The organism is Magnetococcus sp. PR-3, assembly GCF_036689865.1.
GTDB lineage: Bacteria > Pseudomonadota > Magnetococcia > Magnetococcales > Magnetococcaceae > Magnetococcus.
The window spans coordinates 230,687-461,372 of the sequence record NZ_JBAHUQ010000001.1 but is presented as its reverse complement, the minus strand read 5'-3'; the positions used below and the strand labels follow the sequence as shown (position 1 = coordinate 461,372).

Annotated in this window: 99 protein-coding genes and 2 pseudogenes (2 of these 101 cut by a window edge); 75 read left to right on the top strand and 26 right to left on the bottom strand. The window is 51.6% G+C overall.

The features are described 5' to 3' along the window. Positions 1-11,333, top strand: partial view of a hypothetical protein gene (locus V5T57_RS01450; RefSeq protein WP_332889370.1) — the final stretch only. The gene continues 34,861 nt to the left of window position 1, outside the view; the window shows 11,333 of its 46,194 coding nt (coding positions 34,862-46,194); its start codon lies off the left edge, out of view; the stop codon is at positions 11,331-11,333. An 873-nt stretch (positions 11,334-12,206) separates the two neighbouring features. Here the strand turns inward: V5T57_RS01450 and asnB are convergent. The 3 genes from asnB to V5T57_RS01435 form a co-directional block, all read right to left on the bottom strand. Next, complete coding sequence (gene asnB, locus V5T57_RS01445; RefSeq protein WP_332889369.1) at positions 12,207-14,174, bottom strand: asparagine synthase (glutamine-hydrolyzing); 1,968 nt, start codon at positions 14,172-14,174, stop codon at positions 12,207-12,209. Positions 14,175-14,314: 140 nt separating this feature from the next. Further along, entirely contained in the window at positions 14,315-18,724 is a 4,410-nt protein-coding gene (locus V5T57_RS01440; RefSeq protein WP_332889368.1) for an O-linked N-acetylglucosamine transferase, SPINDLY family protein, read from the bottom strand. Between the two features lie 15 nt (positions 18,725-18,739). After that, positions 18,740-76,795 (bottom strand): putative Ig domain-containing protein, encoded by a 58,056-nt coding sequence (locus tag V5T57_RS01435; protein ID WP_332889367.1) that lies wholly within the window; start codon positions 76,793-76,795, stop codon positions 18,740-18,742. A 1,070-nt stretch (positions 76,796-77,865) separates the two neighbouring features. Here V5T57_RS01435 and V5T57_RS01430 point away from each other — a divergent pair. Continuing rightward, positions 77,866-78,285, top strand: a complete 420-nt coding sequence (locus tag V5T57_RS01430) for an HIT domain-containing protein (RefSeq protein ID WP_332889366.1) — start codon at positions 77,866-77,868, stop codon at positions 78,283-78,285. A gap of 1,192 nt (positions 78,286-79,477) precedes the next feature. Here V5T57_RS01430 and V5T57_RS01425 read toward each other — a convergent pair. Further along, positions 79,478-80,383: a response regulator gene (locus tag V5T57_RS01425; protein WP_332889365.1), complete on the bottom strand. Its 906-nt coding sequence runs from the start codon at positions 80,381-80,383 to the stop codon at positions 79,478-79,480. A gap of 255 nt (positions 80,384-80,638) precedes the next feature. Here V5T57_RS01425 and V5T57_RS01420 point away from each other — a divergent pair, with 255 nt between their 5' ends. From V5T57_RS01420 to V5T57_RS01410, 3 genes are all read left to right on the top strand, one after another. After that, positions 80,639-81,679, top strand: a complete 1,041-nt coding sequence (locus V5T57_RS01420; RefSeq protein ID WP_332889364.1) for an ABC transporter substrate binding protein — start codon at positions 80,639-80,641, stop codon at positions 81,677-81,679. Next, positions 81,676-84,462 (top strand): hybrid sensor histidine kinase/response regulator, encoded by a 2,787-nt coding sequence (locus V5T57_RS01415; protein ID WP_332889363.1) that lies wholly within the window; start codon positions 81,676-81,678, stop codon positions 84,460-84,462. Before V5T57_RS01420 ends, V5T57_RS01415 begins: the two co-directional genes overlap by 4 nt. 699 nt (positions 84,463-85,161) lie before the next feature. Then, positions 85,162-86,340, top strand: coding sequence for a BaiN/RdsA family NAD(P)/FAD-dependent oxidoreductase (locus tag V5T57_RS01410; RefSeq protein ID WP_332889362.1), 1,179 nt, complete (start codon positions 85,162-85,164; stop codon positions 86,338-86,340). Between the two features lie 44 nt (positions 86,341-86,384). Here the strand turns inward: V5T57_RS01410 and V5T57_RS01405 are convergent, their stop codons facing one another. Then, a complete protein-coding gene (locus tag V5T57_RS01405) occupies positions 86,385-88,277 on the bottom strand; it encodes a Na/Pi cotransporter family protein (RefSeq protein ID WP_332889361.1) in 1,893 nt (630 codons plus the stop codon). Positions 88,278-88,346: 69 nt separating this feature from the next. Next, positions 88,347-88,601, bottom strand: a complete 255-nt coding sequence (locus V5T57_RS01400) for a hypothetical protein (RefSeq protein ID WP_332889360.1) — start codon at positions 88,599-88,601, stop codon at positions 88,347-88,349. Between the two features lie 339 nt (positions 88,602-88,940). Between V5T57_RS01400 and V5T57_RS01395 the strand changes: the two genes are divergently transcribed. The 12 genes from V5T57_RS01395 to V5T57_RS01340 all read left to right on the top strand — a co-directional run bounded on the left by V5T57_RS01395 (position 88,941) and on the right by V5T57_RS01340 (position 100,704). Next, entirely contained in the window at positions 88,941-89,411 is a 471-nt protein-coding gene (locus tag V5T57_RS01395) for an NUDIX domain-containing protein (RefSeq protein WP_332889359.1), read from the top strand. 3 nt (positions 89,412-89,414) lie between these two features. Further along, on the top strand, positions 89,415-91,103 hold the full coding sequence (locus V5T57_RS01390) for an aminoglycoside phosphotransferase family protein (protein ID WP_332889358.1): 1,689 nt from the start codon (positions 89,415-89,417) through the stop codon (positions 91,101-91,103). Continuing rightward, positions 91,096-91,989: a GAK system ATP-grasp enzyme gene (locus V5T57_RS01385; protein WP_332889357.1), complete on the top strand. Its 894-nt coding sequence runs from the start codon at positions 91,096-91,098 to the stop codon at positions 91,987-91,989. The genes V5T57_RS01390 and V5T57_RS01385 overlap by 8 nt, the downstream gene beginning before the upstream one ends. A 19-nt stretch (positions 91,990-92,008) precedes the next feature. After that, positions 92,009-93,097: an HprK-related kinase B gene (locus tag V5T57_RS01380; protein WP_332889356.1), complete on the top strand. Its 1,089-nt coding sequence runs from the start codon at positions 92,009-92,011 to the stop codon at positions 93,095-93,097. Positions 93,098-93,101: 4 nt separating this feature from the next. Next, positions 93,102-94,073, top strand: coding sequence for an NUDIX domain-containing protein (locus V5T57_RS01375; RefSeq protein WP_332889355.1), 972 nt, complete (start codon positions 93,102-93,104; stop codon positions 94,071-94,073). Between the two features lie 3 nt (positions 94,074-94,076). Further along, positions 94,077-94,760, top strand: coding sequence for a histidine phosphatase family protein (locus V5T57_RS01370; protein WP_332889354.1), 684 nt, complete (start codon positions 94,077-94,079; stop codon positions 94,758-94,760). Next, on the top strand, positions 94,741-96,096 hold the full coding sequence (locus tag V5T57_RS01365; RefSeq protein WP_332889353.1) for a metallophosphoesterase family protein: 1,356 nt from the start codon (positions 94,741-94,743) through the stop codon (positions 96,094-96,096). The genes V5T57_RS01370 and V5T57_RS01365 overlap by 20 nt, the downstream gene beginning before the upstream one ends. Before the next feature lie 4 nt (positions 96,097-96,100). After that, entirely contained in the window at positions 96,101-96,367 is a 267-nt protein-coding gene (locus tag V5T57_RS01360; RefSeq protein WP_332889352.1) for an amphi-Trp domain-containing protein, read from the top strand. A 5-nt stretch (positions 96,368-96,372) separates the two neighbouring features. After that, positions 96,373-97,575, top strand: a complete 1,203-nt coding sequence (locus tag V5T57_RS01355; RefSeq protein ID WP_332889351.1) for a GAK system CofD-like protein — start codon at positions 96,373-96,375, stop codon at positions 97,573-97,575. Between the two features lie 74 nt (positions 97,576-97,649). After that, complete coding sequence (locus tag V5T57_RS01350) at positions 97,650-98,660, top strand: GDP-mannose 4,6-dehydratase (protein ID WP_332889350.1); 1,011 nt, start codon at positions 97,650-97,652, stop codon at positions 98,658-98,660. Next, a complete protein-coding gene (locus tag V5T57_RS01345; protein ID WP_332889349.1) occupies positions 98,657-99,838 on the top strand; it encodes a glycosyltransferase family 4 protein in 1,182 nt (393 codons plus the stop codon). Before V5T57_RS01350 ends, V5T57_RS01345 begins: the two co-directional genes overlap by 4 nt. Before the next feature lie 2 nt (positions 99,839-99,840). Then, positions 99,841-100,704 carry an ABC transporter permease gene (locus V5T57_RS01340; protein ID WP_332889348.1) on the top strand — a complete coding sequence of 288 codons (864 nt, stop codon included), beginning with the start codon at positions 99,841-99,843 and terminating at the stop codon, positions 100,702-100,704. A gap of 15 nt (positions 100,705-100,719) precedes the next feature. Here V5T57_RS01340 and V5T57_RS01335 read toward each other — a convergent pair whose 3' ends face one another. Continuing rightward, entirely contained in the window at positions 100,720-101,805 is a 1,086-nt protein-coding gene (locus tag V5T57_RS01335; RefSeq protein ID WP_332889347.1) for a glycosyltransferase family 4 protein, read from the bottom strand. A gap of 243 nt (positions 101,806-102,048) precedes the next feature. On the opposite strand from V5T57_RS01335, the gene V5T57_RS01330 reads away from it, so the two are divergent. The 20 genes from V5T57_RS01330 to V5T57_RS01235 all read left to right on the top strand — a co-directional run bounded on the left by V5T57_RS01330 (position 102,049) and on the right by V5T57_RS01235 (position 125,401). Next, positions 102,049-102,882 (top strand): FkbM family methyltransferase, encoded by an 834-nt coding sequence (locus V5T57_RS01330; RefSeq protein WP_332889346.1) that lies wholly within the window; start codon positions 102,049-102,051, stop codon positions 102,880-102,882. Beyond that, positions 102,879-104,132, top strand: coding sequence for a glycosyltransferase (locus V5T57_RS01325; RefSeq protein WP_332889345.1), 1,254 nt, complete (start codon positions 102,879-102,881; stop codon positions 104,130-104,132). The genes V5T57_RS01330 and V5T57_RS01325 overlap by 4 nt, the downstream gene beginning before the upstream one ends. 3 nt (positions 104,133-104,135) lie before the next feature. After that, positions 104,136-105,458: a glycosyltransferase gene (locus tag V5T57_RS01320; protein WP_332889344.1), complete on the top strand. Its 1,323-nt coding sequence runs from the start codon at positions 104,136-104,138 to the stop codon at positions 105,456-105,458. A 248-nt stretch (positions 105,459-105,706) separates the two neighbouring features. Next, positions 105,707-106,975, top strand: a complete 1,269-nt coding sequence (locus V5T57_RS01315; RefSeq protein ID WP_442918158.1) for an ABC transporter ATP-binding protein — start codon at positions 105,707-105,709, stop codon at positions 106,973-106,975. Between the two features lie 103 nt (positions 106,976-107,078). Further along, the gene (locus V5T57_RS01310) at positions 107,079-108,107 is read left to right on the top strand and encodes a Gfo/Idh/MocA family protein (RefSeq protein WP_332889342.1); all 1,029 of its coding nucleotides are present in this window, start codon (positions 107,079-107,081) and stop codon (positions 108,105-108,107) included. After that, entirely contained in the window at positions 108,091-108,576 is a 486-nt protein-coding gene (locus V5T57_RS01305; protein ID WP_332889341.1) for an acyltransferase, read from the top strand. The genes V5T57_RS01310 and V5T57_RS01305 overlap by 17 nt, the downstream gene beginning before the upstream one ends. 5 nt (positions 108,577-108,581) lie before the next feature. Continuing rightward, a complete protein-coding gene (locus V5T57_RS01300; protein ID WP_332889340.1) occupies positions 108,582-109,676 on the top strand; it encodes a DegT/DnrJ/EryC1/StrS family aminotransferase in 1,095 nt (364 codons plus the stop codon). A gap of 33 nt (positions 109,677-109,709) precedes the next feature. Further along, on the top strand, positions 109,710-110,927 hold the full coding sequence (locus V5T57_RS01295; protein WP_332889339.1) for a glycosyltransferase family 4 protein: 1,218 nt from the start codon (positions 109,710-109,712) through the stop codon (positions 110,925-110,927). 468 nt (positions 110,928-111,395) lie between these two features. Then, complete coding sequence (locus V5T57_RS01290; protein ID WP_332889338.1) at positions 111,396-112,346, top strand: O-fucosyltransferase family protein; 951 nt, start codon at positions 111,396-111,398, stop codon at positions 112,344-112,346. Positions 112,347-112,543: 197 nt separating this feature from the next. Then, positions 112,544-114,295 carry a lipid A export permease/ATP-binding protein MsbA gene (gene msbA / locus V5T57_RS01285; protein WP_332889337.1) on the top strand — a complete coding sequence of 584 codons (1,752 nt, stop codon included), beginning with the start codon at positions 112,544-112,546 and terminating at the stop codon, positions 114,293-114,295. Positions 114,296-114,298: 3 nt separating this feature from the next. After that, on the top strand, positions 114,299-115,285 hold the full coding sequence (locus V5T57_RS01280; RefSeq protein ID WP_332889336.1) for an SGNH/GDSL hydrolase family protein: 987 nt from the start codon (positions 114,299-114,301) through the stop codon (positions 115,283-115,285). A 275-nt stretch (positions 115,286-115,560) separates the two neighbouring features. After that, on the top strand, positions 115,561-116,622 hold the full coding sequence (locus V5T57_RS01275) for an N-acetylneuraminate synthase family protein (protein WP_332889335.1): 1,062 nt from the start codon (positions 115,561-115,563) through the stop codon (positions 116,620-116,622). A 9-nt stretch (positions 116,623-116,631) separates the two neighbouring features. Next, positions 116,632-117,264 carry an imidazole glycerol phosphate synthase subunit HisH gene (gene hisH, locus V5T57_RS01270; protein ID WP_332889334.1) on the top strand — a complete coding sequence of 211 codons (633 nt, stop codon included), beginning with the start codon at positions 116,632-116,634 and terminating at the stop codon, positions 117,262-117,264. Between the two features lie 14 nt (positions 117,265-117,278). After that, complete coding sequence (gene hisF, locus V5T57_RS01265; protein WP_332889333.1) at positions 117,279-118,055, top strand: imidazole glycerol phosphate synthase subunit HisF; 777 nt, start codon at positions 117,279-117,281, stop codon at positions 118,053-118,055. A 196-nt stretch (positions 118,056-118,251) separates the two neighbouring features. Next, the gene (locus V5T57_RS01260; protein ID WP_332889332.1) at positions 118,252-119,550 is read left to right on the top strand and encodes an N-acetyl sugar amidotransferase; all 1,299 of its coding nucleotides are present in this window, start codon (positions 118,252-118,254) and stop codon (positions 119,548-119,550) included. Positions 119,551-119,661: 111 nt separating this feature from the next. Beyond that, a complete protein-coding gene (locus V5T57_RS01255) occupies positions 119,662-120,375 on the top strand; it encodes an acylneuraminate cytidylyltransferase family protein (protein WP_332889331.1) in 714 nt (237 codons plus the stop codon). Positions 120,376-121,037: 662 nt separating this feature from the next. Further along, positions 121,038-121,994 carry a radical SAM/SPASM domain-containing protein gene (locus V5T57_RS01250; protein WP_332889330.1) on the top strand — a complete coding sequence of 319 codons (957 nt, stop codon included), beginning with the start codon at positions 121,038-121,040 and terminating at the stop codon, positions 121,992-121,994. Next, positions 121,991-123,325, top strand: coding sequence for a surface carbohydrate biosynthesis protein (locus V5T57_RS01245; RefSeq protein ID WP_332889329.1), 1,335 nt, complete (start codon positions 121,991-121,993; stop codon positions 123,323-123,325). Before V5T57_RS01250 ends, V5T57_RS01245 begins: the two co-directional genes overlap by 4 nt. Before the next feature lie 52 nt (positions 123,326-123,377). Further along, a complete protein-coding gene (locus tag V5T57_RS01240) occupies positions 123,378-124,484 on the top strand; it encodes a methyltransferase domain-containing protein (RefSeq protein WP_332889328.1) in 1,107 nt (368 codons plus the stop codon). Between the two features lie 296 nt (positions 124,485-124,780). Then, positions 124,781-125,401 carry a class I SAM-dependent methyltransferase gene (locus tag V5T57_RS01235; protein WP_332889327.1) on the top strand — a complete coding sequence of 207 codons (621 nt, stop codon included), beginning with the start codon at positions 124,781-124,783 and terminating at the stop codon, positions 125,399-125,401. A gap of 19 nt (positions 125,402-125,420) precedes the next feature. Here the strand turns inward: V5T57_RS01235 and V5T57_RS01230 are convergent, their stop codons facing one another. Both V5T57_RS01230 and rfaQ read right to left on the bottom strand, forming a co-directional pair. Further along, a complete protein-coding gene (locus V5T57_RS01230; RefSeq protein WP_332889326.1) occupies positions 125,421-126,509 on the bottom strand; it encodes a glycosyltransferase family 4 protein in 1,089 nt (362 codons plus the stop codon). Then, entirely contained in the window at positions 126,499-127,584 is a 1,086-nt protein-coding gene (gene rfaQ / locus V5T57_RS01225) for a putative lipopolysaccharide heptosyltransferase III (RefSeq protein WP_332889325.1), read from the bottom strand. Before rfaQ ends, V5T57_RS01230 begins: the two co-directional genes overlap by 11 nt. Positions 127,585-127,803: 219 nt before the next feature. Here rfaQ and V5T57_RS01220 point away from each other — a divergent pair, with 219 nt between their 5' ends. Beyond that, a complete protein-coding gene (locus V5T57_RS01220; protein ID WP_332889324.1) occupies positions 127,804-128,811 on the top strand; it encodes a lysylphosphatidylglycerol synthase transmembrane domain-containing protein in 1,008 nt (335 codons plus the stop codon). 148 nt (positions 128,812-128,959) lie between these two features. Here V5T57_RS01220 and pseC read toward each other — a convergent pair whose 3' ends face one another. From pseC to V5T57_RS01205, 3 genes are all read right to left on the bottom strand, one after another. Then, complete coding sequence (gene pseC / locus V5T57_RS01215) at positions 128,960-130,171, bottom strand: UDP-4-amino-4,6-dideoxy-N-acetyl-beta-L-altrosamine transaminase (RefSeq protein WP_332889323.1); 1,212 nt, start codon at positions 130,169-130,171, stop codon at positions 128,960-128,962. Further along, positions 130,168-131,202: a UDP-N-acetylglucosamine 4,6-dehydratase (inverting) gene (pseB, locus tag V5T57_RS01210; RefSeq protein WP_332889322.1), complete on the bottom strand. Its 1,035-nt coding sequence runs from the start codon at positions 131,200-131,202 to the stop codon at positions 130,168-130,170. The genes pseC and pseB overlap by 4 nt, the downstream gene beginning before the upstream one ends. Before the next feature lie 172 nt (positions 131,203-131,374). Then, entirely contained in the window at positions 131,375-132,124 is a 750-nt protein-coding gene (locus V5T57_RS01205) for an NUDIX hydrolase (RefSeq protein WP_332889321.1), read from the bottom strand. 190 nt (positions 132,125-132,314) lie between these two features. On the opposite strand from V5T57_RS01205, the gene V5T57_RS01200 reads away from it, so the two are divergent. The 12 genes and pseudogenes from V5T57_RS01200 (at position 132,315) to V5T57_RS01140 (ending at position 163,498) form a co-directional block, all read left to right on the top strand. Then, the gene (locus V5T57_RS01200; protein ID WP_332889320.1) at positions 132,315-133,028 is read left to right on the top strand and encodes a PIG-L deacetylase family protein; all 714 of its coding nucleotides are present in this window, start codon (positions 132,315-132,317) and stop codon (positions 133,026-133,028) included. 1 nt (position 133,029) lies between these two features. Continuing rightward, complete coding sequence (locus V5T57_RS01195; protein WP_332889319.1) at positions 133,030-133,695, top strand: formyltransferase family protein; 666 nt, start codon at positions 133,030-133,032, stop codon at positions 133,693-133,695. Beyond that, positions 133,670-135,247, top strand: coding sequence for a GNAT family N-acetyltransferase (locus V5T57_RS01190; RefSeq protein WP_332889318.1), 1,578 nt, complete (start codon positions 133,670-133,672; stop codon positions 135,245-135,247). The genes V5T57_RS01195 and V5T57_RS01190 overlap by 26 nt, the downstream gene beginning before the upstream one ends. Then, entirely contained in the window at positions 135,244-135,879 is a 636-nt protein-coding gene (locus V5T57_RS01185) for an HAD family hydrolase (protein ID WP_332889317.1), read from the top strand. Before V5T57_RS01190 ends, V5T57_RS01185 begins: the two co-directional genes overlap by 4 nt. Positions 135,880-136,017: 138 nt before the next feature. Beyond that, on the top strand, positions 136,018-144,438 hold the full coding sequence (locus V5T57_RS01180; RefSeq protein WP_332889316.1) for a PAS domain S-box protein: 8,421 nt from the start codon (positions 136,018-136,020) through the stop codon (positions 144,436-144,438). Beyond that, entirely contained in the window at positions 144,438-152,606 is an 8,169-nt protein-coding gene (locus tag V5T57_RS01175) for a transporter substrate-binding domain-containing protein (RefSeq protein WP_332889315.1), read from the top strand. The genes V5T57_RS01180 and V5T57_RS01175 overlap by 1 nt, the downstream gene beginning before the upstream one ends. Before the next feature lie 21 nt (positions 152,607-152,627). Further along, positions 152,628-153,692: pseudogene (locus V5T57_RS20820) on the top strand (HD domain-containing phosphohydrolase). Between the two features lie 345 nt (positions 153,693-154,037). After that, positions 154,038-156,662, top strand: a complete 2,625-nt coding sequence (locus tag V5T57_RS01160) for a polysaccharide biosynthesis tyrosine autokinase (protein ID WP_332889314.1) — start codon at positions 154,038-154,040, stop codon at positions 156,660-156,662. Positions 156,663-156,773: 111 nt separating this feature from the next. Next, positions 156,774-157,520, top strand: coding sequence for a hypothetical protein (locus tag V5T57_RS01155; RefSeq protein WP_332889313.1), 747 nt, complete (start codon positions 156,774-156,776; stop codon positions 157,518-157,520). A gap of 51 nt (positions 157,521-157,571) precedes the next feature. Beyond that, the gene (locus V5T57_RS01150) at positions 157,572-159,119 is read left to right on the top strand and encodes an O-antigen ligase family protein (protein ID WP_332889312.1); all 1,548 of its coding nucleotides are present in this window, start codon (positions 157,572-157,574) and stop codon (positions 159,117-159,119) included. A gap of 76 nt (positions 159,120-159,195) precedes the next feature. Next, entirely contained in the window at positions 159,196-160,404 is a 1,209-nt protein-coding gene (locus V5T57_RS01145) for a glycosyltransferase family 4 protein (protein WP_332889311.1), read from the top strand. A 133-nt stretch (positions 160,405-160,537) separates the two neighbouring features. Then, entirely contained in the window at positions 160,538-163,498 is a 2,961-nt protein-coding gene (locus tag V5T57_RS01140) for a methyl-accepting chemotaxis protein (RefSeq protein ID WP_332889310.1), read from the top strand. 54 nt (positions 163,499-163,552) lie between these two features. Here the strand turns inward: V5T57_RS01140 and V5T57_RS01135 are convergent, their stop codons facing one another. Next, entirely contained in the window at positions 163,553-166,165 is a 2,613-nt protein-coding gene (locus V5T57_RS01135; protein WP_332889309.1) for a bacteriohemerythrin, read from the bottom strand. Between the two features lie 284 nt (positions 166,166-166,449). On the opposite strand from V5T57_RS01135, the gene V5T57_RS01130 reads away from it, so the two are divergent. After that, positions 166,450-168,210 carry a cation:proton antiporter domain-containing protein gene (locus V5T57_RS01130; protein ID WP_332889308.1) on the top strand — a complete coding sequence of 587 codons (1,761 nt, stop codon included), beginning with the start codon at positions 166,450-166,452 and terminating at the stop codon, positions 168,208-168,210. Positions 168,211-168,215: 5 nt separating this feature from the next. Here V5T57_RS01130 and V5T57_RS01125 read toward each other — a convergent pair whose 3' ends face one another. Both V5T57_RS01125 and V5T57_RS01120 read right to left on the bottom strand, forming a co-directional pair. Then, on the bottom strand, positions 168,216-169,106 hold the full coding sequence (locus tag V5T57_RS01125; protein ID WP_332889307.1) for a MerR family transcriptional regulator: 891 nt from the start codon (positions 169,104-169,106) through the stop codon (positions 168,216-168,218). Between the two features lie 616 nt (positions 169,107-169,722). Beyond that, a complete protein-coding gene (locus V5T57_RS01120) occupies positions 169,723-171,726 on the bottom strand; it encodes a HAMP domain-containing methyl-accepting chemotaxis protein (protein ID WP_332889306.1) in 2,004 nt (667 codons plus the stop codon). Positions 171,727-172,349: 623 nt separating this feature from the next. Between V5T57_RS01120 and V5T57_RS01115 the strand changes: the two genes are divergently transcribed. From V5T57_RS01115 to V5T57_RS01070, 10 genes are all read left to right on the top strand, one after another. Continuing rightward, positions 172,350-174,278, top strand: coding sequence for a sensor histidine kinase (locus tag V5T57_RS01115; RefSeq protein WP_332889305.1), 1,929 nt, complete (start codon positions 172,350-172,352; stop codon positions 174,276-174,278). Next, positions 174,271-175,632, top strand: coding sequence for a sigma-54-dependent transcriptional regulator (locus V5T57_RS01110; protein ID WP_332889304.1), 1,362 nt, complete (start codon positions 174,271-174,273; stop codon positions 175,630-175,632). Before V5T57_RS01115 ends, V5T57_RS01110 begins: the two co-directional genes overlap by 8 nt. Before the next feature lie 1,257 nt (positions 175,633-176,889). Further along, positions 176,890-177,879 carry a TRAP transporter substrate-binding protein gene (locus V5T57_RS01105; protein ID WP_332889303.1) on the top strand — a complete coding sequence of 330 codons (990 nt, stop codon included), beginning with the start codon at positions 176,890-176,892 and terminating at the stop codon, positions 177,877-177,879. 196 nt (positions 177,880-178,075) lie between these two features. Further along, the gene (locus V5T57_RS01100) at positions 178,076-178,759 is read left to right on the top strand and encodes a TRAP transporter small permease (RefSeq protein WP_332889302.1); all 684 of its coding nucleotides are present in this window, start codon (positions 178,076-178,078) and stop codon (positions 178,757-178,759) included. Then, on the top strand, positions 178,756-180,156 hold the full coding sequence (locus V5T57_RS01095; protein WP_332889301.1) for a TRAP transporter large permease: 1,401 nt from the start codon (positions 178,756-178,758) through the stop codon (positions 180,154-180,156). The genes V5T57_RS01100 and V5T57_RS01095 overlap by 4 nt, the downstream gene beginning before the upstream one ends. Before the next feature lie 216 nt (positions 180,157-180,372). Continuing rightward, the gene (locus V5T57_RS01090; protein ID WP_332889300.1) at positions 180,373-182,661 is read left to right on the top strand and encodes an NADP-dependent malic enzyme; all 2,289 of its coding nucleotides are present in this window, start codon (positions 180,373-180,375) and stop codon (positions 182,659-182,661) included. 387 nt (positions 182,662-183,048) lie between these two features. Continuing rightward, positions 183,049-183,612: a 2-oxoacid:acceptor oxidoreductase family protein gene (locus V5T57_RS01085; protein WP_332889299.1), complete on the top strand. Its 564-nt coding sequence runs from the start codon at positions 183,049-183,051 to the stop codon at positions 183,610-183,612. A gap of 17 nt (positions 183,613-183,629) precedes the next feature. After that, on the top strand, positions 183,630-184,883 hold the full coding sequence (locus V5T57_RS01080; protein WP_332889298.1) for a transketolase C-terminal domain-containing protein: 1,254 nt from the start codon (positions 183,630-183,632) through the stop codon (positions 184,881-184,883). Positions 184,884-184,894: 11 nt separating this feature from the next. Next, on the top strand, positions 184,895-185,911 hold the full coding sequence (locus V5T57_RS01075; protein WP_332889297.1) for a thiamine pyrophosphate-dependent enzyme: 1,017 nt from the start codon (positions 184,895-184,897) through the stop codon (positions 185,909-185,911). Beyond that, positions 185,908-187,533, top strand: coding sequence for an NAD(P)-binding protein (locus tag V5T57_RS01070; protein WP_332889296.1), 1,626 nt, complete (start codon positions 185,908-185,910; stop codon positions 187,531-187,533). Before V5T57_RS01075 ends, V5T57_RS01070 begins: the two co-directional genes overlap by 4 nt. A 588-nt stretch (positions 187,534-188,121) precedes the next feature. Here V5T57_RS01070 and V5T57_RS01065 read toward each other — a convergent pair. Then, positions 188,122-189,789, bottom strand: coding sequence for a vWA domain-containing protein (locus V5T57_RS01065; protein ID WP_332889295.1), 1,668 nt, complete (start codon positions 189,787-189,789; stop codon positions 188,122-188,124). A 479-nt stretch (positions 189,790-190,268) separates the two neighbouring features. On the opposite strand from V5T57_RS01065, the gene V5T57_RS01060 reads away from it, so the two are divergent. Then, on the top strand, positions 190,269-190,775 hold the full coding sequence (locus V5T57_RS01060) for a CBS domain-containing protein (protein ID WP_332889294.1): 507 nt from the start codon (positions 190,269-190,271) through the stop codon (positions 190,773-190,775). Beyond that, a pseudogene (locus tag V5T57_RS01055) lies at positions 190,772-192,121 on the top strand (ArsB/NhaD family transporter). Before V5T57_RS01060 ends, V5T57_RS01055 begins: the two are co-directional and overlap by 4 nt. 175 nt (positions 192,122-192,296) lie before the next feature. On the opposite strand, the gene V5T57_RS01050 reads toward V5T57_RS01055, so the two are convergent. Next, positions 192,297-192,665, bottom strand: coding sequence for a cupin domain-containing protein (locus V5T57_RS01050; protein WP_332889293.1), 369 nt, complete (start codon positions 192,663-192,665; stop codon positions 192,297-192,299). A 12-nt stretch (positions 192,666-192,677) separates the two neighbouring features. Further along, a complete protein-coding gene (locus tag V5T57_RS01045) occupies positions 192,678-193,919 on the bottom strand; it encodes a tetratricopeptide repeat protein (protein ID WP_332889292.1) in 1,242 nt (413 codons plus the stop codon). A gap of 355 nt (positions 193,920-194,274) precedes the next feature. Here V5T57_RS01045 and V5T57_RS01040 point away from each other — a divergent pair, with 355 nt between their 5' ends. The 4 genes from V5T57_RS01040 to V5T57_RS01025 all read left to right on the top strand — a co-directional run bounded on the left by V5T57_RS01040 (position 194,275) and on the right by V5T57_RS01025 (position 201,260). Continuing rightward, positions 194,275-195,822, top strand: coding sequence for a FecR family protein (locus V5T57_RS01040; RefSeq protein ID WP_332889291.1), 1,548 nt, complete (start codon positions 194,275-194,277; stop codon positions 195,820-195,822). A 777-nt stretch (positions 195,823-196,599) separates the two neighbouring features. Then, on the top strand, positions 196,600-197,562 hold the full coding sequence (locus tag V5T57_RS01035; RefSeq protein WP_332889290.1) for a substrate-binding domain-containing protein: 963 nt from the start codon (positions 196,600-196,602) through the stop codon (positions 197,560-197,562). 30 nt (positions 197,563-197,592) lie between these two features. Further along, positions 197,593-200,412, top strand: coding sequence for a hybrid sensor histidine kinase/response regulator (locus V5T57_RS01030; RefSeq protein WP_332889289.1), 2,820 nt, complete (start codon positions 197,593-197,595; stop codon positions 200,410-200,412). 68 nt (positions 200,413-200,480) lie between these two features. Next, positions 200,481-201,260 (top strand): PAS domain S-box protein, encoded by a 780-nt coding sequence (locus V5T57_RS01025; RefSeq protein WP_332889288.1) that lies wholly within the window; start codon positions 200,481-200,483, stop codon positions 201,258-201,260. On the opposite strand, the gene V5T57_RS01020 is transcribed toward V5T57_RS01025, so the two are convergent. The 6 genes from V5T57_RS01020 to V5T57_RS00995 form a co-directional block, all read right to left on the bottom strand. Next, on the bottom strand, positions 201,238-202,137 hold the full coding sequence (locus V5T57_RS01020) for a metallophosphoesterase (protein WP_332889287.1): 900 nt from the start codon (positions 202,135-202,137) through the stop codon (positions 201,238-201,240). The two genes, V5T57_RS01025 and V5T57_RS01020, sit on opposite strands and share 23 nt — an antisense overlap. 875 nt (positions 202,138-203,012) lie before the next feature. Continuing rightward, complete coding sequence (gene gap, locus V5T57_RS01015; protein WP_332889286.1) at positions 203,013-204,248, bottom strand: type I glyceraldehyde-3-phosphate dehydrogenase; 1,236 nt, start codon at positions 204,246-204,248, stop codon at positions 203,013-203,015. A 67-nt stretch (positions 204,249-204,315) separates the two neighbouring features. Continuing rightward, a complete protein-coding gene (locus V5T57_RS01010; RefSeq protein WP_332889285.1) occupies positions 204,316-208,623 on the bottom strand; it encodes a PEP/pyruvate-binding domain-containing protein in 4,308 nt (1,435 codons plus the stop codon). A gap of 132 nt (positions 208,624-208,755) precedes the next feature. Then, a complete protein-coding gene (lpdA, locus tag V5T57_RS01005; RefSeq protein WP_332889284.1) occupies positions 208,756-210,162 on the bottom strand; it encodes a dihydrolipoyl dehydrogenase in 1,407 nt (468 codons plus the stop codon). A 179-nt stretch (positions 210,163-210,341) separates the two neighbouring features. Then, entirely contained in the window at positions 210,342-211,670 is a 1,329-nt protein-coding gene (odhB, locus tag V5T57_RS01000) for a 2-oxoglutarate dehydrogenase complex dihydrolipoyllysine-residue succinyltransferase (protein ID WP_332889283.1), read from the bottom strand. 73 nt (positions 211,671-211,743) lie between these two features. Beyond that, positions 211,744-214,692, bottom strand: coding sequence for a 2-oxoglutarate dehydrogenase E1 component (locus V5T57_RS00995; RefSeq protein ID WP_332889282.1), 2,949 nt, complete (start codon positions 214,690-214,692; stop codon positions 211,744-211,746). A 682-nt stretch (positions 214,693-215,374) separates the two neighbouring features. Here V5T57_RS00995 and V5T57_RS00990 point away from each other — a divergent pair. The 8 genes from V5T57_RS00990 to selD all read left to right on the top strand — a co-directional run bounded on the left by V5T57_RS00990 (position 215,375) and on the right by selD (position 229,409). After that, the gene (locus V5T57_RS00990; protein WP_332889281.1) at positions 215,375-220,735 is read left to right on the top strand and encodes a transporter substrate-binding domain-containing protein; all 5,361 of its coding nucleotides are present in this window, start codon (positions 215,375-215,377) and stop codon (positions 220,733-220,735) included. A 34-nt stretch (positions 220,736-220,769) separates the two neighbouring features. Next, on the top strand, positions 220,770-222,359 hold the full coding sequence (locus V5T57_RS00985; protein WP_332889280.1) for a response regulator: 1,590 nt from the start codon (positions 220,770-220,772) through the stop codon (positions 222,357-222,359). 502 nt (positions 222,360-222,861) lie between these two features. Further along, positions 222,862-224,022 (top strand): alcohol dehydrogenase-like regulatory protein ErcA, encoded by a 1,161-nt coding sequence (ercA, locus tag V5T57_RS00980; protein ID WP_332889279.1) that lies wholly within the window; start codon positions 222,862-222,864, stop codon positions 224,020-224,022. Further along, on the top strand, positions 224,006-225,784 hold the full coding sequence (locus tag V5T57_RS00975; protein ID WP_332889278.1) for a putative bifunctional diguanylate cyclase/phosphodiesterase: 1,779 nt from the start codon (positions 224,006-224,008) through the stop codon (positions 225,782-225,784). The genes ercA and V5T57_RS00975 overlap by 17 nt, the downstream gene beginning before the upstream one ends. Positions 225,785-225,786: 2 nt before the next feature. After that, positions 225,787-226,224, top strand: a complete 438-nt coding sequence (locus tag V5T57_RS00970; RefSeq protein ID WP_332889277.1) for a gamma-glutamylcyclotransferase family protein — start codon at positions 225,787-225,789, stop codon at positions 226,222-226,224. A 60-nt stretch (positions 226,225-226,284) separates the two neighbouring features. Next, positions 226,285-227,244 carry a PilZ domain-containing protein gene (locus V5T57_RS00965; RefSeq protein ID WP_332889276.1) on the top strand — a complete coding sequence of 320 codons (960 nt, stop codon included), beginning with the start codon at positions 226,285-226,287 and terminating at the stop codon, positions 227,242-227,244. A gap of 90 nt (positions 227,245-227,334) precedes the next feature. Next, on the top strand, positions 227,335-228,366 hold the full coding sequence (mnmH, locus tag V5T57_RS00960) for a tRNA 2-selenouridine(34) synthase MnmH (protein ID WP_332889275.1): 1,032 nt from the start codon (positions 227,335-227,337) through the stop codon (positions 228,364-228,366). Continuing rightward, positions 228,363-229,409 (top strand): selenide, water dikinase SelD, encoded by a 1,047-nt coding sequence (gene selD / locus V5T57_RS00955; protein WP_332889274.1) that lies wholly within the window; start codon positions 228,363-228,365, stop codon positions 229,407-229,409. The genes mnmH and selD overlap by 4 nt, the downstream gene beginning before the upstream one ends. Before the next feature lie 403 nt (positions 229,410-229,812). Here the strand turns inward: selD and V5T57_RS00950 are convergent, their stop codons facing one another. Continuing rightward, positions 229,813-230,640 carry an SIR2 family NAD-dependent protein deacylase gene (locus V5T57_RS00950; protein WP_332889273.1) on the bottom strand — a complete coding sequence of 276 codons (828 nt, stop codon included), beginning with the start codon at positions 230,638-230,640 and terminating at the stop codon, positions 229,813-229,815. Beyond that, a protein-coding gene (locus V5T57_RS00945; protein WP_332889272.1) for a TraR/DksA family transcriptional regulator crosses the window boundary here: on the bottom strand, positions 230,637-230,686 show its 3' portion. Its footprint extends 298 nt past the window's final position; 50 of the gene's 348 nt are visible here — the last part of the coding sequence; its start codon lies beyond the right edge, outside the window; its stop codon occupies positions 230,637-230,639. Before V5T57_RS00945 ends, V5T57_RS00950 begins: the two co-directional genes overlap by 4 nt.

Genomic DNA, 230,686 nt, shown 5'->3' with positions numbered 1-230,686 from the left:
CGAGTATTACCATCAACGGCCAGTTGCTGGGTGGTGATATGACGGTAACAAGCGAAAACTTTGACCGTTTCGCCAGCTTTGCCGACATGAGCATGACCGACCTGCTGTTGGCACTGCCCCAGATGTTGGATTATCTGGAGCAGATTGATCTCTCCTCACTGGGGTTGGATGAACTACCGCTTATTGAGTCAACCTTAAGTGACATTTTGGATGTCGCCCAAAGTTTTGATGAACAGGTGGTCGATCGCATCGACTTCTATAAGCCCATTGAGCTGTGGGAAGCGGCTGAAGTGGAGACCGCTGGGGCTACTGGTACCGTTGCCATGGTGCTGGATGAGAGCCAGCTTGTGGGTGAGGCAGGGCAATTTGCGGACTCGATGGTGAACCAGTGGATCACCATTGGGGCGCAAAGTACCCAAATTGAGTCGATCTCTGAGGATGGTTCCACCCTGACGGTGACCAGTGAATGGACCAGTACAGACGCTGAAGCCAGTTATCAGATCCATGGTGAGCGTGAGCAGATCACCACCATGGATGAGTTTATCACCGCGCTGAATAACTCCGGCCTGTTGGCTGGGGATCGCACCGCCAGCTATGACGCAGAAACCGGTGAGATCCGTGTACCGCTGGTATTTGCCGATTATCGTACCTTTGAAACCGCCTTGGATCTCTCCGTGGGTGACAGTGATGGGCTGGCCTTTGCCACCAATGCTGTGGCCTCAATTGGTACCGATCTGGAGGCTGGCTTTGATCTTATCCTTGCCTTTGGTGATACCTTTGATCTGGCCTTTGATAACTTTGCTGCCAGTGCCAGCATCAGTGCCGCTGTGGAAGATTTTGAAGCCAGTGCCAGTATGGGCTTCTTGGGCTTGACGGCAGGGGGTGAGGGTTCGGGTTCAGGCTTGAACTTTGATGCCGGTGTTGAAGTTACCGTTGACCGTACCCCGGATGATGACAGTGACGGTACCCGCTTTACCATTAGTGAACTGGTGAGTGAAGGGATCAGCAGCGTTCAGTTTGACTTTGAGGGCTCGGCCTCGGCCAACATTACCGGTTTGGCGCTGGATGCAGGCAGTGCCTCTTACGATCTGGCGCCGGACCTGAGTGTGGGTATTGAACTGGCTGAGTTGACCGATCTGAGCACCCTAGAGGTGACACTGCCGGATCTTAGCGAGTTGACCAATCTTAGTAATCTAAGTTTTGAGCAGGTGATCTCTGCCGTTCGCTTTGGTCTACAGGCGGTGGATGAGTTGGCGATGGATCAGGCCTTCTACACCCAAGAGTTGCCGGTGATCAACACCTCCATTGATGAAATTATGGCGATTGGTGACACCTGGTTGGGGTATTTGGAACTGGCTGCGGAAGATCCCGCAGAAGGGTTAGCCCAGGCCGAGTTGGCCATTGAAGAGGCTTTAGGGCTACCCGAAGATCTGCTGGACCTAACGTTAGATACGGCTGCCAATGCTCTGTATATGGATCTCTCTGTGGGTATGGAGTATGCCGACAGTGTGGCGCTGGATCTGGACTTGGCCACCTTGGTCAGCATGGCAGGCTTGGAGTTGCCCTCAGGTATTGAGACCCTGACGGATATCTCCGGTGAGGGCAACATTGATCTGGCCTTGGGGGCTGAGGCTCAACTGCGCCTGGTGGTGGATCTGCCGACGGAAGAGGGGGGGGGTGTCTCCATCTCCTTAGGGGACTATGACGCCACAACCGGTACGGGTACACAGTTGGAAGTAACCGCCATGTTGGCGGCGGAAAATATCAACCTGGAATTTGATCTGGGTATCCTGGGGGTTTCGGCCCAGGGTGGCTATGTGGTGCTCAATGAAGATGGTGAGCGCAACAATGCAACGGCGGCCTCCATGAGCTTGGCTATGGTGGATGGTGCGGCTGAGTTTGATGTGAAGGGGGGCTTTGATCTTAACCTGCCGCTCTTTATCACGGTGCTTGATAATGATATGGGCATTGGTGCCTTGCAGGTCGGGACCAGCAGTGAACTGGGTAGCGATGGCTTGCAGGAGCTGGTGTTGGCGCTGGCTGGGCAGGGCGGTGGTGTGGATACCGTGCTGGATGTCAGCCTGCCGGACTTTGAACTGGCCAGTACCAGCAGTGGCCAAGATACCCTGACCTCTCTGCTTTATGATCCCAGTATCGTATTGGATGGTGTGGATCTGGGGCTGGGTGTGGTTCAGGATATGTTCCAGAACACCATTGCGGCGGATATTCCCATCATCGGTCAAAAACTGGCCGATACCGGACAGCTCATTGGTAATTTACGGGGCGGTCTGTTGCAAGATCTGCGGGATAAGCTGGGTGGGCCTGGTAAGCCTGTGGAACTGGTACGGGATGTCCTGTTCAACACCTTTACCAACCTGAATATCCTTCAGGATATGAATGTGGATGGTGAGATCACCACCGACGATATCCTGGTGGGTTTCTATGATGAAGAGGGCAATCAGCTGGGTAACTGGCAGCCTGAGCTACCTCTTCCTCTGGGTGGGGTGGATGATATCCGCTTTGATATGATGTTGGGCGGTACCATTTTGGCAGCCGGTATCGATATTCCATTGGATATCGATCTGCCAGGCTTTGATCTAACAGTAGATGGGGGCTTTGCCTTTGATGCCGAGTGGTTCTTTGACTTCGGCTTTGGTCTGTCGGTCAGCCGTGGCTTCCACCTGAACACCAATGAAGAAGGAGAGCGGGCAGAGCTGGGTCTGGAAATTGAGGCCTATTTGGATGGCGACCCCAACGATCGTGACAGCATTACCCCCTTCTCTGGCTCTGGTCAGCTGCTGTTCTTTGAAGCCTCGGTGGTGGATCAGGATACCGATGACACCTTGGCTGGGCACCAAGGTAGTGGCCTGAGCGGTGGTCTGTATGTGGATCTGGTGGGGGATTCCACCGGGGCGCTGACCTTGGATCAGGTGCTCTCTCGTCCGTTAGAGACGGTCAAGGCCACCCTTGGGGTGGATGCCCATATTGACCTGGGGCTGGAGCTGGGAGTTACCGGGTTGCCGGGTCTTGAGGCTGATTTTGTCCTGGATTGGGACTGGCGCCTGGGGGATGAGAGTACTTCTGCCCCAGATATCTCGCTGGAGAATATCCGTCTGGATATCAACTCCACCATTATGGAGTTCTTGCTGCCCATCGCCACCCAGGTGGCGGATGTGGTGGAGCCACTGCGTGATCTGGTGAATGCGCTGACCAAGCCTGTGGCGGGCTTGGATCTGCTGGTGCCTAAAGATCCTACCATGCGGGGCATCGTCAGCTTGATCTGGGATCTCACCTCTGGCGAGCCCCCCATTAACTGGGCCTTCCTGGATGCCGTGCAGTTTGCACTGGAAATGCCTTCCATGGTGCAAAATCTGGCCGCCATTGGTTCCGGTCTGCCCATTGGTAGTATCTATGGCCTGGGTAGTGGGGATATTACCTTTGTTCAGGGTGAGGATCTTAACCTGGACGGTGGGGGGGATGGCGAATTCAGCAGCATGCTGGATGAGATTAACCTGATGGCCGCAGAGGCCAATGGTGGATCGGCGACCACAACCGAACGAACCGGTTTGCAGTTCCTACCTTATGTCACCGATATCTCCAACTGGGCTCAGATCTTCAGTGGTGGTAGCGCCACCCTGTTTACCTATGAACTGCCGTTGTTGGAGTTTACCGCCAGCTTTGATACAGATATCGCCATTATTCCGATCCCTTATCCACCCTTGTCGTGGATTCAGTTTGTGATCGGGGCGTTTGGACGTGTCAGTGCCTATGCTGATCTAGCCTTTGGTTTTGATACCTATGGTATTCAAAAAGCGTTTGAAACCGGTAACCCCATTCAGGTGTTGGATGGTTTCTATGTCAGTGACTTTACCCTGCCTCAGGTCAGCAATGGTGCGTTTGTACCGGGTACCGGTGGGCTGGAGAAGCCTGAATTTGGCGTAAGTGTTGAGATCGGTCTGCGTGGTGGGGTACAGATTGCGGGTGTGGTGGCCGCGGGTATTGGTGGTTCTATTGAGTTCCGGGCCGATGTGGATCTGAATGATCTGACCGAAGCGACGGTGGAGCGTGATAGTGATGGATTGGTCACCTCAGCCACCTTTGCGGGGGATGGTAAAATCCGCGCCTCTGAAGTGTTTAGCATGTGGCAGTATGAGGGGCTGGGGCCCCTTAACCTCTTCTCCGTTTCAGCAAAAGCGTTTGTAAATGGGTACATTTGGGGCCGTGCTGGTGTTAGCATATTCTCCGTTGGCTTTAACTATAAGCTCTTTAGTGTCAAGTTGTTGGAGCTCAACCTTAGCATGCCTGAAGTGCAACCCCACTTGGGTACGGTGGATGGTAATACCCTCTACCTGAATGCCGGTGAACGTGCCTCTGATCGGATGTATCTGGATACCGAAGATGACTCTGAAACTTGGCTGCTGAGTGGCCGTAATGGCACGGTACAGGTGCAGTTTGGCAACTACTATAAAGAGTATACCGGCATCACCAACGTGGTGGCGGATATGGGGGAAGGTAACGACACGCTGGATGCTACCTCTCTGTCCGACGTCACCGTCATAGCCGATGGTGGTGCGGGGGATGATATCATCCTGCTGGGTAGTGCCGGTGGTATGGCCGTGGACCTGGAGGGTAACAATACCCTTACCGCACTGGCCGACAGCTACGGGGATGTCACCCTGGTTGGTGGCTTGGGGGATGACCGACTAACGGGTGCCTTGGGCAACGACATCCTGGTCGGTGGCCGAGGTACCAACACCTTAAGCGCTGGAGATGGTGACGATACCCTCTATGCCCTGCAAGGGGTTAACCGCATGGTGGGTGGTACGGGTGAGGATAGCTATATCTTTGCGGGTGTGCTGGGGGTTAATAACATTGTAGAGAATAGTGGGGAGGTCTCGCATACAGACTTCTCCGGCGGTGTGCCTGATGAGCTGATGAATGTGATCGGTGTGCTACCTGGGGCACCGACGGTTTCAGTCCCTCAGAGCTACTCTGCACTACGGGGTAAAAATGCCACCCTGGCCTTGCCTGGTACACCCTTTGGTGGTGATGCCCTGGAAGATGCCACCGTGACCGTCTCTGCACTGGATGGTGCCATTGTGGGCAGCAGTGCCAGCGGCGTTACCGTGGGTGGTACCGATACGGCCCGTACCTTTACAGGCTCGATCGCGGCACTGAACAGCTACTTTAACTCAGGTCGTGCCAGCTACCGTTATGATGCGACGGATACCAGCCGTAACCTAACCTTTGTGATCTCCCAGGGGGATCTCAACAGTATGGCAAGTAGTACGGTTGACCGGGCTGATTCCACAGACTTTGATATTAGTTGGAATGATCTGGATCGCCGTGGGGATGTGGTGGTTGCCGTTGGCAGTACCTCGGGCAGCGAGCAGGGTATTTGGATCTCACGTGATGGCGGTGTGACCTGGAGCAGCTCCAACGCACCCACCGGTCGCAATTACTCCGATGTATCTGTCTCTGGTAATGGTCAGGTTATCGCGGCGCTGGATACCAATGGACGGGATTTGACCATCTCTAATGATGGTGGGGCGACTTGGTTCCATGTGGGTATTCCGGATGATGGCACCCAAGCGGTGCTGGCCTTTAATAACGGTTCGGTCTTAACGGTTGATGATCCGACGGATCATAAAGAGTTCTTCTGGAAAAATATCTTTAACTGGGGGTGGCGTAACGTCCACACGGCGGGTGAAATTCGCCTGCGTACCTCCGATGGTAACTGGCATGTGAACAACCCTGCTGACGTCAACTGGAACGATATGACCAGCAGTGACGATGAGCAGGTACAGGTTGCCTCAGCCAGTTCTGGGAACAGCATCTATAGCGCCCAACAAGCGGTTGATGACTGGACCAACTGGAACAATAGCAGCACCAACTCCGGTAACAAAAACTGGAACTCAGTGGATACCAATAGTGATGGTCGCTATGTGGTGGCCGCCACGGAAGAGGGCGCGGTTTACTTTGCTGATACCTCCTCTTCCAGTTGGTCATGGCAGGGTGCCGGTTCACTGGGCCGCAATGCGGTGGTTACCATCTCAGACGATGGTTCGTTGTTGGCGGCTGCAACCAGCAGCGGGGTCATGGTCAGTGAAGATCGTGGCGCAAACTGGACCCGGGTTGCTGGGCAAGGTTGGTTGGGGGTTAGTGGGACCCCCTCATGGCGTGGGGTTAGCATCTCATCCGACAACCAGCGCATTCTTGCGGTGGCGGCCAATCATCCCATCTATAACTTTAATATCCCTGCACTGTCTGCTGCGCCTACGCTGGATGTGGCCGAACGTATTGTGGTGAGTGGCGAACTGCCAACCGATATCATTCTGCCCCAAGGCACCCTGGTCGATGCCGACTCCTCTACCTTGACGCTGGACCTAACGGTAGAGGATGGCAGCCTGAGTACCGATACCGCATTGACCGATAGCTTGGGAATTACGGTTACAGCCCTCAGTGGTGGACTCTCCTTCAGTGGATCCAACAGTCAACTGACCCAGTTGTTGGAGCAAGAGGGGGGGCTGACCTTTACACCGGATGATGATGGCGAGGTCGACACCGATCTGCTCATGGTGGCATCGGATGGTCAAAATGAGACCACGGTACGCAGCACCCTGGAAGTGGTGCAATCCTTCGCCATGAACGCGCAGTATAAGGCGGGTCGCTTTGAGGTGTTTGCCAACCCGGGCAACGCGTTGCGTCTGGGCGGTTCCTCGGTCAGTGAGCTGCGTTTGGGTGAGCTGTCTGATGTCTTTAATGTCTATGCCATGCATGATGAGACGCTCACCCTGGATCCTTCCAGTGGTGCAGACCAAATTCGGGTCTTTATGGGTAACTCTGCCCCCGTACAGGGGGGGGGCTACAACCAGATGATTCTGAACAACGATGTCGATGGCCGTTTGGATAACGACACCCTGGAGCTGGTGCTACCCGCTTTGGAACAGTCAACCTCCGGCAACACGCTGCGTATTGGCGATGGTTACCTGATCATGGGTAATGAGCGTATTGATTGGGGCGATGGGCTGGGTACCATCTCTATCAGTGGTGATACCATCCGTCTGATCTCTGATCAGGAAGATGGCACCATTGATCTGGGGGATACCCGTCTGGTGGTTGAGGGGGATGTGGTGGTGGTCGAGAGCGACATGAACGCCAGCGCCGCCAGTTTTGAGAGTACGGAACGTCTGATTATGCGCGGTGATATCACCGTGGATGAAGGGGATGTGGACATTCTGGGTGAAGGTGAAGTGTTCTTTGCCTTGCCCCCCATGACTGCAGGCACGCTGGATCTAAATAGCTTGCAGGACTCCCTGCGTGAAGGGGCTGGTCTGGTGGTTGAGGCGGCCGATGCTGCAACCATTATCAGCCTGGGTGGGGTTGGCGGGATTAACATTGATCCGTCTGCCTTATCTGGGTTTGATCGTCCGCTCACGTTGGGGAGTGATGGGGGCAGTAACCCCATTGTATTGGATGGTGCCGATGGGTTGGTTTTGGATGTGCCTGTGCTGTTGCAGGCTCAAGGGGATGGCGGAACCATTAACATCAGTGGCTCTTTGACCTTCCAGAGCTTGGAAATTCAAGGTCCTGGGCATACCACCGCATTGAGCGACGGCAGTAATACCAGCTCGGATACGACCTTGCTGATCAATGACGCTTTGCACATTACCGGTAGTGCAGCACTGACCGCAGGAACCACCATTACGGTTACCGGTGGCATTAAAGGGGATGCTGGTGGTAGTGACATCCTGACCCTTAACGCCGGTGGTGCCATTAACCTGCAAGGGCGCATTGGTGACGGTGTATCTACCTGGAATGTGACCACCAGCGGCAGTACCTATACCGATGGTACCTATAGCGATATCTCCGTCTTGGGTGGCAGTGGTAGTGGGGCCACCGCCAACATCACCGTATCGGGTGGTGTGGTGACCGATCTACAGCTTGTCTCCACCGGTGGTGGATATGATGTTGGCGATGCCCTGCGTATTTCAGCGGTCTCTCTGGGGGGCAGCGCCAGTGATGACTCTTATGAGTTTAGCGTGACAGCCCTGGAGGATATGGAAGGGCTGATCATTAGTAATGCGACCGATGTGACCTTTGATGACAGCATCCATATCAATGGGGATGTCACCATCAACGCCACCGGTACGGTGACCTTTAGCGACGCCTTTGAAATCCGCAACGGTGGCCGTATGGAGATCGTTGGGGCCAGTGAGGTGATCCTGAGTAACGGTTCCCGCTTGTTACCCGCGGATGATGGCACTGCAAGTAGTGTGGTGATAACCGGCACCGATGTCACCTTGCGTACGCTGAACAATGGCTTGTGGCAAGAAGATGGCTCCTCCTTTGCCATCACCGGTGGTGAAAGTTACAGCATGTCTGGCAATACCGCAGGCGATGGCTATGCCTCGTTAACGGTTTCCGACACCAACGGTGGTGGGCTGGCATTGGATGTTGCCAGTGATGGCTCAACAGGTAAGGTCGCGTTTGGCAGCAGTGGTGCCGCGTTCAGCATGACCAGTTCGACCGGTAACATTACCGTTGCGGATGCTATGCAGGTCAGTGTGGACAGTGTCAGCTTGAGCAGTGAACAGGGTACGGTCAGCTTAGGGGCATCCTCCAGCTACACCGGTAGTAGTTTGAGTGCCAGTGGACAAGCTGGTGTCACAGTGTCGGCCAATGCGGCTCTAACCGTAAGTGCGGTGACCCTAACCAGCTCGGATACCAACGTGAGTGTGGGGGATTCGGTTGCGGTAACCGGTACAACTCTCTCCGCCACCGGCAAGACGGGTGTGGCGGTCTCCAGCAACGCCAACCTGACGGTGGGTGCGGTGACCCTAACCAGTTCCGATGCCGCCGTGAGTGTGGGAAGCACGGTCACCGTTAAAGGTGACAGCCTCTCCGCGACCGGTAAGACCGGTGTTGCCGTCTCCAGTAATGCCACCCTGACGGTGGGTGCGGTGACCCTGACCAGTTCCGATGCCAACATCAGTATTGGAGAGGCTGTCACGGTGACGGGTAACAGCCTTTCGGCCAGTGGTGCAACCAGCGTGGCGGTCTCCAGTAATGCCAACCTGACAGTGGGGGCGGTGACCCTGACCAGTTCCGGTGCCGACGTGAGTGTGGGAAGCACGGTCACCGTCAAAGGTGACAGCCTCTCTGCGACCGGTAAGACCGGTGTTGCCGTCTCCAGTAACGCCACCCTGACGGTAGATGCGGTGACCCTGACCAGTTCCGATGCCAACATCAGCATTGGAGACGCTGTCACGGTGACGGGTGACAGCCTCTCAGCCAGTGGTGCAACCAGTGTGGCGGTCTCTAGTAATGCCAGCCTGATCGTGGGGGCGGTGACCCTGACCAGTTCCGCTGCCAATGTGAGTGTGGGCGATACGGTGACGGTGACGGGTAACAGCCTCTCGGCCAGCGGTGCAACCGGTGTGGCGGTCTCCAGTAATGCCAACCTGACGGTGGGGGCGGTGACCCTGACCAGTTCCGCTGCCAATGTCAGTGTCGCAAGCACGGTGACCGTCAAGGGTGACAGCCTCTCTGCAACCGGTAAGACCGGTGTGGCGGTCGCCAGTAATACCACCTTGACGGTGGATGCCGTTACCCTGACCAGCTCGGACGCCAGTGTCAGTGTGGGTGACTCGGTGACGGTAACGGGGAGCAGCTTGACAGCTACCGGTAAAACCGGCGTCAGTGTGACTACCAGTTCAAACCTGACGGTCACAACCGTAGCCCTAAGCAGCTCGGATGGTGATGTTGCCTTGGGTCAGTCGGTGAGTGTCAGTGGCACCACCCTAACCGCCAGCAGTACCGCAGGTAGTGTTAGTGTGGGCCAGTCGGCTGCCGTTGCAGTAACCAACGTTACCTTAAGCAGTGATGCGGGTGATGTGACCCTGGATCAGTTAGGGGTTATCACCGCGACCTCGCTGCGGATGGAGAGCACGCAAGGGAAGATCACTTTAGGGTCTCAGAGCAAAATTACCGCCGATGAAAGTACCCTGGTGGCGTCAGCTGATACCGTTTATACCCAATCGGATACCGAAATCCTGGGGGGTAAACTGACGGTCACGGTGGACAGTGGCTTAGGCAGTGCAAGCCAATCCTTTACCACCAGTGTCGATCAAATGCAGGTCACCACACGAACCGGGAACATCTACCTCTCTGAGACCGACGGCTTGAACATCATGGGTACGGGGGTGGTGATCACGGAAGGGAGCGCCAATGTCTCCTTGGTGGTGGCTGCCGGTGAGATGACCATGGACAGCGGTGCCGCCATTTCCGTAGATCAGGGGACGATCTCGGTTGAGACCCAAGGTGGCGACCTGGGGGTATCCTCCATTAAGAGCAACAGTGGGGCCATTACCCTGAACGCCAGTGGCGCCATTAAGGCCACGGACATCAACAACCTTGTGAGTACCCCCGATGGGGTTGAGCTGTTTGCCGTCGATGGCATTGGTGAGTTTGGTGAGAAGTTCATGCGCCTGGATGTCGGCACGGTTAAGGCGGAAAACAGCAGTGCGGGTGATGTAGTGTTGGTGGGGATTAGTGGTCTGACCTATAGCACCATATCCATTGCCGATTCTGATAGTTGGATTGGTCTGGGTACACAAGAGGGCATTTTGCGCTCTGGTAAGGTTTACACCTCGGGCGGTCATGTGGCCATGTTTGTGGGTAGCTCGGCTATTACCAAAGAAGCGGTGACAGAAATTGCCCAAGTAGCCAGGGATCAAGCCAACCGTGAATCTTCTAAGGCACAAAAAGCAGACCTTGCCCGTACCAACGAGCTAACGCAAACCACCACGGTTAAACCCGACTGGGCTGGTGATGCCACAGCGGAAGCAACCACTGGGAATAAGCGTTTGAGTTCTCAGCAGGTGTTGGATCCCAACACCTCTGCTTTGCTGCAAAGTGCGTTGACCATTCAGGCCCCAGCGCCCACCACATTGCCGACGATTCCTGACGTAGGTGAGGGGCGTAATGGAGATGGCGCAGGTACAGAGTCTTCGGAGCGTGAGCAATCACTTGAGGAGGATCTGGATCAACCCTTGGAAGAGACGGGGGAGGAGGCCGACCAACCCCAGGATGGAGAGGGGGCTACACAACCCCAGCAAGAGCCACAGTCTGAAGAGGCTCCAGCGGATGGGGAGGGGCAGGAGAACCCTGACCAGCCTGAGGATCAGGATGCCGCGACGACCACCTCTGGTTTGTGGTTTAACATGAAGCAGGGTCTGTTTAAGTGGATGGATAAACAGGTGATGAATGTTGAGCTTAAAGCTGAGGTAGAGGCCTCTGAGCGGGATCAATCACTCAAGATTAAGAGTTAAGACACTTCGCAAGCCTGTGCCCTCAGGGGCACAGGGGCAAGATTAAGAGTTGAGACACTTCGCAAGCCTGTGCCCTCAGGGGCACAGGGGCCAGCTGATGGGCTTGGTATGATCAACGTTGGGGGTTAATCTCTCCACAGCCCTTCGTTACGTAGGGGGGCATCCCTTAAGCCGATGGGCTCCTGGTTAGCCTTAGGTTTATCCCGCGGCCATGCCCATTGATCTGGTTTGGCTGGCTCAGCAGGGTTTGACATCGTGGGCGTGGTGGGGGGCAGGCCGTCGGGATCAAAAACGCAGTCTGCTCGGCAAACGGGCGGGTAAAATAAGCCAGCGGTCTGTCTGTTGAGCCCCACATGGCACGGCCATCTATTTCGGTACTCTGGCCCGATGTTATCCTGCTGGATGCTACTCTGTTTAGGGGCAGGCGTGGGGAGGGGGTACCTGTTTGCACGCTTTCTGACTCAGCAGGGTTTGACATCTTGTCGGGATCAAAAACGCAGTCTGCTCGGCAAACGGGTGGGTAAAGCAAGCCAGTGGTCTGTCTGTTGAGCGCCACATGGCATGGCCATCTATTTCGGTACTCTGGCCCGATGTTACTCCGCTGGATGGTGCTCTGTTTAGGGGGCAGGCGTGAGGTGTGTTGTCCTGTTTGCGCGGTTTTTTGGGCTTTAAACAGGGAAAAACCAACCACGCCTCTTTGGGGCGGCAGGGCATGTTTACGGCTGACTTTTTTAGCACCTGAATGATGGCGGTTTGTGAACGAAAAGCCGGATCATGGCCTAACAGATCATCCCACTTCTATGGCCGTTGGTGTCCAGAACGGCCCCCCCCCAAAAAAAAATACAGCTGTCTAAAATAGTCCATCCCTTGCCATCAAGCCAAGCGTGGTTGGTGGTGTTCCAACCACGCTTGGAGCATAAGAATATCCCATAAGGGGTAGTGCAGGTTCTGCTGTCCGCTTTGGTGGGCTTGCCACGCTTGTTGAATGGGCACAGGGTTAAGCAAGCCTTGCTGTTGTAACCGTTCAGGGGCCAGTAGATCAGCCGCCCAGGTTTTTAAGGGGCCACGAAGCCACTGTTCCAACGGAATACCAAAACCCATTTTTGGCCGTTCAAACAACCGCTCTGGCATATAGCGTGTTAGCAGACCACGAAGGGGCTGTTTTCCTTGTTCTCCAGAACGTTTAAGAGCCAAGGGTAGTGTCCAAGCCAGCTCTACCATACGATGGTCTAACAGGGGCACGCGGGTCTCAAGGCTGGCGGCCATGGCGGCGCGATCCACTTTAACCAGAATATCATCGGGTAGATAGCCAAGGCTGTCGACATACATCATCTTGTGGATGGGGGCGTCCGCTGCGGTTAAGGTTTGCCAGTGATGCAACATGGCTGAATGGGGCTCCTCACTGCCTAAAACCAGTGTTTCAGGGCGGTCCCAGTGGGAGACCATATGCCGGTAGAGTTGGGCCTGGCTGGGGGAAGCGAAGAGATCCAGCACTTTATGAACAATATCCCCCGGGTTGCCTTGTGCTTTTTTAGGCAGCCAGGGGCTGGCTGGGCGCAACAAGGCTGACCACATGCCCGGTGGCATGGCTTTGCCCATTTTACTGGCTATGCCCCGCATGGAACCCGGAACATGGTTGATGAGTTTCCACAGTTTCATGCACTCCCCATATCGGTCATATCCCCCAAACAGCTCATCCCCCCCATCCCCAGAGAGTGCGACGGTTACATGTTGGCGGGTTAGTTTGGCCAACAGTAGAGTAGGGAGCTGGGAGGAGTCGGAAAAAGGTTCGTCATAGGTGGTTGGTAAGGTGGATACCATATCCAACGCATCGCTATGGGTGACCTGAAGGGTGGTGTGTTGGGTGCCTAAGTGTTGAGCAATGGCCTGGGCATAAGGGGATTCATCATGATCGGCCTCTTGAAACCCAATGGTGAAGGTATGTATGGGCTTGCTGGACTCCGCTTGCATGACCGCTGCTATTAATGAGGAGTCGATCCCGCCGGAGAGAAAAGCCCCTAAGGGCACATCGGCAATCATCTGCTGGCGTACGGTGCTATGCAGTTGATCTGCTAACAGTTTTTCTGCCTCATGGGCATCGCCTTGAAAAGGGTTCTGCAAGGCGTGCTGAACCTGTTGATGCATTGACCAGTAGGTGTGGATTTTCCCATCACAGGGGGTTTGGCTTCCTTGCAAGGAAAAGGTGCAATAACAGCCGGGCTGTAGTTTGAAAATACCTTGGTAAATACTATGGGGGGCTGGAATGGCGTTATGGCGTAGGTAGAGCGTGAGGGCATGGCGGTCCATCACCCCTTGCCACTGAGGGTGTTTTTGCAACGGCTTTAGCTCAGAGCCAAACAAAAGGGTACGTCCTTGCCAGCCGTAGTAGAGCGGTTTTTCTCCCATGCGATCACGGGCTAAGATAAGGGTTTGGGTGTGACGATCCCATAGGGCCAACGCAAACATACCCACCGTACGTTGTAGGGTTTGGTCGATCCCCCACTTGGTGAGGGCGGCCAGTAGCACTTCTGTGTCGCTATGACCACGCCATGGATGTGGATCAAGATCTTGTTTTAGATCATTAAAATTATAAATTTCCCCATTGAATACAAGCGTGTAGCGTTGGCTGTTGTCGTGCATGGGCTGGTGCCCTGAAGGGGAGAGATCCTGGATGGCCAACCGTTGATGCCCCAGGGCAATACCTTGTTGGGCATCCACCCACAGGCCTGCACTGTCTGGCCCTCGGTGGTGCAGGGTTTGAGACATGGCTGAGATCGTCTGCTCAAGCGCGTGTGGGCTCTGGTCCCGATCCAGGTTGATGAAACCACTGATGCCGCACATCGTCTTTGGCCCTTCTTACCATTATCTGGTCGGTGGCTGTGTGTAAATAACAGGGTACTGGTGGCCAACACCAGACCCATCTGCTGGTTATGCTACAAGGCCAGCGGCGGTGCGTCTTGGAAAAAAAAGGGGGAGAGTGCTTAGGGTGTTAACGCGGGTTGAAAATGGGGTTTAAGCTGTTGTTGCATCTTGTGGAGATACGCGATATCGCCCTGTTGGTGTTGATCCCAAATCTGTTGGGCTTTGGCACAATAAACACGGGCCTTGTTATAGCTTTTGACCTTCATATCCCGTTCACACAGTTCAATATAGCGAATAGCAATACCCTGTAATCCCAGTAGGGCTACCTGATTGCCTGGGTCACGCTGAAGAGCTTTTAAAAAAAAACCATAGGCACTCTCTTCTTTAGGCCACATCAAACGGTCACGTCTCAGGTGATCATGGGCAATCTCCAACAGAAGATGTAGCGCATGCTCTTTGGGGGGGAGTGGTGTCGCACCACCAAACTGGCTTCGGATCTGTTGTGCCTTGCCGCAGGCCAGCGCACTACGCCCAAGCAACCCTTGCTCTTTGTAGAGGGTGCACAGGTAGTGATAGCGGTCAGCGATGCGTAACATACCCTCAATCGCCCGTTTTTCCATGGGATCCATGGCGAGAATACGCTTGAATTTTTCATAGGCGTTATCACCAACGGGGATCATAAGGCGACGTTTTTTCAGATCCTCAAACCCCAGCTTTAGCAATCCCTCAAGATCAAAAGTGGCCGGTGTTGAGCTTTGCTGAGGCTCAGATAAAGCGGCCGGTGTTGAGCTCTGTTTAGGCTCAGAGTGTGCGGGGGTGTGCGGTGCCGTTGGATTATCAGTGCGGTTCACCTGTGCAGTACCTGGTTGCGCCTGAGGCGGTTGATCAGGTGTAACACGGGAGGGCGGCACGGTTTGGCCACCGGTGGCGATCCCTGCTGGTGGGTTCTGTAGCGCCTTCGAGTGTTGATCAGGTGTTGCAACGGCTGCCTCTGCCCTCTTAGCCGCGGGGAGCTGACTCTTGCTCTCTGTCAGGGCTTTGTTTCTTTCAATATTGGTCTGTGAAGGCAGCGGATTGTGTCGCTGGTGTTGTTCCTGTTGGGTCGCTTGATCCCCCTTTGACAGCGGCGTATCTTGACGATCTTTTTGATCGTTTTTGGTGGGGGCCATGTCGAGGGTTGAGACAGGCAGCGGGGTTTGCATGGGCGGTGGTGGTGGCAGAGTGTTCTCCGCACTCTGTTCCGCAGCTTTGGGCAGAGCTGGAGCTGCTCGTTTGGGGGGGGATGGTCGCCCTTGGCTTGCTGAAGGGGCGCTCGTCAGTATTGGCCGTACAGCCCCCTTCGCTGGTTCAATAGGCTGGGTGGTTTGGCTCTCAGCCTGGGGTGCATGTAAGGTAACCGTTTGGTGTGGGGTATGCTCCCGCGTAGCCTTAAGCGATGGGCTCTCTAAACCGACCGACGTGTTTAGTGATGCAACTTCTTTATTTTCTTGTGTTTTATGCTCTTGTTCAGCCTGGGTGTTAAGTGTCTCAACCCCCTGGCCTAAGATGATCACTTTGCGCTGGCCGGTCTGTGCATCCATACGGGTGAATAGTGCTTTTGGTGCGATGGCTTTCTCCCTCTCAACCACAGCTTGGCTCGGACTGGGCTCTTGAGCTGCCGTCACCTTGTTTATGCGGGTTTGAGCGGGGTCTGGGGTTGTTGAGGGGCGTTCCTCAGCTGGCGCCAGGGTTTTTTCCCTCTCAACCACAGCTTGGCTCGGACTGGGCTCTTGAGCTGCCGTTACCTTGCTCATGCGGGTTTGAGCAGGGTCTGGAGTTGTTGAGGGGGGTGCCTCAGCTTGGCTTGATCGGGCGATAGCCCCTGGTGGTTCTGGTGTTTGCGTAACGGCGGCTTTTGAACCTGCCACGGGGGCAACACGCTCAGGGGGGCTTGGTGGCAACGTTGTTTTAACCCCTTTAACTGGTGCCATGGGGGCCGGTGAGACCGCTTGTGCAGCGAGTGATGGCGCGTGCGTGACAGGCGCTGCAGGCTGTTGAGCGCTTGGTGAGATCAGCGTCCATAGTGCGCCTGCCCCCACGATCACACAGAGTAAAGCCACCCATCGCCATCTGTTTGCCGTGGGCTTTTCGGGCTTTGGCGTTGTCTCTTGGGCCGGTGGGCTGTTTTTTAACAGCTTTTGGGTAACCATCTCTGTGTAGAGGGCTTCCAGAGCGGCTGTATGGTTCTTGGCATGGCAAAGGTCGGAACGTTGTAGCCGACGACGTAGATCCTGCTTAAGTGTCAGCAGGGCCGGTCGATCCTCAGCCCATTGGCGGGCAATGGTTAGATACTGCGCTTCACTTTGAGCAATGCCTTCACTAAACCCTGCGCTGGTTAGAATAGATGCCCCTACCCGCTGTTTGGGGGCGTGCCCACTCAGGGTAAGGACTGGTACCCCCATCCACAGCGCGCGGCAGGTTGGCAGATCTTCCTGGTAGGTTAGGGTATCCAGCAAAATATCCATGTGGGTATAGCTGGTCCAGACATCCTCCTGAGTAGATGGAGGCATGAGGGTGACACGGTCCAGCGGTATCTGCTGTTGGTTTAAACGATGGCGCACCGCTTGGCAGATTGTCTCACTCTGATAAGCGTTATGAATGATGACCAGACGGGCTTGAGGAGTGCTGTTGAGCAGTTGGGACCATACATGCAAGGTGGTGTCGGTTAAGCGGTCGGGGGTGCTAAGGCTACCAAAGATCACCTGCTGCACACTGCATAAACGGTGCAGATCCAAAGGGGGGGCGCCCTCGGGCTGGAACAGATAGAGCCCCTGTTCCAAATGATGGCTGGTGTAGGTGCTGCTGGACGGATGTTCCGGCAGCATTACCGGATCCAGCACCACACCATTCATCCCTGGTAGAGGATGGTAGCAAGGTAGCCCCAGGTAGCTGATCTGTAAGGGGGCTGCTTTAAAGGCAAAAACACCCAGGTGGTGATCCGGTCCATAGCCACTTAAATCAACCAAAATTTGGATTTGATCTTTGCGAATATGTTCCGCAATGCTCTCTTCTGCCCAGTGGTGCATGTCCCGCCACTGGTGGGCTAGGGGTTTGGCCTTGAGCATAAGGCCGTCGACCAGTAAGCCGGTGTGGTAAATGGTACATTGGACCCGTGTGGTGTCATGGTGGTTTAACAGTACCGGTAGCTGTTCATGAATATCCGGGTTGCTCAACGCGTCGGGTAGCAGATAACCGATCCGTAATGGGGCATTAAGGGCGTGCTCTTCCAGCGTATGAGGCATCTCTAAAATGGGATGGTTCACCGCCAGTTGCACGGTGGCTTGGCTTTGCAGGGCAAACAGTTCCTGGTGAGAGAGCTGGTCACTGAACAGTGCCGTATAAGCCAGTGTGACGGCATCTGTCGTGGTGTGTGGGGGAAGATCCTGCGCGGCCTGTAAATAGGACAGTGCGGTAGGGATATCCCCCAGGCATTGGGCCCGTTTTGCCTGTAGTCCATGCCACTGGTTGGGGTGGGTTTTCTCAATGGCATCTATATGGGGTTGGGCCAGATCGGGCTCAAACCGCAGCAAGTAGAGGTGCGCCAGGGTGATATGGCGTGCCGGGCTAAGTGGCGGCGGTATGCGCATTAAGGTGCTCAGGGCACCATCCAGATCCCCAGCCTGTTGTTGCAGCTGGGCCAGCTGTTGTAACAGGGGGGTGTCCTGGCTTTTTTGCAGCTGAACCAGCAGGGCCTTTGCCTCAGACGAACGTTGTGCCTTGAGCAGGGCGGTGGCTAGAGATAGGGCCACATGGTGTCGCTTAGGGTCCGCTTTAAGCGCATCTTTTAAAAGGGGTAGGGCGTCTGTTACCCGTCCAGATGAGAGCCGGGTAACCCCCATTAAATGCAGTAACGCTACCGGGTCCGGGGCCAGCTCCATGGCCCTTTGAAAATGCAACCGGAACAGCTCACTCTGTTGTAGATCATCATGCAGACGGGCCAAGGCATAGTGGGCGCGCCAGTTGCTGCCATCCTTAGCCAGAACCCCTTCCAACAGATGTTGGGCCGGTTTGGGTTGACCAAGCTGGCGCTCAATGTTGGCCAGATCCAAAGCGGCATCTGACCAGCCCGGTTTGAGCTTTAAAGCCTGTTCAAAATGATGTTTGGCTTGGCTGAGCTTATGTTGGGTACGGTGTACACAGCCTAAGCCATACCACCCCTCTGCACGGGCGCTTTCTCGTGCAATGGCCTGTTCAAAGGTGTGTTCGGCATCCAGAAGTTGATGCTCTTGTAGCTGGATCTGCCCCAGATTAAGCCAAACTACAATGGGTGCCTGGGGCTGTTCCTGTAGGGTTTTTAGGCGTTGCAGCGCTAGTGTAACCTTGCCTTGCTGTTTATGCAGCAAGGCAAGGTTAACCTGAGCCTCCATATAATAGAGATTCTCTGGTTGAATCGTCAGGTAAGCCTTCTCTGCGGCCCCTAAATCGCCAGCGCGATAGTAGGCATTGGCCTGTTGAAAGGCGGTATCATCCTGGGGCACACCATGATCCATAGGTTGTTTGTCCCCTTAGGAGAGTGTGTGATGGCTAAGGTCCTGATGGACCAACAAGCTCTCATGCAAGCTGTTGGTATCATAGGCCTGGTAGCTGTTACTCTCCGCTGTTTGATCCGATTCGTTGTCGGTGGATGAGGCATCCTCATCTTTTTTCTGTTCCAGATAGTGGTCGGTCGAAGCGCTGGTATCCAGGACCGATTCAAGCTCCAGAACCATGGCATGGTCCCAATCTTCCACAGGTGCTACCAAGGTGGGTAGATCATGGGATTCTGCAAGGGTGGTCAGGTCCACATGGGCATGGTGTTCAATGCCCTGCTCTTGTTGGGTGGCCTCCCACATCAACATGGTATCACTGTTTTCATCTTCATGTGGCGTAGCCTGCAAGGGTGAACTTAGGAACTGCGCCAACATCAGCTCACTACCGGTGCCATCCAGCAGCAGTTCATTAAGCCCCTCGCCATGAATCTCCCCTTGCAACCCAGGTATCGCTGTTTGGCTGGGGCTGCTCTGTTGGGTGCCTTGGGCAAAGATCACCATGGCGCTCTGTTCATCCCCATCAAACAGGGTCGCGGTAAAGAGCCCGTGTTCCATGGTGGTGGGTCCCTCAAAGCTCAGTTCTGGCAAATCATCCTGCCGTTCCTGGCGTATCTCGATGGCGTGTTGGGCCAGCTGTTCACTGAGTACGGTCAGGCCCTCACTGGGTAGGTCACCATGGACCGACACGGCGACATTATGGGGTGTTTCAAGGGGCTGGGGTAGGTTCTCCAGCAGGCCATTATAAGCCAGTAGATCATCACCATCTGGGGCGGTATCCCAGGCAGCGCCGCTGGCCAGGGGGCTGACAATATCGCCCAGCGGGTGGATGATGGTCGCAGGTTCCACCACTTCAAAGGCGGTCTCTACCATGGCGGCTTGGGTGCCATCACTACGGGTAAACTGCCCTTCGGTTAGAATACGGTTGCCGTTTTGCTGGCTGTTACTCAAGGTAGCGGTGAGATCAATGCTTGCCACACCGGCTTGATCCAGGCTCAACAGCTCCTGAGCTTGGGATAGACCATCCTGGTTTTCATCCACCCATACCGCGACGCTGTTAAACGCTTCATCCGTCTGGTTGAACAGGCCATCGGCATTACTATCCAGCTGCGCCAAGGCGGCCAAGGAGGAGGTGGCCCCTGCAAACATGTAGGGGGAGAACAGTTCGCTGATGTCATCAATCTGGCCGTTGCCATCCCGGTCCCAAACCAGCAAGCCATCCCCCGCGCTCATCCAGCCGGTAGACTCCTTTTGACCATCCATATCCATATCAAACAGCACCCCACTGTCGGCGGCACTGAGGAGCTGTACGCCATCTCCATTCAGATCCAGTACCAAGGGGTCATCACTACAGACCACGTTGAGGTTTACGGTGGCGGTGGTGGTGTTGCCATTGCCATCATTGACCGAGGCGATAAAGGTATCGGTGCCGGTCCAACCCGCGTTGGGGGTGTAGAGGAAACGGCCTTCGGCATCCATGGTCAGGGTGCCGTTGTCCACATCGTCACTGACCGTAACCGTTAGGGTGTCACCATCGGCATCGCTCATCTCCAGAGAACCACTGACACTGTGGTCGATCTCTACCTCCAGTGTATTCCCCTCAATGGTGGGGGCGGTGTTGACCCAGGTGGCGCCGGTGATGGTACCGCTAAGGTTATTGCTGCTTTGATCGGCAACGGTTGTGGTGCCGGTTCCTTCATTGAGCATCCAGCTACCGTATAGACCCGTCTCACTACCACTGAGCGTGGTGGTCATATCCTGCTGGATTTCCGTTTCACTCCGGGCTGTATTCCACAGCCGGACATTGGCGATCTCACCATCGAAGAAGTAGGTTGCGTCACGGTTGGTGCCGATGAGCAGATCGGTGGTGATGGGGCCGAAATCAAAGTCATTATCATTGTAGATGGTTGAGATGCTATCTTCCTGCCCATCGACAAAGATCTTCAGGGTTTTAGTCGTGTCATCATAGCTCAGGGCTACATGGTGCCACTGGCCATCATTGACGGCAGTGGTGCCATCAAAGGTTTTTTGAACTGTGCTACCGTTGTCATCCCCCCGAACCTGGGCACGGACGAGTCCATTTTGGGTCATGTTCAGGGCAAACCAGTCCCCGAGTGCGCCAGAAAATTCATTGTTCAAGATGCCTGCAAAAGAGGTGCTGGTGGTCTTGATCCACGCTTCGGCGGTAATGTTGCCGCTCAATGAGCCACTATGGGTGATATCGACCCGGTCATCGGTTCCATCAAAGCTCAAGGCATTGCCCAGGTGGGCCAGGGCTGTGGGTTCTGCGCTGTCCCCTACGGTGGCTGTGCCCAGGGTGCCGTGGTTGCTGTTGCCGGAACTATCCTGCACTTGGCCGCTACTGACATCGACGTTATCAAAGCTGTAATCCACCAGCAGATTATCCACATGGGTGGGGGTCTGCTGGTTGTAGCTGTCAGCGATCTCCTGGGCGCTGCGCACATCCCCCCAGATGCGCACCTCATCCATCTGGCCGTCAAAGTGATTGTCGTAAGTGTCGACACCCAAGATGTCTGTGCCTAGCATCAGATAACCGCTATCTCCGCCAGTGGCATCATTTGTATAAGATTTGCTGGCGAGCTCCTGCCCATCAACATAGAGGGTAACCGTTTTGGCAGATGTATCTCGCGTAGCGGCAATATGGTGCCACTCATTGGCCACGAAACCGGTGTCAAAATAGACACTTTCGTTGGCCCCGTTCCCATACTCATGCAGCCAATATAGCGTGCCGTTGGTGTTGACGTAGAGCAGATAAGCGTGGTTATGGCTTTCTGATTCATCCCAGTCACCATAGGCAATGAGGCGCTGATCGCCCGACGTAGGCAAGTTGGAAATGTTAATCCAGCTTTCCACCGTCATATCACCTAGGAGCAGAAGGTTGTTGCTCTCTGTATCGGCAATGATGTGATCATCCACCCCGTCAAACTGCATGGCCCCACCATGGGCAGCCGCGGTTACCGTAGGGGCATGGCCGCCATCGGAGGTGTTGATGGTGATGGTCTCGGTGGTGCTGTTGCCGTGGCCATCTTCTACCGTCACGGTGAAGTTATCATTCCCCAGCCAGCCGTTGTCTGGGGTGTAGCTAAAGTTGCCCGTAGCTGTGTCCAGATCCAGGGTGCCGTGGGTGACATCGGTTCCCAGAGTGATGGTGGTGGCATCGCCGTCGGCATCGGTGAATATCAATGAAGTATGGATTGTCTCATCAGGCATGATGCTGAGGGTGCTACCCTCTATTGTAGGAATGTTATTTTGCCAGCCATTACCTGTTAATGTGCCTGTCATCTGATTCGCAGTATGGTCGGAAACGGTGGCGCCACTGCCTTCATTGAGTGGCCAATATCCATACAATCCTGTTTCGTTGCCGGATAGGCTATTATACATGTTGGCTTGGAAATCAGTTGCCGTCAAAGCCTCGTTCCAAACACGAACTTCTGCAATATCCCCATCGAAATACTTTTCAGGTGTAGAAGCTGTTCGGCTTGTACCAATGAGAAAATCTGCATTGGTGCTGAAGTCCAAGGTATCATTGTCATAGATATTGGCAATGGTTTCCTCTTGGCCATCTACAAACAATTTCAATATGTTCGTGGTGTTGTTGTAGCTAAAGGCAATGTGGTGCCATTCGTTATCCGTAACAACCGTTGAAGCCTGATAGCTTTTCAAGGCAACACCAGAAAAGCCCATCTCAACACGTAGTACACCGGTTTCCCCAAAGCCTAGTTGAAACCACTCTTCTGATACATTGGCGCCCAAGCTGGAAGTTGAAACAGCACCGGTCCAGTTAGCGACACTTCCTGTACGAACCCAGGCCTCAGCAGATACATTTCCACTTAAGGTCCCAGAGTGGGAAATGTCTACAAAATCATCTATACCATCCAGTGCCAGGAACTGATCAATAAAGTGTGCTTTGGTGGGCTCGGCACTATCCCCCACGGTGGCCGTACCTAAGGTACCATCGTTGCCTTGGCCCGATTGATCAATCACCACACCGCTGCTGACATCCATATTATCAAAGCTATAGTCCACCAGCAGATTATCCACATTGGTGGGGGTGGCTTGGTTGTAGCTGTCGGTAATCTCCTGGGCGGTGCGGGCATCACTCCAGACCCGGACATTGTCGATCTGGCCCTCTATATAGGCAGAACCTGAGCGATCTACACCCACGGCAATGGGTTGGCTATAATTGTAGGCAAGGGTGTCATCGGTGACTTTAACAACGGTGGCTTCCTGACCATCCACGTAGAGAGTCAAGGTGTCGGTGCCTGCATCGTACGTAGAAGCTACATGGTGCCATTGGCCATCGTTGATGACCACAGAGGTGTCATAGTTTTTGGCCAAAGTATCTTCATACATACTGGCCCGCAGTTCACCACTGCTGCGTAGATTGAGCTGGGCAAAGGTCGATGCACCGGTATTGTAGTGGCTGACGATACCGGCCCACTCTGTGGTTGAGGTGGTGTTGACCCACGCCTCCATGGTGTAGGAGGCCAAGGTGACCGAGTCACTGGTCAGAATATAATCATCCACCCCATCAAACTGCATCGCCCCACCATGGGCGGCTGCGGTGACCGTAGGATCACTGCCCACCTTTTGGGTGGTGATGGTGATGGTTTGGGTATCACTGTTGCCGTTGCCATCATCCACGGTGACGGTAAAGCTGTCGGCCCCCACCCAGTCGGTGGTGGGGGTGTAGCTGTAGTTACCGGTTGCAGTATCCAGGCTCAGGGTACCGTGGCTAACATCCGTATCCAGGGTGATGGTTAGGGTGTCCCCATCGGGATCGTTGATGGCCAGGGCGCTGGTTAGCATGGTGTTGGTGGCGGTGGTAAGGTCTGTACCTTCCACGGTTGGGGCATTGTTGCTCCAGGTGGCCCCAACAATGGTGCCATCGGCAGTCCCAACCTGATCAGACACGGTTGTGCCGGAGCCCTGATCAAGCTGCCAATAGTGGCTCAAGCCCGTTGCGGTACTCTCCACCGGGGCAAAGAGGTTTTGGGCCATCTGCGCTTCGCTGCGGGCATGGTCCCAAATACGCAGCTCGGAAACGGTGCCATCGTAGTAGCCGTCATAGGCGGTCCAAGAGCTGTAACCAATGTAGTTGTTGGCTCGGCTCAGCTGGTTTAGGTCGTGGCCGCTGTCGGCATGGGCGTAGAGAACGCCATCGAGATAGACGGATGCACTACCATCACCGGTGTAGATGACGCTGACGTGGTGTTCCATATCCGGGGCAACATTGGTGGTGCCAAGCAGTACGGTTTCAGTGGCACCATTAAATGTTGATAGCTGTAACTGTTGGGTGTTCTCCTCAAAGAACAGCACGAAGTTGTCACTTGTTAAACCATTGCCGAACTCAAAAATACGCGCGCCATAACCCTCAAAATCATCCACATTGAAGATCGCTTCAACGGTAAAGGCATTGCTACCGCCTAGATTTGTGAGGGTGCCCAGCTGGACATAGTCATCCACCCCATCAAAGTCCAGGGTGTTGCCCAAATGGTTCAGGGTGGTGGCCTCGGCGGCGTCGCCCACCGTTGCAGAACCTAAGACTCCATCATGACCGTTGCCGGATTGATCCACTACCTTGCCGTCGCTAATGGTGGTTTCATTAAAGCTATAATCCAGCAGTAGATTGTCGGTATTGGTGGGGGTCTGCTGGTTGTAGCTGTCAGCAATCTCCTGATCGGTGCGCACATCATTCCAGAAGCGCAGTTCATCGATCATTTCCTCTTGGCGGTTATCACCATCTATCCATTGCCCTATATTGAGGGTACCGCTGCCGGTGTAGGCTCCACTGGTGGTGGTACTGCCGATTTCCTGACCATTGGCGTAGAGCTTCATGACATTGCCGGTGGTATTAAATGTACCGGCAAGGTGGACCCATTCACCAATCTCGAGACTGTAGGGGACATCCAACCCGTCACTGAACAAATCAAAACGCAGGGTATGGGTGCCAGCATTATCAAACATATTGAAATGCAGGCCTTTGTTCGTCACATCTGAGCCTTGACTGAACAGCGTTGCTGTCCCAGAGGTATGGGAACGGTTGACCCACATCTCCCAACTGAAGGATTGGCCATTCAGGTCAATATTTTCAACGGTGATATAGTCATCGGCCCCATCAAACTGCATGGCCCCCTGATGGGTATTGCTGGCCAGAGTCACACCATCATCCACAGCAGTGACATCCAGTTGCAGGGTGCCTGCCTCACTCCACAGGCTGCCATCACTGACCTTAAAGCCGACACTGGCAATAGCGCTGCCATTGGCATCGGCATCAGGGGTAAGGGTTAGGTTGCCTGCGGTGATATCCGCCAAAGTGATCTCATCGCCCACACTCACCGCGCTGCCGCTGAGCTTCAGGGTGGCACTGCCGCTCAGGGTGGTAATGGCGATGGCAGAGAGGCTATCCCCATCCACATCACTGAAGTTTAGATCCGCCTGGGTAAGGGTGTAATCCGTATCTTCTAGCGTGGTAACGGTGCTGGTCGCGGTTATGGTAGGGGCATCCGCCACGCTGACCACATCGATGGAGATGGTGCCGGCTGAACTGATGTTGCCCTGACCATCATTGACCGTATAGGTCACCGTGTCGGTGCCGCTGTAGTTGGCATCCGGGGTATAGGTGTAGGTGCCGTTGGTGTTATCAAACAGGGTGCCATTGGCGGGGTCGCCCATGGTCTCCAGGGTGATGCTGTCCCCATCGCCATCGCTGTCATTGCCCAGCAGGTCCGCGGTGGTGATGATGAGGCTGTGATCCTCCTGGGTGCTGAGATCCAAGGTGATGTTGGTGGCCGGCACAAACTCGCCACTATCGGCATCAAAGCGGTAGATGGGGGAGGCACTGGCCACATAACCATAGGCGGCTTGGGTTCCAAAGAGGTGGGTGACCCCACCCAGATCAAAGACGGACCAGTCATGGGCAACGCTGATGTCTACATCCAGGATCTGATGCAGATCAAACGTGTTAGTCGTGCTGTTCCACACGTAGATCTTGGAGCTGTTGTCGTTGTAGCCGGTGGTATCGCTGTAGGACTCCGCCGTAATCATATAGGTGTCGGAGCCAATGGTGAAGATCTCCAGATCACGGGCACCATCGGTGGTGATGTTCTGAACCGGGGTGGTGCCAAAGCTGCTGCCATCCCACTTGTAGATCTCAGAGGGCACACTGTAGCTGCTTCCATTACTGGTCAAGATGGCCACAGCCACATAGTGATCTGAACCGATCTGGAAGTGCTTCAGATTGTAAGAACCGTTGGTGGGCAGGGTCTCCAGTAGGACAAACTCAGAGCCGTCCCATTCATAGATCAGGCTGCCGCTGTCCACCGCCCAGTCACCGGAGTGGTAGCCGGAGGTGCCCAGGTAGTGGGTGCCATTCATCTCAAAGTGGGTCAGATCCACAACCCGGTTGGTATCCAGGGTCTGTTCGGTGGCAAACTGGCTGCCATTCCACTTGTAGATCTCCGTATCATAGGCCGCATCACTGTTGGCGATGGCCAGATATTGCTCCCCACCAATCTCATAGAACTCCGCACCTCTACCAGAGTAGGTGGTGATGCTCTGAACAGGGGTTGTATCAAACAGATCCGTACCACTGTTCCATTTGTAGAGCTGGGCATCTTGTACGCTGCTGCTGCCATTGGTGGAGCTAATGGTTAGCAGGTAGTGCTCCCCGGCAATCTCCACATGTTTGATATCATCCGCACCATGGGTGGCAAAGTTCTGTAGGGTATCAAAGCTGTTGGTCGCCCCATTCCACTGATAGACGGTGGAGTTGGTGGAGAGGTTGCTGCCATTTTTAAAGGTGGCAACCGCCAGGAACAGCTCACTGCCGATACGGAAGGTCTCACTGTCATAGCCCCCTACGGTGGTGGGGTTGATGCTGGTACTGCCAAAGGTGGTGGCATCATCCGCCGCCACTGGTATGTCTTCAATACTGGTTACGGTGAGGTTAATGGTCTGGTCGCTGCTGGCCCCATGTTCATCGGTGACGGTGACCACAAAGCTGTCACTGCCGTGGTAGTTGGCATTGGGGGTATAGACAAAGCCGTTGGTGGTGGTGTTAAACAGCAGGGTGCCGTTGCTGACATCGGTGGTCACCGCAGCGGTGGCGCTGTCGCCATCCACATCGGTGAGGGTCAGGCTGCCGCTAAGGGTGCCATCCTCATCCACCGTCAGGCTGCTGCTGGTGAGGGTAGGGGCGTTGTTGACCCAGCTGGTGCCCGAGAGGGTGCCATCATTGGCGCTGCTGCTATGGTCAATGGCGCTGCTGCCTGTGCCTTCATCCAAGGGCCAGTAGCCGATAAGGTTGCTCTCATCCCCATTTAAGGGGGTGCTCATAGTGTCCTGAATCTCAGCCTCGGAGCGGGCATCATCCCAGTAGCGTACATCGGCGATCTCACCGGCAAAACCTTGGGTATCCAGATCGCTGTTACCGATATGGAACTGACCGGTCGGGGCATCAAAGCTGTGGCTCTGGTCGCCACTGATGGCAGTCACTTCACTGCCGTTGACGTAGAGCTTGGTGATGCCGGACTCTCGCACAACCGCCATGTGGTACCAGGTGTGGGCCTGAATCTGATAGTCGGTGGCCAGAATGTTGGCCAGGCTGGGTTCCGCTACCTGAATTTTGTAGGTATCGGCGGCATCCCGATAGACCATCAGGTGGATGCCATCGCTCAAGATGGTACCCGCCTGCAGAATAATCATGCCCTGGCCGGTATCGGTGCCATCCCACTTGACCCAGCTCTCCATGGTGAAGTTGTCGGTCTGGGTGGTGGGCAGGGTGCTGTGCACGGCGGCGTTGACATCAAAACTCAACCCATTACCCGCCACATGTACTGGCAGGGGAGCAGACACCCCACTGCCTAGATTTAAGGCGTGGCTGTTGCCAGAGCTATCCGCAACGGTGGTGCTGGTGACATCATCAAACTCATAACGGCCTAACAGGCCGGTGCTATCGCTTAGGGTGCTCTCCTGATAGTTGGCGGCAATCTCTTCGGCACTACGTACATCACCCCAGATGCGCAGATCCTCCAACTGGCCACCAAATGGCTTGCTGCCATCCACACCACTCTGGCCGATGGTGATATCCCCCGTGCCGATATAGTGGTTCATTTTGGTGTCGGTGAGGATCAACTCGCCATTGTGGTAGAGGTTGGTGGTTTTGTCGCTGGCATCATAGACCACCGAGTAGTGACCCCACTCTCCAACCGTGGGCACCAGTGTCGTAGCGGTGCCATCGTTGACATAGTTGAAGGCAAACTGACCACTGCCGTTCAGACCGATGGTCATGATCTCGTGCCAGTCGGCCACCTGTCCGGCAAACACAATATGCTGTTGATCGGTACTGGCAAAGTTGGCCCAGAACTCTACGGTAAAGGAGCTACTGGCTAGATTAATGCCACTGATGGTGCCGTAATCATCCACCCCATCAAACTGCATGACGCTGCCATGGTCCAGGGCCTGGGCGGTGGCGGTGGGGGCGTCGTTGAAATTGGCCACCTCGATGGAAATGGTGGCACTGTTACTAACGCTTCCGCTGCTGTCCTTGATGGTGTAGGTAACGGTATCAGTACCTGCAAAATCGGTGTTGGGGGTGTAGGTCCAAGTACCATCGGTATTGTCGTTGATGGTGCCGTTGGCCGGGGTGCCAAAGCTGTTGAAGCTTAGGGTGTCACCCTCGGGATCGGTGTCGTTGAGCAGCAGATCCGCCTCTGGAATGATCAGATCTGTCTCTTCTTCAGTATAAAGATTTACATCCAGGTTGGTCGCGGCAATAAACTGATCCGTGTCGCTATCATACCGGTAGAGTTTGGAATCAAGATTTCCTGTGCTGCCATTGTAGTTGTTGGCGACAGCCAAGTAGCTTACGCCATTGATCTCAAAGTGTTCCCAATCCTTGCCATTGTTGGTTGCAATGGTTTGGAACTCATTGAATTCACTGTTGGTGCTATCCCATTTATAGATTTTTGAGTCCTGGTTCCCATTCGGGCCTTGGGCCAAGGCCAGATAGTGATCCCCACCCATCTCGAAATATTCCCAGTCATTGGCTCCATTGGTGGCAATGGTTTGTACACTGGCAAACTGACCGGTACCACTGTTGTATTTATAGATCTCCGAATTAACGTTGTAGGTGCTGCCGTTGGAGTTGTTGGCAATTGCAATATAGCTTTCACCATTGATCTCAAAAGCTTCAGCACTATGCACCCCAATGGTGTTCAAGGATTGAACATGGTCAAATTGGCTGGTTGAGCTGTTCCATTTATAAATGCGTCCCCCATCAAAGCTACGGCCTCCGCCATTATAGTAGTTGAGGGTCATCAAGAACTGATTGCCGCCAATATCAAAGGATTCAACATCCTGTGCGCCAGCCGTTGCAATGTTTTGGATGCTGTCGAACTCTTCAGTCGAACTGTTCCATTTATAGATACGGGCCTGCACCGCGTAATCACCATCGTGATAGTTGGACGAGGCGATGTAGTGACTGCCATCAATTTCAAAACTGGTCAGGGTGTAGCCCTTGACGGTTGGAATGGTATCCGCCACATCAAACTGTTCTGTAGTGCTATTCCAGTGGTAGATGGGGGAATCTGCATTGCCACTGGTGGCGGCTGCATTTTTGTTGTTGATAATCCCGAGATATTGTTCACTGCCGATGGTGAACGCTTCAATATCCTGGGCTGCTGATGAGGCCAAGGGAGAGTCAGCTAACTCCACAAAACTGTTGCCGTTCCAGCGGTAGACATCACTACCGATGGCATAGTTACTGTTGCTTGAATCCTGATAGTTGGCGACAGCCAGATGCAACACACCATCGATCTCAAAGGTATCGATATCCAATGCACTGTAGGTGGCAATATCCAAGCTGGTGGATCCATAGGTAGTGGCATCATCCACCGCCACCGGGGCACTGTTGTGGGTGTAGCTCTGGTTGGTGCCATCGCCAAAGACCACCGTAAGATCACCACTACCGGTGATGGTTTTGTGATCCCCATAGGTCGTACCTGTAATGGACAGCGCATTGCCGGAGTAGTTGCCCAAGGTGTAGTCGGCCGCATTACCTTCCAAGTAGAGGGTAGCCATGTTTATGTCAACATCAATGCTATCGACCCCGCTACCGGCTACGACCAGGGCACCATCACTGTATACCGTAAGACTGTCGTCACCGTCACTACCTTGAACAAGCTCCAGAACATCACTGCCACTGTTAATCTCAATGCTCTCCATATCCACAAGAACAATGGAACTGCCGCTGTGTACCAGTTCCACACCTACGCCATCGATGGACAACGTAAACTCACTGCTTGCGTTGGCTGTATGCTTGAGTAGGCGGTCGGTACCTTCGCCACCATCAATGACCGAGCCAGCACCGATATATTCAAAGGTATCATCCCCATCACCACCAAACGCCTGAGCACCCGTGGTGTTGTTACCGTTGAAGGTGTCTGAGCCCAAACCACCGTGGAACAGAATATTGCTGCTGCCAGTGTAGGTGTTGAAAGTGTCGTCCGAAGTACTACCAACAAAATGTTCATCGATCTGGAAGGATGTATAGTTGGCGCCACTGGTGTTGGCGAACACCACACGGGTTGGGTCGTTACCATCATCCTGGAAATAGAGGTCCAACCAAGCATCATTGTTGCTGTTGGCGGTGAATGTGGTGCTGTCGCCAGTGTAACGATCCACCGTCAGTGTGCCATCCCCCATGGTCAGGGTGTAATCACTGGCCAGCCCTTGGAATGCGGCGTGACCATGATCCAAATTGTTCATCTCCAGGCTGTCGAATCCGCTACGTTCCACGTAGAGGATATAGGCATCGTTGGAGATAAAATCATCATTGCCAACACTGCCAGCACCAACCAGCGTATAGCTTTGGAAGCTCGCATTGCGAATAATCTCAATGGCGTCTACCTGGGCCGCATTGCTCAGGCTCATGCCCTGGCTTGTGTCAGCAATTTTTAGGGTGGTGTCGCTATCCCAGAGGAAGTCAAATGTACTGAATTCATTGGTGTTGACGGCCAACGTATCGGTACCCGTACCACCATCATAGATATCCTCCGCAGTGAACAGGTCGAAGGTATCATCATCCGCCCCACCGTAGGCGATATCCTTTTCGGAGGAGGTGGTGAAGGTATCCATACCGCCACCGCCAAAGAACTGGTGGGCATGGTTGGCATCGGCCTGGGAGGCTGAGAAGGTATCCATCCCGTTACCACCAATGAATAGAATACCACTGTCGGTGGCGTTGTAGCTCCAACCAGCATCGCTGGCAAAAAGGGCTTTGCGTTCGTAGGCAACGCCTGAGGTGAAGTTGAGTTGCACTTCAGCATTCTGGCTATGGTCGGTGGTGAGGGTGGTAACGTTGCCAGAACTGCCATCGATGCTCAGCACGCCGCTGGAAATATCCAGGGTTTGGGCCGCGTGGTCGCGATCAAACAGCATCACACCGCTCTGCAGACCGTTGGCTGTGATGGTATCACTGCCGTCACTGCCAATGTAGAGCAGGTCGCTGCTGGTAAAGGTCTGCGTATCTGCTGCGGCTGAACCACTCATGAACACATCGGCGATGGAGCCATCCATCAAGCGGATTTTTTCAATATTTTCTGCGGTGATCGAGCTGCTGTTAGCATCCCAGGTTTCGCCAATCAGCAGTTGATTGCTACCATTTAGGTCATAACCGCGCTCGCTTAAATTATTATAAGCAATCTCCAGGGTATCGGTGCCCAGACCACCATCAAACAAGTCTCCTTCTGTGGCGCCGTAGAGTATGTCATCCCCGCTGCCACCATAGACTGTATCGGTGTAGGTGGAACTGGTTAAGGTGTCGTTTCCACCCTCGGCATAAATGGCCGCACCCAAGCTGCCCACACCGCCGGCATTGATGCTCTCAGCATTGTTACTACCCAGGAAGATGGCACCCTGTTCATAGCTGTCATAGTTACCCCCGTCAAAATCAGCAGCAACGATGACGTTGTAGTTGTTGTTAATGGCGAGGGTAAAGTCGGAATCACCATCGATGTCTAACTGCGTGGTGGCACCGTTGCTGTGGGTGATGGTGGTATCAACAGAGTAGCCATTATGGGTGTGGCTAATGCCCAGATCACTCAGATTGCCCGTAATTTTAAGCTCATGGGTGGATGCCGTTGTGCTGCCCAGTGTGTAGATGGCAGATTGACCAAATTGTAGCTGCGTGACATCCAACAGCATTTTACTGCTGTTGACATCCACCATGCTCAGGTCGGCATTATCCAGGTTTTGGGCATCAATGGTAATGCCTGTGCTACCTGCGATGGTCATCATTTTACCATCTAGGTCAGAGGCATACAGGTAGTTGTTGATGGAGTCGCTGGTGATGGTCTGTACATCGCCCCAACTCACATTGGAGTAGTTGGGGGTACCGCTGAATAACACCGCATTAAGCTCGGCACCATTGGCTGTGCTGAGCATGGATAGGTCACTGCCACCCCCCGAATACATATCGATGTTGAGCGTACCGCTACCCACCACTTCAATCGTGTTGCCGGAAACTGAATCCACCGAAACGGTTGGGCTATAACCATTCAGTTGAATGTGGGTTAGATCGCTATCCAGGTTGTAGCTGCTGTAATCGGAGTGACTCGTGATATCCATGGTCACGGAGGTCGCGGCGCTCATATCCCCCACTTCACCATTGAAGGAGAACGGATCATCCACAATGGCGTTGCCGGGTACGGTAACGGTACCGGTGGTGTTGGCATGGACCAGTGTCCAGGATTCCACCGTGGCGGTATCGGTAAAGGTTACCGCTACGCTACCTTGAATATAACCCGAAGGATCACTCTCTAGATTAGCAGCACTGTCCTGAATATGGGTGTAGCTCACCGTACCGGTTGTTTGTACATCAATGGCCGCCAACTGGTTCATATTAGCCGTGCCGGTAATGGTGATGTTGACATCACCATCTTGAGTGGTGGCGGCTATAAGTGCGGCGCTGGGGTTACCATGGATGTCGGCGAAATCTGCTGCGGTTCCAGTCATACCGCCGCTAAGGGTCAGCGGGGTGGTTGTCTTTGCATCCAGGGCGGTGAATTGGGTTGTGTTGAGGCTGTCGGTCACCGTGATCTGAACCCCACCATCATGGGCCGAAAGGTTGGTCAGCCCTGTGGTCACCACACCGCCAGTGGAGACAAAGTTGCTGGCGATGTCGGTAACCCCTGCATTCAACGTCACCATGCTGTCGATGTGTGCATCAATGGCATTGAACTGTGCCATATTGGTCGCATCCGTAACGGTAATTTCAACCCAGGAGTCTTGGCTGGATGCCGTGATCAGCCCAGCACTGGCAACGCCAGCGGTGGTGGCAAAGTTGGCTGCGGTATCGGTAAGGCCCGATGAAAGATTGACCGACTCACTGGTGACCGCAGCGATACTCTGGAACTGGGCGCTGGTCGCCGCATCAGTCACCGTGATGGTAATGTAATCGGTCGCGGCCGTGTTGAGTGTCGCGGCATCGGCTGCGGTGGTGTTGATGGTAGCGGTTACATCACCTGAGGTCAGCGATGCAATGGTGTTGAGCTGTGCCACATTGGCCGCGTCGGTGACGGTGATGTTGACAAGAGCATCCTGATTGGTGGCAGTGGTCAGCTCGGCTGATGCGCTGCCATCAACAGCGGCATAGTTTATGGCGGTATCGCTCAAACCATCATTGAGAATCACATTTTCCGATGTGGCCGCATTGATGGCGGAAAACTGTGCCATGCTGGCCGTATCGGTAACAGTTAACGCTGCATCACTATCTTGGGTGGTGATGGCACTTAAACCCGTCGATGGGGTGCCCAGGTTATCGGCATAGTTCCCGGCGATATCTTCGATGCCCATCTGGGCGGTGATCGGCGCTGCGGTCATGCCATCGAGGGTGGCATACTCCCCCATGGTGGCGGTATCGGTGATCACCACCTGATCAACACCGGTAACCGAGTTCAGATTGGAGGCCAGCAGATTGCTGATGGTATCTTCAACCGTGACATCATCAGCACCATCAAAGGCGGTCAGTAGGGCCAACTCTGTGGTATCAACGCGGTAGCTGCCATCATCGGTGGCATCCACCAAATCGATGTTGCTGCTGGAGATGGAGGCGGCATCGATGTTGGCTGCGGTATCTAGAAGCTGCACATCTTCCGAGGCTTCATAGGTGGTGCTGGATTCAGCATCCGATGCGGTGATCGGGGTAATGCCATCACTGGTGACCACAATGGTCTGGCTGGTCTGTGCTGAGAGCCCTTCACTGTCGGTGATGGTGAAGGTTGCTGTACGGTTGCCCGCCTGCAGATTGTTGGCGTCACTACCGTAGGTAATGGCACGGGCTACCGCTTGGACTGCGGCATCGGTGGCGCTGCTGTTAAAGGTGATGGTCAGGTCGCTACCATCCAAACCACCGCTATAGCTACCAATGGTTACCCCTTCATACTGGACATCACTACCTGACAGGCCTAACTCACCGGTGCCGGAGCCGATGTGTGCAATCTCCAGATCATCTTGAGCGGTGGCCGTTGTATCCAGGCTGACGGTGAGGGAGCCGCCATTCCAATTCTCTTCACTATCACTGAGGGTTAAGTCAGGGGCGATGGTAACTGCCGCATCCCCTTCGTCAAAGCTGGCGGTGGCAGGCTCTCCTGTGAGTGTGACCGTGCTGGTAATATTGCTGGGAACGGAAGTATGGCCTGAGGTGCCATTTCCCAGGACCAGGGTGTTGTTATTGCCACTACCATCAGTGATGGTGGCCCCACTGCCGGTTTGGCTGAAGTCATAATAGGCTAACAGTCCCTCCTCATTGCCTGTGAGGGTGTTTTGGTAGTTATCGCTGATCTCTGTTGCGGTACGGATATCACTCCATAGACGTAGGTCGGCAATCTCTGCACCCATGGTGGGGTAGCCGAATTCACTGCTGCCAACGGAGAAATCTCCAGAATTGACGATGCTAAAGGATCCAGCGGTGGATTGGACCAACTGGCTATTGACGTAAAGGTGTGTGCCCGTGCTGCCGATGGTACCCGCAAAGTGAATCCAGGTATCATTAGCAGTGAGACCCGAATTTCCCACATCATAGGCGTAGACGCTGCCCCCGGTGTGGTTGTAAAGGGTAAATTGATCCGTACCACTCTCATAGCCAGCCCAAAAATGATTGCTACCATCCCAACGGGTTAGGGCTGCGGTATACTGGTCATCGTAAGCAGAGTCCCGTTTTAACCAAAACTCAAAACTGAAGTCACCACTATGGGTGGAGGCAATGCGCCCATAATCATCGGTGCCATCGAAGGAGAGGGCCGTTGCAGGGCTTGAGCTCACGGCACCGCTATCGATAACCGGTGCGTCATTGATCTCCACCGGATTGAAAGTGACCGTTTTAGCGGCACTGGTCAGTCCCTCTGCATCGGTCACCGTGAAGGTTAGCGTGTTGTCACCTGCAGCTAGTTCATCAAACTGGTACTTAACCGCTTCAATGGCCGCTTTATAGTTGGCCGGTGTATCGCTGCCGCTAAGGGTCATCACACCAGTGCTGGCATCAAAACTGCCCGTAATGCTGGCCGTATCGGTGAAGCTTAAGGAAGCAGAGCCTTCGATATAGCTGCTACCGAGGGTGATGGTGGCGCTACTGAAGTTGCTGCTATCATCGGTGAGGGTGATCACCTCACCAATGGCGGCAGCGGTAGCCCCTTCGGTAAAGGTGGGCTCTAAGGCTGGGGTGTTGTTGATAAACACCTTATTGGCGGGGCCGAAACTGCTGCCCTCATAGATATCCAGGTCGCCGTCGCCATCCAGATCCCCAAGCTCCAAACCGTTGCGGGTGGGGCTGCTGCCCAGGCTTACACCACTATCGGTGAAGATACCGGTGCCATCGTTAAGATAGATCTGACTGGCGGTTGAACTATCCAGACCCAGAACCGCATCGATATCGCCATCGCCATCCAGATCCCCCAGATCCAGACCCAAAATCCCCACATTTTCGCCGATCATCGGCTGGGTTTTTTCGCTGAGGCTAATGTTGCCAACGGTGGAGTTGTTCAACCACACATAGCTGCCACCATCGGTATGGGTGGTGAGGAAAACATCCAGATCGCCATCCCCATCCAGATCCTCCATGGCCACCCGATGGGTGTTGTCGTTGGAGATGCCAGTGGTTACGGCGGTATAGGTACCATCCTGGTCGTTCAGATAGACCACATCCTGGGCCGCACCGCCGTAGACGGTGACATAGATGTCGTTCCAGCCATCGCCATCCAGATCCCCAATGGCCGCACCACGGCCACCCACCAGCGCAAGGCCGCTGTCGGCAAAGCTGATGTTACCCGCGGTACTGTTGTTGATGGAGATGGTGGTATTGCCGCCATCGGGTACGGAGACGATATCCAGATCGCCATCATTATCCAGATCTCCCACCGCCGTGACCATGGCGGCCCCAACGGTCACACCGCTGTTGGTAAAGGTGCCGGAGCCATCGTTTTCATAGAGGTTGCTGGGGCTGTAGGCATTCCCCAGCAGGGCATCCAGATCGCCATCCCCATCCATATCAAACAGTTCGCCATCCATGGAGCGGGAATTGGTGTAGCCGAAGCTCTGATTGCTGTCGGTGAGGTTGCCATCGCCATCGTTGATGTAGAGCTTGCTGCGTACAGAGCTGTTTACGTCATCATTGATGATAAAGACATCCAGATCCCCATCGCCATCCACATCCCCCAGGGAGGCTCCATCGCTGATGTTGGACTCATGATCCTGATTGCTGTCGGTAAAGACCAGGGTGACTGTGGATAGATCCAGTGTGGGGGCGTCATTGGTCGCGGTGACCGACACCGTGCTGGTCACCGCTGTGCTGGTTCCGCCATCGGCATCGGTTACCGTGAAGGAAACGGTACGGTCCAGTTCGCTGGGGGCATCGCTGCTCACCGCAAAGGTAACCCCTTGCAGGGCGGCTTCATAGGCGGCGAGGGTGTCGCTGCCGCTCAAGGTCAGGGTGCCGTTGGTGGCATTCCAGCTGCCGGTGATGTTGGCGGTATCGGTAAAGGCCAGCAGATCACTGCCGCTCTCATAGTTGCCACTGATCTGGATGGTGGCCCCATTCAGTTCAGTGGAGTCCACATCGCTTAAGGTCAGGGTGGTGGCCACAGTCACCGCTGCACCACCTTCGGTGTGGTTGGCCGTGCTGTGTCCGGCCACAACAGGGACATCGTTGGTGGCGACGGTGATGAAGTCCAGCACATGATCGGCGCTGGTCAGGGCAGCATCATCGGTGATATTGATGGTGAAGGTGGTATCCCCAGCCCCCAGTTCATCAAACTGATAGGTGACGGACTCAATGGCGGCCTCATAGTTGGCAACCGAGTCGGTGCCGGTGAGGGTCATCACCCCGGTGGTCGCATTAAAACTACCCGTGATGTTGGCGGTATCGGCAAAGGCCAGAGAGGCGGAGTTCTCAATATAGCTGCTGCCAATGGTGATGGTGGCCCCGGTCAGATTGGTGCTGTCATCGGTGAGGGTGATCACATTGCCCAGAGCTGCCGCACTGTCCGACTCGGTAAAGCTGGGGGTGGTGGTGGGGGTGGTGTTGATGAACACCTTATTGGCGGGGCCGAAACTGCTGCCCTCATAGATATCCAGATCCCCATCGCCGTCCAGATCCCCAAGCTCCAAGCCGTTGCGGGTGGGGCTGCTGCCCAAACTCACACCACTATCGGTGAAGATGCCGGTGCCATCATTAAGATATATCTGACTGGCGGTTGAACTCTCTAGACCCAGTACTGCATCGATATCGCCATCGCCATCCAGATCCCCCAGATCTAGACCCAAGATCCCCACATTTTCGCCGATCATCGGCTGGGTTTTTTCGCTGAGGCTGATGTTGCCTACGGTGGAGTTGTTCAACCACACATAGCTGCCACCATCGCTATAAGTGGTAAGGAAGACATCAAGGTCACCATCGCCATCCAGATCCTCCATGGCCACCCGGTAGGTGTTGTCGTTGGAAATGCCTGCAGTTACGGCGGTATAGGTGCCATCCTGGTCGTTCAGATAGACCACATCCTGGGCGGCACCGCCGTAGACGGTGACATAGATATCATTCCAGCCATCGCCATCCAGATCCCCAATGGCCACACCACGGCCACCCACCAGCGCAAGGCCACTGTCGGCAAAGCTGATGTTACCAGCGGTACTGTTGTTGATGGAGATGGTGGTGTTGCCGCCATCGGGCACGGAGACGATATCCAGATCGCCATCATTATCCAGATCCCCCACCGCTGTGACAAAGGCGGCCCCAACGGTGACACCGGTGTTGGTAAAGGTGCCGGAGCCATCGTTTTCATAGAGGTTGCTGGGGCTGTAGGCATTACCCAGCAGGGCATCCAGATCGCCATCCCCATCCATGTCAAACAGTTCGCCATCCATGGAGCGGGAGTTGGTGTAGCCGAAGCTTTGACCGCTATCGGTCAGGTTGCCATCGCCATCGTTGATGTAGAGCTTACTGCGTACAGAGCTGCCTCGGTCATCATTGATGATGAACACATCCAGGTCGCCATCGCCATCCACATCCCCCAGGGAGGCCCCATCGCTGATGTCGGACTCATGATCCTGGTTACTGTCGGTCATGGACAAGGGGAAGGTGGGGGTGCTGATGAGGGGGATGTCATTGGTCGCGGTGACCGATACCGTGCTGGTCACCGCCGTACTGGTCCCGCCATAGGCATCGGTGACCTGAATGGAAACAGTACGGTCCAGTTCGCTGGGGGCATCGCTGCTCACCGCAAAGGTGACCCCTTGCAGGGCGGCCTCATAGGCGGCAATGGTATCGCTACCGCTCAAGGTCAGGGTGCCGTTGGTGGCATTCCAACTACCGGTGATGTTGGCGGTATCGGTAAAGGCCAGCAGATCACTGCCGCTCTCATAGTTGCCACTGATCTGGATGGTGGCCCCATTTAACTCGGTGGAGTCCTCATCGCTCAAGGTGAGGGTGGAGGCCACAACCACCGCTGCACCATCTTCGGTGTAGTTGGCCGTGGTAAGCCCGGCCACAACAGGGGCGTCGTTGGTGGCGACAGTGTCGAAGTCCACCACATAATCGGCGCTGGTCAGGGCGGCATCATCGGTGACATTGATGGTGAAGGTGGTGTCCCCAGCCCCCAGCTCATCGAACTGATAGGTGACGGACTCAATGGCGGCCTCATAGTTGGCAACCGAGTCGCTGCCGGTGAGGGCCATCACACCAGTGCTGGCATCAAAACTGCCCGTAATGCTGGCCGTATCGGTGAAGCTTAAGGAAGCAGAGCCTTCGATATAGCTGCTACCCAGGGTGAGGGTAGCCCCGGTCAGATTGCTGCTCTCATCGGTGATGGTGATCACCTCGCCAATGGCGGTGGCGGCAGCCCCTTCGGTGAAGGTGGGGGCGCTGCTGGAGTTGTTGAGGTCAAAGTGGGCGATGCCAGTGGTTAGGCCCCGAATGATATCAATCTTGCCATCATTGTTGATATCAACCAGATCCCCTTTCTGATAGGCCGCTGTACTGTAGCTGAACTCGGTGAAGGTCATGTCACCATTGTTAAGCCAGATATTGCTGGTATCACCGACGACCTGAACATCTAAGTCACCATCATTGTCCATATCTGCCAGATGAAGCTGATAGCCGTGGTTGCTAGCCAACTTGGAGTGGTAGGTAAAGTTCCCCGCGCCATCCCCCAATGAGATAAGCGTGCCTTCGGTGGCATATTGGACTTCAATTAGATCCAGGTGACCATCGTTGTTGATGTCAGCCAGTTCCACATCCCTGGTCCAGCCATGGCTGATAATGCCGTCAGGATAGGTGGTGGTGATGCCTTGGCTAAAGCTGCCACCACCCTGGTTGAGCATAACTTGGCTGTTGCCCCCCCAATCGGAGACCACAAAATCAATCAGTGTATCGTCGTTAAGGTCCCCAGCGGCCAAAGCATAACTAAAGCTGGATACAGCCCCGGTGATCTCGGTGGGGGCCAAGAAGGTCCCGCTGTTAACACCGCTGTTGATCCACAGATGGGCAGAGGCATCCCCTACCGCGATCAGGTCTAGATCACTGTCGTTATCCACATCCACCAAAACCCCATCACGCATATCCCCAGTGATAAGGGTCTGTGAATCCGTTGTGAAATTACCGCTTTGATCGTTGATCAGCAGGACGCCGGAAGAGGAGGCCCAAATATCCAGATAACCATCGCCATTCACATCCCCCAGGACCGGAACCATATGGGAACCAGAGGGGTTGAAGGACTGTTCAATGGTAAAGTTGCCGGTGTCATCATTGATGAGAATTTGAACCGTACCATTGGTCTGCTGATCCACCTGCACGATATCTATACTGCCATCATTATCCAGATCACCCGTGGCCATGTGCCACGAGTGGGCCATGGCAAAGCTTTCACCGGTGGTTGCGTAGGTCAGTTCTACGACCGGCTGAGAGAGGGTTGGGGCATCGTTGAGATCATTGACCGAAACGGTCACCGCTTCCTTGTAGGGAATGGCGCTGTCCGTATTGATCACCTCAATATCTACCGAGTAGCTGGCGGTGGTCTCATAATCGACGCTGCCACCGGCAGAGAAGTAGAGGTTACCCCCGCTGATCTCAAAGCCGCTGTCACCACCCACAATGGTGTAGGTGGTGGTGGAAGCCGTACCGGTGGTACCCAGGGCACCGATCAGGATGGCATTGGTGGTATCAATGTTTTCATCAATGCTACCCCCTGCCACGGTGATGCCGGTAAAGCCACTGTTGGCATTCAAGGTAGACTCATAGTGGGCGCGGGCGCTGTCGCCACTCTTAAGGCTTAGGCCCCCCATGTTGGTCATTAAGGTGCCCACGGTGCCATCACTACCAAAGGCTGCTTCGGTCTGATCAAAGTTAATGGATTGACCGCTCAGATTGGTGTGGGCGGTGGCCCCAATGGTGATGCCGTTGGAAGCATCGCCATCACTATCCAGGGTCTGTAACAGACGTAGAATATTGGTCTCTGCCTGTTCACTGACGCCAAAGTGACCGGGGGTGACGGTGTTCTGCACATTGGCCGTACCCAGGGTCACATCCCCAACTTTAAAGGTGACGGTCTCGCCATCTTTGTAGAGGAAGATACCGTTTGAGTCGGTGGTGCCGCTCTGGGTGGCGGTGGAGAAGGTGAGGTTGCTCACCGCACTGTCGACGATGGTACCGTCGCGGATAATGTCGATACCAAAGGTGTCACTAATGCTATTGGCGCTGCCATCGGTGGCAAAGACCTCAATAGCCAGTGCCGCGGCCCCCTCTTCAGTGGTGCCGCTAAAGGTGAGGGTGGTGTCATCAAAGGTGAGCCAAGTGGGCAGGGCGCTACCATCACTCTGTAGGGCCGTGTAGGTCAGGGTATCGCCATTGGCCAGATCGGCATCGTCAAAGGTATCAGCGGCGATGGTGTAGCTAAAGGCCACATTTTCCGTCGCTTCGGTATCGGCAATGGCGTTGGCCACGGTGGGGGCGTCGTTGTTGACCCCGGTGAGATTAATGGTGCCGCTGACCGTTGTGCTGTCGGTACTGCCGTCGTTGATGGTGATCTCAAAGGTGCGGGTTTGGTCATCTGCCAAGGCATGGCTGCTGGAGCTGTAGGTGACCGATTGCAGGGCTGTCTCATACTGGGCAAGGGTGGCGCTACCGCTAAGGGTCAGGGTGCCGGTGCTGGCATCCCAAGCTCCGGTAATACCGTTCTGATTGGTAAAGGCCAGGCTATCGGTACTCATCTCATAATCGGTGGTCAACTGCACCGTGGCACTGGCCAGATTGGTGCTGTCGGCATCACTTAGCGTTAGACTAGGGGCGATCTCCACCGCCGTGCCTTCCTCAGTAAAGGATGGCACGGAGGCAGGTGTCTCCAGGGTTGGACCGTTGGCCACGGCGGCAAAAGCCGTGGCTAGGTTTCCATCATAGGTGCCTGGGTTGGCTTGGTTGGTCAATGTGCCACTGCTGGCTGCACCATCCAGTGGATAGTAGATGGCCAGCCCTGACTCACCCCCTGTCATCTGTGTCTGATAGTTGTCGGAAACTTCTGTATCCGTACGGGCATAATCCCATAAGCGTACTTCGCTGATGTTGCCATCAAAGCCAGAACCTCCCCAACCCGCACCAATGGTGACATTACCCTGAGAGGTTTGATCTGGCCCAGTGCTGCTGTAGCTGTGGACCAGATTACCGTTCAAATAGAGGTTGTAGAGTTGATCGTCTGCACTGTAGCTAATCGCCCAATGTGCCCACTCTGCTTCCAAGGTGGGGTTGCTGGAATGGACGGTGCTCACGGTGATGTTGGTGTCTGCTTGGGGGGTGTTGGGCGAAATCAGGAACAGGCTTGCACCATGATAGCCATACCACAAATCAGATTGAGCCTCCTCAGCTACCAGAATATAGGTATTCAGTGCCCCTGTGTTACGGTAGCTCCAAAATTCGACAGTAAAGCTATTATCCGAACTACTCAGATCGGCCAGATGATTGAGCCCATTAATGGAAATGGCGCTTGTATCCTTAAATGAAGCGCTCTCAATCTGTGCCGTGGTCGCTGCGACCCCTAGATCCAGGGTGGGGGTATCGTTGGTAGCGGTGACTGTGACCTGGAAGTCATCACTGACGGTGCCACCAAAGCCATCATCGGCCGTCACGGTAATGGTGGTGGTGGTGTCGGCGTCGGTATTGGGCGGTGTACCGGTGAAGGTGGTACCATCAAAGCTCATCCAGCTGGGCATGCCGGAGGCGCTGTAGCTTAGGGTGTCGCCATCAACATCATCAAAGGTGCCTGCGGGGATGGCGTAGCTGAAGGGGCTATCTTCCGTGGCATTTTGATCCAACATGGCATTGGCCACGGTGGGGTCGTCATTCATGCCCTGCACGGTGACAACAAAGTCATCTGTGATCATGCCACCAAAGCCATCGTTGGCGGTCACGGTAATGGTGGCGGTGGTGTCAGAGTCGGCATTGAGCGGGGTACCGGTAAAGGTGGTGCCGTCAAAGGTCAACCATGCGGGCATACCGGTGGCGCTGTAGCTTAGGGTATCGCCATCAATATCATCAAAGGTGCCTGCGGGGATGGCATAGCTAAAGAGGCTATCTTCCGTGGCATTTTGATCCAACATGGCACTGGCCACGGTGGGGAAGTCGTTCATGCCCTGCACGGTGACGATAAAGTCATCACTGACGGTGCCACCAAAGCCATCACTGGCGGTCACGGTAATGGTGGCGGTGGTGTCAGAGTCGGCATTGAGCGGTGTACCGGTGAAGTTGGTACCATCAAAGCTCATCCAGCTGGGCATGCCAGAGGCGCTTAAGCTGAGGGTGTCCCCATCAATATCATTAAAGGTGCTGGCATAGACCGAGAAGTGGAAAGGTGAATCTTCATTGGCGGTCTGATCGGCCAAGGGTGTGACCAGTGTTGGGTCATCGTTGGTGCCGGTGACGGTGATCTGGAAGTTATCCGTGATCATGCCGCCAAAGCCATCGTTGGCGGTTACCGAGATGAAGTGGGAGCTACCGGAATCGGCATTGAGCGGGGTGCCGGTAAAGGTGGTGCCGTCAAAGGTCAACCATGCGGGCATGCCGGTGGCGCTGTAGCTTAGGGTGTCGCCATCAATATCATCAAAGGTGCCTGCGGGGATGGCATAGCTAAAGAGGCTATCTTCCGTGGCGTTTTGATCCAACATAGCGCTGGCCACGGTGGGGAAGTCGTTCATCCCCTGTACGGTAACGATAAAGTCATCACTGACGGTGCCACCAAAGCCATCACTGGCGGTCACGGTAATGGTGGCGGTGGTGTCAGAGTCGGCATTGAGCGGCGTGCCGTTGAAGTTGGTACCATCAAAGCTCATCCAGCTGGGCATGCCAGAGGCGCTGTAGCTTAGGGTGTCGCCATCAATATCATTAAAGGTGCTGGCATAGACCGAGAAGTAGAAAGGTGAATCCTCAGTGGCGGTCTGATCGTACAACGGTGTGACCAGTGTTGGGTCATCGTTGGTGCCGGTGACGGTGATCTGGAAGTTATCCGTGATCATGCCGCCAAAGCCATCGTTGGCGGTTACCGTGATGAAGTGGGAGCTGCCGGAGTCGGCATTAAGCGGGGTGCCGGTAAAGGTGGTGCCGTCAAAGGTCAACCATGCGGGCATGCCGGTGGCGCTGTAGCTTAGGGTGTCCCCATCAATATCATCAAAGGTACCTGCGGGGATGGCATAGCTAAAGAGGCTATCTTCCGTGGCGTTTTGATCCAACATAGCGCTGGCCACGGTGGGGAAGTCGTTCATGCCCTGCACGGTGACGATAAAGTCATCACTGACGGTGCCACCAAAGCCATCACTGGCGGTTACGGTAATGGTGGCGGTGGTGTCAGAGTCGGCATTGAGCGGCGTGCCGGTGAAGTTGGTACCATCAAAGCTCATCCAGCTGGGCATGCCGGAGGCGCTGTAGCTTAGGGTGTCCCCATCAATATCATTAAAGGTGCTGGCATAGACCGAGAAGTAGAAAGGCGAATCTTCAGTGGCGGTCTGATCGGCCAAGGGTGTGACCAGTGTTGGGTCATCGTTGGTGCCGGTGACAGTGATCTGGAAGTTATCCGTGATCATGCCGCCAAAGCCATCGTTGGCGGTTACCGAGATGAAGTGGGAGCTACCGGAGTCGGCATTGAGCGGGGTGCCGGTAAAGGTGGTGCCGTCAAAGGTCAACCATGCGGGCATGCCCGTGGCGCTGTAGCTTAGGGTATCGCCATCAATATCATCAAAGGTGCCTGCGGGGATGGCATAGCTAAAGAGGCTATCTTCCGTGGCGTTTTGATCCAACATAGCACTGGCCACGGTGGGGAAGTCGTTCATGCCCTGCACGGTGACGATAAAGTCATCACTGACGGTGCCACCAAAGCCATCATCGGCCGTCACGGTAATGGTGGCGGTGGTGTCAGAGTCGGCATTGAGCGGTGTACCGGTGAAGTTGGTACCATCAAAGCTCATCCAGCTGGGCATGCCAGAGGCGTTTAAGCTTAGGGTATCCCCATCAATATCATTAAAGGTGCTGGCATAGACCGAGAAGTAGAAAGGTGAGTCTTCAGTGGCGGTCTGATCGTACAACGGTGTGACCAGTATTGGGACATCGTTGGTGCCGGTGACGGTGATCTGGAAGTTATCTGTGATCATGCCGCCAAAACCATCGTTGGCGGTTACTGTGACGATTTGGGAGCTACCGGAATCGGCATTGAGCGGGGTGCCGGTAAAGGTGGTGCCGTCAAAGGTCAACCATGCGGGCATGCCAGTGGCGCTGTAGCTTAGGGTGTCGCCATCAATATCATCAAAGGTGCTTGCAGGGATGGCATAGCTAAAGAGGCTATCTTCCGTGGCGTTTTGATCCAGCATGGCATTGGCCACGGTGGGGAAGTCGTTCATGCCCTGCACGGTGACGACAAAGTCATCACTGACGGTGCCACCAAAGCCATCATCGGCCGTCACGGTAATGGTGGCGGTGGTGTCAGAGTCGGCATTGAGCGGCGTGCCGGTGAAGTTGGTACCATCAAAGCTCATCCAGCTGGGCATGCCAGAGGCGCTTAAGGTCAGGGTATCCCCATCAACATCATCAAAAGTGCTGGCATAGACCGAGAAGTAGAAAGGCGAATCTTCAGTGGCGGCCTGATCGATCAACGGCGTGACCAGTGTCGGGGTATCATTAACGCCCGTGACCTTAATTTGTGTCGTGACCGTGGTGCTGGCTGTTATGCCATCGTTGACAATAATTTCAACCGTGCGGGTACCGTCCACCAACGCTTCATCGCTGGAGCTGTAGGTAACCGATTGCAGAGCGGTCTCATAAGCCGCTGTGGTATCCGTTCCCGTTAAGGTCAGGGTACCCGTGGCGGCATTCCAACTCCCCGTAATCGTACTGGTGTCGTTAAAGCTAAGGGTATCGTCACCATTCACATAGTCGGTGGTCAACTGCACGGTGGCACTGGCCATGGTGGTGCTGTCGGCGTCGGCAAGGGACAGTTGATTGGCACCCGTTCCCAACAGGGCGACGCTGCCCCCTTCGGTGTAGGTTACAAAGTCGGGACCATAGGCGCGGAATTCATGGAAGTCATAACCATAGGCGGGGCTGGTGTTGCCAACCATAGAGACGCGGATATATTGATAATCCCCACTTACGCTATAGTCCTGCCACTGAGTTGGGGATGTGTCGAAGCTGACATCATCATGGAGCAGGGTGAAATTGCTACCATCGGTAGAGCCGGAGATATCTAGGGTGATTTGATGGTCAAAGTTGGCCCAAAGAATACCAACACTACTGAGGCTGGTTATCGCCCCAAAATCTGCCTGCCACCACTGGTTGTTGTCGCTGGTAAAGGTAACCAGGGAGGAATAACGGGTGGCTTCATCTCCATCCAGGGCAGTACCAGAGCCTGAGGTGTTGTGTTCGGCTGTGGATGCTGTAACCGTTAGCTCCGAGCTGCCTACACCACTGTCCAAACCGGTGATGGTGGGGGCATCGTTAACCGCCGTGACGCTTACGGTGGTATCCAGGGCTGTACTGTCGATGCTGCCATCGTTAACCGTGATGCTCAGTGTACGATCGCCACTGGTGACGTTGTCGGCAATGGTCCCAAAGGTGATCGAGCGCAGGGCCGTCTGATAGTTGGCCACCGTATCAGAACCGGTGAGGGTCAGGGTGCCGCTGCTGGCATCCCAACTACCGGTGATGTGGGTGGTATCGCTGAAGGCCAGTTGATCCACACCATTTTGATAACCCGTACCAACAGTGACCGTAGCACTGACCAAATTGGCGCTGTCGGAGTCGCTTAAAACCAGATCCGGGGCGGCGATAATGCCATTCTCAGTCGTGGTGGTGCTGGCATAGTTGGGAATGGAACTGTCGGTCTGTTCCACACGGGTAACCGTACCCACGATGGTGCCATCACCATTGCCACTGACCAGGTTGGTGACGGTTGCCCCATCGCTCTCATCAAAACCAAAGGCGGCCACCAAGCCGGTATCACCATCCGCGGCTGCGGTGGTCATGTCGGCTTGAATCTCGGCTTGCGTACGCACAGTGTTGTAGATGCGGACATCATCCATCTGTCCGTTGATATTATCGCCAATCAGCAGTTCACTGGTGGTGCCACCATTGGGATCAAAGGAGTAGCCACCAGAAAGGATCTCCGAACCGTCCAGGTAGAGTTTGAGGGTTTTGGTCCCGGCATCCCGTGTGAGCGCCAGATGGTGCCAATCCCCATAGCTGAAGACTCCGCTGGATGTTTGCAGCAGTTGGTTGGAGCCGTTATCGTATTCATGCACATATTGAATGAGACCCCCCGTAAACACGCGCAAGCCATAGAAATAGTTGGTTGCGAGCTCTTCGGTTTCGCCATCCTTGAACTCAATCAGGGAGGCGCTGTGGGTTGATTCCATTTTGACCCAGGTCTCCAGGGTCAGATCACCGGTAATGGCGAAGGCATCACCCGTGCCCCGTCCAGCATCAATTTGGTTGGTAGCTGTGGCACCATCATAGGCAGAGCCTGTGCCCACCGTTGTCTGTTGATGGGTATCCCCTTCCGTATAGGTGGTGCTGGGGGTGCCGCCATCACCAACCGTGGCGGCGTCGTTCACAGGAGTGATGGTGAAATCAAAGCTGGTGGTGGTTAAGGTGCCGCCGTCACCATCGCTGACAGTAAAGTCAAACTGATCGGAGGTGGTCTCAGCACCATCATGGGTGAAGGTGAGCAGGCCATCCTCAATATCCTGCTGGGTGAAGGTATCGTTCAGCCCCAGCGTGGTACCATTGAGTTGTAAGTCACCATTGTTGTTGGTCACGGTGACGGTATAGGTCAGCTCGCCTGCACTCTGCTCCAGATCCGTCACACTCAGGTGGGCGTTGGTGATGGTGGCAGTGCCCCCTTCAGCCAGACTTAAGGAGGTGTTGAGGGCTAACGTCGGAGCATCGTTAATGGGGGTAACGGTAAAGCTCAGAGTGTTGCTTGCCACGCTATCGGTGGTGCCATCATGAACGGTAAAGTTTAGGGTGTCGGTGCCAGCACCATTTTCATGTGCAGCAGGGGTATATTTAAACAGGCCTGCATCCAGGTCGGTTTTAGAGATTTGATCATTGATAGAGCGCTCTTCACCCGCATCCATTATGCCATCATCATTGGCATCCACCCAGTAGGTGCCATTACCAGCCTGACTGACCAGGGTGATGTGATCCAGGGTGTCCCCATCCACATCGCCAAAGCCCAGGTCGGTTGTGGCAATGGTCAGAGTGGTGTCCTCATCCACCGTCAGCGTGTTATCGGCTGCGGTGGGGGCATCGTTGACCCCGGTGAGTGTGATCGTGGTGGTGACGGGCGCGCTGGTGTCGGTGCCATCATCGGTGATGATGGTCACGGTGCGGCTGCTATCGACCATCGCTTCATCTACAGCCTCAAAAGTGATCGAACGTAGCGCCGCTTGGTAGTGTTCAACGGTGGCAGAGCCGTTCAACGTTAAGGTGCCTGTGCCCGCATTCCAACTACCGGAAATGTTGTTTTGAGCCACATAATGCAAGGTGTCCACACCGATCTGAAAGCCCGTGCTGATCTGAACGGTGGCCCCTTCCAGGTTGGTGTCGTCAATATCGGTAATGGTCAGGCTGGGGGCAATGGCCACCGGGCTGTCATTTTCGGTGAACTCAGGGCCTGCGGTTGGAACATCGGCACTAAAGCCAGATCCTGTGGTGGCACCACTTACCGTGCCTGACCAGGAGGTGCTGGCTAGATTGTCCATGGTTGCCCCCGACACACTGGTCATGGGGAGGTAGAGTTCCAAGCCGCTTTCACTGCCCGTGAGGGATTGGTGATAGTTGTCCGCAATCTCCTGATCGCTGCGCAGCGTGTTCCAGATGCGGAAGTCAGAAAGCTGCCCCTTATAATTCATGGAGCCCTGATCCCAGTTACCAATGGTCAGGTCACTCACCGTGCTGCTGGGCGCAACTTGCGTCACCTCACTGAAAAGCTCTCCATCTTTGTAGATGGTGAGTTTTGACTCGGAACGGTCATAGGTGCCCGCAAGGTGGGTTGCTTCATTAACCAGATCACTACCCAGGGGAATGCTCACCCCATTGCCATTGTGCTGGACATGCAGGGAGCTACCGGTTAAAGCGACCCAGAAGCTTCCCCCACTATGATCATGGTTCAGGGAGAAGAGCATATTAAAGCCGCCGGTATCCTCCGTGCGGTGGGTCCAGAACTCCCAGGAAAAATCGTTGGAGGCAAAACCGTTAAAGTTGGAAACCGTTACGGTGTTGCTACCATCAAAGTTAACCGCATCAAACTGTTTGGACTCTGTGCCCTGGGCCTGAGCAACCGGTGCATCGTTGACCGGGTTTACCGTTAGGGTAAACGAATCGCTGCTGGTCGTGGTGTGGTTGGCCCCGGCATCATCGCCGTCGCTGTCCAGCACATGGCTGGTGACACCCAAGGTCCAGCTGCCGTTTATGTCGGCATCTACGGTGGCGGTAAGGCCGGCAAGCTCAGCCTGGGTAAAGGTCCAGGTGCCATCGCTATTATCGCTACCCGCGCTAAAGATGACCTCATCAGGGACCGAGTCGATCACCACCGAGGTAATGGCCTCGGTACCATCGCTGTCCACCACGGCGGTGGCAATATCCATGGCGATGGTTGTCGCATCCTCATCCCCAGAGACAGCGTTGGCGGTGAGGGCGGGGGCATCGGCCACCGAGCCCACGGTCACCGGGTGGGCGATGGTGGTCAGTTGGGTATCATCGGTGGTGCCATTGTCATCGGTGGTGGTGACGTTAAGGTTGATGTTGAAATCAACGTTGCTGTCCGCCGGGGCCTTGATCTGCAAGCCGGTCAGGTTGTAGCTGTTGCCCGCCTGGGTAACCCGGCCCATGTCGATGGTTGCGCTGTCACCGGTGATGGTAATGGCGGTGGCATCGTTCCACTGCAAAGTAGCCCCGCTGGGCAGGCCGCTAAGGGTGATGGACGTCACGCTTTCCGAACCATCGATATCTTGCAGGTCAAAGCCTGCCACCACATCAATCCAGCTATCTTCCAGGCCGCTGCTGGCGTTGCTGGTGACCGTAACCTCATCGGCATCGGGGTTGACTGTCAAGGTAAAGCTGCTGCTGGTGCTGGTGGTGTCGTCACTGCCGCTACCGGCGGTATCGATATCATTATCCAGCACATGGCTGGTGACACCCAAGGTCCAGACGCCGGATTGATCCCCGGCAACGATGGCGGTCAGGGTGGCCAGTTCGGTGGCGGCAAAGGTCCAGGTGCCGTCTGAGTTGTCGCTTCCTGCACTAAAGGTCATGCCACTGGGCACACTGTCGATCACCACCGAGGTGATGGATTCGGTGCCATCAATGTCAACCACCGCGGTGGAGATATCCACGGCGATGGAGGCGGCATCTTCGGTGCCCACAACATCGTTACTGGTTAGGGAAGGGGTGTCTGCCACTGAGGTTACTTCAACGGTGATCTCACCGGCTGTGCCAAGGCTGTCTTGGGTCACGCCGTTATCATCAAGCACCGTAACTGAGATATCCAACAGGAAGTCGCTGCTGCTGTCGGCCGGGGGCATAAGGGCCAGACCATCTATACTGTAGCTACCGTCACCATGGTCGGTGACGTACCCCATATCAATGGCGGCACTGCCAGCATTAATGGTGACAGCATCACCGCTGCCAACCTTTAATTGGCTGCCGGTGGGAATGTTGCTCAGCGTCACCGCAGAGACCGACTCTGAACCATCCAGATCCACCAGGGTGAAGCTGCTGTCAATGGAGATCCAGTTATCCTCCAACCCGCTGCCACTCTCGGTAAGATAGGTGATCGTGTCCGCCACGGGATCTACCGTCAGTGTAAAACTGGTGGCGCTGGTGGTGGTGTCATCACCACTTTCGGGATCACTATCCAACACATGGCTGGTTACCGTCAGGGTGAAGGCGCCGGAGATGTGTTCATTCACGGTGGCGGTCAGGCCGGTGAGCTCAGCTTGGCTTAAGGTCCAGACGCCGCTCCCATTGTTGGTACCGGCACTTAAGGTGACTGTGTCGGGTACACTGCTGAACACGACATGAGAGATGCTCTCTGATCCATCGGTATCCACCACAGCCGTGGTCACATCCAGGGCGATGGTGGCGGCATCTTCCAAACCACTGACATCGGCAGCACTCACGTTCGGTGCATCTGCTTCGGAGCTGACATCAACGGTAAAGCTGCCGGTATCACTCCGGGTGGTGGTGGTAAGGCTGTTGGTATCTTGGGTGTCGACCGTAACGGTGACTGTAAAGTTATTGTTACTATCGGCTGGGGCCATCACCTGTAGGCCATTGATGGTGTAGGTGTTGGCAGGGCCTGCAGCAACCACATAGGCCATGGGTACTTCTGCTTCACTACCGGTGATGGTCAGGATCGTGCCATCGCTTACCTTAAACTGGCTGCCAGAGGGGAAGCCTGACAAGGTAACCCCTGTAATGGTTTCAGATCCATCGGTATCCACAATCTCAAAGGTGGGCTCAGTGACCGCAATCCACTGATCCTCTATCCCTACGGCACTGCCATCGACAATGGTCACACCGTCAGAGACGGGTGTGGAGGTGAGATCAAAGGTCAGGGAACGGCTAAGGGTATGGTTATGCGCGGCATTGTCGGCATCGGTATCCAGCAGATCAATGGTCACACCAATGGTCCATTGCCCGGAGAGGTCGCCATTAACCGTTGCCGTCAGTCCGGTAAGCTCGGCGTGGGTCAGGCTCCAGGTCCCATTGTTATTATCGTTGCCTGCGGAGAAGCTGATAAAGGCAGGAACACCGGTTAGTGTGACGGCCGTGATGGTTTCTGTGCCACCCACATCGGTAACCGCAGCATCAATAGCCACAGCAATCGTGCTGGCATCTTCCAAACCAGTAATATCGGTGGCCGTCCATGCGGGCTCATCGGTATCACTGGTAACCGTCACCGCAATGGTGCTGGTGTTGGTTAGGCTGTCAGAGGTCACGCTGTTGGTATCGATGGTGGTAACACGAACCCCCAAGGTGAAGTCAACATTGCTGTCGCTGGGGGGCAGAACCTCTAAACCATCAAGGGTATAGGTGTTGGCAGCGCCTGCTGCAATGACATAGGCCTGCGGTACCAGGGCTTCCTGGTCGCCATCAATGGTCAGTGTGGTGCCATCGCTCATCTTCAGCTGTGAGCCTGATGGAATACCTGTTAGGTAGACCGATGAAATACTCTCTGAACCATCGGTATCCAAAAGGGTAAAGGTGGGCTCCGTAATGGTGATCCAGTTATCTTCCACACCCGTCCCACTGCCTGCAACAATGCTAACACCATCGGCAACCGGGTCTACGGTGAGTATAAAGTCATTCGTGGTGGTGGTGGTGTCACTGGCCTCGGCATCCGGGTCGGTATCCAAGACATGACTGGTGACCCCCATGGTGGTCTGGTAGCTCAGATCCCCCGCAACGGTTAGGGTCAGGCCCGTAAGTTCTGCCTGGGTGAAGGTCCAGCTCTGATCACCATTATTCGTGCCAGCGCTGAAGGTGATGTTATCCGGTACCGTGTCGATGACGACAGAGGTGATGGATTCAGTCCCGTCTACATCCACCACCGCGGTGGTTATATCGACGGCAATGGTGGCTGCGTCTTCCAACCCGGTTATGGCATTACTCACCAGGGTAGGCGCATCGGCGACGGTCGCAACGGTCACATCAATGGTGCCCAGGGTATCCTGGGTATTGCTGGCCACACCGTTATGATCGGTGGTGGTGACGGTAATGCCCAGTTGGAAGTTGTTGTTACTATCCGCAGGGGGCTTGATCTGCAAACCGGTTAGGTTGTAGTTGCCACCCGCCAGCGCTGTGACTTCACTCATGGGAACGGTGGCACTGGTGCCCGTAATGGTAATGGCCGTGCCATCGTCCATCTGCAACAGGGAGCCTGCGGGAATGCCACTGATCTCTACGTTGGTGACACTCTCTGATCCATCCAGATCCTGTAAGACAAAACTGGCGTCGATATCGATCCAGTTATCTTCCAAACCACTGGCAGTACCGGTATTAAAGGTGACTTCATCACCATCAGCATCGGTGGTGAGGATAAAGTCGGAATAGTAGGTGGTGGTATCGTTACCCCCACTATCGGGGTCGGTATCCAGCACATGGCTGGTGACACCCAGGGTCCACTGGCCGGAGACGTGGGCATCGACCGTGGCGGTCAGGCCGCTGAGTTCTGCCTGAGACAGGGTCCATGATCCATTACCATCATCACTACCAGCACTTAAGGTGACTGTATCGGGCACAGAATCGATAATAACGTGGTCAATGACCTCGGAACCATCGGTATCCACCACCGCGGTGGTTATGTTCAGGGCTATAGAGGCATCATCCTCATTACCCCCGACATCACCACTGGTCAGGGTAGGGGTGTCGGCGACAGATGTTACCGTAACCTCAATGGTGCTGCTGGTGGTTTGGGTGTTGCTGGCCACACCATTATCGTCTGTGGTGGTGACGGTGATACCCAAGGTGAAGTTATCGTTTGTATCTGCTGGCGCTTGGATCTGTAAGCCCGTCAGATTGTAGTTGCCATTGGACAGTACCGTGACTTCACTCATGGGTATGGTGGCACTGGTACCTACAATGGTAATGGCGGTGCCATCATCCATCTGCAACAGGCTACCGGTGGGAATACCGGTAATCAGAACATTCGTTACCGCTTCCGAACCATCCAGATCTTGCAGTACAAAGCTGGTATCAACATCGATCCAGCTATCTTCCAGGCCGCTGGCACTGCCACTATTGAAGGTAACCTCATCCCCATCGGCATCCACCGTCAGGGTAAAGTCTGAGTAGTAACTGGTGGTGTCGTTGCCACCAGCATCACTGTCCAGATCCTGTACGTGACTGGTAACCCCGAAGTTCCACTGCCCGGAAACGTGGGCGTCCACCGTAGCGGTTAGGCCGGTAAGATCAGACTGGAAGAAGCTCCAGGTCCCATTGTTGTGGTTACTACCGGCATTGAATGTGACCGTATCGGGTACGGAATCAATAACCACCAAAGCGATCTCTTCACTACCATCGGTGTCCAGCAGGGCGGTGGCAATATCCATGGCGATGGTGGTGGCATCCTCATTACCCCCGACATCTCCACTGGTCAGGGTGGGGGTGTCGGCCACGGAGGTGACGGTAAAGCTTAAGGTACCATCGGTGGTCTGGGTGTTTTGGGTGGACCCGTTGTCATCGGTGGTGGTGACGGTAATACCCACCGTAAAATTAACGTTGCTGTCTGCAGGGGCTTGGATCTGCAAGCCGCTCAGGTTGTAGGAGCCACTGCCAAGATCCGTGACGTGGCTCATATCAATGATGGCATTTTGGCTGCCATCAATAGTAATGGCGGTGCCATCACTCATCTGTAAGGCCGCGCCAGAGGGCAGGCCTGTGAGCTGAACAGCGGTGACACTCTCTGATCCATCTAAGTCTTGCAAGACAAAGCTTGAGTTAACATCAAACCAATTATCTTCCAGTCCACTACCATCCCCAGCGGTGAACGTAACCAAGTCAGCATCGGGGGTGACGGTTAGGGTGAAGCTGGTGTAGGTAGAGGCTGTATCATCGTCACTGGATGCCCCAACCACATCGGGATCATCATCGGCCACATGGCTGGTGACCCCCATGGTGAAGAGCCCGGAGATGTGGGTATCTACCGTGACCGTTAAGCTGGGTAGATCGGTGGCGGCAAAGGTCCAGCTGCCATCATTATTGTTGGTGCCCGCATTAAAGGTGACGGTATCGGGTACGCTGTCGATCACCACGGAGGTGATCGTTTCGCTACCATCTGCATCCACCAAAGAGGTGACCATATCCATGGCGATGGTGGTGGCATCTTCAAGGCCCGTCACATCATTGGTGGTCAGGTTGGGGGCGTCGGCGACCGAACCCATGTGCACAGAGATGGTACTGTCGGTGGTTTGGGTATGGGTCGTGGCATTATTATCATCGGTGGTGGTGACGGTAATACCCAAGACAAAATCGCTGTTATCATGCAGCGGTGACATGATCTGCAGGCCGTTAAGGCTGTAGCTGTTATCCCCATTATCGGTCACATAGGCCATGGGAATGGTGGCACTGGTTCCGGTAATGGTGATGGCGGTACCATCGTCCATCTGCAAGGCGCTGCCGCTGGGTAGACCGGTAATCAACACATCGCTGACGACTTCCGAGCCATCCAGATCCTGCAACACAAAGCTACTGGTAATATCTGTCCAGCTATCTTCCACACCACTGGCAGAGCCCGACGTGTAAGTGACCTCATCCCCATCTGGGTTTACGGTGAGGGTAAAGGTGTCATAGTTCGTTGTGGTGTCATCTCCACCACTATCTGGGTCACTATCCAGCAGGTGGCTGGTAACCCCCATGGTAAAGAGCCCGGAGATGTGGGTATCCACGGTTGCCGTCAGGCCGGTAAGCTCAGCTTGGCTAAAGGTCCAGGTGCCATCATTATTGTTGGTGCCTGCACTAAAGGTCACCGTGGTGGGGACAGTATCAATCACCACCGAGGTGATGCTCTCAGAACCATCGGTATCCACCACCGCGGTGGAGAGGTCCATGGCGATGGTGGTGGCATCTTCCAACCCGCTGACATCATTCGCCGTAAGGTCAGGGGTGTCAGCGTCACTGAAGACCGTAACCGTTAACGCACTGTCATCAATGACGGTATCAACGGTGTTGCCATTGTTATCGGTGGTCTCTACATGAATCCCCAACGAGAAGTTTTCGCTCAGATCCGCACTGGGCAAAATTTCCATATCTGTCAGGGTGTAGATATTAGCGGTGCTGGTTTCAACCAAATAGCTTAAGGGAACAATGGCCTCACCATTACTATCCACCGTGAGGTAGGTGTAGCTGTTGGTATCGGCATCGTCCACCATACGCAACTGCACACCATCGGGGATTGATTTATAGGTAATCCCTGTAATGGTTTCTGAACCATCGACATCAACAATCTCAAAGGTGGGCTCAGAAACAGTGACCCATATATCCTCTGTACCCGTGGCAGAGCCTGGGTCAATGGAGACACCGTCGGCACGTGGGGCGACTTCCAACGTAAAGGTGGTAGTGCCTGTGGTGGTGGTGTTATCGGCGGTGTCATCCCCATCCACATCCAGTACATGACTGGTCACGGTTAGGGTAAACAGACCTGAGGCAAAATCTCCCAAAATGGCCTGTAACCCATCCAGCTCTGTGGGATCCAGCGTCCAGCTTCCATCCTCATTGATCGCCCCTGCAGAGAGGGTGATGTTGCTGGGTAGACCCGCAATATCGATGCTGGTGATGGATTCGGTCCCATCACTATCGGTCACAGCCGTGCTGATATCCAGGGCGATGGTGGCTTCAGCTTCGTTGCCAGAGGCATTAACCCCAACGACATCTGGCGTGTCAGCCAAGGAGCCGACATCTACCACAAAGCTGGTCGTGGTGGTCTCCGTATCGCTATACACCCCACCATACTGATCGACAAAGCTGTCCAGGGTGGTCACTTCCAAAACAAGGGGGAAGTCGCTGTTGTCATTCAGCGGCGCCATGACCTGCAAGCCGCTTAGATTATAGCTGCCATCGCCTACTGTCGTCATGTATGCCGTAGAGATGGTGGCACTGCCATTGGTGATGGAAATGGCTGTGCCATCATCCATTTGCAACGCGCTGCCGGTGGGGAATCCTGTTAGGGTGATCTGATCAATGGCTTCTGATCCATCCTGATCGGGATGGGTGAATTGGATGTCCAGGTCAATCCAGCTATCTTCCAACCCACTGGCGGCGGTGGTGGTGTAGGTAATGGGCTCGGCATCTGGTGTAACGGTAAAGACAAAATCCGTACTGGTGCTGGTGGTGCTGGTTCCATCTCCGGTATCGGCATCGGTATCCAGAACATGGCTGGTGACACCGAAAGTCCACTGACCCGAATTCTGTTCCACCACCGTGGCTGTCAATCCCTCCAGTTGTGCTTGGGTTAAGGTCCAGCTTCCTGCACCATCGCTGCTGCCTGCACTCAAGGTGATGTTGCTCGGTACATCGCTGACAACAACGGAGGAGATGACCTCAGAGCCATCGACATCGGTCACCGCTGTGGAGATATCCAGGCTGATGGTGGTGGCATCCTCATTGCCGGTGATAGCAGCCGCACTTAAGGTTGGTGTATCGGCCACGGGTGAGACGGTGACATCAATGGTGCCACTGGTTACTTGCGTGCTGCTGGTGACCCCGTTGTTATCGGTGGTGGTCACATCTATGCCGATGGTGAAGTTCACATCACTATCGGCCGGGGGCTTGATCTGTAGGTTGCTCAGGGTGTAGCTACCATCACCATGGTTCACCAGATCTACCAAGTCGATAACGGCGTCTTGCGCACTGTCGATGGTGATCGAGGTGCCATCATTACGTTGCAGCGTTGCCCCATCTGGCAGGCCCGTCAGGGTGATGGCAGAGATAGACTCTGAGCCATCCAGATCTTGCAAGGTGAAGCTGGAGACCATGTCGATCCAGCTATCTTCTTGCCCTGACGCACTGCCACTGGTGAAGGTCACCTCATCGGCCACAGGGTTTACGGTCAGGGTGAAGTTGGCACTGCTGCTGGTGGTGTCATCGCCACCGCTATCACTGTCGCTATCCAACACATAGCTGGTGACGCCCATGGTAAAGGGACCGGAGAGGTCCCCCAGCACGGTAACGGTTAAACCCGCAAGATCGCTCGGTTGCAGGGTCCAACTGCCATCGTTATTCAGGGTGCCAGCATTAAAGGTGACGCTGGCGGGTACATCGTTGAAGACCAGGGAGGTGATGCTGTCAGAACCATCCACATCGGTCACAGCGGTGCTGATATCCAGAGCGATGGTGGCGGCATCTTCCAAGCCGCTCACATCAATCGGTGTCAGGCTTGGTGCGTCGGCCACCGATGAGACGGTGACATCAATGGTGCCACTGGTTACTTGCGTGCTGCTGGTGACCCCGTTGTTATCGGTGGTGGTCACATCTATGCCGATGGTGAAGTTCACATTGCTATCGGCCGGGGGCTTGATCTGTAGGTTGCTCAGGGTGTAGCTACCATCACCATGGTTCACCAGATCTACCAAGTCGATAACGGCGTCTTGCGCACTATCGATGGTGATTGAGGTGCCATCATTACGTTGCAGCGTTGCCCCATCTGGCAGGCCCGTCAGGGTGATGGCAGAGATAGACTCTGAGCCATCCAGATCTTGCAAGGTGAAGCTGGAGACCATGTCGATCCAGCTATCTTCTTGCCCTGACGCACTGCCACTGGTGAAGGTCACCTCATCGGCCACAGGGGAGGTGGTAAAGACAAAGTCGGTGCTGTTGCTGGTGGTGTCACTTCCTGTGTCGGCATCACTATCCAGCACATGGCTGACAATGGTGAAGGTCCATTGACCAGACAGGTCGGATGCAACCGTCGCGGTTAAACCCTCCAGATCACTGGCCGCCAAGGTCCAGCTACCATCCTGGTTCAGCTCGCCTGCGCTCAACGTTACCGTTGAGGGAACACCAGTGATTTCGATGGAGGTGATGGATTCAGAGCCATCAACATCCGTAACCGCACTGGCAATATCCAGGGCAATACTTGTGGCATCTTCATCCCCCGTAATATCGGCGGCGGTGAGGTTGGGGGTATCGGCAACAGGGGTGATATCCAGGGGAATGGAGATCAGTTGTTCCGAGAAGACCCCAGTATCATCCATGCTGGTGGTGGTTAGGTCCACACGCTCGCCAGCAACCTGTGCTCCACTGCCATCCCAAATACGCAGATGCATGGTTGGCGCGCCGGAAAGATCGGTGGGCAGGGCCAGGGTCACGCTGTCTGTGCTACCAACCAGCAGGGCGTTGCTTTGGGTGGGGGAACCTTCACTGCTGCTACTGCCCTCTCCAGGGGTGTAGTTGACGGTTAGGTTGCTATCTTCCAGGTAGAGGACAAAGCCGTGGAGATCGCTGTCGACATCCCCAATCACAGTGCCTTGAGCTTCCAGGTAGCTTAATACCGATGAGAGGCTAAGTGTGATGGCGCTATCTTCAGCAATGGTCTCAGCCGTGGGTGTTGCGGGGTAACTGGTTAGGGTCGGAGCATCGTTAATGCCTGTGACGGTCAGGGTAACCGTGTTGGTGACTGAGACACCTGCCGTATCCGTTACGGTGGCGGTCATCAGCACATCGCTCTGGTCGGCTGCAGTCATGGTCTGCAGCAGGCTACCTGGGGTAAAGCTCCAGGTATGGTCCCCGTTATCCACCAGGGTGCCATCAACCGCATCGTTCAAGACCAGGTTGGTGACGGTTAAAATGTCGCCCACACCAAGATCTTCATCCCCATCATTAATCAGTAACTCTTCTTGGGTGATGGTCCAGACCACATCTTCATCGGAACTGGCGGTATCATCTACCGGTGTTGGTGTATCGTTAATATCATTAACGTCTATGAAGAAGGTTTGGGTGAAGGGAAGGTTAGAACCCGCTTCACGGACCTCAACATCCACCTCATAAACATCCTGCGTTTCATGGTTAAGCACGCTGCCGGAAGCAAATTTTAACTGACCATTTTCAATGATAAAACTGTCCATATCCGGGCCGCCGGTAATGGCATAGGTCACGGTGCCAGCAACGGTACCGGTTTCACTTAGGGTGCCAACCAACAGTGGATCGGTTGTGTCGGTGTTTTCATCAACCTGCTGATTATCCAGCGCCAAAGCGGTGAACGGGGCATGGCTGTTGAGTGTGCTGAAGATAAAGTGATCCCGCGCCTCTTCCCCTCCCATCAGGGTCAGGGTGGTGCTGGTGGCACTGCCGAGATCACTCAGGTAGCTGGAAAGGGTGGTGTCACTGCCAAAGGCATCCAGGCTCTGTTCAAAATCAATGCTGACACCGCTGGCTTGGGCGATGGCTTCACTTGAAATGGTAATGCCATTGCTGCTGTCGCCATCTTCATCAATGGTTTGCAGGAAGCGCAGCACATTGATCACAGCATCATCAGAGAGCCCAATAAAATCATCAGGACCCAAAATGGAATCGACTTCAGCACTGCCCAGTACAATATCACCGATGGAGAAGGTCACAGTCTCCCCGGTTTTATAGTAGAACATACCGTCACTGCCGGTCGATCCACCCTGGCTGTCACTGCTAAAGCTGGCACCACCTACCGCGCTGTCGACAAAAATACCATCACGGATGATGTCGATATCAAAACTGTCACTGACGGTTTTTCCGCCTGTATCTGTTGCGGTGACGGTGATCTCAATCGGTTCTGCAGCTTCGTCGGTAATGCCAGAGAACTGGAGAGCTTCCGCATCAAAACTCAACCAAGTGGGTAGGTCGGAGCCATCGCTTAGAGTGGCGCTAAAGGTTAGGCTATCCCCCGCATCATCGTCGGCAAAATCACTGTAGAGGAAGGTGTAGGTGAACAGCACATTCTCTGTGGCATCCACATCTGCCAGAGCATGGACCAAATAGGGCAGCTCGTTCTCGTCGGTGACCGTTATGGTAAAGGTTTGTGCCGCAGTTAACGTACCGCTGTCGGTGGTTGTGACTTCGACGGTGTATTCGGTGATGGACTCAAAGTCCAGCTCAATATTAGCTTTGAGCTGAAGGGTGGTTCCATCCACTTCAAACAGGCCATATCCGCTGCCACCTGTAACGGCAAAGGTGTGGCTATCCACCGCATCTTCATCCACCTCCGTCACCGTGCCAATGCTGATGGGGGCGCTGGATGCACCGGGGTCACCCGACTCTGCAAGGGAGCTTCCTAGCAACGTGACATCGGTAGGGCTGTCATTCAGGTCGGCAATATCAAAGACAAACGTTTGAGACAGGGGTAGGCCAGGGTCGCCACTGTCGGTGGCTTTTAACACCACCTCCATGCTGGATTGGGCCTCAAAATCCAATACCGTATCTGCCACTAAGTAGAGATCGGTACCCCGCAGCTCAAAGTATGCGCTATCAGCACCACCACTGATCTCCAGGGTGTGGGTGTCGCCATCATCGACATCGCTAACGGTAATGCCACCCACAAACAGACCTGCGCTGGTATCCTGATTTTCATCAATGGCTTGGTCGCTGTTGGCCACGGAGATCAGGTGAGGATAGTCGTTGGCGGAGGTAACCTCAAAGGTCAGGGTCGAGGTGTTGGAGTAGGCTTCACCATCATAAGCTGTCCACTGGAAGCTGGTGGTGCCAGACCACTCGCTATCTGGGGTGAAGCTCAGTTTACTGATATCCGCTAAGGCAATGCTCTCAGGGTTTGACAGGTCAGTAATGGCGGTGCCATCAAAGTAAAGGGTCGCGTTGTCAGGTAAGGATACCAGCTTGATCAGTGTGGGGTTGGTGCCATCATCATCACTGACCAAATCGGTAAACTTGGCTTCATTAAAGCTGTAGGAGCCATCTTCAAACAGGTTCTGGCTACCATCGCTGGCAACCGGGGCATCATTGCTGTTATCGACGGTGAGCTGGAAGATATCTGAAACAGCTAAACCACCTGGGTCGGTGGCGGTCACCTTAAGCGTTACGGTGCCGACATCGGCATTAAGCGGTGTACCCGTAAAGGTGGCACTTGCGGTATCAAAGCTCATCCAGTCTGGTAGGGCTGAGCCATCCAGCTGGGTGACGCTGTAGGTTAAGGTGTCTGCATTGGGGTCGCTAAAGTAAGAGGCGACTGAAAAATCAACCGGGCTATCTTCCACAATACCGCTGGAAACATCGGTGATTTCACTCGCCAAGAGTGGTGCGAGATTGGTCTGCTCAATGTTCAGGGTGAACTGATCACTGACCGTCGCTTGGCCATCATCCGCCTGAACCACAATAATGAGTGTGGCAATATCTTCCGTTGCAGGTGTTCCAGAGAATGTCAGGGTATCGGCATTAAAACTCAGCCAGTCGGGTAGGGCGCTACCATCTTCCAAAGCCGCGGTGAAGGTTAGGGTGTCGTTACGATCGACATCACTAAAGGTCCCCGCATCCAGGGTCATGCTGTAGGCCGCATCAGTCAGCAGGGTCTCACTGGCGCCCTGGCTGGTTAGTGCGACTGAAACCACAGGGGCATCGTTCACATTGTCTGTGGTGACCGTAAAGATGTCAGAGACCTGTTTACCCCCTTGGTCCGTGGCGGTCACCTTAACACTAATAAGCCCAACATCATCATTGGTGGGGGTGCCGCTAAAGCTCTGGCTGGCTCCATCAAAACTCAACCAGCTGGGCAGATCCGTACCGTCCAGCAGGGTGGCGGTATAGGTTAGGCTGTCATCGGTGTTGGCATCACTAAAGCTGTCTGTGGCAATGGTGTAGCTAAAGCTCACATCCTGATCAATGGTTTGATCGACCAGGTTGGTGTTCAAAACCGGGGCGGTGTTAGGGTCTCTGATCTCTAGCGTCAAGGTGTCGTTAGCGGATGCGCCGTTGCTGTCGCTTACGGTAACCGTGACGGAAATGCTGCCAATATCGCTCTCAACCGGTACCCCACCAAAGGTGCCGCTGTCGCTGTCAAACGCCAGCCAGTCGGGCAGGTCACCGCCATTTTCCAGGGTTGCACTGTAGGTGAGGGTGTCATCAAGATCGACATCCTCAAAGGTGCCTGCTGGAATACCAAATTCAAAACCAGCATTGATAAAGGCGACCTGATCCGAGATCTCTGTCACCAGAGTTGGGGCGTCGTTGGTATTGGTGATGGTCAGGTTAAACGCATCCGCCTGGCTTGCACCATCGGGGTCTGTGGCTGTGACTTTAATGGTGATCGTACCAACTTCATCATTACCCGGTGAACCACTGAAGGTGCTGCCATCAAAGCTGAGCCAGCTGGGTAGCTCTGATCCATCAATAAGCGTGGCACTGTAGGTTAGGGTATCACCATCGGCGTCACTAAAGGCATCGCTGGGGATGGTGTAGCTGAAGCTATCATCTTCCAGGCTGGTTTGTGCGGCCAAGCCTTGGTCAACCTCAGGGGCGTCGTTGGGGTCGATGATCGAAAGGTTAAAGCTCTGGTTGGCAGTGGCGCCTGCTTGGTCTGTAGCTGTGACAGAAATGCTTAAGTCACCATCGTCACCGGATTGTGGAATACCGGCAAAGGTCCCGGTACTGCTATCAAAGGACAACCAACTGGGTAGGGCGCTACCATCCGCCAAAGTCGCTGTTAAGGTTAACGTGTCGTCTACATCCACATCGGTAAAGGCACCGCTGTCCAGGGCGTACTCAAAGTGGTTTTCAATCTCACCGCTGGCATTTTCAATGGCGGTGCCCACTTCAGGTGCATCGTTGGTGTTGGCGACAATGAGAACCACGTTCGAGGCGGTGCTTTTTCCACTGTCGTCGGTGGCGGTGACCTTAATGGTGATCTGGCCGACATCTTCATTGACAGGGGTGCCGCTAAAGGTATCTCCACTAAAGCTTAACCAGCTGGGTAGCGCAGAACCATCCGCCAGGGTGGCGCTGTAGGTGAGCACATCCCCATCGGCATCAAAGAAGGTGTCTGAAGGGATGCTAAAGCTAAAGCTGGCATCTTCATCGGCGGTACGTTCAACATCGCTAACCGCTGTGTTGGCCATAATGGCGGTTTCAACCACAGGCGCGGTATTGGGGTCGATGGCATCAATAATAAAGGTGCCTGAAGCGCTGCTTTCACCATCTGTTGCGGTAATGCGGATGACAATAGCACCCAGGTCGGTCTCGCTGGGTACACCGGTAAACAGGGCGGTGTCGGCATCAAAATAGAGCCAGTCTGGCAGTGCTGAACCATCGACCAAGGTCGCGCTATAGCTCAGGGTATCCGCCAAATCTGCATCGGTGAAGCTGCCATCGGGCAGGGCGAAATCAAAGCCGGTATCTTTCTCGGCATACTGGTCTTCAATCGCTTGGGCCAGGATGGGGGCATCATTGACATTGGTGACGGTAATGCTGAACAGGTCTGAGACACTCAGCCCACCGCTGTCTGTGGCGGTGAGTTTGACCTGGAAGCTCCCTTCATCCCCATCACTGGAGCTACCACTAAAAATGCCACTGGTGCTGTCAAACGTCAGCCAGCTTGGTAGGGCGTCCCCACTTTGGGTGGTGGCCGTGTAGGTTAGGGTATCGCCATCCGCGTCACTGAAGTAGTTCTGGCTAATATCCAGATAGAAGGGGTCATCCTCGGCCACGGTCTGGTTCTCAATGTCCAAAGCCAGCACAGGGGCGGTGTTGACCGCTTCCACAGTCAGGGTAAAGCTACTGTTGGCAGATGCACCGGCAGAATCCGTCGCGGTAATGGTGACCGTATAGCTACCGGCATCGCTGTTGACCGGGGCCCCAAAGAGGGTTCCGGTGTCCGCATCAAAGGTCAGCCAGCTGCTACCGCTGCTCAGGTTGGTTCCATCCGCCAAGGTTGCGCTTAAGGTCAGGGTGTCCCCAGCATCTTCATCGGAGAACAGGGCATCATCCAAATTGATAAGAAGATGTTCCCCCGAGCTGGTGGTTTGCGCATCAATGGTGCCCTGCGTGATGGGGGCATCATTGCTGTTGGCAATGTTCAACGTAAAGGTATCAACCGCTTTTTCGCCCGCCATGTCGGTGGCGATTACCTTAATGGTAATGTCCCCAACTTCATCATTGGTGGGGGTGCCGCTGAAGGTGCCGGTATCGGTATCAAAGCTCAACCAGTCAGGTAACGCGTTACCACTAAGCAAGGTGGCGCTTAAACTGAGTTCATCCCCGCCATCGCCCACATCGCTATCACTAAACGTGCCGCTGGGAATGGTGAAGGAGAAGGGGCTATCTTCCGTTGCGCTTTGATCATCCATCGCGCTGGCCAAAACCGGCGCATCATTAATATTCTCCACAGAGATGGCAAAGGTGTCACTGGCGGTGCTAAGCCCATCGCTGACGGTCACCTTAATCGAGACAGCGGTGTCTGTCTCACTCATGCTGGGGTTACCATACAGGGTGCGGGTCGAGCTGATAAAGGTGAGCCAGTCAGGAAGATCTGCACCGGAGCTCAGGGTTGCTGTATAGGTTAGCGTGTCCCCGTCCGCATCCGTAAAGGCCGTGCTATCGTAGGAGATTTCAAAGCTCTCATCGGTATAGACGGTCTGATCGGCCTTGCCGCTGATCAGCTCAGGACCATCGTTTATGTTGGCCACCTCAATGGTAAAGACATCCGCCGCGGAGAGCCCATTATCATCACTGGCTTTAACCGTTAGATAGTGGGTACCAACGGCATCATTATCCGGGGTGCCGCTAAAGGTCCGGGTTGCGGCATCAAAGCTCAGCCAGCTGGGTAGATCTGAGCCGCCCAAGCCCGTTGAACTGTAGGTGAGTGTATCGCTGGCATTGGCGTCACTAAAGGTCAGTGCAGAGATCTGGTAGCTAAAGAAGTTATCTTCAGTGGCCTCTACTTGACCAATGCGATTAATCACCTCAGGGGCCACATTGGGATCTGTCACCGTTAATACAAATTGGTCTGTGGCGGTCGCGCCTGCCAAATCAGTCGCGGTAATGACAATGTCGTAGCTGCCTGCGTTGGCACTTTCGGGGCTGCCGGTCAACAAGGCTGTGGCATCATCAAAACTTAACCATTCGGGCAGATCTGCCCCAGAGGCCAAGCTGGCGCTGTAGGTCAGGATGTCATCGGCATCTTCATCACTAAAGTAGGTGCCATCCAAATAGAGATGGATCACCTCGCCGGTTTCCAGCCCTTGGTTGGCAATGTTGGCATCCAGCGTTGGGGCGTCGTTAACGTTATTAATGGTGAGGTTAAAGGTCTCGACAGCGGTGGCACCACTGGGGTCGCTGGCGGTTACCTTGAGGAACAGGGTGCCGACATCATCATTGGTCGGGGTTCCGGTAAAGGTGTTGGAGTCACTGTCAAAGCTCAGCCAGGAGGCCCCCTGGGCCAACGCGGTGCCATCTTGCATGGTGACCGATAATGTCAGGCTGTCACCATCCACATCGCTAAAGGTATTGGTGGGAATAAGCAGCGTTAGCGCCTCATCCTCATCCGCGCTTTGGGCCCCAATTTCATTGGCCAGTATCGGGGCGCTGTTGGGGTCAATAACCTCCATCTGGAAGGTGTCGGAAACCTGTACACCTTCTTGGTCGGTGACCGTGACCTTAATGGAAAGCGTACCTTCATCACTGCTGGTGGGGTCCCCTTGGAACAGTCGGCTCTGTGCATCAAAGCTGATCCAGGTTGTGCTCAGATCGGCCCCGTTGGCCAGTGTTGCGCTGTAGGTCAGGCTATCGCCTGCATCAATGTCGTTAAACAGGTCATCGGCAAGCTGGAAGGTAAAGGCGGTGTTGATATCCGCCCGTTGATCACTAATTGCCGTCACCAGGGTAGGATCATCGTTAATGTTGCCTACATCGACCTTAAAGACATCGGAGACACTTAAGCCACTGGTATCTGTGGCGGTAACCTTAATGGTTAGGGTGCCGACATCATCATTGCTTGGTGTGCCAGAGAAGCTACGGGTGGCATCATCAAAACTCAGCCAGTCTGGCAAGGCGCTCCCATTGGTTTGGGTGGCGCTATAGGTCAGGCTGTCTCCACTGTCACTGTCGGTAAAGGCTGTGCTCTCAAACTGGTAGTCCAGCGCGGTATCTTCATCAATCGTCTGATCATCCAGATTAATGCTGACAACCGGTGCATTGTTCACCACGGTGACATCCAGCGAGAAGCTGGTCGAGATGGTGGCGCCTGCTATATCGCTCGCGGTTACTTTAAGAACCAGGTTGGCAACATCCCCACTATCTGGAGTGCCAGAGAAGGTGCGGGCATCGCTGTCAAAGGTTAGCCAATCGGGTAAGGCTGAACCATCCGCTTGGGTGGCGGTGTAGCTGAGGGTATCCCCAACATCCAAATCCCCAAACAATCCGCTGTCAAACTGAAAGAGGAAACTCTCATCACTGATGGCGGCTTGATCACTCACCTCACCGGCGACATAAGGGGTGTCGTTGCTGTTGGCCACGGTAAGAGAGAAATAATCACTGACCGCTTCACCACTGGGGTCTGTGGCGGTAACTTTAATGGTCAGGTCACCTACATCGGCATTGACTGGGGTACCTGAGAAGATCTGAGCGTCGGTATCAAAGCTCAACCAATCCGGCAGTGCGGAGCCATCAACCTGCGTGGCGGTGTAGATCAGGCTGTCACTGTTGCCATCACTAAAGGTCCCGGCAGGAATCGCAAACTCAAAGTTGCTATCTTCCGTTGCGGTCCTCTCGGCATCGGTGGCGGCGCTTTCAATGGCGGTGGCAACCTCTGGGGCAACATTTGGGTCGATGACCGAAATGGTGAAGAGGTCAGATGTGGTGGTGGTACCATCACTGGCCGTAACCCGTAGTGTATAACTGGCCTCGCTATCTGGTGTACCACTGAAGGTTCGGGTGTCCGCATCAAAAACCAGCCAACTGGGTAGGCTACTGATCCCGGTGGTGGTTACCTGTTCAACGCTGTAGGTGAGGGTATCCCCATCCGCATCGCTAAAGCTGTCACTGTCAAAGCGGTAGGAGAAGCGCGTGTTGATGTCTGTGGTTTGGTTGTCCAGATCACGGTTAACCACAGGGGCATCGTTCACTTCAGTGACGGTCAGCTGGTAGGTGACCGAGGCGCTGTCCCCCGTCGGGTCGGTGGCAGTGAGCTTAATACCTGTGGTGCCGGCATCGCCATCCCCTGGGGTGCCGCTAAGTAGGCCGGTGCTGCTATCAAAAACCAACCAGTCAGGCAGTGCGGCATCACTGGTTACCGCACTGGCGCTGTAGGTCAATGTATCGCCATCGGCATCGGTAAAGATCCCGGCTGATCCTATCAACAGGGCATAGCTTTCATCTTCCAATATGGTTAAATCAGTGACAGCGCTCTCATCAGCAACAGGTCCCTCGTTCACCGCTGTGACGGATAGGGCAAAACTACTGCTGGTGGTTGCACCTTGGCTGTCTGTGGCGGTCACCTGAACAATGAGTTGGTCGGCATCGCTATCGGCGGGGGTGCCGCTAAAGGTGGCGGTTTCCGCATCAAAGGTTAGCCAGCTGGGGAGCGCCGTTCCATCTGATTGGGCGGCGCTTAGGGTTAAGGTGTCACCGCTGTCTACATCGGTAAATTGATCGCTGGGTACCGCATATAAGAATGGGGTATCTTCCGTGGCGCTCTGAGCGGTGAACAGGCTGGCGGCAACAGGCGTATCATTGATATCCGCCACATCAAAGCTAAAGGCAATAGAGCCCGTTAAACCACTGGGATCTGTCGCTGTGACCTTAAGATTGACCGTATCAATATCACCACTTCCAGGGGTGCCGCTAAAGGTGCGGGTATCGGCATCAAAGGTCAGCCAACTGGGGAGGTCACCCCCCTCAAGGGTGTTGGCGCTATAGGTGAGGGTATCCCCTTCATCATCGGTGAAGGTGTCGGCATCAAAACGGAAACTAAAGCGACTATCCTGGGTGGCCGAGAGGTTGGTAAAGGTACTCTCATCGGCAATATAAGGGGCGCTGTTGGGGGTTGTTACCGTAATGGTAAACAGCTCAGAGACGGTATCTCCAGCTCGATCCGTTGCGGTTAAGACAACACTGGTGACCCCAGCGTCCGCCACCACGGGGTTACCGCTAAACAGGCCGGTATCTTGATCAAAAGAGAGCCAGCTGCTGGATAGGGCAGAGCCATCTGCAAGTTGTGCGGTTAGGGTAACGACATCGCCCTCATCCACATCGGTAAAGGTGTCGCTGGCCAGTTCAAAGGTAAAGCTCTCGCCACTCGCTGTGGTGTGATCAGCCAGTTCGGTGGTTAGCTCAGGGGCATCGTTGCGGTTGACCACTTCCAGGGTCGCAATTGTGCTGCCCACACTACTGCCTGTACTGTCACTGGCCACAAACTTGAGTGCAATGCTGCCAATATCATCATTGGTTGGGGTGCCGGTAAAGGTCAATGTGTCGGCATCAAAGCTCATCCAGCTGGGCAGTGCGCTGCCATCAATCTGGGTAACGCTCAAGGTGGTTGCGCTGGTGTCACTGGTGATATCGCTCAGCGATACGCTGTAGGAGAAGCTGAGATCCTCTACCGCCACAGGGTTGCCGTCTGTGGTGGTAAAAATACCATAATCGGTGCTGGTTTCCAGCCCGTCCAAAGTACCGGAAAAATGCTCCCAAGCGGCTTCACTACTAATGGTTAACGCGCTGGTTTCATTGCTTGTCGTTTTGCCGGAGCTATCTGTGGTGGTGTTGCCCACGGTGGCAACTTCCAAATAGCTGGAGAGGTTTTCGTCGCTGGCAAAGGCGGTGACCGTTTGCTCAAAATCGATGGTGATTGGGGTGCCTGTGTCGGATGTTGCAGCGTCAATGGCGGTCTGGGTGATGGTAATGCCATTTTCAGCGTTGCCATCCTCATCCAGGGTTTGCAGAAAACGCAGCATGTTGGTGACCGTATCCAGGTCACCATCACTCACAAAATCCAAAGGGGTAATGATGGAACTGGCGGTGACCGATCCGAGAACAATGTCGCCAATGGAGAAGGTGACGGTATCCCCTTCATTATAGTTAAAGTCACCACTGCTACCTGTGGTGTAAAGGGTTTGATCTTCCCCAACCTGATAGCTGATGCCAATGACTTCACTATCCACAAAGGCACCGGTGTAGGTCTCTGAGACCAGGATTTTAAAGGTATCAGAAACAGCGGCGCCAGCCAGATCGGTGGCGGTTAATTTAACGAACACGGTGCCCAGGTCATCACTGGTCGGGGTGCCGTCAAAGGTGCCGGTATCCTGATCAAAGGTGAGCCAGTCAGGCAGTGCCCCCCCTGTGATCATGTTGATAGCGGTAATGCTTAAGCTATCCCCAATATCTTCATCGGCAAACACATTGTCCGCCAACTGATAGCTGAACGTTGAACCTTGAACCGCCTCTTGGTTGGTGGTCCCTTGATCAACCGTAGGGTCATCGTTGGTCTGATCAACCGTAATGGAGAGCTGTTGTGAGGCGCTCTCTCCTGAGGGGTCCGTCGCGGTAATAACCACACTAACCGCACCAACATCCGCATTGGCAGGGGTACCGGAGAGCAGGCCGGTATCGGCATCAAAACTAAGCCAGGTTGGGAGGTTGCTGGCAGAGAGGGTTAAGCTATCACCATCGGCATCCGAAAAGGCGTCGCTGTTGATCTGGGTAAAGAACAGGCTATCTTCCGTGGCCGTTTGATCCGTGAGTGCTGTGGCAACCACCGGTGCTGTGTTGGGGGTTTGTACCGTTAAGGTAAAGCTGTCGGATGCCGTGGCACCGCTGCTATCCGTGACGGTTACTTTAATGCCACTACTGCCAATATCACTGCTGCTGGCTGTACCACTAAAGGTGATGCTGGCGGCATCAAAACTAAGCCAAGTGGGAATATCCCCCCCGGTGGCCAGGTCTGTGACGCTATAGGTTAAGCTGTCGCCACTATCCAGATCACTAAACAGAGCGCTATCCAGTGTCAGGTGGTAGGCGCTGTCATAGCTGACTAACTGGTCCGCAATGTTGCCGTCCAAGGTTGGGGCGTCATTTACATTATTGACGGTGACGGCAAACGAGGATGCGGCGGAAGCACCATCGCCATCACTGGCGCTGACTTTGACCTGATAGGTGCCAACATCGGCATTGTCAGGGGTGCCGTAGAAGGTGCGGGTGGCGCTATCAAAGCTCAGCCAAGTGGGTAGATCTGAGCCATCAATTTGGTTGGCACTGTAGGTTAACGTGTCCCCATCACTATCTGTAAATGTTGTACTGGGAACCTGGTAGACAAAGGCATTATCTTCATTCAGATCTTGGTCTGTCAGTGCCGTGGCCAGTACCGGTGCGTTGTTGGGGGCCTCCACCGTTAAGGTGAAGTTGTCTGATACTGAGCTGCCGCTGGTATCGGTTGCGGTTACCCGTACAGTTAAGGTGCCACTATCACTGCTGCTGGCGGTGCCGGTAAAGGTTTGGCTAACCGCATCAAAGGTGAGCCAAGTGGGGAGATCGGTGCCACCGGCCAGAGAGGCGCTGTAGGTTAAGCTGTCACTAACGTCACTGTCACTTAAAGAGCCAGCAGCAATACCGTATTGAAAAGGGGTGTTGTAGTCGGTGTTTTGATCTTCCAGCGCAACACTGACCACAGGGGCGTCATTGACGTTATCAATGCTGATCTCAAAGGCATCAGCCGTGCTGTTACCCCGAGGGTCGGTCACGGTGATCTTAACGGTTAAGGTGCCGACATCCTCATTGGTGGGGGTGCCGCTGAATGTACGGGTATCACTGTCAAAGGTTAACCAATCTGGCAAGCTGGCCCCGCCTTCCAGGGTGGCGCTGTAGGTTAGTGTGTCTCCGTCAATATCGTTAAAGCTGTTGGCGGCCACGGTATAGCTAAAATTACTATCTTCCGTGGCATCTTGATTTGCCAGTTCGTTGGCTACCGTCGGGGCGTCGTTGGCATCAAGAATAACAATATTAAAGCTGTCTGAGACGCTGGCGCTGGAGGTATCTGTCGCGGTTAATTTTAGGGCCAGGGTTCCTACATCACCACTACCTGGGGTGCCACTGAGGGTTAAACCCTCTGGATCAAAATTCAGCCAGCTGGGCAGATCAGAATCATCCGCCTGCTGGAGGGTGTAACTCAGGGTATCTCCACTATCCTGATCACTAAAGCTGGTACTGCTTAGCTTCAAGAAGAAGGTATCATCTTGCTCCGCATTGGCATCGGCCAGGGCGTTGTCCAGGGTGGGGGCGTCATTACTGTCGGCAATGGCCAAGGTCACGGTGTCGCTGGCTGTGGCCCCTTTGGTATCCGTAGCGGTAATGAGTATTTGCAGGCTGCCAACATCGGCATTGGCTGGTGTGCCAAAGAAGGTGCGGGTATCCCCGTCAAAGGTTAACCAACTGGGAAGTGTCGAACCATCAAGGAGTGTGGCGGTATAGGTTAAGCTGTCGCCGCTGTCACTATCATCAAAGGTTGTGCTGGAGAATGTGAAGAGATAAACACTCTCCTCCGTTGCTGTTTGATCAGCAATGGCATTTTCCAGTGTTGGTGTGGTATTGGGGGGCTCAACCGTCAGGTTAAAGATGTCTGAAACCGCACTGTTCGAACCATCTGTTGCGGTTACTTTAATGGAATAATCGGTTGAACTGCCGGTTGTGGAGACAGGAGGATCGCCCAAAAAGGTGCGGGTGTCGCTATCAAAGCTCAACCAGCTGGGTAGAGAACTACCATCCGCCAGGGTTGCGGTGTAGGTGAGGGTATCCCCATCTTCATCGCCAAAGGCATCGGTCGCCAGTTGGTAGCTGAAATAGCTCTCTTCTGTGGCCGTTTGATCGGCAATGGCGTTGTCTAGCGTTGGGGCGTCGTTGGTGTTGTCTACCTGTATGGTGAAGTTGTTACTTGAGCTTTCACCATCGGGGTCGGTGGCCGTTACCTTAACAATAATGGACCCAACATTATCATTGGTTGGGGTGCCACTGAAGGTGCGTGTTGAGCCATCAAAACTGAGCCAGGAGGGTAAGCTGCTGCCATCAAACAGGGTGGCACTATAGGTTAGCGTATCCCCATCGGCGTCATTAAAGCTGGCTTCGTCAAACTGATAGCTTAGGAAACTGTCTTCATCCAACGTTTGTTTGGTCAGTGCTGTTTGCAACGTTGGGGCGTTGTTCTGCGGGGCGATCTCTAAAAAGAAAACATCGCTGACAGATTCATTATCGCCATCTGTGGCAATAACACGAACGGGAAGGGAGCCTTCATCACTGGTGGAGGCTGTGCCGCTAAAGGTTTGGCTTTCGGCATCAAAGCTCAACCAGCTGGGTAGGGACGAGCCATCGAGCAGTTCGGCCTGATAGCTTAAGGTATCCCCACTATCGACATCACCAAAGCTACCGGTGGGGATGCTATAGGTGAAGTAGTTCAGGCTAAAGGCGGTTTGATCCTCAATGCCAACATCAACCGTGGGGGCATCGTTGGTATTACTGACCACCAAGCTGAAGAAGTCATCAATGCTCTCGCCATAGAAATCACTGGCTGTCACTTTAATGTTGATACTACTGCTGACATCGTCATTGGTTGGTTTGCCCGCAAACGTACGGGTGCCTGGATCAAAAAACAGCCAACTTGGTAGGGCAGAGTCATCAGCTAAGGTTGCGCTGTAGGTTAGGTTATCCCAGCTTTCATCCGCATCGCTAAAGGTGTTTGACGGTATTTGGAAGATATAGAGTTCATCTTCAATGGCCGTGAGCGTAGCGCTATCAACAGAGGTAGAGATAGCGTTGGCAACCTCCGGCAGCGCGTTGGGGGGGTAGATGATGAAGTAAAAATAGTCACTGGTGACCACGCCAGAGGTATCTTCAGCACTGACCTTAATACCCAGCAGGGTGTTTTCATAATCCGAGGTGGGGATGCCGCTAAAGCTGACCGTCTTAGAATCAAACACCAGCCAGTCGGGTAGGGCTGCATCATTGACCAGTGCCGCGCTGTAACTCAGGGTGTCGCCGTCAGGATCGCTAAAAGTCGCAGCGGCATCAATGGTGACATTGCTGCCGGAATAGGCGATCTGATCCTTAATGCCACTGATGATTTCCGGGGCATCATTGGTGTTGTTGACGGTAAGGATATAGGTGCCTGAGTCGTGGTCTCCCCGATCATCAGTTGCGGTCACCTTCACCGTGAAGGTGCCGACATTCTCATCCGCAGGTGTGCCGCTGAAGGTGCGGGTGTCGGCATCAAACGTCAGCCAGTCGGGTAGGGTGCTGCCATCCAGTTGGGTGGCGGTATAGCTTAGGGTGTCGTTGGTGTCATCATCAATAAAGGCGCCACTGTCAAAGGTGTAGGAGAACGCACCGTCTTCCTGAACATCGGTTTGATCTAGCAGGGTGTCCGCCACATAAGTGGGGGCATTGTTGGGTTGATCGACGATGATCTGGAAGGTGTCTGTTGCCGTTGCGCCTTCATCATCTGTTGCGGTTACCTTGATGGTCAAGGTGTCGATATCTGCCAGCTCTGGGGTACCGGTAAAGGTCTGTGTTTCACCGGTAAAGGTTAACCAGCCAGGCCAAGCCGCACCTGAAGCCAAAGCGGCGCTATAGGTTAAGTTATCCCCAAGGTCAACATCTTCAAAGCTGCCCTCTGGGATGACATATTGAAAGAGCGTGCTACCATCAGCATCGGCACTTTGATCTTCCAAATCGGTGATCAATACCGGAGCGTCGTTGACATTTTGAATGGTCAGGGAGAGGCTTTCACTGACCGATTCTTGGGCGTCGCTGGCTGTGACGGTAATGGCAAGAGTGGTGACATCATCATTGCTCGGGGTGCCACTAAAGGTGCGTGTTGCGGCATCAAAACTGAGCCAGTCAGGAAGGGTGGACCCCCCTGTAAGGGTGGCGCTATAGGTTAGGGTGTCTCCATCAGGATCGCTAAAAGTATTGGATGGGATCTGGTAAACAAAGCTGCTCTCTTCAGTGGCGGTTTGTGTGCTCAGGCCGGTACTGGTCGGAGCACTGTTCAGTGCCTCTACTGAGAGATCAAACGATGCGGTTGTCTGTTCAACCAAGCTGCTATCGGTTGCGGTAATCTTAACAGCAAAGGTGGTCTCATCCCCTGTGGGGGTACCGGTAAAGGTGCCGGTGCTGTCATCAAAGCTCAGCCAGTCGGGCAGGGGCGAACCATCACTGCGGGTAACGGTAAGGGTTAAGGTATCTCCAGCGTCGACGTCGGTAAAAAGGTCACTACCTAATGTAAAATCAAACCCCTGGTCCAGATAGGCGGTCTGGTTCTCAATGCTACCTGTGGTGGTGGGGGCGTCGTTAACATTGGTGATGGTCAACGAGAGGTTGGTAGAGGCCGACGCACCAGCATAATCGGTTGCGGTGACGGTGACGTTAAGGGTGCCAACCTCACTGTTGCTTGGTTTGCCGGAAATACTGGAAAACGTACCGGTGCTGCCATCAAAGGTGAGCCAATCGGGTAGATCATCCCCTCCACTCAGAGTTGCGGTGTAGGTTAGATCATCTTGGTCCGGGTCGCTAAAGGTGCCGTCGGGGATGGTATAGCTAAAGCTGCTATCTTCCGCGCTGCTGTATGCATCCGGCGCTAACTCAAGAATAGGGGTGCTGTTGGGGTCGTTGACATTAATGGTCAGCGTCAGGTAAGCATCGCCACCACTGGTGTTAATCGCCAGTTCACCATCGGCATCTCTGGCCGTTAGATGAATGGTATAGTCATCGGTGGTGCTGGCGCTGCCGCGTACAGGTTTGCCCAGCAGGGTTGGCTGCCCCGCCACCATGCCAAGATAAACCCAGTTGGGCAGGTCAGAGCCGTCGGCTAAGGTTGCCTCCCAGGTTAAAGTGTCGTTGGGGTCGACATCTGAAATAGCATCACTGTTGAGGCCAAGTTCAAAACTGGTCCCTAGGAAGATGGTTAACGTCTCATCCTCGGTGAGTTCATCGATGGAGGTGACGTAACTGGAATCCTCGGCACTGTCATGAACCAAAAAGAGCGACTCTTCGGTCTCAAGCTCCGGCATATCATTGGTGTTAATAATGGACATGGCAAAACGGTAACTGCCATCACTGCCAGCATTTCCCCCCGCACTGACGGTCAAGACCATGTCAATGCCGCCGCGCAACACATCATCGTTGTTGGGCATGCCGCTGAGTGTCCACTGCCCTGGCTCTTCAAGGACGACCGTAAAGCGGTCTGCCGCATCGGTCTCAATGACCAGCGCCATCTCCACATTGGCCAGCGAGTTGCCTTTTAGGTCAATGTGGTCTTCCGCCATAATGGTCTGGGTAAAGATCGCATCTTCTGTGGCTTCCAGTTCTGGCAGGTCAGCTTTCCAGGCGGGCGGTGGAATATCCGGTGTATTGGGGCGCAGCCGTGGCCCTTCATCCTCTTCATCACCAAAATCAAATAGGAAATTTAAATGGGGGATATTAAGATCCCCCAAGTGGATCATGCCCATATCATCCATGGCAATGGCGAGGCGAGCCATGTCCAGTAGGATGTTGGCGGGAATACCCTGGTTGCCTTCTTGCTCGCCCTGCTGCTGGGCATCATCTTGGTTGTCTCGGTTTTCAATACGGGTCGGCAGTTGTTGGTTGAAGCGTTGAATTAACTGCTGACTGGCCCGGAAGACGGGCTCAGGGCGTTCACCAAAGGTAACCGCAGTGGCCTGTCCGGGTTCGGTTAGAGAAACCACGCCATTACCGAAGGGATCTGCGATCTCCAAAATACCAGCTAAGTGTACAACCGTGGTTTGACCGGTTTCCGTTACCTCACCCTGTAGTTCAGAACCCCGAACAGCAATCATGGCGGCTGGGGTGCGGATGGTGGTATGGGCTTGGGCGTGTAGTTTGCCAACGCCACCCGACTGGTAGCTGAAAAAGCCCCCTAAGACGGTGGCTTTAAATTGACCTTCCCCTTGTTCAGGGTTGTAGAGCAGGCTCTCTAAGGCTGCTTGACCATGTTCACCAATTTGGAACTTACCGCCATCAATCAAGTTTAATTGAACTTGACCAGTGGTGGTGCGGATGACATCCCCAGCAAAGACAGGGTCGCCCTCTTCCACAATGCGTAATGAACCGTCAATCCCCTTAACCACCACTTTGCCGGCCAGTTGTGCAACATGGGCCACAAGCTCCAGATCTTCTTCGGCCACAAAATTGCCGCTGTCAAACATGGAGGGGCCGGCTACCAGTGAGGTGGCATGCACAGGGGGTGGCAACAACATCTGCACCATGTCGGGTAACAACGTGGTGTGCCCAGCTGCGGTTGTCAGTGTCGGGGGGGTGGTTGCAGAAAAATAACCTGTAACCGTCAGTTGAGTGCCATCAGGATGGGTGATGATCAGATCATCACCAGCCTTTTGGAAATCCCCTGCGGTCAGGTATTGGATGTTCGGTACCTGAACCGTATCCGTATCAACAAACAGGCTTATAAACTCAGCCGATTTGTTGTCTGAATGCTTAAACCAATCATTGGATGATGCGTGCTTAGCCACGTGTCAATCCCTAGCCTGAGAAATATAACATTATTGAATTTCAACTTCACACTCCATATTAGTCGAAAAGTAACCGTTCATGTAACGGTTCATGTGATGGAAAGTGAGAAAAAAAACGATGCTTTTGAGAGAAAGTGAGATAAATGCCAGGGCTGGTCATTATAAGTACTAGCATGTTCGTTTATGGTATTAGGTGTATATACTTATAGTAAGACTTGTTGAGGCTACAAAAACGGATATCTGGTGGTGTTAGGGAAATAAAGGGGGCCCAACATATGTGTAATAATGGGGTGGTTTTTAGCGTGCCATTAACATTGATCACGAATATGGGGGAAAAGATGCGTTGTGATGGTGGGAAAAAACAGCCCACCATACCGGTCAGATAGGGACCAAATGTAAAAGTGTTATGCCCTGCCTAGGAAAGGGCTTTCGATAGGTTGAGCGTCTATTTATTGAGAAGAAACGTTAAAAAAGTTACAGTTTTGCGACAAATCTACACTAGCAAATATAAATTTTGAGGCGTATGGTTTAAAACAGCACCAAAACGGTGCGTTTGAGTGGAGCATGGAAGCTGCAAAGTGGACCTGACAACCGATAAAAAATCGGACTTCTTTAGGTAGAAGAAAACCATAAATGGCCATGTATGCAGCAACAACGCGTGGAGTAGAAAAGATGGATTTTACCATACGAGAAATCATAGGACGTTTGTTGGTGTTACTAGCGCTCGTCCCAGTGTCCGTTAGTCTGTTTATGTTGAGTGCCTGGTTGCGAGATATGTGGACTAAAAAGGGGTTGCCCTTAGGGGTTTAATACCACGGACGTTAGAGGGTGGATATCAATCCGCCTATAGAAAAAAGATGTTGTGTAACAAAGCCCATGTATGCGCTCTCGTATACGTGGGCTTTGTTTTTGATTCGTTTGTAACCCTAAAGAGATAGGGTGGTCTTTGTTTTTTGTAACGCGTAGGTTGGTTATGGAATAAAGGGCTGGCATTGTGGTGATGACTTGTGTGTTTATGGGGCATCACCTGAGCCTGGATAACCAGAACGTTGCGTAGAGAGTGGATACCCATGTCACAGATCACACTGCATCCAACTTTAAGTAAAGATTGTCAAGTCGTTACAGAGTTGTCAGCAAGTACTGTTCTGTTAATGAACGATGCCCAGTACCCCTGGTTAATCTTAGTCCCGAACCGTCCTGATCTTACCGATCTTGATCAGCTTTCCACGGCTGACATGGTGCTGGTTCAGTATGATATCCGTCGTGCTTGTAAGGTTTTGCGTCAGCTGTTCTCACCAACCAAGCTTAATGTGGCGTCATTAGGGAATATGGTGCCGCAACTGCATATTCATGTGATTGCACGTTTTGATTCAGATCCCGCATGGCCCAAACCTGTGTGGGGGGTGTTACCGGCCAAACCCTATACGCAAGAGGCTCTGCAGCAGTCTGTTCAACAGTTAAAGCAGGCTTTTGATGAGGTTGTAGACTAATGAAACCGCAGGTCGCTTAATGGGTTTTGGGAATATTCTGAGCTGGGTGATGAACCATAAAAACCGGTTTGTCAGAAGAAATGAGACCTCTCTTCGGGGATTGGTGACGGTGAAAAATGGGCGATTTCCTTAAATGGAAGTGGCCTTTTTTTATAGCCTTGTTGGAAAGGGTGTGTGTTGGTTTTTACCATGTACCCATTGGAGTTGCGGGGTCACAACAGAAAGAACGATCACCACAAGCTGTTGCTGGCCTAATTGATGATTCCATTTTAGTTTTCAGGTGTTTTTTAATGGAAATTAGAGGGGGGGGAAGAGACTTAAGGCCTGTGTGGCAGGGGGGGGCGCATAGGGCAAAAATCAAGGTTTCACATCGCTATCCTTATGTCTCATCAAGCTCTATTTCGGGCTGCTGTGGTGGTTAACAAAGCCGTTTTTGAAGGGCCATATCTCCTGCTTTATCCTTGTATGTCGTTAAAAAGTTGAAGTTATCTAGATCTTAGTAGTCTCTACCAGAGGGTTCTTTCAGGATGAAAACTCGGTCGGTGTTTTTGTCGGCTGGCTCATGATCCTAAAGCCGCGTGAAAGAGGGGTGGGATGATTAATCGCAGTGTTCTGTGGTGTAAACCCGCTATGCTCGATCCTCAGTTTGTTCTCTGTTTGGTTAAGCTGCCGTCATGTTCTTCTGGTTTCATATCTACCGGTTATACTATCGTTCGTTTCGTGTCGGGTTGCATGGTGCTTTCAATCAAAGGGGGCGTGGAAACACGCGGGTTGTTAGGCGGGATTTTATGCCTGTGATAACGGCGTGTGTGAAGAAAAAAAGATCAATAAGAAGGTTTATAAAGATATGAAAAGGTGATGTTTATTGCTCTGTGTTGGGCTGTGTTAAACCGTTTCAATACCTGTTATCAGTACACACCATAACACCCAGAAAAAAAATGGGCTGAGCTGGGTGGGGGGGTGGTGTAGCGGTCTGAGGCATGGGGTGTTTGGGGTAAAAACAGATAGGGCAGGTTTTCTTGCCGAGCGCTTATGGTCCGTGGGTCTGGGTGAGGGTGTTCAGCGTGTTGTGACCGGTTAAAAACGTTTGCATAGGGCCAGCTCCGAGCGTTCGGGTGCCGATGATCTTCCGCCATGGTTTAACGGGGCGGTTCCGGATGACTGCGTGCTAAACCATGGTGTTGAGTTATGCTTATGAGGGGCTGTGTTGAATCGTTAACTGAACCTCATTACCACAGCCAAAATATTGAACCCGATGTTGTGAAGATGCCATGATAATACCCCGGCCATTGGGCAAAAAAGCATGTTTAGGGTTGAAGGTGAAAAAGGGTTCCCAATCAAAACCATCCCCTTGATCTTTAATGCGCATGTTTATGTGTGTGGGTGTCCGTTCAAGGGTGGCGTCTACATATCTTTGAGCAAGGGAGGAGTCTGCTTGTCGGCGGGTGATCTCTTGATCATATCGGTTGTCGCTTAAGAGCTGGCTTTTTTCTGTAAAGGTAATGCCTAAGTTGCCATGTTCAACGGCATTGATTAGCAGCTCCAAAATCGGCACGGTATCATCTGTGGGGTTGGGGCAGGCTTGGGAAAACAGTAGAGCCACATGTTCCGCTTCTGCCAAGGTTCTAAAACGTACCTGCCACTGCTGAGTTAACTGGATACCCGCAATAAATTTTTCCAGCTTACGATGGATGGTTCGGTGATGATAACGGGCCTTTACAGCCGCATTTACCATGGTCGCTACAACCTTTTCATGGGGAAAAGGTTTGGTTAAATAGTAGAGTGCGCCAGCAGAGATACCTTCTTGAATTTCATCAGGTTCAGACATTGAGGTTTGAAAGATGACGGGAATATCTTTCAAACTTGGTTGGGCCTTAATCCACTTTAAAAGGGTCATGCCATCCATATTTGGCATCATACGATCCAATAAAATGGTGGCAAACCGGCTGCTGTTACTCTGTTGAAGTAAGGCTTGTGCAGCAGCGCCATCGGGTGCTTCTGTTATGCGGTAGCCGCGTGCGGTTAAAATCTCAGACAGAAGCAATCGATTGATTGCCTCATCCTCCACCAAAAGAATCTCTTGACCGGTTTGATCCATGGAGGGCTCCCGCTTCATTCATGGGATTGGCAGGACATGTGTAAGCATTGCGTCCTGGTGTGATAGCTAATCATAAGGCAAATAACCGAAAAAGCGCACTTATTTAGTTTTCAATAATAATCTGTTTTGGTGGCAGTATAAACAAACTAAATTCTAATGGACCTTCTTTGGCCTAGCTTTGGTCATAGCTATGTGACAGAGATTTTGGCACTATTGCAGTGGGGTTGTAGGGTGATGGGGGGTAAGGGGGATGTTTTGAATCGCTATAGAGAGGGGATGATCCTGCTCTTCGCACTTCTGTTTATGGGGTGGGGTGGGCAAGGGCAAGCAGCACCCAAAAAAAGGCTGGTTCTTATTCAATCCATGCCTGTTGTCAGTGTTTTGAGTCATAGCCAGCACTTTATTATTCATCTTAAAAAACAGGGTTGGATTCCAGGAAAAAACCTAGATCTCATCATCTTGCGTCCTCTTGGTGATGCTCAAACGACTTTGACACAGTTGAAAGAAATTCTGAACAGTCGTTCTGTCGATCTGGTTGCGACCAGTGGAAGTATGGCGTCTGTCGTCGCCTTTAAGGTGCTGGAAGAATATGATGTGCCACAGCTTTTTTTCACCGTTTCTGACCCCGTTGGTGCCGGACTCATCCAACATGCCGGGCAGCCTTCTGGGAGTTATATTTCAGGGGTTATCAACTCTCTTTCCCGTTCTTTAAAGTTATCAACAGCGATACGCCTCTTACAGTGGCCTGCTAAAAAACCGTTGCGTCTGGGCTATATCTATACCGATTATCCCTCCTCGTTGGGGGATCTGCGTGCCTTGCAAAAAGCAGCGCAGTCGTATCCTGGCGTAAAGCTGGTACCTAAAAAAATAGACTACCGCCCCATACCAGCTCAGTTGTCACGCTTGATGGAAGATGCCAAAACAGCGGTTAAACAGTTAGAAGCACAAGTGGACTTTTGGTGGCAGCCCTTGGGCCCCCTTGGACAACTGCAGGATTTTACCCAGCTGCTACAGACCCGCTCTATTCGGCCGATCCTCTATGGCACAACCATGGAGGCTGTCAAAAGAGGTGCCCTGTTTCAGATTAACCCCAACAGTCAGGCAACGGGCATGGATGCCGCGGTCAAAGCGGATGCTATTTTAAGAGGGCAACCGGCTGGTACGTTGCCTGTGGTTGCCGCCAGTCGTTTTGATCTGGGTGTTAACATCACCACCACTTTACAGATGAAAACAACCATTCCTGCCGAGTTATTGGATCTGGCTGGAGAGCATGTTTACAGGACGCTCAAGCCATGACCCTGGGTAGCAAGCTCAACCTAATCATTCTTCCTCTTCTTATTCTATTTCTTGTTGTGCTGGGTAGTTGGAGTTATCTAACCACCAAACAGAGTATTCACCAAACAGCTGAACTCTATTTAAAAGCCAATTTAGATGCTTATTTAGAGAGTGAGGTGAAGCATCGACAAGATCTGTTAATCCGGCATGAGCTGGTTAACCAACCTTCTTTTGTAGAGCGCTATCAAGAGGATGCCCTAAAAGAGGCAAAAGCTAAAAATCGCTATCTTGAAGGGGGGCTGTTTGTGCTGGGCAGTCAGGGGCGGGTGATTTTATTAGATCCCTTGGCCGAAGCGGTTTTAACCCCAAAGGTACGACAAACCTTGGTGGTGCAAGCCATATCAGGCCAGGGGATGGATCGTGTTCATCACTTCTCTGCGGTAAAGGGAGAGGTCGGCTTGTTGGTGGTGGTCAAACCCTACCAAATTTGGGGGTGGACGGTTGGGCTCTATATGCCAGATCGAGCCATGGAACAGGGTTTGACACAGCTGCGTGAAGTTACCTTAGCCATGACCATCGGTTGTGCGCTGATCACCTTTTTTGCCATCTATCTGTTCTCGCGTCACTTTATTTTACGTCCCATTAATTTATTACAAGCTGCAGCCAGACGCATTTCCAGTCGGCATGAACCACAGGCCATTCCTTTAAAGCGTGATGATGAGCTGGGGCAGTTGGCCTATAGCTTGGAGGTTATGGCGGCTGATCTTCAGACTTTTCACCATAAACAAGCCCAGTGGGCAGGGCACCTAGAGCATCAGGTTGAAATTCGCACCCATGAGTTAGCCCAGGCTAATGAGCAGTTGCGTATGAACGAGACCAAATATCGGACTTTGGTCGAGTTTACCAATACCATTCCCTGGCGTATGGATCTGGCCTCTGGTCAATTTACCTATATGGGCGCTCAGGTTGAAGTTGTCTTGGGCTACCCTGCAGAGAGCTGGGTTGATATGGAGAGTTGGAAATCCCGTATTCATCCAGAAGATCAAGAGCAGGCCGCACAGTTTTGTCTCTGCGAAACAGAAAAAGGGTTGGATCACGCTTTTGAGTACCGTGCGGTGGCGATGGATGGTGCTGTGATCTGGATTCGAGATGTGGTGAGTGTGCTTAAAGAGGATGGGCAGCCTGTTGCTTTGGTTGGTTTTATGTTTGATATCACCCAAGCAAAATCGGTGGAGAGTGAGCTGCGGGTGGCCAAAGATCAAGCCGAGCAGGCCAGCCGCGCCAAAGATGAGTTTTTGGCCACCATGAGTCATGAAATCCGCACCCCCATGAATGCTATTTTGGGGATGACTGAACTGCTCAGTGAGACGGAGCTTAACCAGACCCAACGTAATTATATTGGGATCTGTCGGACCTCTGGGCAAAATCTTTTACAATTGATTAATGATATTCTGGATATCTCCAAGGTAGAAGCGGGGCAGATGGAGGTACAGCACACCCCCTTTAACTTGTTGAAACTGATTAATGATGCCAATAAGGTCGTCTTGTTCAGGGTTCAGGAAAAAGGGTTGATCCAACTCACTTGGATTGATGATTTGGTTCCTAAGTGGTTCTTAGGGGACCAAGCGCGCATTCGTCAGGTATTGATCAACTTCTTGGGCAATGCGGTCAAATTTACCCAGAGCGGTACCGTGGCAACCATTGTCGGTTGTGATGCAGGAGCCGATGGCCTGTTTGAGGTGCATATTCGGGTTGTGGATAGTGGTATAGGTATTCCCAAACAAGAGCATGAGCGTATTTTTAGTGCATTTCAGCAGGTTGACTCCTCCAACCAACGTCAACATGGGGGAACGGGGCTGGGGCTTGCCATTTGTCAAAAGCTGGTAGCTTTAATGGGGGGGCGTATTAGTTTGACCAGTGCGCCAGGGCAGGGCAGTACCTTTACCATGCATCTACCTTTGCAACAGGTCGATCCGCCCCAACAAGATCAGGTGCAGGCAGGCCGGTCGTTGGATGGCATAACGGTGCTTGTCTGGCATACCCATGCCATTCGAAGTCTCTATGTGGAAGAGACATTAATTGAGTATGGGGCCAATGTTCATAGCTGCCACGAAGATCTCACGGTTGTGCAGTGTCTGGAGCGTATTGGCCAGCAAACCGTACCAGATATTTTAATTATTCATCATCATGATGAAGATCAGGGGAACCTTGTCGCGTTGGTTGAAAAAATCAGGGCACCGATGGCGATGACGCATATACCCGTTATGATTTATGGGCATTGTGAAGATTCCCTTTTACGTCATGCGCTTGAGCAGAAAAAGGCGCATTTTTTGCCTGAGACCTTCTATCTGGATGCCCTGCCCGATGAAATACACCGCCTGATCCGTTTGCATGAGGGCAGTAAACACAATGAGGAACCCATGGCACTCCGTCTGCTGGTCGTGGACGATAGTCCTGATAACCGTCTTCTTATTAAAGCCTTTTTGAAAAAGACCCCCCATTTGATCACAACTGCGAACAATGGTCAGGAAGCGGTCGATCTGTTTGTACAAGCAAGCATTGCGTTTGATGTCATTCTTATGGATATCCAAATGCCGATTTTGGATGGCTATGCCGCCACCCAAACCATTCGACAGCTTGAGCAGCAGGAAAACCGCCACCCAACCCCCATTATTGCCCTAACGGCCCATGCCATGGTAGAGGAGGAGGCCAGGGTTAAAGCGGCCGGGTGTGACCTGCACCTAACCAAGCCGGTATCACGGTTGCAACTGTTGGAAGTTGTAGAAAAATATGGGTATGCATAAAGCGGCATTCTGCTTGTGCGTGCCTGTCTGTTGAAGGGGCTGAATCGGTTTCTCTATCGATGATGACAATCAGACTGTCATTATTCCTGTTCATATGCGCTGTTCTTACAGGGGGGCCGTGACCTTAAGGTGGCTGGTCTTGCTAGGGGCGGAGACTCCCGCGCTTGTTGTGGTCCAGGCGCTGAGTCGGCAGCCGCCGTTACCTTAGGCGGTTTGATCAGGCCCTGATCAATGCTTAAAAGGTGATGATAGGTGCGTGATCTGCCGGATAAGTGGACAGCCCAAGATGGTGTTCATGATTAAGGATCAATCAAGTGTAATGGGGTTTGATGTGACGATGACCCCCCTCTCGCCATGGACCCAGTGCAAGGGCGTAGCCTAGTCTCCGGCCGTTTCTCTTTATAAAAGTCTCTTGGGGTAGGGGGGTGGTGACTCTGTTTTTTTGCGATGCCCCATGCTGGTGTAGGGTGTTGCACTAAGAGATTAAACAGGGGTTGCATGTGCTAGGGTTGGGTCGCCAGGATCACTTGTATCGGTCGTCCATGCCCCTCCCGCCACTATGGTTAACGGGGCAATCACCACCTCTTGGTCTCTTTTATCTAAAAAATGGATCAGGATATGCGGGCTTATCTCTTACGGTAACCTGCTCGGTGCATTCTATCGTGTGAAAGTCTTATTCTTTATGAAACAGAGTTTGGTATGACCACACCTCATTATGATCTTATTGTTATTGGAGCCGGTGCCGCGGGCTTAACCTGTGGGATAGAAGCGGCACGCCGTGGTTTAAATGTGGTGATTCTGGATCATGCCAAACATCCGGGGGAGAAAATTCGCATCTCTGGTGGTGGGCGTTGTAACTTCACCAACCTTTATGCCTCGGCCGATAACTATCTTTCAAATAACCCCAAGTTCTGCCTCTCAGCACTCAATGGCTATACGCCATATGACTTTATGGAACGGCTAGGGGCGCACCGTATTGCTTATGAAGAGAAAGAGCTTGGTCAACTCTTCTGCCAGGGATCGGCCAAAGAGATTGTCTCTATGCTGCTGGCGGAGGCGCAACAGGCAGGGGTTGTTATTAAGCTGGGGCATACCGTACGGCGGGCTTATCAACAAGGCCACGGCTATGGTGTGGAGAGTAAACAGGGGCGTTTTGTGACCCACCGGCTGGTGATCGCCAGTGGTGGTCTGTCGATCCCTAAAATGGGGGCCACGGATATTGGGTTAAGGATCGCCCAAGGGTTTGACCTGCCCGTCGTTACACCGCGTCCGGCGCTCTGTCCTTTTCTCTTCACCGGTAAAATGCAAAAACGGTTTGCCAAGCTTAGTGGTCTATCCACCCCGGCAACCCTGACTGTGGGTAAGGTTGCCTTTACCCATCAGCTCCTCTTTACCCACAGGGGGTTAAGTGGTCCTGTGGCACTACAGGCCTCCAGCTATTGGCAGCCAGGGCAAGCCATTGAGATAGATCTTTTACCGGGTGAGGATGCCTGGAAATGGTTGTTGGCCACCAAACAAAGTGAACCCAAAATTCAACTGTCCAGTTTATTAGCGCGACACCTACCCAAACGTTTGGCTCAGGATTTAGCTGGTCACTTAACCCTACCTTTGGCGGAGTTGCCTGATCAACGCTTAAAGCAGCTCGCACTACAGCTCAATCACTGGCAGGTTACCCCCTCGGGGCTTGAAGGGTACCGTACCGCTGAGGTTACAGCTGGTGGGGTCGATACCTCGGTACTCTCTTCCAAAACCATGCAGGTGAAAACCATGCCTGGTCTGGCGTTTGTGGGGGAGGTGGTGGATGTAACGGGTCAGCTTGGTGGGTTTAATTTTCAGTGGGCTTGGTCATCGGGTGTGGCCGCGGGGCGTTGGATCTAAAAAAAAGCGCCCCAAACGGGGCGCTTTGTTGATTTTCTCCTACTTTATTTCGACTCTTCTATTGCTTGATCTACGCTCTCTGCATCCTGTTTGGCTGAGGCGATGAAGGTTTCAACCTCCAGGTCCTGATCCATCACTTCAACCGCATCTTCAGCTAAGCGTGCGAGCGCTTTGGTGAAGGAGTAGATGCGTCGCATTTTATCCAGGAAGTCACGAACAATAGAGTAGTGCTCAACATTGTTCGGGGTGTGAATGGATACCGTGCGTAGATGGTTGATGGAGGATTGGGTGATGATCTCATCCAGCTGGTCATTGATCTCATATACCCGGTTGGCCGCTTGTAGGTCCCGTTCGGTAATGGCTCTTACCGCATCTTCCAAGCTTTCCATGACCAAATGGTGTACTTCACGCAAGAAAGTCTCTGTTTCTGGGGTTATCTGCATACCATAGCGAAGACGCTGCTTGCCGATATGTACCAGATTGGTCTCAATGATATCCCCAATATTCTCAAGGTTATCTACTGCGTTGACCAAGTTGATCATCTCTTGAGTCTGTGTGACGGTAAGCTGACCCTGACTGATCTTGCCGAGGTAGTTGATGAAGTGCTCGTACAGTGCATCAATCTCTTCATCCCGCTTTTTGTACGCTTCCAAAGCCTCGGCATCACCATGGAGTACGATCGGTAATGCATCGTTAAGGATCAAACCATAACGCATACCCATACCCTTGATCTCACGCCGGGTAGCATCCAGCGCCAAGACAGGGGTGTGAAGCAATACATTATCCAAATAGAGAGGTTTAACAGTGACGGCTTGGTCTGATTTTTCAGTCGTCGCCACACGCTTGTCCGGAACCAATTTCTGGATGATCCATGCAAAAGGTACCGTAAAGGGTAGGAATATGAGGGTGTTGACGATGTTGAACAGGGTGTGTGCGTTGGCGATCTGACGGGGACTTTCCGCAGCCAGACGTGCCATGCCGTCCAGTTCAGGTGATTGGGGGGACATGGACGTGACCAACGAGGCCAGGTGCTCAATAAAGCCAAGCCAGATCAACACACCTGCGATATTGAACAACACATGGGCCATGGCCGCACGTATGGCCTCCCTCGGTTTACCGATAGAGGCTAGCATGGCTGTTACACAGGTACCGACGTTGGCTCCGAAGGCCAAGGCGATACCCGCTTCCAAGGTAATAAAACCTTGGCTGGCCATGACAATAACAATACCGGTGGTTGCCGACGAAGATTGCACCAAGCCGGTAAAGAGTGCCGCAACCAAAATACCCAAAAGCGGATTTTCCATAGAGATCATAAGATCAAGGAAAGGCTGGAACTCACGTAAGGGCTTCATCGCGGTGGACATCATGGTCATGCCCAAGAAAATCAGACCCAGCCCCATGGTCATGGCACCGTAGTGGCGGATTTTATCGGTTTTACCCGCCGCATTGAACATAAAGCCCACGGCCACCAGCAGTGAGGCCGCTTTGGTTACCTTAAAAGCCACAATCTGAGCGGTAATGGTGGTACCAATATTGGCACCAAAAATAACCCCTACCGCCTGGGACAGTGACATCAACCCTGCACTGATGAACCCCACCACCAATACGGTTGTGACGGATGAAGATTGAATAACAGCGGTCACAAAAGCACCGGTCATGGCGCCTGAAATGCGGTTGGTCGTTAGCTTAGCCAAGATAGCCCGCATGCGATCCCCTGCAGCAGCTTTTAAGGCATCCGCCATCATCTCCATACCAAAGAGGAACAGCGCCAAACCACCCAGCAGACCCATGGCCATACTGCCCCAGGGCATGTCATCATTGCTTAATGTTGCCCCAGCCCAAGCTTGCTGGGCAAAGAGCATGGCACAGGTCACAACCGCAATGGCCATTGGAATGCGCCATTGAAGCTTCTTGGAAAGCGTTGGATTGAAATACATAGTGTTCACTTCCTCGCTGGATCGGGGGACTCTCTTCCCTTGCGTGGTATCACATGTGTTCGTCTGTGCCTATTTACATTTAACCTTCATGCGACGGCACAGCTTCACACCTTTAGCCCGTTGGGTGTGAATAACATCCAGCTTTTTTTGGATCGCCCTTTTTTTCTTACTGTTATCTGCATCAGAAAGGGCTGATTTGAGTTTGTTCTCTTTCTTTTTTAGAGTCTTTAAAACCGTTTTCAACTCATCGCGCTGGCGTTTTTGTTTCTTTTTATCGTGATCCATAAAATCCGACAGCCAGTTGATAATTTGGCTTAATCCCATTGGGCACCTCATCGTCAGGGGGTTGCAAAAAAGGAACGTATAAAAAAATACATTAATGTGAACATTGTGTGTCTAGAATATGATAGGGCATAGCAGTAATCTATATAAAAGCAAAATTAACCGCCCTGTTAGGTGTAATTGTTACAGCCGTGTCATGGATTGAATGCGAAACTGTCTCGTATCAAGCTATATTGTCAGCCAAAGATTCTTTACTTTCTGTGTTGAGGTGGCTGGTACTGAAGGATATTTGAGGCGTATGGTAGATCCATGGCAGATCTGCTGGAGTAGGGGGGGCTGTTTACATTGATCGCTTGAAGGGGCGTGGTAGGGAATAATGCTATGGACAACCTGATACCCCAAACACGTAATGCCGTGCGTGCACTGATTGTACGGGATGGGAAGATACTGCTTCAGCATAAGTTAGGGGGGCACCAGCCAGAGCGCTATACCCTGCCAGGGGGGGCGCCTGAGGTGGGGGAATCCTTATTACAAGGGGTGGAACGGGAGTGCCTGGAGGAGATCGGGGCACAGGTGCAGGTGGGGGATTTGGTGTGGGTGGCTGATTTTTTTAAACATCGTCAAACAGAACCTCCCACAATACGGCATCAGGTGGAGTTTTTGTTTGAGTGCCAGGTGGACCCAGGTTATGAGGCTAAAAATGGGCCGCATCCGGACCGTAACCAGGTTGATGTGTTGTGGGTTGCTTTAGATCAGCTTCATGCTATCCCGATCTTTCCCCCCACCATGCGCACACTGCTACCTCGTTTGTTAGCAGACCGTGGCCACACTTATCAGGGTGTAATGGAGTAGGGCATGGAATTTCCCCAAGCCATTGGTGATAATTTACGTTTTCTCATCAGTGAAGTCTCTTCTCAGCTCGATACCTTGCGCAGCGCGCTCGCCGCCGAGACACCCGCAGCTGCGCGTAGTGTGCTGGACCGTCGCGGTTATGGGCTTAACCTCATGCGCCGTATCCATGAGAGTACCCTTGAGCACTTGGTCTGCCCTAATGGAGAGGTTGAGGGTCGCTCGACCCCTTTTCGCAGTGTAGAAATTATGGCTTATGAGTTGGAGCTCATGACCAAACGCTGCCGAGAGGTGGTGACCCACTATAATGCCATTTTACGTACCGATCTGTTGCATGCTCAGCTTTACGAAGAGCCGTTAGAGATTATCCATGCCCGTTTGGCCATGGTAGAGCCCGCGTTTCATAATAATGATACCACCCAGGCCTTAAAGATCTGCCGCACGGAAAAACGGGTCTATACCATTACCGAGCCGTTGCGCCGCCGATATACCAAGGCGTTGAAAAAAGGCAAACATACGGAAGATTTGATCGCAGCGCTTTTTCTGGTTCACAATATTGAAAAAATGGGCCAGACCATGCGTACCGTGGGTGAGGCTGTGCTCTCCATTAACCTGGGGCAAACAACAAGTATTGAGCGCTTTCAGAGCCTGACTAGGTCTATTGATGAGATGCAAGATGGGTTGAATGTCGGTGAGCTGGAGTTAGCCACGGTTGCTGAGACCCGTTCAGGCAGTGGCATTTCAGGTATCCGTCGCCGTCCCGGCAAGAAAAAAATGTCTAAAAAAGGTAAACACCGGGATATGCGACCTAAGAGTGAGGATGTGTTGGCCATTCTCAAAGAGGGTCACAAAGCCAAGCTTAAAGAGGAGTGGCAGGGGGTTGAAAGTTGGCACTCGATTGTTCCGGGGTTGGCGCCACGTATCCTCTCTTACCAAAAAAAAGGGCAGGCGGCCTCTTTGCTGATTGAGCATCTGGCAGGTTTAACCTTTGAGCAGATTGTGCTCAACGAGCCACAGCCCCGTGTGGATGAAGCGCTTCAACACATTGGTAAAACCCTAGGGCGGGTGTGGCGAGAAACCCACACGGCAGAGCCAGTCTCGGCCGATTATATGGGGCAGCTGGGTAAACGCTTAAAAGATGTCTGGTTAATCCACCCCGACTTTCAGTACGCCAGCAGCCATATTTGTGGGTTTAAACTGCCAGATTTTGAATCTCAAATCGCCCGTGCTGTGGGTAAGGAAAAAAAGTTGATCGCTCCGTTCTCCGTCTATATTCATGGGGACTTTAACGTCGACAACATCATTTATGATCCCCTGGAGAAACAGATTAACTTTATCGATCTACACCGCTCCCGGTATATGGATTATATACAGGATATCTCGGTTTTCATGGTATCCAACTACCGTTTACAAGTGCTGGACCCCCAGACACGTAAGCGTATTGCCGGTGTGGCACAAGAGATGTACCACATCGCCCGTCGTTATGCGCTTAAACATGGGGATGAGACCTTTGAAATACGGCTGGCCATGGGGTTGGCCCGTTCTTTTGCAACATCCACTCGGTTTGTGTTGGATAAAGACTTGGCTTGGGCCATGTTCTCCCGTGCTCAACTATTAATTCACCAGGTGTTGGATACCCCAGTTAAACGGGCCGCCCACTACCGCTTGCCCATTGAGGAGTTGTTCATTGTCTAAGCCTCGTATAGGTGTCATCGGAATTCCAGGTAAATGGTCAACCGAAACCTTGGCCGATGCCGTTGCTGCGGCAACCGGTGAGCGTTTGGTGTTTGATATGGCCCATGTGGTGCTGGATCTCTCCAGTAACCAGCTCTATGGCAATGGGGTCAACCTGTGTGAACTGGATGGCCTGATTGTTAAAAAGATTAGTGCTGAGTACAACCCCAATACGTTGGATCGTTTGGAGCTGTTACGTATCGCAGAGGGGCATGGCGTACGGGTTTTTAGCCCGGCGGAGAGCATGATCCGTTTGGTCGACCGCCTAAGCTGTACGGTGACCTTACGTAATGCAGACATCCCTATGCCAGAAACCACGGTAACTGAGGATGTTACGGCAGCCATGGAGGCCGTGCGGCGCTACGGAAAAGCGGTTTTTAAACCGCTTTTTTCCACCAAGGCTCGGGGCATGACCGTCATTGATGGATCTCAGGACGATGCCGCGTTACGCGCTGAGATTGAAGCTTTTCAACAAACGAATCCTATGATGTATCTGCAAAAGAAGGTCAAACTTCCGGGGCGGGATCTAGGGCTTGTGTTTTTGAATGGTACCTACCTGGGGGCCTATGCCCGTGTACCGCAGGATGCCAACACCTGGAACACAACCATTCACAGTGGGGGTAAATATGCCCTGGCTGAACCGAATGCAGAGATTGTAGAGATGGCACGTAAAGCTCAGGCTCTGTTTAATCTGGATTTCACCACTGTGGATGTTGCCGAGACCGAAAGCGGCCCCATCTGTTTTGAAGTTTCAGCCTTTGGTGGCTTCCGCGGTGCCAAAGATGGCTTGGGTATTGATGCTGCTGAGCTCTATGTGGCCCACGTTTTGAATTCCTTGAATGTTTGATTTTACTAAAGAGTCCACCATGATTGATCAAAAGCAAGCTGCACAAGGCCTGATGGCCAATCACACCTTGGTTGAACAGGAACTGTTATTGGGGTTGGAGGGGTGTACCCTGCGGCTGCGCAGTAACCATAAGCCACTTATCGAACAGTTAAGGCACTATTTTGACCATGTGGTTGTTCAGCAAGCCGACCATATTGATCTGGATATGGTGGCGGTGGAGTGCCCGGCCACAGATTTGGGCCTTAGTTTTACCGACTGGAAGCGTGAACCTGGCAAAAGTGGGCGTAAAGATGCCTATGTCGATCTGTCGGATGGACGTATGGTGCAAAAAGTTCGCACCGGTATGGTGTTTTTGCAAAGTGAGGAAAACCGGATTGCAGCTGGCCCCTGTATGGCCAACGATAATCAGGTTATCAATTTCATCAACGCCCAGTATATGAACTGGTTACAGCACCGGAATTGGTTGATCTGCCATGCATCCGGCTTGGTGCTTGGTGATCGTGGTATGGGCATTGCCGGGTTCTCTGGTGGCGGTAAATCCACCTTGATGTTGATGTTGCTTGAAGATGAGCGGGTACACTACTTGACCAATGACCGTCTGTTTATTCAGGGGAGTAAGGACGGGGTTGAGGGGGTGGGTATTCCCAAACTACCACGGATTAATCCCGGCACCATTGTCAGCAACCCCAGGTTGCATGGGTTGATGACGCCAGAGCGACGTCAGGAACTGTTGGATCTGCCCAAGGATGTTCTGTGGGAGCTGGAAGAGAAGCATGATGTCCTGGTTGGACAGGTTTATGGGGAAGGACGTATTGACCTACGGGCACCTTTAACACATCTGCTCATTCTCAACTGGTCGCGGGATAGCCAGGAACCTACCCTGGTAAGCCAAATTGATATGAACCAGCGCCGGGAACTGCTCAGTGCTGTTATGAAATCCCCAGGTCCTTTCTACCAATACCCAAATGGCTCTTTTTTACAGGATACCACACCGTTGGATCCTGACCCCTACATGGCTGTATTAGAAGGGGTTGCCATCTATGAAGTGACCGGTCAGCTTGATATCCAAGCGGCGACCAAACAGGCAATGGCCTTGTTGGGAGGGTGAAAATATGGGGCGAGAACTGTGGCTGCTCCGGCATGGTGCAGCAGAGAATGATCTGTCTGTCGGAGATTTTGACCGTCCACTCAGTGATCCGGGTAAGCGGGATATCCAACGGTTAGGGGTGTGGATGTCGCTGCATGATCTTATCCCCGATCAGGTGGTGGCCTCTAAAGCTGAACGGGCTTTGGTCAGTGCCCAAAAGTTGTGCCGTGCCATGCAGCGTGGCACCCAGGGTGTCACCTCAGACCAAGCGCTCTATACCGATGAGTGGCAACCGCTCTTGACCCAGATTCAGAGCTGTGATGCCAAGGTAGAGCGGCTGCTGGTGGTGGGGCATGCGCCTGCGCTTGAAGGGTTGCTGCGTCAGTTGTTGGGGGTTGATATGCCCACGCAACTTCATGAAGAGGGCTTGCGCTTTGCAACCTTGGTTCGTTTAAGGATCGAGGGCGCGTGGCAGGAGGTCGGCACACAAACCGTACAACTGCTGGATGTTAAAGAGCCCCATACGTTACCGCGTAAATTTCCTTTTCCCTCGCCATCGGGTGATCAGCGGCGCAAGCGGCCTGCCTACTATTACCGGCAATCTTCGGTTATACCTTACCGTATGATTGATGGGCAGCTTCATTTTATGCTGGTCTCATCCAGTAAGAAAAAACATTGGGTGGTACCTAAGGGGATTCATGAACCTGGCCTGAGCGCGCAGGACTCTGCCGCCAAAGAGGCGATGGAGGAGGCAGGGGTACGGGGTGAGGTGAGCACGCAATCGTTAGGCCATTACACCTATAAAAAGTGGGGTGGTCCAACCACGTGCCATGTCTATAGTATGGCGGTAACCGAAGTTATCCCGGAAGCTCAGTGGGAGGAGCGCCACCGTGGGCGTCAATGGTTTAGCCCGGAGCAGGCGATGGAAAAGGTTAATCAACAGGAGCTGGTTCCAATGATGAAAATGCTGGTCAAACAACTGCTGGCGGAAAGTTAAGCGATGGTTGTACATTATGCGGCACTGATCCGTCATGGTGACTATCATCAACTTAAGCAAACACCCAGTGCATGGCAGCCTTTTGCTTTGAACGAAGCCGGTGTACAACAGGCTTTGGCCGGGGCGCCATTGGTTACCCAGATGCTCAATGAGCATGACTGGGTCTTAGATCCGGTGATTGATAGTTCTAATTTACTGCGGGGTTGGCAGACCGCGACGATTTTTTCGGAGCAGTTAACCACCCCTTTGGCGATTGAAAGTTTTGATGCGCTGGCCGAGCGTAGCATGGGCAGTGCCGCCAACTTAACGGTGGCGCAAGTTGAACAGATTTTGGCAGATGATCCCCGTTTTGATGACCCTCCTGCGGGTTGGAAATCCAATAGCCACTATAAGTTGCCGCTGCAAGGTGGTGAATCGTTATTGGAGGCTGGCCAGCGGGTTGTGGATCATATTAAACAGCGTATGGCACAGTTACCCGATGAGGGGCCGTCGCGGTTAAAGCTGTTTGTGGGGCATGGCGCAGCCTTTCGCCATGCTGCCTTCTATTTGGGGGTGATGAGTATGGAAGATATCGCCCGTTACAGTATGTATCATGCCCGTCCTGTTGTCTTGCAGGCTGGGCCGCAATGGCGTCACCACTGCGGTGACTGGAAAGTACGTCAGGCACATGACCAACCACTTGACTAAAAAACGTAAATATTCCCGGCCTTCCACGCGTATTCCTAAGTATCACGGTTCCGAGTGGTTTAAGGCTTACTATCCCATGGAGGCTGAATCCTGGGAGCTGGGTAAGCGGAAATCCATTGTCCAAGACCGTTCTGAGCATAAAAAACTGGAGACAGAACTGGTGCACCGGATGTCCAATGGCAATTGGATCTGGCCGGAACGGGAAATTCTTTTTTTCTCGGATATGCATGCGGATGCGGAGGCTTTTCTAGCGTCATTGGTGGCATCGGGCGGGGTGCGTAAAACCGGCCCGGCTGATGATGATTTTGAGATCACCAAAGTTGGGCGGCAAGCAGAGTTCATTATTGGTGGCGACTGCCTGGATAAAGGGCCAAGTAATCTACGCTTACTTAGGGTGGTTAAGGCCTTACGTAAAAAAAAGGTGCGCTTACATCTACTTGGTGGCAACCATGATGTGCGTTTTTTGCAGGGCATTCGCTGTTTGGATCTTAAAAAAGAGACCCGCACGGAGCACTTTTTTATCCGTATGGGGCCCAAAATGGTGCCTTTTCTTAAAGAGATTCATGACAACTACCTGCAAGGACGTGGTGCGCTAAAAGGTGTGCCCAGCGCCCGTAAGTGCCGATCCATCTTTATGCCCTCCAAGCGTTGGTTTGATGAGTTCCCCAAACATGCGGTTTGGACCATGCCGGACCGGGAGGTTGAGCGTGAAGTGGGGCGCATACAAGCTAAACTGGAGCGGTTTGAAAAAGCGTGCGACCGGGTGGGGCTAGGCCCTCGGGATATCTATGCGGCTGCGCAGGTGTGGAAACGCATGTTTCTGAAAAAACGGGGGGAGTTCTCCTGGTTTTATAAAGAGATGCAGATGACGCTGCAGCGTGGCTCTTTTCTGTTTTTGCATGCAGGGCTTGATGACCACTTAATTAGCCATATGGATCTGTTGGGGGTTGATGGGGTCAATAAACTGTTTAAAAAGCAGCTGTTGGGGGACCCATTTGAGTTCTATTATGGCTTTTTGACCAATGCAATCCGGACCAAATATCGGGTCTGTAACCGTCCGCTGACCCGACGTGGCGTAGAAAAGTTGCATGAACAGAAGATCTTAGCCTTGGTGCATGGGCACCTAAACCATCACCATGGACAGCGTATTATGTTGCGCAAAGGCTTGATCAACTTTGAGTGCGACACCACCATGGACCGGAACACCCGTAGTAAAGAGGGGTTGGATGGTGTGGGGATGGGGGTTACCATCTTTAGGCCGAACAAGCAGGTTTTGGGCGTTAGCTCAGATTTTCCAGCCATTAAGCTGTTTGTACCACCGACGGGTCAGGAGTAAGCTGATGAAGCGAAACAAGAGCTTCACCCATAAATCGCTGCAGGATAGCAAACAGGTTAAAAAAGTACTCCGAGCTTTGCTCAAAGGGGTCGAGGAGGGCACTTTGACCTTTGGTCAAGGTGAGGATGAAGTTCAGTTAACCCCCGAGGGGGTGATGCAGATGAAAGTATCGGCCAGTCGGGATCAAGGTAAGCAGAAAATGACCCTACGTTTAAGTTGGCAGGAGCAGGAGAACAAGCCCACGCGTAAGTCGCCCAGCATCAAAAGTTGACGGTTATGCCTACCACCCCTTTAACGGTCACCCGTGCTGCAGCCATACCGGATAAACGGCGGATTAGCCGTTACCGCCGTAGCCCTGAACTGGGTCCTCAGTTGCTGTTTTTCAGTGGGGGCTCTGCGCTGCATACCCTCAGTCAGCAGATCCGTCTTTATACCCACAATTCCGTGCATTTGGTGACACCATTTGATTCTGGCGGAAGCTCGGCCAAGCTAAGGCAGGCTTTTGATATGCCAGCCATTGGTGATCTTCGGCATCGGATGATGGCGTTGGCGGATGACTCTGAGATTGGGCATGAGGAGATCTACCGGCTCTTTTCCCATCGTTTACCCCAGGATGCTTCCAAAAAAGAGCTGGAAGGGGAGTTGGATGATCTGTGTCGTGGGCGACATCCACTGATCGCTGAGATCGATAACCCCATGCGTCGCCTTATCCGTATTCAACTGGCCTTTTTTCAGGAGGCCATGCCGGATAAGTTTGATCTGCGTCGGGCCAGTATTGGCAACCTGATTCTGGCAGGGGGATACCTGAACAATATGGAGCATTTGGACCCGATTGTGTTCCTGTTCTCCAAGTTGGTTGGGGTGCGTGGTACGGTACGCACGGTGGTGAATGAAAATCTACACCTGAGTGTTGAACTGGCGGATGGTTCGGTGGTGGTTGGTCAGCACCGTATGACAGGTAAAGAGACTGCTCCATTAAAGTCCCCCATTCGCTCTATGGGTTTAAGTCGCCACCCCAATAAGCCTATACCTGCGCAAGCTCTGTTGCAGAAGTTTAACCGACGCATGATCGTTGGGGCGGATCTGATCTGCTATCCACCGGGCAGTTTTTTCAGCAGCTTGTTGGCCAACCTGCTGCCCAGTGGCGTGGCGGAAGCCATTGCCAGTAACCACTGCCCCAAGGTCTATGTACCCAGTCTGGGCCATGATCCAGAGATGTTGGGTCAAGAGATGGATGATCAGCTGCAACTGTTGTTGAATACCCTGCAGCAAGGGATGAAAAATGAGGTGCCAGCCACCGATTTTCTGCAGTTTATTCTGCTGGACAGCCGGCAAAAAAAACAGCTGCCTTCCGAGAAGGTGCTCAAGCGTGTGCGTAAATGGGGCGTGCAGATTATTGAAACCCCGTTGACCACCAACAAGCAGGTAGATCGCTATGATCCCACACTTCTGGCACATGCCCTGCTGTCCCTGACCTAATAGACCGAGGTTGTCAAAATCTTAGCAGACCCATCGCGGAAGATTCCGGGCATGGATCCAAAGGGAGAATCCCCATGAAGACCGCCCTCATTTGTGGCGTGACCGGGCAAGATGGTGCTTGGCTCTCTCTTTTGCTCTTGGCCAAAGGGTATCGGGTGGTGGGGACTTCTCGCGATGCTCAGGTCGCCACACTGACCAAACTGGATCTACTGGGGGTGCGGGAGAAGATCGAGCTACGCTCCATGACCCCAACAGATTTTCGTAGTGTGGTCCAGACATTGATCCAGGTTGAACCGGATGAGATCTATAATCTCTCGGGTCAAAGCTCTGTTGGGCTCTCTTTTCAGCAACCGGTGGAGACCTTGGAGAGTATCTCCCAGGGTACCCTTAATCTGCTGGAATCGATGCGTATGATCAATAAATCCATACGCTTTTACAATGCGGGATCCAGCGAATGTTTTGGTGATACTGGTGAACAAGCGGCGGATGAAGAGACCCCGTTTAGACCCCGTAGCCCCTATGCAGTGGCAAAATCAGCCTCGGTATGGAGTGTCTCGAACTACCGGGAAGGTTACGACATGTATGCCTGTTCCGGGATTTTGTTTAACCATGAGTCATGGTTGCGCCCCGCACGCTTTGTGACCAGTAAAGTGATTAAGGCAGCCCATCGCATTGCTCAGGGGAGTGGTGAACAGCTGCAGTTGGGTAATATTGATATCAGTCGTGATTGGGGGTGGGCGCCGGAGTATGTGGATGCCATGTGGCGTATCCTGCAACAGGAGAAGCCAGAAGATTTTATTATTGCGACCGGTTATACCGCCTCTTTGGCAGATTTTGTGGCCGAGGCTTTTGCCGCCTTTGATTTGGACTGGAAGGCCCACACCACCAGCAACCCCAGCCTATACCGTGAAACCGATATCCGCATTAGCCGCGCCAACCCCAAAAAAGCGCAGGAACAGTTGGGGTGGGAAGCAACGTTGACCATGCCCGATGTGGTCAAACGTATGGTGGAAGCTGAAAAACTTCTCTCCCAACGTGAGCAGCCCTGCCAAACCCAACCAGCCCCTGAAAGTTTGCGACGTTGAGTCAAACAGGCGGGGCCGGCTCTTCAAAACAACCGCGTATTTTGGTGGTGTACGACTATTTTTCGCCTGCTTTTCGGGCTGGTGGACCGGTGGTATCGCTGGCCAACCTTGTTCGTTTTTTGGCGGATAAGGCTCAGGTATCGGTCTTTGCAAGAAATAGAGATCTGGATGGTAGCGTGCTTCCGGTTGAAAGTGACCGGTGGCTTGCGTGGCCCGATGGGGGACAAGTGCTCTACGCGCAGCAACGCTGGTCCTTTGTCGGTTTGTGGCGTGCGATCCGTGAGCGCCAACCGGATATCATCTACATCAATGGGGTATTCTCTCCCGTCGTTTCGCTCATGCCGTTGCTTGTTCAGCCTTGGGTCGCGCCACAGAGTCAACTGATCTTGGCGCCTCGGGGGATGTTGCAAAAACAGGCGCTGGCTGTAAAAGCCTTAAAAAAACGTCTCTATCTCTCCCTCCTGTTGTTTCCACTGCTACGCCGTCGGTCGGTACAGATACATGTGACTGGCCCGGAAGAGGCGGCAGACCTGCCCCTACGTATAAGGGCTAACCTTGCCACGGTACCGACCCAGTTGGGAAACCTCCCCCGGCTTAATCTGCCGTTTAGAGGGGTGCATTTGCTGGGTAAGCCGCCAAGCTTGGTCACCATGGCGTTGATCTCCCCCATGAAGAACATTCTGCCTGTTCTGCATGCGTTGGCCCATGTGGAGGCGCCTCTTCATTACCACCTCTATGGTCCGATCAAAGATAGGGCCTATTGGCAGCAGTGTCAGCAAGCGGCACAAAACCTGCCTGCACATATTCAGTTCACCTATCACGGGGCTTTACCCCACGCTCAGGTACCTGAGGTTTTGGCGCGCTATGATGTGGCTGTTCAGCCCAGTCGAAGTGAAAATTTTGGCCATGCGTTGTTTGAAGCCATGATGTTAGGCCTGCCATTGCTCACCAGTAGGCATACACCTTGGAATGGGTTGAACGAGCAAGGGGCAGGGTGGAATGTACCAGGAGAGGATGTTAAAGCACTAACCGAGGTACTTTCAGCCATCACACACCTTGAGCAGTCAACTTTTGAGCGTATGTCACGGCAAGCCCGTCAAGTTGCTCAGCACTATGTGGAGCAGCAGGGATTGCAACAGGGTTACAGCGATCTTTTTCAATTGGAACCGGTAACATAAGTATGATGAAACAGCCTGAAGTGGAAAAACAGCCCTGGAGTTTGGTGATTACACCCAAACGGCGCTTGCTGGAGATTCCCGTTCGGGAGATATGGTATTACCGAGATCTGTTGCTTTTACTGGTACGGCGGGATTTTGTCGCGCTGTATAAGCAGACCATTCTAGGTCCGCTTTGGTTTTTGATCCAGCCTGTGCTCACAACTTTGATGTTCACACTGGTGTTTAACAAAATTGCCGGTCTCTCGACCGATGGTTTGCCTTCGGTGCTTTTTTATCTGGCGGGGGTAACCTGCTGGACCTATTTTTCAGAAACACTCACAAAGTCTTCTGAAACCTTTACGTTAAACGCCAATATCTTTGGCAAGGTCTACTTTCCTAGAATCATTGTGCCCCTCTCTATTGTGATCTCTAATTTGATCAAGTTTGGGGTGCAATTTACCCTGTTTTTAGCCTTTTTGGCCTACTATCTCTATCAAGGTAGCCCTGTGGCCCCCAACAAAGTGTTGTTGATCTTGCCTTTGTTGTTGCTGCTTATGGGGGGGCTAGGTTTGGGGATGGGGATGATTATCTCGGCCATGACCACAAAGTATCGTGATTTACGCTTTTTGCTGACCTTTGCGGTACAACTGTTTATGTACGCCACACCGGTGATCTATCCGCTCTCAACGTTGGATCAAAAATATCAGTGGATCTTGCTGCTTAACCCTGTTACCCCCATTATTGAGACCTTTCGCTACGGTTTTTTAGGCAATGGTTCGTATGAACCGTTCTACTTGGCTTACAGCTTTGCCTTTATGACCACGGTTCTGTTTGTTGCCATGGTTATTTTTAACCAGGTTGAAAAGAACTTTATGGATACAGTCTAGGGACGTTGCCTTTGCTTAAGGGTGCCATGGGGCAAACAGGGCTTTAACGCGTTGGGTAAAGGCTGGGAAGGCAAAGTAGCTTAAGGCTTCTGGCCTTTGGCGGGGTTGCTTCATGCTCTGTTCAATGGCATGGATCAGTTGATCTGTATCGGTTGGATCTACCAAAGGGCCTAATAAGCCGTCCCGCATCGCTTCACGGGTACCATCTGTCGTGCTGCCTATACTGGGGATGCCGCAAGCCATGGCCTCCAGTAACACAAAACCAAACCCCTCTCCACCACTGGGCATGGCATAACAGTCGGCCAGTAGGTAGTGGTCGGCTTTCTCTTTTTCATCAATATAGCCTGTAAACCTAACCTGCTGGGCAATGCCTAGGGCCTCGGCTTTTTCTTCCAGCCGCTGCCGGTCTGGACCATCTCCGACCACCATATAGATGATCGAATGCCCTTTTTCTTGGAGCTGGGATAACACTTCAAGAACTTCATCAAAGCCTTTGGCTCGCTGCTTAGAAACCAAACGCCCCATGGTCATCAGGACTTTCTCTTGATCAATCTTATAACGCTCTAAAAGATAGTTGGGTTTTTGATCCACCCGGTAATCGTCTAAATGGATGGCGTTGGGTAGAAGCAGGGCTTTATCCTTAATAGAGGGGGACCAATGCAGCAGGCGATCTGTGGTGGTTTGGCTGATGGAGATGAACCCAGCTAGTTGGTTTAAAGCCCAGCGGGTTAGGCCTCCCCCTGTGGGTTGCCAAACCTCAATCCCATAGCCCAGTAAGATCACAGGGGTACCGGTTAGGGTGCCCAGTATTTGGCTTAATGGGAGTAGGTTGATATGCCCACAGAGGATGAGATCATAATGGCCCCCAAAGAGGGCCTGGGACGTGGCGTGGCGCAGATAGCTGACTTTGCCCGAAAGCGCGCCGGTCTCAACCTGAATCTGTTCGGGTATGGGGCCAGGGTCATCTTGCTGGTTACGCAGCAGCAGGGTGATCTCACTGTGGGGGTAAGCGGCAACAAGGGCATCTAGCAGGTCACGGTTATATTGGGCAATACCTCCGCGGTTGCCGTAGGCATCTGTTAACAGGGCTAAAATGCGCATGATTGCTCCAGGTAGAAAAAAATAGGCTCCTGCTCATGAGAGCGGATATTCTGCCTGAAGTCAAAGGGGCCTGTCCATGGCGTGTGCATGACATGTGTTGAGGGTTGAAATCCCATGGTCAGAGTCCACCGGGGGCGTGCTGGAATGGATGCTGCATATTTTATTTCAAGCGCATAGAGATCGAGAATATGGCGCCTTAAAGAGCTATTGTCGGGCAGGGTTTTTATTGGGGAGTAATGTTGTATGGCCGGTTTGATCGAAAAAAGTGTCAACCTAATCCCTTGGTGGTTGAGGGACCATATTCGCAAAATTCCCTTTCTGGCTTGGTTGCAGCGTCGTCTGTTTAACCTGCTTCTTGCCAATAAATCCTTTGATTATCAAATTAATGCAGGCCCTGCTAAAGGTCTGTGGATGGCCATTGCCATGCCGGATGATAAATTGATCTGGACCGGTACTTGGGAAAAAGTTGTGGGGGAGACCATGGCCAGACTGGTGCCCCAACAAGGGGTGTGTCTGGATATTGGAAGTCATCGGGGGTTTATGGCGGGGATTATGGCCCTTAATGGGGCAAAAGCGGTCTACTGCTTTGAGCCGATGCCTGAAAATATTAAGCACCTTCAGCGCTTTAAACAGCTTAATGCTAAGCTTCCACTGCATCTTAAACCCTATGCTGTTGGGGGCCGTCAAGGGGAAGCAAGCTTCTCCATTATGAATGATAACAGCATGGGTAAACTGGCAGACTCGAGTTTTCAGAGTGGTCGGGATCATCAACAGGAGATTACGGTACAGGTCCGTCGCTTGGATGATTTGGTCCGGGTGGGTGAGATTGAACCGCCTCATTTGATGAAAGTCGATGTTGAAGGGGCGGAGATGGAGGTGCTTGAAGGGGCGGTTGAGACCATTGAACAGCACTTACCCATTATGATCGTGGAGGTGCACACCATGGATCTGGCGGTTGCTTGCGATGCTTGGCTTAAAGCGCGAGGTTATCAGGTTGAGGTGCTGGAGCGTGGTGAGCCTTTGGATGCCACTGTGCCTTACACGTTGTTCCATCTGCTGGGGATGCCACCTGCATGAGCCGAATTGTCATCATTTCAGGATTTCAAGTCATCAATAACCCTCGGGTCGCCAAAGAGGCTGCTGCGCTTGCGCAGGCGGGGCATGATGTTGAAGTTCTGGGTTCTATACTAGATCTCTCCAGTGCGCAAAGAACAGAGGCTTTGCTTCATGGTGCGCGGTGGCGTTACACCCCCATGGTGGATTTGGTTCAAGGCTCTTGGTTGGATCGTGCGCGATGGTTACGCGCGCGGTTACGGGTCAAAGGGGCTCAATGGTTACACCGCTTTTTGGGGTGGGAGAGTTCTGCTCAGTTAGGCTATTTTACCCGCCGACTTTTCCATTACGCGCATACCCGTCAAGCTGATCTGTATATTGTGCATCTGGAGCCCGCTTTGTGGGTGGGGGTCAAGTTGATGCAAGCGGGACACAAAGTCGCGATGGATGTGGAGGATTGGTATTCAGAAGATCTGCTCCCCGCCGACCGCGCCAAACGGCCCATGGGTAAAATGAAAGCCTATGAGGCCAAGTTACTGCAAGATGCTGCCTACGTGACCACCACATCTCAAGCGTTGAGCCAAGCTCTGGCGCGCGCCTATCAGGCAACCCCACCTGCTGTGGTCTATAATACGTTTCCCTGGGCAGAAAGAGATCTGCTGTGTGGAGAGGTGCTGGACCGTCAGGATCCTGAGTTGGTCTCGCTGGTTTGGTTCTCTCAAACCATCGGTCCAGGTCGCGGACTAGAGCAGTTAATGCAGGCCTTGCATGCGGTGACACAGCCTTTTGAGATTCACCTGAGGGGTAACCCTAGGCCGGGTATGGAGGCACAGCTTCGTGCGCTTGCCCCGGACTTTATGCAGCCACATATCTATTTTCATGGGGTGGTGCCACAGGCTCAATTGTTGGCACGTCTGGCTGAGCATGATATCGGCTTTTGTGGTGAGCTGAGTGACTGCCCCAGTCGTGATTTAACCATCACCAACAAGAGCATGGAGTATTTGCGCAGTGGTTTGGCGTTGGTGGCAAGTGATACCGCAGGCCAGAAGGAGTTGGCAGAGGCGGTGCCCCAAGCCTGTTTTGTTTATGAACAGAACCAGCCAACCTCACTGGCAAACGTGCTCAATATGTTACTCCCATCCCAAAAACGTCTACAGCAGGCCAAGCAAGCTTCCTTACAGGCCGCTATGGCAACCTATAGCTGGGAACAGGATGCCAAGGTGCTCTTGGAGCAGGTGCAAAAAGCACTCTCACAACCTTCTGCACAGGGGTGAAGTATGAAACGAGTTCTGTGCATCTCACCACACTTTCCCCCTTCCAATACCGCAGATATGCACCGCTTACGGACCAGCTTGCCCTATTTCGAGCAGTTTGGCTGGAAAGCAACAGTTTTGGCGGTACGTCCTGAAGATGTGGAGCAGTCAACCGACCCGTTATTAGAGGCGTCACTTCCTGAAGGGTGTGACGTGGTACGTGTTCGCGCATGGCCAGCCTCTTGGACCCGCCGTGTGGGGTTGGGTAATTTAGGGTTACGTGCGTTGTGGAGCCTGTTCTGGACGGGTTTACGACTTTTGCGCAGAGAAAAATATGATTTAATCTATATTTCGAGCACGGTTTTTCAAATGTTTATCCTGGCTAGATGGTGGCGAGCTTGGAGCGGTGTTCCCTATGTCTTGGATATTCAGGATCCTTGGTATAATCAATATTATGATGATAATCCCCAGGCCCGCCCGCCTAAATATTGGTTTATTCATACCCTGAACCGTTATATGGAACCCTATGTGATGAAGCGGGTGTCAGGCTTGATTGCGGTTTCCAAAGCCTATTTGGATGAGCTGGAGGTTCGGTATGCCCACTTGAAAAAAGTCCCTAAGCAGACTCTAACATTTGGTGCGGCCCAGGTTGATTGGACGGTGGCAGAGCAGGTGTCGAGTTCTGAAATCGAGCCTTTTCTGGCCCAGGCGACCAAACAGCCGTGTTTTAAAGGGGTCTATGTTGGGCGAGGTGGCCCAGATATGGAGAAGGCATTAGGTCTGGTCTTTAAAGCACTGCTGTTGGGGAAACAGAAACAGCCCGCGTTGTTTGATCGGGTGCACCTAACCTTTGTGGGTACCGACTATGCCCCCAAAGGGCGTGAAAAAAAACGTGTTGAGCCCTTGGCAGAAGCCTTTGGGGTTGCCGAACATGTGCAGGAGTTCCCGCTACGCATTCCATATTTTCATGCGCTTAGCCTGCTTCAGAAAGCTGATTTTTTGGTGATCGTCGGATCGGATGATCCCAGTTACTCGGCTTCAAAAATTTATGCGCAACTGCTGGCTAAGATTCCGATTCTATTGGTGTTTCATGAGCAGAGTGGGGTTGTTGAGGTGGTTAAAAAAGTAGGCGGTGTCTCCCTTGTGACCTTTTCAGAAGCTCAAGGCCACACGGAAGTTGAACTGCTTGAAAAATGGCAAGAGATGTTGCAATCCCTGCCGTATACGCCTGAGACCAACTGGGATGCCTTTGAGCACTACTCAGCACGAGAAATGACGCGCCACCAATGTATGCTTTTTGAAGAGAGCCTTGCCGCGCACCAAACGGACACCCATGGATCATCCTAACCGGTCTGTTTATGGACAGGTCATGGTTAAAAAAACCTTAGGCAGTCCCCATGGTTGTACATGCCTGCTTACGGCTTGTTCGGTACGGTTTAGATCGGTGCAAACCGTCAATGATGGGTTTAAGGGTAGTCTGGGTGGAATGAATGATGCAGATGAATGGAAGCGTGTGTTTTTGTTTATGAAGGTGGCATTTTTAGCCAAATGTTTTTCTTAAAAGGTGGTCTGCAGTGACGGAACATAGCCTGGTGATGGAAGGGGTCTCAAAGCTGTATCGCCTAGGTGAGGTAGGTACCGGTACGCTCTCTCATGATCTTAACCGGTGGTTTGCCAAACTTTTGGGAAAAGAAGACCCTTTTAAAAAACTAGGCCAAACCAATAACCGCGCCCAGGCTGGTGGTGAGTTTGTCTGGGCTTTGCAGGATATTAACCTGCAAATTCCCAAAGGGGGTATTGTCGGGATTATTGGTAAAAACGGTGCCGGAAAATCCACGTTATTGAAGTTACTTTCACGGGTAACGGCCCCAACAGAAGGCGAAATATTCATTCAAGGTCGTATCGCCAGTCTTTTAGAGGTGGGAACGGGGTTCCATCCTGAGTTGACAGGCCGTGAGAATATCTTTCTTAACGGCGCCATATTAGGTATGCAAAAAGAAGAGATTCAAAAGAAGTTTGATCAAATTGTTGAATTTTCAGGGGTTGCTAAATATATCGATACGCCCGTCAAGCGTTACTCCTCTGGCATGCATGTTCGCTTGGCTTTTGCGGTGGCGGCCCATTTAGAGCCTGATGTTCTCATTGTGGATGAGGTGCTGGCTGTTGGTGATGCTGAATTTCAGGCCAAATGCTTGGGTAAGATGAAAGATGCCAGTGATGGCGAGGGCAGAACCGTGCTCTTTGTGAGCCATAACCTGGGTGCCGTCAAACAGTTATGCCCGCATTCGATCTTAATGGAGCAAGGTCGGATTGTGATGCAGGGGGAGACGTCAGATGTCATCAACCGTTATCTAAATGATGGGGGGAGTGATGACCGGGTCGTGGTTTGGTCCGACGAAGACGCCCCTAAAAAGCATGAGGTGGTTTTGCATGCCTTGCGTATTTTGGATCATAACGGCCGAGAGGATACCCTGTTGGCCACGGAAAACCCCGTCATCGCTGAGATTGAATATACCCTGCAGGAAGATATCCGTAATTTGCGTATTACCTTAACGGTTTCATCCGGTGATGGTGTTAATATTTTCTGTACCAGTGATTTTCTTTTTCAAAACCCAGAACGTCTGCGCCCCAAAGGGCGTTATAAGAGTGTTTGCCACATTCCAGGTGAGTTGATGAACTTGGGCACCTATGAAGCCAGTGTCAATATGGAGGTTCCCATGGAGCGTGGTATCATTATGGATCAAAGGGTTAACTTTACCTATCACGAGCTTTCGGTTAACCAGTTGGGTCGTACCCGTGGCGCAAAACCGCCAGGCTTGCTTCACCCTTTACTGGCGTGGGAAATTCACCCTGCAGAGCGTTAAACCTGCATCTGGTTGGTTATGGTCTGAGCTGTGACATTACGTTGGATGCCGGTTCAGGCCTAAGTAAAAAACAGAATTAACTCTGAGTAAGTGTGGTGTTGAGATGCCTGGTCCCTTAAAATTTGCCATCGTTGGTTGTGGGCGTATTGCTCAGCGACATCTTGAGCATATTCAAAGCCATGGCCAGTTGGTTGCTGTATGCGATGTGGTGCCCGAAAAGGCCAATACCTTGGTGCAAGGGCTACAGGCACAGGCTTTTACAGAGATTGATGCGATGTTTGAACAGATGGGGGATGAGATCGATGTGGTCTCCATCTGCACACCCAACGGTTTGCATGCCCAACATACCTTGCGGGCATTTGCAGCGGGTTGCCATGTGTTGTGTGAAAAACCGATGGCGATCTCTGTAGCCGATTGTGGGGAGATGATTAAAGCAGGGGAACGTGCCAATAAGCGCTTGTTTGTGGTTAAACAGAACCGCTATAACCCCCCCGTTGTGGCTATTAAACAGCTGATTGATGAAGGTAAACTGGGGCGGGTCTACAGTGTGCAGTTAAGCTGCTTTTGGAACCGTAATGCTCAGTATTATGAAAAAGATACCTGGAAGGGCAGTAAAGAGCTGGATGGTGGTTGTTTGTATACACAGTTCAGCCATTTTATTGATCTGCTCTACTATATGGTGGGGGATGTTAAACAAGCTTTAGCGCTGACCCAGAATTTTTGCCATCAGCAGAATGTGGAATTTGAAGATGCGGGGGTGGTGGCGCTGGGTTTTCATAATGGGGCGTTGGGTACGGTTAACTTTACCATTAATAGCTACGGTAAAAATATGGAGGGCTCTTTGACACTGTTTTGTGAAAAGGGCAGTGTCAAAATTGGTGGGCAATATTTGAATGAGTTGGAGTATCAAAATATTGAAGATCACCTGGTGGAAGGGTTGCCTGAGGGGCGTCCACCCAATCAATATGGCCACTATGTGGGCTCGATGTCCAACCATGGCGCGGTCTATAATAATCTGGTCAGTGTGCTGACCGGGCAAGGGGTGATTGGTACTGCTGGTTTTGAAGGGCTGAAGACCGTGGAGATTATTGATAAAATTTATACGGCGGCCAAGCATGGCTGCCACGTTTAAACAGGTTGGTATTAAAGATGTCGTGTTTGGTGATCAGGTTGTCGTGATCGAACCTGCCAACTTATATGGTTGCCATATAGGTGATCATAGCTTTGTGGGGCCTTTTGTTGAGATCCAAAAAGGGGTCACCATTGGCAAACGCTGCCGTGTTCAATCCCACGCCTTTATCTGTGAACTGGTGAGCATGGGGGATGACTGCTTCATCTCCCACGGTGCCATGTTTGTAAATGACCTGTTTGCCCAGGGTGGCCCGGCAGGGGGGGATGTGAGCCAATGGAAGGCAACCCGGTTAGGTAGTCATGTCTCTATCGGGACCCATGCAACGGTGCTGCCGGTGACCATTTGTGATCATGTGGTGATTGGGGCGGGTGCTGTGGTGACAAAAGATATTGAACAGCCAGGTGTTTATGCAGGTAATCCGGCCCGTTTGATTCGTCCTTTAACGCTAGAATCAACTTCAATTGAGTAAGTGCCATGCAGTTTGTTGATCTTCTCGCTCAGCATCGATCCATTCAAGCTTCTTTGGATGCCGCCATCGATCATGTTATTACCACTTCATCTTTTATTCGGGGTCCTCATGTCGAGGCCTTTGAAGCTGGCTTTGCCCAGATGATGGGGGTAAAACACTGCGTCTCGTGCGGTAATGGTACCGATGCACTCTATATTGCCATGCATGCGCTGGGTTTGGACGCTGGGGATGAGGTCATTACCACAGCACATAGCTGGATTGCGACCAGTGAAACCATTACCCAAGCCGGTGGGCAGGTGGTTTTTTGTGATACAGAAGCCGACTATTTTTGTCTGGATGTTGAAAAACTGGCTGAAAAAATAACCCCCAAAACCCGTGGCATTATTGCTGTCCATCTGTATGGTCAGCCTGCCAACATGCCCGCTATTATGGCGTTGGCAAAAAAACACAATTTATGGGTGATTGAAGATGCGGCTCAGGCACACTTGGCTGAGCTGGACGGCCAAGTGGTGGGGAGCTTTGGGGATGTGGCAACCTTCTCCTTTTATCCGGGTAAAAATTTAGGGGCCATGGGGGACGCTGGGTGTTTGATTACCAACCAGGAGAAGCTGGCAGATCATGCCCGTTTGTTTGCCCGCCATGGGGGGAAGAACAATCATCAAATTGAGGGTATAAACAGCCGGATGGATGGGTTGCAGGCTGCTGTGCTCAATGTGAAAATGCCCCGTTTGGAGGGGTGGACCAAAGCACGGGAAGCTCTGGCTCAACGCTATGATGAAGCGTTGGTAGATCTTGCAGCCGTACAGACGCCGCAACGTCGTGGGGATTGTCGGCATGTGTATCATCTTTATGTGGTGCGTGCTCAGCAACGGGATGAACTACGGGCTTACCTCTCTAGCCTAGATATTCCCACCGCCATTAACTATCCCCAAGCACTGCCGTTTTACCCAGCCTATGCCCATTTGGGACATGTTCCAGCGGACTTCCCTGTGGCTTATGACCATGCACAGAGTATCCTTTCCCTTCCCATGCACCCTTACCTTAGTCAAGAGGATCAAGATCGTGTGGTGGAAAGTATGTATGCTTTTTATGCGCAGTAAATCAGATCGCGTCATCCTACAAAGGGGTAGGGTATGGCCCAAACTGATACCATGATTCGTCTGGCCATCGTATCCAGTCATCCCATTCAATATAACGCCCCCTTTTTTAAACATCTCAGCGCTCTACCTGAGATTGATCTACATGTTTTCTATAGCTGGCACGGTACGGCTGGGCAGAAAGATCCTGAGTTTGGCGAGACGATCCAGTGGGATATTCCGCTGCTTGAAGGGTATGCTCACCACTTTGTAGAAAACCATTCCAAAGACCCCGGAACCCACCATTTTAATGGTCTACACAATCCTGACATGGTGCCAGACCTTAAGGCCTGGAAGCCGGATGTTATTCTAATCTACGGCTGGCCCTTTCGTACCCATATAGGGGTTATGCGCTACTTTAAAGGGCGTGTACCTATTCTGTTTAGGGGGGATTCCAACCTGCTGTCCAGTGGTGGTTTTTTTAACTATAAAAGACGGGTGGTGCCTTGGCTTCGACACTGGGTTTTGCGTGGGGTCTACCGATATGTGGATGGCGTTTTACCTGTTGGTCAGCATAACGATGACTATTTTCGGGCCTTTCGCCTAGCTGAAGAGCGGCGTTTTTTTGTACCACATATGGTAGATAACCAACGCTTTGCAAAAGATCATGAGGCACGAACCGCTGAAGCACTGCAACGAAGGCGTCAGTTCGGTATAGGTGATGATGATGTTGTTGTGTTGTTTGCGGGTAAATTTGTTGATCACAAGCAGCCTCTACCCTTGTTGAAAGCGGTTCAGGCTGCCAATGCTCAATGTGGCGGCGGTTTGCACCTGCTGTTTGTGGGCAATGGTGTTCTGAAAGAGGCACTACAACAGCAGGCCCAAGGTGATGCCGCCATCCACTTTATGGATACAGCCAATCAACAATTTATGCCGACTGTCTACCGCATGGGAGATGTGATGGCACTACCCTCACGTTCCGAAACCTGGGGGTTGGCGGTGAATGAAGCGATGGCTTGTCAGAGGCCTGTCCTGGTTAGTAGCCGGGTAGGGTGTGCCCCTGATCTGGTGGTGCATGGTGAAACCGGTTTTCACTATACCTATGGTGAAGAGTCTCAAATCAGTACCATCCTGGCCGCTTTATCGGGTCAACGGCAGGCGCTGTTACAGATGGGGGAGGTGGGGTATCAACGCATCAAACAGTGGTCGTTTGAGCAAGGGGGCGTGGCGTTATTAAAAGCGCTACATGGGTTGCTGCGTTTAGGGCCTCGTTAACGGTTGCAACCGAGGGTACGGTTTATACTGGTAGGTGCTGGCGTGGGTCTGTAGAGAGAGCCCTGATTCATCCATACCATGGTTGAAGGGGTGCTTGCTTTGAAAGGGGCAGGGTGGCGTGTCTGGCTTGTTGTGCGCGGAACAGGGTGTAAAGAGGTTAAAGAGGGGTAGGGCGAGTTATACCCCTTGAGCGGGTTCCAGAGCGGGCGGTGTTGAATGGGGCTCGAATTTTCATTGAACGCGCGAAGCGCTGCTCTATAACATACTGTTAATGGCCCTGCCTTAAACCCTTAGGTGTGTGAGTGCCCTTTTTTTCATGCACGGAGATCTTTGTGTCTCGTCCCTCATGTATGGCAGCTTTTAAAGGGTGATTCCGGCGTTTTAAGGTCTTTTTGACATCTGTATCGGGATGTTTTGAGATGGCGCCCGCACTGGCGATGGGTCTGTTATCAGGAAGAAGGTATCTTCATGTGGTTTAAAAGAATTGTGAGCAGCAATTATACAGGCCTTTGTAATCGTTTAGAGGGGTTGGTGCTCTGCTTTGCCTGTGAGGATCAGTTTGGACATCAAGTCTGTATCGACTGGCCTGAGATGGATATGCTTGAGATCGAAGGGGCTCGGACGTGGCGTTATAACCCCATTGATAAGTGGATGGGGCTTAAAATACGGGACCCTTCTGCGGAGCTTTATCATCAACTGGGTAAGCATCGGGTCTTAATTCAACGGGGCACGGTTGGTGGGGATCCTGATGTGCTGGATCGTTACCTGCGACCGGCCATGGACCGGGTACGGTTGAAGGCCGCGGGGCGGGCAAGGTTACGTGAACTGTTTGCCCATGCGGGTGATGCGGTGGTGGTTGGGGTGCATATCCGACGGGGGGATTTTCAGCAAGGTGACCCTTCCCGCTATGATATTCACGCCACCCGTCATCCCCAGGTTCCTCTGTGGTGGTACCAGCACGCCATGGCGCAGATGAAAAAACGCTATGGTCAGGTGGCTTTTTTTCTAAGCCATAATAATCTCAGCTCTGAAGAAGAGGCGCTTTTACGCCAGGAATTTCAAGTTTTACCCTCATTGGCCACGGGCTCCTTTAATGCTGGAGGCGGCCACGCCTCGGCCTCCAACCCGGTTTTGGATCTGTTTGCCTTAGCCACCACACCTGTGGTGATTGCCACCCCCATGTCCAGCTTTTCTCACTATGCGGCCAATGTTTTGGGGCCAGCAAGTCTGGCCATTCAACCCTTGCCTGTGATGTCACAAGAGAAGCCCGGTTTTGGCATGAGTACCCTCTACAACCAGCGTGTTCCGGCTTGGTTTGATAGTCTGCGTGATGGGGGTAACTTTCAACCTATTGAATCACTGGATGATATGCCTGATCTGGAGCACAATCTCTTTTTGGATTGGCTCGATCATCACTAAGTTAGGGTGGGGGCTGCCAAGGTGTTTGGCAAGTGTTGCGCACCGTTTGCAGAATAAGCCCATATCATCGTACGAGACCGGAAGGTCGCCTAAGTCTTAATCATGTGCAGCTTAAGGGGTGGCGTGCTAGGATATGGGCTTTTCTGGCTAAGGCCTTTTAGTACTGCAGGGCCATACTCTGTAAGGTTGATTTTACTGTGCAACGAGATACCCAGCTTATCCGTCGTCTTTTGTCGCTCATCTGGCCTTTCCGCTGGTATTTGATCATTGCATTGCTCTGTATGGGGACGTTGGCTGGCACCAATGGGGCCATCGCCTTTATGGTGCAGCCCTTGGTTGACGATGTCTTTATGGAGAAGGATGCCGCCCTGGTTACGCTTATTCCCCTGGTGGTTATGGGGATCTTTATCGTTCGTGGGGTCTCCTTTTTTCTGCAATCTTACCTGATGAAAAGTTTGGGCTTTAAGATTGTTCGCCTGCTTCAAGTGCGTCTGTATAAAAAAATTCTGCATTTGGATATGGAGCGCTTTAGCTCAGAGCCAACCGGTAGTTTTATCTCCCGTATGATTTTTGATATTGACCAGCTAAAGCGGGTTGTCTCTACCTCTTTGGCGGATATCAGTCGTGAAGTTCTAACCGTTTTCTTTCTGTTTGGTGTGGTGATCTATCGGGCCGCTGAGCTCGCTTGGGTTTCGGTGTTAGGGGTGCCTCTAGCGGTGGTCCTGATCTACATCTTTGGCCGCAAAATGCGCAAGATCAGCCGTCGTCAGCAAGAGTTGATGGAGGATGTGACCAGCCATCTGGAGGAGACCATTGCCGGGGTGAAGGTGGTAAAAGCCTATAGCATGGAAGGCTACGAGCATGGGGTGTTTCGGCGGATCAGTCAGCGTGTGCTAAAGAATAATCTTCGCTCAGCCTTTATCGATTCGATCTCCAAGCCCTCTATTGATATGGTGGCGGGTATTGCCATCTCCCTGGTTGTTCTTACCTCTGCCCACGCCATTGTTAATGGGGAGACGACACCGGGTACACTCTTCTCCTTTTTAACCGCTTTAATGATGGCCTATAGCCCCCTAAAGCGCATCACCATGCTCTACAATGGTCTGCAAACCGGGTTGGCTGCTGCACAGCGTGTTTTTGAGCGTTTGGATCAAGAGCCCTTCATTGCCAATGCGGAAGGGGCCGGTAAGTTAAAGCCTTTGTCCCAGGAGCTGCGTTTTGAACAGCTCGGTTTTCACTATCAAGAGAGTGAAGGCCCTGTTCTGCATGAGATTGATCTGCATGTTAAGGTGGGAGAAAAAGTCGCGCTGGTGGGGCAGAGTGGTTGTGGTAAAAGCACCTTGGCCAACCTTGTACCCCGTTTTTATGAGGCCCAGCAGGGGCGGATTACCTTTGATGGGGTGGATATTCGTGATGTCACCATGAAATCTCTGCGCCAGCAGATTGCCATGGTGACCCAAGAGAATGTGCTCTTTAATGACAGTATTCGCAACAATGTGGCCTATGGCAAGTTAAGGGCCAGTGAAGATGAGGTGTGGGAAGCGCTGGCGGCGGCCAATGCCAAAGCCTTTGTTCAGCAGCTGCCCGATGGCTTGGATACCATGATTGGTAATAAAGGGGCTAAGCTCTCAGGTGGCCAGAGGCAGCGTATTGCCATTGCCAGAGCCTTGCTCAAACCCGCTTCTGTATTGATTTTGGATGAAGCGACCAGTGCGTTGGATAGTGAAAGTGAGCAGTTGGTGCAGGAGGCGCTGGATCGGCTGATGTCTCAGTACACCACGCTGGTTATTGCCCACCGTCTTTCGACCATTCGCAATGCTGACCGCATTGTGGTGATGCATGAAGGGCGTATTGTTGAGGTGGGCAATCATGAGACCCTGCTGGCCCATGGGGGAACCTATGCCAAGCTGTGTGAGATCCAGTTTGATACCCAGATGAAAAAGGGTTAAGCGGTGTGGTCTGTGATTAAAAGCTACGTTTCTCCCTTGGTGCTGGGGCTTGTGCTGCTGTTGGTGGTGGTGGAGGTGGCGGTAGATATCTTTGCCGCCTCGAGCAAGCAGGGGCGCTTTAGTTATGGGTATGATGAGGCTTCTGGGCTGAAAATTGAGGATGGCCAAGCCAAGCTGTATCGTACCGGTGGTCGCCGCTACCGTTCCCAGACATTTCCTTTGAAGAGCACGGCCCTACGTGTGGCCGTGGTTGGGGATTCGGTCCCAAGGGGGAATGGCCTCGGCAGCAGTTATGCTAAGCAGATTGAACCCGCATTGGCCGCCCACGGTGTTCAGGCACAGGGTATTAATGCCGCGGTTGCGGGGCAGGGGGCACGACGGCTGGCCCCCATTGTTTCCCAAATGATCCGGCTTAATAGTGACTGGGTTGTTTATCATTTAAATAGCTCCAATGAGTTTGAAGATGAGCGTGAGTGGAAGCGGGCCCAAGCCTTTACGGGGTGGAGCCCGGACAATTGGTTGATGAAGAGCTTTGTGGTGCGCCGGCTCTATGAAGCCAAAACGGAGCAGGTTTACTGGAAGTGGCTACCCAGAGCTCTGCGTGCCAGCCAAGTCGTGAGCGATGCCGATGCGGAAGTGCGGGCTATGACCAACCCACAGACCGTGGCCCGCTGGAACAAACGTTTGGCCCGCGTGACGGCGCAGACCGTTGAAAAGATGGTGGCTTCAGGTGTGAAGGTGATTTTAGTGGTGCAGGCCATCCGAGACCGTTCCAAGCCTGAGGGGCAGCGTTTGCAAGCGATTGATCATTTGGAAGTGTTGGCCAGTAGTCTGGCTGAAAAACATGATCAGGTGCAGGTTCTCTCCATGTACCATCTGTTCAAAGGTGAAAACCCAGATACCCTTTTTAAAGATGGCACCCACATGAAAAATCTTGGACATGAAAAAATGGCTCAGGCGCTGGCACAGCGTATTGTTCAAACCCCCTAGGGCGTGGGTCTGTTTTTCCTGCGTGGGCACTTGTGGGGGTGTGTAGGGTGTTGCTATACTTGCAGCGCCTGTGTCGCTTAGGTTTTTTGGATGCCCCTGGGGTGTGATCGTACAGGGTGATGCATCGCGGCACGGGGTAGGGCTCTACCTGAGAGGTTGAGCCTTTAATGATTTTGGAAATCAGGTAGATCCTCTGCGGTTTACCTTCCCCTGTTCGGAGGTCTCCGTACAGGGTCTTGCGTTGTACCTCTTCTGACCGAAAAGGAGGAACCAGGATGGTTCAGTTCGGTTCCCGCTCCGTGGGCGATGGCGCCCCCTGCTTTGTCACCTATGAGGCTGGTCCTACCCATGATGGGGTAGAGTCAGCTAAAAAACTGGTTCGCATGGCCGCTGAGGCTGGTGCAGATGCCGTCAAGTTCCAGATTCTGGATCCTGATCGTTTGGTGGCGGATCGTAAACAACTTTTCAGCTATCAGGTCCTGGTGGATAAAGAGACCGGTCAGTTGGAAGATGTCTCCGAGCCCCTGTATGACATCCTGTGCCGTCGGGCATTGAATAAGGATGAGTGGCGGGAGATTAAAAAAGCCTGCGATGCCCTGGATCTGGCCTTTTTTGCCACGGCTGGTTTTGAAGATGAGGTTAATTTTCTGGCGGAGTTGGGCTGTCACTCCATTAAAATTGCCTCGGCCGACGTGGATCATTTTCCGTTGATCAAACAAGCGGCCGCAACCGGTATGTGTCTGCAGCTGGATACCGGTAATGCCACCATCGGTGAGATTGAAGAGGCCATTGATATCATTCGCCAAACCGGTAATGAAGATATCATTATCCATCACTGCCCATCAGGTTATCCCGCGCGTCTGGAGAGCATTAACCTGAATGTTATTCCCACCCTGAAGCGTATGTTCCCCTACCCCGTTGCTTACTCGGACCATACACCGGGTTGGGAAATGGATGTGGCGGCCATTGCCATGGGGGCCAACTTGGTGGAAAAAACCATCACTGAGGATCGTACCACCCGCAGTGTTGAGCATGTGTTCTCACTAGAACCACCCGAAATGCGCCGCTTTATCGAAGTGCTGCGTGAGGTGGAGATCGCCATGGGACGCAGCCGCCGGGTCATGCATGAGGAAGAGAAAGAGAAGCGTAAACTGGTGCGGCGCTCCATCTGTGTTTCCAATGATGTTGCGGCTGGAACCGTATTGACAGAAGCTGATTTAACCTACCGTCGGCCTGGGTTGGGGATTTCCCCCAAGGAGCTAGACCGGGTGGTGGGTACCCGTTTGGCTGGCGATAAAAAGGCTGGTGAAGCACTGGCCTGGACCGATCTTTCTTGAGGTGGCTTGATGGCGCATCCCTCCATAGGTGTGATTGATTACAGCGTTGGTAATATCCGTTCGGTCATGAACGCCCTTAAAGAGATCGGTTTTGAGGGGACCCTTATTCATGATCCTGACCGTGTGGAGGATTTTGAACAGATTATCCTTCCTGGTGTTGGGGCGTTTGCCTCTGCGATGGATACCCTTAACAGCAGCGGGTTGGGGGATGCGTTAAGAGTACATGTGGACAAAGGGCGTAAGCTCATTGGTATTTGTCTGGGGATGCAGCTTTTGTGTGAGAGCTCTCTTGAAGAGGGGGAACATGCAGGGTTTGGTTGGATCCCTGGGCAAGTCGGTCCTTTTAGTCCAGAACATGGTTTGAAGATTCCCCATATGGGATGGAATGCCCTCCACCCAAGTGTGGAACATCCGCTATTTGAAGGGATTGAAGAAGGGGTGGATGTCTATTTTATCCATAGCTTCCATGCCAACCCTCTTCATAAAGCCCATGTTCTGGCGCAGTGTGAGTATGGTGACCGTTTTGCCGCAATTATTGGGCGGGATAATGTTTTGGGTATGCAGTTTCACCCAGAAAAAAGTCAAGCGGCGGGGCTGACCATGCTTAAAAATGCGCTGACCATTGATGCTTTCTCAGCTTAGGTAGTCTGTAATCTATGTTAAAACATCGTCTTATAGCCGTTTTGATCCTTCGTCATGGGCAGGTGGTGCAAAGTATTAAATTCCGCCATACCAATGTCATCCATGCGGAAGCGATGCATGCGGTCGAGGCCTTTAGTAAATGGTCTGTGGATGAGATCGTTATGCTCAACGTCACCAAGGAGCCTGACAGTCAGGCACGCTTTGCGGAAGTTGTGGCGGAGATCTCTGAACACTGCTTTGTCCCCTTGGCGGCTGGTGGGTGGGTGACCAATATGGATTATGCCCAGTCGTTGTTACGCAACGGGGCCGATAAGCTGGTGGTCAACTCCATTCTACACAACCAACCCGAACTGGTTCAGCAGCTCTCCGCCAAATATGGCCGACAGTGCATTGTTGGTTCCATGGATGTTAAACGCAATGACGAGGGGCTGGCGACCGTACGTGTTGACCGTGGTACCGTAGATACCGGTAAAGATGCCGTAAGTTGGACCAAACACGCGGAAACACTGGGGGTTGGTGAGCTGTTTGTGAACTCTATTGATCATGACGGAAACCGTAAAGGCTATGATCTGGAGACCATTGAGCAGGTCAGCGGGGCAACACAGATGCCTGTGATCGCCTTTGGTGGTGTTTTCCGTTGGGATCATCTGGTTGCAGGGTTAAATGCAGGGGCCGACGCCTGTGCAGCAGCCAATATTTTACACTATACCGAGCAGAGTACCCGCCGAGCTAAAGCGCATTTGGCGCGCAGTGGGATAGCTGTTCGCCAAGAGGGGCGTTGGTTGGTTTAAGCAACCAACCTTAGCGGCTGATTTGTAGGGGTGATTAAGCGCATCATGGTGTTTGGCCTGTCTACTGTTTAAGGATCTTGGTTTTAAGAAACTTAGGAGGCTGGGCTGGTGATGTTTTGCCAAATATACGAAGTCAAGATTGCGCATTCTTCACTTCGATAGAAAGATCGCTGGAACATAGGAAGAGAGTCTGTTCATGAAGTACTGTAACCGTTGTATGTATCCCGAAAATGCCAAGCCCACCATCATTTTAGATGAAGAAGGGGTGTGCTCGGGCTGCCGCTACCATGAGAGCCGTGGTCAGCTTGAGGTAAACTGGGATGAGCGGGAAGAGATGTTGCTGGAACTGGTGGATGAGGCCAAGCGCACCCGCCGGGAACGTGGTAACAGTCATGACTGTATTATTCCTGTGGGTGGCGGTAAGGACTCTCACTATCAGGTCTGGTTGTTAAAGGAAAAGTATGGTCTTAACCCGCTGTTGGTGACCTACAACCATGCTTTTAATACGCCAGCAGGTAACCGCAACCTGGAAAATTTGGTGCATAAGTCGGGTTGTGACATGGTGCGCTACACCATTGGTCTGGATGCCGCTCGCCGTCTGTCACGGCATATGGTTAAAACCGTAGGGGATATTACCTGGCACTACCACGCGGGTATCCGTACCTATCCGTTCCAGGCTGCTGTTCAATACAACATTCCCTTGGTCTTTTTGGGGGAGCATGGTTTTGCTGAGCTTACCGGCTTGGTCACGCTGGAAGATTTTGTTGAGCATACCAAGTGGACCCGTAAAGAGCACGATATGCGCGGTTATGAACCCCAAGATCTGATCGGTCATGAGGGGATTACTGAAAAGGATATTGCGCCCTTTATCTACCCCAGTGATGAAGATATTGCCCGTGTGGGTGTGCGGGGTCTATACATCAGTAATTTTGTAGACTGGAACGCCACCGACCATGCCCAGCATATGATCGATACCTGGGACTTTGGCACCATCACCTATAAACGAGAGCGCTCCTTTAACCTGCATGGCAAAATTGAAGATCATGCCAACGATGTGCATGACTACTTGAAGTATCTTAAATTTGGTTATGGTCGGGGTACCGACGATGCCAGCATGGAGGTCCGCCATGGCCGCATGACCCGTGAAGAGGGGCAGGCACTGGTTAAAGAGTACGATGCACGCACCCCGTCCACCCTGCCTATGTATTGTGATTTCATGGGCATGAGTGTGGAAGATTTCTACGGCTATATTGAGCCGATGCGGGATCTGGATATTTGGGAAAAGAGCAAAGATGGTGTCTGGACACCTAAGGATGCTGTGCACCGGCATGCGGCAACACCTGAGGTAGAAGCCGCCCGTGTTAAGCAGGTACCGGCCGATCAGCGGACTTTCTCTGATGGGTACCGTCACCTGTACTACAACCTGGATAACCCCCCGGTTAAGCATGGCGTACCGGTGTTGGATGAGTTCTCTCCCACCTTCCGCGTGATCTAAAGCGTGCAGATGGATCGCATGTGGTAAAAAAGAGGGCGCTCTGTTGGTGACAAGAGAGACGCCCTCTCTTTTTTTATAGAACCAATCCTCCTGATCAAAAGTGTGCGTCCTATGTCTAAACCGCGTAATCTCTGTCTTATTCCAGCCAAAGGGGGGTCGACCCGTCTTCGACAGAAGAATATTCGACACCTGGGTGGCCAGCCCTTAATCCAGTGGGCGTATGCCTCTGCTCAAGAGAGTGGTGTGTGTGACCGGATTATTCTCTCCACTGAATCGGAAGAGGTTGCCCGAGTCGCCCGTGGCTTGGGGTTGGATGTACCGTTTATGCGGCCTGAGCATTTGGCCAAAGACCCCGCAGGGGTTGTGGATGTAGCTTTGCATGCTCTGGATGTGTTGGCTGAGCAAGGGGAGCAGTATGAGCGCATTACGCTCCTATTACCGACCTGTCCTTTCCGAACCTCGGCCCATATTCGTGAAGCTTATGAGCTGTTTGATCAACGCAATGGTCAGTTTTTGATGAGTGTTTCCCCTTTTTCCCATACCCCATTTGCAGCGCAGCAGGTGGATGAGGCTGGGCATTTGGTGCCGGTTTTTCCTGAGCATGTGGGTAAAAGATCGCAGCAAATGCCGTCGGCTTACCGCCCGAATGGGGCGATCCATGTGCTGGATGTCCAGGCTTTTCAACAGGCCCGCTCGTACTATGCACAGCCCTTAATTCCCTACATAATGCCCATTGAAGCTTCAGTGGATATTGATGACGCCTTTGATCTGTTCATGGCCGAGCAGATGCTAAAAGGGGTGTCTGATACCATACCGAAGGTGTGATGGTTGAGCAGGGGGTTGGCTAACCGAGTGGGAGGCGGGTGAATCTGTTGGTCCAGCCCGCTGAGAGATGGCGGTTGTGTGGGGGCTGTTTGAACCGCGGTTTACGGCTCATGCAAACCGGCTGGCTTGGTGTCTGGGCGGTTAGACTCGGTGTGTGGCTGGCTGGTTGATGGGGGTGTTCTACTTGGGGTGGATTAGTATTTCTTGGGGTCTGGTGACGTGGCTCGAGAGTTGACAAATTAAGGGGTAGGGTGGTATTTTTTTTGGTTATCAAAGTGCTGGAATATGTCGTGGCGTTGATGGGCTTTAGGATTCTACCTGTCCACGCATACTGAGGGTTAAGCATTCAGGACCATAGCCCTGGTCGTCCGGCTCTATGTGTGAGCACTCCCGTTTTTGTTGCGCGATCTGCAGCAGGGGCGTAGATGGTTCTTTCCTCTTTTTCCCCTCTTGGGTGGTCGTTCTTACGTAAGATCCTGTTACTTCTCTCTTTTAGAGCCATTGCCTCTCACTGTGGCCATTTGCTTGTAAAGGCAGGGGTGACTTCAACAACACGTCGTTTTAACCACAAACTGGTTAAGGCAGACATCATTTATTGACAGAAAAAACCCGCTGTCTGTCTACGTTAGCTGCGTAATAGATGGCTGTGGTGGAGTAGAAAAATGGACCAGGACAAGGTCATTAAAGAGAAGGTTTCCGACCGGTTTGAGGCTTTTAAAAAAGCGACCCACTTTGTGGTCAAGCCTGAGTTTCCCCGTGAACTGCTCATTGAGGTTACCAACCATTGTAACCATGCCTGTACCTTTTGTGCGCATCGTATGATGACCCGTCCAAAAGGGGTGATGGCGCTGGATCTCTATGTTCGGCTTATTGAACAGGCCTATCAGACGGGCTCTCGTGAAATTGGGCTCTACGCCGGTGCTGAACCTTTGTTGTGCAAAGAGCTTGAGCAGTTTGTCTCAGAGGCCAAGCGTATTGGGTATGAATATATCTACACCACCACCAATGGTACTGGTGCAGGGCATGACCGGATCAAACGTATTATTGATGCGGGGCTGGACTCGATTAAATTTTCAGTCAATGGTGGTACCCGTGAGGTCTATCAAGCGGTTCATGGTGAAGATCATTTTGACCGGGTGTTGGAGACCATCCGCTTTGTGGATGGCTACCGCAAAGAGAATAAGCTCGATCTTAAGCTGTTTATCTCTTTTGTTGCCACCGATGAGAGCCGCCCTAGCTTTACCCAGTTAAAAGAGACCATCGGCGCATATGTCGATGATTTTTATCTGATCACTGCGGTGAATGTCTCGGGACAAAATCCTGAACTACCCATCGCAACTTTTGATCCCCACTGTGCCTTACCCTTTAACCGTATCTCCATCTCTTACGAAGGGTATATGCGGGTTTGCTGCAATGATTATCAGAACCTGCTGACCACAGAAGATCTATCCAGTATGTCTATGCTGGAGGCCTGGAACAGTCCGCGCATGCAAGAGATCCGTCGTCAGCATCTGGAAGATGATTGGAGCCCCAATCTGTGCCGTAACTGTGTGACCGGTGATAACAGTGAGGTTGAACCGCTCAATCCTGAGCTCAGCAAACATCCCATGATCCGATGACTAATAAACGTGTTGTTTTACTCGTAGATGACCGTAAACGAGACCTGAATTCACTGGCGTTGATTGCTCAGCACCTGAAAAAACAGGGTATCGACTGTTATTTACAGCCCTTGGAAGCGTTCCGTGCTTCGCTGTCCGCCTTTAAGCCCCATATGATTGTCTTTAATCATTTGGTGGCCAGTCATTTGGCGGATTTTTCACAGCGTATGTCGCAGATGGGCGTTAAGGTTGGGGTTTTGCCCAATGAAGGCTTGATGTACGACAAAGAAGAGATGGCCTACAATGCTGGGCGCTTTCATAGCAATGCCCATATGGATATCTTCTTCTGTTGGCACAAAGCCTTTAAACAGGCGCTGGAAGAGAGTGGTTTTGGTGAAACAACCCGGTTAGAGGTGGTGGGTGTGCCGCGCTTTGACCTGTGCTTTGAGCCCTGGGTTAATATTTATGAAACCGCCCCGCCACCCGAGGGCGAGCAGCCTCTGGTTCTGTTCTGTACCCGCTTTGTCTACGCCAAATATGCGGATATGCCCCCAGAAGCTGGGGATGCCCTGTTTGCAAATTGGAAAGATAAGATCAGTTATTACAAAGATTACTGGTCCATTATCAACGGTAACCACGCCAGTCGTGCCAAAGCGATGGCCTATCTTAAGCGGTTGGCGGAATCCGGCAAATTTCGGCTTATTTTACGCCCCCACCCCCGAGAAGATTTACAATTTTATCTCGACTTTCTGGCGGCTCTGCCTGCTGATGTGGCCAAGCGGGTCTCGTTTGATCCTGACTCTCCCATTGCTGCGTTGATTCACCGTTCCGACTTGGTGATGACCTGTGAAAAGTGCACCACAGGCTTGGAGAGCTGGGTGGTAAACCGACCCACCATGACCCTGGTGTTTGACCGCCACCCCATGTTCTATAGTGACGAACATGCCCAGATGGACTGTATCTGTGAAGATCTGGATGATGTGGTGGCGATGACCGAGGCACAAATGGTCGACGGGGCCCAAGCCAACTTCGAGGGTGAGCGACATGCCCACTTGAAGGAGTGGTGTGGTAACTTGGATGGGGATTCAACCGAGAAAATTGCCGACCTTATTGCCCAAACCTTACAGGGTGCTCCTGAGCCTGATTGGTCACAACTGACCTCTAGGGATCGGAGCCGTGGGTGGAAGTTGCAGCTTAAAAACCTGTTTAACCACCACTATGCGCATGACTATTTGTTGTCCATTAAGCGTTTGTTTAAACGCAGTGCCTACCATCAACGCTGGTTAACGCACACCAAAACCATTCGTCCATCTGACGTCAAACAGGCCAAGCAGCTGTTGGATGAGCTGTAACGATTAAACCGTATGGTTAGCGTATCTATTCTTCATCGGAGAACTTACGATTATGGACCATTTTACCACTTCTGGCGGGCGTAAAATTCCGTTCATTTCTGGGTACCGTGAAGGGCACCGGCGCAATTGGCGGTTTAAGACCAGCTGTAGTGCAACCCGTGGCAAAAAACGGGTCAACTTTCCGCTGACTTTTCAGGATATGTTCACCTATGGAATGATGGCCGATCTGTTAACACGTTTGGGTTTGTGGCAAGGCCGCAAATACAAACGTAGTTTGGATCTGGGGGGGGCCGAAGGGGTGGTCTCCAGCTTGTTGCGCGCCGAAGGTAAAGTGCGTACCAGTAGCTGTATTGATATTGTCGATTATCGTGGTGTATTTCCGGCTTGGTTACATGTGCTCTACCATTTGAAATACCGTTTTGATGTGGCTATTTCCAAATGGTTGCCGGTTCCGGCCAAGTGGCATGTGTTCCGTAAAAATATCAATAAATATGGTTACCACACCAACTTCCACTCATCGGTATGGAACCTGCGCTTACGACGGATGCCGGGTATTGATGAGTTTGTGGTGGGGGATCTGTATGATCAGAAAGAGCAGTATGATCTGATCACCGCCTTTAATGCCATCTGTTACTTCGATTATGACCGCCTGTTTGGCAAGGTCAGTGAGTTGTTAGAAGAAGATGGGGTGTTCTTTTTCTTGGCGGATTATTGGTGGTTTCCGGCCAACTCCACCACCATTTATGGTGATTTCCCCTACGCGTGTCAGCGGCTTGATCGTGAAGAGCTGGAACGCTACTTCCGTGAACACTACCCAGAGCATGCCGACGACATGTTAAATAAGTATGACTACTTCCATGAAGATGCCCGACGCCCAACGGTGGCAGATTATGTGGCGGCGGCTCAAAAGCATGGTCTCTCTTTGGCGGGTGCAGAGCGGCTCTACCCCAGTGAAGCATCCAACGATGGGCGTACCCCTGTTGTCCCGGCTGAGTTACAGCGCTATGCGGATGTCGATTTGAATGAAGTTCTGGAAGATATTCATCGCACCCGGCCCGATGTTACCCTGGAAGATCTGCACACCGTGCATGTTATGATGGCCTTTGTAAAACGTTCGGATAAATCAGAGAAGCTGGAAAGCCGCTTCGACAAAAGCTAAGACGCCCTTTGCGATTAAGGGGTAACGTGCGCTGACGTTGTGCAGAGCAATCGTGCATACGGTTTGTGTGGGTTGGCCTTGTGGTTTAGCCCCATCTATGCCACCCGTGTGGGTTGGATGGGGTGATGCTCATGCCTTGCTTAGGGCGCAAGTGATGCTCTATAGTTGCTTTCGTCAGCTTAAAGCGTGGTCCATGTGGGGGAGGTGCTTCTGCGCTGACCTGCTTTGAATAAGCGCGGCTGTTCTACCTGTTAAGCGCACTTTACCCGCCAAACATCATCCAGGATATGGCAGACATGCACATTCCAGATCACCGAGATCGTGAAGTTGCTCAGCGCTACTTCAAACCCTTTATCCCACATTTTCAGAACTGTAAAAATGTTTTGGAGGTTGCCTCAGGGCAGGGTTTTTTCCTAGAAGAGATGGTGGCGGCAAACATTCCTGCTCAGGGGTTGGAGCTGGATAAAGAGCTGTGTAAAAGCATGCAGGCCCGTGATCTGCCGATTGAACAAGGCGATCTGTTTGAGCGTCTTGCCAACCATACCGGCCCGGCCTTTGACGGATGTATGGCATCCCACATTGTGGAACATTTTCTTCCTGAACAGGTGGATCGGATGTTGGGGTTGCTCCATGGGGTCACCTCGGAAGGTGGGGTTTTGGTGCTGATTACCCCCAATATGGCCAACCTACGCCGGGCATCTGGCGACTTTTGGCGTGATCCCACCCATGTACGTCCATATCCGGTTTCCGCATTGAGTAAATTACTTCAGCGTAACGGATGGGAGGTTGTTTCCCATGGTGAGCACACCGATCGTGTGTTCTCATTAAAGCGGAAAGTGATCTATGGACTGCGCAACCTGTTGCTGGGTCGCTACTGGGGTGGGGATGATCTCTATGTTGTGGCACGTCGTGTTTAGCGGCTGCCTGTTCCCCTGTTTATTCAAAGGATTGGTACGCTTTTAATAGCTTGTCGACAGTTTGATCGACACTAAAGCGTGCCAGTATCCGTGCTTGGGCTGCTTTCCAGTCGCTCTCCCATGCTGGCCAGTTCTCCATTAACTGGCGCAGTGCTCGCGCAAAATCCTGACTATCATGGGTTTTGAACAAAAACCGTTCATCCTCGATCACCTGTTCAATAATACCACTTCGGCTACTCAACAGTGGTACCCCTGCCGCAATGACCTCCAGTGCGGCCATGCCAAAGCTCTCCTGCCTGGATGGATTAATCACCAGATCATAGCGCAACACGCGTTCTTGGAAGGCATCGGTAAAGCCTAAGAATTGAAAACGTTTTTCTTGGTGTCTCTCAAGTTTTAGGTCGTTACTGGCTGGATCTGGTGCATGGCCGGTAAAGTGAAACTCAACCGTGGGATCCAAGCCGTTCTGCTCCAGCTGAAAGACCGCATCTGTCAGGTCTGCCCATCCCTTCCAGTCCAGGTGAGAACCAATGACCAGAATACGTTTAGGGAACGCAGGGGCTTTGGCTTTAAGGGGTAGGAACTCAACGGGGTCAATGCCATCATGGATAAGGGCAAAGGGCCGGTTCTGGTCCCAACCGCATGCCCGTGCATGAAGTTCATCCCCAACCACAGAGACAAGATCAGGCCATTGGCAGTGATATTTAACGTAGTCACGCTGGGTCATGCCTGGAGAGCGGAGAAACAGCGCACTTTTGGCGTGGCACTGTTTGGCGGTTGCTTGGGTGAGCAGCCCTTCCCAATGATCATTGCCATGCACCCATAGGGGGTGTCGCTGCTTCTGCTGCAGTGCTTGGTGAACTGTGCGGGCAAACTGTCGGTTTTGCCACAGCCGCCCTTTTAGGGCGCGGGAGCGGGGAAAAGGCACTTGAAAATGGGTGACCCCCATTCGGTCACACTGTTCGGTAAACCACCCGGTAGAAGCGGTGACCACAATCGGGTTGCGTGCTTGTAGGCGGGGTTGCCCTAACAGGCGTGCCAAACAGGTTTGTGCCCCCCCTTTATTGGGGCGTTGTTGAATAAAAAGCAGGCAGGTGTTATTGGGCATGGTCTGCGCTCTCTTGTGCTTCCGGCACAACCGTCTCAGACTGTACGGTTGTGGCAAGTTCCAGAACCTCACTGACCTGTATCGCTTCCATACATGGGTAGGGCTTGCTCTTATCGCAGATAAACTGACGGGTTTTTTTGCAACTACAAGGGCCTAAGGCCAAGCGGTGTGGGGTCTGCCAAGGGGACCAGCTCCATTCAGAACTGGGGCCAAACAGGGCAACCGTAGGTGCTTGTACCGCAGCAGCCATATGCATGGCCACTGTATCTACCCCCATGAACAGTTGAGCACGCTCCATAACGTAAGCCAGTTCGCGTAGGTGCAACACACCAAGTATGGTGTGATGCTGCTGTTGGCAGTGTTGGGTGATGGCCAGTAGATCCTTATGCTCCTGCTCGCCTGGTCCAATGGAGAAGACCACCTGCAAACCCTGTTCGGTAGATAACCGGTCCGCGACCTCCGCCCAGCGTTCAGGAATCCACTGCTTAAAGCGCCAACGGCTGGTGGGGTGGATGACCACATAGGGGTGTTGCCAGGGAAAATCCGGTAGCTTTTGCTCGAGGGCAGGGCGATCAATGTCGGTATTGATCTGCAGCGGGCCAGGCTTGCCTTCAATAGACATAATCTCTGTGACGGTATTAAAGTCCTTCAAAACCTGATGTTCTCTGGCCCAGGCAAAATCAGAAAAAGCATTGAGCAGTTTGCGTTTCCAGCCCATCTCATTTCGCCACTGATTAACACCACGTACACGTGCACCGGACAGAAAAAGATAGACTTTTGCCCGGTCGGAGTTGGACAGGTCAAAGGCATAATCATAGCGATTGGTGAAGAGAATTTTGAGCAGCGCAAGATGTTCAGAAATCACTTGGCTTAAACGTCGGTTGTTACGATCCGGGCTGGCCACGGCAATCAAATGCCGTATATCCGGATTATTTTGCAAAACCCCCTCACATTGACGCCGTACCACCACATCAATGGCGCAATCTGGGTAGCGCGATTTTAAAAAACGGATGGTTGGGGTCAGGATCAGCGTGTCACCGATATGGTTGAGCTTCACCAATAAAAACGCTTGCATAGGTGTGGCCTTACAGGTTTATCAATCATCGATTTTTCATACTTTACGCGCTCAGCTATGAAAATACCATGGTACCCATAGAGCTGCTTTGAGCCGAGTATAGTCACTGTGTACGAATCTTGCTAGAAATCAGCAAGGTTATGCTGGTTGAATAGAAGCGTGTTGTGTGCCAGGTAGAGTTGTTGGTTGCGTCGACACCATGTCGAGATGGACGAAATTATGAAGCGAATTGCACTGTTTATCTTAAAGTTGGCGATTGCCTCGGCAGCCATTATCTGGTTGATCCAAGAGGATAAACTGGATTTAGGTGCCATCCCGGCGCTATTGGATGCCCCCATGACCATGGTCATGGCAATGGTCCTACTGCTCAGTGCTTTTTTTGTGGCGGCCTTTCGTTGGTGGCTGCTTATGCGCATTAAACAGCTGGGGGTGAGCCTGCTCTCATCGGTACAAATTGTATTTATTACCAACTTTTTCACCACCTTTATGCCTGGTGGTATGTTGACGGCTGACCTTGTACGGGCGGGGTATACGTTTCAAAATGCCCCAGAAAAACGTACAGAAGGTGCCGTTTCCATATTTGCGGACCGCTTTGTAGCTCTGTTTTCCATTTTTTGTATTGGAACCGTCGTTGGTATCTTTCAGCAAGAAAACTTAGCGCAGCAGCCTATTTTAAATGCTTTATGGTGGGTCTGCGTGCTCTCTATTACACTGTTGCCCGTCACGTTTGTGGTGCTGTATCGGCTGGCAAGGCGGGTGGTCTATTTTCAAAGAATTGTGAATGGTGAGTTAAAAGGGCCGATCTACAGCATTATTCAACGTATGGTACAGGCGGGGCGTATCTATCGGCGTAATATGCTTACGCTGTTAATTGTCCTGTTGCTCTCCATGGTTATGCACACCTTGGCTGTTGGTACCTTTATCCTCTTTTCCAGTGTGGTTGTCCCGGGTGCTCCGCTGGATAGTTTGGATTATCTCTTTGCCGCACCGTGGGCTTGGATTGCAACTCTGTTGCCTGTCTCCCCTGGTGGGCTCGGGGTGGGTGAGGCCGCTTTTGACCAAGTGTGCCGTATGCTGGATGGGGGCAGTGTGATCTTTAGCTATGCTTCACTGTATTTAGCATTCCGCATTCTTTCTGCCATCTGTTCCCTGCCGGGTGTGGTGATCTATCTGCTCTATCGTAGCCGTGTTCAGTCGGCCATTGATGAGGGTGGGGCTTCCAGCTAAAAGGGGGCGTCGGCAATAGGGGGGGGAGGTTGTTGTCCCCTATGGTTTTTTTTCTAGATCAGGAACGACCCTTAATTGCTGATGGATATCTCTGTCGGCGTATGTTCTTGGTGGTGTTTAGGTTGTTACGAAGGTCGTTGTGGTAGGTTCAAGCGCGCTGGCAAAGCTGTTTAAGGGCAGCAACAACCCGATCAACATCTTCTTCTTGCATAGCCGGGTAGAGGGGCAGGGAGAGACAGCCTGCATAATAGTGATCGGCACCCGGTAGCTCCCAAGATCCCAGTTTTTGATAATAAGGTTGGCGATGCACCGGTAGATAATGAACCTGTGTACCAATACCTTCTGCGCGTAAAGCCTGCATAACCTCAGAACGGGATAATCCCAGCTGATCAAAATGTATACAGACCGCATACAGGTGCAGTGCGGGTTGGTTCTGCTTGGTGATAGGCGTTGGGGTTATGAGGGGGGCAAGGGGGGCCAGCTTTTGAGTGTAAAGCTGCGTAAGATGTTGGCGCGCTTGGACAAAACGGTCCAACTTGCCCAGCTGGCTTAACCCCAAAGCACAGTGTAGGTCACTGGCCCGATAGTTAAAGCCGGGTTGGTGCATCTCATAATACCAAGGGTTGGCTTGCCCTTGATCATCCAGGGCCTCCTGGGGCTGAATAAACGCTTCGACATCACGAACCATACCGTGATTACGGAAGTCGGATAAGCGCTTGGCCAACTTGGCATTATGGGTCGTAATGGCGCCACCTTCCCCCATGGCAACCGTTTTAACCGGATGAAATGAAAAAACGGTCATATCTGAATAGCGACATGCCCCGGCCTGATGCGCGGTTTCCCCCAACTGCAGGCTACCTAGCGCATGGCAGGCATCTTCAATAACCACCATATCATGGGCTTGGGCACGGTGATGGATCTGCGCCAGATCTGGGCAGATTTGACCGTTTAAATGCACAGGTAGCACCGCACGCAGCTTGCGGTCTCCAGCTTTTTGTAGAGCCTGAGCAAAGGTTTGGTCGGTCATCAACCCCGTGTGTGGATCAACATCACAAAACAGTACATCTGCCCCCACATAGCGTGCGGCATTGGCGGTCGCCAGGAAGGTGAGGGTGGGTACCACCACCGCATCCCCCGGGCCAATGTCCAAGGCCAGCATGGTCAAATGGAGCGCTGCAGTACCATTGGCACATGCCACCGCATAGGTGGCATCAACCTTGGTAGCCAGGGCCTCTTCAAATGCTGTAACAGCAGGACCCCCGGTCAGCCAATCGCCCTTAAGTACCTGGGTGACCGCCGCGATGTCATCCTCTTCAATGGTTTGGCGACCATAGGGTAAAAAAGGGCGGTTGCTACTCATTTTTTGCTCTGACCAATCATGGTGAAGAGGTTTTCAGAATCCAACCACTCACTGTTGTTGTCACTGGTATAGCTAAAGCCTTCGGTAACCAGCTTTCCTTGATCTTCCAGGAAAGAGGTGCGTGGCCAGCCAACCATAATGGGTTCAATCACATAGCGATCATCCAGCTCAACCGTATTACGGGAGTCATCTTCGGTGATCATCACTTCGTGCAGCTTTTCCCCTGGGCGAATGCCCACCGTTTTGTGGGGGGTGCCAGGTGCCAAGGCTTTGGCCAGATCCACAACCCGCATGCTGGGGATTTTAGGAATAAAGACTTCACCACCACGCATGATGGAAAGGCTGGAAAGAACAAAGTTAACCCCCTGTTCCAGCGTAATCCAAAAACGGGTCATACGGGGGTCGGTGATGGGCAGTTCTTTAATGCCATCTTCCACCAAACGTTGGAAGAAGGGGACTACAGAACCACGGGAACCCACCACGTTGCCATAGCGAACCACAGAAAAACGGGTGCCGATGTTGCCACTCATATGATTCGCGGCCACAAAAATTTTATCTGAGGCCAACTTACTGGCCCCGTAGAGATTGATCGGGCTTGCCGCTTTATCGGTTGAAAGGGCAATAACCCGCTTCACGCCATTAGCCAGAGAGGCTTGAACCACATTTTCGGCCCCCATGATATTGGTATGGATGCACTCCATGGGGTTGTACTCTGCCGTTGGTACCTGCTTCATGGCGGCGGCATGGATCACATAATCCACTTCCCGCAAGGCGGTCTCTAAACGGGAACGATCCCGGACATCACCAATAAAAAAGCGGAGGCAGCTATGGCCAGCCAGCTCAGGATCATTTTGCATTTCATACTGCTTAAGCTCATCACGGGAGAAGATGATCAACCGCTTAGGCTTGCAGATCTTTAGCAGCTTTTTAATGAAATAGCGGCCAAAAGAGCCCGTGCCTCCCGTTACCAGGATCGTCTGATTGTTAAGGTCAATATCGTGATCAAAAGGGCGGATCATGGGATTTGGCATCACACAGGCTCACTCTATATTTCGAACACCTATCTCGCCTTGCAGAGGAAGCAAAAGGGAGAGATCGGCTAGGGCCAATATCGTACACCAAAGGTTGGCAATCACAGTGGTGGACGAAAGAATTGGCCGATTATAGCGGAAACAGAGGGGCTTTGACAAAGAGGGTTCTGTGTCACGCCTGAGAAAGAGAGAAGCTTGGGGGCAGTAACTGCGCCAAAGTGAGCATGGGAATAAGCTCTGGTACCACGTGATGACGGTGTTTCTTTAAAAAACTGGGGAGCTGATCGGGTGGCAGGCAGGCCAGCTGTTGATACTCTTGGGTACCCCGCTGTTGCTGGGATTGCATAATGGCCTGGGCGTTGAGGTTGGTTGAGAGTTTATAGAGCAGATCATGCACCCCATTTTCTCGGTTGCCAACCAAACCTAATAGGGTCGAGGCATGGCACTGCTCAGCCTGTAAGCCCAACTCTTCACGCAACTCTTCATACAAGGCACCTTGGGGATCCGGCTGATTAACCCCACCGGCGGGTGCCAGCTCCCAGTGCAGAGGGTTGGTGATGACATGCTCGGATCGTTGACCCAAAATAATACCATCCTGACAATGGAGTAGGGCGGTGACCGCCAAAGGTTGAATACTCAACCCTTGCTCTGCCCAGTGGGGGTTGTGTAGGCGGGCCACATAGTAACGATAACGGCTAGGTTGAATAAGCAGCTGCTGCGGGCTGATCTCTGCCAAATGGTAAAGGGGGCCATCTGTCAGGGCCTCTCCCCGTTGTTGTCGTTGGGTTTGCCACACCTGATCCACCTTGACCTGTATGGCCGCTGGGCAGAGATAAGGGGCTGCCGCCAGCTCAACTTTGGGGGGGTGCGAAAAAGCATGGCATGTAAAAAGAGGGGGAGAAACCTGCTCGGCCGGGCTCAATAGGGTATCCTCTGGCTTAAAGGTCGTGAGAGGTTAAGGTTGTAAGCGCAAAGGTGCGGTGTCATAGCTCTCTTTAGCGAACACTGTCCCACCGCTTGTTGCTGTCGGAACGGCTATGGTAGCATAGGCCCCTAAAAAGTTTAAACAACGCCTGCGTTAAGGGCGCTCAATTTCTACCGATGGATCTGTCGTGATACAAGAGCAACAAAAGCGTTTATTAGTCGTAGCGGCCCATCCAGATGATGAAGTGTTGGGGTGCGGTGCCACGGTAGCCAAGCTACAGCACCAAGGTTGGCAAGCGACCTTGGTGTTGATGACCCAAGGGGTGGGTGGGCGAGCAGAGTCCGCCGATGCCCTGGATGAGCATCATCGAGCTGCCCAGCAACAGTTGGCGGTGGAGCGGGATAATGCCGCCCGTCAGTTGGGCTTTGAGCAGGTCATCAGTTTTGATTTCCCGGACAACCGGATGGATACCGTAGCCAAAGCTGATATCGCCCACCAGGTGGCCCATGTGGTGGCCCAAGTAAAGCCTGATCTGGTTTTTACCCACCACCCTGGCGACTATAATTGGGACCATACCTGCACCTTTGAAGCGGTAATGATGGGGGCGCGGTGTAATCCCCCTGATTTTTCCCCCGCTGAAATCCGTACTTTTGAGGTGCTGTCGTCAACAGAAAGGGCATGGCATCAGGCGGCAACGACCTTTATGCCCAACTGTTGGGTGGATGTGGCGCAAACCCTGGAACACAAATGTCAGGCTTTGCAGTGTTATCAGTCTGAACTAAGGAACTACCCGCACCCTAGAAGTGTAGACGGGGTGAGAAACCTCGCCCGCAAACGTGGGAATGAGGTGGGTATTGAGTATGCTGAGGCATTTCATGTAGTAAGGCGGGTGGAGAGATAGCATGGCGCGTGTCATCGTGATCGGTGGGATTGAGAGCACCTACCGTAATGCTCAGGTGTTGCATGAGTTGGGGGAGGAGATTGTGATGTTCTACACCCGCTCTGCCCAAACACCGGGCTGGGAGGGGGTGGATATGATTGATGAATCCCGCTATCCCTTTGCCGCTTCGGTGCCTAAAACCCTGGTGCAAGGGAGCATTAATGACCATGTTCAGGAGATGGTGGCGTTGCAGCCGGATGTCATTTACTCCTTGGGCTGGCAGCAAATTTATGGTTCTGAGCTGTTGGGTGTCTGCCCCGTCATTGGTATTCATGAGAGTCTGCTGCCTGCAGGGGCAGGGGCTGTGCCTCTGGCCAATGCCATTTTAAACGATTTTGAACAAACCGGTTGTACGCTGTTCTGGCTGGATGGTGGTATGGATACTGGCCCTATCATTGGTCAGTTAAAAATGCAGCATAGTCCACAGACCGCCAATGCCACACAGCTCTATGAGGAGGGTATGGAGATCGGCGCAGACCTGCTGCGCATGTATGTGCCCCATATTAACAGTGGCCGTGCCCCGGCTATCGCCCAGGATCTAACCCAGCGCACCGTTTTTGGCAAAGTGTGTTGGCAGGACTGGCCCCAGGAGAGATTAAACCGTGCAAGAGTCTACCCCTACACCTGAATCCATCTCCTTTGAGCTGTGTGCCCCGGTCCAGGAGCATGCCAGGCAGGTGATGGATTGGCGAAATGATCCTGTTACCCTCACGATGTTCTACCATCGGGAGCCGAAGGTGTGGGAACAGTTCTGGCCGGAGTATCGGGATACCTATTTTAATGAGGCTGTACGCCCCCTGTTTGCGCTTTACCAGGGTAGACGGGTTGCCTTTGTTCGGTTTTGTCATGCACCCCACCCCCAAGACTTGGCTGGCCCCTGTGTGGATATCTCGATCAACATCGACCCAAAGCAACGTGGCCGTGGCTTGGCAACCCCCATTTTACAGGCGGCTTCCACCCATTTGCGACGTCAGGGGATCGATGCGGTTGTGGCCGAGGTAAGGCAGGAAAATAGCGCGTCATCCCGGGCCTTTGCCAAAGCGGGTTACCACCCATTGGGGGCAACGGTTAAAACCATTGCCGATACCGCAGAGCAGGCTAAGATTGAGCGTTATGTGCATGAGTTGGTAGACCCTTTTTGGCGCAAACAGGGGGTGTATGTTATTGCCGAGGCTGGTTCTAACTGGCGTATGGGCCATGCAGCGCGGGATCTGGCCATGGGGCGGGCACTGATTGATGCCGCGGTCGAGAGTGGTTCAGATGCGGTTAAATTTCAGACCTACCGCCCTGAAAGTGTCTATGTGGCCAACGCTGGGCAGTCTAACTATCTGGCGGAATCTGGCATTAAACAGGATATTAGTGAGATTTTTGCGGATCTGGCGATGCCTTATGAGATGCTGGAAGATCTGGCCAACTATTGTAAAAAAGTGGGTATTCAGTTTCTCTCCACCGGTTTTTCTGAAGCGGATTTTAAGGCCATTGATCCATGGGTGGATCTGCACAAAATTGCCTCTTACGAAATTAGCCATATGCGTTTGATCGATCTGGCGGCTAAGTCGGGTAAACCCTTGGTGCTCTCCACGGGGGCCTCAGCTCCCGAAGATATCGCCTGGGCGGTGGATCGTTACCATCAACAAGGGGGGCGTGATCTGTGCTTGCTTCAGTGTACCGCCAAATACCCTGCACCCTTAAGCAGCGTAAACAGCGCGGTGCTGCCTTGGTTACGACAGCAATATGGCGTCAGTGTCGGCTTGTCGGATCATAGCCGCGACCCTGTGGCGGCACCGGTAGCTGCGGTGGCACAAGGGGCACGCATTATTGAAAAACACTACACGTTACATAACGCACTGCCGGGGCCAGATCATAGTTTTGCCGTGACTGCTGAAGAGTTGAAAATCATGGTCACCCGCATTCGTGAGGCTGAAGAGGTTAGGGGGAGTGGTGTCAAACGTGTGCTGGGCGAAGAGAAGGAGCTGGCCGCTTTTGCGCGGCGTGGGGTGCAGGCGCTGGTGGATATTGCCCCTGGGGAGATGTTGGAAGAGGGTAAGAATGTCGATATTCTCCGGCCGGGTAATCAACCGCTTGGGGTACACCCTCGGCAGCTTGAGAAGATGGAAGGGCGCTGTGCTAAACGGGCCATACAGGCTGGTGAAGGCGTACAAGCTGAGGATTGGTCGTGACCACCAAGCGTGGTCTGTTCCTAGACCTGGATGGAACCTTAGCGGACTCTTTACCGGTCATGCGCGGAATTTATGGCGCGTTTTTAGCCCATTATGGTGTGCAGGGGTGTGATGAGGAGTTTCAGCGTCTTAATGGTCCCCCACTGAATAAAGTGTGTGAATATCTGAAGCAGACCCACGGGCTTGTGGAGGGTTTGGCCCTGTTACAGGCGCGCTATGAGGGGTTGCTTAAAGAGGCCCCTGCTCAAATTTCTCCCGCCCAAGGGGCCAAAGAGGTCCTGGAGTGGGCCAAACAGAAGGGGTGGAGCATTGTGGTGGTGACCTCCAGTGCGCATGCCCATACTCAGACATGGCTTGAGCAATGTGCGTTATCCCCATGGATTGATGGAATTGTGGGGGGGGATGATGTCGTGCAGGGTAAGCCGCATCCAGAGCCTTACCTCCAAGGGATTAATATGATCCAAGCGGATATTGACCGTAGCTTGGCTGTGGAAGATTCTCTTCAGGGTGCCCAAGCAGCTTTGCAAGCAGGTCTTAAAACCCTACGCATCCTGCCGGAACCATCACACGCTAGCGGTGTGAGTAACCTCTATGAAATTGCCTCTTTTCAGCAGTTGATCAAACATCTTTAAATCTCAGTAACTGCCTGCTTTTTAGGCTTTCAGATACGCATGTACAGGGTTGGGTGGGTCTGCTATTCTGACTGTCGGAGTGGTGGTGTGTTGCTGCGCCATTATTTAAAGGCGTCATGGCAGAAGGAAAGCGTGCTCATGCAATTCTCATGGTTGCGTCTGTTTGGTTTGTTTGTATGGCTTTTGCTCTGTTTGCCAAGTGAACTTTTGGCTTCGCCCGCAGCGCATGCGGCAGGCGTGCATACGGCGACCCCCCATCACCGAGTTGCGTTACTGATTCCCCGCAAAGACCCTTTTTGGCATCGCCTTAGCCAATTTACCCAGAAAGCAGCCAAAGATCTGGGTGTGACCCTGCACATCTACAACTTTCAAGACAGTGCCCAAACTCTGTTAGAGCGGACCAAAACAGCCCTGAAAGTTGGTGTTGACGGGCTTATTCTACCCGGCTATCGGGGCGGTGCTGAACAGGCCTTGGCCGCGGCAGATGGCGCGGGGGTCCCAACAATTCTGATCAATGCCCCCCTGGCGGACTATCAACAGCAGCCCCGTACCCATTATCGCCATTGGCTCGGTAGTGTGTTGCCCGATGATCGACAAGCTGGTCACGCCTTGATCCGGCAGTTGGTGATGCTGGGTCAAGAAAAAGGTTTGCAGCCCATCCAGGTATTGGCCATTGAGGGTAATGCCGCGGATGCTTCATCCCGTGATCGGGTGCAGGGTTTACGGCGTTTTCTCTCCAGCTTTCCTGACGGGCAGGTCAAACTCACCTTGGTTGAAGGTGACTGGGACCCGGCACAGGCTGTGGTGCAGTTGGATAAAGCGTGGAAGGAAAACCCCCATTTTAACCTGATCTGGTGTGCCAATGATCATATGGCGCGGGGGGTGGCTGATCGGATTGTTGAAATGGATCTGCCGATACCTCCCCTTGTGGGTGGGGTGGATTGGGATGAAGAGAGTGTTGAATATCTGCAACAAGGTAAGCTGGCGGTTAGTGTCGGGGGCCATTTTTTAGATGGTGCCTGGGCGTTGGTCATGTTGCATGATTATTTGAGTGGGGTGGATTTTGCCCATCAGCAGTTGGTGTATGACTCGTTAATGGTCGCCGCCACAGGAACCAATATTGAGCGATACCAACCCTTTTTTGGGCAGGAAACCCAAGATTTTGATTTTTCAAAATACTCTCTGGTTGATGAGCCGGACAGGTTTGCTTATGTCTTTGATCTTCAAACCGCGTATAAGCGTAACCAGCGTCATGGGCAATCATCAAAAATTGCGCTTAAACTGGAACCTAAACAGCTTGAGTGGCTTCAGCAGCAACAGCGCATTCGTATTGGATTAATGCAAGGGTGGGCGCCTGTTGCTTTTAAAGGTCGTACCGGTCAGCCCAGTGGTATCAGTGCCTCCATTTTGGAGGCGATCAATCAACGCTTGGGTGGGCAGATTAAAGTAGTTTCTGCGCCATGGCCCAGCTTGTTGGAGGATCTTAAACAAAAGCGTATCGATGGGCTTATGGATATCACGCCAAACTCAGAGCGTGAAGGTTGGATTGATTTTACTAAGCCTTATTTAAGCATCCCTCATGTCATTGTCGGTAAGCGAACCCGCACAGACCTTGGCTCATTGGAGGCGTTACAGGGTAAAAAATTGGCCCTGGAGGCTGGTTTTGGCAGCCGGGTTGAGTTGAGGACGCGGTTTCCCTCTATTGAGATCCTCTCCTACCCAGGAACAAGCGCCGCCTTAGAAGCGGTTGCTCGGGGGGAGGTGGATGCTTATGTGGGTAACCGTGCGGTGGCCCTGCATCTGATCTCGCAAAAACTTTTACACAGCTTGGCCCCTTTGGGTGTGGCCACCAAAGAACCCTCTGTTTTGCACATCGGTGTGCAAAAATCCATGCCGCAACTGGTGGGGATTTTACAAAAAGCGTTGGATGATCTGAGTGATGAGCAGATGCATGCCATCATGCAACGCTGGGTACCTGCCCAACCGGTGGTTGAACCCGTACAACAGGACGCCCTGTTAGATGTACCTTTAATGCAGGTCGCCTTGATACTGCTGGGCACGCTGGCTTTGGTGGCTCTGTTCATTACCCGGGTGATCCGGCGTTATTCTGATGATGCGGTCTTGCTGTTGAGTAGTCGCCGTATCCGTACCTTTGGTTCCTTGGGAGTGGTCAGTTTTATCGCCATGGCCATTTTACTCTCCTGGTGGGGGCTGAACATTCAGGAAAATCAATATAAACAACGAGTTGGTCAGGGTTTGCAGGTTGCCTTAAATACCACAAGTCATGCCTTGGGGTTATGGCTGGAAGGTATGTCGACCCACCATCAACAGCTGACAACCAATCCACAACTGATCCGTCTGGCGCGGCAATTAAACCGTGACCTACCACAGATGGAGCGCATTCATACCATTACCCAGCTGCGCCGACATTTGAGTAGCCATGGCCACCAGGCTTTGGGGTTCGCGGTGATGAATGATCAAGGCAAACTGTTGGCCCACACCGGTCAAGGTGCGCTCTTTGAACCCATTCAACACACCCAGGGTTGGCAGCAAGCCAAACTGGCTTTTGTGGGCGGGATACAGGTTATTCCCCAGTTAATGCCCCTTAAACAAAAAGGGGCTCCAAAGGGTGAGGCACACCTGAAAAGTGTGGTGTACTTGGCAGCCCCGGTGGGCTTTGGTCAGGAGCGCACGCTACTTCTCATGGCCATTGATGCCAGTGAAGTGTTGACCCGCATTACCAACCAGACACGTTCGCTGGATAGTGGTGAAACCTATTTGATGGACACCATGGGGCGTATGGTGACCAACTCCCGCTTTTTAGACGCGTTGCATCGTTTGGGGCGTGTTCCAAAAACACTTAAGAGTTCTGTTGGTTTACGGTTGGCTGCGGATGATAATCCAGACTCTCCTCTTATCTACTCTGCGGCTCAGACCTTGGCAGGCAAAACGGGCATGGCGCTGGATGGTTATCTGGATTATCGCAACTTTCCGGTACTGGGGGCGTGGCGCTGGAATGAACAGCTCAAAATGGGGTTGATCACAGAGCTGGACTTTGAAGAGGCCATGGCCCCTTTTAAGGCTTTTCGTGGCATGGTTGTCACGGTTTTGGGTTTTACCATCGTACTGGCGCTGACCTTAACCGGTTTAACCTTGTGGATGAGTGCCCGGGCCAACCGCTCTTTGTTGCAGGCACGTGATGAGCTTGAACAAAAGGTTGAAGTGCGAACCCAGGAGCTGGAGGCACTTAGTGGGCATTTAAAACAGGCCTTATCCAGTATGTCTGATGGGCTGTTTATGTTGGATGATGACCTGAAGTTTGTGCTCTACAACCAGCGCTATGTGCAGCTGCTTCATCTTCCAGAAGATATGGTCAAAGTTGGCGCATCAATTGAGCCGATCATTCACTATTTGGTTGAGCGTGGGGACTATGGGGATCAAGCCCATGCTCATTTTGTGAAAGAGCGGTTGCACACCCTAAAACAGCGGCAAGAACTCCGTTTAGAGCTCAACCTGCCACAGGGTCGGGTGGTGGATATTCGTCAATCGCCCACAGATACCGGGGGGTTGGTGGTCACCCTGACAGATATCTCCGATTCACGGATTAGTGCCAAAGCCATTGAAGAGCGGGAAGAGCGGTTGAACTTGGCCCTGGCCGGGGGGGACCTTGGGTTCTGGGATGTGGATCTGGTCACTGGTGAGACCATAGTCAATGATCGCTACCGGGAGATTTTTGGTACCCCCCGTGAGGGCACTCAATCTCACCGGGATCTATGGTTGGAGACCATCCACCCCGAAGATCGTGACCGTGTATTACAGCAGGGCCAAGCCTACCGGGATGGGTCTATATCCAGCTACCATGTGGAGTATCGTGGGGTTAAAGATAATGATGTGCATTGGTTGGTCTCCAAAGGGGCTGCGGTTGCCTGGAATACGGACGGCACTGTCGCCCGCATGGTGGGAACCGTTGCTGACTTTACGGCACGCAAACGCATGCAGGATGCTTTGGCAGAGTCGGAGCAGCGTAGCCGTTTGATCTTGAGTTCCGTGACCGATGGTATCTTTGGCCTGGATACCGAAGGGCGTACGACCTTTGTGAACCCTGCTGCGGCTCAATTGTTGGGGTATAGCCAGGAGGAGCTGGTCGGGGAGCGTATGCATGCGATGGTGCACCACGCCTATCCCGATGGTCGTGAGTACCCGGTTGAAAAATGCCCCATGCGCCATGCAGCAACCCGTGGGGACTCTACCGAGGTCACCGATGAAGTGTTGTGGAAACGGGACAAAAGCAGCTTGCCGGTTGAGTATAGTGCCGTGCCCATGCTTAAAGAGGGCGAAGTGGTGGGGGCTGTGGTGGTTTTCCGAGATATTACCAAGCGCTTGGAGACCGAAGCCCGCCTAAAAGCCCGAGAAAAACAGTTCCGCACACTGCTGGAATCCACACCAGACCCCATGGTGGTGGTGGATGCTAAAGGGCGGATTAACACCATTAACCGTCGCTCAGAAGAGCTGTTTGGTTATACGCGTGAGGCTCTGTTGGGTCAGCCTGTAGAGCTGTTGATTCCTGAATCCGTCCGCTTTGAGCATATTGCCAAACGTCGGGACTATATGGCGCATCCTCATGCCAGAGCCATGGGGGAGGGCATGGAGCTGATGGCGGTGCATAAACAGGGGCATAAAATCCCCGTGGAGGTCTCTCTGAGCCCGATTGAGACGGATGATGGCCTGTTGGTGGCCAGCTCTTTGCGGGATATCCGTGCCAGGAAAGAGGCCGAGCAGCAGCTTAAAGAAGCTGACATGTACAAAGCACGTATGTCGGAAGTAGAGCGGTTTAACCTGCTTGCTGTGGACCGTGAACAGCGTATTGTTGAGCTTAAGCAAGAAGTTAATCATCTTAATGAAATACAGGGTTTAACGGTGCGTTATGACTCTGTTGCTGCTCAGAACTCCGTGCTTGGTGACATGGCGGATGTCGATCAGCAGGTTGAAGGTGCGGATGGTAAGTTAGACATCGCTAAATTGATGGATCTTCAACAGTTGCAGGATTTACTCAATGATTTTTGCAACTCTGTGGATATCGCTTCGGCCATTATTGATCTGGAGGGCAATATTCTTGCGGCGGCACGTTGGCAACAAGCTTGTACAGATTTTCATCGTAAGGATGAACGCAGTTGCGCACAGTGTATTGAAAGCGATACCCAGCTAGCCTTAAACCTGGAAGAGGGTAAGCCTTTTTCCATGTACCGTTGTAACAATGGCCTGACCGATTGTGCTGCGCCCATTACGATCCATGGGGAGCATATAGCAAACGTGTTTATTGGCCAGTTCCTGTTGCAGCCGGCAGATAAAAAGTACTTCACCATGCAGGCCGCTCAATATGATTACGATACCGATAGCTATCTAAAGGCGATCGATAAAGTACCGGTGATCACAGAAGATAAACTGCCTGGTATCCTTGGCTTCCTCTCCAAATTTGCGCAGATGTTGGCCAGTCTTTCCGTGGAGCGGCATCGTTCAGCCCAAGCTGAGAAGGCCATTGTCCAGCGTGCTGAGCAGATGCAAAAAGAACGGGTAGCTGCCATGAGCTTGGCGGAGGATGCTGAGCAGGCCAGAACTGAGATCCGGCAACACAAAGAGCAGTTGGAAGAGTTGGTTGAGGAGCGGACCACAGAGCTGGATAAAAGCCGTCAGCAGTTGCAGTCGATCTTGGATAACTCCCCAGCGTTAATCTATGCCAAAGATATGCAAGGTCGTTATTTTCTGGTGAATAAAATCTGGTCTTTGACCTTGGGCTTGCAGAGTGATGATGTGCTGGGCAAAACAGATTACGATCTGTTTTCCAAAGAGGCCGCAGATGGGTTTGTTGCCAATGATCAGCAAGCGTTGACCAGTGGGGAGGTGGTCCAGTCCGAGGAGCAAAACCCCCAGGATGATGGCATACACACCTATCTCTCCAATAAATTTGCTTTGATTGATGGAGAGGGACACCCATATGGCATTTGTGGGGTCTCGCAAGATATTACCTCGATCAAACAGATGACCGCGCAGCTGCAAGAAGCCAAAGAGGAGGCCGATGCTGCGAACCAGGCCAAAAGTGACTTTTTGGCCAATATGAGTCATGAAATCCGTACCCCGATGAATGCCATTATCGGGATGTCACACCTGGCTTTACAGACACAGTTAACCAGCCGTCAACGTAACTATATTCACAAAGTTCACCGATCTGCCGATGCTTTGTTGGGCATTATTAACGACATCTTGGACTTTTCTAAAATTGAAGCCGGCAAGTTAGATGTAGAGGCCATTGATTTCCACCTGGAAGATCTCTTTGATAATCTGGCCAATTTAGTGGGCTTAAAAGCTGAAGAAAAAGGGGTGGAACTGCTCTTTGATGTTGACCCTCATCTACCAACGGCGCTGGTGGGGGATCCGCTCCGCTTGGGGCAAATCCTCACCAATTTAGGCAATAACGCGGTTAAATTTACCACCACTGGTGAGATTGTTGTTTTTGCCCGCCTTAAAGAGGTTCAGGCCAACGGTGTGCTCCTCCATTTTGGGGTGCAGGATTCAGGGATTGGAATGACCCCTGAACAACAGGCCAAGCTCTTTAAATCCTTCAGCCAAGCTGATAGCTCAACAACCCGTAAGTATGGGGGGACTGGGTTGGGCTTGGTGATCTCTAAAAAACTAACAGAGATGATGTCTGGAGAAATTTGGGTTGAGAGTGAGCCAGGGCAGGGTAGCACCTTCCACTTTACAGCCCTGTTGCCTGTGCAGCAGAACCCTAAACCTCGCTTAACCGTTGATCGGGAGGCGCTGTCTGGATTACGGGTTTTGGTGGTGGATGACAATGCTAACTCCCGTGAAATTCTCTCCTCCATGGCGGTGACATTTGGGCTTGAGGTCGATGCCGCAGAGAGTGGTGCGGATGCCTTGCGGCGTATCGAAGAGGCTGACCAGGCCAATTTGACCTATGACTTGGCATTGATGGATTGGAAAATGCCCCGCTTGAATGGTGTTGAGACCGTCAAACGTATGCAGCAGAGCCATGCGGGAGAAACCCCAGCGGTTATTATGGTGACCGCCTATGGCCGGGATGAGGCACTGGCTGAAGCTGAACGTCACGCGGCTGAAATAAAGGCGGTTCTAACCAAGCCGGTGACAGCATCAACCTTATTGGATGCCATCGGTGAGTCCCTTGGCCGGGGGTTGGTGCGCCATGAAGGGGGAAGTGGAGAGAAAATTAACCATGCCCAACAGGAAGCGACCAAAGTAAAAGGGGCCAAGGTGCTGCTGGTTGAGGATAATGAGATTAATCAGGAGTTGGCGCTGGAGCTGTTGGCCAATGGAGGGGTGATTGCAGATGTGGCGGATAATGGGCAGATCTGCCTGGAGATGTTGGAACAATCAACCTACGACGGGGTGTTGATGGATCTGCAAATGCCCGTTATGGATGGTTTTACAGCTACCCGTGCCATACGGGAACAGGCCAAATATAAAGATCTTCCCGTGATTGCGATGACGGCTAACGCCATGGCTGGTGATCGGGAAAAGGTGTTGGCTGCTGGTATGAATGACCACATTGCCAAGCCGATTAATGTTAGAGATATGTTTGCCACCATGGCCAAGTGGATAACCCCGTCCGGTGTTGCCACCGCCATGCCAGAGGTTAAAGAACTTGCTCAAGGTGCCGCGCCGTTAGATCCTTTACCGGAACTGCCCGGTATTGACAGCCAGATCGGGCTAAATGTTGCCCAAGGCAACGAACGACTTTACCGGCGTTTGCTACAGAAGTTTGTTACCAATCAATCCGACTTTGAAGCAACTTTCCGGGCCGCTTGGCAAGCGGAGGATTTAGCGACAGCAACACGCCATGCCCATACCCTAAAGGGGGTTGCAGGTAATCTAGGGGCTACAGAGGTGCAGCAAGCTGCAAAATTATTAGAAACCGCTTGTATGGAAGATCCTGCAGGGATTGGCGCATCTTTGGACCATCTGTTACCGGTTTTAGAGCAGGTATTGGCGGGACTTGAGAACTTAAGCCTTGCACAAGCTGCCTCGACCCCAGCAACGCCATCTCTCGACTTGGCGCAGCTTAAGCCCTTGTTGGTGAGTATACGTGAAAAACTGGTGGATGATGACAGTGAAGCACTGGAAGATATGGACCAGTTAGAGCCTCTGGTAGCGGGCACGGCATTGGCAGATCTGTTAAAACAGGTAATAGAGCCTGTGCAAGAGTATGAATTTGAGCAGGCACTGGATGCTTTAGATACCTTTGAGCAGCATTTAAGTACAATGCCTGAAACAGGGCATTTATCTGATACCCTGGATTGGGCGCATATACAGACTCTGTTGAACCAGCTTCATGACATGTTGGAAGAGGATGATAGTGAAGCGGTAGAGTTGATGGAAACATTGGAACCACTATTGGCCCAGACCCCTTATGCAGAGGGGTTAGCGACCATGGTTGAGCTGGTCAATGGTTATGATTTTGAAGAGGCATTGGAAACTTTGGATCAATTACAGAAGAACCTGAATAGTCAGCAGAGGGGTGCATAATGTCCCGTCTCCTTTTGCTATTGGCACTGTTTTTATGGTCTCTGGCTGGCATGATTATGCCTGCTGTTGCCGCACAGAGTATCTCCTCGCTCACAGAACAGGAACGTACCTTCCTGAAGCAACATCCCACCGTTCGTGTCCATAACGAGCAGGGATGGATGCCTTTTAACTTCTATCGTGATGGTAAGCCACAAGGCTATACCATTGATTTGATGGATCTGTTGGCTGACAAGCTGGGGATTAAAATCGATTATGTCAGTGGCCCAAGTTGGAATGACTTTTTGGGCATGTTGGAACGTAAAGAGATCGATCTTATCGGTAACATGGTTCAAACCCCAGCACGTCAGGGTTTTGCAGAGTTTACCGACCCGGTTATTAAATATCCTCCTGTTATTATTGCGCGTTCAGGGAATAGTTTTCAAACCTTAGAAGAGCTTCAGGGCCTGACCGTCGCTATTGTTAAAGGCTATTGGTATGAAGAGGTTTTTCGTCGGCACTATCCTCAAATTCAACTGCTCTCTGTAAAAGATAATCTGGAGACCTTAAAAGCGGTGGCCTACGGTCAGGCTGATGCCACAGTGGGTACGGGGGCGGTGTTACAGCACATTTGGCTGGATAACGCCATTACCAACATCAGCATAACCGGCATTGCAGAGCTGCCGGGTAAAGAGAATTACTACAACCGAATTGGGGTGCGTAAGGATTGGCCTTTAATGGTCTCGATCCTGAATAAGGCGTTACAGGATGTCACGTACCAGGAGGAACTGCAGCTGCGTAAAAAGTGGCTAGGGGCCGCTGTTGCACACTCCGGTCTACAATTAACCGATGAAGAGCAGGCGTTTCTAAAAAACCACCCAACTCTAAGAGTCTCCAATGAGTTGGATTGGGCCCCCTACGACTTTTTTGCGGATGGCCGGGCCCAAGGGGTTTCGGTAGATATGCTGCGTCTGATGGAAAAAAAGCTGGGTGTTGACTTTGAGTTTGTACAGGCCCCATGGAACGATCTGCTGGAAAAGGTGAAGAATAAACAAATTGATATTATTCACCCGGTTGTACCCAATGAAGAACGTGAAGAATATCTGGAGTTTATTGACCGCTATTTGACGACCTACTTGGCTTTTGCTGTTCAAAAAGGCAAACCTCTGGTTACCCGACCACAAAACCTGTTTGGTAAACGGTTGGCTGTTATCCGAGGATATGCCTATCACGATGCATTTATTAAAAAATATCCTCAGGTCGAACCGGTTTATGTGGCATCCCCTTTAGAGGGGTTAAAAGCCGTTTCTTCTGGTCAGGCAGATGCAATTTTTGAGACCAGTGGTGTGCTTAGCTGGTTGATTGAGAAGAACTATTTGGCCAACGTGGTGATCGGTGGCAAACTCAGCGAAGAAGAGTTGCCCAGTACCCAGTTAAAGGTGGGGGTGCGTAAAGATTGGCCCATATTGGTGGGGCTTCTTCAAAAAGCGTTTGATGCGGTTGATGAAAAAGAAAAACGTGAGGTCTACACCTTTTGGTTTGGGCAAAGTACCAAAATGCGCCAATGGCAGGCGCCATTGAATAAGGAAGAGAAAGCATGGGTGAAGGCCAACCCTCGTATTCGTGTGCATAATGAAATGGATTGGCCACCCTTTAACTTCAACAATGATGGTATGCCTCAGGGTTACTCCATTGACTTTATGAACCTCTTAGCCAGAAAAGTTGGCTTACGGGTGGAGTATGTTTCTGGCCCCTCTTGGGGGGAGTTTATGGGGATGATGAAGCGTCATGAGCTGGATGTGATGCTCAACATTGTTAAAACTAAGGATCGGCAAAAATGGCTTTTGTATACCGACCCTTATGCAAATAATCCCAATGTGATCTTAAGCAAGCGGGATAAGCGCTATGTGACGTTAGAGGAGCTTGTTGGCAAGACGGTCGCCATACCTGCGGGCTTTTATTACGAAGAGATTTTAAAACGCCACTTTCCCAAGGTGAAGATTCTTCTGCGTAAAAATACCTTGGAGTGCATGAAGTCTGTCTCTTTTGGTGAAGCAGATGCTTCATTGGGGGAGCTGGCGGTTTTTAATTATCTGCTCTCTCGGCATATGCTGGGTAATTTAGTGGTCTCTGGTGAAGTAAAGGTTGGGGAGCCAGGTTTATCGTTACTGAACATCGCCACCCAAAAAGAGAACCCCATTTTGGCTTCGATTCTTCAAAAGGGGGTGCAAGCCATTGGGGTGGATGAGCGGGCTGAGATGCAGCGGAAATGGCTGGGGCAAGCACGTAAAGCGGCAACGACCCAGCAGGTTGCTGTCGAGGGCAAAGATGCATGGTGGATGATGGTCACAGCGATCATTGTCTTTCTGGTGATGTTACTTGGTGCTTTGTTGGCACCACGTTTATTTAGTGATGAGACGGTTGCCCGTCATTTTGGCTCCCCACTATTCCGTATGGTGGCTTTGGGGGCGATCTCTCTACTTGTTGTCATGGTGGTCTCTCTGGTTTGGTTTACACTGACACAAAGCAAGAAAAATACACTGGAGAATGTCCAAAGAGATCTAAAAGTAGTTTTGCAAAATACCATGGAGCGGTTGGATTTTTGGGTAGAAGAGCGTACGGGCTATTTGACCCAAGTGGGGCGGGATGCTCAGTTAGTTGCCATTACGGAGCGGTTATTACGGGTTCCTGTTACAGCATCTGCTTTAGCCAAAGATCAAGCCCAACAAGATGCCCGTGATTTTTTTGCCAAACGTGAGGATGAGTTTGGCCGTATTGGTTTCTTTATCATTAGCCCGCAGAATATCAGTATTGGCTCTCGCCGAGATACAAACCTTGGGACATTCAATTTAATTGCTGAGCAAAAACCTGAACTTTTGGCGCGGGTCTTTGATGGAGAGTCTGTCTTTATTCCCCCCATCCGTTCGGATGTTGTGCTTAAAAAAGAGCAGGAGAAGGCTAAGAAAAAACCCCTGACTATGTTCTTTGCGGTGCCCATTCGAAATTCAGAAGGGCAGGTCATCGCGGCTTTAACCCAACGTTTGTTACCGGAGGGGCGCCTTTCCCATATTATGCGGGCCGGACGTTTGGGGGATTCTGGTGAGAGCTATCTAATTGACCGAGAAGGCCATATGGTCACAGAGAGCCGGTTTAAGGAGGTTCTGGAAGGGTTAAAGCTGATTACAACGGAGAATAACGTCTCTTCACAGCTTCAAATTCGTGATCCAGGTGTTGATTTAACCCAAAATGCTCAACCGACTAAAGCGATCGAAGAGCGCCCTTTAACCTATATGGCGTCCTCTCTTATCAAGATGGGTCAAGAGATGATTCATCAAGGGTATGAAGAACATGGGACGCTGACAACCCATATGCAAGGGTACCGGGATTACCGGGGCGTACCGGTTTTTGGAGCATGGAGTTGGGATGGTCACTTAGGTATGGGGGCCACCACAGAGATTGATGTAGAAGAAGCGTTGGAAAGCTTTTTTAGCCTACGACAAAATTTATTGATCATTACCGGGATGACGCTGTTATTGGCTGTGGCCTCCACCTTGCTGATGGTGATGTTGGGAGAAAAAGCGACCCGTACCATGCGCCAAGCCCGTGAAGAGCTTGAACAGCGGGTAGCCGAACGGACAGAACGGTTAAGCAGCATTATCAATACCGCGGTAGATGGCATTATTATGATTGGTGAACGGGGTATTGTTCACGAGTTTAGCCCTGCTGCTGAGCGTATGTTTGGTTATAGCCGTGATGAAATGATGGGGCAAAATATCAAACAGATTATGCCAGAACCTGATCGAAGTTCTCATGATGGCTACTTGGATCGCTACCTCACCACTGGGGTTGCACGCCTGCTGAATAAGCTTAGAGAGGTTAAAGGGCAGCATAAAGATGGCACGACCTTTACCATGGACCTTTCTGTGGCGGAGACATTTATTGGGGGAGAGCGTTTCTTCACCGGGATCGTACGGGATATTACCGAACGTAAACTTTCAGAAGCTGCCTTAAAAGAGAGCCAAGAGCGCTTTGAACTGGCCATTCGTGGTAGTGGGGATGCATTGTGGGAGTTTGATGTTGCCACACAGGTGAACTGGTTCTCTCCCCGTTTTGTAGAGCTGCTTGGTTATGAGCAAGATACCTTGGCGCACAGTATTGAGACATGGCAGGCGCATATTCACCCAGAAGATAAAGAGGCGGCTATTGTCGCGTTTAGGGATCATCTTGAGCGGGATGTTCCTTATGACATCGAGTACCGTATGCGGACACAAGCGGGTGATTATCGCTGGTTCCGCTCCCGGGCAAAATCTTTGCGGGATGAGTTGGGTAAAGCTTATCGAACCAGTGGCTCCATTAGTGATATTACCGAACGTAAAGAGGCTGAAGATGATGTCGCCGCCAGTCAAGAACGGCTAGAGCTGGCTTTAAAAGGGGGCAGTCTGGGGTTCTGGGATGTTGATTTCCGTACCGGTATGACGGTGGTTAATGATCGCTATAAAGAGATTTTTTGCCTGCCCATGGACGAACCCATCCCCATGACACGGGATCGCTGGTTCCGTACCATCCATCCGGATGATCTGGATCTGGTGACGAAGGCAGGCTTGGATTATAAAGATGGTATAACCACCAGTTATGAGGTGGAGCATCGCATCCGTACTGAGGATAACACAGAGAAATGGGTTATCTCTAAAGGGAGCATCGTGCAGTGGGATGCTGATAATAATCCCATACGTATGGTTGGCACGGTTCAGGATATTTCAGAGCGTAAACAGGCTGAAATTGAAATTGCCAGATCCAACCGTGATCTGAATACACTCAGTCGTAGTAACGAGGCTGTGTTACAGGCCAAATCAGAAGCAGAGTTACTTCATAAAGTCTGTCAGATCATTGTTGAGGTTAATGAAAAATCAATGGTTTGGATGGGTATGGCAGAGAGTAACCCGGATAAATCCATCTCTATTTCTGCCGTGTACGGTGCCCACACCGACTATTTAAGTCGAAGTCAATTTAGCTGGGATGATAAGAACCAGTTTGGCTTGGGTCCGGCGGGTATGACCATTCGGACCAACAAACCTGCACTGGTCAAAGATGTCCAGCATGATCCCCGTTTTGCACCTTGGCGGGAGAATGCCATTAAACGGGGCTTTAAATCAGTATTAGGGGTGCCTTTAGGCCCTAAGGATCACGCTTTTGGCTGTGTGGTGATCTATTCTGAGCAGGCTGATGGTTTTGATCTGGCCAATATCGAAGCCTTGGAACGTTTGTCTGACAATATCTCCCACGGTGTCATCGCACTACGCTCTGAAGAGGCACGTAAAGAGGCGGAGAATACACTGCGCTTTACCCAGTATGCGGTTGACCATGCTGCAGAAGCGGCCTTTTGGATACGGGCTGAAGATGCAGGCTTTGAGTATGTTAACGATACCGCGTGCCATATGTTGGGCTATACGCGTGAAGAGTTGATCGCGTTGACTGTTACCGATATTGATCCCCTGATGCGTCAAGAGATGTGGCCACAGATGGTCGAGCGCTTCCGCCAACAGGAGGTGGTGACGCTGGAGTCTGAGCATATTACGCGCACTGGCCGGAAGTTCCCTATGGAGATCGTGGGCTCTTTAACCGAGTTCCAGGGGCGGGAAATTATCATTACCTTCACACGGGACATTAGTGAACGGAAAGAGGCAGAAGCGGCCTTAAAGCGGGCTAAGGATGCGGCGGAAGCGGCAACCCAGGCAAAAAGTGACTTCTTGGCCAACATGTCCCATGAAATTCGCACACCGATGAATGCCATTATCGGTATGTCCCATCTTGCGTTGCAAACGGAACTGAGTAGTCGTCAGCGCAACTATATCCAAAAAGTTCACCGTTCTGCGGAGTCTTTATTAGGTATCATTAATGATATCCTCGACTTCTCTAAAATTGAAGCCGGCAAGATGGATATGGAGAATGCCGAGTTCCACTTGGAGGATGTCTTTGACAACCTGGCAAACCTGGTTGGTCTAAAAGCGGAAGAGAAAGGGGTTGAGCTTCTTTTTGATGCCAGTACGGATATGCCAACCGCCCTGATCGGCGATCCTCTGCGTTTGGGGCAGGTGTTGATTAATCTGGGTAACAACGCGGTTAAGTTCACCAGTGAAGGTGAAATTATTATTCGTGTTCGTCAAATTGAGTCCGGTGAACAAGGTGTAAAACTGCACTTTGCCGTCGAGGATACCGGCATTGGTATGACCCCTGAACAGCAGGCTAAGCTGTTTAAATCCTTTAGTCAGGCCGATACCTCGACCACCCGTAAATATGGTGGCACTGGCCTGGGTTTAGCCATTTCCAAAAAGCTTTCTGAGTTGATGGGGGGGGATATCTGGGTAGAGAGTGAGCAGGGTAAGGGGAGTATCTTCCAATTCACCTCATGGTTTGGTGTGCAAAAGGATCCAAAACCCAGGTATCAAGTGGATCGGCAAGCGATTCTTGGATTACGTATTTTGGTGGTGGATGATAATACCTCTGCCCGTGAAATCCTGTCAGATATGGCCCGTAGTTTTGGGCTGGAGGTTGATCTGGCCAAAGATGGCCGTGAAGCTTTGCAGTATGTCATTAATGCCCAAGAGCAGTCTTTACCTTATGATCTGGTCTTAACGGATTGGCAAATGCCCGAGCTGAGCGGCATTGCTTTGGTTAAGCAGATGCATCAAGCCGATTTGACAGATATTCCAGCCGCGATCATGGTCACAGCCTATGGCCGAGAGCAGGCCTTGAGTGAAGCAGAAAGAGAAGGGGCAGATATTCGTTCGGTGCTGACCAAGCCGGTAACCGCCTCCACGTTACTGGATGCCTTAGCTGAGTCTTTAGGGCATGGTTTGGTGGTACGCAGCGAAGGTCGTAAAGATCAACACTATTCCGGGGAGCAGGAAGCCGCCAAGGTGCGGGGGGCCAAGGTACTTCTGGTTGAAGATAATGAAATCAATCAGGAGCTTGCTATGGAGCTTTTGGCCAACGGTGGTGTGGTCGCTGATCTGGCAAATAATGGCCAGGAGGCCTTAGACTTGATCGCCAGCCACCCCTATGATGGGGTGTTGATGGATTTGCAAATGCCGGTGATGGATGGCTTTACAGCAGCCAAAGAGATCAGAAAGCAGGAGATCTATAACGCTCTACCCATTATCGCCATGACGGCCAATGCCATGGCAGAAGATCGCGAAAAAGTATTGGCTGTGGGGATGAATGATCATATCGCCAAGCCAATTAATGTGCGGAATATGTTTGCCACCATGGCAAAATGGATTAAACCCTCGGGCTTGGTCGATGGGGAAGCGAAGGGTGTGGAAAATGATGCAGAACCGGTCATACCACTCCCTGAATTAGCAGGTATTGATACCAAAGCGGGTTTGGCAACCACACAGGATAACCATAAACTTTACCGGCGCTTGTTGGCTAAGTTCTTGGATAAACAGGCTGACTTTGAGGCAAACTTTAAACAGGCCTTAAGCAGTGAAGACCCTGTTGCAGCAACGCGTGAAGCGCATACTTTAAAAGGGGTTGCAGGTAATTTGGGTGCCTTTGGTGTTCAGCAAGCCGCTAAAAAGTTGGAAAACGCGTGTGATGAGAACCAGGATGAAACCACGCTCTTGGAGCTTTTACAGGATGTTATATCAGAACTAACACCTGTTTTGGCGGGTTTGCAGGCTATGCATCAGGCGATGGATCAACAGCCTGTCACGCAATCCTCAATCGATCCGGCAACCTTGAAGAAGATGGTGGCACAAATTAGGGAAAAGCTGGAAGATGATGACAGTGAGGCGTTAGATGATCTGGATGAGTTGGAGCCTCTCGTTGCAGGCACCCCCTTGCAAGCGGCATTAATGGCCGTTGCTGATGAAGTACGTGGTTATGATTTTGAGCAAGCTTTGATAGCGTTGGGCCGTTTAGAGACAGGCGTTTTGGCTAAGTCAACGGCACCCAATAACCATGTTGCATCCATTGATCTGGAAAAAGTGGGACCTCTACTAGACAAGTTGTCTGGGTTGTTAGAGGATGATGATACGGAAGCGGCGGACTTGGTTGAACAACTGATCCCGCTACTCAAAGGATCTGAGTCTGCTCAGACCTTAGCGGGGATCGAAGATCTAATAAGTGATTATGCTTTTGAAGAAGCTGTTGAGCTGGTTATTAAAATTAACCAGCAACTGGACCGATAGTGGGATCGTGAGAGGTGGGTTATGGTGGAAAAAAGTGAAAAGCCGGTCATCTTGGTGGTGGATGATACCCCTGAAAACCTAGATGTGTTAGGCGGGATCCTGCGGAAAAATTATAAGGTTAAAGCGGCCCTTAATGGTGAAAAAGCGCTACGTATTGCCAGTGGCGATGTTAAGCCGGATATGATCCTGCTGGATGTCATGATGCCCGGTATGGATGGCTATGAGGTGTAGGTGTGTGAACACCTTAAAAAAAATCCAGCGACAGCCAGTATACCTGTGATTTTTATTACCGCTAAAACGCAAATGGAAGATGAGAAAAAAGGGTTGGAGTTGGGGGCTGTTGATTACATCACCAAACCCATTAGTCCACCTATTGTCGAAATTCGGGTACGTACCCACTTGGCGTTGTATGACCAGCAGCGTGAGCTGGAGCGTATGGTAAAAAACCGTACCAAAGAGCTGCTGGATACCCGTTTGGAGATTATTCGTCGCTTGGGCCGGGCGGCTGAGTTTAAAGATAATGAAACCGGTATGCATGTTATTCGTATGAGTCACTACACACGCTTAATGGCAGACTCCTTGAACATCTCAGATGCATGGACTGATTTGGTTTTTAATGCTGCTCCTATGCACGATATCGGTAAAATTGGTATTCCAGATAAAGTCCTCCTTAAACCAGGAAAGCTGGATGATGAGGAGTGGGCGATCATGCGCCGACATCCTGAGTATGGTGCTGCAATCATTGGTGAACATGACTCTGAGTTGATGAATATGTCTAAAGAGATCTCCTTGAGTCACCATGAAAAGTGGGATGGTACAGGGTACCCCAAAGGTATTAAGGGGGAGGATATCTCCTTAGCTGGGCGTATTGTCGCCATTGCAGATGTGTTTGATGCCCTGACTTCAGAGCGACCCTATAAAAAGGCTTGGTCGGTTGAAAAAGCGGTGCAGATTATTGATGAAGGGGCAGGTAGTCACTTTGACCCCAGTTTAACCCCGGTATTTCATGAAGTGCTGCCGGAGGTGTTGGAGATCAAAGAGCGCTATGCCGACCATCCAGAACAGTTGTTAGATGCCCAAACCTGACCGCTGATCTTAAAAGCTGTGTGTTTTGCGAAGGAGCGGCTTGTCTGCTCCTTTGTGCTGTGTAGTCGGGGAGTGATTAATCCTCGTTCGGTTTTCTTTGGTGTGCATGAAACTTGCATTTCATTGGATTGGCCTAAAGCTATGGAGAGGTCGGTTTGGTCCGTAGGTTAAGGTCATCAGGGTAGGGGTCCATTTGTCAGGGCTTCTTAAATCATGCGTCCACACTGGCGATGATGGGATGGTTTGTAGGGCTGACTGCATTTATATGGATGCTAAAAGGCCCAGTCACCCTTTTCCCAACACGCTTTTTTGTGTTCTTTACCCAGTAATGGTTGGGCAGATTCTATGAAAGACAGAGAACAATCCTCCACGTTACGTCCAGATATGCCCCTATTAGGTAGTGCGGTTAATCCCCCGCCCATGCCGATGGAACGTGGAGACGAAGATAACAATATGCTCAATGTGGGTAAGTTGTTATCGATCTCGTTGCGCAGAAAGTGGCAGATCATCTTTGTGACCATTGTGGTGGCGCTACCGATGATCATGAATGTCTACTCTGAAGCGCCTAGGTATCGAGCAACGGCCACATTGCTGTTAGAAAAGAACAGTACCAAGCTGATTTCTATTGAAGACCTGTACGGTGTTGACAGCTCGGGTCGAGACTATTTTGCGACCCAGTTACAGTTGATCAAAAGCCGTAAACTGGCCCGTGAAGTGGTAAAACGGGAACGTTTGGATATGACGCCGGAGTTTAACGCGCGTCTGCGTGTCGAGGAAAAAGAGTCCATTTTAACCAAGTGGATCCCCAAAACTTGGCGTACCTACCTGCCGATGAAGCTGGAGTCCAAACCTGACGGGCCCGTTGAGCGAGCGATGCGCCATGAGCCGCTTGATGAAAATGGACTGAACCAGATTGCGTCTGCTGTCAAAGGGGGTATCCAAACCTCCATGGTGGGGCGTAGTCAGCTTATCAATATTTCCTTTGCCTCAACCAACCCTCAACTGGCGGCACGCATCGCCAACAGTGTGGCACGCTCATATATTGATCAACAGTTGGAGTCTCGGCTGCTGATCACCCAGCATGCGGCCAATTGGTTGACCAAGCGTTTGGAAGGGTTGAGAGAACAGTTAGAAACTTCAGAAAAAGAGCTGCAGCTCTATCAAGAAGTAACTGGCCTGGTGGGGTCTGAGGACCAACAACAGCGTTACTCTTTGCAACAGATTGAGTCTGTGCAAACGGAGCAGATGCAGATTAGTAGTCGTAAACGTGAAGCTAAGGCCAATTTGGCTGAAATGCAGGCTTCCATCCGTCGGTATAAAGGTCAACTACACCAAGTAAGTATGCCTGGCTCAGATCTGTATAAAGAGTTGAAAAGAGAACAGAGCCTGGTTGAACGGAGTATGGTGGAGTTATCAGAGCGCTACGGTTCTAAACACCCACGTATGATCCGTACACGCAAAGAGTTGGCTCAAATTCATAAAAAAGTGGCCGAAGAGGTGCGCGGGGCGATTGGGGTCTTAGAGCAACAATACCGTACGTTGGAACGGGAGGACCGATCCTTAGTTGAGAGGCTGGAGGGCATGAAAAAAGGGATGCGCTCCAATAAGAAAAAAGCATTTCAGCTCAATAAACTGGAACGGGAAGTCGCCGCAAACCGACAGCTCTATGATCTTTTTCTCCGTCGATTTAAAGAGACCGACGTGAGTGAGGGCATGCAGACAGCCAATGCCCGTATTGTTGAAGAGGCGCAAGTTCCAGGTAGAAGCTTCTTACCCTCTAAAAAATTCAAAATTCTTAAGGCATTGCTCATTGGTGGCCTGCTGGGGTTGATGTTGGCCTTTGGTCTGGAGTTTATGGACCATACCTATAAAACCCCGGATCAGTTGGAGGCAGACAGTAAGGTTAGAGTGTTTGCCCTATTACCCTTGCTCAAATTAAGAAATAAAAAAGAACAACCGGAAGAGATGCTTATCCGGCATCCCAAATCAAACTACTCTGAAGCGATCCGAAGTTTACGAACATCGGTGCTTTTTTCGGATATTGATAACTCCCATCAGATCATCACAGTGACCTCTTCCATTCCAGAAGAGGGTAAGACCACGGTTGCCATTAATATGGCTCAGGCTTTTAGCCAAGCTGGCGATCGTACCCTGTTGATCGAGGCAGACTTGCGTCGTCCGCGCTTGCGTAAAGTGTTTGGGATTAGTGAAACCCAAGGGGTTACCGCCTTTTTGAATGAGTTGGTGGAGCAGACGGCACACGGTATTCAGGAAGATCGTAGAGGGCAGGTACAGGATCTAGAGCCCAAACCACAGGCTAGCACCAAACAGCCCAATGTTCAGGGTGAAGGTAAAATTGAACCGCTTATGGATTGGGATGATGGTGTTGAGAAGAAAGTACAACTCGACAGTCTTCCGCCCTCTTTCTCAACACCACGTAAGGCGTTAGAGGTTTCAGAAAACAGACGAGATCAGAAGGAAAGTGGTTCTTTAAATGAGCAATCGATTTATTCACTATTGGCACAGATTGTAGAGAGTGAAAGTGGATTGCATGTTATGACCAGTGGTCCGACACCCGCATTCCCCAGTGAAATTCTCTCATCAGAACGTTGGAAAGAGATGCTCACAGAGCTATCTCGCCGCTATGATCGTATTATCATTGATGCGCCGCCATCCTTAATTGTGACCGATGCTCAAATCTTGGGTAAACAGTCGGATGCTGTGGTATTTGTTGTCAAAGCAAGCCGGGCCAATAAAGGTACGGTGCTCAATGCCATTAAACGGTTGCAGCACAGCCAGATTAACGTGGTGGGTTGTGTCTTTAACTCTGTGGATATGAAGCGACTCTCCTACTATGGCAGCTCCTATCGCTATGGGTACGGGTACGGGTATGGGTATGGCTATGGGTACGGTTATGGTACCCGTAATAGTTATACCGCTTATGGTTATGGGGATGATAAAGGGCGCTAGTCATCCATGCGATGATCTGAATGTGGCCGATATACCATAACCCTTTGTTGTGATGGTATGGGCGCTTGGTAAAACCGTTTGTACTTTGTTGACGATGAATAGGTTGGTTACGTGTCGGAAAAATCTTCAAGGCATTCAAGACGTTCGCGTAAACGCCGTCAACGTAAGCGCGTACCTCTTTCAGGTTTTCGTACCGTCGTGGTGCTGGCTGGCGCGCTGTTTTTTTTATGGTTACTGAACCAAACCATCCATGCGGGTATGGCCACGCTGTTTGTCTATCTCAGTGACCAGATTACCGAAAAAGAGCTGCCCTTTGCGCAAGAGCGGGATGATAAATATAAGATCTATAAAGACGCGCTCTACATGTTAGAGCGGGCAGACAGTTGGCAATCTGGTAATCCAGACTACCTATTTAAAATGGGAACCCATCATATCCGGCTTGCGGCACTAGCGGGTGAACAGAAGCGCCGTAAAGCCCACTACCGGAACAGTATAGAGCTCTATAAACAGATTACCTTAATCCGCCCGTCCTGGGGGTATCCCTGGATTAATCAGGCCTTAGCTAAGCATCGGTTAGGTCAGGATATCCGTATGATTGAAAAAGATATGGAGCGGGCTAATATCTTTGCGCCTTTAGAGCCGGGTGTTCAATTAGGGGTTATCCGGTTGGGCTACCGTATTTGGGACCAGCTGTCCAGTGAAATGCGCCATCAAGTCCAGGCCAGTAGTGACCGTCTATTTGCAAAACCTCTACATAGAACTGAGCTACTAACAGCAGCAAGGTCAACACAGCGGTGGGATGAGTTGGAACGTCTAACCCGTGGCGATCCTGACTTACAGCGTCATTGGCTAAGATAGCAACCGCTTAATGGGCTCTGGTAAGTATGATGATGAAAGGGTCGTAGGTTCGTGAGTGAATCCATGGATGAGAATAGAGCTGTGACGGAAAAAGATCGTGAAACCGATGATCTGCCGGATCTTTATCGTGACTCGCATGATGAAAAGAGCCGTAACCGCTGGCTTTTTGTTGCTTTTTTAGGTCTCTTGTTCTGGGCGCCCATTCCACTGGGTAGTAACCGTCCCTGGTCTCTTTCTTTACTTGAATCTTCAATCTTTTTATTGCTGTTTTTGTGGATTATTCAACAGTGGCGTTCTGGTGTGCTTCTTCCGGCTATTTTTGATCGGGAAGGGCCGTGGCTTACCCTGTTTCTGGGGTGGAGTGTTGTTCCACTATGGGGGATGGTGCCATTGCATGAGCGGTTGGTCTCCTTTTTTGCTCCAGGTGGGGTAGAGCTGAGACGTTTTGCCAACCTGCCCATTGAGGGACCTTTGGTCATTGATCCTTATCTGGCTTGGAACAGTTGGTTAGGCTGGATGGCGTGGTTGGGGGCTTTTTGGCTTGTCCTGGTTTTAGTCAACAGCCGATCACGCGTCAAGTGGGTGATGTTAACCCTTTTTGCTTCGGGTATTTTTCAAACCATTTTTGGTTTTATAAGCTTGCATGACGATGGTTACCTTGTCTTATGGTTACAAGAGCTGATAACACGAGAAAAGCAAAATTTTTTAACAGGTACCTATGTTAACCGGAACCATTTTGCGGGTTATTTAGAGATCACCATAGCCGTTGGGCTGGGGTTATCCATTGCTTGGATGCGTCATGTGAAGGATATGGGGCAGAGCTTTCAGGATAAGTTTCAGGCATTGCTCAATGAACTAAGCAGTTACCGTGGTCTCATCTTAGGCCTGACCATGCTTATGATGTTCGGAATGATCATGAGTCTCTCTCGTGGCGGTAACCTTGCGCTGTTTCTTGCTTTGGCCTTGGTTGTTTTACTGACCTTTTTTAGGCGCTACCGATCCAAACGCGAACGACGCCTGTTTATACCGCTTCTGATCATCGCGTTGGTGGGGGGCGCTTGGTTTAATTTAGAGAAATTAACGGGACGCCTCATTAATATTCAGGAAAAAGAGCTGGCCCGCTTTATTGTTTATGATGCGGTGCAGGAGAAGATTAAAGATTATCCGCTGCTTGGTAGTGGTGGGGGGTCTTTTAGTGTTATCTTTCCGCTGTATCGTCCTGAGAGTATAAAGAAATTTTATAATCATGTGCATAATGATCACTTAGAGTTTTTAAGTGACTATGGCATTGTTGGATATGTTTTATGGATCAGTGGTATTGCACTGTTGTGGGGCCGTATTGCGCGTGCGTTTATTAAACGACAGGATCCCTTTGTGCGGGGTGTGCTTTTTGCCTCACTGGTTTCAACGTTAGCGCTGTTGATCCATGGATTAGTTGATTTTAATCTACAGATACCTGCCAATATCTTTACCTTCTACATCATGTTTGGCCTGGGGGTGGTGGCGGCCCATTTACCGCATAAAGAGGGAGGGCGCTCCAAGTCTAGGCGATCTAAGAGCAAGAGCTATCCCAGTATTACCCCCTCTGACTCCGTATGATGTTGACCGATGACCCCTGGCTGTATGGGGTACGGTTTTTTGTTCATGTCTGTCTTTAAACCACGGGGCGGTAGGTATGGCGCGCTTGATCTTTGTAAATCGATTTTTTGCCCCAGATCATTCTGCAACCAGCCAACTGTTGACCGATCTGAGCCGTTATCTGGCTCAGCAGGGGCAAACTGTCCATATTATTACCAGTCGACAACGTTATGAGGGGGGGGCGCCTCTTGTCGCTTACGAACAGGTCGATGGTGTTGAGGTACATCGTGTATTCGGTTTTCGTTTTGGGCGGCGCCATCTTTTGGGACGTGGGTTGGATTATCTGAGCTTTTACCTCTTTGCCGCATGGAAATTACTGTGGCTTGCGGGGCGCCATGATTGTGTTGTTGCCAAAACAGACCCCCCCTTAATTTCAGTGATCGTTACCCTTGTCTCTTTTTTAAAAGGGTTTCGTGTTATCAACTGGGTTCAAGATTTATTCCCCGAAGTCGCTGTTTATCTGCTCCCTAAACTTCCTTGGTCAGGGTTGCAAACCCCTTTGCAGTGGATCCGAAACGCTTCCTTAAAACATGCGTATTCAAATGTTGTAATTAGTAAAGCTATGAAACAGCGCCTACAGCAAGAGGGGGTTGCTTCAAGCAAACTGCATCTCATCTATAACTGGTCGATCACGCCTGTTATCGATGTTGCTGATGATCAGCCCAACCCCTATCGGGAACAGTGGGCTTTAGAACATCGTTTTGTCCTCGCCTATTCGGGCAATATGGGTCGGGCTCATCTGTTTGATGCGTTGGCAGAGGTGGTAGAGAAAACAGCGGGTCAAACTCGGATACAATGGCTTTTTATTGGGGGGGGGCCTAAGCGTGAAGCGCTTTTTCAAAGGCTCTCCGACCTGCAAGGGGATACGGTTCAGTTTCAGCCGTACCAGTCACAGGAAAATCTCAACCAAACATTAAAAGTCGCAGACCTGCATTTGGTATCGCTTACCCCAGAAATGGAAGGATTGATCTTCCCTAGTAAGCTCTGTGGCATCCTTCAGGCAGGGCGCGGTGTCATTTTTATTGGTGATCCTAAAAGCGAGATGGCGCAACTGATTTTAGCCTATCAGTGTGGGTTAGTTTTTCACCCAAATGATGCAGAAAATTTATATCGCGCTGTAGTTGAGTTGAGTCAAGATATTGATTTATGTGAAGAAATGGGTAGGCGCGCCTTGGTGTTAAGCCAAGAGCTTTTTGCGAGGGAGGAGATGCTGAAAACCTGGGAATCTTTGATCTCTATAAAATAATATACTGCTAAGATCTTAAAATAAAAGTGCTTTTGCAGTGATTTAACTAATTTTATAGAGGGAAATTAAGTCATGTTGTGTTACTTTGCTGGATGGATTTTCATAAAAATTGTGACGATAGAAGAGGGATAAAATGGACTGGTTTCGGCAATTAACGTTAGGGATGAGGCTGGGTATCTTAACCACAGTATTGGTCTTGGCGCTGATTCTGGTAGGGGGGACGTACGATCTGGCCGTGCAAGATCAACATGATGCTATCGAAGTTATGGATCGTTACGCTGAGATGGATCATATTGGCATGTTGATCAACAGTTGCATGCTGCAAGCCCGTCGCTCTGAAAAAGATTTTTTGTTACGTAAAAATACCAAATATCAAGGCCGCGTGGCCAAGCAGGTTGCGTGTGTTAAAAAGCATAGTACAAACCTTGCAAAACTGGCTAAAAGCCTTGATGAAGCAGGCATTGTTAACATTGCGGGTCAGGTTCAAACAGCGATTGATGCTTATCATGCGACCTTTGAACAGGTGATCGCTGGTTGGCAGCGCAAAGGTTTGAATGAGAAGCAGGGCCTACAAGGGACATTCCGACAAGCTGCGCATGATCTAGAGACTATGTTGTCAGATTATGATTCGGCTCAGATCTGGATTGACCTTCTCTCTATGCGCCGCCGCGAAAAGGACTATGTCGTCCGTGGGTTAGATAAATATGTTGGAAAATGGGATAAGGATTATGCCTCCTATAAACAACATGTTGAAAAATCCTCTCTTTCCGATGCCATTAAAAAAACGCTTATAGACTCTGGCACAGCCTATCAACAAGCTGTCGTTGCCTATGTGACCCGTCGCCAAAGTGGTACCATTCCTGAAGTTAATGAACCCATTTATAAAAATATGAGTAAAATGGCCGGTATCATCGGCAAGCAACTCACCAAGTACTATATTCAAAACGTTTGGAAGCATTATTTAATGATGCGCCGACATGAAAAAGATTATTTGGCCCGTGGTACAGACAAATACATTACCCGGCTCGCTAAAGAAGCCAGTTTAATTGTGGAGGGGACTAAAGCGTCAAGCATCCCTGAAGCCTCTAAAAAGAACATTCAACAGATTGTTGAGCGCTATCACACCAGCTTCAAAGCCCTTGTCACAGTAAATGGGCAGTTGAGTAACGACATTGGCCATATGCGTGATGCGGTCCATAAAATTGAACCACTGATCAAGCAGCTTGATCAGCAGGTGAAAAAACATAAACAACAGATCCAAACAGAGACGGATGAAACCATCTCTGCACTGGTTATCTTTTCTCGATCCATGGGTGGGATGGCTGGCGTGGTGGGGATTCTGTTAGCACTGTTTATTGTGCGGGGTATTCTTAGTCAGTTGGGGATTGAGTTAGGTGAGCTGATTCGCATATTCCAGAAAATCAGCCAAGGGGATATGTCGGTTAAGATCCATGCGAGCCAAGAAGGTTCTGTGGCGTTCCATCTGCAACAGATGAAGCAGGGGTTGGAGCGTAGTGTGCGGGTACTTTCTCTCCAATCCAATACGCTGAATGCCGTGGTTGTGGAACAAAACAAGGTTAATGCAACCTTGGCTCAATCTTCAAAAGATAGTGAAGAGCTTTCACGTAGTGTGGTTCAGGAAAATGCTGATATTGATAATGAAATTCAGACCTTGTCTGTGACAATGGCTGAGTCTGATAAAAGCTTGGAGGAGCTAACTGAAACTGCTCAAGCGTTATCAGAAAATATTAATACCATTGCTGCGGCCTCGGAACAGGCCAGTCAGAATGTGAATACCATGGCCTCTGCAGCGGAAGAAATGAGTTCCAATATTGATGCGGTTAATGATCAGTTGGGTTCTGTAAATACTTCCATTCATGCGGTGCAAAGCATCTCTAGCGAAATGTCTGAACTGAACACACAGGTAAGTTCAGGGGTTGAGCAGGCTGAACAGACATCCAGTCAAGCTCGTGATAATGCCGCTTCGACTCAAGAGGTGGTCGGTGGTTTAACTTCTGCCGCCAATGAGATTGGTAAAGTGGTGGGCATGATTAAAAACATTGCCGACCAAACCAATATGTTGGCGCTTAACGCAGCTATTGAAGCTGCAGGGGCAGGAGAGGCGGGTAAGGGCTTTGCCGTTGTGGCCAATGAGGTCAAAGAGCTTGCCTCACAAACCGCTGACGCTACGAAGATGATTGATGAAAAAACCTCTCTGATCCGCACCCGTGCCTCGGAGGCGTATGAAGCGACAGAAGGTATTAATGTTTTAATTGGTGATCTCAGTAACATCAACCAGGAGATCTCAATTGCTATGGATGCCCAAGCGGGGGCTGTGGCTCAAATTGTGGATGCTGTTGAGCAAGTAGATTTTGCCAATCAGGAGGTTACACGTAACGCCAGTGAATTGAGTAGTGCATCTCAAGAGGTTGCCAGGGCTGCTCTGGAAGCGGCCAATGGAGCCAGTGAAATTGCCAACTCTACGGAACAGATGGCGGCAGGTGCTCAGACGGTTTCTCAAATATCAGATGTGGTTGTTAGCCACATGAATCGCACCAAAGAGTTTACCTCACAGGTCTTTTCAGCCTCGGCATCGGTTCAAAAAACCATGTTGCGCTCTATGGACCAAGCGAACTACCTCGGGGGGCAGGTCGATGCCTCCTCAACACTGGTTCAGGTGGCTAAAGAGACCAGTGAAGCGCTGGCGAAAGCTGAAAGTCAATTCCACGTTGGGCGACCTCTGTTTGATATTTCCTCTGTTAAACAGTCTCACCTTGCTTGGTTAGAAGCGTTGATTGATATGATCCGGGGGCACGGTAAGCTTGATGAATCGGTCTTTACCGATCATACCCTCTGTGAGTTGGGGCTTTGGTATTATGGTGATGGCCAAAGTCAGCTTGGGGATCTGCCTTTGTTCAAACAGCTAGAGCAGAGCCATAGAGAGGTACACAGCGCGGCCAAAGAGATTGTTCATCTTGTTAAAGAAGGAAAAAGAGAAGAAGCTCAGGAGCGTTACAGTGAGTTTGATGCATTACGTCGAAAAATGTTTGATCAACTCGACGAACTGTACATCGAGACCATGATCTATGACTGATATTCTTTAGAATCAAAAAAAGCCTGACCAGTTGGTCAGGCTTTTTTTTGGGGGTTAATAGATCCCTTTTTCATTGAGGTAAGTCGCATACAAGCGATCTTCTTGATGGATATGTTGAATAAGCCAGAGCTTCATGAAATGTTGAAACTCTTTAACAGAGATACCTTCATGGGCAATACGCTTTGAAAAATCTGCCAGTTGCTCAAGCAAAAGCTTGTGTCTGGCTTGATGGTTTTTTAAATCTGGATAGGCATATTGGGCCATCAACCCTTCCTCTTCAGCAAAGTGAAAATGGGTATAGTCTGAGAGCGCCTGTAGGGTTTGATTCAGCATGGCGGGTTCCGAGCCCGTGCGAATAGCCTCCATGACACTGTTGGCAATCTCTATCAGCTTTTTGTGGTGGGTATCCATTTTCATAATGCGCACGCTAAAGGTATCGTTCCAGCACAGCACATCGTGCAAGTTTCCATTATGCAACACTTTTTGAATGCGCTTTTGGTACGACTCAAACAGCTTCCAGCGCACAATAGGTATGTTCTTTAGCAGTTTGGCAGGAATAACCACCAGTGTGGTTGGTTCCTCAATTTGAATTTGGTAGAGACTGGGTACATCAAAAATAGAGGTCTCTTCACCAAAATAGTCCCCCGCCTGCAAATGGTCGAGTAACTGACCACCCACCCGCCGTTGTGCACTTCCGGTTTTTAACAAGTATAGGTTGGATGGGTCATCACATGCGATTAAGGTGCCTGCCGCACTCTCACGAATTTCAAGGGCATCAATAATATGAAAAAGCGTGGTGTAGGGAATACCCTCTCCCAACAGGTGGGTTGTCTCTAAAAAAGCATGGTTTTCCCAGGCTTTTTCAATTTTTGGGTAGTAGTTATTCCGTTTAACAAACTCAGTATAGAGTGGGGCAGGGAGCTCGATCGCACGTACAAAGCTCGAGGTCCGGTAGGTGTAATCTGACGGTAGTCCAAACAGGCCGGGAATATCCCCCACCATGGAGCCCGAAGAAATTTGGCTGTAAAACTGGTTTTGGGTGCGAATTTTATCTACAACACCATTAATGACAAGCAGAATTGTCTGTGGGGTATCCCCTTCTTTGAGCATAATGGTGCCGGGGTTAATCTCTACCATGGGGCTATTGATCATCAAGCGGAGTTGGTAGATTGGTGCATCCGGATAGTAGCGTTGTATATAGTTAAAGGCGCTGCGCCGGGCCGGGTCGGTCACGCTGGACATGAGCGTATCCGTAAAGCCGTGGGGTGAGTTGGATCCAATCTCTTTCTCTTCATCACTCAGCTCAAATGCGGTGTGAGAGAGCAAAATTTTATCCGACTGATCTTCCTTAAAGTCTTTGGCAACGCCGTGGATCATGCCGCCACCAATATCAATTTTTTTTAGATTTACCTCGGTCAGGTAAGCGGCTTTAACCGTGTCAAAGTAGGCACGGCTTATGCCTGGTGCTTGATCATCATCCGTCACCATGCCCTCTAAGACATCCAAGGCAACAATATCTGCAAAATGGGCGTAGGTTTTGTAGCCTTCAGGTGCCATGGTACGGAAAATAAAGATATTTGTTTCTACCGGGTGAGGGGAGAAAATAGGCTGTGCCTCTAACCCCTCAATATTATTCCATTGGTCAAACTCCAGATCACACACCTCAAAAAATTCACCAAAGCGCTCCTCTTCCATGGTGAGAAGGGCAGAGATTTTTTTCTCCACACTGGCACGGATCAGTGGCGTGGCATAAAATTTTATGCGGTGCCCTGCACGCATAAGGGTGGTAATGCCCGCCATGTGGTCATCATGAGCATGGGTTTGAAACACCCCTTCAACCTCATCAACCCCTATGCCTAGCGCAGTGAGGTTATAGTGAATGTTTGGACCTGCATCAATCAGATAGATTTTTCCCTGGAACATGAGGATGCTGGACATGCTTGGACGGTTAACATCCCACCCATCCCCTTCACCGGAGTGGATAACCCCAAAATATTCCCGTTGAATTTTCTGAAAACCCAGCGGGTAAGCCGACTCATAAGCTTGACCTGGCTGTAGGTTTAAATTGACCTCGACCTGTTCATCTGCATAGCGGATACAAAAATGGTTGGTTTTCAGTCGCTCTATGGTCACACCGTTGCGGATCTCAATGGGCTCACCTGTAACAATACGGCTTTCCAGTAGATCACTGCTGGGTCGGATGGCACCAAAGGCGAACCTTAATTTAAGGCGCATCATCTCATCGGCTGTTTGGGCATCAATACCCGTTTTCATGATCTCTTCTTTAGAGACGAGACCATAATTACCCCGGTAGATGTACTGTAGCTGGGCGTTGACCTGCTCAGCAGAGCCAATAAGCAGGGGTTTTACACCGGTATTATTGGGGTGGCCAGGTAGGATTAGCCCTTGGCGGTAAAGCATCTGTAAAACAGGAAACTCACCTAGGTTGGCTAGTTCTCCGTTCTGTAGCATAATATCAGAGAGTAAAATAGCATTAGGGCCTGTTTCATAGGTGCTACCATCACGCTCTTTAGAGAGAATGAGCCCTCTTTTAATCAGGTGTTTGACACTATCCATTGGGCAACCACAGAGAATACGTACATCTGCTTTGGCGATCTCAACCCAAAAAAGGCCTGAGGCTACAGGTAGTTTGATGATGTTTTCCATGGCAAGCTCGATTTAAACGTATGATGGCAACCAAATATTTGGTGCCCAATAAGGATTAAATGGTGTCAGGAGGGGGATATAAAATGGTTATAACCCCTCTAAAATCAAGAGTTATGTAGTTTTGCAAAAACAGTTGGCTTTTGCAATTTTTTGTGTGGCTTTCTCTTAAGCATTGGCTATCTTTGGCGGTTCAGACCGCCTACAATGCAAGGTTCTGGAGAAGTTTCGGAGTCTATACAAGCGTTAAGTGGGGCCATGGTTGTGGTCACCATGGGATATTCATTATGCATGATCATCTGCACCTCATACTATCAGCAGCGACACTTTCGTTAATTCTTAACGTTCTGCTGCGTCGAGCTGGCATACCCACCATTATTGGTCATATTGCAGCAGGTGCGGCCATTACCCATCTGTTCCACCTGGGGGATGACCATACAGCCTTGTTGGAAATTGCCGAGTTTGGCATCGTTTTTTTAATGTTTAACATAGGCTTGGAGTTTTCTGTCAGCCGATTGCAGGAGATGCGCCGCGAGGTGCTTTTGCATGGTGGGCTTCAGGTTGGTCTAACCGCTACGCTTTTTGCACTGATCGCCCACTTCGTGTTTACCATTGAGTGGCCTGCAGCCATCGTTATTGGGGCGGCGCTGGCGATGTCCTCAACAGCAGCGGTACTCAAAATACTTTCAGAACGACATGAGTTAGGTTTGCCCCATGGTTGGCAGGCGTTAGGGATATTGCTGTTCCAGGATATGGCGGTTATTCCCATTTTTCTTCTCATTCGTTTTTTAACGGATCAAGGGCAACCGATTCCCCTGTTGCTGGCAGAAACCCTGATCAGTGGGGTTATCGCCATGGGTATACTCTACTATGGCGCCAAGCATGTTGTGACACGGCTTTTGGCGATGGTGGCAGATACCCACTCTCATGAGCTCTTTATCACGGCCATTCTGGTAGTGGTTATCGCCGCTTCAGCGCTGACCCATAGTTTGGGTTTCTCCTACTCGTTAGGGGCTTTTTTTGCGGCACTGATGATCTCTGAAACCAAGTATAAGTATCAGATTGAGGCCGACCTTAATCCGTTTAGGGACCTGCTGCTTGGGGTCTTCTTTGTTACCGTAGGTATGCAGATTGATCTTCCCTGGCTAATGGGGAATTTTGGTCTGGTTATACTGTTACTGTTAGGGATTATGATCCTAAAAGCGGTGATTATTGGCGGGTTGATATGGCGCTTTGCCGGGTGGACAACCGGGGTCCGAACCGGGCTGGTTTTATGCCAAGGGGGAGAGTTCTCCTTTGCTGTTTTTGAACTGGCGCGGGTCGAGGGGGTGCTCTCCGCTCAGCTTAACCAACCCTTAGTGGTTGCGGTGGTCTTTTCTATTATCGTCACGCCCTTTCTTATTCGGCATCTTGAATATCTTTCCGGTTTTTTTGGGGCAGATCTCAACAACCGTCGCTTACAACAACCCGAGCCCTCTGATGGTGTTGAGCATCATCTGGTGGTGTGTGGGTACGATGCCTGTTTTCGCCATGAGATCGCCAAAGGCCATTTTGTGGTGTGTGGGTATGGTGATCTGGGTGCGGCTGTGGTGGCTGAATTACGCCGTCGTGGTTTTTCTTACATCGCCATTGAGATGGATCGTAAACGTGTGGGAGATGGCGTGGGTCGCGGGGATGCCATTCTGTTTGGTGATGCGGGAAAAACCGAGATTTTGGAAAGCGCCCAGGTTGCCTCTGCCAGTGCTGTGGTTCTAGCGATGGAAGATCCCCACCGGGTAAGACGGGTGGCCGAGGTTGTCGCGCGTTTGGCACCGGGGGCGATGCTGGTAGCCGATGCGGTGACCGATGAGATTGTTAAAGTTTTAAAAGATGTTCCTTTAAAAGGTATTTTGCACCACCACCGAGAGTTGGCCCAGCTATTGGTGGATGAAGCAACCACCTGCCATACCCCCTCGTATTCTCCCATTGTTGGGCAGGCCAGCCCCTTACCCCTCTCTTTTGAAGAGGATGAGTTACCCCCGGCCCCCAAACCTATTCTTAACGATTAACGGGGTCATATGGTGGTTGGTTGTGGTATATGCGTACTTAAGGTGGTTAAGGCTTTGGAGAAATCCTCTTCCAGTGGAATGACGCCATGCTGCCTTAACAGGGGGGCATGGTTGGCGGCAACCTCGCCTCCGATAAAAATAGGTACTGAGAGCTGTTCACTGACCTGGTAGAGTTGATCCAGAACCTCTTTCTGCTTAAAGGCAGATTTTCCAGAGAGGACAATGCCTTGGCAACCACTCTGGCTAATGACGCTGTTAAACTGAGAGATGGGTAGGTTTGGGCCGAGATAAATAGGATAAAAGCCCTCTTCTACAATGGTTAGGCAGAAGAGAAGTAGACCCAGCTCATGCTGCTCCCCTGGTAAACAGGCGGCTAAAAGGTGAAAAGAGCGCCCAGCGATAACCGTTTGGTTAAGTCGGGTGCTTAACTTGCTGTATAAAAAATGGCTGGCAAAGTGTTCCTCAGCAATCCCACCAGGATGTTTATCCCAGTTTTGTCCAAGGTGTTGAAAAACGGGTACGATCAGTTTTTTCATTACCGTATCAGGGTGATATTGCGTCAGGGCTTTTTGATAGACCCTGTCCAGCTCCAGCAGATCAAAATGTTGGATGGCGCGTATGAGCGCCTGATAGAAGTGGCGGCTTGTTTGTGGGCCGCCGTGGGCATCTTCAGACATGTGAAGTACTTTAACCGCTTTGCTAATACGCATACCTTTATCGAGAAGCAAACGCAGTTGTTGAGCCTGTTCTAGATCCGTTTGGCTGTACCGTCGATGACCACCGGTGTGTAAGCGAACGGGTGAAAATAGCCCATATCGACGTTCCCAAGTGCGTACGGTATCTGTGGAAGTATTTAAGCTCTCCGCAATCATGCGTATAGGGATGGTATGGGCCACAGAAGAAGCTCCTAAATGAAAAAAGTAGGCATATGCCCTTTATCTTATCCCCTTTTTTACCAATAAACTAAGATGGAATATCTCTGTAGGTGTATTTATAGCCCTTTCATAGGTGTAGCTTACAGGAGTAGTGGTGGGGTGAGCTTATGTAGCTCTTATGGTCGCTTTTTGGCATGAAGAGGGGTTCATTGCGCTTCGTCCATAGACCATGGCTCAGATAGAGGGGCGCTTTGGGGCGGGTGGTGGGTCTATTGCCAAGGCGTTGTACTCTTTAAATCTGCGTTCCAATGCGGTTGTATCCCTGTGTATGCTTTCGGCATGGCATACACACATCTGTGCGTTTGCTCCTCTGTTTTTACCGATAGGGTCGGTGGCAATAGGCTCTTGAAACAGGGTGAAAACCCTGTGGAGGTATCCGAATACAGTGCCACTCAAAGAGGTTTACCCCTCCTAATCTTGCGGTGTCTGCTGCATGGCGCTCATGTGTGGTGAGTCATTGGCCAGAAAGGGCGTTGTTGATCACACATCTCAACAGTGTGTGGGGTGGGGGCATTGCGTACAGAAGGATGGGCAGGCCCCTTGGAAAAGGGGCCTGCATGGGATCTTGTGGTCTGGCTTAGTGATCTGTAAGTGCTAGGGGCATGGCTTCTAAGCTTTGTTGAGCAAAACCTTCTCTTTGGTTGTTCATATGAAAGAAGGAGATGGCTTGGGTAAGCCGATCAGCTTGACTGTTCAACTCTTCTGCCGTTGCAGCCATTTGCTCGGAAGCCCCAGCATTTTGCTGGATCACTTGATCCAACTGTTGTATGGCGCCGTTGACTTGAGATGCCCCTTGGTTCTGTTCCGCACTGGATGCGGCAATACCTTCAATAAGATCTGCCGTCTGTTTAATATCAGGAACCAATGCGTTGATAATGGTGCCAGCTTGTTCGGCCACTTCTGTACTGGATGCTGAGAGCGTGCTGATTTCACCTGCGGCCATTTGGCTCCGTTCTGCCAGCTTGCGTACTTCAGCCGCCACCACGGCAAACCCTTTACCATGTTCCCCTGCACGGGCTGCTTCAATAGCAGCATTGAGCGCCAAGAGGTTGGTTTGACGGGCAATCTCTTCAATAATGCCAATTTTTTCTGCAATCTGCTTCATGGCATCCACAGAGTCATCCACAGATCGGCCACCTTGTGCGCCATCTTTGGCCGCTTTTTGGGAGATCTGTTGGGTTGAGGCCGCGCTCTCCATGTTCTGTTGAATATTGGCAGCCATCTCCTCCATTGCCGCGGAGGTTTCCTCAATAGAAGCGGCCTGTTCTGTCGCCCCCTGTGAGAGCCCTTGTGCCGAGTCGGCCAGTTCCGCGCTGCCAGATGAGACACTTTGTGCGGCATCGGAAACCTGTCCAATGACCTCACGCAATTTCTCCATCATCGCCTGGAGGGCGCGTACCAGTTCTCCCACTTCATCCTTTTGATTAATCTCCACAGTTGCGGTGAGATCTCCATCCCGAACCTGCTTGGCCAAAGAAACCGCAGCTTGAAGTGGTGGTACAATGGCACGGGTGATCAGCAAGGCAATAACAATGGCGATTAAGGTGATCGCAGAGAAGATGATTAACAACATCAACTCAGCATCCTGAGCCTGTTCTTTGGCTTTTTTATTAAAGCCTTTACCTTTTTTATCAGCAAAGTCGCGGATTTTTTTCAGTTTAGTATTCAGCTTAGCTAGGTGGGGGCCACCTACTTCACGGGTAATACGGCCTGGGTCTGCCCGTACTTGAGCCGTACGCATAGCGATCACTTTATCGCGAATACGCTTCCAATCCACAAACAGTTTTTCAGCCTTATTGACCATGCTTTTATTACCCAAAAAGCGTTCATGGATCATCGTAAAGTGGCTGAGAACTTTCCGTTCCAGGTTAGCAACCTTTTTGGTGAGCTTTTTTACAGTCGCTTCATCGGCAGCACTGGCAATATCCTTCATGGTCAGGGCTATGGCCATAATGCCGGCATTGATCCGGTTGGCCCGGTCACTGACGGTGTAAGGGTGTTTATAGAACTTATCAACCAAGATGATGGCATTGGCATCTTGGCTATTCATGGCTTTATTATGAAACTCAGATGCCTTACCTGCGGCAAAGGTGCGTAAGGCGTCAATGGCTTTACGGGTTGCTGCAATATGTTTGGCCCCTTCACCGCGGGTAATGCCAATGGCATCGTTGGTTAACTGAATACGGGTTTCAGCCACCACTCTTTCACGGATCGGTTGCCACGCTTCAAAGAGATCTCGAACCTCTTTAACGACCGATTTATCCCCTAGAAAGCGCTCATCCAATATCTGGAAAGCACCGTCTACACCGCTGGCATAGCTCTCTGCTTTCGCAACAGCTTTTTCCATTTGCGGTAGGGATTTTGACATGGCCACATCTTTCATCGATCGATGAATAGCAACCAAGTTGGTTTCAATATCACGAATACTGACGCTGACCGCCATGGGGTGACGGTAGAGTTTTGAGGTGGTTTCAGCTAAGTCATTGGCGGTTTGTCGGCTAAAAATACCGCCCAGAATGCCCAGAACAATGACCAATCCAAAGCCGATAAAAAGCTTGGTGCCAATTTTCAGATTTTTCATAGTATCTTCCCTGGTTAACACACATGCATGGTTGGTCTTAATAACCTATTCATGCACCCTTGGCCTCGTTGCTGTGTGGCTCCCTTATGGGACAATGACGAGGTGGTTATTGTTCCTGAAAAGCATTCTCATTGTTATTATTGTGATGAAGATCACTCAATTTCAGGGGAAAAATGAGAAAATCGGTCTGAAAAAAAGAATAACACTTAAATATATAGGTTTAGCTTTTATGGTAGGGCTTGGTTGCTACATGTTCATACGTAGCAGGTTCAGTATAATCATGTAGGAGCGGAGGATAAACAAAAAATATCATGCATAAGTAATTAAAATGTAATTACTTCTAATAAGAGGCGGTTCTGGGAATGCCCCTGGTATATGGTTCATCTTACCCTATTCGGCGAGAGCAGATGCTCGTGCTTAAGCAACCAGCTTGCCCCCATTACAGGGAGGCACATTTGTCAGAGGTTGTAAGATTCTCACAAACGCTCACTTATTGTAACAGTGAGGAGTTGGATTTTCTAGCGCTTAGATGGAAGGATGCTGGATCTTTAGGAGGTAAGGGCGTAGCGTTAAATGGTCTCTTTTGAGAAGGGCTAAAAATGTGGTGCGGTAGGGGGGTAGCTTTGCAAGCACAACTGTCACGAATGGCATTTTTTGGGGTGTTGCTCTTAACACTCGCGGTGGCCGATGTGGTGACATGGCAGGCAACCTGGAATGGTCACTTACAGCAGCAAATTGACGCGGCGCATCAAGATCTTGAGCTACGAGCACAGAATTTACAGGGTTTTTTATCCCGCTATGAACTACTCCCTGAACTCCTGGCTGTGGATACAGTTTTTAAACAGCAGCTACGGGTGAACAAGTTAGCCCCGAATATTCTTAATGCCCATTTGGAACGATTAAATAGCATCATTGGGGGCAGCGATGTCTATTTAATGGATCGCCATGGGGTCACCCTGGCGGCCAGTAACTGGCGTACAGAGCGCTCTTTTGTGGGTAAGGATTTCAGTTTCAGACCCTACTTTAAAGCCGCACGAGAGGGCAAGTTAGGGCGCTATTTTGCTTTGGGTGTGGTCTCGCGTAAGCGGGGATACTACTTTGCTCACCCTATTCATAGTACCCCCCTGGGTGCTGGGGGAGATGATGATGCTCTGGGTATGTTCTTGGGGGCTGTGACCGTTAAGGTCAGTTTGGATGATCTGGAGCAGAGTTGGTACGATGCCCAGGCCAATATTATGGTGACAGATCGGGATGGGGTGGTCTTTTTGGCGGCACACCCAAACTGGCGTTACCATACATTAGGTACATTAAGTTTAGAAAAACGCCAAGCCATTCAAAAAAGTCGACGTTTTGCCGGAATACCCCTACAGCCCTTACCCATTGTGCATGAGGAAAAACGGGATGCTTTTTCCCGGTTATTGACCTTTAAGCAGGGGATTGAACCCAACCTGAATACCAGTCGTGCCTTTTCTGGTCAGGGAAAGAGGTTTTTGCTCTATTCGCTACCCTTGCCAGGAACAGGGTGGGATATGCATACCCTTGTAGATCTGGCACCAGCCAGTCGCCATGCTTTTGCCAATACCATGATTGTGACCTACACGGTGGGGCTGCTGTTTTTATTGGTGTATGTCATGCAGCAGCGTCGTGCAGCCCATATGGCACGCATGGCGCTAGAGCGCAAAACCCAATTGGCGCTTAAACAGGCGCATGATGAACTTGAGATTCGCGTTGAGCGACGTACCGCTGCTTTACAGCAGAGTAATGAACAGTTGAGTGTTGAAGTAAGAGAGCGAAAAAAAGCTGAAGAGGAGCTGAAGCAGGCTCAAAGTGACCTTGTTCAAGCTGGGAAGTTGGCTGCTGTGGGGCAAATGGCCGCAGGTATTACCCATGAGATCAATCAACCCCTAACGGCTATCCGGGCCTATGCGGATAATGCGCAAGCCTTTATGCAGCGTGGCCGGCCAGAGAAGGTGCAGGATAATCTGGTTTTGATTGCGGAATTAACAGAAACCATGGGGCGAATTGTTAATCATCTGAAGGTTTTTTCACGAAAATCTCCTGAAACCTTAAAGGCCACATCCCCCGCCATTGCAGCGCAGGAGGCTCTGGGTTTGCTGGAGTCCGCAGGTAAAGTTTGGGGAATTGATATTACCGTGAATTTTCCTGAGAATGCCGATAGCTATCAAGTGTTGGCGGATGACATTATGTTGCAGCAGGTTTTTTTGAATCTGTTAAAAAATGGACGAGATGTGGTAAAGGGGCAGGATGGGGCGAAGCTTTGGCTTTCGATGTGGGTCTCCGCCAACCATTTACACTTTGCGGTACGAGATAATGGGCCTGGCATAGAAGCGGAGGCCTTGGATCAGCTTTTTGATCCTTTTTTCACCACCAAACCTGTGGGGAAGGGGATGGGGCTGGGGCTTTCCATCAGCTATGGGATTGTTCGTCAGTTTAAAGGGGTTTTACGGGGGGAGAACGCTGCGCAAGGTGGCGCACTCTTTACCTTGGAGCTGCCCCGTTTAAAAAAGAGTCAGGATGAAGACCATGTCTGAAGATATGCCGGTAATGCTTATAGATGATGACCGTCACATACGGCTGGCTGCCACGCAGGCTTTGGAGTTAGCCGGTTTTGAGGTTGAGAGCTTTGAAGCTGCAGAGCCCGCGCTGGCTCAGTTAGATAAACGCAGCTATGCCGCCGTGATCAGTGATATCCGTATGGCGGGTATGGATGGCTTGACCTTTATGAACCAAGCCTTAGCCGCCCATGCTGATTTGCCGGTTATTTTGATTACGGGACATGGTGATGTTTCTGTCGCGGTGCAAGCGATGCGCGATGGCGCTTTTGATTTTATTGAAAAACCCTTTAGCAGTGAACACTTGGTGGAGGTTACCACCCGGGCGGCGGAAAAATCTCGCCTGGAGCGTGAGCTGCACACGCTAAAACGTGCTTTGGCGGCTCAAAATGCCCCAGGTAGCCGTTTGATAGGCCGCGCTACGAATATGCAGGGGTTACGCAAAAAGATTCGTAGTATTGCTGAAACAGATGTTGATGTTTTGGTGTTGGGGGAGACCGGCAGTGGTAAAGAGGTGGTTGCCCGTACCATTCATGAGCACTCCTTGCGCCGGGACGGACCGTTTGTGGCGGTCAACTGTGGGGCCATTCCTGAAAGCATGATTGAAAATGAGCTGTTTGGGCATGAGGCTGGAGCCTTTACCGGGGCGACCAATAAGCGGGTGGGCAAGTTAGAACATGCCAATGATGGGACACTTTTTTTGGACGAAATTGAGAGCATGCCCCTGAGTTTTCAGGTGAAAATTTTGCGTGTTCTACAAGAGCGTACGCTAGAACGGCTAGGCTCCAACACCCCAGTTGCTTTGAACATTCGTATTGTAGCCGCGACTAAAGTTGATTTGCGAGAGGCTGCGGACAGGAAAGAGTTTCGTGAAGATCTCTATTACCGGTTAAATGTCGCCATGCTTACCATTCCGCCCTTACGAGAGCGGCGGGAGGATCTACCCCTGCTGTTCGAACACTTTTTGTTGCAGACCGCCGCGCGCTATCAGCGAGATGTCTCCTTGCCAGCACCAGAGCATATGACCAAACTGATGAGCCATAGCTGGCCCGGTAATGTGCGGGAGTTGGCCAACTGTGCCGAGCGCTATGTGCTGTTTGGTGAAACAGGCTATGAAGATCAACAGGGGGATGAAGCAGGTGCCCCTTGTATGGGGGCGGATGGGCTTTCTTTACCGCAACAGGTCGCGCTGTTTGAAAAAACCATGATTGCCCAAGAGCTCTCCCGTCACAAAGGAGATATCAAGGCTACGTTGGATGGTTTGCAAGTTCCCCGCAAGACGCTTTACGATAAAATGCGTAAATATAGCTTGGACCGGGCTAACTTTGTTTAAAACGGCTCTCTCTGTCCCGGCCTGCCTCCTGTGTGATCTGGTCGGGCATGAAGCACCTGCCCGACCAGATCTAAAGTCGCTTACCCTAACCGTGCGCCCCCACGTGTGCTCTGTTTAAGAGAGCGCACGCACGCTTGTTAAAAGGGGGCTTGGTTGGATCGCATATCTGTTCCCCAGCCGTTTCTCGACGGTCTCTCTCTCAAGAGCCTATTCCCCTGGCCAAAGTGTGGTGACTTGGGCTGGTTAGGTACGCCCCTTCTATTACGGGGCATACCGCACAGCATGGCCAGTGGACACTTTAGAAGCCTCTCAAGCGACCTGATCATGATCACTTAGCGTACCGTACGGTAGTACCCAGCCTACTCTTTAGAAGCCCCTCAAGAGACCTGATCAGGATCGATTAAGGGTGTGCCGCGCAGCATATTCTTTAGAAGCTACTTAAGATGAGTGCCATGCAGCATGCTCAGGCTATTCTTTAGAAGCCGCTTAAGAGACCCAATCGTTTTCTAACAGGGCATGCCTCGTGGTATGCCCAGGCACTTTGTTAGCAGCTCCGCAAGAAGCTTGATCATCCTAAGGTTGAGCCCTGCAAGCACACGCCCGATACGCATTCTGGTCTAGGGGGTGGCCATTCTAATGGGTCTGTTCGCGCTTTTTTTATCGAAAACCAACACAGCCGCATTATTTTTTTAATGAATTCTTCATGACCAATTGTCTGCTTTTATCTACGCATCAAATACTGTACTAAGTCGTATGTTTGTAAGGATAAATTCAAAAAACCGCCCAGTGTCTCTACTATTCATAAAAGTGATAATGGTGGCTAACCCCTTTTTAATGGGTGTTTTTTCTCGGATGAATCGTTGTTTTTGCTGCGCAAAATATTGTGCAATGCCAAATGAAGTTTTGCATTGCAAAAGCGTAAACTATTGATTTTATGTATCTATAACATGCACACTGCTAATGTAAAAAATGACCTTGCCATCAACAAAATTTGGTTGTTATATAGCGGAAATCCGCCGCATACTCAGAACCAGTTGTGCGAGAATCCGCACACAGCGTTCCAATAGAGCAACGCGGAATAACGAATATATCTTGCTGTAAAGCCTATGGTTTTCGAAAAAAATCGTGAATCATCTAAAAGTGGCCCGACGATTGCCGTAGAGAGGGTAGAAGAAACGTTCCCTGTTCCCAACCACACATCGAAAAGTGTGGAAGTTAAGGGATGCACTGACAATCGTGACACTGGAGATGAAAACCATGCGTAAGACTCTTTTTGCTGCAGCATTAACAACCTGCATTCTGGCTGGCGGTATGGCTGTTGCTGAGGCCAAGCCCATCGTGATTAAGTTCAGCCACGTGGTTGCTGAAAACACCCCCAAAGGGATTATGGCAATTAAGTTCAAGGAGCTGGTGGAGAAGCGCTTGAACGGTAAAGTGGTTGTGGAGGTTTATCCGAACTCCCAGCTGTATGGAGATAACAAAGTTCTAGAGGCCATGTTGTTGGGTGATGTGCACATGGCTGCACCTGCACTGTCCAAGTTTAAGAAATTCACCAAGAAGCTGCAGATCTTTGACCTGCCTTTCTTGTTTAAAGACATGGCGGCTGTGGATCGTTTTCAAAAAGGTCCTGAAGGTCAAAAGCTTCTTCAGTCCATGAAGAAAAAAGGTTTGGTCGGTCTTGGTTACCTCCACAATGGTCTAAAGCAGCTCTCGGCCAGTCAGCCTTTGAAGGTACCAACCGACGCCCACGGTCTGAAATTCCGCATCATGTCTTCAGACGTACTGTCGGCTCAGTTCCATGCCGTTAAAGCAACACCATTGAAGAAGCCCTTCTCTGAGGTCTTCACCCTGCTCCAGACCAACGCCATTGATGGTCAGGAAAATAGCTGGTCAAACATCTACTCTAAGAAGTTCTTTGAGGTGCAGGACTACATCACCGAATCCAACCACGGTCTGTTGGACTATATGGTTGTGACCTCAGCTGAGTTCTGGATGGATCTGCCTAAAGATATCAAGGCCCAGGTTAAAAGTGCGCTGACTGAAGCGATTGACATTGGTAACGCTGCTTCTGCGGCCAAGGCTACCAATGATCGTGAGAAGATCGTTGTATCCAAGCGCAGTAAAGTATTGACCCTTACCGATGCTGAGCGTGCCCTGTGGGTTGCTGCAATGAAGCCGGTTTGGAAAAAGTTTGAAAAGCAGATTGGTAAGAAGAACCTGGATGCAGCGGTTGCTTCCAACATGTAATCAGGCGTTCGTTTCTACGGGGTGATCTCTGCAGCTTATCCAAAGGGCTGCAACACCCCACCTTCCTGGGGGAAGGTCGAGTATACGGGGGGCGGTATTGTAAACGCAGTACCGCCCTCGCTTACTCTCCTTCAATCACCCCGCAGACGCTACATCCATGTGGGATGGCGCGGATTGGAAAAAGGAGAGGCTTTCCATGATCGCACGCTTTATGGCAAGGCTGGAAGAGAACGCACTGGCCCTTCTACTGATTTCAATGACCTTTTTGGTCTTTTTGGAAGTGGTACTGCGTTTTGTATTTAACACAGGCCTGGAGTGGGCCCAGGAGGTCACCCTGCATGTATCAGCATGGTTTGTCCTTTTTGGCGCCTCTTACGGGATTAAGGTAGGTGCCCACATTGGTGTGGATGCGGTTGTGCGAATTCTCAAGCCTGAGGTTCGTCGTATCGTCTCCCTGGTGGCGTTGGCGCTCTGCCTGTTCTACTGCGCCCTGTTCCTGTACGGCGGCTGGATCTATCTGGCTAAGATGTACAAAATTGGTATTACCATGGAGGACACCCGCTTGGCCATTGGCTTGGTGGAGATGTTATCTGTGAATATGCAGGAGTTCCTGAAGCTGGATGTTGAAGATCCGCTGGTACCCCTGTGGTTTGCCCATGCTCCGATTGTGGTGGGGTTTGTTCTGCTGGTTTTCCGTTTTCTACAGTTGGGTATCAACCTGTGGACGGGTAAGGCTGACAGCTTCCACTTTGCCGATGAGGCTAAAGAGGTTCTGGAACACGACCTGGGTCTGGACCCCATCAAAGTTGATGAGATTGAGGAGGAGATCTACCATCTTAATGACGACAAAAAGGGTAAAGACCCGGAGGTGAAGTCATGACCATCGCGGCGCTGTTTATCCTTTTGTTCGTGTTTATGTTTATTGGTGTGCCTATCGCCATTGCGCTTGGCCTGTCCAGTATCATGACCATTATGATGTTCTCCAGCGATTCCCTGGCCTCCATTGCGCTTAAGCTGTTTGAGGCAACCAGTGAACACTATACGCTTTTGGCGATTCCCTTCTTTATCTTATCGTCGGCGTTTCTCTCAACCGGTGGTGTGGCGAAGCGTTTAATCCGTTTTGCCATCGCCATTGTGGGGCACATTCGCGGTGGTTTGGCCATGGCTTCGGTACTGGCCTGTATGCTGTTCGCTGCGGTGTCTGGTTCATCACCGGCTACGGTGGCTGCCATTGGTACCATCGTTATTGCCGGTATGGTTAAAGCTGGCTACCCCAAAGCCTATGCGGCGGGTGTTATTGCCAACGCAGGTACATTGGGGATCTTGATCCCACCTTCTATCGTTATGTTGGTGTATGCTGCAGCGACGGAAGAGTCCGCAGCCCGTATGTTTATGGCGGGTTTTATCCCCGGGCTTGGTATGGGCCTTCTGTTAATGGTAGCCATCTACATCACCGCCCGTATCAAAGGTTTGCCTGCGCAACCTTGGGCTGGGTTTAGTGAGATCGGTAAAGCCTGCATGTCCGCCATGGGCGGCATCATGCTCATCGTTATTGTTTTAGGCTCGATCTATGGCGGTATTGCCAGCCCAACTGAGGCTGCTGCGGTATCGGCCATCTATGCCTTGTTGGTAGCCACCGTGGGTTACCGGGATATGGGCCCCTTAAAGACCATACCCTGGCACCACTCTGGTGAAACAGCCGGTGCCATGTTATGGCGTAACAGCTGGAACATTACGTTGATGTTCCCCAGGTTGTTCCGCGATGAAGAGGTCCGTGGGGTGGTGTTAGAAGCGGCTAAGGTGAGCATTATGTTGCTGTTCATCATTGCCAACGCCATGTTGTTCGCCCATGTGCTGACCACGGAGCGCATTCCCCACGTAATTGCAGAGACCATTGTTAATTGGGGACTGCCAGCTTGGGGCTTCCTGATTGTGGTGAATATTCTGCTGTTGGCTGCCGGTAACTTTATGGAGCCTTCTGCGATCATTTTGATCATGGCCCCCATTCTGTTCCCCATTGCTGTACAGCTGGGTATTGATCCCATTCACTTGGGGATCGTGATGGTGGTGAATATGGAAATTGGTATGATCACGCCGCCGGTAGGTCTCAATCTATTTGTGACGGCGGGTATTACCGGTAAACCCATCACCTGGGTGATCAAAGCGGCTCTACCTTGGTTGGGACTGCTGCTCTTCTTCCTGATTCTGGTGACCTACATTCCACAGATCTCTTTGTGGCTGCCAGAGTATATCGATCATCTGAATGGTTACAATTAAGAGGTGCAACGCCTCTGAGTACTGAAAGCCTCCCCGGGAGGTCTCTAACCAGGCTATGTCTGGGTGGAGATCTCCACGTTTTGGGGCGCAGCCGATCTATTTTTCGGTTGCGCCCCAAATATGTACATAAACCTTGAGACCTCCTTTGCATGCCCAACGCGTGTCGTTGGTAGGCGTAGGCTGTCTCTGTGATGCTTAGTAAAAGGAAAGCATACGATGAGTTCTGATTTTGACAAGATGGCGCTGGACTATCATGAATTTCCCTCCCCCGGTAAGTTAGCGGTCAATGCAACCAAGCCCATGGCGAACCAACGGGATTTAGCCTTGGCTTATTCACCTGGGGTGGCTGTGCCCTGTACGGAGATTGAGCACAATCCGCTGGCTGCAGCCAAATATACTGCGCGGGGTAATCTGGTTGCGGTGATCTCTAACGGTTCAGCCGTATTAGGGTTGGGCAATATTGGACCGTTGGCCTCCAAACCGGTGATGGAAGGCAAAGCGGTACTCTTTAAAAAATTTGCAGGTATTGATGTTTTTGATATCGAAGTCGATGAGAGTGACCCCCATAAGCTGGTGGAGATTATCGCCTCACTAGAGCCAACCTTTGGTGGTATTAATCTCGAAGATATTAAGGCCCCAGAGTGTTTTGTGGTGGAAGGGGACCTGAAAAAGCGCATGGGGATTCCGGTTTTTCATGACGATCAACACGGCACCGCCATTATCGCAGCCTCAGCCATCCGAAATGGCTTGCGGTTAGTTGGTAAGGAGATTGCCGATGTAAAAATGGTCTCTACAGGTGGGGGTGCTGCTGGTATTGCATGCTTAAACCTGCTGTGTGATATGGGCCTGAAAAAAGAGAATATTCTGCTGATCGATCGCACCGGAGTGGTCCACACAGAGCGCGATGACTTGGCAAACCAGCCAGAAAAAATGGGGTATGCCGCAACAACTGAGCTGCGCACGTTGGCGCAGGCCATTCCCCAGGCCGATATTTTTCTGGGGCTGTCAGGGCCAGGGGTGTTAACACCAGAGATGGTCAAGCAGATGGCCAAGGATCCTATGATTCTGGCTTTGGCCAACCCAGATCCTGAGATCTTACCGGAGCAGGCCAAAGCGGTACGTCCTGACGCCATCATCGCAACGGGGCGGACGGATTATCCCAACCAGGTCAACAATGTGCTCTGTTTTCCGTACATCTTCCGCGGTGCGTTGGATGTTGGGGCCACAGCCATCAATGAGGCCATGAAGGTGGCCTGTGTGGAGGCCATTGCCAATCTGGCTCAGGCGGAATCCTCCGAAGAGGTGGCCGATGCGTATGCTGGGGAATCCCTAACCTTTGGGCCAGAATATCTCATTCCCAAACCTTTTGATCCTCGATTGATTGTGGAAATTGCCCCTGCTGTGGCCCGTGCGGCCATGGAGAGCGGTGTGGCAACGCGACCCATTGAGGATTTTGATGCCTACCGTGAAAAACTCACCAGTTTTGTCTTCCGCTCAGGCATGTTAATGCGCCCCATTGTGGAACGGGCGCGCAAGGACCCCAAGCGTTTGGTCTTTGCGGAAGGGGAAGATGGCCGTGTGCTGCGTGCGGTACAGGTGTTGTTGGATGACGGTATGGCCAAACCCATTTTAGTTGGGCGGCCTGATGTTATTCAAAAACGCATGGATAACATTGGTTTGCGCTTTAAGCTGCATGAGGATGTTCCGGTCTGTGACCCCCAAGATGATCCTCGGTTTGATGAGTACTGGCAGTTCTACTATGCACGTTTACAGCGCTGTGGGGTCACCATTAAAGAGGCAAGGCGCCGGGTACGGACCAGCCAGACTGTGATCGCCAGTATTATGGTTGCCCGTGGTGAAGCGGATGCCATGGTCTGTGGGGGGAGTAGCGGTTATACCAAATATGCCCACCATGTGAGGGATGTTCTGGGTTTTGCCCAGGATGCGGATGATTTTTCAGCACTCTCAGGTCTGATCACCAACAAGGGTATTCTGTTTATTGCTGATACCCATGTGTACCAGGATCCTCCCGCAGAGGCCGTGGCAGATATAACCCTGCGTTCTGCCAGTGTGGTGCAGCGCTTTGGCATTAAACCCAAGGTGGCTTTGATCTCTCACTCTAACTTTGGCAGTTCTGAGGATCCTTCAGCCGTTAAAATGCGCCAAGCCTTGGATATTATTTTAGAAAAAAATCCAGAGCTGGATGTCGAAGGTGAAATGCGCACCAATGCTGCATTGGATCCGTCCATCCGTCAGCGTATTTTCCCCAATGCCCGTTTTAAAGAGCCTGCAAACCTGTTGATTATGCCCAACCGGGATGCCGCCAATGCCGTTTTTGCCAGCTTGAGTACGGTGGGGGATGCGGTACCCCTGGGGCCCATTCTGTTGGGTACGGCCAAACCGGCCCATATCACCATTCCATCGGTGACCTCTCGGGGTATTGTCAATATTAGTGCGCTGGCGGTGGTTGAGGCGCAGATTCAGCAGCAGAATCAAGAGGAGTAGGGGAGCCTTACAAAACAGAGGGGGAAAACCAAATCTGTTGCTGACTCGGGGGAGCGCAGCAGGCTTATGATCGCCACCACTTAAGCATCCGTCCTGGAAGCTTAGGCGGAGCCTTATTTCCTGAAATTTGGGAATAAGGCATAAAGCTGGTTTCTCTTGTTTGTAAAATCTCCAATAAAATTCAAATAAATACCTGATCCATGGGGGGTGATCCCTCCCATCGGATCGTTTCGATGCGGGTGCCATGAACCGCATCACCGACGGCTTTTACCGATACCCGGTAAACAGTCGCCATGGATGTCTCCAGGGGGTCTTGGAGATGCCATTCCCAATCTATCGGTCAACTAGGGGTAGCGGGCCGATAAACAAAGAGAAGAAGAGGTGCCCATGTTCCAGATCCGTATTCACGGAAGAGGAGGACAGGGTGTGGTTACCGGTGCGGAGCTGCTGTCAGTTGCCGCGTTCCAAGAAGGTAAACATGCTCAAGCTTTTCCTAGTTTTGGCTCCGAGCGCATGGGTGCGCCGGTAATTTCTTACTGCCGTATTGATACGCGCACCATTCGCCTGCGGGAACCCATTAATGAACCTGACGCGATCTTAATTCAGGATCCCACGCTCTTACAGACCGTGCCTGTCTTTGCTGGGCTGAAAAAAGATGGCTATCTGCTGATCAATACCGCCCGTAGCTTTGAGGAGCTGCAAATTACGGAATTGATCCAATCTCTGGACCCTAAAAAGGTAGCCCGCGTGGCGGCTACTGAAATTGCCCTGGAGCATATTGGTCGGCCTGTCCCCAATGCTGCTTTGCTGGCGGGGCTTTCGGCTGTTTCAGGGGCCTTTGATAAAAGCTCCTTAATCTCTGCTGTGGAGGATAAATTTCCCCCCAAAATTGCGGCGGGTAACCTCAAAGCGGTAGAGGCAGCCTTTGCCAATACCCAAATTGGCTACTAGAGAGAAGGAGCAAACAGATGCTGAAACAGATCGAAGGCTCCCATGCGGTAGCCGAAGCCGTGGGGTTGTGCCGTCCCGAAGTTATTTGTGCTTATCCCATCTCCCCCCAAACCCACATTGTAGAAGGGTTGAGCCAACTGGTTCGTTCAGGTGAGATTGAGAACTGCGAATATGTTAATGCAGAGTCCGAGTTCAGTGCCATGTCGGTGGCCATTGGGGCTTCAGCCGCCGGTGCCCGCAGCTATACTGCGACCGCCAGTCAGGGTCTGCTGTATATGGCTGAGGCTGTGTACAACGCCTCAGGTTTGGGGTTGCCAATTGTCATGACTTTGGGTAACCGCGCTTTGGGTGCACCCATCAATATCTGGAATGACCACTCTGACTCCATGTCCATGCGGGATTCCGGTTGGATCCAGATCTTTGCTGAAGATAACCAGGAGGCCGTGGATCTGCATATCCAGGCCTTTAAAATTGCCGAGACTTTATCCTTACCGGTCATGGTTTGTATGGATGGTTTTATCCTTACCCACGCTTATGAGCGGGTTGATTTGCCGTTGCAAGAGCAGGTCGATGCTTTTTTGCCCCCTTATGAGCCGCGTCAGGTTCTTGATCCCGCTAATCCGGTTTCCATTGGGGCCATGGTGGGGCCAGAAGCCTATGCCGAAGTGCGTTATTTAGCCCACCACAAGCAGCTACAGGCACTGGAGCTTATTCCAGAGATCAGCCGTGAATTTAAAGCCCGCTTTGGGCGGAATTCCGGTGGGTTGATCGGACCTTACCACAGTGAAAATGTGGAGACCGTCGTGGTGGCGATGGGTTCGGTGAACGGTACCATTAAAGAGGTTATTGACCAGATGCGTGCGGAAGGCATTTCCATCGGTTCGCTCTCCCTACGTACCTTCCGTCCTTTCCCCAAACAGGCCATTGGTGAGGCATTAAAAAATGCCAAGCGTGTGATTGCTGTTGAGAAGAATCTCTCAGCCGGACGGGGGGGGGTCATCTCTACCAACCTACGCTCTGCCACGGTAGAGACCAGCCCTGAAGTGACCACGGTTATTGCGGGTCTGGGTGGTCGGGATATCACCATGGTTTCACTACGTAAAATGTTTGACAAGATCATTGACGGTGCATCTGAAAATATTGAGTACCTGGATCTGAACTGGGATGTGGTCAACCACGAACTGGAGCGGGAGCGTCAGCGCCGTCTCTCGGGTCCCATTGCTGAGAACGTGCTGCGCGAAGTCGCTGGCCGTTCGGATAATCAGGTCTGAGGGGGTGTGATATGTCAGTACAGCAACAGAAGGTAAAGTTTTATCAAAAAGGCACCTACACCGTGGGTAACCGTCTGGTTAACCAAAAGGACCGTTCGGTACAGGCCAGTATGGACCGTAGTAATGCGTTAACCTGTGGTCACCGAGCCTGCCAGGGGTGTGGTGAGGCACTGGGTGCGCGCTATGCCATTGATGCCGCCATGCGGGCTTCTAAAAACCAACTGATGGCGGTGAATGCCACCGGGTGTTTAGAGGTGTTTACCACCCCTTATCCCGAAACAAGTTGGCAGATCCCTTGGTTGCACTCGCTGTTTGGTAATGCTGCGGCCGTGGCCACAGGTGTACAAGCGGCCATGAAGGTTAAAGGGAAGTCTGAAGTAAGGGTGATTGCCCAAGGAGGGGATGGGGGTACGACCGACATCGGTTTTGGTCCTCTCTCTGGCATGTTTGAGCGTAATGATGATGTGCTCTACATCTGCTATGACAATGAGGCCTATATGAACACCGGTGTGCAGCGCTCCAGCGCCACACCACCTGCCGCACGGACCGCAACGACACCAGTGTTGGGTAAAGAGCCAGGTAGTGAATTTGGTATGGGTAAGTTTTTACCAGAAATTGCCATGGCCCACCGTATTCCCTATGTCGCAACAGCCAATGTGGCGGCCCTGCATGATCTGGAGACCAAGATCGAAAAGGCCATGAGCATTCGTGGGGCCAAATATATCCATATTCTGGTGCCATGCCCGTTGGGTTGGGGGTCTGAGCCTGCACAGACCATTAATGTAGCCCGAATGGCCATTAAATGTGGGCTCTTTCCGCTGTTTGAGGCGGAGTACGGCAAAGTAACCGGTCGGGTGCCGATTCGTGAACAGGTACCTGTGACCGAGTATATGAAATTGCAGAAGCGTTTTGCCCATCTGCTTAAGAAAACAGAAGATAATCAGCGTCGTGTGGCGGCGATTCAAGCCATTGCCGATGAGAACATTGAGCGCTACGGATTGCTGAAAAAACCGGAGGCCCGCTCATGAATAAGCCGTTTGCTATTACCCTGGACGTGGGCTCCAGTTTGGTCAATCACACAGGATCCTGGCGCACCGAGCGTCCGGTGTATTTGGACCGTTTGCCCCCTTGTAATCATACGTGCCCAGCTGGGGAGAATATTCAGCAGTGGCTGTTCCATGCAGAGGAAGGCAACTACCACCTGGCATGGCAGGAGATCATGAAGAACAACCCACTGCCTGCCGTTATGGGGCGTGCCTGTTACCACACTTGTGAAGTGGCATGTAATCGAGCCCATGTGGATGAAGCGGTTGGTATTCATGCTGTGGAACGTTTTTTAGGGGATCTAGCCCTGGATAACGGCTGGACGGTGGAGGTTGATGCACCCGCCAGCGGTAAAACGATCTTGATTGTTGGTGCTGGACCTGGTGGGTTGTCTGCGGCCTACCACCTCACCCGCTTGGGCCATAAGGCGGTGGTTGTTGACGCCAATGAAGAGCCCGGTGGCATGATGCGCTACGGTATCCCACGCTACCGTCTACCGCTTAAGGCGTTGGATGGGGATATCGCGCGCATCAAAGAGATGGGGGTAACCTTTCATATGGGTGTGCGTGTGGATGATCTTCATGCGGCAAAAACACAATATGGTGCCGATGCTGTCTTTATGGCTATTGGTGCCCAGCGCCCCCGTGAGTTGGATGTACATCAAGATGGATCGGTGGATGCCTTTAATGCCATCGATGTGTTGAGGGCCATACAACAAGGTGAAAAACCCAACCTTGGGCAGCGTGTTATCGTCTATGGCGGTGGAAACGTGGCCATGGATGTTGCCCGTTCTGCGATACGGATGGGGGCTGCTGAGGTCCATGTGATCGCTCGGGAGTCGGAAGAGCGTCTTCCCGCCCATAAGTTTGAGGTTAAAGAGGCGCGGGAGGAGGGGGTTCTTATTCACCCAGATCGTACCGTGATAAGCATTAAGGATGGTGCGTTTAAACTGGAGAAGATGGTCACCACCTCTAGTGAGCCATTCCCCACAGGTCAGACGGAAGATCTGCAGGGGGATACCATTATCCTGGCTGTGGGGCAGCTGGTGGATACCGACTGCTGTTTGGAGGGGATGGATAAGATCCAGATTGTGCGAGATACCGTTCAGGTAAGTAGCCAGATGATGACCGGTGAAGAGGGTATTTTTGCCGGGGGTGATATGGTGCCTTCTCCGCGCAATATGACCAGTGCCATTGGTCAGGGAAAAAAAGCAGCCCGTTCTATCGATGCCTGGTTAAACGGTGCTGTTTTTGAAGCCCCAGCCAAGCATGAGGTGGTAGACCACACCATGATGAACAGCTGGTACTACGCGGATGCCCCTAAAACCATTCAACCGATCTTAGATCCTATTCGTCGTCAGTCAGGGTTTGAAGAGGTGTTGGGCAATTTGGACGAGTCCAATGCACTGTTTGAAGCACGCCGTTGTATGAGTTGCGGTAACTGCTTTGAGTGCGACAACTGTTATGGCTGCTGCCCGGACAATGCCATTACCAAATTGGGGCCGGGTAAGCGCTTTGAGTTCAAGTATGACTACTGTAAAGGGTGCGGCCTGTGTGCGGCCGAGTGTCCTTGTGGGGCCATTAAGATGGAGCGTGATGGTCTGTAGTCTTTAAGCATATGGCGTAGCTGAATGCGCCAGATGCATGGTCCGTACAGCCATCCGGACCGTGTACATGCAGCGTTTTTCCGTGCTGCAACGCATACCCACCTGTATTCAGTCACGGGGTGGATGTGCATCTCTCTTCATAGACTCTTGACCGTACGGCTTGAGGGAGCATCTGCTCCCTCTTTTTTTTTGTCATACGCCCTGAAAAATGGCTGATCTTGGGCGTACATGGGTGGTAAACCCCCTCGGTAACCTAATACGGTTCGGTTTTTTTAGGGGGTGGCCAGCTTGGGGTGTAGGCCTTGTGGCCAATTCCGTCATACAGGTCTGTCCCCTCCCTAACGTCACCTCTGTTCACGTGCCATTTCCATAGGTGAAGGGTCGGTTAGGTGTGGAAGCTTTTTCTCAAGCGATTTTGTCTCTGTTTTAGGGCAATAAAGATTAATCGTTTTTTTTTGGGGGGGCATAACCGGCTATGCAAGCCAAGTGCTAGAGATGTTGCGTCTCTTTAGGCTTCATTAAGCCCCCAAGCTCCCCCCTTCATACGGAAAAAAGAGGGGGGCTTAAGGGTAGATGAAGCATGATGGATTATTTGTTGGCCAGAGGGATCAGTTGCAACAGCTCTGAACGGTAACCAAAGGGGTCCGCCCCCCGGGCATGACGCAGCAGCTTGGTGATGGGCGCATAGTCATAGTTTTTTAGATGTGGGCTATCTTTTAGGCGTTGGGCAAAACCCGCGACGGCTGCCGCAAAGCGAAGATCTTCTGGCGCTCCTTCCACCGTAGTGTGGTGATCTTGCATGGTTACGGCGCGTGTCAGCTCCTGACTTTCCGTGTGTCCGGGGCGTTTATAACGTACGCGGATAAAGGCGGTTTCATGTCGAACTTCTTGGGGGGTTGCCTGTGCCTTACGGGTTTTAGCGGTTTTTTGCGTGGCATAGCGAAGGGGATAAACGTGCTGAAAACTTTGGCCAATCGGCGCGTATTCATAGAGCGCCGTCACAGAGTGGCCACTGCCAATTTCACCAGCATCAACTTGATCATTGGTAAAATCCTCCCGTTTAAGCATGCGGGTTTCATAGCCAATTAAACGGTATTCCGCCACATGGGCCGGGTTGAACTCCACCTGAATTTTTACATCGTTGGCAATGGGGAACAGCGTGCTGAAAAGCTGTTGTGAGAAGATCTTATTGGCCTCGAGGAGTGAGTCTACATAGTAGGCAATACCGTTACCGGCCTGGGCAAGTTTCTGCATAAGAGCATCGTTCAAGTTTCCCTCACCATAGCCCAATACAGAGAGATAAATGCCGCTTTTACGTTCCCGTGCCACCTGTTGTTCCAGGGTTTCATGGTTGGTCTGGCCAAAGTTAAAGTCACCGTCTGTGGCCAGTAGAATACGGTTGAGTTGATCGGCTTTAAAGTGCTCTCGGGCCAGATCGTACGCCATGCGTAAACCGGCACTGCCATTGGTTGATCCGTCCGCCTGGAGCTGATTGACCACCTGCATAATTTCGGTACGCTTATGACCGGCTGTTGGGGGCAGGGCAATGCTTGTCTCATCCGAGTAGGTGACAATAGAGACACGATCTTCCGTGCGCAGGTGTTGAACAAGGTAGCGGAAGGATTTTTTAACCAGCTCCAACTTGTTTTGTGCCCCCATAGAGCCAGAAATATCCAACAAAAAAACCAAGTTAGCAGTGGGACGATCTGCAATCGGTAATTCGTAACCTTGAATACCAATACGCATGAGGCGGGTATGGGGGTTCCATGGGGTTGGCATGCTCTGCGCCTGAATAGCCAGTGGAATTTCAGGGCTCTGGGGTACAGGGTCGTTGTATGAAAAATAGTTAACGATCTCTTCAACCCTTACCGCTTGGGCTGGAACCTGTTGCCCTCGTCTAAGCATGCGCCGGATATTGGTATAAGAGGCGCTGTCAACATCCACACTAAAGGTTGAAACCGGATCGTTCACCACCTGCTTAATGGGGTTGGTGGGGGTGCTCTCATACTGTTCTTGGCTGTTGTCTGTACGCTTTAGTGGTGACGCTATGGCGTGCATGGATGCAGAAGGGCGGGGGGGTGCTTTCATGCGTTTGGCCTGCATGAGGCGGGCTTGGGTCTTTGCCTGATAAAGCGCCTGTTGCTCATGTTCTACATGTTTGGCGGGCATGGATCCACACCCCTGTACAACCAGTGTGGTTAACAGCAATGCACCGATATGGGATAACAGGGAACGTACATTAAAGGGTGTTGGCACAGAGGGCTCCTGACTTTCTTCCATCAAGCGTAAAAAATAACTTCAAAGATACCCGCATTATAAAAAGCGCGTGCTCGTATCGTCAAAGAGAGGCCCAGGCTAGGGTTAGAAGGGAGATGTCATCTCTGCCCCCTCTTTGAATCTCTCGAGACTTGGTTCGGTAGTGAAGGTCGATTTATCTAAGTGAAGTCTATGGATGAAAGGTTACCAGGTTATGTGTGCGTAGAGTAAGGGTTGCCCAATAGAGCTTGGGTTATACCCCACTGTTTTTGGTTTATGGCACACACTGGTTTGCAGGGGTTGAAGGGGGGAAATAGCAAACCTTACGTGTGGTGATTTATGGTATGATAAGCACGAGATATCCGATGGGTCTTAGGCCCAACCCTGGAGATCTTTCCCCCACCGTAGTCTCCCGGACCGGGGCCACGAATGGGCCCGGGAAACGTAAGGCATAAAAGCCACCCATTAAGGAGGCATTTATGGACTGCGGCTCGATTATGCGTCCCATACGCAGCAAGCTCTATGTGGATGATCTGACCCTTACCGCAATCGATTTCATGATGGAAAAACATATGGGGCTGGTACCCGTGGTGGATCGGCATGAGTGTTTTGCCGGGCTCATTAGTGGCGATCGGATCATGCACCATCTGTTGCCCAAGCACCTGACCATGGTGCGTGGGTTGGACCGTATGAGTTATTTGCGGGAATCCCGTGAAGAGCTTTTAGAACGGTTAGAGGATCTTGGCCAAACCACCATTGGTGAGATCATGGATTGTCATGCCGATGTGGTCTATCCCGATACAGCCCTGGTTGAAGTCTATAAAACGTTGTCTGGTAGCCAGTTTGTGGTGCCTGTGGTGGAAAAAGAGACCCGTAAACTGTTGGGGGCAATCTCTTTTTTTACCATTCTTGCAATCCTGCGGGATGAAGAGGCCTGGAGTGACCGGGTTGAGAAGGGGGGCATGGATGCTCAGGGAGGTGCATGATGAGTGCGACAGACCAAGCCGTACACAATACGGTGATCTTTGGCTTGGATCCGTTTTATCTCTCCGCCCTTATTTTAGCCCTGACCTATGCTGTGCTGTTGAGTGAAAAATTTCATCGTACTGTGGTCGCCCTGCTGGGAGCAGGGGTGATGATTGTCTCTGGGGTGATTAACCAGGATCAGGCCTTTCAGGGTATTGATTTTAATACCATTGCTCTGTTGACCGGTATGATGATCATTGTCTCCATTACGCGGCGCACGGGGGTTTTTGAGTTTGTGGCCATTTGGTCGGCTAAAAAAGTTCATGCCCACCCAGGTGGCATTCTACTTATGCTCTCTGCCGTTACGGCTGTTTTTTCGGCCTTTTTAGATAACTTAACCACGGTACTGCTGGTGGTGCCGGTCGCTTTACTCATTGCAGATAAGCTTAAGGTTAGCCCTTATCCTTTTCTTTTTACCCAAATTATCGCCTCTAATGTAGGTGGAACGGCCACCTTGATAGGTGATCCTCCCAATATCCTTATTGGCTCGGCGACGGGGTACAGTTTTAATGACTTTCTCATGAATCTGGGGCCAGTTGCTTTTGTCATTCTGCTGCTGTTTTTGATCATGGGCCATTTTATTTGGGGGCGCCATTTACAAAGCTCCCCAGAACTACGGCAACGGGTGATGAACTTTGATGAACGCAGCTCCATTGTTGATGTGCCCTTGATGAAGCAATCCTTAGGGGTGCTGTTGTTGGTGATTTTGGGGTTTATTATGGGTGAGCACTACCATATCCGACCCGGTACCACAGCCATGTTTGGGGCGGCGTTGTTGCTGTTTATTATCAGTATTGGTCAGGACCATCGCGGCCAGGCTGAACAGGTTCGGGTTGCCCTGGAAGAGGTCGAGTGAAATGCTATTTTCTTCTTCATGGGGCTCTTTATTGTTGTTTATGGCGTGGAACATAGTGGGCTTTTGGCGTTGTTAGCCGATAAGTTGATGGCCTTGACCGGGGGAGACCCCATGAACACGGCCTTAACCACACTTTGGCTCTCTGCCGGTGTGTCAGCTGCTATTGATAACATTCCTTTTGTGGCCACCATGATACCACTGGTGGAGTCGATGGAGAGCTCTATCGGTGGCGCAGAGGTGATTAAACCTATCTGGTGGTCATTGGCGTTGGGGGCTTGCCTCGGCGGCAATGGATCACTGATTGGTGCCGCCGCCAACGTGATGGTGGCGGGCATGGCAGAGCGGTCAGGAACCCCGATTAGCTTTGGTAAGTTCCTGTTAATCGGTCTTCCCTTTATGGTTTTCAGCGTAGCTGTGGCCCATATCTATGTGTGGTTACGGTTTTTTTAAGAGGATGTGGTCGATGGGACCCCCCTTAACAGAAATTTAGGCAGATTTTGAGCATACAAAATGCCACGGGCTAAAGGGATTTATGTCGGGTGGGTAAGATCCATGATGATCCGATCACACTGGAATTCGTCAGGTTTATGACCAGCTAAAATGGAAGAGGCAAGGGGATGTCGGCTTATTCTGATATGGCTTGGCTGGGGAAGGAGATCTCCAATACCAAGACATCTCCTTCTGCTTTAAATGGCCCATGTTTTTCCCCAGGTGGCCGGCTGGCGTAATGGCCAGTCTCTAACCATTGATCAAAGGCGTGGTCATAAAGGCGCCCAGCAATGATAAAGATCTCTTCGGGGTAAGCATGGCTTTTACACCCGTACAAGCTGGTCTCATAGCCAGCTTTGAACCAGGTTAAGCGGGTATAATCCCCCGTTATGGGATCTTCTGCCACCGTGAGTTGGCGTAAGTGCCCCTGGCTACCGGGAATCTCCTGCCACAGGTGTTGGTTGCTCTGGGCCAGTGTGTTCCAATAGGTTGAGGTGGTTTTCATCACCTGCTCCTTTTAAAACCGCCACTGCATGGAGAGACCCAAGACATGGCGGGTGGTATTCTCTGTGTTTTCGGTTGAACGGTTGCGGTTTCTATCCAGACGCAGGGTAACGTCACGACTTTTATCTAAGCGCCACAGCAAACCGCCACTGACATCCATACGGGTGTCATGTCGGACATCACCACTGCTGTCGGCTTCATAGTTGCGGCGTTCCAGGCTATGGCGCACAAACAGCCAGAGATCTTTTTTTACAGGTATTTCACCGGAGAGTGAAAGGCCAGCCATATGATGACGGCTACCAATTTGGCTGACAGACTTGGGCCGTAAAATTCCGACATGTCCCCCAACGCTCAAGCGGCTCTTTGGTTTGGGCCAGCTAAGGCTTTCGCGGTGCTGGCCCCCTGCCAACCACTGGTAGCTATCCTGTGTGTGGTCATAGGGGTAAAGGGTCGCGGTAAACTGTCCAAATAGGGCGCTCAGACGTTGGCGATTCCACACATGTTGCCACTGTAGCAAGGCCGAAGGTTGGTAGTAGGGTTTCTCTTCATGCTGATAAGTGCTGCGCCAGGAGAGGTTGGTGACCAGGCGGTCCATACCTTTGCGCCAGCTTAATGCCCCCCCCATTTTAAGCCGTGCCTGACGTTCCTGGGGCTCTCCAGTAGGGAAGGAGAGATCCACGCTGCCATTGGCCATGGCCGTAAAGCCTGAGCCAAGCGTGTGTCGGTACTGTAGGGTGCCCCGTACTTGAGAGAAGAGATCTTCATGCTGGCGTAACGGTTGTTTATCTTTTTCAGCCAGCCACCACAGAGGGGTAAGGATCTCCTCTTCCACACCACCGGTGATGTTGTCGTCATATCCGCCGCTCAGACGAAGCGTGCCCCGCCATGATTTTACATGGTTTTTTTGATTCTTTAGCGCGGTAAGCAGTGTCAATTGCTGCATGAGTTGCTCCCAGGTACTCCGCGCTGTGGGGGAGAGCAGGCTGGGATCTATGGCTGAGAGCATCTCTTTTAAACGGTCAAGATCGCCGCTGTTCATATAGGCACTGGCTAAAGCAAGTTTGGCTTCAGCGTGGTCAGGTGTGGTGAGTACCACACGTTCCAAAGCCATAATGGCATGTGCATTTTGCCCCGCACGAATGGCTGAAATACCCAATAGATAATCATAACTGGGTTGCCCGGCCAGCTTCTCTTCGAGCGCAGCAAGTTTATGGAAGGTCTGTAAGGGGGTCTTTTCTGCCGTTTTGGCGGCCAAGGCATGCCCTGCCAAAAAGCAGGCACAACATATGGCACATAACAGATGTAAGAATATACCTCTGTTACCACAGCTAGTTAAGGTTTTATGTCTGATCAACATGGACGCATTTCATTTCATATCCAGTTAGGATTAGGAATGAATGTGCATAATGTGCGCCAGTCATAAACATGCAAAACTGTTGTTTTTGTTAGATTAGCATGACATTTCTTTACATTCCTCTGTCCTGCCTTTTCAGGCATACTTATGGGCTATGGCAGGATGCCACCGTCCCCCCCCCCCCCTTATGTAAGGTAAGGAAACCATGCAAAAAAGATTTCTGATTACATCATTGCTCTGTGCAATGGTATTTGTTTTGTTCACTCCTCTCTCATCCCAAGCTGCGGTTCAGGCTGGTCGTGTTCTCTTTATGGTGGGTAAAGCAACCGCCACGGATGGACAAGGTCAAACACGTACCCTAAAACGTGGTGAGCCCTTGCGTGATGGTGACCAAATTGAGACAGGTTCTGGAGCAACCGTGCAAATTCGCTTTCGGGATGGGGCGACAACAGCACTTTATAGCGATACCACGTTTGAGATTGAAGCGTACCGGTATGAGAAACCCGGTGACCCCAAGCGCAAAGCTTTTTTTAAGTTTAAAAAAGGTCTGTTACGTACCATCAGTGGCCATATTGGTAAAATAGAGCATGCTCGTTACCGTATGGAAACGCCAGTGGCTGTGATTGGTATACGTGGTACGGAGTATTTAGCCGAGGTGGAAAAAGCATTAACTGTATCGGTGGTGCAAGGGGCTGTTGAGATCGAAAATGAAGCAGGGATCTTACGGGTTGAACCTGGGCAAAATGGATGGGTGCCCGATGCTGTGAGCCAACCCCGTATGACACCACGGCGCTTACGTTCACTGCATAAATTACCTGTGACGCAAAAAACGGCACCTGCTGCACCATGGCAAAAAGGAAAAGAAGGCATGCCAGTCCTTCCTCAAGCTATGCGAGAGGCCATGCGGCAAGCCCTACAGAACCAAGGTGTTGATGTAGAAAAATTTGAACGCTACCTTCAACAAAATGGTGGAGAGAACCCTGAAAATGTGACTCAAGCCCTGCAGGCCCAAGGGTTGGATGCCGATAAGTTGAAGGCACAGTTGCAGCAGCAGTTTAACATGACCTTTAAGGGGCCCCCCCCTCCGACTGATAGGCCGCAGGGTATGGACATGGCCGTCAGTCCGGGTATGTTAGCACCGCCACCACCGGAAGTACTGGAGGCTTTGGCCAAGGGTGGGTTGGATCAAGCGCAAATTACAGCTCTACAGCAAACACTACCTACGCCGGATCTTTTTCAAGATCTGCATGAAGGGCGTATTACCCCTGAGCAGATGCCCAAACTGCTGATGGCAATTGGTATGTCTCAGGCGCATATGATGAGCTACTTGCAGCAGCAAGGTGTGGATATGGATGCGCTACATAAAAAACTGGAGGGTACTGAGGGCATGCCAACCCCGGATCAGTTGATTCAGGCTCTGTCAGAGCAAGGGATGGACCCCAAGTTGTTGGATGGCATGATGTCACAAATGGCCCCAAGCCATGAAGCCTTAATGGAGTTGTTAAAACAGCACAATATGGATCCTGAACAGTTTTTCTTGAAGGGGCGTGAACATGACCAGCCGATCCCGCCTGAGCTCATGGAAAAGTTGTTTAAACAGGAGATGATGCTGGATAGAGATCTCAATGAAATGCCTGATCATATGCAGCAGGCTTTGTCTGACCTGGGTATCTCGATCTCAGATTTTGATTCCAGCCGTGCTCTTGCAGAACATCTGGAAAAGAGCGGATCATTGCCGGAGTTTTTAGATAAAATTGGGGCACCCCCTCCTGCACCCCCTCCTGCATCGCCTAGCACCCCCTGATTGATATGGATTAAGGCCCCTTAGAAAAGATCAATCTAGGGGCCTTAATCAGCGATCTCTGTGTATACCATGGGTAGATTAGATAGCGTTTACCACTCTATGGGGTGGGTTGAACCTAGCGGCGGTATCCCCACCGTTTATTGGTCTAGATCGATACACTCTCTTGGGTTCCTCAGGAGATATCTGTATGAAGGCACAGGAAGCTGAGCACACTTTAGCACCCATCTTTTTGAGTTTTTCATTCTTTATGGGTAGACGTGTACGTTGTTGATGGTATGGGTATAGATGCTTTTTTGATAGCGGTTCTATTAGGCTTTTGTTAAGCAGGGTGATGTTCGGGGCATGATGGCTGGTCACGGTATATCTGCAATATGATTTACGCGCCTGACTCCTCTCTGCTTAGCCTTTAAACATAATCTGTGGGGGCTGTTCACTTCTCAATGCCGTTGTCTTCATTGTTCTGTTTAAAATGTAGGGCCGTACCGTGAGATGAAGGGATATGACAGGGACGGCTTATTGCCTGGTCTAACCTGTCTCCAGATCTTAACCTGCATGGTTTTTGCCACGGGATAGCTGGGTGTTTATACAACATGATTGTGTCGTTTATGATAGGATGGTTTTGCAGGGCAGTAAGCATTGCTCACCTAAGGGTGAACAGATGAGATGTGCAGCCACAGGGGGTGTGGCTGAGTTATGGATTAAGGGGGGGCATGTCTACACACAATTTGTAGCTCATGCGTGGGCTGTTGCCATCTTTCAACCATGGGAAGGTGTGTTATGTTCCATCTCCACCGTCATTCTCCTTCATCTCTTTGGCTTATGGTTCTGGTCTTGCTGTTGCTGTTCTTTATGGGGCCAGGGGTGGTTAGGCCAGTACAAGGTGATCCTGGCAGAAAAGTGGTCGCTTTTGCCCAGGATACCATGGCCAATGATTGGCGTGTGGCCCAGGTTCGAGATGTCGAGCAAACCTTATCTCAGTATCCATGGATTGACTTTCTTTTTTCCAATGCTCAAGGGCAAACCGCCCGGCAAGTTATGGATATTGAAAACTATATCGCGCAGGGGGTTGATCTATTAATCACCAGCCCTCGGGATATGAATTTGGTCTCGCCGGTTATTGCCATGGCCTACCAGCGTGGTATTCCTGTTGTCCTGCTTAGCCGACGTACCAACCATGATCACTTCACCACTTTTCTCCATGCAGATAACCGTGCCATTGCTGCGATGGCAGCCCGCCGTTTAGCCTCTCGGTTAAAGGGTCAGGGGCGCATTCTTGTTCTGCAGCATATTCCAACCTCCACACCCGGTATGCTACGTACCGAAGGGTTCCTCAAAGAGCTTGCTAACCATCCAGGTTTGGAGGTCGCGGCCATTAAACGTGCCGACTCTATGCGCGGTAAAGCTATTAAAGCGGTAGAGGCTGCTTTGGCTGAGGGCATTAAGTTTGACGCGATTTATGCCCAATCAGACAGTATGGCAACGGGGGCGCGCATGGCGTTAAAAACAGCAGGTATCGACCCCAAGACCATTCCCATTACAGGTATTGACTACATCCGTGAAGCCCGAGATGCCATACGCCAAGGCGAGATGGATGCCAGCTTTACCTACCCAACCTTTGGGGTTCAGGGGGCGCACTTTGCTGCGCAGATCTTACAAGGAAAAACGGTACCCAAGGAGGTCGTTGTTGACTCCACCATGATCACCCGTGAGAACGTCGAACAGGTTAAGCCAATCTTTTAAAGGGCAGATATCGCTCTTAAGGAAGCCACGATGGCGTTTGATAAGAAAAAGCTTGGTTTGTTTACACCCAGCCCTTTGCGCTTGCGTACCAAACTAATCCTGCTCTGGCTTGGTTCTATCTCTCTCGCGCTGTTTTTAGCCGGCTCGTTTGCTTTTATGTTGATCGCGAGTGGTGAACGCAGCCGTGCATTGGTTCATATGCAAGAGAGCCTGAACAGCATGCGTCAGGATCTCCAACATCAACTCCATCAACTCTTCAGTACCACTCAAACTTTGGCAGCTCAAACCAATCTGGTGGCTTCTCTTAATCTTATTCAGGTTTATCAGGACCCTCATAGTTATCAAGATATTATCTTTGATGTGGAGAAACAAAACCTTATTAAGCAATTAGAGGAACATGCTGAAACGACAGGTGTGGATATTCAGCTGTTGCGAAATGAAAAAGGGCAGATTGTCGCCTTTTACCTCGCCATGGGTGATGGGGTGGCCGGTTTTCAATCCTTTAAAAAAGGTCAGCCTTTTTACAATGTTCGTATAGGTCATCTTGGGGTATGGCAAAAGGGACGCCTGCCCCCGTCCTTTAATAATTTGCATGATTTAATGAACCCCATACAAGCTAAGCAGGGACTGGCTGTTGTACAGGGTCGTCTAGGTTTTAGTGCTCAAGCGGCTATTGTGCGTCAGTTTACAGGGGGGCAGCCAGATCGACCATTGGGGCGGATACAGACTTTTCGGTTTATGAATGAGAAGAGTCATAAACAGTGGTTGCGGGCACCCCATCAGCGCTTTTTTCTTCATGCCCCTGGTTTGATGCAGCAAAGCAACCCCTCTATTTTATCTCAGCTATTAAACCAACAAGCCTCTTTTCCTGTGTTAGCGCTCAAGCAAAAAAAAGAGGAGCAGGTTGTTGAGTTTTGGAAGGCAGAGAGTCAGCAGTTCCAACTAGGGGCGCTTCGGGTGCCTCTGCTCTCACCTGGCGAGCTGGTGGTGATGGCGGGTATTCCACTGAATAGTTTGGATGATCAGATTGTAGCTTATTGGGAGTCTGCCATTGTCGTGCTTCTCATTAGTGGCGTGCTCTCCATTCCCTTAGGGATCTATTTTTTAGGACGCACTGTCTCAGCACCTGTTGAACGGTTGATCGATTCGGTTGATGCCTTTAAACGGGGACATTTTAATAAAGTGGAAGGGTTTAGCCAAAATAAAGATGAGCTCAATCAGTTGGCTGAGGCGTATAACAGCTTGCTAGAAACCATTATTCAGCGGGAGGCTGCACTACGGGAGCGGGAGTCTCAGGTGCGGATGTTACTCAATGCTTCTGGTGAAGGGGTTTTGGGTATGGATCTTAATGGGATCTGTATTTTCAGTAACCCAACGGCCGCTTCACTCCTGGGATATGCCCAGCCGCTGGAGTTGATCGGAAAAGATCTCCACCACACATTGCATGTAAATGCCCAGGGCGTGCTGGTCACCCAAAAACAAGAGTGTTCCGTGTGTCAGGCGCTCTCAAATCAGCAGGTTGTGCATCTAGAGGAGGTGCTGTTTCATCGAAATGATGGCTGTGCCATACCTGTTGAAGTTCGTGCCAACCCTATGTTGGACCATGGGCAAAGCCGTGGATTGGTCATTACCTTTAATGATATTACCAAACGTAAAGCATTTACCGCTGAATTGGCCCAGATGCGTGATGAAGCGGAAGCCGCCAACTTAGCTAAAACGGAATTTTTGGCAACCATTAGCCATGAAATACGTACCCCACTGAATATTTTATTGGGTATGGGCGATCTGCTTGAAGAGGTTGAGCTGAGTCACCATCAACGTCAGGTCGCGAAGAGTTTTGATAATGCCGGTAGTGCGCTGTTGAGCTTGATCGATGATCTTTTAGACATATCTTCGGTAGAAAAAGGGCAGCTTAAGCTACAAAAACAGGCCCACGACCTTACGGCTTTGGTGGAAGATGTCAGGCGATTGGTGGTGTTCAGGGCCGAGAGTAAAGGGTTGGCTTTTCATATCACACTGGATGCCGCACTCCCTGGCCAAATGGTGATGGATGCCCGCCGTCTGAGACAGGTTTTGGTCAACTTGGTGGGGAATGCCATTAAGTTTACCGACCATGGTCAGGTCGATCTAACGCTGTCCCGTTCTGGGGATACGCATTGGACATTAACGGTCAATGATACAGGGATTGGGATTGATAAAGCCAAACAGGCGGCTATTTTTGAGCTCTTTAGCCAAGGAGATGGATCCTACACCCGTCGATATGGCGGGGCTGGCCTGGGGTTAGGTATCTGCCAGCGGTTAGTACAATTAATGGAGGGGCATATCTGGGTTACCTCTGAACCGGGGCAGGGGAGCCAGTTCCATGTTCAACTCCCCTTAATTGTTCCCCAAGAGCAAGGGGTAGAGACACTTCATCAAGCTGTATTGGGCAGGCCAGGTCAGGCAACCTTACCCCATAGGTGTCGTATTTTGCTGGTAGAAGATTGTGAAGATAATGTCATGATCTTTAAAGCTTATATCAAGAGGTTCGCTTTTGATCTAAGTGTCGCCAGTAATGGGGAAGAAGGGGTGCGTGTTTTCCAAAAGCAACCCTTTGATCTGGTCTTTATGGATCTACAAATGCCGGTTATGGATGGCTACGAAGCCACCCGCCAAATGCGTAGTTGGGAGTCTGAAGGTAACCATCCACGCACCCCAATTCTGGCGCTCACAGCTCATGCTTATCAACAGGATGTTGAACGTAGCCAAGCTGCTGGTTGTGATCTGCATTTAACCAAGCCCATACGCAAAGCCAAGCTTATTGAAGTGATTGAGACCTATCAAAGCGGTTTGCCCGATGCGTGTGCTTAGTGGTCCCTCGTGGAAGTTGAGTGTTTTTGGACCAAGCAGGCTTCAGCTTTAGGTTGTAGGAGTTGGTTATGAACACATTTTTCACCTATTTTACCCCGTTCTCTTATTGGATCCTGGTCGCGCTTTGGATCACGATTCTGGTGATCTATATGCAACACCTTAGTCAGAGGGAGTTGTTAGGAAGGTCGGTGGTTCTGCTATTAACCGTGTTGGCTCTGGATGCTTTTCGTTCCCTGGTAGAGAGCCTCTATTTTGGGTTTTATTTTAATGCCAAATTTGGGTACTTCTCCCAAGCTATTTATGAAACGTTGGGGCAACCTCAGCTCATCATCCTTCCTAAACTGCTTAATATTGTGACCGGTGTGGTGATTATTGTGATTTTAATCCGTTCCTGGTTACCTCGTCAGATGCGTCTTAGCAGTATTGAGCGGCAACAGAAAAAAGAGCGGCTTGATTTAATGGAGGAGAGCCATGCTCAAATGGGAATGACTATGTTTGGTCTGGATCAATATGGTCTGGTCCGTTTTTGGGGGCGTGGTGGTTATGCGCTATTGGGGTATCAGGAACATGAGTTGGTGGGTAAAAATTTAGAGAAAATTTTGGTTACTAAAAGTTGGCAGCAGTTATCACAGGTTCTAAGTTTGGTGGAGAAAATGGGCATGACTGGCTTGGAAGGTAACCGAATGATTGTTCATGGTGTGCATAAATCTGGTGAGCGTATTGAACTGGCACTGCAACTCTCTATTGCTGCAGGCATGGGGCACTGCCAACTGGTGGGTGTACTCATGCCCGAGCGGGTTCCAATCGAGCGGATATCGACCTCGGTTAAGGGGCCGGTGTTAGGGTAAGAACAACCATCTCAGAGTGGGTGCCAAGACGAATGGGAAAAATAGAGGTGCCTAAACCGGAGGTGATGTAGAGAGAACTGTCCCCTCTCTTTACCCAACCATAAGACCAGTCATTGTTTGCACGACTCATATTGGTTAAAGGGCCAATAAGGGGTAGGGCGATCTGTCCGCCATGGGTATGCCCAGCCAGTGTTAGAAGGTTCGGGCGAGGGTTGATCTCCTCAAACACAACAGGATCGTGGGACAGTAGTAGGGTTGGGGCAAGGGTGGAAACCCGGTTTAACGCCCGTTTGACATCGGGTTGCCCTGTTGTATCATCTTCAACCCCAGCAACCATTAAGGTCGCACCCGGTAGTTCAACGCGTTCGCTACGGTTTTCAAGAAGATGAAAATTGAGTTCGTCAAACAGTGTGCGTAGTTGGGGTAGTCCAAACCAGTTGTCATGATTTCCAAATACAGCAAATACACCACCAGGGGCTTTTAACCCTTCAAAAGCCAACCTGACCTGATCAATGCTCACCCCGTTGGGTACCAAAGCATCCACATAGTCCCCAAGCATGAGAACAATGTCAGGTTTTTGAAAAATGACCTCTTTAACAATCTCCTGTGCTTTGCTGACTGAGATAGGGTGAATGCCCAAGTGCCAGTCTGAGAGCACAATGAGACGTACCGGGCGGTCAATGCCTGGCATAGGGTGCTTTAGTTTAATAATTTCCATCTGCTCAGCTTGGATATAACCCCAAAGGCCGACAGCCAGACTGATGAAGAGTGTCACGACAACCGTCGTGAGAAAAGCATGATGTTTGTGACGTCTGCCCATACGGGGAGGTGGGTCACTTGGGAAGATGCGGTTGTTCCAGCGTCCATTTTCCTGCATGGAATATATCCACTGAGTTAGATTGATTACAGACCCTTAGTATGCCCGCTTCATCCCTTAGCAACAATGTGATTTGATGAGATGATCATGAAATGGGTGTGCCATAGATGCTCTGTGGTCAGGGTCTCCTCTTCTGAGACTCTGTTGGAGCATCTATGCGCTACTATTAAAGGTATGAAGGCGTGTTTAGTCTATGAATTATTAAGGTTATTGATATTGAAATCCATCCTTAAGTTGTTATGAGGATGGCTTTAATGATTGGCTGGTTTTATAGACATTGGACGAGATTTCACGGGATCTGTTCCATTAAAAACAAGCTTCAAACGTGCAAGGGGCTTTGGTTTTGAGTGCACGGAGATGCCATACCCCCTTAAGAAGGTGTGATCACGATCAACTCGCATGCACGCATCTTTTAATCAACAGGCCAGGACCAAGCGATAAACCCTGTTGACGGTTGTGTGGGATCAAAGGGTTGGCGGGCTCTAAAGCCTTGGTGCTTAAGCAGAGTTCAACACTGTACAGCTGTTTTCTCTGTATCACGTCAAAGCATACTCGGGTTTGCCTGTAGAGAGGAGGGGCTCTGTCCCCATGGTTTGTTTAACGGTTTTTAAGTGGTTGTCGTTGCATGCCAGCCATCAGGTGACCTTTTTGTATCGAGATCAACAGGCATCTATCCAGGCAAAGGAAAACCAGACCCACTCTTTTAAATCAGGTTACCGATCATGATCACTGGAAGTGTGCGGATCCGTGAACGGTAAGCGGCTGTGCATGGTGAAGATTATCTACATGCGAAGAGAGGGCGGCGTATAAATTAAGGGGGGGGCGGGCAAAACAGGGGGCAGATAAGCCTGCCCCCTGTACACAGAGATGAATCATTAGATGATCTGTTCACCAACAAAGTCTGTGAGGTTGCCCAGCATATTGGTATAGCTACCAAACTCATTATCGTACCAGCCATAGACCACAGCTTGGGTGACCGGAACATCCAGGCGGGTGACCTCTAACTGGGATTTAATGGACTCTGGCAAGCCAGGGACACGGGTCAGATCCACATGAGAGTAGGCGGTACGGGTATGGGTCTCACGGGCTTCAATAACGGTTGCTGCTTTAGGGAAGCCAATGATATCGCTGGAGACATTTTGAGTCTCTGTATAGACCAGGTGATCGTTATACGCACCGTTCATGGCATCACGATAAATACCGTTGACGACATCACGGTTAATGGGCTCACCTTCGGCTTCTGATTGTAGGTTTAACGTCAGAATAACCAAGGAGCCACTGTTGGTGGGAATACGCACAGATTCAGCCATGAAGCCAATTTCGGAGACCTCAGGAATAACCTGACCCAGCGCTTTGGCAGCGCCGGTTGTGGTTAAGATAATATTGTTCATAACCGCACGGTTTTTACGCAGGTCAGTAGCACCTGCTTTTGGCACGGCATCCAACACCATCTGACTCGAGGTAGCCGCGTGGATGGTAACCATGGAGGCCGAGAGAATACGGTTGATGCCGAAATGCTCAATCATCGGCTTCATCATATAGGACAAACAGGTGGTGGTGCAGGAGGCTGCAGAGATAACCCGGTGTTGGGCGGGGTCATACTGCTCATTGTTGATGCCCATGACACAGGTGATGGCATCTTCCGGCATAGATAGTTCTTTGTTCTTGATCTTAAAGGGTGCAGAGAGAAGAACCTTTTCAGCCCCACCTTCCAAGTGACCACGCAGGGAACCACGGGGGGCATCTGCCGGAACGGTCGGGTCGGTAAAAGCACCGGTGCAATCCACCACCAAGCGTACGCCATAGTCCCCCCAGGGAATATCCTTGGGGTTACGGGCGGCCCGTAAAAAAGTGACGGGGGTGCCGTTAATGGTCATGACCCCTGCGTCATTATCGATATGGGTGATGGGCTCCCCACCACGAAAACCGTAGAGATAGGCGGCAAAGCTTCCATAGGTACTATCCTTGCGGATAACCTCTGCCAGATCTTCCAGCCCTTTACCTACATCACGGCCCACGTTGACGACGATCTCATCAAAGGTTTGGTTGGCAATGTGCTGCCACAGGGTCAATTTACCAATACGGCCCATGCCGTTGATGCCAAGTTTCATGATGCTCCCCATCCGTCTTCAACGGTTGCTGATCTGGGTCTCTGTACAACATCGACCCCAGGTTAAATTAATAGAGTTTTCGTTCGATCTCATGCCAACCGGTTAACACATGGCCGTTATGGCCATCAATGGCAATTTGATCTCCAAGCTCAATGGTCACCCCATCAAGCTTACAATACCCTTGTAGCTCCCATACCCGCATAGACTCACACCCCACCACACAGGTTTTTTTCAGTGAGGCCGCGACAATCGCAGCATGGGAGGTCTGGCCACCTCTGGCGGTTAACAGTCCCTCGGTTTGGCTGATCTCTTTGATATCATCACTAACCGTATCATAACGGATGAGAATCAAAGGGGTATCCGGGTTTTCTGCGCGCATACTTTCAATCTGTTCGAGATTAAAAACAGCCAAGCCACAGAGTGCGCCACCATGTACGCCAATGCCTTGTCCCGCCAGATGTTCACTTAAAGGGCCATCCAGTTTAAAGCCACTGACCACTGAATGCACACTTTCGCGGGTGATCATATTACGGGTTTGCAGAATCTGTAGATTGTCGCGCATTGGGCCGTCAAAGGTAAATTCTATCTCCTGATGGTTCCAATCACGCTCGTAAATCAGATGTCGTGCATATTCGAGTAAAGCCTTATAAATTTCAGGAAAGCGCAGTTCCAACGTTTGACTGGGATCTCGGTTGTCGCTGTAACATTGCTCTTCACTGATTGGGGAGGTAGAGACCAAACCACCAACAATATCCTCCCCTTGGTTGCCAGGGGTGTAGTCTCCCCACAGCATAACTTGGGTGAGCTTACGGTAAGGGTGCGCCGTAAAGAGTACACCTGTACCGGAGAGTACACGGGGGCAGGCTTCACCACCACTCTCTTCGGTGATCATGCTCTGTAGCAGATTGCCGTACACCATGTTTTGAATGACGACGGCGGTGCCCCACTCATCGGAGAGATCCATGAGGGCGCGGTACTGGTGGGCTTTGTCACCATCCCAGGAGTCCAATACCCGCTCCACGGCGGCGATCAACTGCTCCCAGGGATCATCGGGCAGGTTAACGGCCAAGCCCCGTGCAGCTTCGCGGTAGGCTAGGGCTAACGCACGCATTTGCTCCGCATTGAACTGTCCCTTTTTTTTGACCCCATACTTCTGTTTAAAACCCCGCATAATATCGCTGAAGACACCCCGTTCTACATCGTAGGCCATACACCACGATTGAATGAAGCGGCGGTAGTTATCCCAAGCAAAGAAGGGGTTGCCTGATTGGGCACACAGCCCCTCCACAATGGTTTCATTAATACCCACATTATGGATGGTGTGCATCATGCCGGGCATGGAGATAAGTGCCCCGGAACGCACGGAGACCAGCAGGGGGCGTTGTGGGTTGCCAAAAATCAAACCGGTTTGGTTTTCAATTTCAGCCATCTCTTCACGCAGGCGGGCCATAAAGTCGGTCCAGGCCGGCTTGTAGTGGCGAATTAAGGCATAACAGCGGTAGAACTCTGTACCAATAATGGTCCCAGGGGGGACCGGTGCTTCATTAACCACCAAACGGGCAAGGTTGTAGCCTTTATTTCCCAAATGGATGGGGTGCAGAATCTCCATGTTGGGGTCATGAATGCGACAGAACAGCTTGCCTGGATCAAAAGTAAGGATCTGCTGGGCCTGATCTTCAGGTAGCCGGGCTTTCTGTAGATGGAGCATCTTCAAGATACGTCCCAGGTAGGTATCCAGGGCTTGTAAGCTGAAGGTCTCGGCAATCAGGTCCCGCATGTAGGACTCATTCACCCGCTCCAAGTTGCCTGTGGTATCCCCATCTTCAATAAGGGCGGCATATTTAACCTGCATCGCCTCCGTCGGCATGTTGGGGACGATCAACCCCATATTATCTCTGTGGTGTGAGGTGTAGTAGGTGTAGATGATCTCCCGCACCACTTGAGACAGAGAGCGGAAAAGGTCCAGATATTGATGGTAGGAAAACTGATTCATCTCCACAAAATAACGAATAATCAAAAGATCATTGCGTAGTTTGCGGGATTTAATGCCATCTAATCTTAAGGCACGTTGGAAGAGGGAGAGGTCCTGGATAATTTGAATAATGGTGGCGCGGGTGACAAAACCGTCTGGAATATGCTCCGCCAACCCTTCTAATAAGGATGTTGCTTGGCTCTCCAGGCGGAAGGTCAGGGCCAGGGCATCAAATTTTGGTTCACTGTAACGGCCATAGACTGAAGGAATGCCCACCGCGATGTGACGCTTTTGAAAAACCTCTTCGTGGGCGGTGAAGATTTCATCCGTGAGGATTAAACCTTTCAGGGCCTCCATGGCATCCAGCAGCATAGGTAGGTCTGGTTGTTTGCCCTGACGAATTGTCGCTAACAGAGGGGTAACTTCGCCCAGTCCTCGTTTTTCCATGCGCTCCAAGGGTTCCAATGCCCCTTGAAAACCTGGATTGTACTTTTGATCCACCAGTTGATAGAGACGCACCAGCAGTAGAGCACGCTCTTTTTCACTGGCCTCCACCCCTTCCATATCCTGCACCAAGGGGGTGATCTGCTCCATGGGGATGCTTAACAGAGGCTGAGGGGTGTCAATATCAAGCTGGGTGAACACATGCTTGAAGACCTGATGAACATCCTCAATAAACAGTCCCTCACACTGCAACGCCATACGGACCGGCTCTGACAAGTGTGGATCAATATGGGCGCGCGCTTTGCTCTGCCAAAACGTGATGATCCCTGCGGTTAAATGAACAATAAGGTTGGTGCTCTCCACATGGCACTGTTTGCGCAAAAAATGGATCAGCTTATCTTGGCGGTGATGAATCTCATCCAGCTGGGTTGAGACATCCCTAAGTTCACCTTCTGCACCAATGTCGTTGTAATAGACCGGTAAAAGCCGAGCAAACTGTTTAACCAAGTTATAGACAGGGGCAATGTCACTGTTCAGTAATTTGGTTATGTCTTTTTGGAATAAATCCGTATCACGGATAAGTGTACCGGTTAGCTTAATGTTGATGATTAAGGCAGAGAGTAGGGTTGAGCACCATTTGGGGTGTTGGCTAATTAACGCCAACCACGCCCGAATGTTATAAAGGTGTGCAGGGTTGGAGATGGTCTTCCAATCCGCATCTACCCCTTCAACCCGGCTATATTGAAAACCAAACTGTACGGCTTGTGAAAGAAAGACCTCAACCAGTCTGGGTTTGGCTTGTTCAATGACCTCACTACCTAAAGCTTCAATGCACTGTAGGGCGGTGCGGGGATAGTGCACCACATTGTGGTTGAGGGAGTTGAAGGTGCGAATAAAAAAGGCTTCGGTCTCGTCATGACCACGTGCCATTCCCACCAACTTAACCAGTCCCTGGTTGACTTCCCGCAAGGTTTTTTCATGGAGTAGGGTAAGCCCATCATTCTCCAAAATCCGAAAAAGAAACTGAAGGCGGCGTGTCTCATTGGCCCGCTCAAGGGTCTCATCCCCCTCTGTTTTTAGGGCCTGGCTCAGCCGGTTACCTGCTTCACCATACAAGCGAACCATATCATGGGCGTCAGGTAGAGAGATGGCCGATTGTAAAAAGGCCAAAGCCTGTGGCCCTTTTGGGTCATGCTCTGCCCGTATGTGATCCAACTGTTCCTGATAGCTCTTCAGGGTGGGATGGCTAATGGCCTTAAACAGATCGGGGCCATGCTGTTCGGCAAAACGGCTGGGATCTTCCTGGGTTAACCAAAACGCATAGTTCTGGGTGAGCAGCCGCTCCAACAGTAGAGCCGATGCCTGCCACTGTTCAGCGGGTAGTATCGTCAGCCCCCGGTTTATCAATTGTTTGATGGGTCGTTTTAGCGGGTTATGTGTCTGAGCCAGTAGTTGGAACGAGCGATCAGGCAGGTTGTAGAGGGCTAAAAAAAGTTGATTAAGATAGGGGGATAAGGCTGGCGCTGTTTTTGGGGTTATGCTTTGTGCCAGTTTATCCATCACTGCTGAAATGGCGCTAAGGGCTGCGACTATTTCCCGGTCTGTGTTGCTATCGGCCAGGGCCTGGAAGAACAGCTCACCCATAAGTGGAACGGTGGTCGCTGCCTGCTCATGGTTGATATAGCGGGCGAGGTTTTTTAAAACAAACCCCCGCCATTCCGGTAATAGAAGGCGCCAGTTGCGATAGGGGTGGTTCAGCTCTTTAAGTAACTGTTCCAGGGGCTGATGAATGCCCGCATAGCGCTCAACAATCGATAAAAGAATGGTATGGTCTGCATGTATGGTGACCGGTCCAACCGCAGTCTGTTGCAAATTAGCACGCAGTGCGTCGGATTGCAGGGTTGGGGCAGGGCGTGGGCGGGGGGCGGTTACCCCCTTGAGATGGGGTGTCTGGCTCATGGCGACCCTTTAATCAATCTCTTATATTTCTAACGGTTGGCAGGGGAACCTGCAGGGGGACGCAGTCGTCCCCCTGCCAACCTAGTACAGATGGCCCTGGTCAAGCCAGGGTCATCTGCTTAATCGTGCTTTTTAAGCGTGGATGGCGCGCTTATCCACAGCCAGAGCCGCCTCTTTTACTGCTTCACCCAATGCTGGGTGGGAGTGGCAGGTACGTGCAATATCTTCTGCACTGACATCACACTCCATGGCCAGGACCACTTCAGCAATAAGGTCACCGGCACTTGGGCCCATGATATGACAGCCCAACACGGCATCGGTCTGAGCATCGGCAAGAATTTTAACAAAGCCATCGGCATCCCCAATGGCGCGGGCACGGGAGTTGGCCATGAAGGGGAACTTGCCAGCCTTATATTTAATGCCAGCCTCTTTCAGTGCTTCTTCCGTTTTACCAACACTGGCAATCTCTGGGTGGGTGTAGACCACACCAGGTATGGCATCATAGTTCACATGGGCGACCTGACCTGCTAGAGATTCGGCAACGGCAACGCCCTCTTCTTCGGCCTTGTGGGCCAGCATGGCACCACCAATAACATCACCAATGGCAAAGACACCCGCGCAGGAAGTTTGCAGATCATGATCCACAGGGATGAAACCACGTGCATCCGTCTCTACCCCAACGTTCTCCAGCCCCAAACCTTCGGTATAAGGTTTACGACCAACCGCCACCAAGACGACATCGGCTTCCAAAACCTCTTCATCCCCACCTTTAACCGGCTCCATGGTCAGCTTTACGCCCTTTTTCAGGGTTTTGGCGCCGGTTACTTTGGTGCCCAGCTTAAATTTCATGCCCTGTTTGGTCAGTGTGCGCTGGGCGGTTTTACGGATTTCACCATCCATACCGGGCAAGATACCATCCAAGAACTCCACAACCGTCACTTCACTACCCAGGCGGCGCCAAACAGAACCAAGTTCAAGACCAATAACACCCGCACCGATAACGATCATCTTTTTTGGCACTTTGGCCAAAGCGAGCGCACCAGTGGAGGAGATGATCTGTTTTTCATCAATCTCCAAACCAGGTAAGGTCGCAACGTCCGATCCTGTGGCGATCAAAATATTCTCAGTCTTGATCTCTTGGTCTTTACCGTCGGCATCGGTGACCTTAACCGTCTCGGAATCCACAATGGTTCCACTGCCGATTAGGTGCGTAACCTTATTCTTTTTAAATAGAAAAGCGATACCACCTGTCAGCCCTTTAACCACCTCATCCTTACGGTTCATCATAGCGGCCAGGTTTGCCTTGACCCCTTTGACCTCAACCCCATGGTCGGCCATCTCATGTTGGGCTACTTCCAGATGATGAGAAGATTGCAGTAGTGCCTTGGAGGGAATGCAGCCAACATTTAGGCAAGTCCCCCCCAGAGTGGTGCGTTTTTCGACACAGGCTGTTTTTAGGCCCAGTTGAGCCGCACGAATGGCAGCAACATAACCACCAGGACCACCACCGACTACAACAAGATCAAAGGTATCAGACATGTTCCGTCCTCATATCAATCCGCTTGTTGCGGAATCACCCTAACCACGTTTAATCACGTTTGGGGTGTGCATGGATTAAAAGTCCACTGGCCCAGGTTGTGTACGGGTTCCCAGGGCCAGTGGGTCGGGGAATCTTGGTGAAAACCCCTTGTTAGATGACCTGAAAGGTCGGTGCTACATTAGGCGTTGAGCAGAATGCGTGAGGGATCCTCAATGCAATCCTTAATGCGAACCAGGAAGCTGACCGCCTCTTTACCATCAATAATGCGATGATCGTAGGAGAGCGCCAGATACATCATGGGACGTGCTTGGATGGAACCATCCGGCATAACCATGGGGCGCTGTTGGATCTTATGCATCCCCAAAATGGCCGACTGAGGGGTGTTCAGGATCGGTGTGGAGAGCAAGGAGCCAAAAATACCACCATTGGTAATGGTAAAGGTGCCGCCGGTCATCTCTTCCATGGAGAGCTGGCCATCGCGGGCGCGCTTGCCCATGTCGGAGATGGAGGATTCAATCCCTGCCACGGACATGGTGTCCGCATCTCGAAGAACAGGAACAACCAGTCCTTGGGGGGAGCCAACGGCAACGCCAATGTCATAGTAGTTTTTAAAGACCAGCTCATTGCCCTGAATTTCTGCATTGACCGCAGGGAACTCTTGCAAGCCTGAGATCGCAGCCTTCACGAAGAAAGACATGAAACCAAGGCGGGCACTGTTGCGTTTTTCAAAAACCTCTTTGTACTGCTTGCGTAGCTCCATAACCGCCGTCATGTCCACCTCATTAAAGGTGGTGAGCATGGCTGCCGTGTTTTGAGCTTCTTTAAGGCGTTGTGCAATGCGCTGACGCAAGCGGGACATTTTAACCCGCTCTTCACGTGGTCCTTCAACAGCGGGTGGCATTTGTGCTGCGGGTGCAACAGCAGGTTTGGCCGCCGGTGCGGCAGCTTTAGGTGCTGGCGCCGCAGCTTTTGGAGCAGGTGCTGGAGCAGGTGCTGGTGCTGCCGTGCCCTGTTTCTCAATAAAGGCCACCACATCACCCTTGGTCAAACGCCCCCCACTCCCTGTGGCTGGTACCTGGGTGGCATCCAATCCATTCTCGGCCAGCAGCTTACGTACAGCTGGTGAAAGCGCGGGAGCACCAGCAGGTGCAGCTGCTGCGGGTGCTGGTGCTGGCGCAGCGGCTGGGGCCGGTGCAGCGGCGGGTGCAGCCGCTGGTTCTGCGGCAGGTGCAGGTTCGGCAGCCGCTGGTGCAGGGGCTCCGGCTGTGGCGTCGGCATCGACCAAACAGAGTACGGCACCAACTTCCACATCGGCATCCACATCAGCGAGAATTTGGGTCACTACGCCAGCAGTAGGAGAGGGCATCTCCACTGTGACTTTATCAGTCTCCAACTCCACCAGGGGCTCGTCGACTGCGACACTCTCGCCGACCTGTTTAAGCCACTGTACTACGGTGGCTTCGGTTACTGATTCACCAAGTGTGGGCACCTTGATTTCCGTTGCCATGATCAGCCTCGATTTCTATGGGTAAAACGCTTCGTTTCAGTTATCAGTTACAAGTTCAAACATGTGAACCAGCTTATTTCTCAACCATAGCCGTCTCTCTGCGGCGGAACGGCTGTGGGATCTCTTTCAAGGGTACGGAAAGAGCTTCGTTGACCAACTTTTCCTGCTCCAATACATGCTTGCTGGACTGGCCTGTCGCAGGAGAGGCTGATGCCGGACGACCGGCATAGATGGGCAGGCGCTGCTTGGTGTCCAGATCTTCCATCAGGTGGATCAGACGTTGGTAAAGGAACGTCCAGTACCCCATGTTGGCGGGCTCTTCCTGACACCAGACCAGTTCTGCATTGGGGTACTTTTTCATCTCTTGCATAATGGCGTTGCGTGGCCAGGGGTAGAGCTGCTCAACCCGGACAATGGCCACATCATCGATCTTCTGATCACGGCGCGCCTGTAGAAGATCGTAGTAGACCTTGCCGGTACAGAGCACAACCCGTTTGACCTCTTCACCATCAACCAACTCATCCATTTCAGGTATGGCACGTTGGAAGGCAGAGCCACTGACAAAGTCATCAACTTTAGAGACCGCCAGCTTATGGCGTAGCAGAGACTTTGGCGTGAAGATCACCAATGGTTTGCGGAAGTTACGGTGGTTTTGGCGACGTAGCGCATGGAAGTAGTTGGCTGGCGTCGTCAGGTTACACACCTGCATGTTGTCTTCTGCGCATAGCTGCAAAAAGCGCTCAGGACGTGCTGAGGAGTGCTCAGGACCTTGTCCCTCAAAACCATGGGGGAGCAACATGACCATACCGTTTAAACGCAGCCACTTGGATTCACCAGAACTGATGAACTGGTCAATAATCATCTGTGCGCCGTTAACAAAGTCACCAAACTGCGCTTCCCACAGCACCAGCGCATGGGGATCTGCCGAGGCATAGCCATACTCAAACCCTAGGACCGAAGCTTCAGCCAGTGGGCTATCAATGACCTCATAGTCTGCCTGTAGAGAGCGAATACGGTTTAATGGCACATAGCGGGACTCATCATTTTGATCAATGAGTACCGAGTGGCGTTGGGAGAAGGTGCCACGTCCGCAATCTTGACCTGACAGGCGAACGGGAATCCCCTCCACCAGTAAGGTGCCAAAGGCTAGAGCTTCACCGGTGGACCAGTCAAAACCTTGCCCGGTTTCAAACATTTTTTCTTTATTGCGTAGCTGACGCAAAATTTTGCGATGAACCGCAAACTCTAAAGGTGGCGTATATAGGGTCTTGCCAACCTCGCGTAGCGTGCTTTCGGGCACACAGGTTTTATGCTGGTGCATCTCCTCTTCACCACGCTGGTTGGAGACACCCTTCCACATTCCATCCAGCCAATCGGCGGTGGTGGGAAGAAAATACTGCGCCTCCTGGAAATCCACTTCAAGTTCGTTGTGGAAGTCCTTCACAATCTCTTTACCTTCGCCCTCTTTTAAGACCCCTTCTTTTTCCAGCTTACGGGCATAGACCTCACGGGTGGTGGGGTGCTTGGCGATGGTGCGGTACATAATGGGCTGGGTGAATGAGGGTTCATCCCCCTCATTGTGTCCGTGGCGACGGTAGCACCACATATCGATCACCACATCTTTACCAAACTCCTGGCGGTATTCAATGGCGATACGTGCCGCATGAACAACCGCTTCAGGATCATCCCCGTTCACATGAAAGATGGGCGCCTGGATCATCTTGGCCACATCGGAAGGGTAGGGGGAGGAGCGGGAGTTTCGGGGGTTGGTGGTAAACCCAATCTGGTTGTTAACAATCAGGTGGATAGTCCCCCCTGTTTGGTAACCTTTTAGCCCGGATAGGGCCAGAGATTCAGGGACCAAGCCTTGGCCAGCAAAGGCTGCATCACCATGCATGAGCATACCCATGACCTGGCGCTGAGCCGTATCACCACGCTGAACCTGTTTGGAGCGGACCTTACCTAGAACCACAGGGTTAACCAGTTCCAGGTGGGAGGGGTTGGCTGTCAAAGAGAGGTGGACCTCTTTATCATCAAAAACCCGATCAGCCGAGGCACCTAAGTGATAGCGGACATCCCCAGAGCCTTGCACATCTTCCGGGTTGTTCGACCCCCCTTGGAACTCATGCATAATGGCGGAGTAGGGCTTGCGCATGACGTTGGCCAGGATGTTCAAACGACCCCGGTGGGCCATGCCGATCACAACCTCTTTAACGCCCAGCTGACTCCCACGTTTCAGTATTTGCTCAATGGCCGGAACCAGAGCCTCACCACCATCTAAGCCGAACCGCTTGGTGCCGGTGTATTTTAACTGTAAAAAAGTCTCAAAGCCTTCAGATTGGGTTAAACGCTCCAGGATGGTGCGCTTACCTTTAATAGTGAAGTGTGTACGGTTACGGATTGACTCAATTCGACGCTGCACCCAGGATTTTTCATCGGGCTCCTGGATGTGCATAAACTCCACACCAATGGTGCCGCAGTAGGTCTCTTTGAGCAGACGCAGGATCTGTCTTAAAGAGGCCGTCTCCAACCCCAAGACATAGTCGATAAAGATCGGGCGATCCATATCTTCTTCGGCAAAGCCGTAGTTGACCGGATCAAGCTCTGGATGATGCTCCCGTGCTTCAAGGCCCAGTGGATCAAAGTCGGCAATAAGGTGGCCACGCACACGGAAGGTGCGGATCATCATTAAGGCACGGATAGAGTCCAAGGTAGCCCGTCGAATTTGTGCGGGGTCCCCACCTGCAATTTGGGTGATGCCTTGCACAAAGCGATCATGGCTGGGGGTGGCGGTTTCAGGCTCCCGATCCAGGGCCTTACCAACCACGCCAGATTCCAGCTTGGACCAGCTGGCGCCACGGATCTCTTTAAAGATCTCCGGGGTATCCTCTTCGGTTAACTCAGCAAAGGTCCCCGCCCAGGCGGCATCCACCGAGTTGGGGTTTTCCAGGTAACGGGCATAGAGCTCGGAAATATAGACAGCATTGGTTCCGTTCAGGAGTGCATCCAACTGGCCTGCCATGGTCTGTAACCTCGCAATCGACATAGATGAGGCGGTTATTCGGTTAATCGGAAGTATATTGGACAATAGCCCTTTATACGAAATACCCGCTATTCACACCGGTATACGATTAACTGTATAAAAGATGGGGTTATGATACCAAAAACAACACTATCTGCAATGTTATTAAAAAATTTAATAAAACCAAAATTCAAGTATTGACCAAATTTAACGTATATATATTTGAGTGATAGGTAAGCTTATGATGAATGCAGCCTATTTATCGTTTCGATTATTCGTAAATGGTTATATAAGTGGCTTCTTTTAATGGGTCAGAGTTGGCTGTTTTTTAAGTAAAATTGATTTTGCTATGCAAAAGAATAGTAAAAAAGGTAAGTATGCTTAACAACACACATGAAAATGTACAAAAGGGTTGTTAGTAGAATTTTGTGTTATGCTTGTCTTTAAATACATATAAAAACTGTATAAACATAGTGTCGTGAACGCGGGTTTTTGCCAGGGGAAAAACCAATGGTCAATGTGTGCGGGGTTGTTTTTATTGTGATCAAATGTTGGAAAGTAGGCATAAACATGGTGAAGTAGAGGAGGGTGTTGGAGGGAAAAAATAACCGAAAGCTGTTTTCACGGCCCTAAAACCTGCTTGGTGGGCGATAGGTTGTCGAAGCACTTTTAAGGGGGTGAGATGTTTGTTCGTGCCATTTTAAGTTTATGGGTGCTTGTTTGTGTCTCCTCCGCCATGGCCTCCCCCGTGACATTAAGTGAGGAAGAACAGGCTTGGATGGCCCAACACTCCGTTGTACGTGTTGGTGTCGATGGTGGTTATGCCCCATACAGCTTTAAAGATGGTGAGGGTTTTAAGGGGATTGCCTTAGATATTTTATCCATCGTCTCAGAGCGCACGGGGCTTACCTTTCAAGCTGTACCTGATTTAAGCTGGCCAGAGATTGTACAAGGATCCAAAGACCACACCATTGATGTAATCGCAACGGCATCCCACACCGTTGAACGTGAGAGTTTTCTGAATTTTACCCCTATTTATCTACCCACACCGTTGGTCATTATGACCCGTAATGATGAGGTTTCCATTACCTCTGCGGAAGATATGGTGGGTAAGCGCATTGCTTTGGTCAAAGCATATTCTAGTTCTAATAAAGTGCTCAATGCTTACCCCGATATTCTACCCTTTATGGTCGATACTGCGGCCGATGGTTTGCGGGCGGTCTCTGTTGGTCAGGCCGATGCCTATGTGGGGGTGGTCGGGGTAAACGACCATGTGATCCGTCAAATCGGTTTAAGTAATCTAAAGGTGGCCGCGGCTTATGAGATGAAGCTCAATGGCCAGCGCTTTGGGGTTCGTAAAGATTGGCCCTTATTGGTGGGGATTCTTAATAAAGGTTTGGCCACCATCACCCAGGCCGAACAGGTGGCCATTTTTAACCGTTGGCTACCGATCCAAAACGCACTGACAGAAAAACGAGCCAAAGAGTCGATCTCCCCGCTTAAACTCACGGCGCAAGAGCAGGCGTGGTTGAAAGCGAACCCCAAGATCAAAATTGGTATTATGGAGGCATGGCCTCCTATGGACTTTACCGATGAGAAGGGGCAACCCCAAGGGATTGGGGCAGATACGGTTAAAACCTTGGATGCCATGTTGGGGGGGGGCGTCTTACATCTGCACCCTGGGGATTGGTCAACCATCTATCATGGTGTGAAAAACAAAAAGCTTGATGCTGTTATGGGGATTACCCCCACAGAGGCTAGAGCCCCTTATTTTCATTTTACCTCACCCTATCTCAGTGTCCCTCACGCCATTTTTGCCCATAAAGAGAGCCCCTATATAGCGGGTCTTAAAAGTTTACAGGGCAAGACTGTGGTTGTGGAAAAAGGCTTCTTTGTGGCGGGGATGTTGATGAAACACTTTCCCTCCATACACCTTATGGTGCGCCCTAATACCCGAGAAGCGCTTTATGCCGTCTCTAAAGGGGAGGCCGATGCCTATGTGGGTAACCGGGCTGTGGCGCAATATCTTTTAGAGCAGGAGTTGATTACCAATGTGCAAGAGATGGCGCTGGTTTCCATTAGCCGGTCCATTAATACCATTGGGGTCCGTAAGGATTGGCCAACCCTGCAAGTGATCTTGCAAAAAGGGTTGGATCAAATCTCGGTTGAACAAAAACGGGCTATGGCGGCACGCTGGGTTAAAGGGGAGGTGGGTAACCCCAATGAACTGGTTCTGACGGAAGAAGAAAAACGGTGGCTGCAAGCGCATCCTACCCTCCGCTTAGGTGTGCAAAATAACCGTGCACCCTATGAATATCGGGATCGGGCAGGCTTTCATCGTGGTATTGCATCGGACTACATCGCTCTGTTGGACCGCTATCTTAAAGCAGAGATGCAAACCATTACGTTAAAAGATTCCTCTGATCTTCAGCGACAAAGGGCGCGTTTGGATCTGGTCGCGGCCATGACGCCGGTGGAGGCGAACACCACCCAAATGTTGAGTACCCGCACGTATCTGCAGTTTCCTCTGGTGATGATGATGCATAGAGATGCGCCTTTAGTGAAAGGGATTGTCGATCTAAAGGGGCGTACCGTATCCGTTGTGCAAGGGGTGTTGGATATCTCCATGCTGGCCAAACAGTATCCTTGGGTTATGTGGCGAGCCTTTGGGTCAAGTGGAGAGGCCATGCAGGCACTGTCCAGAGGCGAGGTCGCTGCTCATCTGGACAGTATTCCAGCCATTCATATGGCTATGGAGCGTTTCTCGTTGGAGAACCTGCATGTTGTGACCCCTACAGATTTTAAGTTGGATCTGGCCTTTGGGGTACGTGAGGATTGGCCTGAGTTACGTCATATTTTGGATAAAATTATTCAATCCATTCCTGAGGCGGAGAAGCACGCCATCATTCAAAGCTGGCTGCGGCCAAGAACTGAAACAACCATGGATTGGGCTTATCTGTGGAAGGTGGTGGGGAGCATTCTGCTGGTTGTTGGCATTGTGTTGGCGCTGGTGATGGTATGGAACCGCCGTTTAAGTCGAGAGATTGAGGAGCGTAAGCGTGTTGAAGAGGAGCTCTCTAAACTTCATCGTGCCGTAGAGCAGACTCCGGTCTCTGTGGTCATTACGGATTTGGATGGTCGCATTGAGTATGTAAACCCCACGTTTTGTAAAAGTAGTGGCTACGATGCCTCAGAAGTTGTGGGGCGAACCAACCGTTTAATCAAATCTGGTCATACAAGTGAGGAGGAGTATACCCAATTATGGGCTCAGATCACGGCGGGTGGTGAGTGGACTGGGGAGTTCCTGAACCGGACAAAAAATGGGGAGTTGATTTGGGAGCGTGTGTCGATATCACCGGTGCGATCCCCTGATGGGGTGATTACGCACTATCTTGGTATCAAGGAAGATATTAGCCAGATGAAGCGGGATCAGGAGACCTTGGCGAGAGCCAAAGAGAGTGCGGACCGGGCCAACCGGGCCAAAAGCAGCTTTTTGGCCAATATGAGCCATGAAATCCGTACGCCGATGAATGCCATTGTCGGTATGTGCCACTTGGCGCAGCGTATTGCGGTGGAGCCCCAGCTTCGGGACTATTTGGGCAATATCCAAGTTGCGGCTGATACCTTGCTGGGCATTATTAATGATATTTTAGATATCTCCAAAATTGAGGCAGGTAAGCTTAATTTAGAAGAGATCCCTTTTCAGTTAGAAGAGGTGATTAACCGTATGATGCGCCTGCAAGGGCTGAAAGCGCAGGAAAAACGGTTGGAGCTGATTGTTAACCTGGAGCCGGATGTACCAGGTACCCTTATGGGGGATCCTCTCAGGCTTAATCAGGTGCTGACCAACTTGGTCAATAATGCCATTAAATTCACCGAACAGGGCGAGGTGGTGCTCACGGTAGAACTGGCCGCCAAGCGTGGTGATGATATTACGCTGGCGTTTGAAGTGCGCGACACGGGCATAGGTATGGATCACGCTCAGATGGAGTCGCTTTTTGCACCTTTTCAGCAGGCGGATGATTCGATAACCCGGCGTTATGGCGGCACGGGGTTGGGCTTAAGCATTTGCCGTAACCTTGTACAGATGATGGGGGGGGAGCTGACGGTCGAGAGTGTGGAAGGGCAGGGGTGTCGTTTCCACTTCTCTTTGGATAGCCACATTTGCCATACAGACATTACCCATACCCCAGAGCGACAGCCTATGCCACTTGGGTTGAGGGTATTGGTGGTTGATGATAATGCGGAATCCCGCCGTGTTTTACACAGCATGTTGGCATCGTTTGGTTATGACGTAGATCTGGCAGAAAGTGGTATATCGGGTGTTCAGATGGCGCACGATGCACTGGCGCAGAACAAACCTTATGATTTGGTGCTGATGGATTGGCAAATGCCGCAGATGGATGGCATTGAAGCTGGGCAAAAAATTTTGGATCTACAGCAACCTGACACTCAGGCCATGCCTGTGATGATTATGGTCACAGCATATGGTAATGAAGAGGCGCGTGATGCGGCCCGTGGTTGTGGGTTTAAAGGATATTTGGAAAAACCCATTACCCCTTCGACCCTCTACGATACCATTTTAACCGGGTTGTTCATGCCGAACTCAGCGGATGCTCCTATGGTGGAAGAGGCTTCTTGGCAGCGTGCCGCACCTGATCTATCCGGTCACCGTGTGTTGGTGGTCGAGGACAACGCCATCAATCAAGCCCTAGCCCAAGAGATGCTGGCCTTGGCTCAGTTACAGGTGATTACGGCCAACCATGGTCAACATGCGTTAGAGGTGTTGGCGCAAGAGCAGGTGGATCTGATTTTTATGGATATTCAGATGCCTGTTATGGATGGCTTTAGTGCCACCCGAGCTATTCGTGAAAACCCTAATTGGTCAAAAATTCCCATTATTGCCATGACGGCCCATGCGTTAGAAGAGGACCGGCAAAAATGTTTGGATGGTGGTATGAACGACCATTTAGGCAAGCCCATTGATCCTGAGTTGCTTTATGCAAAGGCGGCACATTGGTTGGGTTATCTTGGCGGTGTTGTACCCTCTCTGCCTCCGGGCCATACCAGCCGCCGTAGTGCCCTTAGCGGTAAACGGGTGTTAATGGCGGTTTCAGACGTTGCGGTCATGGAGCCTATTGAGGATCTTCTACAGCAAAGTGGGGTTCAGGTTGAACAGGCATATGCAACCCGGTATGACTTAAACAGTTGGCAGCCTGATCTGGTTATGGTGGACCGAGCTGGTTATGAGAGCCCCCAGGTGCGGCATATTTTCAGTTTATATCCCCACTGTTTTACCATTCTTGTCGAACATGAAGATAGCGCCGGAGCATCGCGCCCAAGTTGGGCGAATGATTGGGTGATTGCACCTGTGGAGAGTATTACACTGATGGCAACCCTTCAGTATGGTATTCAAGGTGCAACCGATGCCACAGAGCAGGAGGGGATTGCGCTTCCCGCTGGTGATGAGCATATCTGCATTCAGTGGGCGTTGGCGCAAGGGGCGGGGAACCGTGCTTTACTTAACCGTTTAATGGGCGCTTTTGTGGCAGACCACGGTAAGGATGTTGAGCAGTTGGGCTTGCTGGTGGCCAAAAAACAGTGGGTGCAGATGGCCCGTCTATCCCATGCGCTGGCTGGGGTGGCGGGTGGTATTGGTGCCATGAAACTGCACGCCTTGGCCAAACGCTTGGAACTGCATGGTGAGAAAAAGCGTGATGTTGCAGCAACCCGTGTGTTTAACCTATTGATTGAAGAGATGGAGGCTGTTATGAACCGCCTTCAACCGTTAAGCGAGGTTAAACCCCCTCTGCAAGCCAGCGCACAAACAGAGATTTTAGATGATGCCGCTTTACAGGTACAGCTACGGGCGCTGCAACAGTTGATCCATGCCGGAGATCCTGATGCTGTAGAGGTCATTGCATCCTTAAAAACCGTGGTTGCACAGGGTGAAATGAAAAACAGACTGGATCAACTGGATAATCTATTGCAAGATTATGAGTTTGAAGCAGCATCCGAACAGTTGGATGCATGGCTGGTATAGTTGGGGTGTTCATTAAAGTGGGGTCAGGCCCACAATGCAGTTGCCTATTATGGGGAATATGGTGATGTCCAAAAAAGCCAAGATTTTGGTCGTGGATGATGAGCGTTCAACCATTGATCACATCGTGACGATCCTTAATGGAGAGCATGCGCTCTGTGTGGCCAAAAGTGGTGAGCGTGCCCTTGCCCTGGCTAAGACGGATCCCAAACCGGATTTGATCTTACTGGATATTATTATGCCAGAAATGGATGGCTATGAAGTCTGTCGCCGTCTTAAATCCGACCCAGAGACCAAAGAGATTCCCGTTATCTTTTTAACCGTTAAAAGTACGGTGGAAGATGAGGCTTTTGGGTTGGAATTGGGGGCTGTGGATTATATTGCCAAACCGGTAAGCCCGCCCATTATTACCGCACGTTTGAGCATTCATCTAACGGCTATTAATGAAGCCCGGATGCGTCTACAAAAAGAGCGCGCTGAGGCGGCCAATCATGCCAAGAATGCCTTTTTGGCCATGGTGAGTCATGAAATTCGTACACCGATGAATGCCATCATGGGTATGAACGAGCTCATGAACCTTACCCCGTTGACGGACAAACAAAAAGAGTATGTCGCCTCTCAAAATCGGGCTGGTCAGGATCTGTTAACCCTGCTTAATGACATCTTGGATGTCTGTGATATGGAGCAGGGGGAGTTTACTCTCTCAGCGGGTAATTTTCGTTTGGCTGATGTGGTGGCCGTTGTTCAAGCTGTGGTGGGTGAACGTGCTCGCTCCAAAGGGATTGAGTTTGACATAGAGACAGACCCATCGGTGGGTAATCAGTTGGTTGGTGACCGTCACCGTTTAACACAAATATTGGTTAACCTCTGTGGTAATGGGGTTAAATTTACCCATGAAGGTGCGGTGCATTTACGGATTGAAAACCATGCCCAGGGCCTATCCTTTACGATTAAGGATACCGGTATTGGTATAGGGGACGCAGATAAAGAGCGTATTTTTGAAGCGTTTAGCCAGTCTGATATCTCTTTAACCCGTCAGTATGGTGGTATGGGGCTAGGGCTGCATATTACCCGTCAGCTGGTGGAGCTTATGCAAGGCACGATTACGGTTGAAAGCCAGCAGGGTCATGGTAGTACCTTTTGTGTGGTAGCCCCTTTTGGCCATTGGCAAGAGGATCCTGAGGCACCGAAGAGCGATCATGTGCGTGAGCCAAAAGAGCCCACCAATACCCCTGGGCTCTCGATACTGGTGGCTGAGGATGCTGAAGATAATGCACTGCTGTTAAAGCACTATTTTAAAGAGAGCACCCACCAGCTTACCTTTGCCCGTGATGGGCAAGAGGCTCTCTCTTGTTATCGTCAAGGGGCGTATGATCTGATTTTAATGGATGTGCAAATGCCGGTGATGGATGGCTACGCGGCTACCCGGCAAATCCGGACTTGGGAGCGTGAAGCTGGGGTGGATACCATCCCCATTATCGCATTAACGGCGCATGCGATGGCCGATGCGGTTGCGGATGCTAAAGCCGCTGGGTGCACGCTGTTTCTCTCCAAACCGATCCGTAAACAGCGTCTGCTTGAGGTCATTGAAGCTTTGAGTAACCCCAAAACCCTGCTGACACCCTAAAGAGGAGTGTCGGGCTTGCAATGCATTTAAAGGGTAGAAGGCGCACATACCTTAACTTGATCTCTACTTGCCTTCTTTAAAGCGGGGTGCCCCCCTTATCCCTCTATGCCGAAATAGGGGGGGGAAGCTGCAACCGTGGAAAATGAGATGATATGGACAATATCGTGGTAAAAATTGAACGAAAAACCTCTTTTATTGATCTCCTTCGTTCCCCGTGTTGAGGGGAATAAACGGTCTGTTACCTTTCTTGACGTTCCCCCCCCATCGCTTTTTTTCCAGCGCAACAGCCTGATTCTCCATAGCAACTTAGTTTTTTATATTTGAAACAGCAAATTCCTAAGGTGCAACTTAACTTATGCAGGATAAACATCCTTATGCAGGATAAACATCCTTATGCAGGATAAGCGATTTGAATTTCTGCATCTTTCATGGTCAGCGTATGCTTAAAGGTGGGAAAGTATGGGAGATTAACACCATAAAAGCGTGTTATTGGGGGCCAGCCATGGAGAATATCTGCACACTAAGGAAGTTTGTGGTGCCGGAAACCGTTTTTGGGGTCGGGGCTCGCAAGATGGTAAGCCAGTATGTGCGCAACTATGCAGGCAACCGTGTATTGATCGTGACTGATCACGGTGTTATGGCTGCTGGTTGGGTCGGGGAGGTTGAGCAGTTACTGACAGAGTCGAAGATTGAATCTGTTGTATATGCCCAGGTAACGCCTAACCCCCGTGATGAAGAGGTTGAACAGGGCGCTAAGCTTTTTAAAGAAGAGAAGTGTGATGTTATTGTGGCCGTTGGTGGGGGCAGTCCTATGGATTGTGCCAAAGGCATTGCAGTGGTTGCCGCCAACGGTGAGCCCATTGGGCACTATGAGGGGATCGACCAGATTGAACATGCCGGTCCACCTTTGATCTGTATACCCACCACCGCAGGTACGGCCGCTGACCTTTCTCAATTTGCTATTATTACAGCCCTGAGCGAGCGGCGAAAATTTGCGATTATTTCTAAGATTACTGTGCCGGATGTCGCCTTAATTGATCCTGAGACCAACCTAAGCATGGACCCTATGCTAACGGCTTGTACTGGGGTGGATGCGCTGGTTCATGCGGTTGAAGCTTTTGTCTCATCGGCCAGCTCCGCTTTAACGGACACCCATGCACTGACGGCCATGGAGTTGGTCAGTCATAATCTGCCTCAGGTTTTATCCAACCCAGGGGATATTGAGGCACGGGCACATGTCGCCTTAGGCTGTATGCATGCGGGAATGGCGTTTTCTAATGCCAGTTTAGGTGCTGTACATGCCATGGCACATGCTTTGGGGGGAATGCTAGACCTACCTCATGGTGAATGTAATGCGATTCTGTTAAGACATGTGGTGAGTTTTAACAGCCGCGCTGTGCCTGAGCGGTTTGATATCGTCGGTGACCGAATGGGGTTGGATCTACGTGGTTTAAATTCCGATGACAAATTAAAACGGTTATTGGGTCATATTGATAGTTTTACCCATGGTGTGGGTATAAAGGACAGCTTGGGCATTAAAGGGGTGCGCAGTAGTGATTTACCGGGCTTGGCTTACAACGCTATGATGGATCCCTGTATGATTACCAACCCCCGCCGCCCCAATCAGCGGGATATTGAGGTGGTGTATGAAGAAGCGCTCTGATAAGGCTGATAAATGGGATCAGGCACGAGATCAGATAATCGGCCTTGGGGAGCGTTCGGTTCGTAAAAGCCACTATCCTCAACTTAAACGTCGGCTGGTGGAGCTGGAGCGCTTTCGTACGCTGCTCGACCATGCGCCGGATATGATCTTGCTGGTTCAGCTCGATGGCTTTCAGGTCATTGATGCCAATGCCTCCGCGTGTGAACGCTTGGGGCAGGAAAAAGGGCGGTGTAAAGAGGGAGGGCTTTCGGCCCTGTTAGGGGAGCCTGTTTTACAACGGTTATTGGATTTGGAGACCCATCAACAGAGCTTAGAAACCACCATTGACCTGGTAGAACATGCAGAGTGCCCCGTAGAGATACGATTAAATACGGTGACGTTAGAGGGGATCCATTACGGTATTTTAGTGATCCGTGACATTCATATCCGTAAGGCCCATGAGGCCACCATTGTCCAGCAAGCCAACTTTGATACCCTCACCAGTTTGCCAAACCGGGTCTTAATGATTGACCGTATGGGGCAGGCTATTTTTCGTGCCCAGCGGGGGCGGGCTCGTGTGGGTTTGATCTGTTTGGACCTAGACCGTTTTAAGCAGGTTAATGATTTTGTGGGTAACGCGACGGGTGATGCGTTACTCAAACAAGTCGCGGAAAGGTTAAAAGGGTGTATTCGTAATGAAGATACCCTGGCACGGGTTGGGGGGGATAAGTTTGTTGCGATACTCCAGCAGCTGCATGAACCTGCTCAGGCCTTGATGATTGCAGAAAAAATGTTGGATGTCCTACAGTCACCACTGGATTATAAAGAGCATGAACTGATCATTACAGCCAGTATCGGTTTAACCCTCTATCCAGATGATGGGCAAGATCCAGACACCCTGTTTGGGCATGGTGATCGGGCCATGTATCAAGCCAAAGAGGATGGTCGAAATTGTTTGCGTTTTTACACGCCGGAGCTGGATCAAGCGGCCCGAACCCGTATTGAAATTGAATCCCACCTGCGCCAAGCCAAGGTGCAAGGGGAGTTAAGTTTGGTCTATCAACCCTTGGTTGACCTTCAGCAGCAGAAAATTATTGGTGCAGAAACCCTGTTGCGTTGGACCAGTCCCCGGCTGGGGGATATGGCACCGGATCATTTTATTCCTATTGCCGAAGATTCTGGGGCTATTCAAGAGATCGGTACCATGGTGTTGCAGTCTGCCTGTGCCCAAGGGGCGGTTTGGGCTCAGCAGATGGGGCATTTTCGGCTTTCGGTCAATGTCTCTGCACGGCAGTTTAAGGCACCTGACTTTGTAGCGTTGATCGCTGGCTTAATGTCACACTTTCCTCCTGGACTTGAGCTTGATCTGGAGCTGACCGAACACCTGCTTATTGAAGATGATCAGCAGGTGGCTAATACCCTGCAACAGCTTAAAAATCTAGGTGTACATCTCTCTATTGATGACTTTGGAACCGGCTATTCATCCCTCAGTTATCTCAAACAGTTTCCTATTGATATTCTTAAAATCGATCGTGCTTTTGTGCGGGATGTGGATCGGGATGAGAACAGTGCCTCCCTGACCCGTGCCATCCTCTCTATGGCACAAAGCTTAAATTTGGGCATTATTGCTGAGGGTATTGAACGGGAACAGCATCTGCATTTTTTATTGGAGCATGCTTGTCCCTGGGGGCAAGGGTATCTGTTTAGTGAGCCTTTGCAGCCAGCTCGTTTTGAGGCCCTTTTAAAGCAGGGGCTTTCACCTTTGATAACCAATTTTCAGTAACCATGCAGACCTCTTACTATCTGGCTTATGGTAGTAATTTAAACCGCGCCAAAATGGCCAAACGCTGTCCGGATGCTCAAGCGGTGGGTTGGGCAAAGCTGACCAACTGGCAACTCTGCTTCCGTTATTGGGCCGATATTGAGCCAGCTCCGGGACAGCAAGTTTATGCAGGCATATATCGTATAACCGAACGCTGTGAACAGGCTTTGGATGGTTATGAAGAGTTTCCCCAGGTCTATGATAAATGCTTTCTGACCATTCCTGTTTTTTTAGAACAGCAACCTTATAAACAGGCATTGCCGGTTATGTTTTACCGCATGCACCCCACAGCTTACCAAGCCCCCTCAGTAGACTATTTACAAGAAATAAAACAGGGCTTTTTGGACTTTTTATTCCCGACTACGCCACTTAACCGCGCACTTGCCCAGGTTTTTTCTTAACCCAAGGCGGCTAACTGCGGTAACCTGCGGTAACGGTGAACTTGGTTACAAGGGGATATCATGGCTGAAGAGCTAGAAGAGCTAGAAGAGCTAGAAGGGTTGGATAAAGAACCCAGTGAGTATATTGACCAACCTAAAAAAATCGTGGCGTTGATCAAACAAGCCCTGCTGGCGGAAGAGCATGTAGAGGTGCGTATTAATGATCAACCTCGGGCCTTTTTTACCCAATTTCTCGATCATGAACCCCCCTCAGCGAATGCCGACCCGGTAGAGGAGGATATGCAGGAAGAAGGGGAGGGCGAGGATGAAGGTCCTTATGAAGAGCTCTCCTACCTGGATAAGCAAGATCGCTTGCTGATTGCGCCTGTGGAACCGGCTGTGGGTAACGGGCAGGTGCGGGCCAGCCGTACATTGAGCCTGCTCTTTTTTGATAACCGTAAAAGTTTTACCGCAGATGTGACCTTTAAACAGGTTGTTCAGCAACAGGACGGGCCTGTTTTTGAACTCAGCTTTCCCGAACGGTTGGGGGTGCGACGTATGCGACGTCACTTCCGTTCCCGTGTGGAGTATGGGGTACGTACCAATGTGACTGTAAGCCCGGAAAAGGGGCGCAAGGTCTCCAAGGTTGAGTTGATTAACCTGAGTATGGGGGGGCTGGCTTGGAGCAATGCCAAGTTGATCAATGAATATGAACCCGGTACCCGGTTGAAGTTTAATCTGGAGGTCGACCGTCTGCCCTCCATTGAAGTGTGGGGTAGTGTACGCAACCAAGGTATGGAAAAAGTACCTCGTCGCGGTGGCAAGTCCATCTCTCAACCTGTTGTGGGTATTGCCTTTGAGTTGGAAGATAATCTGCTGGTTAAAAGAGTTGAAGAAGCTGCAACCTTTGTTCAGCGTGAATACTTAAGCCGTTTGAAAATGAAACGGGAGGCACTACAAAAGCCTGAAGCCAAAGCGCCAGCCGGAAAAAAAGCGGCTCTTAAGGGTCTATTTAAAGCCAAGAAAAAATACTTTTCCTAACCGATGATCCGTAGGGGGTTGTGACAGGCGTATAATGGGCGTATGAATGAGCCCACCGCCTGTAGATGGGCCCTTCTTTTAGGTTATCTCATGCCTGTTGATGTTGAAATCTTTCTGGATCCTGCTGATACGGCACCCATCATTGATGTGCGTTCACCGGGTGAATATGGCCAAGGGCACCTGCCTGGCGCGGTCAGCATGCCACTCTTTACCGATGAAGAACGTGCCGAAGTGGGAACCACCTATAAACAGGTGGGGCCTGAGCAGGCGTTTACTCTAGGGCTGGACCGTGTAGGCCCTAAAATGTCCCATTTTGTCCAACGGGCCAAAGAGATCGCCCCAGATGGTGACATTAAGGTCTACTGTTGGCGGGGCGGCAAACGCAGCGGCAGTATGGGGTGGTTGTTGGCCCAGGCGGGTTTTAAGACCCAGGTACTCAAAGGGGGCTATAAAGCCTACCGGACCTATCTGCACTCTGAGCTTGAAAAACCCCTGAAACTGGCCATTGTTGGGGGTATGACAGGAAGCGGCAAAACCGATATTTTGCACCAGTTGGCCCAACGTGGCGAGCAGGTGATCGATCTGGAGGGTATAGCCCACCACCGAGGTTCTGCCTTTGGTGCCGTGGGGCTGCCCGATCAACCGACGAATGAACAGTTTTGGAATCAGGTTTTTGACCATCTTCAAAAATTGGACCCCCAGCGGACCATCTGGATGGAAGATGAAAGCCGCTCGATAGGTCGTGTGACCGTTCCTGAGCCCCTGTTTCAGCAAAAAGAACAAGCCCCCGTTTATGCCGTAGAGGTACAGACGGCGTTACGGGTTGCGTATCTTAAAGAGGTCTATGCCAGCCATCCCGTTGAAGAGCTACAGGGGGCTTTGCAAAAGATTGAACGACGTCTAGGCCGTCGTGACACTGTGGAGATGCAACAGGCTTTGGCGGAGGGGGATATGGACCGTGTTACCCGCCGTCTGTTGGGTTATTACGATAAAATGTATCAGCATGGCTTGGCACGGCGGGCGTCGGACCAAGTGGTCCATGTAAAATTGGAGCCTGAGGCTCTGAATTGGAATGATTGGCTGACCCGGGTGACGGACCAGCTGTTGGAGGTTAGGCGTTGAGTACCCCTGTTAAGTTGACAGAGTTTAGTCCAGGTTCTGGCTGTGGATGCAAACTCTCACCCAAAGATCTGGCAACCATTGTTCATGGCACCCATACCTTCGCAGCTGCACCAGATGCCAAGTTGTTGGTGGGGAATGACAGCAACGATGATGCGGCGGTTTATGAAACCGGAGATGGTCAGGCGATTATTAGCACCACCGACTTTTTTACCCCGATTGTGAATGATCCCTTCCTGTTTGGTAAAATTGCCTCGGTCAATGCCATTAGTGATGTCTATGCCATGGGGGGGCGTCCCCTCGTGGCCATTGGTATTTTGGGGTGGCCAGTCAAGAAACTCTCCACTGAGGTTGCCCAAAAGGTTCTGGAAGGCGCCCGAGCAGCATGTGCTGAGGTGGGGATTGCCCTGGCTGGTGGTCACAGTATTGATATTTCGGAGCCCATTTTCGGCTTGGCTGTGACCGGTCAGGTTGCGGTTGAGCAACTGAAGCGCAATAACAGTGCTCAGGCTGGTTGCCAGCTGTTCCTTACCAAACCGTTGGGGGTTGGTATTCTAACCACGGCTGAAAAACGGGGTATTCTAAAACCCGAACATGCCACCGCTGCTGTGGACTCCATGACCCGTTTTAACCGTATTGGCGTGGAGCTGGCCAAGCTGCCAGGGGTGACCGCCATGACCGATGTAACCGGTTTTGGTCTGTTGGGGCACTTGGTGGAGATGTGTGAAGGCAGTGGTGTTAATGGTATTGTGCAGCGTCAGGCCGTACCCCTGATTGATGGCCTTGATTACTACCTGGATCAAGGAAGTACACCAGGGGGGACGAAACGGAATTGGCAGAGTTATGGCCACAAAGTTGTGGACCTTCCAGAGCGAGACCAAATGGTGTTGTGTGATCCACAAACCAGTGGTGGCTTACTGGTTGCGGTCAATGATGCCGGGTTGGCTGATTTTAAAAAGGTTACGGTAGCCGCAGGGATGGATCTACAACCACTGGGTCGGTTGGTCCCCCGAGAAGGGGCAGGACCTTATGTTGATGTCCAGTAGGTCACACGTGTAGGGGCTCTTTTTTTGTACGGTGGTACCGCAGGGTTGAGACACCATATGGTGTGATCCCCCATAAGGTTGCTTGGTGAGTCGGATGAAACTGGACGCAGCTAAAACCCCAGCACTGCCGCTGTGCAACCCGTATAGGGTGCCCATGCTCTACCTCTTACATGATCTCTTATGGGGTTGAAAACAACCCGGTGGTGAAGGCCAATGCTTAGCGGGTAGAGAGCTTATTCTCTCTCTTATGCAAAACGGAGGCAGATCTGGATGGTATGGTGGCTGCTTTGGCGTTCCCTGGTCTGATAACGCCACATAAACCCTGTTAAAAGGGAGGCTTCCCCTTAACCTAGCAGCACCGTTTGGTGATTCTCTGCCTTAGGTGTACGCGGCTAGGCGGTGATTAAGGGGCCAGTAGTGCAGCGATACCCTCTGCCGCGCCCATGGCCAAACCGTGGGCATTGATATGCGCCGGGACATGGCTATCTCGGGGATTAATGCGGATGAGTGTCGCCCCTAACCCTTCCGCGACCCGCTCTGAAAAATAACGGACCGTTGGAACCGCTTCGCCTGCACCCAGCTCTAGGATGGTCACTTTTTTTCCATGGGCACGCTGTAGCCAATGGTTCAGGTTCTGATCCTGCTGTTGCTCTCGTCGGCTGATCCACTGACCATCACCAAACATCAAAATATTGGGTCTGGCCAAACAACCGCAGCTTGGGCAGGTCGGTAAGGGCAGGGCGGCCATGAATGAGTCAGGGTCGACCGTTAGGTTCAGTGACTCAGCAGACCAAATTTGATCACAGCAAGGCTCGGTACATTGTAGGTGGTGGATAGAGCCGTGGCACTCTAGAAGTACCTGATCATCAAACCCCGCACGCTGGAACTGTCCATCTACATTAGAGGTAAAGATACCGTAACCACTGGGCCGTGACTGGGCATAGTGCAGCAGTGTTGTAAAGCCTGCATGAGGCTTTGTTTGACGGTAAAGGTGCAGTCGGTGCCCATAAAACCCCCAAGCCAGTTGTGGGCGCTGTTCAAACCAGTGAGGGTTGGCCATGTCAGAAAAGCCAATCCCCAAATGACGTAGGGGAGGGTAGGCTTTCCAAAATCCCTCATTACCCCGGAAGTCAGGTAAACCGGAGTCCACCCCCATACCTGCGCCAGCGGTAATCAACAGGGCGTCGGTATCGGCCATGCACGCTTGTAGATTGGGTAGAGGACTCATCATGGATTCTCAGCTTCAGTGGCACACTGGATGCAGTTGGGTAGGCTCG

What these genes read in the sequence shown, in the direction of transcription:
- V5T57_RS01440 (WP_332889368.1), bottom strand. Translation starts at nt 18,724, where the DNA reads ATGGATCATGGTGTGCCCCAGGATGATACCGCCTTTCAACAGGCCAAT.
- asnB (WP_332889369.1), bottom strand. Translation starts at nt 14,174, where the DNA reads ATGTGCGGCATCAGTGGTTTCATCAACCTGGATCGGGACCAGAGCCCA.
- V5T57_RS01325 (WP_332889345.1), top strand. Translation starts at nt 102,879, where the DNA reads ATGAGCCGAATTGTCATCATTTCAGGATTTCAAGTCATCAATAACCCT.
- V5T57_RS01295 (WP_332889339.1), top strand. Translation starts at nt 109,710, where the DNA reads ATGGCCCAAACTGATACCATGATTCGTCTGGCCATCGTATCCAGTCAT.
- V5T57_RS01330 (WP_332889346.1), top strand. Translation starts at nt 102,049, where the DNA reads ATGGCCGGTTTGATCGAAAAAAGTGTCAACCTAATCCCTTGGTGGTTG.
- V5T57_RS01160 (WP_332889314.1), top strand. Translation starts at nt 154,038, where the DNA reads ATGAAAGACAGAGAACAATCCTCCACGTTACGTCCAGATATGCCCCTA.
- V5T57_RS01135 (WP_332889309.1), bottom strand. Translation starts at nt 166,165, where the DNA reads ATGGAAAACATCATCAAACTACCTGTAGCCTCAGGCCTTTTTTGGGTT.
- V5T57_RS01145 (WP_332889311.1), top strand. Translation starts at nt 159,196, where the DNA reads ATGGCGCGCTTGATCTTTGTAAATCGATTTTTTGCCCCAGATCATTCT.
- V5T57_RS01110 (WP_332889304.1), top strand. Translation starts at nt 174,271, where the DNA reads ATGTCTGAAGATATGCCGGTAATGCTTATAGATGATGACCGTCACATA.
- V5T57_RS01140 (WP_332889310.1), top strand. Translation starts at nt 160,538, where the DNA reads ATGGACTGGTTTCGGCAATTAACGTTAGGGATGAGGCTGGGTATCTTA.
- V5T57_RS01250 (WP_332889330.1), top strand. Translation starts at nt 121,038, where the DNA reads ATGGACCAGGACAAGGTCATTAAAGAGAAGGTTTCCGACCGGTTTGAG.
- V5T57_RS01075 (WP_332889297.1), top strand. Translation starts at nt 184,895, where the DNA reads ATGTCAGTACAGCAACAGAAGGTAAAGTTTTATCAAAAAGGCACCTAC.
- V5T57_RS01410 (WP_332889362.1), top strand. Translation starts at nt 85,162, where the DNA reads ATGACCACACCTCATTATGATCTTATTGTTATTGGAGCCGGTGCCGCG.
- odhB (WP_332889283.1), bottom strand. Translation starts at nt 211,670, where the DNA reads ATGGCAACGGAAATCAAGGTGCCCACACTTGGTGAATCAGTAACCGAA.
- V5T57_RS01350 (WP_332889350.1), top strand. Translation starts at nt 97,650, where the DNA reads ATGAAGACCGCCCTCATTTGTGGCGTGACCGGGCAAGATGGTGCTTGG.
- V5T57_RS01395 (WP_332889359.1), top strand. Translation starts at nt 88,941, where the DNA reads ATGGACAACCTGATACCCCAAACACGTAATGCCGTGCGTGCACTGATT.
- V5T57_RS00995 (WP_332889282.1), bottom strand. Translation starts at nt 214,692, where the DNA reads ATGGCAGGCCAGTTGGATGCACTCCTGAACGGAACCAATGCTGTCTAT.
- V5T57_RS01235 (WP_332889327.1), top strand. Translation starts at nt 124,781, where the DNA reads ATGCACATTCCAGATCACCGAGATCGTGAAGTTGCTCAGCGCTACTTC.
- V5T57_RS01340 (WP_332889348.1), top strand. Translation starts at nt 99,841, where the DNA reads ATGATGAAACAGCCTGAAGTGGAAAAACAGCCCTGGAGTTTGGTGATT.
- V5T57_RS01405 (WP_332889361.1), bottom strand. Translation starts at nt 88,277, where the DNA reads ATGTATTTCAATCCAACGCTTTCCAAGAAGCTTCAATGGCGCATTCCA.
- V5T57_RS01090 (WP_332889300.1), top strand. Translation starts at nt 180,373, where the DNA reads ATGAGTTCTGATTTTGACAAGATGGCGCTGGACTATCATGAATTTCCC.
- V5T57_RS01390 (WP_332889358.1), top strand. Translation starts at nt 89,415, where the DNA reads ATGGAATTTCCCCAAGCCATTGGTGATAATTTACGTTTTCTCATCAGT.
- V5T57_RS01220 (WP_332889324.1), top strand. Translation starts at nt 127,804, where the DNA reads ATGAAGCGAATTGCACTGTTTATCTTAAAGTTGGCGATTGCCTCGGCA.
- hisF (WP_332889333.1), top strand. Translation starts at nt 117,279, where the DNA reads ATGTTAAAACATCGTCTTATAGCCGTTTTGATCCTTCGTCATGGGCAG.
- V5T57_RS01080 (WP_332889298.1), top strand. Translation starts at nt 183,630, where the DNA reads ATGCTGAAACAGATCGAAGGCTCCCATGCGGTAGCCGAAGCCGTGGGG.
- V5T57_RS01335 (WP_332889347.1), bottom strand. Translation starts at nt 101,805, where the DNA reads ATGCGCATTTTAGCCCTGTTAACAGATGCCTACGGCAACCGCGGAGGT.
- V5T57_RS01355 (WP_332889351.1), top strand. Translation starts at nt 96,373, where the DNA reads ATGCCTACCACCCCTTTAACGGTCACCCGTGCTGCAGCCATACCGGAT.
- V5T57_RS01305 (WP_332889341.1), top strand. Translation starts at nt 108,091, where the DNA reads ATGGCTGCCACGTTTAAACAGGTTGGTATTAAAGATGTCGTGTTTGGT.
- V5T57_RS01275 (WP_332889335.1), top strand. Translation starts at nt 115,561, where the DNA reads ATGGTTCAGTTCGGTTCCCGCTCCGTGGGCGATGGCGCCCCCTGCTTT.
- V5T57_RS01030 (WP_332889289.1), top strand. Translation starts at nt 197,593, where the DNA reads ATGGCGTTTGATAAGAAAAAGCTTGGTTTGTTTACACCCAGCCCTTTG.
- V5T57_RS01370 (WP_332889354.1), top strand. Translation starts at nt 94,077, where the DNA reads ATGGTTGTACATTATGCGGCACTGATCCGTCATGGTGACTATCATCAA.
- V5T57_RS01315 (WP_442918158.1), top strand. Translation starts at nt 105,707, where the DNA reads ATGGAAGGGGTCTCAAAGCTGTATCGCCTAGGTGAGGTAGGTACCGGT.
- V5T57_RS01105 (WP_332889303.1), top strand. Translation starts at nt 176,890, where the DNA reads ATGCGTAAGACTCTTTTTGCTGCAGCATTAACAACCTGCATTCTGGCT.
- V5T57_RS01100 (WP_332889302.1), top strand. Translation starts at nt 178,076, where the DNA reads ATGATCGCACGCTTTATGGCAAGGCTGGAAGAGAACGCACTGGCCCTT.
- pseB (WP_332889322.1), bottom strand. Translation starts at nt 131,202, where the DNA reads ATGCCAAATCCCATGATCCGCCCTTTTGATCACGATATTGACCTTAAC.
- V5T57_RS01415 (WP_332889363.1), top strand. Translation starts at nt 81,676, where the DNA reads ATGACCCTGGGTAGCAAGCTCAACCTAATCATTCTTCCTCTTCTTATT.
- V5T57_RS00970 (WP_332889277.1), top strand. Translation starts at nt 225,787, where the DNA reads ATGCAGACCTCTTACTATCTGGCTTATGGTAGTAATTTAAACCGCGCC.
- hisH (WP_332889334.1), top strand. Translation starts at nt 116,632, where the DNA reads ATGGCGCATCCCTCCATAGGTGTGATTGATTACAGCGTTGGTAATATC.
- V5T57_RS01020 (WP_332889287.1), bottom strand. Translation starts at nt 202,137, where the DNA reads ATGCAGGAAAATGGACGCTGGAACAACCGCATCTTCCCAAGTGACCCA.
- pseC (WP_332889323.1), bottom strand. Translation starts at nt 130,171, where the DNA reads ATGAGTAGCAACCGCCCTTTTTTACCCTATGGTCGCCAAACCATTGAA.
- V5T57_RS01180 (WP_332889316.1), top strand. Translation starts at nt 136,018, where the DNA reads ATGCAATTCTCATGGTTGCGTCTGTTTGGTTTGTTTGTATGGCTTTTG.
- V5T57_RS01085 (WP_332889299.1), top strand. Translation starts at nt 183,049, where the DNA reads ATGTTCCAGATCCGTATTCACGGAAGAGGAGGACAGGGTGTGGTTACC.
- mnmH (WP_332889275.1), top strand. Translation starts at nt 227,335, where the DNA reads ATGCCTGTTGATGTTGAAATCTTTCTGGATCCTGCTGATACGGCACCC.
- V5T57_RS01310 (WP_332889342.1), top strand. Translation starts at nt 107,079, where the DNA reads ATGCCTGGTCCCTTAAAATTTGCCATCGTTGGTTGTGGGCGTATTGCT.
- V5T57_RS01035 (WP_332889290.1), top strand. Translation starts at nt 196,600, where the DNA reads ATGTTCCATCTCCACCGTCATTCTCCTTCATCTCTTTGGCTTATGGTT.
- V5T57_RS01130 (WP_332889308.1), top strand. Translation starts at nt 166,450, where the DNA reads ATGCATGATCATCTGCACCTCATACTATCAGCAGCGACACTTTCGTTA.
- ercA (WP_332889279.1), top strand. Translation starts at nt 222,862, where the DNA reads ATGGAGAATATCTGCACACTAAGGAAGTTTGTGGTGCCGGAAACCGTT.
- V5T57_RS01230 (WP_332889326.1), bottom strand. Translation starts at nt 126,509, where the DNA reads ATGCCCAATAACACCTGCCTGCTTTTTATTCAACAACGCCCCAATAAA.
- V5T57_RS01120 (WP_332889306.1), bottom strand. Translation starts at nt 171,726, where the DNA reads ATGAAAAATCTGAAAATTGGCACCAAGCTTTTTATCGGCTTTGGATTG.
- V5T57_RS00975 (WP_332889278.1), top strand. Translation starts at nt 224,006, where the DNA reads ATGAAGAAGCGCTCTGATAAGGCTGATAAATGGGATCAGGCACGAGAT.
- V5T57_RS01025 (WP_332889288.1), top strand. Translation starts at nt 200,481, where the DNA reads ATGAACACATTTTTCACCTATTTTACCCCGTTCTCTTATTGGATCCTG.
- V5T57_RS01320 (WP_332889344.1), top strand. Translation starts at nt 104,136, where the DNA reads ATGAAACGAGTTCTGTGCATCTCACCACACTTTCCCCCTTCCAATACC.
- lpdA (WP_332889284.1), bottom strand. Translation starts at nt 210,162, where the DNA reads ATGTCTGATACCTTTGATCTTGTTGTAGTCGGTGGTGGTCCTGGTGGT.
- V5T57_RS01290 (WP_332889338.1), top strand. Translation starts at nt 111,396, where the DNA reads ATGTGGTTTAAAAGAATTGTGAGCAGCAATTATACAGGCCTTTGTAAT.
- V5T57_RS01300 (WP_332889340.1), top strand. Translation starts at nt 108,582, where the DNA reads ATGCAGTTTGTTGATCTTCTCGCTCAGCATCGATCCATTCAAGCTTCT.
- V5T57_RS01010 (WP_332889285.1), bottom strand. Translation starts at nt 208,623, where the DNA reads ATGAGCCAGACACCCCATCTCAAGGGGGTAACCGCCCCCCGCCCACGC.
- rfaQ (WP_332889325.1), bottom strand. Translation starts at nt 127,584, where the DNA reads ATGCAAGCGTTTTTATTGGTGAAGCTCAACCATATCGGTGACACGCTG.
- V5T57_RS00985 (WP_332889280.1), top strand. Translation starts at nt 220,770, where the DNA reads ATGCAGTTGCCTATTATGGGGAATATGGTGATGTCCAAAAAAGCCAAG.
- V5T57_RS00965 (WP_332889276.1), top strand. Translation starts at nt 226,285, where the DNA reads ATGGCTGAAGAGCTAGAAGAGCTAGAAGAGCTAGAAGGGTTGGATAAA.
- V5T57_RS01050 (WP_332889293.1), bottom strand. Translation starts at nt 192,665, where the DNA reads ATGAAAACCACCTCAACCTATTGGAACACACTGGCCCAGAGCAACCAA.
- V5T57_RS01360 (WP_332889352.1), top strand. Translation starts at nt 96,101, where the DNA reads ATGAAGCGAAACAAGAGCTTCACCCATAAATCGCTGCAGGATAGCAAA.
- V5T57_RS01240 (WP_332889328.1), top strand. Translation starts at nt 123,378, where the DNA reads ATGGACCATTTTACCACTTCTGGCGGGCGTAAAATTCCGTTCATTTCT.
- gap (WP_332889286.1), bottom strand. Translation starts at nt 204,248, where the DNA reads ATGAAACTTGGCATCAACGGCATGGGCCGTATTGGTAAATTGACCCTG.
- V5T57_RS01400 (WP_332889360.1), bottom strand. Translation starts at nt 88,601, where the DNA reads ATGGGATTAAGCCAAATTATCAACTGGCTGTCGGATTTTATGGATCAC.
- V5T57_RS01070 (WP_332889296.1), top strand. Translation starts at nt 185,908, where the DNA reads ATGAATAAGCCGTTTGCTATTACCCTGGACGTGGGCTCCAGTTTGGTC.
- V5T57_RS01175 (WP_332889315.1), top strand. Translation starts at nt 144,438, where the DNA reads ATGTCCCGTCTCCTTTTGCTATTGGCACTGTTTTTATGGTCTCTGGCT.
- V5T57_RS01060 (WP_332889294.1), top strand. Translation starts at nt 190,269, where the DNA reads ATGGACTGCGGCTCGATTATGCGTCCCATACGCAGCAAGCTCTATGTG.
- V5T57_RS01425 (WP_332889365.1), bottom strand. Translation starts at nt 80,383, where the DNA reads ATGGATCAAACCGGTCAAGAGATTCTTTTGGTGGAGGATGAGGCAATC.
- V5T57_RS01260 (WP_332889332.1), top strand. Translation starts at nt 118,252, where the DNA reads ATGAAGTACTGTAACCGTTGTATGTATCCCGAAAATGCCAAGCCCACC.
- V5T57_RS01365 (WP_332889353.1), top strand. Translation starts at nt 94,741, where the DNA reads ATGACCAACCACTTGACTAAAAAACGTAAATATTCCCGGCCTTCCACG.
- V5T57_RS01255 (WP_332889331.1), top strand. Translation starts at nt 119,662, where the DNA reads ATGTCTAAACCGCGTAATCTCTGTCTTATTCCAGCCAAAGGGGGGTCG.
- V5T57_RS01095 (WP_332889301.1), top strand. Translation starts at nt 178,756, where the DNA reads ATGACCATCGCGGCGCTGTTTATCCTTTTGTTCGTGTTTATGTTTATT.
- V5T57_RS01380 (WP_332889356.1), top strand. Translation starts at nt 92,009, where the DNA reads ATGATTGATCAAAAGCAAGCTGCACAAGGCCTGATGGCCAATCACACC.
- V5T57_RS00950 (WP_332889273.1), bottom strand. Translation starts at nt 230,640, where the DNA reads ATGATGAGTCCTCTACCCAATCTACAAGCGTGCATGGCCGATACCGAC.
- V5T57_RS01430 (WP_332889366.1), top strand. Translation starts at nt 77,866, where the DNA reads ATGTCACAGATCACACTGCATCCAACTTTAAGTAAAGATTGTCAAGTC.
- V5T57_RS01195 (WP_332889319.1), top strand. Translation starts at nt 133,030, where the DNA reads ATGGCGCGTGTCATCGTGATCGGTGGGATTGAGAGCACCTACCGTAAT.
- V5T57_RS01245 (WP_332889329.1), top strand. Translation starts at nt 121,991, where the DNA reads ATGACTAATAAACGTGTTGTTTTACTCGTAGATGACCGTAAACGAGAC.
- V5T57_RS01375 (WP_332889355.1), top strand. Translation starts at nt 93,102, where the DNA reads ATGGGGCGAGAACTGTGGCTGCTCCGGCATGGTGCAGCAGAGAATGAT.
- V5T57_RS00990 (WP_332889281.1), top strand. Translation starts at nt 215,375, where the DNA reads ATGTTTGTTCGTGCCATTTTAAGTTTATGGGTGCTTGTTTGTGTCTCC.